Origin of the sequence: Streptomyces sp. CBMA152 (genome assembly GCF_014596475.1) — a bacterium.
Classification (GTDB): domain Bacteria; phylum Actinomycetota; class Actinomycetes; order Streptomycetales; family Streptomycetaceae; genus Streptomyces.
The window spans coordinates 57,174-257,733 of the sequence record NZ_MECJ01000006.1; the positions used below are offsets into that span (position 1 = coordinate 57,174).

Here is a 200,560-nt window from a genome sequence, read left to right on the forward strand (position 1 = left end):
CTCGCGCCCGCCTCCACGATCTGCGGCCAGTTCTCGGCGAGTTGCTGCGCGACCACGGCCTCCTGGTTCTCCGCCAGGGCCGCCGCGCGCGCCTTGATCGCCTCGGCCTCGGCCAGACCCTTGGCCCGTGCCGACTCGGCCTCCGCGAGGCCACGGGCCTGCGTCGCCGCGGCCTCGGCCTCACCGGTGGCCCGGGTCGCCGTCGCCGCGGCAAGTCCCCGCGCCTCGGTCGCCTGGGCCTCGGCGGCCGCGGCCGCCTTGACCCGGGCCGCCTCGGCGGCGGAGGCCAGTTCGGTCTCCTTCGCCTTGGCCTGGGCGGCCGAGATCCGCGCGTCGCGCTCGGCCTCGGCCATCGTCCGCTTCTGGTACGCCTGCGCGTCCGCGGGCTTGCGCACATCCGCCTGGAGCTGCTGCTCACGGCGGTGGGCCTCCAGCTCCGCGACCCGGGTCTCCTGGACCACGACCTCCTGGCGGGCGGCCGCCTCGGCGAGGGGCCCGGCCTGCTGGGACTTGGCGGCCGCCTTGTCCCGCTCGGCCTGATAACCGGCCTGGAGGATCTCGCTGTCCCGGGTCGCCTCCGACATCCGGGCGAACGCCTGCTGCTCGGCCTCGGTGGCCAGCAGATTGGCCTCGGCCTGCGCGATCCGCGCGTCCCGCTGCACCGCTGCGGCGTGCGGCATCGCGAGGTTCTTGATGTAGCCGGTCGGGTCCTCGATCTCGTGGATCTGCAGCGAGTCGACGATCAGCCCCAGCTTCTCCATCTCCGTACCGCAGGCGGCCCGGGTCTGGCCGGTGAGCTTCTCCCGGTCGCGGATCATGTCCTCGACCGTCAACCCGCCCACAATGGACCGCAGATGGCCCGCGAAGACATTGTGGACGCGCTCCGACATCATCTTCTGCTGGTCCAGGAAACGCCGTCCGGCGTTGGCGATCGACACGAAGTCGTCGCCCACCTTGAAGATGACGACGCCCCGCACCCGCAGCGGGATGCCCTGATGCGTCACACAGTCCACCGACAGCTCGGTCTCGTTGAGATCGAGCGACAGCTTCCTGACCGCCTGCACTCCCGGCAGTACGAGCGTTCCGCGCCCGGTGACGATCCGGAATCCCATGCCCTCGCCGAGGCCCTCGGTCTTGTGCTTGGAACCGGAGATGATGAGTGCTTCGTTCGGTTCGGCCACCCGCCACATGAGCTTGAACAGGCCGACCAGAACGATTACAGCGGCGAGAACGAGCCCCGCCACGACGCCGATGACCATCGGCATACGCCCCCTTTTGACGTGGTGCCATTCGGCACCGACGAAGGGAGTTTGCTCCTGGCCGCGTCATGGGAGAAGACGCTGACGGTTCCTTGTCGCAATCTTGATACCAGCAGGTGACAGGGGTGGGATCAGCCCCGAACCGGCCCCGCTCGGCTGATCGCCGCAGGGCTCAACTGTCGTACGCGGGCGTCACATAGACGGTCCTCGGCGGCAGATATTCGACAACCGTGACCACCGTCCCGGTTTCGATCCGGTCCTTCGCCATGGCCGGATACGCGAGGAAGTGCTCGGCGCCGCCCCGGATGCGCACGATGACCTCGCCGACCAGACCGGGCCCGATGGTGCCGGTCACCCGGCCGAGCAGTCCCACCATGGAGTCGTCCCCCGTGTCGTAACCCATGTCCGACCACCTCCCCTTGGGGTGGAGGGTATATCCGGTTGTGGCCGTATCGACTTCGGCCATCCGCCGGACCCGGGCCCCGGTGCTTCTGGAAGGATGCCGAACGCGATGAGTCAAGCAACCGAGCAGCCCGCCGAACGTCCCGTCCCGACCAGCGCCGATGTCGCGCGACTCGCCGGAGTGTCCCGCGCGACGGTCAGCTATGTACTCAACAACACCTCGGCCGTACGGATCAGCGAACCCACCCGGGTACGGGTGCGGGAGGCGGCCGAGGAGCTGGGGTACGTGCCGCACGCAGCCGCCCGAAGTCTGCGCGCCGGGCACACCCGGATCGTGCTGCTGCCCAGCGGGCACACCCCCGTCGGACCGCTCTACAGCAGCTTCCTCGACGAACTCCAGTGCGCGCTGCGGCACCTGGACTACACCGTCGTGCAGTACGCCAGTCTCGGCCTCGGCGCCGACGACGCGGCCCGCGCGTGGGCCGAGCTGCGGCCGGTCGCGGTGATCTCCCCGGGGGAGATCGAACTGACCGCGCAGGGCGTCGAGTTGCTGAAGCGGTCGGGGGCGCGGGCGGTGATAACGCTCGCCCCGCAGCGCGTCGAGGGCACGCACGCGCTGGTGATGGACCAGCGCGAGATCGGCCTGTGCGCGGTCCGCCACCTCCTGGAGCGCGGCCACCGCCGCATCGGCGTGGTCGTCCCCACCGCGCCCGGCCTGGACCTCTTCGCCCGCCCCCGCCTGGCGGGCGCGCGCAAGGCGGTCGCCGGGACGGACGCGGTGGTCGAGCCGCTGGAGATGGCGTACGAGGAGGAGTCCGCGGCGCGGCTCGCCCGGCGGTGGCGGGGGCTCGGGCTGGACGCGGTGTTCGCGTACAACGACGAGTACGCGATGCTTCTGCTGCGCGCGCTCCAGGACGCGGGCGTCTCGGTCCCGGCCGAGGCGGCGGTGATCGGCGCGGACGATCTGTTGCTGGGCCGCCTCCTGCGTCCCCGCCTCACCACGGTCCGCGTCGACATGGTCGCGGGCCGCGACCTGGCTTCGCTGGTGGACGGTGTGGTCCGTGACCCGACGGGGGTGGGCGAGCGTCGAGACCTGCTCACGGCGAGCGTGGTGCGACGGGAGTCGACGTGATCGGTGTTCGGCCGCGGGCCGTGGGTGCCTGCTTGAGGGCTTGGACTTCGGCTGCGGATCGTGCGTGGTTGCTCGCGCAGTTCCCCGCGCCCCTAAAGGCCTGTGGCTGAGGCAAGTTCTGCGGCTGCGGCGGACTACCTAGGGGCGCGGGGAACTGCGCGACCAGCCACGCACGGTCCGCAGCTGAAAGGGCGCCCCACCGGGGGAAATCCGCCCCGCCATGGAGTGGCGCGCCGGGACGCACCCCGCACCCCGCCTAGCGTGAGCAACATGCCCGCACACCCCACCCGCTTCGAGATCCTCCTCGTCCCCGCCCACGTGGAAACCCGTGGAAACGCGAGCGTCGCCGACAGTGCCGTCCGCTCGGCCGTGGTCGAGGCGACCGGTGAGAGGGGGGAGACGGGGTACCCGCGGTACGCCGGCCACGGACTCGTCGCCGACATCGACCCCCGGACCCGTACCGTCGAGGCCCTGCTGGTCGACGGCGTGGAGCTCGACTACGGCCTCACCGCGCTCATCGCCCCCGAGGAGTGACCCAGCGCCGCAAGATCCGCCTCGATCAGCGCGGCCGTCGCCCGCAGCGGCGGCAGCAGCGTGCGCACCATCTGCGACGGCGTGCCGCGCCCCGCGTGCTGCGCCATGTTCACCGCCGCCACGACCCGCCCGTCCGCCCCGCGTACGGGGACGGCCAGCGAGCGCAGCCCCTCCTCCAGCTCCTCGGCCACGAGCGCGTGGCCCTCGGCCGCGACCCGCTCCACGATCCGGGCGAGCCCGGCGGCGGAGGTCACCGTGTTCGGGGTGAGGGCGGGCAGTCCGTCGGGCAGCGCGGGCCGTTCCCCGGGCGCCAGCCCGGCGACCAGTACCCGTCCCATCGAGGTCGCGTACGCGGGAAAGCGCGTCCCCACCGTGATGTCGATGCTCATGATCCGTACGGTCGGGACGCGCGCCACGTACCGGATGTCGGCCCCGTCGAGGACCGCCATCGACGCCGACTCGCCGGTACGGGCGACTAGCCGCGCCAGATGCGGCTGTGCGACCTCGGCGGGCCCGAGGCCCGAGAGGCGGGCGCAGCCCAGCTCCAGGACGCGGGGGAGGAGGCGGAAGTGCCCGCCGTCGGCCTGCGCGTGACCGAGGTGAAGGAGCGTCAGGAGCGAGCGGCGGACGGTGGCGCGTGCCAACCCGGTCGACGCGGCGACCTCCGTCAGCGTCAGGCCCCCGCCCGCGTCCGCGCCCAGCGCGCACAGCACCGCCAGGCCCCGGGCCAGCGACTGGAGGAACTCCGGGCCGAGCTCCCGCTTCAGGTCGAGCGAAGTGTCGTGGACCCGGCCAGCCACAGCATCCCGCGTGCGTCGCGCCGCAAGCGCCGCCTCCAGGTCGCCGCGCGCCGCGAGCAGCCCCGGCAGCACGGCGTCCCGCAGTGACGCGAGGGAATGCCGGCTCGTATGGCTCACCGCGCTCACCGCGCAGGACGTCCGGCCCGCCCCGTCACGCAGCGGCACGGCCACCGCGATCAGGCCCGGCTCGATCAGCTGATCCTCGTCCGCCCACTCCGACGAGTGGTCGGCGAAGAGCGTTCCCGGCGCGCAGCGATCTCCCGGCAGCAGGTCACCGACGCGGAAGGCGAGGGACACCGCGCGGCGGCGGGCCTCGCGGTGGACGACGCGGGCGCCGGTGGCATCGGGGACGGTGACCAGGACCGACTCGTCCAGTGAGTCGGCGAGCCGCCGGGTGAGCGGGCCGAGCGCCGCCGGTATCCCACTGCCCCGCAGATACGCGCCGGACAGCTCCATCAGGCGCGGCGCGAGCGTCACTTCCCGGCCGTCGGCGTGGACCAGGCCGAGCCGGTCGAGGGTGGCCACCACCCGGTCGACCGTCGCGCGGGCCAGACCCGTGGACCGGACGAGTGCGCTCCGGTCCGCGTCGCGCCCGGCCAGCACGCGCAGCACCGCGACACCGCGTACCAGTGGGCCGACCGGCATGGTGTCGGACATGGTCCTCCCAGGGCCGTTGACAGCGCGCGGGGGCGGGCAGAGACTCGGCACTGATTGTGAACCAAAGTTCACCGGGCGAACAGGGCCCTTACGCAGACAAGCCGCGCATCACGCGAACAACGCGAGCGGGCCGACGAGCGGGAGAGATTTCGATGAGCATCCGGGACGTGTACATCGTCGACGCCGTGCGCACCCCGATCGGCAAGTTCAGCGGCGCCCTCGCCGCCGTGCGCCCCGACGACCTCGCCGCGCATGTGGTGAAGGCGCTCGTCGACCGTTCCCCCGAGCTCGACCCGGCCCGCGTCGACGACGTGTACTTCGGCGACGCCAACGGCGCGGGTGAGGACAACCGCGATGTGGCCCGGATGGCCGTCCTGCTCGCCGGGCTGCCGGTCTCGGTCCCCGGTGTCACCGTGAACCGCCTGTGCGGATCGGGCCTGGAGGCCGTCATCCAGGCCGCCCGCGCCATCGCGGTGGGCGACGCGCACATCGCGGTGGCGGGCGGCGTCGAGTCGATGTCCCGCGCCCCCTGGGTGATGCAGAAGCCCGAACGCGCCTTCCCGGCCGGACACCAGCAGCTCTGGTCGACCACGCTCGGCTGGCGGATGACCAACCCGAAGCTGCCCGCCGAGTGGACGGTCGCGCTCGGCGAGGGCGCCGAACTCATCGCCGATCGCCATGCGTTGAGCCGCGAGCAGCAGGACGCGTTCGCCCTCGGCAGCCACCGCAAGGCCGCCGAGGCGTGGGCGAAGGGCCTGTACGACGGCGAGGTCGTCCCGTACGACGGTGTCGATCTCGTACGGGACGAGTGCATCCGCGAGACGTCCTCGATGGAAGCGCTCGCCAAGCTGAAGCCCGCCTTCCGTAAGGACGGTTCGGTGACCGCGGGCAACTCCTCGCCGCTCAACGACGGCGCCGCGGCGCTGCTCCTCGTCGACGAGGAGGGGCTGCGCGCCACCGGGCGTGAGCCGCTGGCCCGGATCCGTACGTCCGCCGTCACCGGGATCGAGCCGCAGCTCTTCGGGCTCGGACCCGTCGAGGCGGTGCGCACCGCGCTGGCCAAGGCGGGGCGGAGCCTCGCGGACCTGAGCGTGTTCGAGCTCAACGAGGCGTTCGCCGCCCAGTCGTTGGGGTGTCTCGCCGAGTGGCCCGAGCTCGACCCGGCCGTCGTCAACCCGCGCGGTGGCGCCATCGCCATCGGCCACCCGCTCGGCGCCTCGGGCGCCCGGCTCGCCGGTGCCGTGGCCCATCAACTCGCCGCCGCAGGCTCGGGCGTGGGCCTCGCGGCGCTCTGCATCGGCGTCGGCCAGGGGCTCGCGCTGGTCCTGGAACGCTGAGCGATCCCGGGCCGGGGCCGGTTCCGTCGACGCGGGCCGGTACCGTCGGCGACGGCCCAACTGCTCGGAGTGGGCGCCGCGTTCTCGTACGGGTACGACGCGTACCCGTACGACACGAGTGAGACTGGAGACTCTTCATGCCCCTGCTCGACCCCAAGACCTGGCAGTCGCGGACGCTGTCAGGGGGTGAGTACGAGGTCACCGAGCCCGCCACCGGGGAGAGCCTGGGCGCCGTCACGCTCGCCACCGCCGACGACGTCGCGGCCGCCGTCGCCGAGGGCCGCGCGGCGCAGCCCGCCTGGGCCCGCTCGCCGCACTTCGCCCGCGCCGCCGTGCTGCGCCGCGCCGGGGACCTGTTCGCCGAGTACGCCGACGAGCTGCGCGACTGGCTCGTACGGGAGTCGGGGTCCATACCCGGCAAGGCCGAGTTCGAGCTGCACGTGGCCGCGCAGGAGTGCTACGAGGCGGCCGCGCTCGCCTCCCGGCCGCTCGGTGAGGTGCTGCCCAGCGAGGAGCCCAGACTCAGCTTCACCCGCAGGGTGCCGGTCGGCGTGGCCGGGGTCATCGCGCCCTTCAACGCCCCGCTGATCCTCTCGATCCGGTCCGTCGCGCCCGCCCTCGCGCTCGGGAACGCCGTGGTGCTCAAGCCCGATCCGCGCACGGCGGTCTGCGGTGGTCTCGCGCTCGCCGCCGTGTTCGCCGAGGCCGGGCTTCCGGAGGGGCTGCTGCACGTCCTGCCGGGCGGCGCCGACGTGGGGCAGGCGCTGGTCGCCGACCCGGGCGTCCCGGTGATCTCCTTCACCGGCTCGACCGCCGCCGGTCGCAAGGTCGGTGAGGCCGCCGGACGTCTGCTCAAGCGGGTCCATCTGGAGCTCGGCGGGAACTCCGCGTTGGTCGTCCTGGAGGACGCCGACATCGAGGCCGCCGTCGCGCAGGCGTCCTGGGGCTCGTTCTTCCACCAGGGCCAGATCTGCATGACGACCGGCCGCCACCTCGTACATGCCTCGCTGTACGAGGAATACGTGGAGCGGCTCGCCGCGCGGGCCGACGCGCTGGGGGTCGGCGACCCCTATCGTGAGCAGGTCCACCTCGGGCCGCTCATCGACCGGGGCCAACTCGCCAAGGTGCATGGGCTGGTGTCGTCGAGTACGGCGCGGGGTGCGCGGCTGGTGGCGGGTGGCACCCATCGCGAACTGTTCTATCGGCCGACCGTGCTCGCCGATGTCGACGACCGCACTCCGGCGTACGCGGAGGAGGTCTTCGGGCCGGTCGCGCCCGTGCGGGCGTTCCGGGCGCTGGATGAGGCGGCGTCTCTGGCCGCGTCCGGCCCGTACGGGCTGTCGCTTGGCATCGTGACCCGGGACGCGACGCTCGGGTTGTCGCTCGCGGACCGGATCCCCACGGGGATTGCGCATATCAATGACCAGACGGTCAATGACGAGGCCGTCGCGCCCTTTGGGGGTGTTGCTGCGTCTGGCACCGGTGCGCGGTTTGGTGGCTCTGCCAACCTGGATGCGTTTACTGAGCTTCGGTGGACCACGGTGCGGCGGGAGGCCGCGGGGCATCCGTTCTAGGGGTCGCCTGGGTGCGGACCGTGCTGGGCTGGTCGCGCAGTTCCCCGCGTCGGGGGATCCGAGCGCGCGGCCCGCCATGGTCCCTCTGGATCAAACGTTCGGTCGGGTCTCTATGCTTGCGCGGTGCACTCGGTTCTCTCCGGATTTCTGCCCATCTGGGCGCTCACCGCCTGCGGCTGGGGCGCCGGGCGCTTCAATGTGCTCGGCGACCAGGCACAGCACGTCCTGGGGCGGTTCGCGTTCACCTTCGCGATGCCCTCGCTGCTGTTCCTCACCATGTCCCGCTCGCACCCCGGCGAGCTCGCCCGGCCGGGCGTGGCCGTGTTCGCGCTCAGCCTCGTCGCGGTCTTCGCGGCCGGACTGCTGGTCAGCCGCTGGATGTTCCGGCGCAAGCGGGGCGAGCAGGCGATAGGCGCGATGGCCGCGTCGTATGTGAACTCGGCGAACCTCGGCATCCCGGTCGCCGTGAACGTGCTGCACGACACCTCGTTCATCGTCGCCGCCGCGCTCTTCCAGATGCTGTTCATCACGCCGCTGATCCTCGTCCTGATCGAGCTGGACGTGCGGCGCGCGGCCCGCGAGCGGTGGACGCGCATCCTCCAACTGCCGCTGCGCAACCCGGTGATCGGGGCGTCGGCCGCCGGGCTCACGATCGCGGGGTTCGGGCTGCGGCTGCCCGCCGAGGTGGTCTCGCCGCTGCAGATCCTCGGCGGCGCCGCCGTGCCCGCCGCGCTGTTCGCGCTCGGCATGTCGCTGAACGCCCGCGCCCGGCCCGACGCCGACGGCCGGACCGAGCGGATGATCCTGGTGGGGCTGAAGGTCGCGGCCCAGCCGCTGCTCGCCTATGGACTGGGACGCTGGCTGTTCGGGCTCGACGGGCACGCCCTGTTCGCGGTGGTGCTGTGCGCGGGGCTGCCGACGGCCCAGAACGCCTTCATCTTCGCGTCCGAGTACTCCCTGGACACCGAGCTGCCCAGGGACACCGTGCTGCTCTCGACGCTGCTGTCGATGGTGTCCCTGTCGCTCATCGCGTGGCAGCTCGGCTGAGGCCGGGGCGTATAAAGCCTGTCCGGGGCCTCAGCCTGCCTTGTTGTTGGCCTCCGCCACCGACTTGCGGACCTCGTCCATGTCGAGGGCCCGCGCCTGGCGGATGACGTCCTCAAGCGCGGCCTCGGGCAGCGCGCCGGGCTGGGAGAAGATCGCCACGTTCTCGCGGACGATCATCAGCGTGGGGATCGAGCGGATCTCGAACGCCGCCGCCAGCTCCTGCTGCGCCTCGGTGTCCACCTTGGCGAAGACCAGGTCCTCGTGGCGCCCGGAGGCCGCCTCGTAGACCGGGCCGAACTGCCGGCACGGGCCGCACCAGGAGGCCCAGAAGTCGATCAGGACGAAGTCGTTGTCCGACACGACCTCGTCGAAGTTCTCCTTGGTCAGCTCCACAGTTGCCATCAGGTACTCCCTCTCTCCGGCCTCACCATGAAGCCGCCTCGCACAACGGCGTCCGCCGCCGTCGTATTCCGTGCGCTTGTCGCTGCCACACGGCTGCCCCTGTGGCTCTCTCGTACACCCGCCACCACAATGTCGGCATGACGGAAGCCTTGGAGTACGACGTAGTGGTGCTGGGTGCCGGACCGGTCGGCGAGGTCCTCGCGGACCGGGTGCGGGCGGCGGGGCTGAGCGCCGCCGTGGTGGAGAGCGAACTGGTCGGCGGCGAGTGCTCGTACTGGGCGTGCATCCCCAGCAAGGCGCTGCTGCGGCCGGTGATCGCCCGCGCGGACGCCCGCAAGGTGCCGGGCCTGCAGCGGTATGTGGGCGGGGACCTCGACACCCGGGCGGTCCTGGCGCATCGCGACGAGTACGTCGGGCACTGGAAGGACGACGGCCAGGTGCGCTGGCTCGACGGGATCGGCGCCGACCTCTTCCGGGGACACGGGCGGCTGTACGGCACCCGGAAAGTCAGCGTCACCAGCCCCGAGGGCGAGCACCACGTCCTCACCGCCCGGCACGCGGTCGCCGTCTGCACCGGCACCCGGGCGGTGATCCCCGATCTGCCGGGAGCGGCCGAGGCCAGGCCCTGGACCAGCCGGGACGCCACCAGCGCCCAGCAGGTGCCGGACCGGCTCGTGGTGGTCGGCGGGGGAGTCGTCGGCGTGGAGATGGCCACGGCCTGGCGGGCGCTCGGGGCCGAGGTCACCGTTCTGGTGCGGGGCGGCGGGCTGCTGCCGAGGATGGAGCCGTTCGCGGGCGAGTTGGTCGCCGAGGCGCTGACGGAGGCGGGTGCGACCGTCCGTACACACGTGTCGGTCGCCGAGGTCGTACGCAACGGAGGCGGCGGCCCGGTCACGGTGGTCCTCGACGACGGCGAGCGGATCGAGGCCGACGAGATCCTCTTCGCCACCGGCCGCGCCCCGCGCACCGACGACATCGGCCTGGACACCATCGGCCTGGAGCACGGCTCCTGGCTGCCCGTCGACGAGTCCTGCCGGGTCGCGGGCAGCGAGTGGCTGTACGCGGTCGGGGACGTCAACCACCGGGCGCTGCTGACCCACCAGGGCAAGTACCAGGCCCGGATCGCGGGCGCCGCGATCGCCGCGCGGGCGGCCCGCGTCCCGCTCCTGGAGACCGACGCCTGGGGCGCCCACTCCGCGACCGCCGACCACGCGGCCGTCCCGCAGGTCGTCTTCAGCGACCCCGAGGCGGCCGCCGTGGGCCTCAGCCTCGCCGAGGCCGAGGCGGCCGGGCACCGCGTGCGGGCCGTCGACTACGACATCAGCGGCGTCGCGGGCGCGGGCCTGTACGCGGACGGCTACCAGGGCCGGGCCCGGATGGTCGTGGACCTGGACCGCGAGGTGCTGCTCGGCGTCACCTTCGTCGGCCCGGGCGTCGGCGAGCTGATCCACTCCGCGACGATCGCGGTGGCCGGAGAGGTCCCGATCAGCCGCCTCTGGCACGCGGTACCGGCGTTCCCCACGATCAGCGAGGTGTGGCTGCGCCTCCTGGAGACCTATCGGGACCAGTGACGCGTCACCGCTCGTCGAAGACCAGGTTCTCCGGCGGCTCCGTCATCCGTACGGTCTGATCGGTGACCTCCACGACCGTGGACAGGGTGGTGAACTGGCCCTTCGACACGATGAGCACGCGGTCCGCGCGCTGGTCCAGGAACGCCCGGAACCCGGCCAGCGACGGGTCTCCGGCGCCGAGCACCAGATAGTCCGCGAGGCGCCGGAACAGTTTCGGCAGCACGACCGCGCTGTCGGTGAGCGATGCCAGGCCGTCGATCTTGGCGCCGGTGGCCGTCAGATCCACCGGCCACAGCCCCTTCGCGGCCGTCCGGGCCTCCTGGACGGCCGTGGTCATGGCCGCGCGGAGCTCGACGTACAGCTTGGTGTAGTACGTCGGGTAGGCGAGGCCGTCCGCCAACTGGGCGAGATTCGCGGTCTGTTGGAGCAGCGCCGCGTCCACGAAGTGCGGCTGCCCGCTCGGGCCGGGAGCCGCGCCCCGGCCCGCGAGGGCCACACAGCGGCCGTGCAGGTCGGCGCCCCGGGTGAGGAAGTAGCCCGGGACTTGGGTGGGCTCGGACGCGGTGACCGTGCCGTGCGCGTCGCGCTCGACGTGGGTGAAACCCAGCCATGTGGTGAGCGCGTCCGCCGCCTGCTTCGGGAACGGCGGCGGCTGGTGCAGCTCGCGGCCGTGCGCCGGGATGTAGTGCGTCTCCAGCGAGTCGATCCCGTCGAGCCGCAGCTGCGCTCCGCCGGTGGCGTTGCGCCGGACGCGGTGGGGGCCGGGCACGAGGTCCCACTGCGTGGGGTCGGCCGGGTAGAAGCGGACGGAGTCGCCGTCCGGGCGGGCACCGGTCACCCGGTACGTACCTTCGATCACGAGCATTCCCACGACGGCCTCCTCGTCCTGCACACCGGGCCCGCCCAGCATCCTGCGCCGGGGCGCGGCGGGCGCTCGCGCGGCACGAGACTCACGGTCGGCCGGGCCCGCGCACGTATCCGGCCGTACGCCGTCGCGCGTACGTCTGGTCCGCTCGCCTGCCCGGGCGCGGATGAGTAATACTCTCCACATGACTTCGCACATTACGAGCAGGGGTGGCGATACGGTGCGCGTGCGGCGCGCGGTCGCGCGGGACGCCAAGCGGCTGACCCGGCTCGTACGGTCGTCGCGCGCCTACGAGGGCCCGTACGCCGACATGGTCGCGGGGTACCGGGTGGGCCCCGACTACATCGAGGCGCACGAGGTGTACGTGGCGGTCGGCGCCGACGACCGGGTGCTCGGCTTCTACGCCCTGCTGCTCGCCCCGCCCGAGCTCGACCTCATGTTCGTCGCCGACGACGCGCAGGGTCTCGGCATCGGGCGCCTGCTCATCGCCCATATGACGGACCGGGCGCGCGCCGCCGGGCTGGACCGGGTCCGGGTCGTCTCGCATCCACCCGCCGAGGGCTTCTACCGCAGCGTCGGTGCGATCCGGGTCGGCACGGCCCGCGCCAATCCGCCCGCCGTCAGGTGGGACCGGCCGGAGCTGGAGTTCCCGATCGCGTGAGGTCGGGTGCGAGAGGGGCCCGCGACCGTACGAAGTACGACGGGCCCCTGCACGTACCGCGAGTGTCGCTACGAGGTGGGCACCCCGACCTGCGACCACGCGCTGAGGACGGCCTTCGTCTCGTTGCCGTCGCCGTAGAGGCTGCGTGCGGTCTTGACCGTCAGACGGGCGAAGCTGGCGAAGTCGGCGTCGGTCGCCAGCTCGCCGCCGGTCAGGGTCGAGTACCAGATCTTCCCGGCCCGCTCCCATGCGTTGCCGCCCAGGGCCGAGGCCACCAGGTAGAAGGCGTGGTTGGGGATGCCGGAGTTGATGTGCACACCGCCGTTGTCCCGGCTGGTGCGCACGAAGTCGGCCATGACGGCGGGCTGCGGGTCCTTGCCGAGCTGCGGGTCGTCGTACGCCGTGCCCGGCGCCTTCATCGAGCGCAGCGCGGTGCCGTGGATGGTGGGGCCGAGCAGCCCGGCGCCGATGAGCCAGTCGGCCTGGTCGGCGGTCTGGCCCAGCGAGTACTGCTTGATGAGGCAGCCGAACACGTCGGAGATCGACTCGTTGAGCGCCCCGGACTGCCCGAAGTACTCCAGGTTCGCCGTGTACTGCGTGACGCCGTGGGTGAGTTCGTGCCCGATGACGTCGACCGAGACGGTGAAGTCGCCGAAGAGGTTGCCGTCCCCGTCGCCGAACACCATCTGCTCGCCGTTCCAGAACGCGTTGTCGTACTTCTCGCCGTAGTGGACGCTGGCGTTCAGCGGCAGGCCCGCGTCGTCGATGGAGTGTCGACCGTAGGCCTTGAGGTATAGCTCGAAAGTGGCACCCAGCGCGTCGTGCGCCTGGTTGACGCTCTTGTCCTTGGACGGCTTGTCGGTCTCGGAGTGCACCTTGTTGCCGGGCAGCGTCTCCTGGTGTCCGGCGTCGTACAGGGTGCGTACGGGCTTGTCGGAGGGGGTACCGGTGGGGGCGGCCACGCCACGCACGGTGGTGATCCTGCGCTGGGTGCGCAGGAACGCGTCGTGCTCCAGGGTGCGGCGGGCCGGTTCGTAGGTGGCGGCGTCCTCGGACTGGGCGAGCTTGTCGAGGACGTGGGGCGGGATGATCGTGCAGAACACGGTGTTGTTCTCCATGCGCAGCAATGTGGCACAGAGTCACCGTGGCGGTGATACGTGTCGTCAGGTTGGCCGGAAATAAGTGGCGGATTCGGAGGGGCCGGTTCTACGGTTCGTCAACGCACTCGCGGGAGCGAGGGATTGCTCCGGCCGTCATCGCCGCTGGCGTGTTCAGAGCCAGCCGTTGCGGCGGAACCCCCGGTAGATGGCGTAGCAGGCCAGCGTCATCACGGCGAGCGAGATCGGGTACCCGTAACGCCAGTGCAGCTCCGGCATGTTGTCGAAGTTCATGCCGTAGATGCCGCACACCATCGTCGGTACGGCGACGATCGCGGCCCACGCCGTGATCTTGCGCATGTCCTCGTTCTGAGCCACCGTCACCTGCGCGAGGTGGGCCTGGAGGATCGAGTCGAGCAGCGCGTCGATGGAGCCGATCTGCTCGGTGACCCGGGTGAGGTGGTCGGCGACGTCGCGGAAGTACGGCTGCATGTCCGCGTCGACGGGCGGCAGGGGCCGGGTGGCGAGATCGTTGAGCGGCCGGTGGAGCGGGGTCACCGCCCGCTTGAACTCCAGGAGTTCCCGCTTGAGCTGGTAGATCCGGCCCGCGTCGCCGCGCCCGGAGGTGTCGCTGAAGACGGCGGTCTCGACGGCGTCGATGTCGTCCTGCATCGCGTCGATGACCACGAGGTAGTCGTCGACGACATGGTCCGCTATCGCGTGCAGTACGGCGGCCGGCCCCTTGGCCAGCTGCTCGGGGGTGTCCTCCAGGGCCTCGCGGAGCGGGCCGAGCGAGCCGTGCTTGCCGTGGCGGACGGTGACCACGAAGTCGGGGCCCGCGAAGACCATGAGCTCACCGGTCTCGACGACCTCGCTGGTGGCGGTCAGCTCCTCGTGCTCGACATAGCCGACGGTCTTGAACACCGCGAAGAGCACGTCGTCGTACGGCTGGACCTGCGGGCGCTGATGGGCGCGGACCGCGTCCTCGACTGCCAGTGGATGCAGCTCGAAGAGCGCGGCGATCCCGGCGAACTCCTCGGCGCTCGGCTCGTGCAGCCCCACCCACACGAACCCCTCCTTGGCCCTGCGCACCCGGCGTACGGCCTCGTCCACCGGACAGTCGCCGGGCTGGCGCACCCCGTCGCGGTAGACCACGCAGTTCACCACCGCGCTGCCGAGCGGCGAGCGGGCGGGGTGGCTGAGGTCCACCGTGCGGCGGTACGCGCGGCGTACGGCCCTGCGGAGGTTGCGGATCATCGGCACGGCTGAGCTCTCCTTCGGCGGATCGGCGGCCAGTGTGCCACGTGTGCCTAAAGGGACGGTCAGGACCCGGGTGCGGACGCCGGACAGGGGCGTCCGGCGCGTGGGAGGCTGCCCTCCGGCGCCCCGGCGGGCATAGGTTGAGCGCCATGAGCAATCTCGATCGTCAAGCCACACTGTCGGTGTGCGGCGGCCGCGGCTTCGTCGTCGCCGAGCCGGTACGCGAGCTGTTGTCGCCGCGTACCGTCAAGCTCGGCGAGTCCACCGAAGTCCGCCGGCTGCTGCCGAACCTCGGCCGCCGCATGGTCGGCGCCTGGGCCTTCGTCGATCACTACGGTCCGGACGACATCGCCGACGAGCCCGGTATGCAGGTGCCGCCGCATCCCCACATGGGGTTGCAGACGGTGAGCTGGCTGCACGAGGGCGAGGTGCTGCACCGCGACAGCCTCGGCAGCCTGCAGACCGTTCGCCCCCGCGAACTGGGCCTGATGACCTCGGGGCGGGCGATCAGCCACTCGGAGGAGAGCCCGAAGCCGCACGCCCGCTTTCTGCACGGCGCCCAGCTCTGGGTCGCCCTGCCCGACGCCCACCGCCACACCGAGCCGCACTTCCAGCACCACGCGGATCTGCCTGTCGTCACCGCGCCCGGCCTCACCGCCACGGTGATCCTCGGCGAACTCGACGGCGCGGCGTCGCCCGGCACCACCTACACCCCGCTGGTCGGCGCCGACCTGACCCTCGCCGCCGGGACCGAGACGAGGCTGCCGCTCGACCCCGACTTCGAGTACGCGGTCCTCGCGATGTCCGGCGAGGCCCATGTGGACGGCGTCCCGGTGCTGCCCGGCTCCATGCTCTACCTCGGCTGCGGCCGCACCGAACTCCCGCTGCGGGCCGCCTCCGACGCGGGCCTGATGCTGCTCGGCGGCGAGCCGTTCGAGGAGGAGATCCTGATGTGGTGGAACTACATCGCGCGTTCGCAGGCGGAAATCGAGGAGGCGCGGACGGCCTGGATGGAGGGGTCGCTCTTCGGTGAGGTGAAGGGCTACGCCGGGGAGCGGCTCTCCGCGCCCGAGCTCCCGCCGGTGCCGTTGAAGCCGCGCGGCCGGGTGCGCTGACCTGGGCTTTTCATAGTCCGGTCGACGTACGGATGGGATGGGTCCCGAGGGTGTCCTCGGGGCCCTTCTTGCTGCCCGCAACCCGGAACGTTCCGGATGCCTCATGCCGGGCACCCCCGGCTACCTTGCGGGTCGCCGACGGCGGACGACGCCGCCGCGCACACGACTCCGTACAGGAAAAGGAAGAGGTGCCGTGCGCAGAACGCGAACCACCCTGCTGGGGGCGCTCGTCGCGCTCACGTCCCCGACCACGGCGCCCAGCGCCTTCGCATGCAACGACACCCCCTTCCAGAGCTGGTCGTGACCATGGAGGACCGAGAGATGACGATCCCGTCGCAGCCCGACCGCGCGCCCAGCAGGCGCACCGCGCTGAAGGCCGGCATGGGCCTCGCGCTGGGCGCGGGAGTGGCCGCGCCCGGCACCGCATCCGCCGCGCCGCGCGGCACTCAAGGCGCCGCCCTGGCGCGGCAGGTCGGCACCCCGCTGTGCGAACAGCCCGGGGACTCGGCGAGCGCGCAGGGGCTGGCCTCGGGTGACCTGGGCATCCCGTACTTCCGGGAGCACGACGGCAGTTGGGGCTACGTCTTCGGGGACAGCTGGACGGGGCCCCGGCAGAGCGGTGACTGGATCGGCTCTCCGGTCATGCTGAACCAGGCGAAGTTCGACAGCTCGGGCGGCACACCGATCTCCTTCACCTGGGCGATGCCCACGGGCGGCGCGGCGGGCCAGCTCTTCGACTACCGGCACAACGCGGACAACGGCTACGGCGACACCGAGGTCTCCCGCATACCCAACGACTGCATCGAGTTCGGCGGCCGCACCTACATCCAGTACACCTCGGTGTTCACCTGGGACCCGCCCGCCGGGTGGGACGGGTCGCTGATGTCCGGCGTGGCCTACTCCGACGACCACGGCGTGACCTGGCACGACTACCCCTACCACTGGCCCGGTGACCGCCTGGGCGCCAACCAGAGCATGTACGGCATGTGGTCGTTCGCGGGCATCGACAACGGCTATCTGTACATCTTCTCCAAGCGCTGGAACGGCGGGCACAAGAACACGGGGGACGGGGGCGCGATCCAGCTGTTCAGGATCTCGCCGGACGAGTTCCGGGCGGGGAACTTCGGGGCGCAGGAGAACTGGGCCTATCTGGACGGCCGTTGGCAGTGGACCAGGGACGTCGGCCCGTCGGTCATCCTCTCCGGCAACAACATCGGCGAGTTCTCCGTGAAGCGCATCGGCGGCACGTACTGCATGAGCTACCTGGACGTGGCGGACTACTCGATCTGCACCCGCACCGCCTCCCGGCCCGACGCGGTCTGGTCGGCCCCCAAGGTACAGATAGTCGGGAACAGTGGCTGGCCGGCCAGCCACTGGGGCAAGCCCCAACTGCCCTTCCTGTACGGCGGATACATCCACCCGGGCAGTGCCGGTGCGACCTCGCTGACCCTGATCGTGTCGCAGTGGTCCTCGGACGCGAACCGGCAGACCACCGCCTACCGGGTCCTCCAGTACGACGGCATCAACCCCTGACCCCCTGAGCGCGAGGCCCGGACATGACACAGGCGCGGCCCCGGACACCGGGGCCGCGCCGTCGCTGTGCCGTGCGTCAGTTGGTGGTGATCCAGGTGCCCCTGGCGGCGGTCCAGTGGATGGTGGCTTTCTGGAAGACCTGCTTCACACCGCCGGGTTCGTCCTGTTCGTCGGTGGTGGGGTAGCCGAGTTTGGCTTCGTGCCCGGCCGTGTGGAACGCGTCGTAGATGGCGTCGTGGACGATGTGGGTGCCGGTCTGGGGGGACCACAGGAAGAGGCCGTGTTCGAAGAACTGGTAACGGCCCCGAGTACCGTCGGGAGCGGCGGAGGCGTCGGCCTCGTCCATGGTGGGAAAGCCCCAGCGGCGTTCGGAGTCCGTCGCCCAGAACCGCTGCAGGATGTCCCCGCGCACGGCGTACGCCGCGTCCGGATGCCAGATGATCATGCCGTTCTGGAACACTTGGAAGCGACCGCCCAGCGCGGAGTCGCGCTCACCTGTGGTCGGCGTGCCCAGGGCGCCGTTCGCGCCGCCCATGCTGTCGTACTTCACCGCGATCGAGCCGTACGGGATCTTGTCGTCGAGCTGGTTGTAGCGGCGCGGCGCGAACCCGCGCAGCCCGTTGCCCCACACGCGCTCCTCGGCCACGTGCCCGAAGTCGTACTCCTCGCGCACCACCGGCTGCGTGTGCGCCGGATCGGCCCACCGTACGAACAGCGCCACGTGGTGCGTGCCGCCGTCGACGTCCATGAGCAGGGCATCGCCGGGCTGGAGGTCGTTCGCGGGGATGTCGGAGGTGACGTTCCACAGGTCCCAGGTGGTCAGCGCCCTGCTGAGGTTCCAGGCCATCGACACGAAGCCGGAGCAGTCGGGGCGGTAGCAGCCGAACTGGTTCGCGTGGCAGCCGTCCCAGCTGTACGGCACCTGCTCGGCCACCCACGACGCCGAGCGGTCCATCACCTCGCCGCGACCGATCGTGCCGTCCGGCACCGAGGCACTCGCGGCGGGGGCCGTGGTCAGCGTCGCCGCGAGCGCCGCCAGCAGCAGAACCAACGCCCCCAGAGCGCGCCGGAGATTCGGTGATCTCATCAGTTTCTCCAGGTCAGTTGGTGGTGATCCAGGCGCCCCTGGCGGCGGTCCAGTGGATGGTGGCCTTCTGGAAGACCTGCTTCACACCGCCGGGTTCGTCCTGTTCGTCGGTGGTGGGGTAGCCGAGTTTGGCTTCGTGTCCCGCTGTGTGGAAGGCGTCGTAGATGGCGTCGTGGACGATGTGGGTGCCGGTCTGTGGGGACCAGAGGAAGAGGCCGTGTTCGAAGTACTGGTAGCGGCCGCGGGTGCCGTCGGGGGCGGCCGCAGCGTCGGCCTCGTCCATGGTCGGGAAGCCCCAGCGGCGTTCCGCGTCGGTCGCCCAGAACCGTTGCAGGATGTCGCCGTACACGGCGTACGCCGCGTCCGGATGCCAGATCACGATGCCGTTCTTGAACAGCTGGAAGCGGCCGCCCAGGGACGCGTCCTCCTCGGCGCGCACCGGAGCGCCGAGCGGACCCCCGCCGCCGCCCAGCGCCGCGTACTTCGCGCCGATCGTGCCGTACGGCTGGAACGCCTCGTCCCGCATGGCCCGGGCCTTGTCCTCGGCGGTGTCGTACTTCCAGCCGTAGGCGGAACGCTGCACGGCCTGGGCCAGTTCGCCGGCGGTGCTGCCCGCCCAGTCGGGCTCCATCTGCTGGGCCACTTCGAAGAACTTGTTCGCCGCGTAGTCGACGTCGAGGCACTGCGCGGGCTGGCACCAGCCCTGCGAGGGCCGCTGCTGGAACACGCCGAGCGAATCCCGGTCCCCGCAGTTCAGGTTGTTCATACGGGACTCGATCCAGCCGGTCTCGAAGCCGGCCAGCATCACCTTGTCGGAGACGCCCCGGCGCTGTCCGACCTCGTACACCTTGCGCGTCACCGCGATGTCCCGGTCCGGCGGGATGTCGCAGAAGTCGGCGGCCGGCGCGGCATGCGCGAGCGGGCCGGGTACGGGGCCCGGGCCCTGGGCCCAGGCCGGGCCGCTCAGCAGCGACACGGCCGCCATGGTCAGCGAAACCGCTGCGCCGCGTCTCGCGCGGCTCGTACGACGTGGGGCTGTGCCAGACACGTTCCTGCTCCTCTGCTCCGGAAGTCGCCCTGCGGCGAAGGGAGTTGAGGTGCCAGGTGGGACACCACGGCACCGGGCAGGCAAGCTAGCCAGCGGTTGGCCGCGCGCGGCACCCGGAACGCTCCGGAGTGACAGCGCCGTCGGGAGGAGGGGAGGGTGGGGAGCATGTGCGGGACCGAAGGGCGGTGCCTACCGGTGGTGAGCGGGAGCGGGGCAGGCGGGGAGCGCGGGGTGGTCCCGGGTGCGGACGGCGGGCAGCCAGGCGACGGGCGCGGTGGCGTCCGCGTCGAGGCGGACGCGGAACCACCTGGTGGAGACGGCGTCGGTCTCGTCGATGATGGGCTTCCCGTCCGCCAACTCGCAGTCGGCGTCGAGGACATCGCCGTGCCACACCCGCTGGGGCACCACGTTGTCGGCGGTGTAGGCCCGCATCGGGTCGATGGCCAGGCCGAGGCTGCACTCGGCGTCCCGGGTGGGCCGCAGCCTGCACGGCAGATCGGCGTTGAACACCCGGACGTGGACGACGGGCTCGCCGCGGTCCGGCAGGGCCGCCGCGCCGTCGCCGGCTGCGGCCGCCCAGAGGACCGCGGTGGCCGCACCCGCCTTGAGGGCGAGGAGCGCGGTCCGGCCCCGCTTGCCGCGCCGGGGCGATCCGGCCGATCCGTCGGCCAGGTGCGCGGTGATCCGGGCGAGCAGCCGCTCCGCCGTGTGCTCGGCGCGCGCGGCATGGTCGGGGGCCAGGCAGTCGGCGGCCAGGGCACGCCAGAACGGCGGGACCGCGTCGTCCATGCGCAGCGGGGCACGCCCGTCCGCGTACTCCTGCGCCGCGGCGCCGCGAGAGACCGGGGTGGCGCCCGGGAACGGGGAGGCACCGCCGGTGAACACCTCGTGGATCATGACGCCGAGGGCCCAGATGTCGGCGGTGGGCCGTATCCGTACGCCGTGCTCGCCGAGCGGGGCCTTCCAGCGTTCCGGCGGGAGGTAGTCCATGGTGCCCATGGGCGGGGCGTAGCCATGGGTGCCGTCGGCGCCGGTCAGCTCCGTGGCGAGCCCGAAGTCGGAGAGTCTGACCGAACGGTCCGACATGAGAAGGACGTTGTCCGGTTTGAGGTCGCCGTGCACCCAGCCGCTGCGGTGCAGATGGGCCAGCCCTTCGCAGATGCCGGCCAACAGGCGGGCGGCCTCGGTCGCGGTCACCCCGGTGCCGAGCGCGTCCCGCAGGCTGCCCCGGGCGCGCTCCATGACCAGGACGATCGCACCGTCCAGGGACGGCCGGTCCGGGTCGCTGAGCACGACGGAGTCGAGGAGGCGGATCAGCCGTGGGTGGGGGGCGCGGCGGGCGAGTTCGACCTCGCGCCGGGCCGCCTCGGCGATCTTCCGCGCCTGGCGCGGCGCGAGCCCGGCCGTCGGCAGGAACTTCAGCGCCACCTCGCGCGGATCCGCCGAACGCTCCCCGTCGTACTCGACATCCAGGCCCGCGTGGACGGTCGCCCAGCCGCCGGCGCCGATCGGCTCCCCGACCTCCCAGCGCCCGACGCGGTGACCGCGCGGGAGCACGTCGGTGCGGTCACCGCTGTCCGGGGCACCGGCCGTGCCCCGCACCGCACCACCACCCCGGTTCATCGCACCGCTGGCCGCTCTGACACCCGGGCCCCGGCGGCGCCCCGGCGCGGGAGGAGCGCGAGGTGCTCCTCACGCACGAGGCCGAACCGCAGCGCGACCGAGACGACCGCCTCGCGCTTGCCGTTGCGGCGGGCGCCCCGGCTCGGCTCGTGCCGCTCGGCCGGGGTGCTGAGCCGCATCTTCTCCTCGGCGAGGTAGTCGATGTGCGAGCTGACCGCCCGTGACGTCAGGCCGACGCAGCCGGGATGGCCCTGGAGGCGTTCGACGATCTGAGGAGTGGTCGGCACCGCGAGCGGCGATTCGTCCCGCAGCCGTGGTTCGCAGAGCGCGACCAGTACGAGGAAGTAGATGGCCGTCTCGTCCATCGAGTACGCCATGAGGGTGTGGCTGCCCCACGGGCCGCCCGCGCGGTCCGGGTCGAGGTAGACGTGGTCGGGTGCGAACACCTGGAAGGCGACCGTGGTGCCGCTGCGCGTGGGCAGCACGACCCGGGCGAACTCGAACGGGATGGGCGCCCCGGCCCGCCGTGGCGGAACCCTCAGATACTCCCCGGCGCCCTCGGGGTTCTCCACCAGATAGCTCTGGGTGGCGCTGTGGTTGCTGAGCTGCCAGTGGTCGTCCGTCACCCGGATCTCCCCGGCGAGGCGGGAGATCGCCGCGTCCACGAGGCGCAGCTCCACCGGGCTCGTCGCGGAGCCCCGTCCGAAGCGGGCCACCTCACCGGGGCCGAGCCGCAGCGTCACGGGGTCCGCGCCCGGCTCCGCCCGCGGGCCGCAACTGCCCGGCGGCAGATGAATGACTATCCCGCTCATGATCCCTACTGCCTCTGCACCCCGTCCACGCCCGGCCCGTCCATCACATAACGGACGAACCTCCCTGGCGGGCGCGGTACATCTGAAGGATGGCGTGACCGGAGCCTGAAGGTCCATCAGGTTTCCCGTCACAAATGCGAGAGGACGGCGCTCGACGGATCCATGGGCTTGAGGAGGCGCTTGAGGGCCGGTGGACCACGGTTTCGCACGGTGGAACGGGTTCCAGTACGGCGCGAGGCGGACTCTGCGAGGAGTTGAACGAGGGTCAACTTTTGGCCAATCGCGGTGCGGCCGCCTTTACGTACGTGGCGCTGGGCGCGGGAATCCCGGCGTCACCCCGCCCCGCCGCCGACGCACGATCGCCCGTCGAGGCATGGCATGTCACCCCGGATCGTTCCGGATGCCCTGCCCGATGCCGTCGCACCTACCTTGTCGACCGTGTCCGACAGACCGACCAGCCCGAAGCCCGGAGAGCAGTGATGCCGACGATCGCGACCATCGGCCCGTTGACGGACACCGTGCTCGAGCGGCGGGAGCGCGAGGTGCTCCACTCGATCGGCTGCGGGCTGCGGGACGACGAGATCGCCGCCGCCCTCGGCATTCCCGAGGACACCGTGGCCGGGCACGTCGCGCGGATCCTCGCGAAACTCGGCCTGCGCGACCGGGCCGCCGCCATCGTCCACGCCTTCGACTGCGGTCTGGTCGTGCCCGGCGACGGCCCCCGCACGGCCGGGCCCCGGACGGGCGTGGGCCGGGCGGCCGGACCGAAGGTGCGGATCTCCGCTCTCGGGCCGTTGCAGGCATCGGCGGACGGCCGACCGCTGAAACTGGGGCATCTGCGGCAGCAGGCCGTACTGGCGGCGCTGGCGTTGTGCGCGGGGCGGGCGGTCAGCCAGCGGGAACTCCTCGACGGGGTATGGGGGATGGAACAACCGGTGACGAACGTGGTGCCGGTGTACGTGTACCGACTGCGCAAGGCCCTGCACACCGGGGACGGTCCCCACTCGCTGATCGAGCACGATCAGTGCGGCTACCGCCTGGTTCCCGGCGCGGCCGAAGTGGACGTGGTGCGCATGGAGGAACTGGTCGTCGAGGCAGGGGCGGCCGTCCGGGCGGGTGAACCGGCCGAGGCGGTCCACCTCTGCTCCCGGGCACTGGACCTGTTTCGAGGGGAGCCGCTGAGCGGCCTGCCCGGGCCGCTCGCCGAGCTGGAGCGGCTGCGGCTCACCGAGCGCAGGATCTCCCTCGTGCGGCGGAAGTCGGAGTTGCAGATACGACTCGGCCGGCTCTCCGAAGCGACCGCCGAGCTGGTCGCCCTGTCCGCGGCGCATCCCCTGCACGAGCCGGTGGCGGCGATGCTGATGCGCGCGCTCTTCCGAGGCGGCCGACAGGCCGACGCACTCACCGTGTTCGACCGCACCCGTCACCGCCTGTCCGACGACCTGGGGATGCCGCCGAGTCGGATGCTGCGCAGGACGTACGAGATGATCCTGCGCGGGGACGAAGCAAGCCTCGGCCTCACCAGCACCACGCGGTGAAGCCGAAGCGCTCTCCGTTATTACCAGCTCGCCGGGGACCAGACGCCGTTGTACCACTGTTCGTTGGCGCTGTCGTTGTGGTGGTCCATGTCGAAGTCGACGTCGTAGTTGTGCATGTGGTTGCCCGGGTAGGTCCAGATGCCTGCGGACTCGTCACAGACGTAGTCCACCGTGCAGATCGTCTTGACGGGAATGTTGCCGAAGAACCTGTCGGCGCCGGCCAGCGGAGCGCCGATGATGCCGCCGAACGGCACGGCTCCACCGTTGGCTCCGGGCGGGCCCTGGCGCTTGGGGTCGGCGATGAGGATCGCGTTGACGTTGCCGAAGGTCTGCCAGTTCTCGGTGACCCAGACGTGCACCACCCCGGCGCCAAGCGAGTACCCGCCGATCTTGACGTGCTGGTCGGGGCAGGCGGCACGCTGGTCGCGGACGAGCCGGTTCAGCTCGTTGACGCCCGCGCGGGTGCTCGCGCCGTTGGGGATCTGGGTGGGATACCCGACGTGCTGCTGGATGTTGCCCCGGAAGCCGTCGTTGTTCCACGAGCTGCCCGTGCCACCGACGACGATCGTGTACGTGCCGTCGCAGGAGGCCGCCGCCCGTGCCGTGGCCGTGGACGCCTGCGTCGCCGAAAGCCCCATGGTCAGCAGCAGACCGGCCACCGCGGATGCGACCCTTTTCGCGCGCATGGTTTTGCTCCTCAATTCGTGTGCGTGGTCGAGGTGTTGATGGTCCGTACGCCCCGGGTCCGTGTGCCCCGGAGGTCTGTACGCCCGGGAGGGGCCGTACGGTCAGGAGGCGACGGTCCGCAGGTTCGCGTCGATGAACGGGATGACCTGCTTGAGGTGGAAGTTCTCCCAGTTCTGGGCACCGATCGCGGTGTGCTGGTTGAGCCAGTTGGCATACCAGCCCCGGGGCCCGCCGTCCGGGATGACGGTGATCATCTGGTTCGACGTGGTCAGTGCCGGATAGTTCTGCTGGACCGGGTCGTCGGGCGAACCGTGCAGGAAGTAGAGCACCGGGTAACGCCGTGCCGGGTCGTCGTAGTATCCGCTCGGCAGAATGATCTTGATGTGGTGCTTGCCCGTGACCTCGGGCGTGGTCACGGTGATGGAGAAGTTGGTCGGACCGCCTTGCGCCGTGTCGACCTGGGTGAGGCCGAAGCCGTCCTGCAGCGGTGGCGGCGCGGTGCCACCGTCGGCGGCCTGCGCCACGCCTGCCGGCGCGGCGAATCCCACGACGGCGACCATCAGCGCGAGTACCACGCGCCACCGACTCGATGTCCTCGTCACAGAGTTCCCCCTCCTGAGTCCTGTTCGTTGCGAGGAACGAAACCTATGAGGCGGCGATGAAATGCCGATGAATCGCCTAGGAAAGGACCTTGGTCTCCAGTACCGGTGAGGCTGTGATCTGGTCCTCCGTGTAGCGCTCGGTCACCCACTGGCCCGCCGAGAACAGCTTGGTCTGGTCGGCGTAGTGCGGTGAGTTCGGGTTGGCCGACTGGGAGTAGGTCAGCACCGAGTACGCCTCGGGCGGCCCTTCGGCGGTGAACCGCACCTGCTGGATGAAACTGGACCCGAAGACGATGTCCACCTTGCCGTCGACCATGGCGGGAGTGGCCACGTCGAGCACGCCCAGTTCGTGGAGCGAGCCGTGGATCGGGATCTTCTCACCGTTGCGGGTGACGTTCTGGATGCTGGAGAGCGGCGCGTCCAGCGCGATGCCCGCCTTGCGCAGCGCGAGGACCGCGCGGGCGAGCGAGTTGCGTACGACGTCGTTCCCGAAGTCCAGCGAATTGGGCGTGTGCACCGGATCCTTGGCGTCGAAGCCGGTCCGCCACGGCAGCTTCTCGATCGCCTGCCCGTTCTGCAGGGAGACCCAGAAGTTCTCGAACAGCCACGAACCCCGGCTGTCCGACGAGTACTTGTGGCTCTTCCAGGCGGCCAGGATCGGGCACGCCTCGCTGATGTTGACCAGGTTGCCGTCCACCACGACGAGTCCGAACGCGGTGTTCCGACACGCCGTCACCGTGGCGTCCAGGGCCAGGTCGGCCGCCCTGCTGTTGTCGGCGAACAGCAACTGCCCCATGTTCTGCGGGGTGAAGCCCCGGCCCGGCAGGCCGTCGGTGCCGTCGATCCGGTTCTGCGCGGTCAGGAGCAGCTCCTGGGTGCGCAGCGACCGGGGAGCCGCCATCCGGTCGCGGTGAGGCACGACGGGGCGTGCTCGTCGGTGATATTCGGGGTGGCTTGGATGTCCGCGTACAGGGCGTTGCCCTTGCGGTCGGAGGCGACGGTGTTGAAGAAGGGCACGCCCTCCGTTGTCTCCCGGGTGTTCACCACGTCGTGGACGTCGGTGGCCTGGTCGAGGTGGAACCAGGTGTTCAACGCCCGCAGGTTGTCCATGTTCACATCGCGCACCGCGTGCGCGCTGACCACCCAGGGCAGCGAGATGCCCTGGACCGACGAGGTGATGGGGCCGTAGCGGGTGGCCCACAGGGTCCTGGTGACCTTGCCGAGGGAGCCGTCCTTGTTCAGCACGTCCACGCTGACCTGCTGCGAGGTCATCTTCTGCCAGGCGCCGTCCACCAGGTAGTCGGTGGGGTTGAGCGGATCCACCTGCACGTCGAACAGCCCGAACGGGGCCACCGTGGCGACCGTGTGGCTCCAGGCGACGTTGTCGTTGTGGCCGATGTTGAGCGCGGGGAACCCGAGCAGACTGCCACCGGTGACGTTGATCTTTCCCGGGATGGTCAGCTGGCTCTGCCACATCCGGTTCTTGCCCTGCCACGGGAAGTGCGGGTTGGCCAGCATCATGCTGGTGCCGCCGGACACGCCCTGCGAACCGACCGCCAGGGCGTTGCTGCCCATGCTCTTCTGTCGGCCGACGGCCATCGCGTCGCGGATCTTCTTCGCGGTCTGCTCGGGTGAGGCCGTCGGCGGTGCGGCGGCGGCCGAGGCTCCCGGTGGCACGGCGGTCACCTCACCGTTGAGGAGCGGGTCGGCGGTGCCCATGATGATCTCGGCGTGCGCGTGCCGGTAGACGTCCAGCTCGGTGATGGGCCGCACCCAGGCCGCACCGCGACAGGCCGGGTCGGTGATGTTGCCGACGCCCGTCTCGGTCAGGTACCTGTTGTACCCCTGAACGTAGCCGCGAATGGCCTCTTTGACCGCCGGCTCCGGGCCGTTGGGGGCGGGCTGGTCGATCAGCCGTTCCACCACGCGGTTGTCGTTGATCCGCTGGAAGTAGATGTCGCTGTTGAGGTTGGTCGTGGTGTTCTGCTGCTCGCCGGGGCTCGCCATGCCGTCGGGCCCCAGATAGCGGGACAGCTGGGCGTCGACCATCGGATACGTCTGGGCCAGGGTGCAGTTGTTGTCCTTGGCCGCCGCGTATCCGTAGCCCGTTCCCAGCCCCTCCCAGTTGGAGGCGATGATGTGCGGGATTCCGTACTCGGTGTAACGGATCGTCGGCTTGTCCGGCCCCTGTACGGCGGCCGGTGCCGCGGTGGCCCCCGGTCCGGCGGCCGTCATCGTACTGATCACCGCCACCGCGGCCATGGCCGCCATCGGCAGCCTCGTTCTGAATCTCCACCGCGCCATCGAATCGTCCTCCCCTGTGGTTCAGCCGTTGTCTGAACTCGGTCACGCTAGGGAGGAGCGATGAAATCCCGATGACGCCGCCGCCGTGCCGTCGAAGCCGCCCGGACGGGTGCGCCGAGAACGGGCGCAGCCCCCGTCGGCGGTGGGCCGACGGGGGCTGCGCGGATGCTCCGGTGGATCAGTGGGCCGGGGCCGGGTAGGTCGGGTACTCCACCCCGGAGACGTGCTGGACGACCCGGATGACCTGGCACGAGTAGCCGAACTCGTTGTCGTACCAGAGGTAGAGGAGCGCGTTGTCGCCGTCCACCTTGGTGGCGCCGGCGTCGACGATCGAGGCGTGGCGCGAGCCGACGAAGTCCATGGAGACGGCGTCGGGGGCGGTCGTGAAGTCGATCTGGCGCTTCAGCGGCGAGTTCAGCGAGACGTCGCGGAGGTACTCCAGGACCTCGTCGCGGGTGGTCTCGCGGCCCAGGCGCAGGCTCAGGATCGCGATCGAGACGTCCGGGACGGGGACGCGGATCGAGCTGCCGGTGATCGGCGCCTTGAGGTCCGGCAGCGCCTTGGCGACGGCGGAGGCGGCACCGGTCTCGGTGATCACCATGTTCAGCGGCGCCGAGCGGCCGCGGCGGTCGGCCGCGTGGTAGTTGTCGAGCAGGTTCTGGTCGTTCGTGAACGAGTGGACGGTCTCCACGTGACCGCGCAGGACGCCGAACTCGTCGTCCATCGCCTTGAGCGGCGGCACGATCGCGTTGGTGGTGCAGGACGCGCAGGACAGGATCTGCTCGTCCGGCTTGATCATGTCGTGGTTGACGCCGTGCACGATGTTCGGGACGTCGCCCTTGCCCGGGGCGGTCAGGACGACCTTGTCGATACCGGGGCGCAGGTGCTTGGAGAGGCCCTCGCGGTCGCGCCACTTGCCGGTGTTGTCGATCAGGATGGCGTCCTTGATGCCGTACGCCGTGTAGTCGACCTCGGAGGGGTCGCCCGCGTAGATCACCTTGATCGCGTTGCCGTTGGCGATGATCGTGCTGTTCGCCTCGTCGACCGTGATCGTGCCGTTGAACTGGCCGTGGATCGAGTCGCGGCGCAGCAGCGAGGCGCGCTTGACGAGGTCGGCGTCGCCGCCGCCGCGCACGACGATGGCGCGCAGCCGCAGACCGTTGCCCGAGCCGGCCTTCTCGATGAGGAGGCGGGCGACGAGGCGGCCGATGCGGCCGAAGCCGTAGAGGACGACGTCGCGGGACTCGCTCCGCTCGATCTTGTTGGCACCCGTGGCGCCGACGACGGCTTCGGCGGTGAACTCCGCCACCGACAGACCGCGGTCGTCGCTCTTGTACTGCGCGGCGAGCATGCCGAGGTCGATCTGGGACGGCCCGAGGTCGAGCTCGGTGAGGGCCTTGAGGAAGGGCAGCGTCTCGGTGACCGAGAGCTCCTCACCGGCGATCTGCCGGGCGAATCGGTGGAGCTTGAGAATGCTGACCACCGACTTGTTCACCAGGGAGCGGCTGTGCAGCAGGACCGTGACGTCCCGCTCCCGGTGCAGCTTCCCGATGATCGGGATCATCGACTCCGCGATCTCCTCGCGGTTCTTCCAGTTAGTGAACGAGTCGTCGTTGACAGTCACAGGCTTATCTCTCGATCGAGCTAGGCGGTGCTCATATGCTAACCCGTCGAGATTTTGATCCTTCAAGCGGTCTCGCCGGGGGACGCCTGGAGCCCCTTCGCCGAGACGACGGCGAAGGGGCTCCAGGCGTAAACGAGCAGTACAGAGGCCTACGGGCGGGTTACCAGCCGGTGCCGATCTGGGTCCGGTCGCCCAGCGCCGTGGCGCCGGTGCCCGGGTAGAAGTAGAGCGCGCCGGTGGCGCCGGACGGGGCCTCGACGGCGTCGAGGTCGCCCTTGCCGTCGCCGTTGAAGTCCGCGCCGACGAGCCCGCGCATCGCGTCCCACCCGCTGCCGATCCTGGTGCGCGAGCCGAGGGTGCTCATCCCGTTCAGCGAGCCGGTGCCCGGGTAGGCCCACAGCGCGCCGGTCCCGTCCATGGCCACCAGGTCGCCCTTGCCGTCACCGTTCAGGTCGCCGGGGGAGGTGAGCTCGGTCATGGTGTCCCAGCCGGAGCCGATCTGCGTACGGTCGCCCAGGGTGTTCGTGCCGTTCAGCGAGCCGGTGCCGGGGTAGGCCCAGAGGTCGCCGCGCACGTCGACGGCCACCAGGTCCGCCCTGCGGTCGCCGTCCACGTCCAGCGCGGTCAGCTCCCGCATCCCGTTCCAGCCCGTGCCGATCTTGACGCGGTCGCCGAGGGTGCCCGTGCCATTGGCGCTGCCGGTGCCCGGGTAGACGTACAGGTTGCCGGTGGCTTTCTCGACGGCCACGAGGTCGGCCTTGCCGTCGCCGGTGTAGTCGGCGGCGGTGAGCTTGTCCATGGCGCCCCAGCCGGTGCCGATCTGGATACGGTCGCCGAAGGTGCCGTTGCCGTTGCCCGGGTAGAGGAACAGCTTCCCGGTGGCCGCCTCGATACCGACCAGGTCCTTCTTGCCGTCACCCGTGAAGTCGGCGGCGGTCAGCTTGGTCATACCCGTCGGCGCGGGGTCCTTCGGCCATGAAGTACGCACGACGATACGGTTGTCGGGGTTCTCGTTGACCATCCACAGCTCGTCGGTGCCGGGCCAGTACGAGAGGTTCTCCAGGTTGATCCCGGTGCGCGTGATGAGGCGCACCGGCTCGTCCGGGTAGGCGTGGTAGAGGCAGCTGGGGATGTTGTAGCCGTGGTGCTCTGCGGGCACGAACTCCGGGCACGGGCCCGAGAGCGCGAACCGGCCCTTGTTCATGGCGACGCCCTGGACGCCGCCCATCGGTGAGGCGAACGCCTCGGCGGCCTGTACGCGGCCGGTGGAGTCGGCCTTCAGCGTGCCGGTGGCGGTGTCGATGGGCCAGCGCACGATCCGGGACGCGACCTTGCCGAAGTCGCCCTCCGTCCCGCCCGGGTCGCCCTCGGCGGTGACCAGCGCGGGCTGGGCGCCGGTGAGGTCGAGCGAGGCCGCGGTGATGCAGGGGCGCTCGGGGACGTCCGCCCCGGGATAAGTGCCGCAGCCGGTGCCCGCGCCGGTGTACTCGTACGTCCCCTGGCGCGGCAGCACATAGTCGTGGCCGCCGCCGTGGGTCCTGCCGTTCGCGTCGACGCCGATCGAGGTGTCGGAGGTGACGTCCATCTGCCAGATGTCGTTGAGGTCGAAGACGTCCAGGGCGCTGCCTATGCTCGCTACATACAGCTTCGAGCCCGACCAGACGATGCCGTTCGCATGCCCCGTGACGATGGGGACGTAGTTGCTGCCGTCGCTGGAGGACGCGACCAACTGGACGTGTTTGTAGGTCACATGGTCCGGATCGGTGACATCGGCGAAGGTGATCCGCTCCATTCCGGCAGGCGAGTTGGTGCCGTACCAGCTGGTGAGGAGGACCTTGCGGCCGTTCACCAGGGTCTGCGACCGGGGCGACTCGCCGGAGCCGGTGAGACCCTGCGGGATCCAGGTTTTGGTCGCGTCGTCCTCGGCCGACCAGCAAAAACCTTGCGCACCTGCCGTGTTGGAGGGGTGGCACAGTGGACGGGCCTGGGTCTGCGAGGAGCTGGCGAGGACGCCGTTGATCGTGGTGCGCTTCAGACCGGGGTGGGATGACTCGAAGCCCGCGGCCCAGCGGGCCTGCGTACCGCTGTCCCGCATTCCCATACCGTCGGTGCCGACATGGGTGATGGTGTTGTACGTGGCGATCGCCCCGTTGGGGACGACGGGGGCGGTGGCCGCGGCGGCCGGGCTCGCGCTCGCGGCCCCCGTGAGCAGTGAGGTCAGGGCCGCGACGGCTGCGGCGGCGCCGTATGCCGAGGTGCGGATTCTACGGACTGGGGTGGTCATGGCGGTGCTGTCCCTTCCTGGATGCGGGGCACGGGGCAGCCGCCGCACCGGTGGGTGCGGCGGCTGCCCGGGGGTGGAGCGGGAGCGGGGGAGCGGGGACTACCAGCCGGTGCCGATCTGGGCGCGGTCGCCCAGGGTGTTCATACCGTTGATGGAGCCGGTGCCCGGGTAGGTGTAGAAGGTGCCGGTGGAGCCGACGGCGGCCTGGACCGCGTCCACGTCGCCGACACCGTCGCCGTTGAAGTCACCGCTGACCAGGTTGGTCATGGCGCCCCAGCCGGAGCCGATCTGCACCCGGTCGCCCAGGGTGTTCATACCGTTGACGGAGCCGGTGCCCGGGTAGGCGTACAGGTTGCCGGTGGACACCTCACGGGCGACGATGTCGTCCTTGCCGTCCTTGTTGAGGTCACCGGGGCTGACGATCTGGTCCATGCCGTTCCAGCCGGCGCCGATCTGGACGCGGTCACCGAAGGTGCCGTTGCCGTTGCCCGGGTAGAGGAACAGCTTGCCGGTGGAGGACTCGACCGCCACCAGGTCGCTCTTGCCGTCCTTGTTGAGGTCGGCGCCCGCCAGGTCGTGCATACCGTCCCAGCCGGTGCCCGCCTTGGTGCGCTCGCCGAAGGTGCCGTCGCCGTTGCCCGGGTAGATCCACAGCACCCCGTCGGCGTCGACGGCGGCCATGTCGAGGCGGCCGGACCCGGTGAAGTGGCCGGAGGTCAGCTCGCTCATGGAGCCCCAGCCGGTGCCGATCTGGACCCGATCGCCGAGCGAGCCGCCACCGATGCCGGGGTAGTAGAACAGCTTGCCGGTGGTCGCCTCGACGCCCACCACGTCGGCCTTGCCGTCGCCGTTGAAGTCGCCGCCCGCGAGGTTGGACATGCCCGCGTCCTTCGGCGGGGTCGGCGTACCCTCGACGATCTTGTTGTAACGGTACGGCTTGAAGCCGTTGTTGTTGATGTAGCTGCGGCTGTACGTGGCCTTGCGGGCGTTGGTGCCCGTGTGGGCCTCTTCCATGATGTTCGCCGTGGTGTGGCCGGAGTCCGCCCAGCTCACGAAGAGCACCACATGGGAGTCGATGTTGTCGAGCATGTCGCCCGGCTGGAGCTGGTCGAGGTTGCCGAGCGGCGCGGCCACGTCCGGCAGCGACCAGGTGGTCAGGCTGGTGGGCAGGTGCCAGGCGAGGGAGACGAAGCCGGAGCAGTCCTGGCGGTAGCTGCGGCCCTGCGGGTCGCCGGTGTAGCTCGACTGGCTGTACGGGACGTCGTGGTCGACCCAGTACTGGGCACGGGACAGTACTTCGGCGGTGGTGATGCTGCCGCCGACCGAAGAGGTCCCGGCGGCACTCGCGGTGGCGGCGCCCGGTCCGGCGACCGACATACCCGTGACGGCGGCGGCCGCGACCAGAGTGGCGACGGTGGTCTTCTTCAGCTTGGCGGTGAACTTCGACATCGTGGGATTCTCCTGTTGATGGGCACGGTGAACCGCGCCCGGAATGAGGGATGTTGGTGATGCGAGGAAGTGCGTGGCGGTACGAGGGCGGGTCGCCGTCGCTACCGGGTGTCGTGAAGTACGTTGCGGTGCGCGGCGCGTCGGGCCGTCGCCACCAGGTGTGGTGAAGTGCGGGCGGTTGGCCCGCTGCTACCAGCCGGTGCCGATCGCGGCGCGGTCGGCGAAGCCGCCGTTGCCGTTGCCGGGGTAGAAGTAGAAGGTGCCGGTCGATCCGGCGGGGGCCTGGACCGCGTCGAGGTCGCCCTTGCCGTCGCCGTTGAAGTCGGCGCCGACGAGCTGGCGCATGGTGTTCCAGCCGGTGCCGATCTGGTTGCGGTCGCCGAGGGTGTTCATGCCCTTGAGTGAGCCGGTGCCGGGGTACTTCCACAGCCCGCCCGCCGTGTCGACGGCCACCAGGTCGGCCTTGCCGTCGCCGTTCAGGTCGCCGGGGCTGGCCAGTTCGGCCATACCGCTCCAGCCCGAGCCGATCTGCACCCGGTCGCCCAGGGTGTTGGTGCCGTCCAGCGAACCGGTGCCGGGGTAGGCCCACAGCGCACCGGCGGAGTCGACGGTGACCAGGTCCGGCTTGCCGTCCTTGTCGACGTCCATCGCGGTGAGGTCCCGCATACCGCGCCAGCCGGTGCCGATCTGCACCCGGTCGCCCAGTGTGCCCATACCGGCGGCGGTGCCGGTGCCCGGGTACACGTACAGGTTCCCGGTGGCGTTGTCGACGGCGAGCAGGTCCGCCTTGCCGTCACCGGTGTAGTCGGCGGCGGCCAGACCGCTCATACCGGCCCAGCCGGAACCGATCAACACCCGCTCGCCCAATGTGCCGTTGCCGTTGCCGGGGTACAGCCAGAGCTTGCCGGTCGCGGCCTCGACACCGACCAGGTCGGCCTTGCCGTCGCCGTTGAAGTCGGCGGCGGTGAGCTGGACGATGCCGACCGGGGCGGGCGGAACGCTCGTCGAGGGGTAGGGGTCGACACCGTCGTCGGTCAGGCCCGCCTCCCGCCCGCAGCTCGCCCAGGCCTCCGCACCCTGTTTTCTGAGGACCTTCTCGGCGATGAGTATCTGCTGTTGCTTGGTGGCCTGGTTGGGATACGTGGCGTACTGGCGGCCGCCGAACGCGTCCCAGGTGGAGAGGAGGAACTGGAGGCCGCCGTAGTACTGGTGGTTGGACGAGACGATGGTCCAGTCGTCCGTCGACTCGCAGTGGGCGACCCGTTCCCAGGTGCTCACCGAGGCGGCCGACGCGGTGCCGGCGGAGGCGGTCGAGAGGGCGATACCGGCGAGGGTGAGCCCGGCCAGGGCGGTGAGCCGCTTACGGGGGGCGGTTTTGGGCATGGCGGATCCTTGGGTCGGCGTATGAGCGCGTGGGTGGTGGGTGCTGCGAGGAATGCGGAGCCCGTACGGGCCCGGCGTCCCGGCCGGCCGCAGCTGCCCTGCAGGAGCAGCTGAAGGTGTGCCGGGTGGGCCGGAGTTGGGGGCGTGGACGTTTATGCGTAAACGTTTGAGACGTCCCGGCGCGGCCGGTGGGCGTGACTACGCCCAGATGATGTCGCCGACGTGCGCCTCGGGCGAGGTCGAGCCGGCCGGTGCGGCCCAGATGATGTCGCGGGCGCTGACGACCGAGGCGGAGTTCGAGGTCGTGGCGCCGGCGGCGCCGAGGAGGGAACCGGCGAAGGCGATGACCGCGGCGGCCTGGGTGAGACGGATGCGAAGCATGGTGTGAGTCCTGTTCTGACGATGTGTCGGGTGGTCCCGAACCGGTGCGCACCCCGCGGTGGTGCTTTCCGGCTCTTGCCTGCCGGGCGGTGTTCCCTGCTGGCAAGTACTACTTTCGTCGCTGGTCAGGCGGGGTGGAAGGGTTTTCGGGTGGACCGAAACGGCCTTGGACGAATCTGTCCACCCACGGCACCTCGGGGACGGATGAGGACAGCAGCGCCTCATAGAAGGGCGCGACCAGCGGAGCCTGGGCGGACAGCAGCGACCAGCCGTCGAACTCGGGGCAGTTGGCCAGCACCCGTCGGCACAGCGCGGTCGCCCGCGACTCGGCGTCGGCCAGGTTCCTGGCTTGTACATAGAGACCGAGTACGGGGTGGGGGAGCGCGTGCGGATGGACACTGACGTGCTCGACCCCGTCCTCCTCGCGGGCGTGGGCGAGAACCAGGGACCGCGTGTCGGCAGGCAGCGCCGCACCGGGGCGGGCCTGCACAAGAGCGTGGACGAGATACATGGAGTCCACTCTTTCAAGTGGCCAGCACACCCACCAACAAACCGAGTTGGACGGATGCGTCCATGGCCGTTTCCGGCCGCCACGATCGGCATGACGCATTCCGTATACACAGGTATAGGCCATTTATGACATGATCCGGATGACCCGGGGGTGTGATGTACCGAGGGGTGAAGGGGATGGGGATGCTGACCGCATTGGGACTCGACGAGGTGGCCGAGTCGGTCTACCGGGCGATGCTGTGCGACCCGAGAGGCGGGGTCGCCGACCTGGTCAAGCGGGTGGGCAAGCCCGAGGAGGAGGTCAGGAACGCGCTCGACGTACTGAGCGAACTGGCCCTCGTACGACCGTCGGCCGAGCGGGAGGGCAGCCTGCGGGCGGTCTCGCCGGACATCGGCATGGAAATCCTGATGGCTCGTCAGCAGGCCGAACTGGCTGCTCAGCAGCAGCGGCTTGAGGCATCGCGGGCCGTCGCGGCCCAGCTGATCGCCGAGTACACCGATCTGCGGCCCGCCGCGGCCAGCCCCGGTGTCGAGCAGCTCATCGGCCTCGACGAGATCCGCGACTGCCTGGCCCGGCTCACCCGCGGTCTGTCGGTGGAGGCCATGACGTTCGCGCCCGGCGGCGCCCAGCCCGCCCAGGCCATGGCGGCGGCCCGGCCCCTCAACAAGGACCTGCTGGAGCGGGGGGTGGCGATGCGCACCGTCTATCTGAGCAGCGTGCGCAACGACCAGCCCACCGTCGAGTACGTCAACTGGCTCGCGGAGCTCGGCGGTCAGGTGCGTACGGTCCCGGAGCTGCCCACCCGGATGATCATCTTCGATCACACCACCGCCGTCATCCCGGTCACCAGCGACGACAGCGCCGCCGGAGCCGTCGTCCTCACCGGGCAGGGCACGCTCACCGCGCTGTGCGCGCTCTTCGAGAGCGTCTGGGCGACCGCCCAGCCGCTCGGCGAGGTGGCGGCCAAGGACACCCACGGGCTCAGACCCCAGGAGGCGACCACCATCGCCCTGCTGGCGCAGGGCCACACCGACGAGGCGATCGCCAAACGGCTCGGGGTCTCGCAGCGCACCGCGCGGCGGATCGCGACCGAGCTGATGGAACGGCTGGGCGCGCGCAGCCGGTTCGAGGCGGGCGTGCGGGCCGTGCAGCACGGCTGGCTGCCGTCCGGACCGGCCTGAACCGGCCACTTTCCGAACCGGCCTGAACCACCCCATGTCGGGGGATGGTTCAGGCCGTGGTGCGGTGCCCCGGAGGTCAGTCTCCGTCGGGCCAGGACATCGCCTGCCCCGACAGCGCATGCGCGGACCCGGCCCTCGCACGGCCCCGCAGTGACGCGCTGACCTTGTACAGGCGCAGCGCCAGCTGGATCTCCAGGGCCGGGCCCGGCTGCTGCCAGTCGGGGCCCAGGAGCTGGGAGATGCGCTCCAGTCGCCGGGCCACCGTGTTGGTGTGCACCCGCAGCGCGGCGGCCGCGTGGGTGGGGCTGGCGCCCGCCGCGAAGTACGCCTCCAGGGTGGCGGCGAGGTTGGTGGAACGCTGCTCGTCGTAGCTGATGATCGGGCCGAGCGTCTGCTCGATGAACGCGCCGATGTCACGGCTGCCGCCCAACAGCATGCCGACGAAGCCGAGTTCGACGGCGGTCGCCGGGGTCCGCGCGTCCTCGTCGCCGAGGATCGTCAGGACCTCCAGACAGGCCACGGCCTCCTCGTGCGCGGCCAGCAGCTCCTCGGGGCCGCCGCGCGCCGAGGCCGCGCCCACCGGGACGGGGCGGCCGAGCGTCTTGCCGAGGCGCTGCATCACCTCGCGCGCGGCCTCCCCGGCGTCGGAGTGCGGCAGCAGGAGCACGAGGCGGCCGTTGTGGATCGTCCTGGCGCCCCCGCGCAGCCATACGAAGGTGGAGGTCCAGGTGGAGACGGACTGCCAGTCGTCGGACGGGATCTCGGCGACGATCACGGCGTGCCGACGGCTCAGGTCGAGGCCGAGATGCTGGAGCCGCATCTGACATCGCCGGCTGAAGGGGCCGCCGTTGAGCAGCCGGTCCAGCGCCTCGTCGCGGAACCTGCGGTCGGTGGAGTCGGCGCCCCGGTCGAGCGTGATCAGGATCGCCGCGGCCTGCACCGCGTACTGCAACAGGCCCGCGTCGGGCGTCCTGTCCCTCGGATGACAGCGCAGTACGAGCGCGCCCAGGTCCTCCTCGGCGACGCGGACGGGGGCGACCGTGACGCCGTCGTCGCACTGCACCACGCGATGCTCGGCGCGGGCCGTGAAGACGGCGGCGGCCAGCTCCTCCTCGTCGTCCCAGAGCCCGCTGGTACGGGCGAGCGTGCCGTCGTCCTCGTCCCGCAGCCAGACCGAGCCGCCCAGCGCGTCGCCCACGGCCGCGGTGAACGCCGTCACATCGACGCCGGCGAGGGCGAGTTCGACGAGGCGATGTCCGTTGCGCGCGCTCTGCTGCCGCGCCCGGTCCCGGATGCGCAGCCGGTCGACCTCCACCGCGAGGTCGACGGCCCGGTCCCGGGTCTGTTCCACCGCGCGGACCCACTTCACGGCGGAGGTCGCGTAGTCGGCGAGCGTCGACATCATGGCGACCTCGTCGGCGGTGTACGAGCGGGCCACCCGGTCGCCGCCGAAGAGCACGCCGACCACCTTGCCCCCGCTGCGCAGCGGCACCGCGAGCAGCGCCGTCAGCCCCTCCTCCAGGACCACCGACTCGATCTCCTCGGACTGCCCGAACGTGTCGTCCCGATGGCAGTCGGAGGTCCAGACCGCCGACCGCCCCACCGCGTCGATCGCGCTGAGGCCGTGCCGGACCGGGGCGCGGGCCACCCCGCCGACCACGGATATCGCGCCGTCGGTGGCCCGTACGCAGGAGTCGTCCTCGCCGTCGAGCAGCACCACCCAGGCCATGTCGACGTGCAGCAGCAGTCGGGAGCGGCGTACGAGCGTCGTCAGCAGCGCTTCAAGGTCCTCTCCCTCGGTCAGCGCGCGGGCCGTGTCCAGGAGCAGGGAGAGCTCGTTCTTGCGGCGGTCCAGGTCGGCCAGCTGCTGCTCGACGCCGAGGGCCAGCTGCTCGGCCCGCTCCAGTTCGTCGACGACATGAGGAGGGGCGCCGCCGCGCCGGGCCTGCAGCGCCGGTTGGCTGAACGCGCCGCGCGACGCGCGCATGGCGAGGAGTTCGAGGTAGGTGAAAGCACCACTCAGCGTGACCGTATCGTGCGACATTTCACTCCGTACTGTGTGCGGGGGGACGCTCCGTCAATGAGGGGTGTCGACGCGACGGAACGACTGGGGAAATGGCTGGTCTGTGCCGGTCCGCTTCCTGCTGGAACGGGCTCCGGAGTCCACCGGCCGGCCGTGCGCAGCACACAGCCGCGCCGCTCGGCCGCGTAACAGCTGACCTGCTCCTGCGCTGTTCCCTTGTTTTTCGACCGCCATCACGGGACCCCACGCGGCAATTAGGGGTTCATCCGGAAGGCACGATCAAGTAATCCCCCCGGTTTTGGCCAGAATCGTTCGCTGCCCGGCCGTCGTCGCGAACGGCCGGGCGGGCTGGAGTCGTACGGAGGTGGGGGCGGCCCCGGGGGCTCAGGCCGGCTCCGTCGCCCCCTCTCCCGGCGCGCCCAGCATGGACACCGCGTGGGCCGCCGACGCGAGGGTCACATGGCGGTGCCAGCCCGCGTAGGAGCGGCCGGTGAAGTCGCGGATGCCGAGGCGGTCGGTGGTCTCGCGGAAGTCGCGGTCGGCGCGCCGGATGAGCCGGCTCAGGCGCACCAGGGTGGGCAGCCGGGCCTGTGTCATATCGGTGAGCCACAGCTCCACGGGCTTCTGCCAACGGGCCTCGGCCACGCCCAGCAGGGCCAGTTCGCCCTGCCCCACCACCTGCCGCACCGCCCGTGAGGGGCGCACCCGGACCTTGGTGGTCAGCTGCAGCGGCCGCCCGGCCCGGGCACCGCCCTCGTCCGGCAGGGGGGCCGGGCGCATCCGGTCGCGGGCGGCGGTCATGATCTGGACCGCCTGCTGGACCTCCGGGGTACGCCCCTGCAGCGCCGGGTCCGTCACGGCGAGCTGGAGCGAGCCGTTGATCCGGGCGAGGAACGGGACGCCGGCCGCGCGGAAGCGGGCGATCGCGGACGCCAGGTCCATGTGCCGGGCGTCAAGGACGACCGGCCGCTGCGGCAGCCCCCATTGGGACGCCGTCTCCAGGGCCGCCTCGACCGCCCCGTCACCCGGCGTCTGCTCCCAGACGTCGTCCGGGATCGACGCCTGCCGGCGGCGGGCCCGGTCGCCCAGCCAGGAGGCCGACAGATGCAGCCGCCAGTTGATGGGGACGCTCATCTGCTCGGTGGCGGACCAGACCCCGGCCGCCTGCTGGGCGTTGACGAGCTGGCCGAGCTCGGAGACGAACTGCCGGTCCACCCCGACGGAGTTCTCGCCCGTCTTCGGGATGACCATGGGCCGCACCACATACGCGAACGGCGGCGCCTGCTCGGCGATGTGCCGGGCGAGCGTACGGCGCACCGGCGCCCAGTCCCAGGTCGAGTCGGACACGAAGTGGTGCAGGCTCTGCTCGGTGGCCGAACCCCCCAGTCGGGACGCCATGTTGCGTATCGAACGGCGGCCCTGCGCCCCGAGCAGGCCGCGCAGGTACTCGGCGCCCCTGAGCCGCTGGTCGCTGCGGCGCAGGGAGGCGAACAGGACCGTGCTCATCTCGTCGAGCACCCGCTCGTCCCAGGCGGGGGGTCCGGCCGCGGGGCCGACGACGTCCGGAGAGTCGTTCTCCAGGAGCTGGGCAACAGCATTCATGAGTCCCCCGTGGACCGTTGGAATGATGTGGGAGGAAGGCTCCGCCGGGACCGGCGGGAGCTCTGGATTCCGGCTCCAACGATGCGGTTCGGCCGATCGCGTGCCAAGGGTGGCCGGACACCCTCTCGCCGCCCGCAGATGAGGCGGGGCCGCCCACGGTCGTCCCCCGACCCGCGTTCGACCGCACCTCGCCCGGCGTTCGAGCGAGGTGTGCTGAGCGGACGTGTGGCGCGGCAACACGGGAATGGAGTGTTCCAATGACAGAACGTCGCCATCGACGCACGGTCGCGCGGGCGATGGACGCCATCGGGCATGTGGTCCGGCCACATGAAGCGAGCCCCGGAAAGGGTCCCGGGCGCATCGCACACCGCCGCTACCGGGGGTATGGAGGGCGAACTGTCCAGAGTACGGCCGGTCGTGCGCGTCCTGCGCAGGGTCGGCGCGCCGGGCGCGTCGGACTCAGGCGATACGGCGGACCCCGACGCCGCGGGTACTGTGGGCTCCACCACTGTTTGACCCGGCGCTGTGTGCTCCGGCACTGTTCGCCCTCGCGCTGTTTGCCCGGGCGGTATGTGCGGCACTGTGCGCCAGCAGATCAAGTGAGAGCAGCGGGGCCGTCTCCGCCGGGGCGTCGATCACCGGGTCGCAGGCGAGCACCGCCTGGTGGAGCCGGTTCATCCGGGGCGAGGGCTCAAGACCGAGCTCGTCGTCCAGCATCCGGCGCAGCCGCTGCACCACCTCAAGGGCCTGGGTGCGCCGCCCCGAGCGGCTGAGCGCCAGCATGAACTGGGCGTGCAGGTTCTCGTGCGTCGGATACAGCGCGCACAGGGCGCTGAGTTCCCCGAGCAGATCGTGGTGCCGACCGAGTCGCAGATCGGCGTCGATGCGCTGTTCCTGGACGCTGATCCGCGTTTCCTCCAGGCCCGCGAGGTGAATTCGCAGCACGGGACCGGCCTGGACATCGGAGAGCGCGGAACCCTGCCACAAATCCAGGGCCTGAGAAAGGAGTTCGGAGGCCACGATGTCGTTCCTGCCGAGCTCGGCCCGGCCCTGTCGTACGAGATCGTGAAAGAGATTGACGTCGAGTTCGTCATGTCGCACGGCGAGCAGATATCCGCCGTCCCGGGTCTGCAGCAATTCCCGGGCCGCCTTGAGGCTGCCGATGCGGGGCACCCGCTTCAGGATCCGGCGCAGCTGGAGCACGTACGACTGGAGGGTGGACAGGCCCGTGTCCGGCGGGTTCTCTCCCCACAGCTCCTCGATACAGGTGCCCACCGAGACGACCTGATTGGCGTTGAAGACGAGCAGCGCGAGGAGTTGACGCTGTTTCGGCGCCGTGGGCGCGTAGTCCAGACCGTTTTCGCGTACGCGCAGCGAACCGAGCACCGAGAATTCCATGACGACCTCTCATACGAATCGGTGGAATGGGCCGCGCCGATACCGGAACTCCGGCGACCGGCGCGGTCGTTACGCATCGAAACTATCCCCGAGTCGTGATCATCGCTCCCATCCGCGTTCAGGATCCGTCAACTCGCCCCATCGCGGGCCCCCATCGGGAGTTCAGCCAGTCTCGCTCGGGATTCCGTAGCGTCGGCCCCCGTCGACACGATCCCGAGGAGGCACACGTGCGACTCGCAGGGAAGGTAGCCATCGTCACCGGTGGCACCAAGGGCCTGGGATACGCGATCGCCCAGGCATACGCCAAGGAAGGGTGCCGCGTGGTCTGCGCCGCCCGAGAGCCCGATGAACGGCACGAACTGCCGCCGGTCGGCGAGGGGGACCTCGCCTACCATCCCGTCGACGTGCGCGACCCGGACTCCGTGGACGCGCTGACTCGGACCACATACGAGACCTATGGACGCCTGGACGTCCTGGTCGCCAGCGCGGGCGTCAGCCGCCCCGGTCCGGCCCAGGGCATGGACGTCGACCACTGGGGGGAGGTGATCTCCACCAACCTCAACGGCACGTTCCTGTGCGTGCGTTCGGCGGTGCCCTATCTGGTGCGCGACGGCGGAGGCCGCGTCATCACGCTGTCGTCGGCCCTGGCGACCAGGGTGGCCCCCGGCTCGTCCGCGTACGCGGCGTCGAAGGCCGGGATCGAGATGCTCACCCGGGTCGTCGCCGTCGAGCTGGCGGGCCACCCCGTCACGGTCAACTGCCTCAGCCCCGGCTTCATCGACGAGGGCATGGGCCGCGAACTGTCCCGTAACGAGGGCCTGTGGGGCTATTACGGTGGCAAGATCGCGGCAGGCCGCGCGGGCCGGGCCGAGGAGGTCGCCGAGGCGGCGCTCTTCCTCGCCGACGACGGCTCCGACTACGTCAACGGCCATGTCCTGGAGGTCAACGGCGGCCTCAGATGGTGACATCCGGCCACCGGTCGGCGCCCCGGACACGACCCGGGCGTTAGGCGCCTCTCGCCGCACACTCGGTGACATCTCAGATCAGAGAAGGAGATCAACAGCCATGCCCCCATTGACCATCGGGCGTTCGCACCCGCCTGTGGAGACCGGGCCGACCCGGGTGGACGCCTCGTGAAGGCGCTCGTGACCGGAGCCTCGGGACTCCGCCTCGACTCGGTCGCCGAACCCGAGCCGCGCCCCGACCAGGCGCTCGTCGAGGTGCGCGCGATCGCCGTCAACCGCGGTGAACTCGCCCTGATGGGGCAGCTGCCCACCGGGTCCCGGCTCGGCTGGGACGTGGCGGGCACCGTACTGCGCGCCGCGGCCGACGGCACCGGCCCCGCGGTCGGCACCCGTGTCACCGCGCTCGCCGAACGGGACGGCTGGGCCGAGCGGATCGCGCTGTCGCCGACGCGGCTCACCCCGATACCCGACGGCATGGAGTACCCGGCCGCCGGCGCCCTGCCGGTGGCCGGACTGACCGCGCTGTACGCGCTGGAGTACGCGGGAACGCTGCTCGGCCGGTCCGTGCTGATCACCGGCGCGGGCGGGGGAGTGGGCCGCATGCTGGTCCAGCTGGCGGCCACCGCGGGCGCCGAGGTGATCGCCCAGGTCGGCTCCCCGGGCCGCGCGGACGGGCTGCGGGCGCTGGGGGCGCACCGGGTGGAGATCCATGACGCATCGGGCGGTGCCACCGGCGAGCCGGTGGACGTGCTCGTCGACAGCGTCGGTGGACAGGTGCTGGCCGACGCGTTCGGGCGGCTGCGGCCCGGTGGCTCAGTCGTCTGTTACGGCAACACCGTGCGCGAGGAGCTGCGGCTGCCCGTCGACTGGGGCCACGCCCGCCCCGGCCTGCATCTGCGCTATCTCCACCTCTTCGACGAGCTGACCCGCCGGAGCGTCGCGCGCGACCTCGCCTCCCTGGTCCGGCTCGTCGCCGAGGGACGGCTCGCCCCGCAGGTCGCGGCCGTCGGCTCCTGGAACGACCCGGAGCCCGCGCTCGACGGCCTGCGCAGTCGGCAGGCGAACGGCAAGGTCGTCCTCGAACTCTGAGACCAACTGACCTATGTGGCCCGGCGGTTGTGCGGCCCGCCGGGCCCTTCCTGCTGCCCTCCGGTGGTCTCCACCCGGCGGTCATCGGCGCACCTGTCGTCCTCCAGGACGCCCGGCCACCGTGGAGCCATGAGCCTGCCTTCCACAACTCCGTTCGACAGTCATCCCACCCGCGTGCCGCCGCCCCGCGTGGAGGAGGTCGCCGACGGGATCTTCGCCTATGTCCAGCCCGACGGCGGCTGGTGCCTCAACAACGCCGGGATCCTCGTCGGCCACCACACGACGGCGCTCGTCGACACGGCGGCCACCGAGGCCAGGGCCCGGGGCCTGCGCGCGGCCGCGCTCGAACGCGGCGGCGTGGAACCGAGGATGGTTCTCAACACCCACCACCACGGCGACCACACCCTCGGCAACGCCGTCGCCGCCCCGTACGCGACCGTCGTCGCCCACGCGCGTATGCGCGACGAGATGGCGACGAAAGGCGAGGGCCTCAAACACATGTGGCCGGACACCCAGTGGGGTCAACTGGGCGACATCCGGCGCTCGTTGCCCATGGTGGCCTTCGAGGACCGGCTGACGGTGTACGTCGACGACCTCGTCGTCGAGCTCATCCATGTGGGCCCGGCACACTCCAACAACGATGTCGTGGTGTGGGTGCCCGAGCACCAGGTGCTCTTCGCGGGGGACGTGCTGATGCCCGGCTGTACGCCGTTCGTCCTGATGGGGTCGATCAAGGGGTCCCTGGAGGCGATCGCGGGGCTGCGGGACCTCGATCCCCGCGTCGTCGTCGGCGGCCACGGGCCGGTCGCGGGGCCCGAGGCGCTGGACGAGACCGAGGCGTATCTGCGCTGGGTGCAGCAGGTCGCCGCCGAGGGGATCGCCGCCGGACTCACCCCGTACGAGGCCGCCCGCGACGCCTCGCTCGGCCCGTACGCGCAATGGCGGGACGCCGAGCGGGTGGTGGCCAACCTGCACCGCGCGTACTCCGAGGCACACGGCCGCCCGCTCGACACCCAGATCCGCTCGGCCCCGGTGATGGCCGAGATGGCCCGACTCAACGGCGGCGAGCCGATGGTGTGTCTGGCCTGAAGTCCGTACGTGGACAAACGACTGCGCCCCGCCGGTTCGTCCAGCGGGGCGCAGTCATCGTGCGCTATCCCCGTCGGGGCGCCGGAATATCGGCCGACGGTGCCACCGTGTGCAGCGCGCCCCGGTGGAAGACGAGCGGTGGGCGCGCCGCGTCCACGCCCAGGCCGACCACCTCGGCGACGGCGAAGAAGTGGTCGCCGAGCCGCTGGACCTGGCGTACCAGGCAGTCCAGCCACGCGGTGGTGCCGGGCAGCACCGGGTTGCCGTGCGGTGACTCCCACCAGCTCAGCCCGGCGAACTTGGCCGCCGGGTCGTTCTCGCCGCCGCTCTTGGCGAAGCGCGCGCACAGTTCCTGCTGGTCATGGGCGAGGATGTTGACGGTGAACGACCCCGCCTCGCTCATCGGCGGCCAGCTCACCGACCGCTCGTCGATGAAGATCCCGACGAGGGGCGGTTCGAGCGACACCGACACGAACGACCCCACCACGAGCCCCGCCGGCCCGGCCGCCGTCGCCGCGGTGACCACGGTGACGGGGCTCGGGACATGGCCGAGTATGTGTCTGAACAGCTGCGGCTCCACGTGCACTCCCACAGGCGGTGCCCAGGACATGTCGACCTCCCCAAGTAGTGTTCGCTGGTCGACAGCGATGCTGGCAGCGGCAGTTGGGGAACCGCTCGGCGCTCGATGCAGAGCCGCCGACGGGCGTACGAAGACGCCGTGACGCCGTCGGCCATCCTCCATCCGTCCCCCATCGGCCCCGCCGACCATGGGGGCACCCCTATACATGGATGGAGGAGCCGGCCATGCCCGTGCCCCAGCAACGTGATCCCGAACTCACCCGAAAACAGCTCACGACCTGGCTCGCCGAGCGGCTGCCGGGCGCGGTGGACCTGCGGACCGAGGTTGAGGTGCCCAAGGGCCTCGGCTTCTCCAACGAGACGCTGCTCGTGGACGCGGTGTGGCGGGAGGCGGGCGCCGAACGCCGCCGCCGTCTCGTCGTCCGGGTCGCCCCCACCGCCTACCAGGTGATGCCGGGCTCCCGCCTCGACGAGGAGTACCGCGTACTGGACGCGCTGCGGGACACCGATGTGCCGGTCCCCGGCGTCCTCGGCTTCGAGCCCGACCCCGCGCTGCTCGGCGCGCCCTTCTACGCCATGGACCGGGTGGACGGCTGGGTCCCGCCGGACCTGCCCTCGTACCACCGCCCGGACGGGCCGGTCTCCACCCTGGACGAGAGCGGCCGCGCCGCGGTGTGGTGGGGCGGCGTCGAGGTGCTGCACCGCATCCACCGCCTCGATGTGACCGCGCTCGGCCTGGACGACCTGCGTACGTCACAGCACGGGCCGTACGGGCTCGCCGCCCAACTCGACTACTACGAAGCCCATATGGACCACTTCGGCGGCGCGGACTCGGTGCCCGTGCGCGAGGCCCTCGCGCTGCTGCGCGGCGCGCTGCCGCCCGAGCCGGAGAAGCCGAGCCTGCTGTGGGGCGACGCGCGACTGGGCAACCTGCTCTACTCGGGCGTGAGGCCCGCCGCCGTACTGGACTGGGAGATGACCTTCCTGGGCCCGGGCGAGGCCGACCTCGGCTGGTACCTCTATCTCGACCGGCACCTCAGCGAAGGCGTCGGCGCACCCCGGCTGCCGGGCCTGCCCGGCCGCGCCGAGACCGTACAGCGGTACGAGGAACTGTCCGGGCGGTCCGTGGCGGCGCACCTGGACTGGTACGAGATCTTCGCGGGCTTCCGCTTCGCCCTGATCGCCTCCCGGGTGGGACGGCTCCTGGTGGAGCACGGCCTGGTCGCCGCCGAGGCCGACGTCCCGCTCGCCCGCAACGCGGCCCGTCTCCTTGAGCGCACGCTCAAGCCGCTGGGCTGAGCCCCATGACTTCCGCGCGATGACCCCACTCACACGGCGCGGAGCCCCCCACACGACCCACACGCACCACCGGATCGACCCTTACGCAATTTCCGAAACGTTCAGAGAGGCCGTCCCATGGAAACCCATCAGCACCGTACCGACGCCCTGGTCGTCGGCAGCGGTTACGCCGGATCGATCGCGGCCCTGCGGCTCGCCGAGGCCGGGATCGCCACGATCGTGCTGGAGCGCGGCCGCCGCTGGCAGGTCCGCGCCGACGGCGACACCTTCGCCACCCAGCACCGGCCGGACGGCCGCGCGTCCTGGCTGAGCCCCAAGTCCCCGCTGACCGACCGGGAGCTGGACATCTACCCGGGTGTCCTGGAATCCCTGGAGGGCGAGGGTCTGACGATGATCGCGGCGGCCGGTGTGGGCGGCGCCTCGCTGCTCAGCAACGGCACCATGGTCGAGCCCTCGCCCGCGCTGGCGAGTCGGGCGTTCGGGGACTTCCTCGACCAGCAGGAGATGCACGACGTCTGGTATCCGCAGGCCCGGGAGCTGATCGGCTGCTCCCCGATACCGAAGGACATCCTCGACTCCGAGTTCTACCGCTCCTCGCGCGACTTCATGAGCCAGCTGGAGCGGGCGGGCATCCCGTACGACCTGGTCGACCTGGCCGTCGACTGGGACACGGTCCGCGAGGAGATGGCGGGCCGCCGGGAGGCCTCGCACATCGCCGGGCTCAACGTCTTCGGCGTCAACAGCGGGGCCCAGCGCAGCATGGACGTCACCGTGCTCGCCCGCGCCGAGGCCACCGGCCGGGTCGAGGTGCGGCCGCTGAGCCTGGTCACCGGGATCCGCCCGGAGGGCGAGGGCCATGTGGTCGCGTACGACGAACTGGACGAGAGCGGCAGGGTGGTGGCCCGGCACGAGGTGCACACCACGCATCTGGTCCTCGCGGCCGGCACGCTCGGCACCACCCGGCTGCTGATGCGCGCGAAGGCCCTGGGGCATCTGCCGGACCTGGACGACTCGATCGGCACCCGGGTCGGCAACAGCGAGGTGATCACCGCGCGGACCGGGATGGCCCCCAACAACCCGGCGCAGGGCGGCCCTTGCTCGATCGTCGTCAAGGACTGGCAGGACAACCCGCACGCCCCGGTCACCCTGCTCAACTTCCCCTGGGTGGACGCCCCGTCCGACGAGGGGTGGATCACCACGATCGGTGCCTCGCCCACCGAACCGCTCGGCTCCTTCCGCTACGACGCGGCCAAGGACGACGTCGTCCTCAACTGGCCCGTGGAGGACCCGCGCGCGGTGCGGGCGACCGACGCGGTCCGGCACACCCTGGACCGGCTGAACGCGGCAACGCCGGGCAGCAAGACCGCCTTCAACCGTATCGGCACCACCGGCGGCAACGTGGTCGGCGGTGTGCCGCTGGGCCTGGCCACCACCGCCGACGGCTCGGTGCGCGGCGCGCGCAACCTGTACGTCGTCGACGGCTCGCTGCTGCACGGCTCGTCCGGCGCCGTGCCGCCGGCGCTCACCATCGCGGCGGTCGCCCTGCGCGTGACCGCCCTCCTGGTGCCCGCCGTCGCGGGCGCCTGGGTCGCCGGCGTCTGAGCACTGTGGCCGCGCACGGAAACGTGCGCGGCCACAGACGTGCGCGGACGGCGGACATACGAGAGGGGCTCCCCCCGAAACCATCGGGGGGAGCCCCTTCCTCGTACCAACTGCTCGGTGTCTAGCGGAAGTTCGGGATGACCTGCTCGGCGAAGAGGCGGGCGGTGCGGGTGGTCTCCTCGAAGCTCGGGTTGCCCGAGATCATCTGGAGGCTGATGGTGACGTCGCCGTACCACTCGCGGATGGTGCGCAGCCGCTCGGTGATCTCCTCCGGGCTGCCGACGAGGGTCTTGTTCTCGGCGAGCGTCTTGTCGAAGTCGGACCGCTTGACCTTGTCGACGATCTCCTCGTACCCCTGGTAGCCCTCGCTGCGGCGGGTGCCCCAGGCGGCCACGGCGTCGATCATCACCGCGTTGGTGCGCTGGTTGTACTCGCGGCCCTTGGCCTTGGCCTCGGCGGCGTCCTCGGCGAGGTAGCAGCCGTAGCTGAGGTGCACCTCGTCGCCGCCCGCCGGGTGACCCGCCTCGGCGTACGCCTTGCGGTAGAGGGTCAGCATCTCCTGGACCTTCTCGCGCTTGGAGATGGACGGCACGAGCAGCAGTCCGTGGCCGTCGCGGCCGGCCTGCTCGCAGGACGACGGCGTGATGGCCGCGGCCACCAGGATGCGCGGGTGCGGGCGCTGGTAGGGGCGGGGCAGCAGGGTGACCGGACCGAACTTGTAGAACTCGCTGTCCCAGACCACGTTCTCCTCGGCCCACAGCTTCTGGCAGGCCTTGAGACCGTCGACGAACCGGGGGCGGCTCTCGTCCATGGCCAGCTCGAACGCGTCGAACTCGTCGGGCAGGAAGGCCCGGCCGAAGCCCACCTGGAGGCGGCCCTTGGAGATGTTGTCCAGCATGGCGAGCTTGCCCGCCAGCTTCAGCGGGTGCGTGAAGGCCGGGATGACGGCGCCGGTGACCAGCTTGATACGGCTGGTACGGGCCGCGGCGGCGGCCAGGAACGTCACCGGGTCGGGGCTGTAGCCGCCGTACTTGAAGAAGTAGTGCTCGACGGTCTTGATGTGGTCGTAGCCGAGCTCCTCGGCCAGTTCCACGAGCCGCAGCGCCTCGTCGAAGTACTGGTCGGCCGGCTTGTCGTCCGGACCGACCGTGGGGAAGAAATTGATACCGAATTCCATCGCTGCTCCATGTGTCTCAGGTTCGGCACTTCAAGGCCGGGTTTGCTCGGAATAGGGCCGGGTCGTGCTCAGAACACGACTCCGGCGCCGCCGTCCACCGGCAGCACGAGGCCGGTGGCGTAGGAGGCTTCGGGGCGGGCGAGGTTCACCAGCCACCAGGCGATCTCCTCGGGCTGCCCCACCCGCCCGAGCGGCACCCGGGCGCGCTGGCGTTCACGCAGCCGGGCGACGCCCTCGGCGTCCAGGCCCGCGTGCTCGCCGATCGGGGTCTCGACCGGGCCGGGCGCGACGCCCGCGACCCGGATGCCGCGCGGTGCGAGCTCCAACGCCCAGGTGCGGGTGAGGAAGTCGAGCGCGGTCTTGGTGGCGCCGTACACCGAATGACCGGGCCAGCCGCGCTGGTTGCCCGCGGTGGTGACGTTGATGACGGTGCCCTTGGCCGCCTCCAGGTGGGGCAGGGCCTCCTGGGTGAGGAAGAGCGGCGCCAGGAGGTTGGTGGCGACCTGGCGGTGTGTGTCGTCCGGCTCGATGCGGCCGAGCGGCGCGGACCGCATGGTCACCGCGTTGTTGATCAGGACGTCGACGCCGCCGAGTTCACGTACGGCCGCCTCGACGATCGCGCGCGGTCCCTCCGGCGCCGAGACGTCGGCGGCGAACGGGTGGATGCCCGGGCGCCCGTCGGCGGTCTCGTGCAGCCGGGCTGCTCCGCGCCCGACGGCCAGGACGCGGGCGCCCTCGTCGGCGAAGGCGTGCGCGACCGCCCGGCCGATGCCGGTCCCGGCACCGGTGACGACGACGGCCCGGCCGGTCAGACCGGTGCCGTCGCCGGCCGGGCCGGTCACAGCTCCGTGCGCTCTCCGTCGGAGCCGACCGGCGACCACCACAGGTTGCCCCGGGTCACCCCGTCGGCGAACAGGGCGCTGCGGCCCTCGACGATCTTGCCGTTCTCCCAGCGGAGCATGTGCACGCCCTCGACCTGGAGACGCTCGTACGGGGAGGTGGTGCCCTCCTCGGCGTGCGCGCGGTAGCCGTCGAGCTGGTAGATGTCGACGGAGATGCCGTCTGCCTCGTTGATGAGGATGTGGTGGGTGTCGGCGGTGATGCGGCCGCCGCAGGCCTCGCCCAGCTTGCCCATCTTCTGGAGGTAGTCGTCCAGGCCGTTGAACCAGCCGGCGAACTGGTGGTTGCCGGGCATCTGGAAGCGCAGGTCCTCGGACCAGTACTCGGTGATCTTGTCCCGGTCGCCGGTCATGAGGGCCGCGTACGCCGCCTCCACGCGCTCACGTGTCAGATCGGCCATGGTGTTCCTCCTGCTCAGGGCCGGTGTGCGAACCGGCCACGCTGTCATGTGAGTTGACTCGGTGACGGACGAGCCAGCCGTCGTCGCGACGGACCAGCTCGTCCCGTCCGGTGGTGCTCAGATGGAGCTCGGCGCGACCGCCTCGCGGGGTCTGCACCAGGAGCGCGTTGTAGCGGGTGCGTACGGCGCCGTCCCCGATGTGCTGGACGGTGAGCATGCCGATCAGATACCGGCGCACCCGGCCGTCCGCCCGCCGCTCGCCGACCGCGCCCCGGGCCGCCGCCGCGATGGCGGCACGTCCTCGGCGTACGGGCGGCGCGTTCCCGGCGAAGACCTTGTCCGCCGGGGCCTCCTGCTCGAAGAGGGCGTCCTCGGTGAAGGTCAGCGCCCAGCGGTCGACGTCGCCCTCGCCGAGCAGCCGCACCTGGGTGGCGTAGAACCGCTGGATCTCGTCGAAGAGAGGGCCGTCGACAGTCTGCGGCGCCATCGGATCAGACCCCGTCGTGGAAGATGTCGCGGTGCTTGATCAGCCACTGACCGTCGCGCCGCACCAGCAGGTCGGCGCCGGTGGTGCTCAGGTACACCGACGCCTTGCCGCCGCGCGGGGTCTCGAAGACGACCGCGTAGTACGTGGTGCGCACGGCCTCCTCGTCGCCCGCGCCGGGCGTCCCGGGGGTCGCGACGACCATCGAGAACCAGTGCCGGCGCTGGACGTCGCGGGCCGCGAGCCGGTCGATGCCGCGCCGCATCGACGTGGCGATGAACGAACGGCCGCTCCACGGCTCGGGCTTGACGTTCTGCGCGAAGACACCGTCCTCGGTGAACCCGTCCGCCCAGCCCTCGGCGTCGCCGCCGTCGAGCAGCTGCATGTGGTGGGCGTAGAACTGCAGGATCTGCGCGTACGACTCGGCCGAGACGGCGGAGAGGTCCGCGGCCGTGGCGGCAGGGGCGGTCATCGGGCCACACCCTCGACGACGACGTCGCTCATGTGCGGCTCGCCCTTGATGACGGTGCCGAGCGCCTTGAGGCGGGCACGGAACTCGGGCTCGGCCAGCGCCTTGTCGAAGGACTCGTTGCTGTCCCACTCGGCCACGTTGAAGTAGGTGCCCGGCTCCTTCTGCGAACGGAGCAGCTGGTAGCGGATCAGACCGGGCTGCTCCTCCATGAACTCCGCGACGTGCGCGTAGATCCGCTCCAGCTCCTCGGGCTTGCCGATGAGCGTCAGCTTGTTGACGAAGACGACCACGAAGACTCCTCGGTAGGACGAACGGTGTCACCCGGGCACCGGCCTGTGCGGCAGACCGTTCCCCCGGCCCGCAGGGGCCGGCGCCCCGGGCACCGTCCACACTTCCGGCCGCCGCTGATGCCTGGTTGGTGACTCGTTGGAGGACGGCGACAGGCGTCACGACCGAGCCCCCAGCCCGTCGGCATCGCCTCCCGATCCGGTCACCGTCCGCGCTGCCGATGCTGAGCGCATCGTCCTTGTCCACCGAATCCGGGAGTGCCCGTGTCCGAGGCATCCGTGCCTGTCCTCATAGCCGGCGGCGGTCTGTCAGGTCTGTCCACCGCACTCTTCCTCGGCCTGCACGGTGTGCAGCCGCTGCTGGTCGAGAAGCACCCCGGCACCTCCGTCGTGATGAAGGCGCGGGGCCAGTACCCGCACACGATGGAGGCGCTGCGCATCGCCGGTGTGGCCGACCGGATCACCGCCGCCTCGCCGGGCGGCACCGGCGACTTCTACATGGCGCTCGCCGAGACCCTCTCCGGCCCCGTACTGCGCGGCATCATGACGCAGGGCGAGATGAGCATGAACCATGTCTCGCCCGAGGAGTGGGCCATGGCCAGCCAGGAGCTCACCGAGGAGATCCTGGCCGACCGCGCCCGCGAGCTGGGCGCCGAACTCGCCTTCGGCACCGAGCTCGTCTCCTTCACCCAGGACGCCGACGGGGTCACCGCGCTGCTGCGCGAGGTGAAGAGCGGCGCCGAACGCACCGTACGCACCCAGCAGTTGGTGGCCTCCGACGGCCGCCACAGCCGGGTGCGCCGCGCCCTCGGTCTCGGCGCGCACGGCCGGGGCCGGCTCGGCGAGGTGTTCCGGGTCTTCTTCGACGCGGACATGAGCGGCCCGCTCAAGGGGCTGGAGGGCGGCGTCACCGAGGCCCGCCGCTTCGCCCTGTTCCATCTGCTGCACCCGGTGCCGGGCGTCTTCTACACGACGGACATCCCGGGCCGCTACGGCTACATCCGCGGGATGACCAAGGAGCAGCCCGACTTCACGAACTACTCCGAGGAGCAGTGCGCCGCTCTCGTACGCACCGGTCTGGGCATGCCCGACCTGGAGCTGACGGTGGCGGGCTCGGGTCTCACCGAGATCGTGAGCGAGGTCGTGGACCGCTTCTCCGTGGGGCGGGTGCACCTCGTGGGCGACGCCGCGAAGGTGGTGCCGGCGCCGGGCGGGCTCGGCGGCAACACGGCCATCATGGACGGCTTCTACCTCGCCTGGAAGCTCGCCATGACCGTGACGGGCCAGGCCGGTCCGGGGCTGCTGACCAGCCATGACGCCGAGCGCAGGCCGGTCTCCGACATGATCGCGGAGCAGCAGTTCGCCAACACGGTGGAACGCCTCGGCCCCGACCTCGACGACGGTACGGCGGCGGCTCCCATCGACCCGGTCGTCCAGGTCTTCGGTTACCGCGTCGCCCAGGGCGCGGTGGTCCTTGAGCCGGGCGACGAGGGGGAGTTGCTGGAGGACCCGACCGCGCCCACCGGACGTCCGGGCTCACGTGCGCCATACGTATCGCTCGACGGCGGCGGCTCCACCACCGCCCTGTTCGGCCGGTCCTTCGTCCTGCTCGTCGGGGCCGACGGCGACGGGTGGGAGGACGCGGCCAAGGAGGCGGCCGACCGGCTCGGCATCACTCTCGCCGTCCACCGTACGAGCGGCTGGGAGAAGACGTACGGCGTCACGTCCACGGGGGCCACGCTGGTGCGCCCCGACCGCTTCATCGCCTGGCGCGCGGCCGACGACTCGGGGACCGGTGGCCTGGAAGCCGCCCTGCGTACGGTCCTCGACCGCCCCGCGCGCCGACCCTAACTGCCGTACCAAACAGCCGAATCGGAGATATCCATGACCATTTTGGTGACCGGGGCCACCGGCAACGTCGGCGGCAAGGTGCTGGCGCGCCTGCTCGCGGCAGGCCACCCCGTACGGGCCCTCACCCGCGACCCGTCCCGCGCCCAACTGCCCGACGGAATAGAGGTCGTGGGCGGCGACATGGGTCGGACCGACACACTCCCGGACGCGCTCGACGGCGTACGCAAGGTCTTCCTGATGTCGCTGGGCCACAACAAGCGCACACACGACGCCCAGTTGATCGAGGTCGCGCGGAAGACGGGCGTGGAGCACATCGTGCAGCTCTCCACGCTCGGCGTGGCGGAGGTCGAGGAGGAGAACGACACGCCGCTGGGTCTGTGGCACCGCCAGGCCGAGCGGGCGGTGACGGAGTCGGGGCTCGCCTGGACGATCCTGCGGCCCAACGGGTTTATGACGCACGCGCTCGGCTGGCGCGACGCCGTGCACGGGGACGGTGTGGTGCGCAGCCCCGTCGCCGATCTGCCGGAGGCGCTGATCGACCCCCGGGACATCGCGGAGGTCGCGGTGCGCGCGCTGACCGAGCCGGGCCACGAGGGCCGTATTTACGCGCTCACCGGCCCCGAGGCGCTGACGGCCCGCGAGCAGGTGGCGGTGGTGGGTTCGGTGCTCGGCAGGCGGCTGCGCTTCGAGCAGATCTCCATCGAGGAGCACCATGCGGTCATGGCGCGGCTCTACGGGCAGGAGACCGCCGACGGTGTGATGGTGGCGCTGCGCAAGGCCCTGGAATCCGGCGACGACTTCCGGGGGCGGCTGTTCCCCGATGTCCGGCAGGTCCTCGGCCGCCCGGGCCACAGCTTCCGCGAGTGGGTGGAGGCGCACACGGCCGCCTTCGCCTGATCGGTCCGGAACGGCACGGTGCCCGGCGTCCGCCTCGCGGACGCCGGGCACCGTGCCGTTCCGGACCGATCAGGCCGCAGCTTGCGAGAAGGCGCGGGTCCGCTTCTCGTAGCGCGGGCGCCACACCGCCTTGTAGATCATCCGCACCGGCGGCGGCAGCGCGCCGAGCGCGGTGCGCTGTGTGTCGCCCGAGGCGCCGTCCAGCACCCACGGGAAGTACAGGGCGCCGCCCTTGAGGCCGAGCATTTTGCGCTGCTCGGTGCCGAAGATGTCGTACTCCTCCTGGCTCAGCACCGCCTGGACCACCGGGAGGGCCGCGCGCTCCTCGTGGTCGAGGTGGTGGACCAGTTTGTCGGCGACGGCGGCGACCAGAGCGGGCAGCCGCTGCTGCTGACCCTGGGTCAGCACGTCCTCGACGGCCTCCAGCGGCGGGTCGAGGACCTCGTGCTCGGCGTCCATCTCGTCGAGCATCCTCAACTGCGCGGGTTCGTCGGCGAGTTTGGCCCGCATCATCGGCCACAGGACCTTGTCCTCGGCGGTGTGATGGATCGTCAGAAAGGTCTGGAAGGTCTCCCAGCCGGTCCGGAAGGCCGAGCCGGGTGCCGTGCCCCGGTCCTCGGCGGCCGCGGCCAGCAGTCCCAGATCGCGCCGGAAGGCGTCGTGGGTCGCGTACATCAGCGTCAGGTCGGGCATGTGGTGGGCGCCGTCCTCGATAGAAAGTTATGGGGCATGCTGTTCCGGATCTATGGAACAGCATGCCCCACGCCGAGATCCGGGGCAAGTTGTTCCACAAACCCGTCCGGGGCAGACTGGTGCACTGGTGACAAGACGACAGGATGGAGCCGGATGTCCGCGCCGACCGGGCCGAGCAGCACCCATGACGCACCGGGCCGGGGGCCCGACCCGCGTGCCGAGCGCAGCCGGGCCGCCGCCCTGGCCGCTGCCCGCGATCTGCTCATCGAGCAGGGCTGGTCGGCGGTGACCCATGTGGCCGTCGCCGCGCGCAGCGGAGTGGGCCGCACGACCCTGTACCGCCACTGGCCCGACGCCTCCGGGCTGGTCCGGGACGTCATCGCCGAGCGCATCTCCACCGCGCACGCGCCGCCCACCGGTGTGCTGCGCGAGGACCTGATCCATGAACTGGACGGGCTGCGGCGACTGCTGCACGACCCGGTGAGCGACCGGGGGCTGCGCGCGGTCATCGAGCGGGCGGGCGTCGACCCGGTCTTCGCCCGGCTCAAGGAAGAGCTGTACCACCAGGGCTCGCGCGTCTTCCGGACCGTGCTCGACCGGGCGAAAGCGGCCGGGGAACTGGCGGCGGACCTCGACGCCGACCTGGCCGTCGACCAGCTGGCGGGACCGCTGATGTACCGACGGCTGCTCGCGGGGCGAACCGTCACCAGGGAGTACGTGGAGCGTGTCGTCGACGACTTCCTCGCGGCACACGCGACGTCGGCCTATTCGGCACCGACCGCCGACTGAACCGCGCACGCCGCCCGATAGCCACCGGGAACCCGGACGTCGGTCAGGGTCCACCGGGGCAGCCGGGCGGGGAACGGGGCGGCGCCCACGTACGTACGGGACGGGTGCTCGGCCAGGCCGGTGCCCATCCCCTTGAGATACGCCTCCTTGCGCGCCCAGCACCGCGCGAAGGCGGCCGGTCGCGCGACGGGCGCCACGGCCCGCAGCTCGGAACGCTCCCGGGGATGCAGGGCCGCCAGTACCGTCTCGGCCGTGTCCGCCGCGGGGATCTCCTCGATGTCCACGCCGACGGGGGAGGAGGCGACCCCCACGAGCATCACGCGCCCGCTGCGCGAGAGCGAGTAGTGCAGCGGCGAACCCGCCACGGCGGGACGGCCGTGACCGTCACCGCAGCCCGGGCACGGTTCCCGGACAAGACGCACCCGCCCCGGGTGCACATCGAGGTACCCGCCGAGCAGCCGCCGCACCACGGCATGGGCGCGGATGTACACGGCGTGGTCCTCGGGCCGTACGAACGCGGCCGCGCGGGCGAGTTCATCCGCGTCGAGCAACGCCCGGTCGGCAGTCGGCGCGGGTCCACCCAGGAAGGGGCCCGCCAGCCACAGGCGTGGCGGCCCCCCGTCCCACGGCCCGGGCAGCCGGTCCGGGGCGTAACGCTCGGGGAGCCGCGGCCCGCTCAGCCGACCTCCCCCGCCTCGACCGGCACGGCCACCGGCTGCTCCAACGCGGACTTGAGGGCCTGGAGGAACAGCACCGCGTCCCGCCCGTTGATGACCCGGTGGTCGAAGGCGAGCCCGATGTGCGCCTGCCGGGTCGCGACCACCTCGCCCTCGTCGGTGAGTTCAAGGACGCTCTGGGTGCCGCCGAGCGAGACCATGCAGGTCTGGCCGGGGAACACGATCGGCTGGGTGAACACCACGTCAGCGTCGTTGTTGAGCGACAGCGTGATGGCGGCGCCGGTGAGCTCGCTGCCCTTGAAGGAGCCGCGCAGCGCGGAGAACCGGATGTCCTCAAGCCGTTCGGCGACATCGGCGACGCTCAGCTCGTCGGCGTCGCGCACGACCGGGATGTACAGGCCCTGGCCCAGGTCCACGGTCACCCCGATGTGCGACCCGTCGGCATGCGAGATCGTGCCGTCGTCGTGGTACGTGGCGAAGAAGGCCGGGAAGTCGCCGCGCAGCCGGGCGAGTTCGGAGATCAGCAGCTCGGGCAGGCTGATGGCGACGTCCGTGTGCCGCGCGAGCTCGCGGGCGCTGTCCTCGGCCGCGTCGACCCGTACGCGGAGCACCGTGAACGAGGTCGGGATGGTGCGCAGCGACTCGGTGACCACCGAGCCGATGGCGCGCTGGAGCTGGCTCAGCGGAACCTGGCCCGTGTCCTCCTCCTGCGCGGGGGCGCGCCGCGCCAGCAGGGCCTCCACGTCGGAACCCTTGATCACGCGCTTGCCCAGCGCGCGCAGCTCGTCCCCGCTGACCTCGGAGGCGGCGGCCAGCGTGCGCGCGGCGTCCGTGAGGACGTACGAGGCATCGTCGCCCGGACCGGACGCGGCGGTTGGGGCAGCGGCCGCCGAGGCCAGGTACGCCGTGCGCTCGGCCTCGTCGGCGAAGAGCCGGCCGACGACGGTGCCGGGCGCGACCTGCTCACCGGCCTGCACGGCCCGGAGCAGTACGCCGTCGTGCTCGCACACCAGGTCCTCGGCGGCCTTCGACGTCTCGACGGTGGCGAGGTCGTCGTCCTTGCCCACCGTGGCGCCGTCCTCGACCAGCCACTCGACAAGGTCGTAGTGCGCGTCGTTGTTGTTCAGCTTCGGTACGGTGATCTCGATCATTGCGCCAGCTCCCGCAGGGCGAGTCCCAGCGAGTCGCTGCTCACCAGGACGTTCTCTTCAAGGTGGAGGGCCGTCGGGATGACGGCGTCGGCGGAGTGGACCAGCTTGACCGGCGCCCGCAGACTGTCCCAGCAGTGGGTGTAGAGCTGCTGGGCGACCTCGCCGCCCCAACTGCCGCCGGGCGGCGCGTCGTCCACCACGCACACCCGCCCGGCCCGCGCCACCGCTCCGGTCAGCACCTGGGCGTCGAACGGGTACAGCCGCGTCGGCACATAGATCTCGCACGCGATCTCATGGCTCAGGAACAGCGCGCGGGCGGCCTCGACCGCGCGGTGGGCGAGCCCGCCGGGCGCGACGAGGACGAGGTCGGGCTCGTCGACGCCCTCGATGGCGAGCCGGGCCACCGGGAACGGCTCCTCGCCGACGAAGTCGAGCGAGAACAGCCCGCCGACCGGTCCCGCCTCGCGCTGGTGCATGCGCTCGGTGTAGAGGACCTTGTCCTCGAAGTAGACGCAGGGGGCGCCCAGTTCGACCATCCCGGCGAGCACCGTGCTGGTGTCGTGGAACGGCGACAGCTCGAACAGATGCAGATCGGGCACGCCCAGGAAGTGCTTCTGCGGGCTCTGGCTGTGGGTGGGGCCGTAGCCGCGCCGGCCGCCGACCGGGCAGCGCACCACCAGGTGCATCGGGTGCCGGGTCCCGTACATGCTCACGGACTTGGCGGAGAAGTTCACGATCTGGTCGAAGGCCAGCGTGATGAAGTCGCCGAACATCATCTCGGCGATCGGCTTGTTACCGGTCAGGGCGAGGCCGTTGGCGACGCCGAGGATGGCGTTCTCGCTGATGGGCGTGGTCAGGACGCGGTCCCCGAACCGGTCCGAGAGGCCCTTGGAGATGTTGAAGGCACCACCGTACGGGTCGAGGACGTCCTCGCCGATCAGGAAGGTGTCCTCGTGGGCCGCCATCACCTCGTGCAGGGCGCGGTTGAGGTTCTCGCCCACGCGTTCGTTGCGCGTCATGCCGTCCCTCCGGCTGCCAGCGGTCGCGCCAGGACGTCGGCGGCGACGCGGTCGATGAGTTCCCGCTGGGTGCGGTCGTGCGCCGCGAAGCGCTCCGGGTCGGCCTCCCGGCAGGCGGTGTACCAGTCGCGGGCCTGCGCCGCGGCGACCGTCTCGGCGGGGCGGGTGTCGTCGCCCTTGCTGTGCGGACCGAGGCGTACGGTGTCGAACTCCACGACGAGCGGCATACGTTGCTCCCGCACCCGCGCGATCCTGGGCTCCAGCTCGGCGCGGATGGTGGGGATGTCGTTGGTCGTCACACGGTGGTGCTCGATGTCGAAGGCACGGGCGCGGTCCGCCACCGTACCGGCCATGTTGACCGCGTTCGGGGTGGTCTGCGAGATGCCGTTGTTCTCCACGACCACGAGCAGCGGCAGCTCCCACAGGCGCGCGATGTTCAGCGCCTCGTAGACCGACCCCTCGCCCCAGGTGCCGTCGCCGATGTACGCGCACGCCAGCAGGGGCAGGCCCTGGCGCTTGAAGTGCAGCGCGGCGCCGGCGGCTACCGGCAGGCTCTCGCCCTGGATGCCGGTCGAGACATAGCTGTCGCGGAAGATGTGCTGGCTGCCGCCGACACCCCCGCACACCGCGCCCTCGCGGCCGGTGATCTCCGCGAGGAGCCCGGCCGGATCGGCGAACCGGGCCAGGTAGTGGCCGTGGCCGCGGTGGTTGCTGAAGAGGAAGTCGCCCTGGCGCAGCAGAGGTTCGAGCGATACGGGCACGTACTCCTGGCCCAGGCACGTGTGCGTGGTGCCGTTCAGCTTCCCGGCGCCGAACAGCTCCAGGAGCTTCTGCTCGAAGTGCCGGATCAGCAGCAGCGAGTCGAGGTCGGCGTCGGTGAGCGCCGACAGGGACGTGAGGGGGGAGGGTTCGGTGATCGTCACGCCGCGAGCCCCTTGCTCAGCAGGACCTCGCGGATCGCGCCGACGGATTTGAGGGCGCGGACCTCCTGACGGCTGAAGGAGGTCGCGTACCGCCCTTCCAGGGCGATGATCAGCTGCATCTGCTTCAGGCTGGTCCAGCGGCTGTCGCGCACCGGCCCCAGGCTGTCGTCGACTTCCCCCCGGGGGATGCCGAGTACGTCCGAGACGACGTCTTCAAGCTTCATGCGTCAAACACTCCGAGCGGTTGCGGTGACAACCAAGAAGTCGGTGGTGGATGCGGCCCAAGTGCCAAGGGCCCCACGGTGCTTGGCACGGGGGAGGGCGCTTGGGCCGGACACGCTGTGGCTGCGTGGGACCTCAGTAAAAGCAAACCTTCATGCCGGTTTCAATTGCGATCAGACATCTCGATGGAAGCGGAGCGCGCATGTAACGGGGGTGTGAACGGAGCTTGACCTGGGTCTGTCGGGGCACCCCGCCAGGTCTTAGGTGCAGGTCACGGGCTATTTTGTGGCATGGGCCACGCTCCCGGCAGGGGAGGCCGGCGCCCTTGCAATAAACATACCGTTAGGTATATTTTCGGCCCCGAGAGCGGAGTACGTGTCTCCGCTCATCGGACGATCCAGGTGTCGTGGGAGGGGAGAACATGGAAATACAGCATCTGCGTGTCTTCCGCGAGGTCGCCCAGGAGCTGAGCTTCACCCAGGCGGCCAGGAACCTGTACTGCGCGCAGTCCACGGTGACCGGCCAGATCAAGAGCCTTGAGCAGGCGCTGGGGGCCGAGCTGTTCCATCGGCGCGGCCGGCTGCCGATCGAACTCACCGAGGCGGGCGCCCGCCTGCAGCCGCGCGCGGAGCAGATCCTGCACGCGGTGGAATCGGCTGTTCGCGAGGTGCGTACGAGTACGGACGGCGGCCGCCGCACCGGCGTGCCCGCCGCCGTTCGTGCGCGCCGTGAGCCCCTGTCCCTGGCGGGGGCGATCCCGTCCCCGTCGCGGGCCCGCGACTAGCGGGCCGAGCTCATCAGCAACTCCCAGATGTCGCCCGCCCGCAGCACCAGACAGTCGCCATCGGCGGCCGCCGTGGTGTCGCGCAGCCCGAAGACGGCAGCGAGCAGCAGCCGGGCGAGCGTGTCGATGTCGCGGCCAGGCTCGATCTCACCGCACTCCCGCGCCTGTCGCGCCAGCCGTTCCACCACCAGCCGCGACTCGCGCACCACCGTGGGCACAGCCTCCCGCGTACGTGCGTCCTCGCAGGTCAGCCGCAGTGCCGCGGCGAACCGTACGTCGTGCTGCATCCGGCCGACGAGGTCCAGGACCAGCGTGCGCAGCGCGGCCAGCGGCCTGCCGTCCGCCGCCCCGGCCTCGGCGCGCCGCAGCAGTGCGCGCCAGTCGTCGTCGAACCGGCGGATCAGCTCGGTCGCGAGCTCCGCCTTGGAGGAGAAGTGCCCGTACAGCGCACCCTTGGTCAGCCCGGTGCGCCGCACCACCGACTGCAGCTGGGTGCCGGCGTATCCCTGGGCGGAGAACTCCTCGGCGGCGGCGTCCAGGATCGAACGGTGCGTGCGCAGCGCTCTGTCCTGCTTGATCACGGTCAGATCCTTTCGTGCCTCGGTCGCACCCGGGAATCCGCACGCGGTGGGGTGGGCCGCGTTCGACGCGGCGGGAGAGGCGCCTCGGCGGCTCATACGGTCCCCCGCGACCGGCGGGGCGGGAACGCTCGCGCACCTCGTCCGGGGGAAACCCAGCGCGAACTATGGCAGACGTCGGACGGTGTGTCCACCGCCTCCTCTCGCCGTCATGACCTGCGGGAACGTGGGGAGTTGGGCTACGGGCGGGGATTCGTTCACTCCTGTCATCGGGGTATCCGATGACATTTGAAATCCGTCGCGCCGGGGTGATTTCGTGAGTGCGGGGCGTCTCCCCCCGGGCCCGCTCTCCGGGCGGTGCGGGATTCGCACGTCACCCCGGCCGCACGTCACCCGGCCGGAGCCCGGCCCGCCGTGCCGCAGTCGGCCGGGAGTCCGGCCGCAGCCGGAGTGGACCCCAGTGCTGCCGCAACCGGCGCCACCCGCAAATCCGTGAGGTCTTTCCTGTGCACACACCGCAGAAGCCGCAGACGTCGGAACATCCTGATGCCTTCCCGCTGACCGAGGCGCAGCTCGGCCTGATGGCCATCCACCGCTCGGTGCCCGCCCGCAACCTCTACAACATCGTCATCGAGTTCACGCTCGACCCCCGGTTCTCGTCGCAGGACATACGCACCGCCCTCGCGGCAGTCACCGAGGTGCAGCCCGCGCTGCGCCTGGGACTCGGCGAAGTACCCACCCCGCACGCGGAGCTGGTCCCGCCGCTCACCCCGGAGAATGTCCCGCTGAGCGCTCACCGGGCCTCGGCCGACTTTGCCGCCACGCGCGAGGCCCTTCTGGACGAGCTCGGCGCGCACGCCTTCACGCTGAATGCGCCGCCGCTGTTCGTCGCCGCCCACCTCGCGCCCGAAGGCGGGCCCGGCGACGCGATCCTGCTGCTCGCCGTCCACCACACCGTCTTCGACGGCTTCTCCGCCGGCCCGTTCGTACGCGATCTGAACGCGGCACTGGAAGGCACCCTCGACAGCCGCGCCCTGGCGCCGGTCCGTGAGGCGGCCCTGCGTGCCGAGGTCGAGGCGCAGCTCGCGGCGGCGGAGGACGAGGACATCGCGCAGGAGGCGCGGGAGCTCGCCGCCCGGCTGCGCGCCGCCCCGGCCACCGAGCTCTACCCCCGCCCCGGCCGTCCCACCCGTACCGACTTCTCCGGCGCGCGGCGTGAACTCCCGCTCTCCGTCGAGGAGTCGGCGGCCGTGGACGATGCCTGCCGCAGGCTGGGCGTCACGCCCTTCACCTTCTTCTCGGCGGTGTACGCGGCCGTACTGGCCCGCCACTGCGGCAACGCGTCCGCGACCTTCGGCGCCACGCTGATGTCCCGGCGCACGCTCGACTCCTTCGACCTGTGCGGCTTCTTCGTCAACACCCTGCCGCTGTCGGTGCCCGTCGACTGGGACGCGCCCTTCGCCGAGTTCGTCGCCAAGGTCGTCGACGAGGAGGTCGAGGACACCAAGTTCCGTACGCAGCTGCCGTTCAGCCGGGTGGTGGAGCAGTACGCGCCGGACCGCACCAGCGACCGCAACCCCGTCTTCTCCGCGCTCCTCGCCGTGCAGGACAGCACGGTCACCGAGCCGGGCGCGCCCGTGCGAGGTGTACGCCAACACGGCAACGGCTCGGCCAAGTTCGACCTCCTCCTCTTCGCCACGCCGACCGCGGACGGCTGGCTCCTGGAGCTGGAGCACGACCGGACCCTGCTGCCCGCCCCCGTCGCCGAGGCGCTGGCCGACTCGCTGCGCCAGGCGCTCACCCATGCCTCGACCGGAAGCGACACCCGTACGGTGGCCGGGCTCTTCGAGGACTCCGTACCGGCGAGCCAGGACGCGCCGCCCGCGCGGTCGCTCCCGTACGACACCGTCTACGAGTGGGTGATGGCCACCGCCGCCCAGCACCCCGAGCGCACCGCCGTGATCGAGGAAGGCGCGCCGATCAGCTACGGCGAGCTGGCCCGGCGCGTCGACGAGGTGGCCGGGGGGCTTGCCCGGCGCGGTGTCGGGCCGGGCGGCGTCGTGGGAGTGGCGACCCGGGGACTGACCGACACGGTCGTCACCGTCCTCGCCGCGCTGGCCCGGCGGGCCGCGTATCTGCCGCTGGATACCCAACTGCCGCCGGAACGCCTGGCCATGATGATTGATCAGGCACGGTGCCGACTGGTGGTCGGCTCTTTCGAAGGTACGGACGTCACCGTCGACCACCCCGCCGACCTGGCCGCCGAAGGCGCGCGGGACGGACGGCCGGACGTGACCGGGCGCGGCCCGGACGACCCCGTGTACACCATGTTCACCTCCGGCTCCACCGGCCGCCCCAAGGGCGTCCTCATGGGCAACGGCGCTCTGGTCAACCTCACCGACTGGCAGCTCGGCGTACTCGGCATGGACGGCACGACACGCTTCCTCCAGTACGCCCCCATCGGCTTCGACGTCTCCTTCCAGGAGATCTTCCCGACCCTGGTGGCGGGCGGCACGCTGGTCTCGCGCGAGCCCGTGGACCGGCGCGACCTGCCCGCGCTCGTACGCAGGGTCGCCGAGACCGGAGTGACGCACCTCTATCTGCCGGTGGCCGCGCTGCGCCCGTTCGCGCTCGCGGCCGAGGATCTGGGGGAGCGGCTGCCCGGGCTGCGCCACATCTGCGTGGCGGGCGAGCAGCTCCAGGCGGACACCAGTGTTCAGGAGTTCTTCGAACTGCGGCCGCACATCCGCCTGTTCAACATGTACGGGCCGACCGAGACTCATGTCGTCACCGCGCAGGAACTGACCCGCGACACCCTGCCCTGGCCGGTCCACGTACCGATCGGCCGCCCGCTTCCCGGGGTCACCGCCCAGATCGTCGACGTCACCGGCCACCTCGCCCCGCTCGGCGTCACCGGCGAACTCCTCCTCGGCGGCCGCTGCCCGGCCCTGGGTTACGTCAACGATCCCGAGCGCACGGCCGAGCGCTTCGTGCCCGACCCTTACGGCGACGGTCCCGACGCCCGCCGCTACCGCACGGGCGACCAGGTCTTCCGGGACGAGCACGGGGTGCTGGTGTACGCCGGACGCGACGACGACCAGGTGAAGATCCGGGGTTACCGGGTCGAGCTGGGGGAGCTGGAGTCGTCGGCCACGGCTCTGCCGGGAGTACGTGCGGCGGTCGCCGCCACCCATAAGGACGGCGTGGAGCGGCAGTTGCTGCTCTTCGTGGTGCTGGACGAGGCGACGCGGGCGAGCACCGGCTCGGTGCGCGACGCGCTCGCCGCCCGCCTCCCCTCGTATATGCACCCCGCCCACGTCCTGGCCGTGGACTCCATCCCCACCAGCCACAACGGCAAGCTCGACCGGGCCGCGCTGCTGCGTCGGCTGCCCGAACTGCTCGTCGAGCGGGCTCAGGACGACCCCGCCGCACCCACCGCCGACGGCGGACCCGCATCCGTATTGGAGACCGAACTGTGCGCACTCTGGTCCGAACTCCTCGGCGCGGACGTGCCGGTGGACGGCTCGCTGGTGGAGCACGGGGCCCACTCGCTCAACGTGCTCACCGCACTCGCACGGATCGAGCAGCGCCACGGCGTGCAGATCACGATCCTCGACTTCTTCCGCACCCCCACCGTGCGGGCGCTGGCCGAGCTCATCACCATGGAAGGCAAGCACGTATGACCACGCCACCGGCCACGTTCGCCTCGCCCCTGCTGGTCCCGCTGGGCCGGGGCACCGGCGACGCGCACACCGTGCTGCTCCCCGCCGCGGGCGGCGGCTTCAGCCCGTACTACTCGCTCGCAGGCGGACTCACCCACCGTGGCCCCGTCCACGCGATCCGCGCCATGGGCCTGATGCCCGGCGAGGAGCCCGACCGCGATGTGCCCACGATGGTCGAGCGCTATCTCGACCTCATCAACTCCCGTCCGGTGAGGCCGAGTTACCTCGTCGGCTGGTCGCTCGGCGGGGTGCTCGCCTGGGAGCTCGCGGCCCGGATCGGCCGCGAGGGCGCCGCCCCGGCGGTGGTGATGGTGGACAGCTACGCCCGCCTCGCCGACCGCGAGGGTGCGACGCGCGACGAGGTCCTGGACCGCATCGGCCGTTCCATGGGCTTCGAGCCGACCTGGGACCAGGCCCCGCGGGTACGCGAGGTCGCCGCCGCGCACCTCGACGCGGCCCACGCCCACCTCGCCTCGGCGGAGTGCGAACCCCCGGCCCTGCTGCTCTCCTGCACGGCCGGGCGCGGCGCCGACCAGCTCGACCAGTGGGCCCTGCGCGCCCCGAACCTGCGGGTGCGGGAGGTGGACTGCGACCACTTCGAGGTCCTGGACGCCGCCCGTACGCCGACGCTGCTGCGCCACATCGACGACTTCCTGACGACCCTGGACCAGGGCTCGTACGGGACCTTCGCGGGCTGACAAGGAATCGCCATGGCCGACACCGCACCGGGCAGCGCCCTGCCCTCCGCCCTGCCCCCCGTCCTGCTGGACGGTTCCCCCTTCGCACTGCTCCACCGCCCGCACGCCACGGGCCAGGACGGACTCGAACTCCTCCTCGGCGACATCACGGCCGCCGACCGCCTCGCCGACCTGCCGCTCGACACCACGACGCCTGCGGCCGAAGGCCCGCGCCATGAACTCCTCGCGATCCTGCCGTACCGGCAGATCACCGAGCGCGGCTACGCCTGCAACGACGACGGTGCCCCGCTGGTGGTGATGAGCGTGCGCGAGCAGCGCGAGCTCTCCGTCGCACGGCTCCTGGCCGAGATCCCCGACGTCCCCCAGACGCTGAGCGACGCGGGGTTCGACATCGAGGACGAGGAGTACGCGCGGATCGTCCGCAAGGTGCTCGCCGAGGAGATCGGCAACGGCGCGGGTGCCAACTTCGTCATCAAGCGCTCCTTCGTCGCCACCGTCGAGGACTGGTCCCCGGCCGCCGCGCTGGCGCTCTTCGGGCGGCTCCTTGCCCGGGAGTCGGGCACGTACTGGACCTTCCTCGTGCACACCGGCGACCGCACCTTCGTGGGCGCCTCGCCCGAGCGGCATGTGAGCCTGGAGGCCGGCACGGTCACCATGAACCCGATCAGCGGCACCTACCGCTATCCGGCCTCGGGCCCGACCGTCGAGGGCGCCCTGGGCCTGCTCGCCGACCGCAAGGAGCGCGAGGAGCTCCATATGGTCGTCGACGAGGAGCTCAAGATGATGACCCGGATCTGTGATCCGGGCGTACGGGTGGAGGGCCCCTACCTCAAGGAGATGAAGCGGCTCGCCCACACCGAGTACTTCATCCGGGGCGAGAGCTCGCTGGACGCCCGCGAGATCCTGCGCGAGACCATGTTCGCGCCGACGATCACCGGCAGCCCGGTGGAGAGCGCCTGCCGGGTGCTGCGGCAGTACGAACCCCGGGGCCGCTCCTATTACAGCGGCGCGCTGGCCCTGATCGGCCGGGACGGCGACGGACGCCGGGCGATGGACTCCGCGATCCTCATCCGTACGGCCGAGGTCGACCGCGCCGGGCGTCTCGAACTCGGCGTCGGCGCCACGCTGGTGCGCCACTCCGACCCGGAGAGCGAGGTGGCGGAGACCCACGCCAAGGCCGCCGGACTGCTCGGCGCGCTCCGGGACGAACAGGCTCCCGACGACCGGCGGGAGGCGGCCGTGTCCACCCTGGCTCTGGACCCCAGGGTGCAGGACGGGCTCACCCGGTACAACCAGGGCCTGGCCCGGTTCTGGCTGGAGCCCCGGCCCTCGGAGCACACGGAACTCGCCGGGCTGCGCGTGCTCGTCGTCGACAACGAGGACACCTTCACCGCGATGCTGGGGCACCAACTCCGTTCGCTGGGACCGCAGGTGACGATCCACACCTGGTACGACCTGCCGGAGTCGGCCCTGGACGACGTCGATCTGGTGGTCGTGGGCCCCGGCCCCGGCGACCCGCGCCAGAGTGCCGACCCCAAGATCGCGGCGGTGCGCAGCCTGGTGGAGCGGCTGCTCGAACACCGGATCCCGTGTGTGGCCGTATGCCTCGGTCACCAGGTGGTCTCGGGTGTCCTCGGCCTTCCTCTCGTACGCAAGGAGGTCCCCAACCAGGGACTCCAGGAGGAGATCGACTTCTTCGGCAGCCAGGTGCGCGTCGGCTTCTACAACGCCTTCGCCGGACGTACGGAGAGCGACCGGATCCACCTGGACGGTTCCGGGACCGTCGAGATCAGCCGGGACACCCGCACCGGTGAGGTGCACGGGCTGCGCGGCCCCGGCTTCGCCACCGCCCAGTTCCACCCCGAGTCCCTGCTCACCGAGCACGGCCCGGCCCTGCTCCACGACCTGGTGACCACGGCCCTCAAGACGCCGTACGAAACCGATATGCCCAACCACGCACGGGGGACCGACCGTTGAGCATCACCACCGAGGCCCGGCGCCCGGACACCACCTTGCTTCCGCTGCCCGCGAGAGAGCGGGACTCGCTGGCCGAACTGCCGGCCGGGCAGCAGCCGTCCTGGGCGGACGCGGAGCTGCTGGCGAAGGTGCGCGGCGAGCTCGCCGACAGCGCGCCGCTCGTCCCCGCGCACGAGACCGTACGCCTGCGGGCCCTGCTCGCCGAGGTCGCACTCGGCCGGGCCCTGGTCGTCCAGGCCGGGGACTGCGCCGAGGACCCCGCCGACCGCACCCAGGAAGCCGTCGACCGCAAGGCCGGGCTGATCGACTGCCTGGCCGGCATCCTCCAGGCCCGCGCCGGACTCCCGGTGCTGCGCGTCGGCCGCATCGCGGGCCAGTACGCCAAGCCCCGCTCGCAACCGGTCGAACAGCGCGACGGCGTCGAACTCCCGGTATTTCGTGGGCCGTTGGTGAACGCGCCCGGCTTCGACCCGTACGAGCGACGCCACGATCCACTGCGGATGCTCGACTGCCACCAGGCGGCCGCGTCCGTCCTCGACCGGCTGCACGACCGGCACGACACCCGGCCCGGCGGCACCCCCGTCTGGACCAGCCATGAAGCGCTCGTCCTCGACTACGAGCTGCCGCAGCTGCGCCGCGACGCCTACAACCGCACCTTCCTCACCTCCACCCACTGGCCGTGGATCGGCGAGCGCACCCGTCAACTCGACGGTGCACACGTGGAGTTGATGTCCAGGATCGCCAACCCGGTGTCCTGCAAGGTCGGCCCGACCATGACGGTGGACGAACTGCTCGCGCTGTGCGCCCGGCTCGACCCCAACCGGCAGCCCGGGCGGCTCACCCTCATCGCCCGGCTCGGCGCGGACGTGGTGAGCGAGCGCCTGCCCGCACTGGTGGCGGCCGTACGCGACGCGGGGCACCCGGTGAGCTGGCTCTGCGACCCGATGCACGCCAACACGTACACCGACCGGGGTGGCCGCAAGACCCGGTCGGTCGCCACCGTCATCGACGAGCTCCAGCGCTTCCACACCGCCGTCACCCAGGAGGGCGGCACGGCGGGCGGGCTCCACCTGGAGGCCACGCCGGAGCCGGTCGCCGAATGTGTCGCCGACTCCGAGCCGCTGGCGTCCGGCGCGTACACCACGCTGTGCGACCCGCGACTCAACCTCCAGCAAGCCATCGCCGTGGCCAACGCCTGGCCGCAGCAAGCCAGTTGAGCTTCCTGGCTCGTCGATCCCCCGAACCGTCGTCTGCCGAAAGATCCGCCCCCATGGCACTTCCCGCGATCCAGTCCTATCCGCCGCCCTCCGGCGCCGAGCTGCCCGAGAACCAGGTCACCTGGCGCATCGACCCCGACCGTGCGGTGCTGCTCGTCCACGACATGCAGCGGTACTTCGTCGACGCCTTCCCCGCAGGCCAGGAGCCCGCGCTCTCGCTGACGGCCAACGTCCGCGCGCTGCGCGACTCCGCGGCCGCCAACGGGATGCCAGTCGCCTACACCGCACAGCCCGGCGGTATGACCGCACCCGAGCGGGGTCTGCTCAACGACTTCTGGGGTCCGGGGATGACCGTGAGCCGCGAACAGCGCGCGGTCGTCGACGGCATCGAACCGCGCCCCGGCGACTGGGTGTTCACCAAGTGGCGCTACAGCGCCTTCCACCGCACCGGGCTGCTCGACCTCCTGCGCGAGCAGGGCCGCGACCAGCTCGTCATCTGCGGTATCTACGCCCACATCGGCTGCCTCGCCACCGCTGTCGAGTCGTACACCAACGACATCGAGACCTTCATGGTGTCCGACGCGGTCGCCGACTTCACCGCCGAGTACCACCACATGGCCCTGCGGTACGCGGCCGAGCGCTGCGCGGTGGTGCTGCCGACGCACACGGCCGTAAGCCAGATCACCACGGCCATGGCCGCGACGACCCCCTCCAGCACAGCGATCTCAGTGGAGACCCGATGACCACCCTGTTCATAGCCAACAACCGCACCGCCCAGATGGTCGGCGACCTCGACGAGCTCACCCCCGAGCACCGCCGCACGGCGGGCGTCACCGCCCAGCGCATGATCTGGTACGCGGCCGAGGGCGACGTCCTGGTGGTGCCGCATGTGCCGAGCGAGGAGTTCCTGGCGTACGTCACCGGGCTCACCGGCCGCAGCCGCGCGGACATCGCGGTGATGGCCCCGCCGCCGGGCCGCCTCGGCACCGATGTGCTGACCCCGGACCGTTGGGAGGACGCTCCCTTCGTCGAGCAGATCCGGCGGTATGTGGAGAAGGGTGAGATCACCAGCGTCTACCCGATCTACTTCGACAGCTCGGTGGTCCGGCTGACCCAGGAGTTCGGCCTCGACGCCACGACGCCCGGATTCCCGTACATCCACCAGGGCGGTGGCCAGCTCCTCAACAGCAAGGCCACCTTCCGCGCGCTGGCGGCGGGCATCGGCAGCCCGGTGCCCGAGGGCACGGTGGCGTTCGACCGGGGCGCGGCCGAGGAGTTCCTGTGGGTGCTGCTCTCGGCGGACCGGCACGCCATCGTGAAGAAGGACTTCCACGTCGCCGGTTACGGCAACGCGATCCTCAGCCGTACCGCCGACATCACCCCGATCGGCGCCCCCGAGGTCACCGTCGTGGAGACCCGTGAGGCGCTCGCCGCGCATCTGGACCGGCAGTGGGGCTGGTACTCCAACGACGACACCCGGCCCGTCGTCGTCGAGGACTACACCCCCGACAGCATCCCGGTCTACGCCGAGTTCCGCATCACCGCCGAGGAGACCAGCCTCTTCGGCCACGGCGAGATGCTGATGGGCCCGATCTTCAACGGCCTGGTGATCCCGGCCAAGTCCGCCGACCACCCCGGGTTCCCGCGCTTCCTGGAGGAGGCGCACCGGCTCTGCGAGACCGTGCGGGCGATGGGCTACCGGGGTCCGATCAGCGTCGACGGCATCGTCACGCCCGACGGCCCGATCCTGCTCAACGAGTTCAACGGCCGCGTCGGCGGCTCGACCCACATCAACTACCTGGCCGAGCAGCTGGTGGGCGACGACTTCCTTCAGGAGCGCGTCCTCATCCAGCGCCACGCCTGGAAGGTCCCCTCCTTCACGGAGGCGGTGCGCGAACTCGCCGAGCGGGGGCTGGCGTTCGACCCGGCGACCCGTACCGGCGTCGTGATCACCTCCGACGACAGCCGGTTCGGCGGCACCGTCGAGTACTGCCTGATCGCCACCGACATGGCCGCCGCCGAGCGGACCGAGGAAGTGCTGTCGGCGCTCTTCGCCTGACGGCCTAGGCCCGGCGGGCACCGCGAGCACCGAGCACCCGGAAGAAGACAGGGAACATGAGTTACCGGAAGATCCTGACCAGAAACGTCCTGCTGTGGATGCTCACGGCCTTCGCGGGCAGACTGCCCATCGCGATCGCCCCGCTGGGGCTCGTGTTCCTCGTCAGGGAGACGTCCGGCGGCTACTCGCTGGGCGCCACCCTGGCCGGTGCGTACGTGCTCGGCGAGGTGCTGGGTTCGGTGGTGCTCGGTGCGTGGATGCACCCCACGCGGCTGCATCTGTCGATCGGCATGGCCGTCGGCGGCGCGGCCTTCGCCGGACTCGCGCTGTTCCCCGACGCCTCGATGGCGCTGACGGTCGCGCTGGCGTTCCTCGGCGGCGCGGCCCCGGCCGCAGGTCCCGGCGGTATGCGCAGCATGCTCATCGCCCTGGTCGACAAGGCGGACGAGCCCAAGGCGCTGAGCGCCGAGACGGTACTGACCCAGGTCACCTGGGGCGGTGCGCCCGCGCTCGTCGTCCTGCTCGCGGTGAACGTCTCGCCCCGCGCCCCGCTCGCGCTCGGCGCCATCGGCTTCGTCGCGGCCGCGCTCGTACTGTTGCTGCTGCCGGAAGCCAGCCCGGCGGCGGCCGAGGACGAGGGCACGGGCCAGGCCAAGGCGGCACGCGGCCGGGTCCTCGCCTCCGCCTGGCCGATCTACCTCACCAGTGCGGCGGCCATGGCGATGCTCGCCACGGCGGAGCTGGCCCTCACGCCGCTCCTGGAGTATCGCGACCTGACCGTCAACTGGTCCGGCGCCCTGCTCGCCCTCTTCTCGCTGACCAGCGCGTTCGGCGCGTTCCTCTACGGCCTGCGCACTTGGCCGGGCACTGTACGCGGCCAGAGCCTGGTGTTCCTGCTGCTGACCGCGGTGTGCGTGTCGATGTCCGCCGTGCTGCCCAACCTGATCGGCATCGCCGTCGCGTTCCTCGCGGCCGGTGTCTTCCAGGCCGGGGTCATGGTCACCCGCAGCCTCAGCCTGCGCGAACGCCTCCCCGAGCACGCGCACACGGCCGGCTACTCGATCCAGTACGCCGTGCAGGGCGTCGGCTACACCCTCACCGCGTCGGTGGCGGCGATCGTCCTCGACGGCTCGACCCCGGTCGTGGCCATCCTGGGCGGCGTGGTCATCACGCTGCTGCTGACGGGGGTGAGCGCGGCCGCCGAACTGCGGTTCCGGCAGACGCGGGCGGAAGAGGCGGTCAGTTGAGCAGCCCGATGACGGCGTCACGCGGGGGAAGCGGGCGGTGGTCGTCGGCCGACGGGTCACGCGGCGGAAGGGAGCGCTGACCATGCCCAAGCTCGTACTGGCCAACGGCGCTCTGCTCTCCAGCAGCGCCACCCCCGACACCCCCGGCTTCGACCACCTGACCCCGGCGGAGCGGTCCGGGCTGCGGCGGTTGGCCCAGCGGGCGGTGTGGTGCGCCGAGGACGGTGATCTGCTGGTCGTGCCGGTGCACCCGGGCGAGGACTTCCTCGCGTACGCGACGCAGATGGCCGGTCTCGACCGGTCCTCGCTGGAGGTCGTCGTCGCGCCGTTCGGTGAGGCGGGCGTGCAGGTGCCACTCGGACACGGGCGGCGTCGCCCGGAGTTCGAGCGGCGCCTGCGCGAAGTGGCCGCACGCAGGGGAGTGGACCGGCTCTGGCCGTACTTCTTCGACACCTCGGTGGCGGCGTTCGCCGCGCGCCTCGGCCTCGCCGAGGGGACGCCCGGCTTCGCCTTCATGGCCCAGGGGGGTGCCGAACTCCTCAACGACAAGGCCACGTTCCGGGCGCTGGCCGCCGGGGTGGGCGCGTCCGTGCCCGAGGGCGTGGTCACTGCCGACCGGGGGAGTGCCGCCGAGTACGCCTGGGATCTGCTGGCAGGTGGCCACAGCGCCATCCTCAAGCGAACTCGTAACGCGGGTGGTCTGGGCAATGTGCTGTTCAGCCCGGAGCCCGGCGTCGAGGTGGTCGGCGCGAACCGGCATGTCGTCGTCGACGACCGGGCCGCGCTGGAAGCCCACTTGGCCGAGCAGTGGCCCGACTACACCGCCTCGGGACGCCACCCCGTGGTCATCGAGCGCTACCACCCCTCCTCTGTCCCGCTGTACACGGGGCTGCACATCACCGACGGTGGCATCACGCCCTACGGCCACGGCGAGATGCGGATGGCCCCGCTCCTCGCGGGCGTCGTCGTGCCCCCGCAGGCGGCGGACCACCCGCGCTTCCCGGACTTCCTGGCGCAGGCCGAACGGATCGGCGCCGTGGTACGCACGATGGGCTACCGGGGGCGGCTGAGCGTGGACGCGATGCTCACCCCGGACGGAAGAATCCTCCTCAACGAGATCAACGCCCGCGCGGGCGGCGCCACCCACACGCACAACCTCGGCGTGCGCGTCGGCGCAGACCGCCACCTGCTGGACGGCCGCCACCGGCCGAGGCTTTCGTTGTCCGACACCTTGCGCGAGCTGGACGTACGGGGACTCGCGTACGACCCGAAGTCCCGCACCGGGGTCGTCGTCACCGTCCACGACGCGGTCTCGGACCCCGGATACGGCGAACTCTGCGCCGTCTCCGACTCGCCACAGGGCACGGCGGAGCTGGAACGAGCGGCCCACGCGGCCCTCGCGGAAGCCGCCCGATCCCCACAACTCCCTTCCCCCACAGCAGAGATGGCGGCACGATGACGACCGAGACCACGTCGGAATACCTGATGGACAGCGCCGACCCGGACGAGCGCGCCCGGCTCCGGGCCATCGAGGACGCGTACGACCCCGGAACGCTGCGGCACCTGGCCGCGCTCGGCGTCCGCGAGGGTTCGCGCGTGCTCGTGGCGGGCGTGGGCGCGGGCAGCTTCCTGCCCTGGCTGTCCGAAGCGGTCGGCGCCACCGGCTCGGTGCTCGCCACCGACATCGACACCCGGCACGCGGCCCCTGTAGCCGACCAGTACGAGAACGTCGAGGTCCGCCACCACGACTTCCTGTCCGAGGACTTCCCCGGGGGCCAATTCGACGTCGTACACGGCCGGTTGATCCTCATCCACTTCCCGCAGCGCGACGAAATCATCGCCCGCCTCGCCGCCGCCCTGAAGCCCGGCGGAACGTTGCTGGTCGAGGACTACGACTGGGGTTCCTGCGGCCCGGCGTTCCCGTCCGCCGACGCGACCGCCGCCGAGGAGCTGAGCGCGAAGCTCGCCCCGTACTACCGTGAACACGGTTTCGACCCGTACGTGGGAAGGAAGTTGCCCGGGCTGTTGCGCCGCGCGGGGCTCGTCGACGTAGACGCCGAGGGGCGGGTGCTCACCCTGCGGGGCGCGAGCTCGACGCTCGCGCCGATCTACACGAAGTCGCATGAGCAGCTGGTCGCCCGTCCCGATGCCCGAGGCCTGATCAGCGAGGAGGAGACCGCGGCGTTCCTGCGGCGCATGGCCGACCTGGAGTTCGACATGACCGGGCAGACCATGATGGCTGCCTGGGGCCGCCGCGCCGGGGCGGAGGCGGGCGCGTGAAGATCGGGGTGACCACGTTCGTCACGGACAACGGCATCGGTCCCGTCCCGCTCGGCCGGGCGCTGGAGGAGCGGGACTTCGAGTCGTTCTTCATGCCGGAGCACACGCACATCCCGGTCAGCCGCGAGTCGCCGTTCATGCCGATGACGGCCAAGGCGCACCTCGTCCTGGCGGGCGAGCGGGTGCCGCCGGAGATGAGCGCGGGCGATCTGCCGGAGAAGTACGCGCGTACGCCGGACCCGCTGGTGGCGCTGAGCGCGATGGCGGCCGTGACCAGCCGACTGCTGGTCGGCACGGGCATCCTGCTGGTCGCCCAGCGCGATCCGATCATCCTCGCCAAGCAGGTCGCCAGCCTCGACCACCTCTCGGGCGGCCGCTTCCTGTTCGGGGTGGCGGCGGGCTGGAACCGTGAGGAGATGCGCAACCACGGCACCGACCCCCGGCACCGTAACGCTGTGCTGCGCGAGCGGATCCTGGCGATGAAGGAGATCTGGACGCGGGAGAAGGCGGAGTTCCACGGCACCCACGTCGACTTCGCCCCGATCCTGTCCTGGCCCAAACCGGTGAGCCACCCGCACCCCCCGATCCTCGTCGGCGGCGAGGGCCACCCGTCGTACCGCCGGGCCCAGGAGTACGGCGACGGCTGGGCCCCGATCTACGGCGGCGACCCCGAGAGCCTGGCCCGCCAGATCACCCGCTTCCGCGCCGAAGCCGAGGTGACGGGCGCTCCGGTCCCGCCGGTCACGGTCTTCTGGGCCCCAGCGGACCCGGCGGTCCTGGAGACCCTGGCGGCGGCGGGGGTGGAGCGGGTCCTGCTGGATCTGCCGTGGGCGACGGAGGAGGACTCGCTGCGGCATCTGGACCGGTTGGTGGGGGCGCGGGAGGAGTTTCTGGGGAGGGGGTGAGGGGGCGGGGCTACCCCCGGTGCGGGTGCCGGCATCATTGCGGTTCCGGGCACCCACAGGGGCGCGGGGAACTGCGCGACCAGCCACGCACGGTCCGCAGCCGAATGACCGCACCTACAACGCGCCGCTCACAGCCCGCGCAGCAACTCGTCGATCCCGACCTTGATCTGCTCGGGCGACAACTTCCGCTCCACGGTGAGGTGTTCAAGAAGACTCGGCACGAACGGCCCGAGCAGCAGATGGGCCGTCACGGCCGGATCCACCCCGGGCCGGGCCTCCCGCAGCAGCATGGCGACATGCGCGTACATCGCCCGGTACACGCCACTGCGATACCGCGCACCCGGCGACGCAGCCTCGGCCATGCTCATGATCGTGATCTGGTCGAGGATCCGGTCGGCGAGCGCGTGCAGGAAGGCACGCAGCCGCTCGGCGGCCGGCGCGCCCGGCCCGAGGGGCGGCGGCCCGGCCATGAACGACTCCTGGAAGCGCTGCTCGGCGTCGTCGAGGAGCGCGAAGAGCAGGGCGCTCACATCGCCGAACCGGCGATACACCGTTCCCACGCCCATACCCGCCGCGTGCGCGACGGCGTTCATGGTGACGGCCTGCGCCCCCTGCTCGGCGACCAGCCGGGCCGCCGCGTCGAGGATCTTCCGGCGGTTACGGGCGGCGTCCGCGCGCTCGGGCGGGGCCTGGCCGGTGACGGAGAGTTCGACGGGGGTCATGCTCCGAGGCTACCGGATACCTATCCGCTTTGTTCGCCTCGCCGGGCGTCGAGGGTGTTGAGGGGCGTTGAGCTGGGGGCTTGCCAAGTGGATTCGTATCCGGTTTACTCATGGACGTCGAAGCGGATAGGTATCCGGATCGACGGCAGAAGCTTACTGATCTCAGCTCGGGAGGGGCCTCGTCATGAGTGCCAAGGTCGCGGTCGTTTACTACTCGTCCACCGGCAACGTCCACCAGCTCGCCAAGGCGGTCGCCGAAGGTGCCGAGAAGGCGGGTGCCGAGGTGCGCCTGCGCCGGGTGCCCGAGCTCGCCCCGGACGCCGCCATCGACGCCAACCCGGCATGGCGTGAGCACGTCGAGGCCACCAAGGACGTCGAGATCGCCACGCTCGACGACCTGGAGTGGGCGAACGCGTACGCCTTCGGTTCGCCGACCCGTTACGGCAACATCGCCGCCCAGCTGAAGCAGTTCATCGACACGACGGGCGGCCTGTGGCACCGTGGCGCCCTCGCCGACAAGCCCGCCACCGGTTTCACCAGCGCCCACAACGCGCACGGCGGCAACGAGGCGACGACGCTCGCGCTGTACAACACGTTCCACCACTGGGGCTCGATCATCGTCGCGCCCGGCTACACCAACCCGGTCGTGTACGGCGCCGGCGGCAACCCCTACGGCACCTCGCACGCCGGCGGCGCGGGCGCCCCGTCCGTGGAGACGCTGGAGGCGGCCCGCTACCAGGGCGAGCGCCTGGCGACGATCGCGGCGCGGCTGCAGGCGGGCACGCGCTAGTCGCACGCCGGTTGAGTTGTTCGCGAGAGCCCTTGCCTCGGAGGCAAGGGCTCTCGCCCACTTGTGGGCCGGAATTCTGTGGGCATGACGGAGTACTTCGCGGGAACTCGTATGCCAGGAGGTGTACATATGGTTCCCCTGCTTCTCGTGCTTCTGCTCGCCCTGCTTCTTTTCGGTGCGGGTTTCGCACTCAAGATTCTGTGGTGGTTCGCCATCATCGTGCTGGTCTTCTGGCTCGTGGGATTCGCAGCCCGTTCGGCGGGTGCCGGTGGCCGACGAGGCCGCTGGTACCGGTGGTGAGGTGACTTCCGGGAGGGCGTGTTAGGGACGGGTGATCGGGGGCACCCGTCCGACGTCACGACGCCGACGTCCAACCGGCAATCCGTACCAGCGAATTCGGAGGTAATACCATGGGTCTGGGCGGATGCATTCTATTGATCGCGGTGGGAGCGATTCTCACCTTCGCGGTCGACTGGCATGTGCAAGGAATGAACATTCACGTGGCCGGGCTCATCATCATGGCGGTCGGAATCATCGGAACGGGCGCCTACGTGAGCATCTTCAAACGCCGTCGGCTACAGGCGCCGCCGCCTGCGGCTCCGATCGTGGAGGAAGACCGCCGCTACTACTGAGCCGAATTCGGCCGTACGAGCGCACGGGGTGTGTGATCGTACGGGTCGAATCGGCTGAGGGAGCCGACAGTGAGCCGAACCCGCGTCCTGGTCGTAGGAGCCGGATTCGCCGGCTACCAGGCGGCCCGCACGGTACAGCGCCGTCTGCGCGGCCGAGCCGAAACGGTGCTGCTCAACCCGACCGACTACTTCCTCTACTTGCCCCTGCTCCCACAGGTGGCTGCCGGAATCCTGGAGCCCCGCCGGGTGACGGTCTCGCTCCCCGGAACCCTGCCGGGCGTACGTCTCGTACTGGGTGAGGCCGGGCGGGTGGACCTGGCGCAGGGCCGAGTTCACTACCGCGACCCGGAGGGACGGCAGGGCGAACTAGCGTACGACCGCCTCGTGTTGGCCGTGGGCAGCGTGAACAAACTGCTGCCGGTGCCGGGGGTCGTCGACTACGCGCACGGATTCCGGGCCCTGCCCGAGGCGTTGTACTTACGGGACCACATCACCCGCCAGATCGAACTGGCGGCGACGTCGGACGATGCCGAGGAGCGTGCCGCTCGGCGTACGTTCGTGGTGGTGGGCGCGGGCTATACGGGCGTGGAAGTGGCAGCACAGGGAGTGCTGTTCACGGACGCGCTGGTACGCCGCCACCGCGATCGTGGCCATTCCGCCCCACCGCGCTGGCTGCTGGTGGACATCGCGCCCAGGGTGCTACCGGAACTCGACCGCAGGTTGTCCCATTCGGCGGACCGGGTGCTGCGCGCCCGTGGCGTCGAGGTACGCCCGGGAACGTCGGTGGCCGAGGCCACGCCGGACGGGGTGTGCCTGACCGACGGCGAGTTCGTACCGACCCGCACGCTGGTCTGGTGTGTAGGTGTACGCCCGGACCCGCTGGTCGGTGAACTCGGTCTACCGGTGCAGGGCGGCCGCTTGACAGTCGACCCCAAGCTCCAAGTTCCCGGCCACGAGGAGGTGTTCGCCTGCGGCGACGCGGCGGCCGTCCCCGACCTGACCCGCCCGGGCGAGCTGACGGCGATGACGGCCCAGCACGCAACCCGCCAGGGCAAAACGGCGGGCAACAATGTCGCGGCCACGCTGGGTGTGGGCGAGCAACGTGACTACGAGCACCACGACTTGGGCTTCGCGGTCGATCTGGGCGGGACCTCGGCGGCGGCGAACCCTGTCGGCATCCCACTGTCGGGCCCACTGGCGGGCGCGGTGACCAGGGGCTACCACTTGGCCGCACTGCCCGGCAACAGGATCCGGGTGGCCGCCGACTGGTTGCTGGATGCGGTGCTGCCGCGCCAGGCGGTACAGCTGGGGCTAGTACGTTCCGGGGCGGTGCCGCTGGACAGCAAGGCACCGTAGCGAGGGGCCCTGCTAACCCAACTGCCCAACTATCCAAATGTTGCATTGCGGAGAAGAGGAAATGGAACCCCTGTCAGAAGAGGTAACGACGGACTCAACGGGCCTGGTGGAAGCGGCGGTTCTGGTCCTGGACTGCGCGGAGCCGGAACCACTGGCCGAGTTCTACGCCCGCCTGCTGGGCGCGGAGATCCCGCTGGAGCGAGAGATCGAACGTATCGAGATCACCGGCCGAGGCGGCACGCGCATGGCCTTCCGCCGCGACCACGGCGCCGCCCCCAACAGCTGGCCCCGCCCCGACGACTCCCAGCAGGCCCACCTACAACTACTGGTATCCCGCGACCGCATGGACGCGGTAGAACGCCAGGTCATCACCCTCGGCGGCCGCCCCCTGGACACGAAGGACAACACCGGCCTGCACGACACCCGCCTGTACTCGGATCCGGCGGGGCATACGTTTTCGCTGCGGAGCGGGTGACGACCGTCAGCCAGTGTCCTGCCCTGCCGGATTATTCCGGCAGGGCACCGACACGGTTTGTGGTCAGGAGTGGGTGTAGAGGTCCTGGATCTGGCCGGCGGTGAGTGCTGCCGGGTAGGTGCGGACGTCGGAGACGGCTCCGGTGACTTGGTTGTAGAGGGTGTTGCTGCCTGTTGTGGTGCAGGCGCCGATGGTCAGGGGTGCGGTGGGGGTGTAGACGGGTGTGGCGTTGGCGACGGCGGTTTGCGTGAGGGTGCCGTTGACGTAGAGCGACATGATGTTGCTGACGGAGTCGTAGACCGCGGTCAGGTGGGTCCAGGTGCCTGCGGTGGCGGTTCCTCCACCGGCTTTCTTATAGGTGGTGGTGACGGCGTCGCTGGTGGTGGTCATGAACGCCCAGGTTTTGAGGTCGGCGTCGTAGCCGAGGTAGAAGGCTTGGTGGTTGACGGTGCCCTGGCTGACAGCCGTCTGTGTGGTGGCGAGCGAGTCGAGTTTCACCCACGCCGAGACGGTGTAGCTCTGAGTGGTGTCGAGGGCCGGTCCGCTCGTGTGTAGGTTGGCGGTGCTGCCGTCGAAGGTGGCCGCGCCCGGGTTGGTGCCGGTGTGGTTGGAGCCCCAGCCGGTGGTGCCGCTGGCGGTGGCGGGGTTGGTGGCGGCCGAGTCGGTGAGGTTGCCGGCCAGGCTCCACTTGTTGGCGGCGATCAGCGTAGTCCCGGCGGTGAGCGGGCGGTTGAACGAGGCGACCGGGGTGCTCGTGGTGCCGTCGCTGGTGCTGCCGGGCCAGGTGTTGAGCTGGCCGGTGCTGGTGACGGCCCACAGGTCGGGGATGCTGTCGCCGGTGAGGTCGCCGTCGGAGCCGATGACGGGGTAATCGGTGGCGGGGAGGTTCCCGATGGTCGTGCCGGTGGAGATGGCGGTGAGGGTGGGCAGGGTCTGGGCGCCGTCGGGGGTGGTGGTGGTTCCGGGGGTGAGGGCGTAGGTGTTGATGTCGCCGCTGGTGCGGTTGCGGGCCCACAGGCCGGGGTGGCCGGTGTGGTTCCAGTCGCCGGGGGAGATCAGGTCCCAGTTTTTCCAGCCGGTGGCGGCCAGGCGTACGGGGCTGCCCAGGCGGGTGTCGGAGATGGCCGGGTAGAACCACAAAGTGGCGTCGCCGGAGGGGTCGGCTTCCTCGGTGAGCAGGCCGGTGCGGTTCTGGAAGGTTCCCGTGGTGAGGGCGGTGGTCGAGGGGTCACCGAGGGCGGCTATCTGTGTGGCGGTCGACCAGTCTGTGGCGTAGCCGGTGCAGTAGCTGCCGGAGCCGTCGTCCGTGCAGGCGGGCTTGGCGAGGAGGATCTTCTTGTCGAATCGGCCGTCCACGGCGGTGTTGCCGGGGTTGTTGTAGTAGAAGAGCAGTGGTGAGCCGTCCTTGTGGGCGAACAGGCCGTCGACGTTGGCGCCGCCGCGCATGCTGCCGCGGTGCGTGGTGCGGTAGTTCTTCCACGTGTCGCCGTCGGGGGTGTTCTTGGTGAGGGCGGCGAGGGAGGTGGCGGGGCTGGTGGCCTGGGTGTTGCCGGGGACGGTGTGGGCGTAGAGGTTGCCGTCGCTGTGGGGGGTGACGATGTCGGGGGAGCCGTCGCCGGTGGTGTCGCCGAAGACGGGGGCGGGGCTGTTGGGGTTCCACGGAATGTAGAAGGCGTACGAGGCGATCTGGGAGTAGTTGCCGGCGTTGTCCTGGGCCTGGATGTACACCAGGTTGGTGCCCCAGTGGCCCGGCGTCACCGGCAAGGTGTTGGTGGGGAGGTTGCTGCCGCACTGCCAGCTGGCGTCCGCCATGGCCGGATCGAAGCCCCAGCGCAGGCAGGCCAGGCCGGAGGCGACGCCTGTGGCGGGGATCGGGTCGGTGGCGGTGAAGGGGACGTTGCCGGTCTGCCCGATGTGCAGGGTGGTGGTCTGTCCGTTGCCGGCCGGGGGGAATGTGGTGGAGGGGTCGGCGACCTGGTCCGATGCGGTCGGCGTGGTCACGGTGGGTGGGGTCAGATCGACGCGGAAGTGGCAGACGCTGCCCGCGCTGGAGGCGAGGATGCCGTCGCTAGTGGAGGCGTCCCAGGCGTAGGCGTGTCCGTCGGTGAGGTCGGATTGGGGGACGGTGAAGGAGACTTGGCTGCCGGAGGAGGCGTAGCCGCCGCCGTTGCTGTAGCCGGTGCCGTGCGCCGTGTTGGGAAGCCCGCTGACCGAGTCGTCCCACAGGGCGAAGTAGCCGCGTACCGGCTGGGCGGGGGCGGTGGGGCTGGAGACGGTCGCCTTCAGCTGCAGCCCTTGCGCGAGTCCGGGGGCGCCGATGAAGGCCCGGTCGGTGGGGCCTGCCTGGGCCTCGCACGGCTGGCTGGTGCCGGCGGAGGTGGAGCCCGGGACGGGGGAACTGGTCAGTCCGGTGGGCACGTTGGGGACCTGGTCGTAGGTGATGGCCAACGTGGCTTTGTTGGACAGGCGCTTGAAGCCGTTCTGGTCGGTCTCGGCGCCACGCAGGCCGAACGTGACCGACGACCAGCCCTGGTTCGCGGCGTTCTGGACCACGTTCTTCACGTTGTAGGAGAAGGGCACGTTGTCCATGCAGCCGGTGGAGCCGGTGCCGCCGACCCGGTCGGTCAGGCCGGTGCCGGTGTCGGAGGGAGGGTTGCTCCAGTTGGTGCCGGGTCCGATGGTGTCCTGCGTGTATGTAAGGCCCACTGCGTAGGTGGAGTTGCAGTCCCAGTCGGCGGAGTAGGTCTGGTTCACCGTGAGGACCGCGCTGCCGAGGATGTCGTGGTGGGTGGCAAGGACGTTGGTGTTGAACTGGTAGTAGGTGCGCTCCCTATCAGCCGCGTCGCAGCCGCCGCCCCCGGGGTAGTAGGTGCCGCACAGGCCGAGGCCGGGCTGGCTGCTGTGGGAGGAGCCGTAGACGCCGAAGTTGCTGGTGCCTGAGTGTGCGGACTGGATCCAGGTCCAGGTCGGATCGTTCTGACTCCAGGGGAGGTAGGAGGGGTCGATGAACACCGGATAGTGGGTGCTGGAGCCGTGCAGGATGTCCGCGACCGGCGTGATGTCCACACTGCCGCTGCCGACCGCGGTGGGCATGGCGGCCGTCTGCGCCCCGGGACCGGGGCCCTCGACCGTACTGGCACCACCGGCCGGGGATGCCTGTGCGGTGGCGGTACGGCGCACCGACGTGCCGGAGCTGCTGGGGGTGACGGCCCGGGGAGTGCTGGAGTCCCACATCTGCGGGGCGGGCGCGGCGAATTGAGGCGTGCCCGTGGCCGTGTCGACGGCCTGCAACGCTCCCGAGCTATCCGTCTTCATGGTCAGCCCTGCCCCGGTGGTGCCAAGGTGCAGTGTGGCCAGGGTCGGGTTCTTGGCGGCATCAGCACTCTTGACGACCAGCACCTCGCGGATCCCGCCGAGTTCGGTCGCGGTCACGTTCAAGTCCACGTCCGGCAGCACGTTCGCGTAGGTGGCAGTGCCCTGGCTGACGGTCGGTTTGGGCAGGGCGAACGGCATGGTGACGACCAGCGACTTGCCCCCCGGACTCGTCAAGGTTGCCAGCGGCCCGCTGCCGCCGCCGGACAGGCTGAGGGTGTTGACCGCGGCCTTGGGGGACAGAGCGCCGTCGCTGCCTGCCTGGAGGGTGGAGTCCACATCCGCCCACGCTCCGTCGACCTTGGCGCGGGTGGGCGCGGGGGTGGTGGTCTGGGTGAGCGTGCCGTCCGGATTGGCCACCGTCTGCGCGTACGGCGTGGTCAGCGCCTCGATCAAGATCGGTTTGCCGGACGCCTTGGCCTGCGCCGTCGCCTGCGTGGCGGCCTGTTCCTCGGGCGGCAGCTGCGCCTGGTGGAGGGCATCACCTTTGGCCAGATCCGGCGCGTCGTCGGCCCACGCCGGCATCGGCAGCCCCACCGCCGCGGCCGCCAGCACGGTGGCGAGCAGTGCGGCTGTCCGGTGGCGATGCGGCCTGTGTCTGTGCCGCGTGCTGATGTTGATGCCCCCCATGCGGGTTCCCCTCCCGGCTGTAGCGCACCTGTGTGCGCCCCTTTGAGAGGGGCACAGTAACGGGGCGCAGGGGACGGGGGTCAAGCACAGTTGCCCGGTGTGCGCTGGTATGCGTAGAGGCGTGAACTGTGGTCTATGCAGCGGTAGTTAATGGATCGGCCAAGTGTGGGTCATGTGATCGGTTTGTGTTCGATCTCCTCGGTACGGTCACCTCTCCGGCGTCACTGTGTCGTGGACACGGCGACTGTTTCGTTTTTTGCGCGAGGGGGCCGTTGTGGGGGCGTGGAGCGGGATGCGGCGTGATGGGAGACGCGGCCGCCGCCGGGGGTGGCTGGGCGCGGTCACCGCGCTGGCGGTTGCAGCCACGCTGACCGGACCGTCTGCCGAGGCGATGGACGCCGCGAAGCCGGCGGATCCGCACAAGAAGTGGTCCCCGCCGCACACGGCGCTGCCGCACACCAAGCCGGTGCACGGCTCCAAGGCCCCGGCACCCTTGAAGCCGAAGCCGCACTACCGGGTGCCTGGTGAGTGGGCCGGTCTGGCCGAGGTGTCCCCAGCGGCCCCTGGTGCGGCGGATGTTGCCCTCAGTGGCAAGCCCGGTGCGGGCTCGGCGAAAGCACTGCAGGCGGGGAACCTTCCGGTATGGGTGACCCCCGCCGCCGGGAAGACGCCCGCTGACCGGAAGGTCCAGGCTGACTCGCTCGCGGCTGACGGAACATCGGTCAAGGTGAGCGTCCTCACCCAGGCCCAGGCCCGCCCCACGGGGATGCGCGGCCCGGTGGTGACCCTGGCCCGCGAGCGTGCCGGTGCGGGCGGCCAAGTCGAAGTCGGCATCGACGCCCGCCAGCTGGACACTTCCTTCGGTGCCGGCGCTGCCTCCCGAGCTCGGCTTGTCGAGCTCCCGGCGTGCGCCCTGACCACCCCCAGGGCGGCGGGCTGCCAGCAGCAGACCCCCCTTGCCTCGCACCTGGACGCGACCACGGGCCGTCTGGTTGCCGACGTCACGCTTCCGGGCGCTGCTGCCGCCGCAGTCCGGGCGGAGAAGTCCGGTGCGGTTGATGTCCAGCCCCTGGTGCTGGCTGCCACAACGACCTCCGGCGGCGGGGGCGGCACCTACACCGCCAGCAGCCTCTCGCCGAGCGCGGCCTGGGCAGCCGGTTCCAGCAGCGGTGGCTTTACGTACAGCTATCCCATCCAGGTGCCGCCGGCGCTTGGCGGAGCAGCGCCTCAGGTCGCCCTGTCGTACGACTCGTCGTCGGTGGACGGGCGCACCTCCTCGACCAACGCGCAGGCGTCGTGGATCGGGGACGGCTGGGACTACACCCCGGGCTTCGTCGAACGAGACTACAAGTCCTGCGACAAGGACGGTCTGAAGTACTCCGGTGACTCCTGCTGGGGCGGTTACAACGCCACTCTGTCGCTGGAGGGCCACACCAGTGAGCTGGTCCGTGACGACGCCACGGGCACATGGCGGTTGAAGAACGACGACGGTTCCAAGGTCGAGTTCCTGACCGGCGCTGCCAACGGCACGTCCACGGGCGAGTACATCAAGGTTTCCACGGTCTCCGGCAGCACCTACTACTTCGGCCTGAACCACCTGCCGGGCGGGGACAAGAGCGATCCTGCGACCAACTCGGCCTGGATCAAGCCGGTGTACTCGCCTAACAGCGGCGACCCCTGCTACGACTCCGGCCAGGGCGCCGCGTCGTGGTGTCAGATGGGCTGGCGGTGGAATCTCGACTACGCCGTCGACGTGCACGGCAACCTGACCACCTACACCTATACGGCTGAGCCCAACTATTACGCGCGCGGTGGTGGCCAGAACCAGGGCAAGGGCACCCAGACCGTCTACACCCGCGGTGGCGCGCTGGCCTCGATCGCCTACGGGCAGCGCCTGGCGGACCAGGTGGTGGCCAAGGGCAAACTGAACGCGGCGGCCAAGGTCACCTTCACCCCGGCCCCCGAGGGCCGCTGCTCGACCGCAGGCGGCTTCACCTGCACCGGTGCCACCCTGACGACATCAAATGCCGCGCACTGGCCCGATGTCCCCTTCGACCAGAACTGCACCAGTAGCGGCACCTGCACGAACTACGGCCCGAGCTTCTGGTCCAACCTGCGCCTGGCGTCGATCACCACGCAGGTGCTGTCCAACGGGGCGTACAGCAACGTCGACGTCTACACCCTGACCCACTCCTACCCGGACCCCCAGGACGGGAACAAGCCCACCCTGTGGCTGGCGGGCATCCAGCGTACCGGCAAGAACACCATCCCCGCGATCACCCTGCCCGCAGTGACGTTCACCCCGGTGGAGCTGGCGAACCGGGTGGACGGCACCGACCTGGTGCCCGCGCCTCTGGCCTTCAACCGTCCCCGCATCCAGACGATCACCACCGAGACCGGTGAGCAGATCCAGGTCGACTACAACCAGGCCGACTGCTCCCGGGTCAACAAGGTCATGCCGACGTCGGCCGACACCGACACCCGGGCCTGCTACAACGACAAGTGGTACCCGCCGGGCAGTGTGTACGGGGCGGATCCGGCCTCGGACTGGTTCAACCGTTACACCGTGGCCGACGTCACCGAGAACGACCCGGTCGCGTACTCCACCTCGAAGGTCACCAAGTACCAGTACGGCCCGGCTGCCTGGCACTACAACACCAGCGAGGTCATCGACCCCAAGACCCGCACCTGGGACCAGTTCCGCGGCTTCGCCACGGTGACCACCACCACCGGCAACGGCCAGGACGGCCCGCTCACCCAGACCGTCACCAAGTACCTGCAGGGCATGGACGGCGACACCCTGCCCGGCAGCGCCACCCGCTCCGTCAAGGCCACCGACACACTCGGCGAGCAGGTCACCGACTCCGACTGGCTGGCCGGCCACACTCTGGAGTCCGACACCTACGACAAGGCCGGCGGCAGCATCACCGCCTACCAGGTCACCAACTCCACCGGCCCGTCGACCACTGCCACCCACTCCCGCGGCAGCGGCCTGCCCGACCTGGTCGCCCGCTACCTCGCCACCACCACCGTCGGCACCTCCAAGGCCCTCAAGGCGGACGGCACATGGCGGACCACTGTCACCACCTCACGCACCGACTCGGCTCACGCCAACCGCACAGTCAGCGTGGACGTCGCCGCTGACGGCCAGCCCGAACAGTGCACCCTCACCTCGTATGCCGAGAGCAGCAGCAACGCCATCACCGGCCCCCCGGACGAGGTCAGGACACTGACCGGCAGCAACGCCTGTGCCGCCACGCCCGGCACGGACAACACCGTTTCCGATACCCGCACCCTGTTCGACGGGCAGCCCTTCGGCAAGGCCGGACTGGGTGATGTGACCAGTACTCAGGTGCTGGACCACTACGACGACTCCGGCAACCCCGTCCTCGCCACCACCCAGAGCAGCACCTACGACGCCTACGGGCGGGTCACCTCGGTGACCGACCCCAACAGCACCGACGCCCAGCACCCCGGCGGCGCCGTCACCAGCACCACCTACGCCCCGGCCAAGTCCGGTGAGCTGCCCGCCACCGTCACCGTCACCAGTCCCGCCCCGAACAGCACCACCGACTGGACATCCACGTCCACCATGGACGTGGGCCGCGACCAGGTGCTCACCGCCACCGACCTGAACGGGCGGATCACCACCAAGCAGTACGACGCACTCGGCCGCCTCAGCGCCGTGTGGTCTCCGGGGCGCACCACCGGGCAGAAGGCGAACACCACCTACACCTATGCCGTCAATGGCAGCACCAGCCCCTCCTCGGTCACGACCGGCTCGCTGCGCGCCGACGGCTACTACTACAACCAGTCCATCGCCGTGATGGACGGCTTCGGCCGCACCCGGCAGACCCAGGCCACCCCGGGTCTGTCGGCCTTCACGGGACGGGTCATTAGCGACACGCTGTACGACTCGCATGGGTGGAAGAGCGAGGCCACCAGCCCGTACTACGACGACACCACCGCGCCCGCCACCACACTGGTCGCCACCAACGACCGTCAGACCCCCGGCCAGACCACCACGGTCTACGACGGCCAGGGACGCGCTACCGCCTCGGTCTTCTCCTCCTATGCGGTCGAGCAGTGGCGCACCACCACCGCTTACCCGGGTGCGGACGAGACGGATGTGAGCCCGCCACAGGGCGGCACACCGACCACGACGATCACCGACGCGCTCGGCCGAACCAGCCAGCTGTGGCAGTACCAGACCCCCACCGCCACCGGGCACGCCAGCGACGCCGACGTCACCGCCTACACGTACACGCCGACCGGCAAGCCGGCCACCCGCACCGATGCCACCGGCAAGAACACCTGGAGCTACCGCTACGACCTGCGCGGCCGCCAGATCTCCGCGACCGATCCGGACACCGGCACCAGCACTCGTACCTACGACGCGGACGGCCGCCTGGCGACGACCACGGACGCCCGCCAGCAAACCCTTAGCTACGACTACGACCTGATCGGCCGCAAGACAGCGTCGTACTCCACCGCACCCCCCGCCACCAGCCGCGTGCCGCTGGCCGCATGGACCTATGACAGCGTCACCGGCGCCAAGGGCCAGCCCGTCAAGTCCAGCCGCTTCCTCAACGGCAAGACCGACGCCGCCTACAGCAGCGAGGTCACCAAGTACGACACTGGTTACCACCCCACCGCCACCACCGTCACCATCCCCGCCAGCGAGGACAAGCTGGCCGGCCAGTACAAGTCGACGGCCAGCTACGACCCGATCAGCGGGGCGCTGAACGAGAGCATCACCTACGCCCGCGCCGATATCCCGACCGAGACCCTCGACTACGCCTACGACGCCAACGGGCCGCTGGACACCTTCGGCTCGGCCGCCACCACGTACGACCTGTCCACTGACTACGACCCGTTCGGCCGGCCGATCCGCACGACGGTCAACCCGTGGGGCACGCAGATCGTCGCCACCGACAACTACGACCAGGCCACCGGCGCCCTGCTGTCCTCCTGGCTCGACAAGCAGACAGCCGCCACCGGCGCGGTCCAGCAGACCGCTTACAGCCGCAACCCGGCCGGCCAGGTCACCGCCATCCAGAACACCCCGGGCCAGAGCGACCTGCAGTGCTTCACCTACGACTACCTCGGCCGCCTCACCCAGGCATGGACCGACACCGGCACCACGACCAGCAAGCCGCAGCCGTCCGTGCCCAACACCGGCAGCTGCACCAACACCACCCCCACCAGCGGTGCCGCAACCGGCAAGACCACCGTCGGCGGCCCCGCCCCGTACTGGACCACCTACAGCTACGACGCCACCGGCAACCGCACCAGCCTCACCCAGCACGACACTTCCGGTGACACCACCAAGGACATCACCACCGCCCAGACCTTCGCCCCCACCGGCCAGACCAACCAGCCCACCACCGCGCAGAACACGGGCGGCGGCACCGGCGGCACCCACGCCCTGCTGACCACCACCAGTACTGGCCCGAACAACCCCGGCGCCAGCTCCTACCAGTACGACGCCACTGGCAACACCACCGCTATTAGCACCACCGCTGGCACCACCAGCGTGACCTGGGACGCGGAGAACAAACTCGCCTCCACCACGGCCACGGGCAGCACCGGGGGCACCAGTTACGTCTACGACACCGGCGGCAACCAGCTCATCCGCCGTGATCCCGGCAAGACCACCCTCAACATTGGCAACGATGAACTCACCCTCGACACCACCACCGGCCAGGTCCACACCACCCGCACCTACACCCTGCCCAACGGCCTGACCGCCGTCCGCACCGCAAGCGGCATCACCTGGCAGGTCGACGACCACCACGGCACCGCAACCCTCGCCCTCGACGCCACCACCCTCACCGAAACCCGCCGCACCAGCGACCCGTTCGGTACCCCCCGCGGCACCCAGCCCACCACCTGGGCAGGCGACCACGGATTCGTCGGCGGCACCCAGGACCCCGCCACCGGCCTGACTAACCTCGGCGCCCGCGAATACCAGCCCGCCACCGGCCGCTTCCTCAACCCCGACCCCATCCTGGACGCAGCCCAACCACAACAGTGGAACGGCTACGCCTACAGCAACAACAGCCCCGTCAACACCAGCGACCCTTCCGGCCTGTGCCCCGTCGACCTCTGCGGCATCGGCAACCTCAAGGGCGGCACCGAAAGCACCTTCGTCACCGACGGCCCCGTCGACCCCGGAGACCCCGGCGCCGGCTCCTGCCACCACGGCAGCTGCGACGTCCCCGATGGCGACAGCGGCGAACTCAAAACCGGTGGCGGACGGCACGAGATCTTCCCCGGCGTCACCGTCCCGGACCACTGGCGGGGCGAAGCCGAGTTCACCAAGCGGTTCTACCGCTACTTCAGCGACTCCCAGGGCGGAAACCCCTACGCGAACAGCTACCTCGTCGAACGGGACAACGACAACGCCCAAGCCCAGCTCCGGCACTGGGTCTGGCTGACCTGCCACTTCATGAAGTGCCCCAAGAACATGACCCTGCAGGCCACCGGGCAGGGAGGCTCCCTCGCCGCCTTGGTCGGCGTCGGTGAACTCGGCATGCGCGGCATGGAGGCGGGCATGGGCCCGCGCAGCGGGGGGACGGTAAAGCCCGGCGGCTGCACTCAGTGCTTCCTCGCCGGCACCAAGGTCCTCATGGGCAACGGCGCCACGAAGAACATCGAGGACATCAAACCAGGTGACCAAGTCCTCGCTACCGACCCCCTCACCGGCAAGACAGGCCCCCACCAAGTCAACAGCCTGGTCATCACCGAGAACGACAAGCACTTCAACGAACTGACCATCACCACCCACAACGGCACCAAAAAACTCACAGCCACCTACGAACACCCCTTCTGGAGCCCGGCAGCCCAACGCTGGATCAAAGCCAGCGAACTCAAACCCGGCACCACCCTCCTCACCAGCGACCACAGCACCGCCAGCATCCAGGCCAACCGCTCCTACAGCCAGCACGCCCGCACCTACAACCTCAACGTCGCCGAACTCCACACGTACTATGTGCTGGCGGGGACGATGGCGGTCCTCGTTCACAATTGCGGTGGCGCTGAGGACGCGACTGAGATCTCTTCAAAGAAAGCGGACGAGTATCACGACAGTCAGGATTCGGCTCGATCAGCCGCACTCCAGGCGCACGGGGTCTCGGATGAGAGCCTTGTCGAGACGCGCACTATCTACGGAAAGAACAATGAGAATCTGCGCGGCCCGAATGGTGAGCCATATGAGCAACTGGACGCCATCAACGATAATGGTGAGATGGTGACCATCGATCACCACGCAAACGGCCACTACTTCGCCGACAACAACACTTTCGCGCGACCTCACTACCATGGTCCAAGCGGAGAGCATTACTTCTATGGCGATCGGGTGTGGTGAACATGTCCCTTGTCGAGGACGTTGGGGGCTTCCACTGGTGGCCTCGTCGATCAATGGTGGATGGCGAGTCCGCTGCAATCTGTGGGCTGTGGCTCCCTACGGAACCTGAGGATAGGCGAAGGCTGCTTCGAGAGGTCGTAGAGGCCCTGCGTGGTCATACATGGCTGCTCATGGGGACCTGGTATCGGAAGCGGGGTGATGCGCTTCCATCGGGATTCGAGTCACGGTATCCCGGGCTGCCTATTGAGATGATTGCTCGGAATGAATCCGATGGTCCACGCGGACTTGTAGCGTTGTCGGAATGGTGTGTTGCCGATCCATCCTCAGAACACCTCTTCGAGTTTCTAGAATCTCTTCGCCGGTCACGGGGGAAGGGAGGGTGTGTAGGGCTGGCTGAGGCAGGCTCTTCCTTGCGCTCTTGGTTCGCTCTCTCGATGGGAAGTCTCTGGCGTGCTTCCGTGGCGATGGAGCTCGAAGATTCTGACGGGCATGAAGGAATCCATGACTCCATCAGCGGGTTGCAGCTGGCTGAGATGTCTCGTTGCGGCTATGTATCCTTGCTACCGCTCGATTTGCATCCGGAAGGTGGATTCGCTCTTCTTGGAAATAGTCAGCAAGTCGCCCCGATATCACAGAGCGTTCGTGAGCGCCTAATGGGATTTCCGCTATTGGGTTCACGGGAGGTGTTCGACCGAGGAGGGGGGCTAGCCCTCTAGCGTTGATCTTTCGTGACGGTCCGTCGGGTTCTCTGGCGGGCCCAACGTTTCGGTTGTCCGGTCGAACCTCTCCCTGGATGGGGTATGTCCGTTAGAGTTTCGAGCGAAGATGCGCGGCGCATCCTCACTTACCTCTCCGGTAGGGGATGGCCCTCCGCTCGGCGCGGGTTGGAGATTCTGAGCGGCCTTGGGGAGTATGCACACAATGCGGCTCCGATGATCACGAAGGACGCTGCAAGTCTGTATGCCTCTAGGGCAGCCAGTTTGCGAGAGGCCGGAGGGGAGGCTGTGGATGGCGACCAGTTTCTTCATGCAATCACGCAAGCAAATTCCCCTGAGGTGGTTGTCTTCTCACTCTCTGACGGAACTTGGTCGTGCGTGTGTATCGCGTCGAAAGATCTGCGTGAGGCTATTGCCTCGATCGCAATGAAACTCAATCGCCCGAAAAGTGCAGAAACTTCTGTGGGATCGGATCGTTGAGTCCAGCCTGAACCCAGCTGTGCTGGGCTTGTTGTGGATGCCCGATCGGTAGAGGCGGCGCTGTCAGATAAGAGGGATCGTCGAGACCAATGCGCTCCTAGGTGGCGCTACATTTGCGGCAGGGCGGCGTGGTCGCTGTGCCCAACTACTGGTTGATCTGGATACCAGCTGATTTCCGTGATGCAATTTGAATCGCTCCGCCAAGATTTGTTGGGGGCACTTAGCGCGTCCGGTTGGAGTGTGCAGAGAAGCGTCGACACCAGCCATTGGGTGAACCCTTTGGAGCGTGAAGGGTATCGAGTCCACTCGTTGGCCGAGGAATTACTTGCCGCAATGGGGGGCCTTTCAATCGAGCCAATCAACCGAGTTGGCCCCAATTTCACCAATGGCGAGCCCTTCAATTTCGATCCCCTTGCAGCCGGAGCGGGGCAGCGCGATATGGCCATCGAGGTGGAGAGCGTCCTGGGTGGGAAATATTTCCCCATCGGTGAATGGCTTAGCTATTCAAGCGTCTTCATTGAGGCTGAAGGGAGAGTGATTGCCACTGGAATGGGCTGGATATGGGAGCTGGGCCCCACTTTCGAAGAAGCGTTGGAGTTGGCAGTTTGCGCAGATCGCCCGTTGGTGTGCTTGCATTCTGACCCAGGACTCGATCCTTGGCCGCAGGCGAATTCTCGCTAGTGAATCGAGGCCCCGCCGAACGCGAGCAGTCCTCGAAGGGTATGCGGAGAGTGGGGCGATGGGCTCAGGGAATTCGTCGAACCCTTGAAGCGGTGAGTCGGCACCGGAGAGCAATCCTGAGAGGCTTTACAAGGTAGCCTTCGACCTCCCTGATGAGACTACCGATTGGGCCCGTGCCTCTGCGGAGCGCCTCTGGACAGGGAAGACCTCCGTGCAGATGGAGGTCCAGGTTCGGAACACTCCCTTCTACGTGAAGGGAATCGCTTTCGGGGACATTGTGAGGGTCAGAGCTGATCACGAGCGCAGAGAGCTTGTGTTCGATGAGTTTGTGTCGGAGTCCGGACATTCGACGGTCCGGGTTATCATCAAGGATTACGACGTAGCGGACGCGGTTGGTATCATGCTCCGCGATTTCGAGTGTTCCTGGGAGATTGATACGACGGGGTACTTGTGGGCAATCGACGTGCCACCGACCGTTGATTATGCATCCGTGAGAGCAGCCCTCCTTCGTGATGCCGATGAAGGGAAAATTGGCATCGAAGAGGGCGCGCTTGCGAGGGCTCATCGTCATGGGCTCGGATCGCCAGAGTCTGATCATTAATCGGGTTCGCGAGAAGCGCCCCGCCGGAATTCATTTCGGTGGGGCTTCTGGGATGTTTGACGGCAACGTCAGACGACGACGGCCGCAGCAGGGGGGTCGTCCTGGCCGATGGCGTCGCCCAGGGTGATGGCTTGGCATGGGAGGCGCAGCCGAAGGTGTGCGTAGACGCTGGCGGTGACGCCGATGCGGGCGTGGCCGAAGAATTCCTTGATCACGACGGTTCAACATCCCAGTTGGCGGTCGGCTTGCATGTTGCCTGTTGTGTCCATTGAGTACGCGCGCACGAAAGGGTGGTTGCGCTCTGATCCGGGGCCGTGTCGCCCTGGTGGTGCGGCAAGTCTTGTTGATGTGTGGATCACCTGAAGAGCCTGGCTGCGGACCAGACCGCTGCGAGCCAAGCAGCGACGACCGATACTGCGGCTGCGATGAGCAGCCGGATCGCCATGCGAGTGATGGGTCTCGCCGACGGCCGAACGCTCATGGTCCCCGCGCAAACCTTTTGCCGAGCTCGCCCGGTCCGTTCCATCCGAGCGCCGCCTCGATGGCATTGATCAACTGATGTTCCATTGCTGCCTCCTCATGTGTTCATCCATGTGGTGCAGATGCGGCAGGGCGGGAACGAAGCACCGCGCTCGCCCTGCCGCCTGGCGCTATGCGACGTCGGTCAGGTTGCCGTCACCACCGGGCCATGGCGCGTCGCCGGATGATCCGGCGTTGTCGGACCGGAGACTGTCGTACCGGTCGTGGACGGCGGTCAGTTCCTCCACCGTCACCAGAAGCCCACTTCGGGCGGGAGGCGGTGTCGCGGTCTGGTCCACCTCGTACTCCTTCCTCATTCGGCACTCCCACCGGGATCCCGGCAGGAAGACAAGAAGCCCCTTCACTGACCGTGCACACGGTCAGCGGACCGGCCCCCTTCGATTGGCCGCATCAGCCGAACCCGGTGACGAGCAGCCACATCAAGGCGAACCACAGCCCCGCGATGGCCCCGAGCACCAGGAATGCCGCAACCATCGCCGGGCCGTTGCGCTCGCCTTCCTGTTCCTTCGCGAGGGCCTTGGCTTTCTCTGCTTCCCGTGCGGCTTGCTGCTCCAGGTAGCAGGGGTGGCAGTGCGCGCCCGGGCCGCCGGGCGGTATGTGGGCCTCCATGTCTCTCCTCGTTGATGGCTCAGGAGCGCGGGATACCGGAGTGCAGCTCGACGGGGCCGGTGTTGTTCCACAGCGTCGTCAGGCAGGCATCCAGGCGCCGGGATAATGGTTCGCGGACCAGGTCCTTGCTGTCGTCGCCGCTGGCCATGCGCCATTCGGTGTGCTGGTGGGGGTTGAGGCGGATGCGGGCGAGGTCGTGTTCGCCGAGCGTGGCGCCGTGGAAGGTGTACGCGACGCGGGACAGCTGGGGTGTGCCGTTGATCCAGTCCACGGCCAGCAGCCGCCCCAGCGGGAGGTCAAGGTTCAGTTGGTCGCGCAGAGTACGGCGGGCGGCTTCCCGCGGGCCTTCCCCCGTATCGCTGTCGATCCCGCCCCCGGGCAGCTGCCAGGTCTGGTCGTGGGGGGAGGCGGGGTGGAGTAACAGTGCCCGTCCGGCCGGGTCGGTGAGCAGGACGCTTGCTTCGGCGAGGACTTTGGGGCGCAGGGCCTGGTGGAGGTCGCTGTCGTGCGGGTGGGCCCGTTCCAGGTGGGTGCGCTGGCCGGGCGGGAATCCGGCGGGGGAGCCCGGCTGTACCCAGCCGTTGGCCAGGTGGGCGATGGAGCTGGTGTGCCAGGCCGCGATAGCGGCCCGTAACCGGCCGACGGCAGGTGTGGGCAGGAGCTGGATCGCCGCCTCGGGCGCAAGCCACCGCACGGTGAGCAAGGGCGGGGTCCTCACCGCGCGAGCCTGGTGTTCGTCGAGCGGGCCGACCAGGTGGAGGTGGCTGACGACGGTCAGGATGGGCGACAGCTGCTCGCAGTCGACGGCCAGCAGCCGCTTCAGATGGTGCGGATGCACCCCGAACCGGCTGAACAGCGTGTCAGCGAGCTCCACCTCGGGGGCGTGAGCGCCGGTGGCCTGCACGCTCGGCAGACACACCACCGCGCTGCCGGTAGGCCGTGGCATGGACAGCACCAGCATCCGGCCCCGGGTATCCACCACCAGGGCGGTGGCGAGCACAGGCGGGGACGACTCCCGCACGGCGGGCTCAGCCTTGCCCGAGGTACCAGGTCGGGCCGGATGGGTCTGGTTCTGGGCGGACACGACGGGGGCTCCTTGGGGCAGGTCAGTCACGGGCGAGCTGGGCGGGGCGGCTGAGCTGGTGGCCGGCGGTGCCGCGGGAGGTGTTGAGGACGCCGTAGCGCCAGCCGAGCGTGATCAGATGCGATTCGTTGGCCGCGTCCCACCGGTTGCGTAGCTCCTGCAGCCTGCGTTGCATGGCGGTCACCGACAGGTGGCAGTGCGCGGCGACTTCAGGGTGGCTGTCGTCCAGTGCGAGGCGCCACAAGATCGCCACCTCGTGCGGCTCCGCGCCTCAGCCGGGGGGCGGTGCGGGGACGGGGCGGGGCAGCAGGTTGAGGACATAGCAGGCGTGGATGAAGGCGTAGCGGTGGCGCACACCGAGCCGGTGGTTGGCGGTCGACTGGTGGGCCGAGACAGTACCGGCGGCCAGGAACAGTTCGGTGGCGGCTTCCGCAGTGTCACGCCCTTGCGCGAGCACGGCGGCAACCCGAAGTTGCGATGGTGTGGGCAGCAGATCGGATCGGTGGGGATTCAGTGTCATCCGGGCAGCGCCTTTCTTCGTTGTTCGGACGGGGGGTGTTCATGCGCGGGTGAACCAGCGGTGCTGTTCGGCGTCGGTGACGGTGTGGCGCTGGTGGTCGATCTCGATCTGGGCCAGCTGCGCGTAGTGCTCCACCACCTCCTCGCCGAACGCCTCCCGCGTGACGGGGGAGTGGCGGAACGCGGAGCGCGCCTGCTCCAACGTGAACGGCACCAGCGGCGCGTCGGAGGCTTCGAAGGCGTTGGAGACACACAGCCGGGGCGGGACGAGATCGTGGCTGATGCCGTGGACCATGCCGGCCACCGCCGCCGCAGCCAGGAGATACGGGTTCGCATCCGCTCCACCCAGACGCACCTCCAGGCGCAGCGAGTTGCCGTGCCCGGTGACGCGGACCGCACACGTGCGGTTGTCGAGGCCCCAGGCCATCCGGGTCGGGGCGAACGCTTCACCCACATACCGCTTGTAGGAGTTGATGTTCGGCGCATACAGCGGGGCAAGCCCTGGCAGCGCCTCCAGCAGGCCCGCCACCGCGCTTTTGCCGATGGTGGAGAGTTCGCCGTTGGGGGTGGGGAGCAGGGGAGTGCCGTTGCGGGTGAGGGAGAGGTGGAGGTGCAGGCCGCTGCCGATGCCGGTCTCGGGTGCGGCCATGAACGTCGCCGTCATCCCCGCCCGCGCCGCCAGCGTGCGCGCCGCGTGCTTGAACACCAGGTGCTGGTCGCAGGCCGTGAGCGTGCCGCTATGGGGGAAGGCGACCTCCACCTGCCCGGGGCCGCCTTCGGTCTTGACCGCCTCCACCGGCATCCCCGCCCCGGCCAAGGCAGCCTGCAGACGACGGAAGTAGCGGTCAAGGTGTGGGGCGTGGTCGAGGGCGTAGTCCAGGTTCACGTCCGCCGCCGGGGCCAGTCCGTTGGGGCCGATGCCGGTGGTGGGGCTGTAGGTGCCGTGGTAGAGCAGGAACTCGGTCTCCAGGCCCACCTGGGCGTGCAGGCCGAGTGCGGCGAGCCGGGTCAGCTGGGTGCGCAGGACCTGCCGGGGCGCCACCTCGACCGGCGCGTCAGCCGTGTCCACCGCATCCCCGAGAGCGAGCACCGTGCGCGGAATCCACGGCACGAGACGCAGGGTGGATAGGTCCGGGACGACGCCGGTGTCCTCGAAGCCGCTGTCCCACGAGGTCAGGTCGAAGCCATGGCGCGGGCTCATCTCGACATCGGTGGCCAGCAGGTACGCGCACATGTCCGCACCGTCGAGTGCCACGCGGTTCAGGAAGTGCCGGGCCCCGTACCGCTTGCCCTTCAACTGCCCTTGCAAATTCGGCAGCGCGAGGACGACCGTGTCGACCACGTCCGTGTCGACCGCATCCCGCAGATCCGACAGGCTCAACTTCCCGGCCGCTGCACGTTTCCCGCGCTCGCGAGGGGGAGCGATGGAGGGGGCACTGAGCCGGGGCACCTGCGAGAACGAGCGCGGAGTCGTAGACATCAGACGATCCCCTCCTGAATTTTGGACAGTTCCCTGTCCGCAGCGACTGCGGGGACGTCGTAGCGGCGCCCGGCGATCCGCCACCAGAGCGCGGCCAGCAGCAGCGCGACGGCGAGGGCGACGGGGGCGTAGTTGAAGGTGTCCACCCTCACCAGCCCACCCGCGGCGGGCTTGGTCTGCGGCAGGCAGAACAGCACGGTGACGAAAGCGACCCACACGACGGCGATGACGCCGATGGGGATGCTCCAGCGGCCCAGACTCCAGGGTCCGGGGGTGAAGCGGTCCCGGTACCGGATGCGCAGAAAGATGGGGATTGCGTACGCGGGCGTGATGCCGGCCACGTTGATCGCGACGACCGCCCCGAATGCGACCGGACTGTAGAGCGACGGGAGCGCCAGCACCGCGGCGACCGTGACCGACAGCCACACCGCCGCCCTCGGGGTCCGGCTGGCATTGTCGGTACGCGTCCACCACCGCTGACCAGGCAGCGCACCATCCCGGGAGAACGCGAACACCATCCGCGAACACGCCGCCGTCTCCGCGTTCCCGCAGAACAACTGCGCCACGATCACCACCAGGAGCAACGCCTTGGCGCCGCTCAGGCCGAGCACGTCGATGAAGATCTGCGCGGGGGGAACCCCCGTGGGGGTGGTCTGGGTGCCGGTGTAGTCCTGGATGGCGAAGGTCAGCCCGACGAGCAGCACGAGCCCGGCGATCCAGGACCAGACGATGGAGCGCACGATGCCGCGCGGCGCCGCCATGGAGGCGTGGGTGGTCTCCTCCGATAGGTGGGCGGAGGCGTCGTAGCCGGAGAACGTGTACTGCGCGACCAGCAGCCCGATCGCCACCACATACAGACTGCTCGACCAGCCAGTGCCGTTGACGAACTTCGTGAACACGAAGTCAGCGGACTGATGACGAGACGGCGCGATCGTCAGGGCACCGACGATGACGGCGACGCCGGCCAGATGCCACCACACACTCACTGTGTTCAACAGCGAAACCAGGCGCACCCCGAACAGGTTCAATACGGCGTGCAAGATGAGGATCCCGAAGAAGATCCACAGGGTCTTGGCGGGGGTGGGTATGAAGCCGTACTGGAGGTCGAGGAAGGCGCCGGTGAACTGGGCGCAGCCGTAGTCGATGCTGGCGATCCCGCCGAGTAAGCCGAGGAGGTTGAGCCAGCCGGTGTACCAGCCCCAGCGTTTCCCGCCGAGCCGGTCCGCCATGAAGAAAAGCGCCCCGCTGGTCGGGTAGGCGCTGGTGACCTCCGCCAGTGCCGCGCCGACGAACACCACCATGCCGCCGACGACGATCCAGCCCCAGATCATCACCGAGGGGCCGCCGGTGGACAGGCCGTAGCCGTACATCGTCATGCAGCCGGTCAGCACGCTGATCACGGAGAACGAGACGGCCGCGTTGCCGAACGCGCCCATCCGCCGGAACAGCTGGGGCTTGTAGCCCAGATCCCGCAGGTGCTCGTCGTCGGCGTGCACACCCGAAGGTGATTGATGTGTATATGACATTCTGGAATTCCTGGTTCCTGTAGAGAGGTGAAGGTCAGATCAGACGGAGCCGGTGCTTCGCGGCGGGGGCCGCGCGGGTGCGGGAGGTGGTCAGACACTGGGCGCGGGCACGGACGAACTCCCGCACCGCTGCCTCCGGACGGCCTGGATCGTCACACACGTACGCCCACGGCAACCGTGTGGCGTGACGGTCCAGCGCCCGGAACACCTTCGCCGCATCCTCGTACTGGTGACCAGCCCACAAGGCGTGCGCCAGATAGTTCAGATCCACCACCGACGTAGAGGCGGCGGGGCGCTCACTCCAGCCCTGGAAGGCGCGCCGCACATAGTGGACCACCGGCTCGCGGGACCACTGCCGGTGCTGCAACGGATCCGCCGTCCCGTCTTGCCGGTGACGCCAGTAACTCTCCATATACGCGTACAGCGGCAGCATCCGCAGCGGCGAACCCACCGGTGCCCAGGACACCGTCCACTGGGCGAAGTTGATCGCATCCGCCACCGACGTATGAGGACAGGCATAGAAGAACTGGAGCACCCGGTGATGCGCCTCCCGGTTACCACCAGGGTCCCGCTCACCCACCCGGGCCAGCAGCCCCCACGGCCCGGCCGGCAGCATGTCCTCCCACGCCACCCGCCAATGCTCCGGACACCGCAGATCCGTGTCCACCTGCGCCAACGCCAGCAGGCCCACCCACGGCACCGGATCCACCGGGATCTGCCGCGCCGCGACCAGACACGCATGCCGCGCCTCCTGCTCCAGCAGGGCCGCCGTCGTGTGCTCACCGCGATGTGCCTGCAAGGCCCGCTCCACCGCGACCCGGGCCCGCATCACCACCGCGTCCGCGCTCTCCGGCTCCTCCACCAGCCACGCCTCCACCGCATCCGTTCGCGCTGCGGCCGCGGCCAAGACCTGTGTCCGCGACGTCCGCAACATCCAGTTACCCCCAGTTCGGGCCAGCAGGTCCCGCACTGCGAGCCACCGGCCCAGCTGGAGATCCGCGAGCACGGCCCGCAGCTCCGGGTCGAATCCTGCGGGGTGGTAGACCGGGGTGAAATCCTGCAGGCCCGTTCTCTCCGTGGAGTCGCGCATCACCTCACCTCGCCAAACCGGAACAGCCGTAATGCGGACCTGGACTGAGCCGTGGTGCAGGCGATCGGCACCTGGACATGCATCGGAAATCCTCGATAAAGAGTCGTGAGATGAAGGAGGCGGCGGGTGGCCGGACGGGCCACCCGGCTTGTCAGAACTTGACGCCGCTGATGAAGCCCGCGAATTTGACCGTGAGCTGGTTGATCGACGGAGCAATCGACGAACTCGCCAGGTAGAAGCCCAACAGGGCGGACACGACGGCGTGACCAACCTTCAGGCCGCCCTTCCTGACCAGCAGCACGACGATGATCGCCAACAGGACGACCGCCGAGACGCTAACGGCCATGGTGGAATTGCCAGTCGAGCAGGCGGGGGACAGTGCTGAAGCCGCTAGCGGGGGCTCTCTCGGTGATCACCTGCGCATCGTTGTAAGCGGTCTCCAGCGAAATCTCGGGCACGAACCAGTGGCGGGGAACATGGCGGAACTCGGCTTCGACCACCGGATTCTTGATCCAATCTTCGTCGACCGGCTGATCGGCCAGGTCATGGCGTAACCGGCTGGCCTGCTCCCTATGCCACCGAAGGTGGTTCGTGGGCACATCCACCGACAGGTACTCCTCTTGTGCTCATTTTGATTGCCCCTGTGGCCTGGCACTCCGTATCCTGTTGGGCAACGCGTTGACGGAGACGAGTAGCCAGGGATCACGCGAGTAGAGAGAGCCGCCGGTAGCTGTGAAGGCGGTCTCGCGCCCCGAGGCGAAGACCCTCCTGAGCGCGGGGAGGAACGACCACCGTTGGTGGCCCGATGCCCCGCCGGTTGGCCCCCGTCACCGGGCCCGAATGAGGCCGCCACCTGGTGGCGGCGAAAGTGCGGTGGTACCGCGAGTTGCCCTTCTCGCCCGCACTCCCAAGGGATCATGACGATGTCCTTCGGAGGACCGAAATGATCCACAGCCGCGTACACGTCTCCGACCTGAGAGAACACGTCGGCCGTACCGCTACCGTCTGCGGGTGGGTGAACACCCTTCGCCTGCAGAGCAAGATGCAGTTCGTCGTTGTGCGGGATGGCACCGGCATGGTGCAGGTGACCCACAGGCGCGACGACGGGCCGCTGGAGACCCAGCTCGAAACCCTCACTCCCGAGTCCGCCGTACGGATCACCGGCCGCGTCGTCGACGCCGCCCAGGTGAAACTCGGCGGCCTGGAGATCGTCCCCGAGCAGGTCGAGGTCCTGAACCTGGCCGCCACGCCGCTGCCGATCGACGAGCACACTGGCCTGGAGCAGCGCCTGGACTGGCGGTTCCTGGACGTGCGCCGACGCCCTGCCGCTCAGTTGCTGTTCGCTGTACAGACCACCCTGGAGCAGGGCATGCGCGAGTATGCCTATGCGCAGGGTGCGACCGAGATGCACACCCCCAAGCTCATGGGCACCGCCTCGGAGTCCGGCGCGGAGGTCTTCAAGCTCGGCTACTTCGACCGCAGCGCCTACCTGGCGCAGTCGCCCCAGTTCTACAAGCAGATGGCGATCTCGGCCGGCATCGACAAGGTCTTCGAGATCGGCCCGGTCTTCCGTGCCGAGCCGTCGTTTACCTCCCGGCACGCCACCGAGTTCACCGGCGTCGACGTGGAGCTGGCCTGGATCGACGGCGTCGAGGACGTGATGGCGTTCGAGGAGCAGATGCTCGCCCACGCCATCGGCAAGGTCGCCGACGCACACGGTGAGGCGATCCGCGAACACTTCGGCGTCGAGATCACCGTGCCCACCACGCCTTTCCCCCGCATCACCATGGCCGAGGCGCACGAGATCCTGCGCAAGGGCGGCTGGGACCCCGAGAGGGTCAAGGAGGACCTGGACCCGGAGGGTGAGCGGAGCATCTCGGCTTACATCAAGCAGGCCACCGGGCATGAGTTCGTGTTCATCACGCACTACCCGATCGGCATCCGGCCCTTCTACCACATGCGGCCGGCCGACGACCCAAGCGTGACCCTGAGCTTCGACCTGCTCTGGAAGGGCCTGGAGGTCACCACCGGCGCCCAGCGCGAGCACCGCTACGACGTGCTTCTGAAGCAGGCCGCAGAGAAGGGCATGAGCACGGAGCCGCTGCAGGACTATCTGAACGCGTTCCGGTTCGGGTGCCCGCCGCACGGTGGGCTCGGCATGGGATTGGGGCGGGTGCTGATGGTGATGCTCGGCCTCGACTCGATCCGCGAGGCCACGTTCCTCTTCCGCGGCCCGAACCGGCTTACGCCGTAGTCGGCAGTGGAGTGCGTCCCACGGCACGGGCGAGTGCCTCGTGTCGTGGGACGCGGTCTCAGTAGCGGACATTGCGCAGGTCATGCGTCCACGCCTCGCCGGGGTTCTTGTCCCAGTGGGCCCGCAGCGCCAACTCCCGCTCGGCGAAGTTGCCCTGGTGGCACAGGCCGCCGTGGGAGAGGGTGACGCTCATGGCGAGCACCGACTCAGTGGTGACCCAGTGGGGCGTCAGCGCATGACTCCAGAGCTGGCCGCCGGGCTGCATGGTGACGGACTGGCGGTCGGCCGGATCGTGGGCGGGCGGATCCTCACCGGTGGTCTCACCGACGACCGCCGCCTCAGCTGGCAGGTGCTGGTCGGGGTCGAGGTAGCTGTGGAAGGTCTTGGTGCCGTGAACCTGCCAGACCAACCCATGTGAGTTGTCGTTGTGGTAGGTCGAGGCGGCTCCCTCGGTGGACAGAAACAGGATCGGTGCCAGCCGCTGCCAGGTGAATCCCCGGTCGGACAGATGGGTGCGCCAGGGGATCATGACCTCCTCCTGGAAACCATCCAGGAGGTCGGTGTAGAAGCGGCTGAGACTGAAGTGCACCAGCCGGAACGGCCAGGCGACAATCTCCTCGATCGGCGCAGTACGGAAGGCGGCGGTGCGGTCCATACGCACCTGCCAGTCGTCGTCCCCGAGGATCGTGAACCGGACCTCTTCGTCCCTGCGGAGGTGATCGAGGACGTCGACAGCCGACTGAAACACGTAGTCGAAGGGGACCTCCAGGGGGAAGTTCGGCGGCTTCCTCCACCGGAGGGCGAAGTCGTCGGGCGTCGTGATCGTCATAGAGTGGTCCATGGAGTCGGGATGCATCGAGGCGGCCTCACACCGCCGCGCACGACGCACTGTCGTCGTCACACGTGCTGGCGGAACGGCAGATGGCGGCGCAGTCCGGGGTCACCCGGTCCTGCGCCGGAGCAGTCAGGAACTGTCTGATCGCGGCCCGGGGAGCGTGGGCACTGACCGATGTCTGCCCGTAGGGGCAGCGCCGGACGTCGCCATCTGCGGAGACGTACGCCGTCGCCGAGCGGCACAACCACCGCCCGCCCCCGGCGGCGGGGAATTGCAGATCCCCCAGCTCGTCGAGGTAAGCCCGGTACCGGGTGGACAGATTGAAGTAGCGGCCCAGTACGTCCGCGTCGAGCCGCTGCTGCACCAGGTAGTCCTGGACCGACTTGCCATCGCGGCGCAGGGCGCGCTCGTCGAGGACGACGGGACTGAACTGAATCTCCACCCCGGCTTCGGACACAAGGCCGGCCAGATCCTGGCACTCCTCGTCGCGCAGGCCCCAGCAGGTGACGTGAAGGATCTTCGTCTCGGTGCCGACAGCGCGCAGTGTGTCGAGGCCGGAGACCGCGGTGCGGACGGTGCGGCCCAGCAGCATCGCGCCCTGCGAGTCGGCAGAGACGGTCACGTTGGCCAGCAGGTGCGCCACCTGCGCGAGGGCGATGACCTCGGCCACGGTGCGGGCCGAGGTCACCATCGACACCGCCATGCCGAACTGGCGTGCAAGCCGCACGAGCTGTCGGAGCTGCGGGTGGTGGGTCGGTTCGCCCCCGCTCAGGCACACCCCTTCCACGCCCGCTTCCTTCAGCCGCGACAATGTGCGGGTGTACGTAGCGGTGTCTAGGAAGCCGTGGGCGCGATCAGCCCGGAAGCAAAACCCGCAGGCCACCGTGCAGTGCCCGGCCGTGGAGATCAACGCGGCACGGACGCGGGTGCTCATTGCACCCCCGTGTTGTCCCACACCGCGATCTCCACGGTGTTCGTGTAGAACGCGCACATCTCGGGATCCGGCGTGCCACCGCCTATGAGGGCCTGCTCGTTACGGGACGGGCCGCCGCAGATGGCAAGCGCCGGGCAGTCCCCGCACTCGGGGATCGGCGCGACCTTCTTCGCCACGCCGGCCAAGAGGCTGGGATCGGCCCGGAGCTCGTCGAGGGTGTGCAGGAACGACGGCTCGGTGAAGTTGATGTCGCACAGGCTGACCCGGTTGCCGGGCAGCAGGGCCGCGTTCAGGCTGCGGTCGCCCTGCATGTGGTCAAACAGCATCGGTCGCCGGGTATCGAGCGCCTGGAAGGCGCGGTCCAAGACCGAGAACAGCATCCCGCCCCGCCCCAGGGCGGCCACACGAGCCTCGTACAGCTCGCGCGCCAAGTCGGCGCCGTTGACCTCCCAGTGGCCCTCGGTGGGGATGGGCGTGTTGACGTAGATGAACCTCAGTCCGAGATCGTCGATGATCCACCGGACGGTCTCGGCGAGACGCCCGATGTTCGCGGCCGTCGGGGTGAGGTTGCAACCCACATGCAGCCCCTCGGCCTCGACGAACCGGGCGACGTTGCGACGGATCCGGTCGTCGGCGGGCTGACCGCCGAGCAGGAGGCGATTCGCCGAGTTGATGCCTGGAGGGCCGTCGATGGAGATGCCGACCCCGTACTCGTACGCGACGAAGTGATCAAGGGCCTCATCCGTCAGCCGGGCACCGTTGGTGACGACCGTACGCCGCACGCTGCGCACGTCGTAACGGTCGGCAAGAGTGTCGGCGAGCTGGTCGCCGTACCGCATGAGGTCAAAGCGAATGGTCGGCTCGCCACCGAACCACTGGATGGAGACCTCGCCCTGCCCGGCATTCTGCTCGAACAGGAACTCCAACCCCTCCGTCAGCTCCTCCTTCGTCATATCCGGCTTACCGGTGTTCGTGTCGACGAAGCAGTACGTGCAGGCCATGTTGCAGCGATCGGTGAGGACCACGCGCAAGCCACTGACGCGGCGAGGGGCGGCGTCTAGGCCAAGGAATCGAAGGCGATGGTGGAGTGCTTCGCGCCGGTCGGCCGCCGGGCCATCGGGCGTGAAGCCGAGCCCAGCGAGGGCTTCGTGAGTCGCGGTCGGGGGGACTCCGGCGAGGTCGTGGACCTCGCCGGAGTCGATGAACACACTGTCCAGGCCGACCGGGTCGAGGAGAACCGCTTCCCCGTCCCGCTCGTACTGGAAGTATTTCCCCCACAACGTCCGGGGGGCGGCCACGGTGGTCAGGCCGCCGCTTCCTCTTCGACGATCCCGAGCTCGCCCATGACCGCGCGAACCTTCTCCACAGCAGCGGTCTGAAGCTTCGCGGAGGTGGCCGGGGAGCCGCCGTCGGCGAGGACGATCACGCCGGGCAGCGTCGGGTTCGGCGCGATGACCGTGATGCCGGCCGGGTCGGTGCCGATGACCATGATTGCGTCCTTCAGCTCGACCCAGTCGGTCTGCTCCTTGAGCGCCTCGATGATGCGGCCCTGCTTCTCCTGGAAGGAGGCACGCTCACCCATCCACACGCCCGCCTTGGACTTGGAGTCCACGACGTCCGCGTAGATCAAATGGTCCTTCTTCTCTCGCCTGGCTTGCGGCATGACGGATCCCTCTCTCTGAGCTGGATGTGCCGGAACAACCCCTTGCATCCACCGGAGTCCGGCGGGCATCGCTCCACGGGGAGTCAGAGTGGGGCGATGTTGAACAGCCCTGCGAAGAACAGGTTCGTCGAGTCGGTCGGGCAGTCGATCGCGCCGCTCGGCGCTATGCATCGCAACGCGATGCGACGTGGTCGTTTCGACGTGGTGACATCATGCTGAGCCCAATAGGTCCCATTCGAGGACTCTGATGGGTCATCAAAAGGACTTCTAGAGGGCTTACTTGATGATTGATGGGTGGTTTCCCGCCGTAGTGAGGACATTGCATGTCACCCTGAGGGAGAGAGCTCGCCCCGGAGGAGATCGATGTCCCGTCCCGCAGGCAACACCCGACTCAAGGCGGCACGCCTGGCTGCCGGTTACAACTCTCAACAGGCCCTGGCAGATGCCATCACCAAGGGGGCGTTGACGCTCGGCATCAGAGGTCTTGCTGTCGGAGTTCGGCAAGTGCGGCGCTGGGAGTCCACAACTCCCCCTTGGCCGCAGCCTGATGTGCACCGGGTCCTGACGCACCTGCTGGGGCAGAGCATGGAGGACCTCGGCTTCATCCCTCCCTGGGGCAGCACTCGGCCCCAGGGAGGCACGGCGACCGACGCCGCCCTGCGCACCTCCCCGCCCGCGGGACGGCTGGCGGCCGTTCCCGCTCAGCGCGGATCTGCGACACAACCGGCAACTATTGGACGGGACTTCGGGGCTGTCACACGCTCACACCGGCACTTGTACTGGTCCGTCGCCCCCGCCGTGCTGCACCCGGCGGTCCTGGAACACGCCCGCCTCGGCTGCGCCCTCCTCCCGGAGACGGCGAACCCGGCCCGCCAAACCCTCGCGACCGCACTTGCCGAGTCCTACCTGCTGGCCGGCCGAATCGAGTTCTTCGATCTGCGGCAGCCGGAGCGGGCCTCCGAGACTCTCCTACGGGCCCTGCAAGCAGCAGGCGAAGCAGACGATCCGCTGCTCGGCGCGGCCATCCTCGCGCACATGGCCTTCGTCCCCGGCTGGGCGGAAGAGCGCGACGGGGCAATTGAGCGCATGACCGCTGCCCGTACGTACGCCCGCCGCGGAGAGGCGTCAGCGGAGTTCTGGGCATGGCTGGATGCCGTCGAAGCGGAGTGCGAGACCCTCTGCGGAGATCCCCACGCGGCGCTGCGATTGATCCACCGCGCCGAGGACACCCTCTCCACGGGCGCCGAACACGCCGCCCCCGAGTGGCTGGACTGGTTCAGCCCCGTCCGCCTGTCCGCGTTCAAAGGAAACACGCAGCTGAAGGCTGGACATATCCCGCAAGCACGCCAGACGCTCCACGACGTGCTCGACGCCCTGCCGCCCGAGTCGGCCAAGCAGAGCACCGTTGTTCTCGGCGACCTCGCCGCGGTCGAAGCCGCCGACGGAAGGCCAGAGGAAGCATGCCGATACGCCATCCAGGCCCTCGACCAGTTGGCGATCACCTGGTACGCCACCGGCATGGACCGCGTGCGCGAGGTCCGACGCACGCTCGCACCGTGGCAGAACGAGCAGTGCGTACGGGACCTCGACGACCGCCTCTACGACTGGGGCACGACGGTCAACGCTCTTCAGTATTGAACTTGGCGATCTTCTCCGGCAGTTCCGCGAGCGCGTCGATGCGCATCGCCGTAATCGCGTCCGCGTCCGGGTCACGCTGCTGGATCGTGCCCCACGGGCCACGTCGGATCAGGGCGGTGAGAAGCCCCGCCTGCACGGCCGGGCGGATGTCGTTGTCGAGCCGGTCCCCGACGTAGAGAATTTCGCCCGGCTCGGCCGGCGCCGCCGCGATGACGTGCTCGAAGAAGGCCACGTCAGGCTTCGACGCGCCCCAGTCGTCACTGGTCGCGATCATGTCCGTGGGGAGGTCCAAGCCGCGCAACAGGCCGCCGGCCCGCACAGTCTGGTTCCCGGCTATCCCCACCCACAGCCCCGCCTCGCGCAGCGCGGCCAGCGTCGGCCGCACATCCGGGTACAGGTCATCCTCGCCGAACCACTCTGGCTGCCCGGCAGCCGCGCGCTTCTCCCGCTCCTCGGTGAGGTCGAACCCGGGCCGGAACTCCTGGAACGTCTCGCGGTAGTCGCGCCCCTGCGCGATGACCGCCCCGAACATCGCCGCGAAAGTGTGCCGGGGCACCCCCAGCCAGTCCGCCCAGGTCCCGTACTCCCGGGTTTCGTCAATAAGGCACTCACCGACATCGAACACCACAGCACGAATCATGACCGCAGGTTAGACGGTCCTGCACGGCGGTGGAGCAACCGTTTCGGACTCACCAACGCGGAGCAGTGCCGTTGAACGTGCTCCCGACCAGTTTGCTCAGGGGGTTAACACACCGCAGATACCACCCGGTGGAGGGGCTTGATAGGGCAAGCATGTTCACTTCCGCCTCAGCCCGAAGGGTCTAGCCATCTGGGCGAAGAATCCGCGTGGGTTGGTAAGGGGGATGTGACCAAACCGCCGCCACAAGTGGGCGAATTCGATGGGTTTGCCGGTACTGCACCTCAGTGTTGCTGAGGGTCGAAAGAGTCCATCACACGGTGCGACAGCCGAAGCAGTCGACCAGGTAGCGGGTGGGAGCTGGTCGGGTGCAGAGATCCGTCTGTGGCATTCTGCATCTCGAATTCCTGCCCAGCACCTGGGGCAAGTCCGGAGTCTCGATGACCGTTCTCTTCCCACGGCGAAGAGATGGATCAGCCAGCCGTGATCGTGGTGGCGCGCGAGGCGTGTGTCAATGCCGCGACAGTGGCGTACCGCTGGCCGGGGTCGTGCGCGGTGGCGCGGGCGGTGACGGCGAGCTGACCGGCTGTGCCGCGCCATTGCTGCTCCTGGTCCCCGGCGTCCAGGAGCAGGCGCAGGGCGCGCCCGAGCACGTAGACGGTGGTCCGGATCTCGATGGTGGCGCCTTGGCGGAACTCCTCGGGGGCCATGTAGCGCCGCGATCCGGGCAGCCGGTCGGTCGTCAGGGTGAACGGGCCAGGTCGGTACTCGTCCACGTCGCACAGGGCGAGGCGGCCGGTGGTGAAGTCGTACAGCATGCACCCGTCGTAGAAGTCCACGGCGACGAACCCGGCCTGCTCCACGGCCAGATGAGCGTCCAGGATCTGGTTCACCGCTGCTAGGACCTGCGGGAGGGGGAGCCGGTGGAACCGGGCCATCGGGCTGTCCCACGCCGTTCTGCCTCCATGGGCCGAGACGGTCGGGTGGTACAGCACGGTCCCGTCGACCCACAGGTAGACCAGCGCCAGACCGCCCCTGATGCGGAAGGAGTGGCGAAGGGGCACGATCGCCGGATGCCGCACCGCACGGTGCACGGCGAGCGCGCGGCGCAGCGAGGCCACCCCAGCGGGTGTCGTCGCGCTCTTCACGAACCACCGCTCGCCGTCGACGGCCACGCCGTACGACACACACCCGGAATCCTGCTCCCGGAAAGCCTGGAAGACGTTCCCCACACCGTCCAGGAACGGCTCCAGCAGGTCGACCGACTCAACATCCAGCAGCGGATGCGCTGACGGGTCACATGTCCCACCGTCGTGTCCGTTCACGATTCACGAAGCTACCCCTCACTACCGAGAGCAGGGCCGGTAGGCCGCATTGCTGCCAAAAGAGGCGTGCACACGCCCAGCCTCGCTGGAAGCATGTGGAGATGACCCAATCGGCCTCCACTGGCGCCCGCTCGCCTCGTTCAACCCCCAAGAAGATCGCTGTGATTGGCGGCATCGGCTCGGGCAAGAGCAGGTATGCCCAGAAACTAGGGGCTGCCTCCGGGCTGCCCGTGCTGGCGCTGGACGCCTACCGATACCGCCCGGACGGCCAGCGCCGCGACCGCGCGGACCTCGAGCGCATCGCTGCCGAGCTCGCCAGCGGCCCGGCGTGGATTAGCGAAGGTATCTTCCTCACCTGGACCAGTCCGCTGCTGGAAGCCGCCGATGTGATCGTCTGGCTCGACACCCCGAAGTACCTTGCCGCATACCGGACGATCGGCCGGTGGCTGGCCGACCGGCGCGCCGACCGCACACTCACCTACGGCCTGGCCAAGTGCGTACGCCTGGCCTGGAGCGCCCTACGGCCGCACGATCTCGCCGCTGTACAGGCGTCCAGCAAGAACCTGAATCCGTCACCTGCCGCTATCCGGGAAGCCACGGCGGCTTGGAGCGAGAAGGTCATCCGACTGCGCTGGCGCGCCGATGCCGCATCCTTCTTCGGGGCGATCTGATACCCAACGCCTGGAGTTGCTACCGCTCACCCACCCGTACTTTCAGTAGCCACGCGGAGGTAGGGGGATGTGTCCACTGTGTGCTGTCGGCATCCGATTCCCACCCGAGCACAGGCTGACGCCGCCCGCAGAAACCCGCGCGAGCCCATGCCGAGGCCGCCGTGCGGCGGGCAGTCGTACCAGAAGCAGTTCAGATGGTCCATTGAGTACGACCGTTCCACGATGTGTTGACGGGCGTCGGTGGGGAGGACGACGTCGACGTTGGCAACCCCTACGCCGTCGTCAGAGCACCCTCCCGGGGGGGGGAGGACGTGAACTGGTTGAGCTGGGCTCGGGTGTGGGTCGGAACATCCCCACGTGCGTGGGGAGCAGCGGGCGCCGAAGGACCAGCTTCCGGCCCTTGCGGGACCATCCCCATGTGCGTGGGGAGCAGCACGCCCTTCGTGTCCAGCTGCCATAGCCCGACGGGACCATCCCCACGTGCGTGGGGAGCAGCTTCTGCTCCTCGGCCACGCCAAGGTGTTCGCGGGACCATCCCCACGTGCGTGGGGAGCAGTATGACGAGACCCACGCTCGCGAAGTCGCCCTGGGACCATCCCTACGTGCGTGGGGAGCAGGGCGGTCACCGGCCAGCGGGCAGAGGAACCGCGGGACCATCCCCACATGCGTGGGGAGCAGGTCATCAAGCACGTGCTGGACCGCCGCGACCAGGGACCATCCCCACGTGCGTGGGGAGCAGCCGGTCATCCCGGACGATGCGACCCGCATCGAGGGACCATCCCCACGTGCGTGGGGAGCAGACAGAACAGAACATCACGATGAGTACCGGGCAAGGACCATCCCCACGTGCGTGGGGAGCAGGCCGGTACTGCGGTGGTGGATCACGCTGTGGAGGGACCATCCCCACGTGTGTGGGGAGCAGGATACGTCTGTGGAGTCGGGTCCGCTGCGGTCGGGACCATCCCCACGTGCGTGGGAAGCAGCCTGCGTTGTACGCGGCCAGCATGTTGTCGGTGGGACCAGCCCCACGTGCGTGGGGAGCAGAGCACGGGGGCAGGTCCAGAGCATCACCGGCCGGGACCATCCCCACGTGCGTGGGGAGCAGTGGTCCCCAGGCCCCGGTCCGAGCGGATTGCGGGGACCATCCCCACGTGCGTGGGGAGCAGACCTGCGCGCCGGGCCGTCCGTAGCGGCGGCCGGGACCATCCCCACGTGCGTGGGGAGCAGGAACTGCTCTCCCTGCACGCCGAGCAGTGCCAGGGACCATCCCCACGTGCGTGGGGAGCAGAGTACGGGGGCGTCTGCGGAAGCCAAGCACGGGGGACCATCCCCACGTGCGTGGGGAGCAGGGAGGCGGGCAAGAGGAGGCGCTGCTTGCGGTGGGACCATCCCCACGTGCGTGGGGAGCAGTGGAGCTGCACACGGCGCTTGGTCACCAGTTCGGGACCATCCCCACGTGCGTGGGGAGCAGAGGGCGTAGCCGGTGGCCGGGGCTGGGGGTTCGGGACCATCCCCACGTGCGTGGGGAGCAGGGGTGCCGGAACTCCACGACCAGACCCGCCTCGGGACCATCCCCACGTGCGTGGGGAGCAGGACGCGCCGGGCGCGCTGTGGCGGGTGGACAACGGACCATCCCCACGTGCGTGGGGAGCAGGGCAGGTCTTCCGGACCGCGACCCTGTGGCAAGGGACCATCCCCACGTGCGTGGGGAGCAGGCACGCACGGCCACAGGGCTCCTGCCACGGCTCGGACCATCCCCACGTGCGTGGGGAGCAGTTTCTCCCGACGCCCATCCCCGATTTCGACGGGGGACCATCCCCACGTGCGTGGGGAGCAGTCGGTGCCCCGGAACTCCCCGCGCACGGTGAGGGGACCATCCCCACGTGCGTGGGGAGCAGATCAACTGTCAGCTGTGCACAGGGAGCCTGTAGGGACCATCCCCACGTGCGTGGGGAGCAGGACTACGCCAGCGTGCAGCGCAAACTCCGCGCGGGACCATCCCCACGTGCGTGGGGAGCAGGAACCCGCAGGTCAGGGCGTTGTGGGGTGCGAGGGACCATCCCCACGTGCGTGGGGAGCAGACACCGCGACCAGCGGTTTTACGGAGCGATAACCCGGAAGTGAACTACTTCTTCCCAAGTCGACATATGGGGCCAATCGCTCAAATCAAACAAATTGGGTGATCTGCTCATGTTGAGACGCGACCTTCATAGATGTACTGGCAAGCGTGGTTGTCTGTCGCAGGCAGGGTCTTGCTGTTGTGGTGGCTGTAGCTGCTGGCCCTGTCGTGGTGGTGTAAAACGGGGAATCTCGGCATGGGCGCACGCGAGTGTACTTGGATGCTGGCATGAGTGGTGTGCGGGAAAGATCGCCGGGTGTTGTGGGTGCTGGGCTTTCCGGGGCGGCTCGTGCCGTCTGGGCCAAGCATGATGCCGGTACAGACGGGTGGCTGCCGTTGTGGCGGCATATGGCGGACAGCGCCGCGGTGGCAGGGCTGTTGTGGGACCGGTGGATACCCGCAAGCGTGCGGAAGCTGGTTGCCGAGGTCCTGCCCGATGGCGAGGGGGACGCGCGTCGGCTGGTGATGTGGCTGGCGGGCGTCCATGACATCGGGAAGGCGACGCCGGCCTTCGCCTGCCAGGTGGACTCTCTGGCGGACCGGATGCGCGGGGCAGGGCTGGCCATGCCGTACCGGCGGGAGATGGGGATGGACCGGCGACTGGCCCCGCATGGCCTCGCTGGGCAACTCCTGTTGCAAGACTGGCTGGAGGGCGAGCACGGGTGGCCGGGACGGGGTACCGCCCAGTTCGCGGTCGTGGTGGGCGGGCATCATGGGGCGCCCCCAGAGCATCCGCAGATCTACGACCTCGAATGCCACCCGGAGCTGTTGCGCACTCCAGGAGTGAGCGAGGACCTGTGGCGGCAGACGCAGGCTGGACTGCTGGACTTCTGCGCCCTGGAGTTCGGTGTGGCGGACCGTCTGGCCGACTGGGGGAAAGTGAAGCTGCCGCAGCCCGTTCAGGTGCTGCTGTCCGCGCTGGTCATCGTCGCGGACTGGATCGCCAGCAACAGCGATCTGTTCCCGTACTTCCCGGACGCGGCGTCAAGGGCGGATGACGAGCGGATCGCTGCTGCCTGGCGCGGGCTGGACCTGCCTGAGCCGTGGCATCCCGAAGTGCCACGAGAGTCGGCCGCCGAACTGTTCCCCGTCCGCTTCGACTTGCCGGTCGGAGCCTCGCTTAGGCCCGTGCAGGAGGCGGCCGTGCGGATCGCGCGGGAGATGCCGACGCCGGGCCTGATGGTCATCGAGGCGCCGATGGGGGAGGGGAAGACGGAGGCGGCCCTGGCTGTCGCGGAGGTATTCGCGGCCCGCGCCGGTGCGGGGGGCGTCTTCTTCGCGCTGCCGACCATGGCCACCGGGAACGCCATGTTTCCGCGCCTCTTAGGGTGGCTGGATCGGCTCCCGGCCGAGGAAGGGCAGCGCCTGTCGGTGCAGCTGGTGCACTCCAAGGCGGCGCTGAACAAGGACTTCGAGGGACTGATGCGGGCCTCGCGCCAGACGATCGCCGCCATCGACATGGAGGGCGGAGGGGAGCTGCTCGGGCCCGGGGACGCGAGTCGGGCCGCGCCTGCGGAGTTGGTCGCCCACCAGTGGCTGCGGGGGCCGAAGAAGGCGATGCTCGCGTCGTTCACGGTCGGGACGATCGACCAGTTGCTGTTCGCCGGGCTGAAGAGCCGTCACCTGGCACTGCGCCATCTGGCGCTCGCGGGGAAGGTCGTCGTCATCGACGAGGCCCACGCGTATGACGCGTACATGAACTCCTATCTCGACCGCGTTGTGTCGTGGCTGGGTGCCTACCGGGTACCGGTGGTGGTGCTGTCGGCGACGCTGCCGGCCGCACGGCGCCGGGCCCTGGCGGAGGCATATGCGGGGGCTGAGGCCGGGACATACGGTGCGGTGGAGGAAGCCGATGGCTATCCATTGCTGACCGCGGTGGCCGCCGGTCACCTGCCGCTGGTGGAGTCTCCCGGGGCATCCGGGCGTGAACATGCGGTCCAAGTTGAGGCGTTGGACGACGATCTGCAGGTGCTGGCGGAGCGGCTGGACACTGAGCTGGCGGACGGCGGGTGTGTCCTGGTCGTGCGGAACACGGTGAACCGTGTCCTGGAGACGGCGAAGGTACTGCGCACACGCTTCGGCATCGATGCAGTGACGGTGGCGCACGCCCGGTTCATCGACCTGGACAGGGCCGCGAAGGACGCCGATTTGCTGGACCGCTTCGGCCCATCGTCCACGCAGCGGCCGCAGCGGCACATCGTGGTCGCCAGCCAAGTTGCCGAGCAGTCCCTGGATGTCGACTTCGACCTGCTGGTCACTGATCTTGCCCCAGTGGACCTGGTGTTGCAGCGGATAGGGCGCCTGCACCGGCACGGGCGCGACATGCGGCCTGCCCGGCTGCGCGAGCCGCGCTGCCTGGTGACAGGAGTCGACTGGGCGGCTTCTGTCACCAAACCGGTGCGCGGCTCCGAACTGGTCTACGGCCGGCATGCGCTGCTGCGGTCTCTGGCCGTCCTGAAACCGCACCTCGACCATGGGGCCGCACCCATACGACTGCCGCAGGACATCAGCCCGCTGGTGCAGACGGCATACGGCGAGCATCCGGTGGGACCGCCGCAGTGGGCCGGAGCGTTGGACGAGGCCCGCCAAGGCCATGACCGCCAGCAGATGGACAAGGAGCGGCGGGCGGAGACGTTCCGGCTCGGTGCATGGAACAAAGCGGGTCGGCCGCTGACCGGGTGGGTGGCGGGTGGCGCCGGGGACGCGGATGACACTCGGGCTGGGCGGGCGCAGGTCCGTGACAGCCGGGAGAGCTTGGAGGTCATCGTCGTCCAACGCCATGCGGACGGCTCGCTGACAACCGTGGACTGGGTCGCAGACGGACGCGGCGGGCTACCGCTGCCCCAGGACGCGGTGCCTTCACCAAGGGCAGGAAAGGCGGCGGCTGCCTGCGGGCTGCGGCTGCCGCTCCAGCTCACGCAACCGAAGGTCATCGGCCAAGTAATCGCCGAATTGGAGGAGTTCTGCGTCCGCGCCTGGCAGACGAAGCAGAGCCCGTGGCTGGCAGGAGAGCTCATTCTTCCTGTTCAGGCCGATTGTCAGACCCACCTGGCAGGCTTCGTCCTCAGCTACAGCCCCATCGACGGACTTGAGGTGCGACGTGACGGATGAGCAGGCGGCGAGGCGAACCGGCGACACACCGTCGTTCGACCTGACCAGCCGGCCGTGGCTGCCGGTGCAGTTATTGAACGGCCGCGAGTTAGAACTGTCCCTGCGGGAGATCTTCGACCGCGCAGAAGAGATCCGGCGGCTCGCCGGGGACATGGCAACACAGGATTTCGCCCTTATGCGGCTCCTGCTCGCGATCCTTCACGACGCGCTTAACGGCCCGCAGGACGTGGACGAGTGGGAGCAACTGTGGGAAGAGGACGCCCCGTTCGCGGTGGTGCCGGACTACCTGGACGCGCACCGGGAACGGTTCGACCTCCTGGACGAGGCGGCACCGTTCTTCCAGACTGCCGGATTGCGCACACCGAAGGACGAGATCTCTTCCCTGAACCGGATCGTCGCCGATGTGCCCAACGGGGAGCCATTCTTCACCATGCGCGCCCGAGGAGCCGAGCGGATCTCGTTCGCGGAGGCGGCCCGCTGGGTGGTGCACACGCAGACGTATGACACCTCAGGCATCAAGACTGGGGTGGTCGGTGATAGCCAGGCCAAGGCAGGGAAAGCCTATCCGCAGGGAGTCGCCTGGGCGGGTAGCGTCGGTGGAGTTCTCGCCGAGGGTATGACGCTGCGCGAGACGCTGCTGTTGAACCTCATCGCCACCAGCAGCGGCCTGGCCGCAGCAAGCAGCGAAGACCGGCCCGCCTGGCGGCGAAAACCTGCTGCTCCGGGGGCCGCGCCCGACGTGGCTCAGCGCCCCCATGGGCTGCGTGATCTGTATACATGGCAGTCTCGCCGACTGCTGCTGCACGCGGACGCGGACGGTGTGCACGGCGTCGTGCTCACCTACGGCGACCCGCTCGCCCCGCACAACATGCACACCCATGAGCCCATGTCCGCCTGGCGGCGCAGCGAAGCCCAGGAAAAGAAGCTCGCAAGGCCACTGGTCTACATGCCGCAAGAGCACGACCCTTCCCGTGCCGCCTGGCGGGGCCTGGAAGCACTGATCACCCCGCAATCTCACGGCGCCGTCAGTCGCGGTGATCCATCGCCCAAACTACGGCCGGGGATCGTTGCCTGGCTGGCCCAGCTGGTCAACGAACGCGTCCTGCCCAAGGGAATGATGGTCCGCGTCCGTACGTACGGAGCGGTGTATGGCACTCAGCAGTCCGTGATCGACGAGATCATCGAGGACGGCCTTGCCATGGCCGTCGTCGTGCTCAGTGAGAGCGACCGGCGTCTGGGGCAGGTCGCTGTTGACGCCGCTGCGGACGCGGAAGAGGCCGTCACCGTCCTTGGTCACCTCGCTGCCGACCTGGCCCAGGCACGCGGCAGCACACCCGATGCAGCCAAGGCAACGGTCCGCGACCGCGGGTTCGGCGTACTCGACGGCCCGTACCGATCATGGCTGGCCGCCATCCGGGAAGGCGACACCCCCCACGAACTCCGCACCACCTGGCAGCACACGGTCCGCCGTGAGATCACCGTGATCGCCACGGAGCTCATCTCGACAGCCGGTGAAGCAGCGTGGCACGGGCGCGTCATCGACCACGCCAAAGGCCAGCTCTGGCTGAACGCCGCCTCAGCCGACTTGCGCTTCCGGGTCCGGCTTAATGAACGGCTTCCCCTGGCAGCCGGGCCTGCAAGCGACCCCGAAACCGATGCCAGCGCGGATGCGACCCAGGACGCGTCCGGCCCCAACGCGCCGAAGGTGCCCGCATGACCCTCTCTCCTTCACCCCGCTTCCTCCGAGGCACTGTCGGAACCGTCGCGGACGAGCAGATCCAGCGCCTGCAACACGGCTACCTACGTGACCGCCCCGATGCCGTCGCCTCTCTCGCCCAGCTGCGCGGCGGCGCTGGCAAAGACCCGCTGACTACGCCTCACTTGTGGGGGCTGATCGATCTGCGGACGCTGTACGACGACGGTGGGCTGCGTCGTGAGGACAACCAGGTCCGGGCCGAGAACGCAGTCTTCACCGCCATGACCCTTTGGGCGCTGCACCAGCAGTCCCGCACGACACCCATGCACGTCAGCGGCGGACTCGAACTCGGCGGGGCAGTCCGCAGGTTGATGCCAGGCGGCGAAGTCGATGAGCCGGTACGCCGCCGGTTCGTACGCGTCGGCTCCGCTCCAGCCCTGACCGTCCTCGCCATCCGGATGCGCGAGCTGGTGACGCTGCTGCGCCGCGAGGACATCAGCCTCGACTACGCCTTGCTTGCCGATCAAATTCACCAGTGGCAGCGCAGAGAAACCCGCGACGCAGTACGCCGCTCCTGGGGCCGCTCCTTTCACGCCCACCCGCCGAAGCCCACCACGCCCTCCCCCGCCCCCCGCATCGCCACAGACGAAACCGAGCCGAAGGACCCCCAGTGAGCAGCCGCATCATTCTCGACATCCACGCCCTGCAGAATGTCCCGCCGAGCAACCTTAACCGGGACGACACCGGCGCCCCCAAGACCGCGACGTACGGGGGAGTCACCCGGGCACGGGTGTCCAGCCAGGCGTGGAAGCGTGCCACGCGACGCTACTTCACCCAGCTCCTCGATCCCGCTGAACTGGGAGTGCGCACCAAACGCGTTGCTGAACAGCTCGCCGCGCGCATCACAGCCCTCGCCCCGTCCATCGCAGGCACAGACGCACTGGGGCTCGCCGCGCAGGTACTCCAGGCCGCTACCGGCTCCAAGATCGAGCCGCCGAAGCGGAAGGTAGAAGCCTCCAAGAAGAACGGTACGCCCGAGCCCGCCCCCGAGTCCTCGTACCTGATGTACCTCAGCGCCCGCCAACTCGACGGGCTCGCCGAACTGGCCGTTCAGGGCTCAGCAGACATCACGGCATTCCTGAAAGACAAGGAGAACAAGGCTCGGGCCAAGCGGATTGCCGATACACGACACTCCGTGGACATCGCGCTGTTCGGCCGCATGGTTGCCGACTCCGCCGACATCAACGTCGACGCCGCCGCCCAGGTCGCCCACGCACTGAGCGTGCATCAGGTAGAAATCGAGTCGGACTACTTCACCGCTGTCGACGACCACAACACCGACGCCGAGCCAGGCGCCGGAATGATCGGCACCGTCGACTTCAACTCCTCCACGCTCTACCGCTACGCGGCACTCGACGTCGACCTGCTGGAACGCAACCTCGGCAAGGGCCTGGACGACGATGAACCACCCGCCACTCCCGTCCGCCGGGCCGTGGAGGCGTTCGTAGACGGCTTCGTCGCCTCACTGCCCACCGGGAAGATCAATACATTCGGTAACCACACCCTGCCCGACGCCGTGATCGTCAAGCTGCGCTCCGCCCGGCCCATCAGCTTCGTCTCCGCGTTCGAGAAACCGGTTAACACGGATGAGTTCGGCGGACACATGGAGGGCGCCTGTGCCCGCCTGGCCGACTACATCCCCCGGATCGAGCGCGCGTATGGGGACGAGAGCACCGAGTCCTGGCTCCTGCGGATCGGCCCGGCCACGGACAAGCTCTCTGGTATCGGCACCGAAGTGCCCAGCCTGAAGCAGCTGGTGGAAACCATCGGCACGACCGTGGCCGACCTTCTGGAAGAGCGCCGATGAGCGTGCTCGCGCTGCAGCTGGCCGGGCCTCTGCAAGCCTGGGGATCTACCGCTCGCTTCGCCCGCCGCACCACCGAGAGCGCCCCCACCAAGAGCGGCGTGATCGGCCTGCTCGCCGCCGCGCAGGGCCTGGAACGCGACGCCGACCTGTCGGCGCTCGCCGCCCTGCGCTTCGGCGTGCGCATCGATCAGCAAGGCACCCGCATCCGGGACTTCCAAACCGCCCACCACGCCGACACCGGGGCCGCCATGCCCGTCTCGGACCGCTATTACCTGGCGGACTCAGTATTCGTCGCCGCACTAGAAGGCGCTGACGCGCTCATCGAAAAGCTGCACCAGGCACTGCGGGTACCTCAGTATCTGCCGTACCTCGGGCGCCGCTCCTGTCCGCCTTCACGCCCCCTCGACCTCGGCGTCCACCGCGATACCGACCTGGAAGGCGTCCTGACGCAAGAGCCATGGCGGGCATCCGAGTGGTACCAGAAACGGCGATGGCGCGAACTCACGGTCGAGTTGCCCGTACTCATGGACGCCATCAGCGACACGAGCGGTGCCCTCGTGGGCGACACGATGCGCGACCAGCCGGTCAGCTTCGACCCCCGTCACCGGCGCTACGCGCTGCGCACCGTGCACACCACGACGGTCACTGTGGCCAATCTCCACGCCCGGCGATCACCCGGCGAGCGTGGTATCCCCGCGCACGACCCGACGAGCCTTCTGGAAGACGCCTGATGTTCCTGACCCGCTTCCGCATCAACACCGCGCGCCCCGCCGCGCGGCAGGTCCTCTCCTCGCCGCAAGCCATGCACGCCGCAGTCATGTCCTCCTTCCCCGAGATCCTCCCCAGCACCCCCGACGCCCCACGAGTCTTGTGGCGCCTTGACCGCAACGCGGCCGCCGAGGTTCTGCTCTACGTGGCAAGCCCCCACCGACCCGACCTCACCCACCTTGTGGAACAGGCAGGCTGGCCCGCCGCAGCCGCCTCCGGAACGCCCGGCTGGCGCACCTACGACTACGCGCGATTCCTCAACCGTCTCGACAAGGGCAGCGTCTGGAACTTCCGCCTCACCGCCAACCCCGTACACAGCGTCCGCAACCGGGATGGTGTCCCCACCAAACGCACAGCCCACCTCGTCCCCAAGCACCAACTGGGCTGGTTACTTGAGCGCCAGAAAACCTCCGGCTTCCGCCTGGCGGAGAAACCCGCCGAGCGCCAGCACACCCAGCACGGAGACGAGTACCAGGTCATCATCCGCGACCAACGCAACCTCGACTTCGGTAAACGCGGCTCGGGCACCGGCCGCCCGGACCGGGTGACACTCAAGGCCGTCACGTATGACGGTCGCCTTGAAGTGACCGACCCCCCAGCCCTGTACCGCGTTCTCACCCGGGGCATCGGCAAAGCCAAGGCGTACGGCTGTGGCCTGATGACCCTCGCACCCGCGGACTGACCCCGGTGGCCACACCAAGCCAGCGGCCTGCCAGCAGCCCGCGAGACCTCACCCGCGCCGCCGACCGCCTGTCGTTCGTCTACCTGGAACGCTGCACAATCCACCGCGACGCCAACGCGATCACTGCCGAAGACGCAGAGGGCATCACCCACATTCCCTCGGCGACCATCGGCACCCTCCTCCTGGGCCCCGGCACCCGCATCACCCACCAGGCGATGAGCATGCTCGGGGAGACCGGTGCCGGCGTGGTCTGGGTCGGCGAGCACGGCGTGCGCTACTACGCTGGAGGACGCGCGCTCACCCGCTCGTCCGCCCTTGCCGAAGCCCAGGCCTTGCGATGGGCCAACCCTCGCAGCCGCCTGGATGTCGCCCGCGCGATGTACCGGCTACGGTTCCCTGACGAAGACCCCGCCGGCCTCACCCGCCGCGAACTCCTCGGCCGCGAAGGCCAACGCGTCAAAGACTGCTACCGGACACAAGCCGACCGCACCGGTATTCCCTGGAAGGGGCGCAGATACACCCCCGGTGACTTCACATCAGGCGACGCGGTCAATCAGGCAATCACCGCAGCAGCACAAGCCATGTACGGAGTCGCGCACGCCGTCACTGCCGCGCTCGGGGCTTCCCCCGCCCTCGGCTTCGTCCACTCCGGCCACGAGCTGTCATTCGTTCTGGACGTGGCCGACCTCTACAAGACGGAAGTCGGCATCCCCGTCGCTTTCGACTCCGCCGCAGAATCACCAGAAGACGTGGGGGCTCGGACCCGCCGTGCGTTGCGCGACCGCATCCACGAACTGGCTTTGCTGGACCGGGTCGTCGATGACATCAAAGGGCTACTCCTCACGGACACAGGCAGGGCGACCGACGGCATGACCAGCGACATGGACAACGTCACCCTTCAGAGCGATCGTGACGAACAGGTCGCCGCCGGTGTCAACTACGCCTCCCTCGCAGAGGAGTCCTGGTGACCGTCATCGTCCTCACCAACTGCCCAACAGGCCTCAGGGGGCTGCTCACTCGCTGGCTCCTGGAGATCTCAGCCGGCGTCTTCATCGGTAGCCCATCAGCCCGGATCCGCGACGCTCTGTGGGAGGAAGTCCGCACGTATGCCGACCAGGGCAGGGCACTTCTCGCTTACACCACCAACACCGAGCAAGGATTCACCTTCCGCACCCACGACCACAACTGGAACCCCATCGACCACGAAGGCCTCACTCTGATCCAACGCCCCAAAGCCCCTGCCCTGACCTCCTCGACCATCCCGACGAACGGCTGGAGCAACGCATCAAAGCGCCGCCGGTTCGGGAGACGCTAGAAGAATCCAGCTATGTTCTATATATCGCTTTCTATGAAAGTGCTGCATTCTTGGGCTTCGCTGTCACAACGTCGCAGGTCGCGGAGTCTGCTCCCCGCGCACGCGGGGATGGTCCCGCGCGAGAGCGGAGACCTGGGCGGCGGTGTAGCTGCTCCCCGCGCACGCGGGGATGGTCCTCCGGGTCGAATGCGGGCATGTTCCTCACCCCCCTGCTCCCCGCGCACGCGGGGATGGTCCCCCTCGCCTCGCTCCGCAGCAGCCGTTGCCCACCTGCTCCCCGCGCACGCGGGGATGGTCCCGACGCCAGCACCTCCGCCTTGTCGCCCCACACCTGCTCCCCGCGCACGCGGGGATGGTCCCACCAAGGCCGTCACGCGCAAGGACATCCTGGTCTGCTCCCCGCGCACGCGGGGATGGTCCCTTCCGACAGCAGATGGAAGACGCCGAACTGACCTGCTCCCCGCGCACGCGGGGATGGTCCCGCGAACACACCCAGGCCAGCAACGGCACGTCCCTGCTCCCCGCGCACGCGGGGATGGTCCCCGGCTGCAGTGGGCCGACCCCGCCCTGCACGGCTGCTCCCCGCGCACGCGGGGTTGGTCCCGCGGGAGCCGTTAGCGGCGGCCGAAAAAACAACTGCTCCCCGCGCACGCGGGGATGGTCCCACCGATCCCGGGCCCCGGGCCAGAACCCCAACCTGCTCCCCGCGCACGCGGGGATGGTCCCTCCAGCGCCCGCACATGCAAGTCCTCGGCCAACTGCTCCCCGCGCACGCGGGGTTGGTCCCGTACACCGGAACACCGAGAATCTGGCCGATGTCTGCTCCCCGCGCACGCGGGGTTGGTCCCACGATGACGATGGGCAACTCCACCTTCCGCTTCTGCTCCCCGCACACGCGGGGATGGTCCCTCGACGATGGCCAAGGCTGCGGGCAAGGGCGTCTGCTCCCCGCGCACGCGGGGATGGTCCCCTCCGATTCCGACCTTCTACCGACCCAGGTCACTGCTCCCCGCGCACGCGGGGATGGTCCGCTTCGTCTCCCCGGTTGAGACCAAGGAAGAGCCTGCTCCCCGCGCACGCGGGGATGGTCCCGAGGTCATGCGGGACAAGGTCTTGGACTTGAACTGCTCCCCGCGCACGCGGGGATGGTCCGACCTGCGGAAGCAGCGAGTTGAGGCAGCGCCCTGCTCCCCGCGCACGCGGGGATGGTCCCGCTCGTGCGGATCACGAATTCGAAGCCCTTGCCTGCTCCCCGCGCACGCGGGGATGGTCCCGGCGACGTCCTCATCTCCAAGGCCACACGAAACTGCTCCCCGCGCACGCGGGGTTGGTCCCGCGACCCAGCACCGGATCATCCGGCTGCGACTCTGCTCCCCGCGCACGCGGGGATGGTCCCCGGACACCCGCGGATGCGGGGGCCGCGTCCCCCTGCTCCCGCGCACGCGGGGTTGGTCCCGCGGGAGCCGTTAGCGGCGGCCGAAAAAACAACTGCTCCCCGCGCACGCGGGGATGGCCCTGACCCGAACTCCTGAACGGGGTTCTCCACGAACTGCTCCTCGCGCACGCGGGGATAGCCCCCCGCCTCCACCAGCTCCTCAACAGCCTCCCGCTCCCCGCGCCAGCAGCCCAACGAAGGGGCACCGATGGGACTCGCCCGGTTGCTGACGGAACTCTGGAGTCTTGGTGCGCGGCCGCGAGGCCCGCGAGACTATGTTCGAGGATGGGTTTCGATAGATCTGGGGGCGGGATGGCCAGGAAGTGGATCCGTTTCACGGATCGCATCTACTACGAAACTCTCATTGGTGAGGGCGATTGGGAGATGAGGCACGTCGCCTGCCCTGCGTGCACCATGGACCTGGGCCTCACCCTTGAAGGGGAGCCGGGCGAGAACCCCGATGTGGTCTGTCCCTGCGGAGCCAGGTTCGTCTATCCAAACCGTTGGTTGACCTGGTGGGAGGAGAACCTTGCCCGCCCTACGTTCGAACCGCAGCACGAGGTGCGGCGGGACGAACCATGAGCTGACTCACGCAACGGCAGCGCCACATATGGTGCGCCTCAATCGGCACCAACGCGGGAAACGATCGTCGACGAGGACACGTCGCCTCTGGTCGCAGAGTTTCGTCGGTGCGCCGGGGATGGCTCGTTCGGCCACGCCGGGCGGCGTCCAGCAGCTGCTCCCCGCGCACGCGGGGTTGGTCCCATGTCCCCCCGCACCATGGCCAAGACCACCGACTGCTCCCCGCGAACGCGGGGCTGGTTCGCACTATGCGCAATCTTGTGGACGTTGTCGCTGTCAGCGCCGGTCCCGGGCTCGCAGAGGTACGGCGGTGAGGAGACCGTCGTCTACGGTTGAAGTCTCGTCCGGCGTGGGTTCGTCAGCAAGCCGGGCGGCGCGGCGTTCGAGGGCGGTGACGTTGGCGGAGTTGTCGATGGTCGCAACTCCGTTGATGGTTACTTTCAGCGGCTCGGCTACGAGTGCGGCGATGCGCTCGTGCAGGACTTCGACAGCCACGGCGCGGGCGGAGTAAAGCCGTTCGTACCGGGCTGCGAGGTCGGCCACGTCAATGTCCGGGCCGAGCTGGGCTTGAAGCCAGTGCAGTACATCGTTATTCACGAGGGTTCCTGTGCGAAGCAGTAGAGGGGGCGGCGGGGAGCCGCAACGACGCCGTCGCTGCTCCCCGCCGCTCAGGTCGGCCCTAGGCGGGCTTCGCCTTCCGGGCGGACGCTGTGGCTCCCGTCTCGGCGGGATTTGGCGGATCGCCTTCCCAACAGCGGGGGTTGGTGATCTGTTCGATAAGGGCCGGGTCCATCACGGTGGTGCCAGCCAGCAGCACCACCGGGACGCGTTCGGCCGGGTCCAGGACGTGCACGGCAGTGGAGAGGACGCCGGGGGAGTGGACGGGGGTGCTCACAGGACGGTCGCGGTGATGTGGCAGTCCGGGGAGTACAGGACGGGCATGGCGGCTGCGGCGCCCTTGGTCCAGATCTGCACCGGATCATCCTGGACGTCGCGGGTGATGACGATGCCCGGCGCGTCCTCCCGCTCGATCTGGGGGTTGCTGCCCCGGGAGAGGGCCAGGGACTCGGTGGTGGTGCCGTACTGGGTCTGGCCCCACCGCGCCCGGTCCGGGGGAAGCATGATCCACCGGTCCTCGGGCAGCACCCGCTTGGACACGTCGTCCTGCCACACCTGCGCCTTGTAGAACTGCACCGGCGGCAGGCCGTACGTGCCCCGGACACTGTTGACCTGCTCCGGGTTCAGCGTCGCGGTCGGCGTCTGGCCACCGGCCGGAGTGCCGTAGTAGGCGGCCCGGTAGGCGCCGTTGGACGCCAGATGCGACCAGGCCTTGCGAGAGGTGAGCACCATCTCGGGGGCCGGGGCACCGATGGAGTCGAGATAGTCGATCCACCGCAGCTCGTCCGCGATCGGGTCTGCGGCCGGATCGGACCAGGGCTTGGGCGCCGTCGGCATGTTCGCGGCCGGCACCCCGTAGTCGACCTCGACCGTCAGCCCGTTCTCCCCGGCAAGTGTGAAACGGCCATCGAGAAGGACGTCACCGGCGGCCAGTTCCAGGCGGGAGCGGATCGCTTCCACGTGCCGCTCGACATCGTCGTAGAGCAGTTCTACAAGCCGGTCGTCATCGGCTCCGCGGGAAGCGTCCAGCAGTAGCTGCTCCATCTCGCCGACCAGGAGCTTCTGGCCGAGCGCGGGCAGGGTGCCCTCGGTCTGGATGGTTTCGGCCTGGCGCTTGGCGAACGGGACGCTCGTGTCGTAGGCCCGGTAGGACGCGGTGTTCACGCGCCGCTTGGACTGCCGTACCCGCCACTTGACGTCATTGACCTCGGCCGCGGCGAACACGCTCTGGGTCAGGAGGAAGTCGTCAGGGGTCGGGATGGCGCGGGCGTATGCCGTCAGGTCCGCGACGCTGACGTTCTTCAGGAGGTCGGCGACGCTCACGCGCTCACCGCCCCGACGAACCGGATCTGCGCACCGGTCGGGTTCGGCACGATCTTCGCCGGGTCGATGCCGCCGGGGATCTTCGCGGTGCTGACGGTGCCGTGCCAGAACAGGGCGGCCGCGACCTTGGTGGTGCCGGGTGTGAACGGTGCCTCGGCGTAGACGAGGCCGGCGAGGATGGCCCGGCCGTCTGTTGCCGCCGGATCGTACGGGCCGTACAGGCTGGAGGCAGTGATGCGGCCGACCGGAACGCCGGAGCGCACGTACCCGTGGATCTGGCCGGGGGCGGCCTCGACGTAGTGGGTGTTCTTGCTGAACTTGGTGAGGTCGAGGGTGATGGTTTCGGTGGAGTCGGTGCCGTGCCGGGAGGCGAGCCAGTCCCGGTCAGCGGTCACCGTCACCGAGGTCGTGTACGGCTGGATCAACGCCGCGTCTCCTGGTGGTGCTGGTGCGGTCGCACACTCACCGGAGCTGGTGGCGCGGTCCACGAAGCACGAAGGGGCGTGGTCCCCATCACGGCGGCGTTGTCAGAGCCGCTTGCAAACGATCAGGCGGGCGGGAGAAGGCCGCGCTTGCGAGCCATCTCCAGACCGGCAGCGCCGGGCGAACGGTTAATCGGGACTGGGCGGTAGGGAGGCACAGAAGCCGGGGAGCCAGCAGGGGCAGCCGGGGAAGCCTCGTCGGCCAGACGCGGGGTGAACAGTTCAGGGCGCCGTGCCTTCAGCTGCTCCGCGGCTTCGGTGGCCTCCGCGTCGTCGGCGTTCTCCGCGACACCCAGCAGCGCCGCCGCATCCTCCAGATCCTGCCCGCTCGCACCAAGCCCGGACAGCACCGCCCGCCGGGCCGCAGCCCGCTCGCGTGCCAGGGCCTGTGCCTCACGCTGCACTGCCGTCTTCTCCCGCTGGGCTAGCTCCTGCTCGCGGCGCTGCAGGTCGCTCAGCTGTTCCTGTTCGGCCTGGCGCTGGGCGGTGAGGTAGCCGGTCAAGTCGGCGGTACTGGAGAAGCCGAGCTTGTCGACGAGCTGGCGAACGGCTGCTCGTCCGCCCTGGTCCTTCTCCCGGGCCAGAAGCGTGTTGAGCTGCCTCTGACTGATCGTGACCTGGACCTCGTCGTTGGAGGAGTCCTCTGCGGACGCACCGAGCACGGGGTGGATCGGGCGGCCGTCACGGCGGTAGCCCAGCACCAGTTCCGGCGCGGGCAGAGAGCGGGTCATCAAGACGTACGACTCCTCGATGGCCCCGCGCCGTGATCGAGTCTACGGAACCCAACGACACGGCTCCCGTCTCATCGTCAAAGGAGCGTGAGCTCCCCTCCCTCAGACAACAGACGTGCTCAGTGTCAGCCGCCTTTGAGACAAGGCCGAGACTCCCTGCCGGATCTGCGGGCATGACGACGGCGAGCCGGTGTTGAACGAGTACGGCGTCCCGCAGTGCATCATCTGCCCGTGCTGCTCCAACGAGTCCGGTATCGGGGATGACAACGTGTCCCAGGTCCGAGAACTGCGCGGCTATTGGGTTGTCACCGGAGCCCCATGGGATGAGTCGAAGCTGCGGCCAGCCAACTGGAATCTGCTGGAACAGCTGTCGAACATCCCGCCGCAGTGGCGCTGATCCAGACGTCCGGTCATCGCCTCACGTCGTGAGTCGCCGGTAAAGCGGAGCCCCGCCCGATCCGCGTTGGAGGAGGCTCTGAGCAACGGAGCGAAGCTGGCCCGGCACGAGTTTGGCGGGATCGACAAGCTCCTGCGCGGCAAGTAGAGGCGCTTCCGGCCAGTCAGCCCTCGACCGGCGCGGCCGGTCGAGGGCACACCGAGGGCCGCCTTCGCGAATGTGCCGGAACGTTCACTGGGATCTGGCCGATGCCCCCGGTCGCGGCTCCGGACGCATCTGCGGCATCGGGGCCAGGGGGCCACCTCCCTCTGACGACTGTGCGTGCAGGCCAGGGCAGCGCGAAGCGAGCACTGCAGTTGGCGAGCCCCGCCACGTACGGCGCTCAGTCACACCTGGGTGGATGGTTACTTCGTCATGGTCGAGGAGGACCTCCTGCATCGGCCAGCCGATCAGCAGTGCGAGGCGCTGAAACGGACGAAGTAACCTGATGCTCTGACACCGGGGCGGACTGCCGGTCGGCGATGCGGGCAGCCTCCTGGCGCGCGTCCTCGATGGGATATCCCGCGTCCTGAAGCATCCGGATGCCAGTCTCCAGCGAGAACACCCCGGCCCCTACGCCCTTGACCACTTCGTCGAGAATCGCCTGCCGGTCAGTGGGCATGTGCGGGCCGAACACCAGCTGGGCCGCCAGCGTCGGACCCACAGGCCAGTTTGGCGCGCGACCGGCCTGGTGAAGGCGCTGCACCATCTTCAACAAGAGCACGTACTTGTGGGCGCGGGCCAGGCGCATCGAGTCAACCAGGGAGTCCAGCGGACCGAGGCTGATCTGGAAGGCGTAGCCGCTGGGCACATCGGACGGATCGACCGTGCCCAGGCTGACGGCCGGCAGCCTGGCGTTGACCGCGGCCCGCTCCCGGATCTCCTCTACCCGGGCCCGCAGCTCCGCCAACTGGCCCGAGGTGTCAAGGACGTCCATCCGCCCGCCGTCAGCGAGTTGGAAGAGCGTGCCTGGCTGTACCGCCAGCGGCTTCGGCCGACCCGTTGCCCGGTCCACTTCCGCCCGGGCACCGGCGAGAGCGATGATCGGAGCCCCGGCGGTGGCCGAAGCGCGCGCTGAGTCGGTGTCCGTCTCCGCGAGCTCGTCGAGAGCCTGCATCACCTTCGCCAGGAACGACTGCCCGAAGTGCTCCCCGTCGGCCACGGTGTTGCTGACATGCACCACCGGGATGAAGTCGATCGCCAGGTCCAGCCGGTTCAGGGCCTGCCCGTCCGCCCGGGTCCGAAAGGTGGCCTTGTCAGAGGGAAGCTCGTCGAGTGTCTGACCGTGACGGAGATCATCGAGCGACCACTCGGCGTCGGAGAGGTAGCAGGTGACGGCCGAGGGCTGTTCGGGCGCCCACGGATAGCGGCGCATCGCCGCAGGATGGTCGGGGCCTTCCTGGATCGGCCCGAGCTCGAACGTGATCCGCCGTACCCGGGCCTTGATGCCGCGCCGGGAATCTTCAGGGATCTCCCACGCCAGATGGACACGGGTCGGAAAGTCGCCGGGGTCAGCGTCGTCGTCCAACACGGGGAAGTAGAAGCCGGGGTCGTACGTCCGCAGCCTCACCCGGCCCTTGGACGGATCCCACGCCAGCAGATACACCGCATCACCCAGCAGAACAGCCTTACGTTCCGCAGCCTGCATCCGCAGCGGCAGCAACTCCGCCTGCGCCCAGTCCCGCAGCCGCTCTTGCGCCTGGGCTGCTGCCCTGGCGACTGGCGAGGCGTTCTCGTTGCCCGCATGTTCGGCGCCGGGCACGGTGATCTGCTGGGTCTTGCCGAGGAGATGCGCCAGCGCGGTATCCACGAGCATGGCCGGATCGCCGAACTCTCGCCGCTCGGCAGCGGCTTCGTTCCCGGTGAGCGCGGCGAGCTCCCCGGCTTGGTTGGAGTCGTACGCGGCCAGCAGCTTGTACGCGGCCAAGCGACGGATCGCATCATCGGGTAGCCAACTGGCCTGTACTTCGGGGGCCAGGGCCCGGTGCGGGCGGCCATCGAGTGTGGAGGCCATGGCGGGCTTGTAGTTCAGCCACGACCAGGCATCGGTGAGGAAATGGCGCAGGCCCACGGGGAGCAGTTCCCATCGTCAGCCCCGCGCCCCGTACATCAGCGTAGTGCTGCGGCCCTCTGGCTCAGTCTGCGCCTTAGCGCCTTCCGGAAACGGCAGTTAGGGAAATCTTGCGAATGGGATACGCGGCGATTGTCAGGCACATAAAATCGATCCGCATACCTCGCACCCTTCCCTAGTGCTGTCCGGAATGCTGAATTCCGGACAGTGCTAGGGAGGAGGTGAGAAGAATGTCCGGAAGGCATGCGTATGCATCAGAAAGGGGAGCGCGAGGAGCCAGCCGCTTAGGGCAGTTGATCCCTCTATTGGGAGGGGTCGCCAGTCTGCTTCGACTAGTACTCGAAGTACTGACTGACCTGCGCAAGTAGCAGCTGGCGCCTCACAAGGGCGGTGGGTCAGGTCGAGACTGAAGCATCTTTTTCCTGGCCTGCCGCCTCCAACTGACATTCACTAATGTACCCGGGGGTGGAGCACAGTGCATACCGTTTCCCGAATAAGCAACAAACGGGGGCCCTTGCTGCAGGTCGGGGGCATCCGCTTTTCCAGGCTAGTTCAGTAGCCACCGCATCACGTGATGCGGTGGTTCGGAGGTCCGCACGGGCCCCAGCACACCTCAACGTTGAGGTGTGAACCCCTCGTTGCGGATGCCTCCGAACCCACGCGTAACTGCTCCGGAGGGGGAGTACCGGTTCAGCGCCGCCCTGTCAGGCGGGCGTCGTTGTACGCGCTGGCTCCTGCGGATGCCTGCTGCGGGTCGGCAAGCTGCGTCAGTGCGTGCACGGCCGCATCCATCCGGTCTGGGCTGTCCATGCCGGCGACCCATGTCACCATCTGCTGTTCCAGGGCAGGCCATTCCCCGACATGGTGCACGCGGCCCTGGTCGTAGAGCTGGGCGATGGGTTCCGCCCGCAGTCTCTTGCCGTGCTTCGCGGTGACAGAGAGGACCGCGGGCATCAGCATTCCGTCGGTATGGTCCTCGTCCTGGAGCTGGGTCCATGCCTGGTGGAGGATCTGGCGGGACATGTCGCCGCCGTAGTTCGACTCAACGACGATCGCGTCAGCACGCAGCTCGATGGCCAGGAGGCAGGTCTCTCGACCCCAGGATTCGGCGCCGCGGTTGCCAGAGCGGTCGTCGAGAACGTAGAGGTGCCCGTCACGGTCGCGGGCGGCAGCGACGATCCCGGTCTCGTCGCCCACCGTGGACTCTCCGCCCGCCGGGTCGACGGCAACCACGATGCGGGCCAGGTCCACTCCGCGGAAGCGGGCTGCGCTGATGCGGTTGTTGGCGATCCACGACCATTGCCAGACGCCGCCTTCTTGGGGGCGGGGCTGCTGCTGGTAGAGGCTCCACCAGACGCGCTCGCCCACCGAGCGGCGGATCTCGGCCAGGGCGTTGGTGTCGTACCGGTGAGGCCACAGCGGCGTGCCGACTTCGCGGCCCAAGGCGTCGTCGTCGGCAAGGGCGAGCGCGGGGAGGTCGATGACGGTCCAGCGGTCACGCTCGTCGGCGAGGATCCGACCGGCGAGGTCGTCCTCGTCCCAGCGGGTCTGGATGAGGATGACCGAACCGCCCGGCTCGATGCGCGTGAGGAGGACGGCCTGCCACCATTCCCACAGGCGCTTGCGCATGGTCGGCGAGGACGCTTCCTGAGCGTCCTTGATCGGGTCGTCGACCACGGCCAGGTGGGCGCCTTTGCCGGTGAGGCCGCCGCCGACACCGGCCATCACCGCGCCGCCCTCGGTGCCGGCCAGGTCGAAGCGGTTCGCCGCGCTGGAGCCCGCGCGGAGGCTCATGCCGAGCTGCGGGCCGTAGGCCTGGATGGCGTCCCTGATCCACCGGCCGTGGTCGTCGGCCAGGTCGGAGGAGTAGGACGCGATCATCACCCGGTGTTCTGGGCGGCGCCGCAGGTACCAGAGCGGCCCCCACCGTGCGGCGCGGCGGCTCTTGCCGTGCCGGGGCGGCATCGTCAGCAAGAGCCGTGTCGGCTGCCCGGAGGCGACCCGCTCGAAGGCCGCGTCGATCTTCGCGAGATGCGCGGCCTGCATCTCCCGGCCGTCAGTGAGGACGGCGGCCATGGCGCCGGGGGAGCGGTCCAACGCCATCTCCCGCTCGATGGCGTGGAGCTGAGCACGCAGGCCCGGGCTGGATGCTGCGGCTATCTCCCGGCGCCGGGAAGCGGGAAGCTCCCGGTACAGCTGAAGGACCGCAGCCTCGTCAGCCCTCCTCATCCCTGCCGACCGGGCTGCCCGCCAGAGCGATCAGCCGCTCCAGCTCCTCCAGTCCGGCTGTCTCGACCTGCACTGCCGCGCCGTTGGGCCCAGACAGTTCGGTCCGTACCGGTCGGTCGAGCCCGAGGAGGCGGCTACTGCGCTCAATGATGCGGACCGCACGGTCAACGGCCTGGTAGTCACCGGAGCGGATGGCCGCGCGGTAGACCGTGAAGAACAGTCGCTCCAGTCGCTCGACCATGAGCTGGCGCAGTTCGTCCGCGCTGGTGTCGAGAGTGGTGGTGCGTTCGTTGAGGGCCTTGGAGACGTCCTTGCAGGCGAGCTCGATCAGCCGCTTGTCCGTGGGGGGTTCCAGGCCCCGCCGGTACAGGTCGATGCCGTAGCCCTGCGGGTAGGCGACGCCGTCCGAGTTGATCGCGGGATCGGCGGCCAGCTTGCGGCCGATGGTCAGCCAGTCAACTCCCGCCAGCTTCAGATCGATCGCGTCGGCCCGGCGTTGGGTGATGGCGGCCCGCGCGGCCCGGTCGGGGCGGCCCATGAACGACTCCCTGGGCCCCGCGCCCTTCTCTTCATGATCCTGTAGCGGAAGTAGCGTGGGCTTCTAGCGTCGTGGAGTGCGGTGTCCGCGGACGCTCGCGCAGTTGGTCCCGTACGTGGGCGATTACGAGACGACGTGTGCAATTTGTGGCCGTAGGCAATCGGACAGATCTGGGCCCCAGGGAACCTCGGACTCCCTGCATCAGCTTCACAGGAAAGTCACAGGTCTCCTATGAGGGTGGGGGAGCTGCGCTCTGTGGTGCGGTCGAGAGACGTGTGGTGGTTTCGGACAGACAGCCCGAACCAAGTAATCAAACACCTGTGTCATTCCGTTGGGGTGTGCATACGGTTGGCGGCATGCACGGAGGGTCCTGACCCGTCCCGCCGTGCGAGTACATGCACCAGCGACCGGGGGAACAGCTGTCGCCCATGGGGGGTGAGGTGTGCCCTGGGTCGCTTCGACCTCGGGATGAAAGGCATGTCTCTTGCGTTCCAGATCTCCAAATCCTTTCTTACCAAGGCCGGGACAGTCGGGGTTGGCTGCCCGGATCATTCTTCTGCTGACGGCCGTCGCCATGGTGGTCGGCCTCGCTGTTCGGCCTGACCTTGCGGGGTCTTCGGGCCGGGGCGGTATGAGCCTGGTCGGGGATTCCTACGACGGCTACGACACCAAGGCCTCTGAACAGCTGCGTGGGGATCAGTGTGTGGCTGCTGATGCCCTGCGCAGGGGCGGGGCCAGCCTGTTCGCCCTGGCGCAGGATGCCATCGGGCTGCCGCCCGATCAGCTTCACCAGAAGGTCTATCGGGACCTTCTCAACGACAAGACCCCTCTGCATCAGGCTCGCAATGCGGACAGCGACAGCACCGACCAGTGGCTGAAGAAGGTCAGCGACCAGGAGCAGGTGTGGTCCGGCGCCACCAGCGGTCTGGATTTCCCTCACCCGCCGCGAGGGGACGGCAAGGTCTTCGATCAGGTCGGGCTGCTTCCGTGGCTGTATCAGTCGTACGGGGCCGGGGACGACGTGGTCAATCCGTTCTACGATCCGTCACCCACCGCCGACGACAAGACGAAGGCAGCCGCGCTCGCGATCGGCGACGCGCTGTACACCACGGCAGGCACGCCCCAGGAGCAGCAGGCGTGGGCGCTGTGGAAGAAGAACTCGGGGAAGGTCGAAGAGAACCAGTGGTTCGTTCCCCGGGTGTTCACCGATGACGCCCGGATCTTCCTGTCCTCGGGCGGCTTCCCCACTACAGCCCCGGCTCCGGACAGTCCCGAGTTCCGTATCGCGGTCGAGGACTTGAAGGCCCGCTTCGCCACGTGTGCCTGGCACGACCCGATCGACCCGAACCGAGCTCTCGGTAAGGAGGTGGCGCAGGCATCCGCTGAGTGGCAGCAGGAGATCGCCTCGCAGGCCGCGCAGCGTCAGCAGATCCTCGGTGCGAGCTCCACCGCGGCGAAGGCGTTGCAGGATGGCACGTTCGCCCTGGGCAAGCTGGTGGGCCAGTCGTGGGTCGCGGACTACTCCACTCGCTGGCTGGACTACTCCACCGAGGGCGGCGTCGGCTGGATCGGCGACGCCCCCAATGTGATCAAGGTGGTGACTGCTGCCGGCAAGTGCCTGGACGTCGAGGGGGGAAGCAAGGACAACGGCGCCTCCGTACAGATCTGGAACTGCAACAACGGCGCAGCGCAAGACTGGCGACTGGAGCCGGACGGCAGCGGCCTGCATCTGCGGAACCCCAGCTCGGGCAAGTGCCTGGACGTCGACCACGCCAACAGCGCCGACGGCACGAAGATCCAGATCTGGAACTGCAACCAGGCTCCGGCCCAGACGTGGGAAGCCGACGTCCGTGCCACCACGAGTCTGAGGAACACGGGAACGGGCAAGTGCCTGGACCTGCGCACGTTCACCAACGGCCAGGACGCGTTCCTCTACCCGTGCAACGGCACGGACGGGCAGAAGTTCAAGGTCTCCCCCAAGGGCCACACCGGCCCGGCCCCGACCAAGGCCAACGTCGACAAGGCCAAGGCGAACATCACGGGTGCGCAGGTGGAGGCGAAGAAGCAACTCGACGTCCTCCGTGCTCAGTTGGAGACAGCGAAGAAGGCCGCTGCCACCTCCACCACGGCGCAGCAGGCCGCCTACACCATCGCGGACCAGAACGGGGCCCCTCGGGGACGCGGTCTGATCGTCGGGCAGCAGAAGGACCAGGTCACCCAGGGCGCTGTTGCCGCGTTGGAGGCGATGGTCAAGGCCGGGGAAACTGCCGAGGCCGCCACCCGTGCCTCGGCGGCCGACAGCGACACCATCACCCAGCGGGCCCTCGCGCAGGCAGCGCAAGTGCGGGCCGAGTTCCGTAAGAAGGCTGCTGAGACAGCGGAGTTGCAGGCCCAGGCCGCCCGTGATGCGGCCAAGATGCATCGCGACAACGCCAAGACGGACGCGGAGAGTGCGAAGGCGAAGCTGGCCGACGCGGTCAAGGCCGAGGGCGAGGCGAAGGCCGCCGCAGCGCAGGCACACGCCAAGCGGCTCGCGGCGGAGGCGCAGGAGCAGACGGCCAAGGCGGAGAAGGAAACGGCCGCAGCGAAGCAGGCCGAAGCCAACCAGCACAAGCAGAACGCCCAGGCAGAAGCCGGGAAGGCGAAGGACGCCAAGGACAAGGCCGAAGCCGCCGAGCAGACCGCCAAGAGCAACCGTGACGACGCGGTCAAGGCCCGCGACAAGGCCCAAGCACTGCGGGACGACGTCTACAACGCCGAGCAGAAAGCGGACGCCGCCCGCGCCAAGGCCGACTCCAAGGAAGCGTACGCGCAGTCGTTGGACGCCGGGGATGCTGCGGACGCCGCCCGTAAGGCAGCCAATGAGGCCGCTGCCGCTGCGGACGATGCCAAAGCGGCAGCCAAACGGGCCCGTACCGAGGCCGACGCCGCCACCCAGGCAGCGGCGGATGCAGATGCTGCGGCCACGAGGGCGGAGGCTGCGGCCAAGCGGGCCCGTTCCGACGCGGATGCCGCGCAGGCCGCGAAGCTGAAGGCCGACGCCGCGGTCAGGACGGCCACCAGTGCCGCCGCGGACGCCATTCAGGCATCCAAGGACGCGGCAGCCGAAGCCACCGCCGCGGTCAAGCAGGCCGACCTGGCGACCGCGCAGGCGAAGACCGCCAAGTCCAACGCCGACGCCGCCGGCAAGGAGGCTCTCACCGCTCTCGCCGCCGCGGCGAAGGCCGCCGGCTACGCCCATGTCACCGCGCAGGCCGCCGCTGATGCCACGGCCGCCGCACGACAGGTCGCCAAGCCGGCCAACGACGCCGTCCAACTCGGCAGCCCCTACGCGGACACCGACAGCACAGCCTCTCTGGTGGTGCTGACGGGGCAGGCGTCGAAGACGGTCGCCGAGCAGCAGCAGGCCGTCGCCCAGGCCCACGCCGACAACGCCAAAACGGAAGCCGAAGCGGCCAAGGACATCGCCAACCAGGCCCAGGGCGATACGAAGGAGGCGTACCTCCACGCCGCCAACGCGGCCGGCTACGCGGCAGAAGCCCGGGGCTACGCGAAGGAAGCCCTCGGCTATTCGACACAAGCCGCCGGATACGCAGCTGAGGCTGCCAAGTCCCTGGCCCGCACGGTCGAATACGACCGGCAGGCCACCGAGGACGCGGCAGCCGCCGACAAGGCAGCCGGCCGGGCCGAAGGTTATGCGAAGGAAGCCCGCGAGTCCGCCGACCAGGCCGCCCTCGACGCGGCAGCGGCACGTGACGCTGCAGACCAGGCCGCGCAGGCGGCCAAGGACGCACAGGCCGCAGCCGACCGCGCCAACACCGCTGCCACAGAGGCGGAACAGGCGGCCAAGGACGCCGCCAAGGCAGCCAAGGACGCCCAGGACGCGGCCCAACGGGCGGAGACGAAGGAGAAGAACACCCAGATCTCGACCGGGGCCGGCAGCATCGGCGGCGTCTTTTTCAAGACCAAGCTCGAGCCCGTCGGCGAACCGGAAAACGTCAAGAAGGACAACTGCAACGTCATCATCCACACCGGTGACTGCATCATCACCGCGACGATCACCTCCAAGGTGTTCGTCGACCTCTTCCTGTGCACCAACCCCGACATCCCCGACGCACAGTCCGGATGCCTGGCCTCCGACACCCTGTTCCTCGCCAGCCAGGAGCTGAAGCCGCAGACCCAAGAGGTCACCTACACGATCACGCAGCAGGAGTTCAACCACGCCATCGGCAAGGGGCTGATCAAGGCCCTCACCGAGGACTTCACCGGGTGCTGGGACAAAATCACCGGTGGCGGCGGAAGCTTGGGCAACTGCGGCTGGGCCGCCTTCGACATCACGTCCCTCGTCTTCGGCAACGTCGCCATCAAGGCCATCGCGGATGGCGTCAAAGCCGTCGACGCTGCAGCGAGAACGGGCATCGGCTTCATCGACGCCTGGAGGGGCCTACGTACCGTCGGGCTCACTGAGGAGGCTATCGCCGGAATCGGAGCCAAGCTGCTCCGCACGCTCGGCGACACATGCGGCAGGCCGGTGGCCCGGACGGCTTTGACCACCGTGCACGCCGCCGCGGCGGCAAAGGGCTGCTGGGTCGTGAAGGGAGGGCCCGGCGTATGGGCCATCACCACGGAGGGGGGAAAGAGCGCGAGGGCCGTTGCCTACGAATTCCAGATAACAGGGGTTCCTGAAGGGTTCGGCTACAAGATACTGAATACGTCGAACCGTGCAGGGGAGCTGAAGTTTGACGGATTCAACGGCGTCGAACTGCTGGAGGCGAAGGGCCCCGGCTATTCGCAGATCATGAAGTTCAGGCCGGATATCGTGAAGACGGATTTCGTGGCGCAAGCGGAAAAGCAGGTTGCGGCGGCTCCCAATACATCGATTACATGGCACATCGCCGAGTCCGATGTGTTCGACGAAGCCGAGAAGGTTTTTGCGGCGAACGAAAAGCTCGCAAGAATTAAGGTCGTGTACACGCCGCCCGCTCCCTAGGCCATGGGGCCACACGGACACAGTTCTCTAGGACTGCCGCCCAGTGCAAGCCTAGGTGGCAGGAGAAGGGCAGGATGCAGACTGTCCGTACGGACGTCTGCCTTTGCCAGCCACAGCTGAGATAGCGTCAAGGGGGCGGCGCGAGCCGGAGAGGTGAGCCCTTCCCTCATCGCGCCGCCCCTGACGCTCAGCATGCCGGCGACGAGTGTCTGCCCATCAGCGGCGATTCCCGCAGCGCCACAGATGGGCACTGCGAGCGAGAGAGCTTGCAACTCCTGGCCTCCGCAAGGCGGCATACCTCCAGACCACGTGGAACGCGCCGATAGGGGTTCATCACTCCTCGGGGCGCGTATAGGATCACCCCGACTCGTCACCTACCGCGGAGATTCAAGTGAGTTACGACATCTTTGTGTTTCGGTTTGTTAATTCCGAGCAGGTTCACCTGGAAAGAGACGTTATTCATGAAATTCTCGATGCGCACGTGACAGAACGTGACCCCGAGCGTCACTTTCTCCAGTTGAAGACGGGAGAGGGCGGGGGGGTGGCGGATATCTACCTCAGCTCCGAAAGTAGCATCATGATCAGCAATTTTGGGGGGGATGGGATTATGGATATCATTTCTGAGATAATGCAGCGCCTAGAGGCCGTTCTGGTTCTCCCAGGAGGAACGGTGGTCCTGAGCCGTGAAGCGGACCGTCAGCATCTGCCGGAGGATTTCAAGGATTGGTCCGTCGTTGTGGCATCCACCGGCCAGGAAATCACGCAGGCGATCCGGGCATCATAGATGTATCCGGTTGGCGAAATGCGCGTCGGCTCTTCGGGCAGCTGATACCGGGAGGGAGAAAATCCGTAACCCATATTCTGATAGGCGGTGAAGTGAGTCGCGCTGTGGGAATCCACAAGTTCGTCAACGGCGAACCGGTCCCGCCGGACCTGAACATGGTCTTCGAGGTCCTGGCACCCTACGATGCTGCTCCAGAACGGGCGACTGGCAACCCCAGGAACTTCTGGATCCGGGCCGCCGATGGCAGCGAGGCCGAAGTGTTCGTTGACGATGCCGTCATCACCGTCGAGCGCCCACAGGGTGGCGACGTCTTCCGCATTGTCGCCGAGCTTGCGGACCGGCTCGGTGCAGCGGCACGTGTTGGTGATGATGTTGAACCAACTGTCGCAGCTCGTGCACCAGATGGAGCCGGGGGTGGGGGGCGTGGACTGTCGCGTGCGGGGCATGGGGTCTTCCTGTCAGAGGCGGTCGGCGAGCTGGGCGCGCGGCCGGCTTGGGGCGAGCGTGGCGACGATCAGGTGAAGGTCTCCAGCTCGTAGTGGCGGGCATACACGTCCTGGAGCGCAGGTCTGGCGAGCTCAGCACGTTCCTCCGACGCGAGGCCGACGGAACGGCTCGCCAGCGATATCGCGTCCCGGGCCAGCGTCGCCGCCTCCAGATAGCGCGCGTACGCCGTACGTAACTCACCCCGCTCCTGCTCGCCTAAGTTCCGTCTCCACCGAGTCCGCTCGGCCAGCAGCGTGCTGCCCATGCCGATCAGCGCGCCCATGGCCGTCGCCACCACCGTCGCCCACTCCATGGCCGGAGGATAGGCAATGCCTCCCCGCGAAGACAGTCGTCGTGACGACGACCGTCCTCACCGTTTTCCAGGCGCGCCGCCACCCCCACCCCATCGGCCCATCCCCCCGCGCCCCCACCCCACCCCGCACGTTCCAATGAACAAGTGACCGCCGGACAGCTCACCGCGCCGCTGCCACCCCACCACGCCGCGGCGCCCCACGACTGCCTCGCGCGCAACGACTGGATCTGCGGGGAGTACCTCTCCTCCCGCAGCCAGATCCTTTGGGACGCCGTCGTCCAGCACCTCCAGATCACCGTCGTATCCGTCGTGATCGGGCTCGCCGTGGCCCTCCCGCTCGCCATCGTCGCGCGGCGATGGCGGTGGGCTGCCGGGCCCGTGCTCGGGGTTACCACCGTCCTCTACACCATTCCCTCCCTCGCGATGTTCTCGCTGCTCCTTCCGGTGTACGGGCTGTCGGCGACCCTCGTCGTGGCCGGGCTCGTTCTGTACTCGCTGACCCTCCTCGTACGGAACATCCTCGCGGGGCTGCGGGCCGTGCCCGAGGACACGCGGCAGGCCGCGCGGGGCATGGGGTACGGGCCCGTACGGCTGCTCCTCGCCGTGGAGCTGCCGCTCGCGCTGCCCGCCGCCATGGCGGGGCTGCGGATCGCGACCGTTTCCGCCGTCTCACTCGTCACCGTCGGCGCCATCGTCGGATACGGCGGACTCGGCAACCTCATCTACTCCGGTATGAACACGTACTTCAAGGCGCAGGTCCTTACCGCCTCCGTCCTCTGCGTGGTCATCGCCATCGCCGCCGACCTCGTACTCCTCCTCGCCCAGCGGCTGCTCACGCCATGGACCCGGGCGGTACGGGCATGACCCCGCGCCCCAGGCATGAATCCGCGCTCCGAAACACCGGTGCTGCGGGCATCACCCCGCGCCCCGACACCCCGCCGGTGCAGCCATGACCACGCTCTCCGACGCCTGGTCCTGGCTCACCGGATCCGCCCACTGGCACGGCGAGAACGGCATCTGGCACCGGCTCGGCGAGCACCTCTGGCTCACCGCCCTCTGCCTCGTCCTCAGCTGTCTCATCGCGCTGCCGGTCGCGCTCGTCCTCGGACACCTCGGCAAAGGTGGCGCCCTCGCCGTCAACCTCTCCAACATCGGCCGGGCCGTGCCCACCTTCGCCGTACTCGTCCTGTTGCTCCTCACCCCGCTCGGGCGACACGGCGAGGCGCCGACGATCGTCGCCCTGATCCTCTTCGCCGTACCGCCGCTGCTGACCAACGCGTACGTCGGCATGCGCGAAGTCGACCGTGACGTGGTCCGGGCCGCGAAAGGCATGGGGATGACCGGTAGTCAGCTGCTGTGGCGAGTTGAACTGCCGCTCGCGCTGCCCCTCGTCCTCACCGGTGTACGGATCGCCGCCGTCCAGCTCGTCGCCACCGCCACCCTCGCCGCGCTCGCCGGGGGCGGTGGACTCGGCCGGATCATCACCGCCGGGTTCAACCTCGCCTCCACCCCGCAGGTCGTCGCGGGCGCGATCCTGGTCGCCGTGTTCGCCCTCGTCGTGGAGGCCATCTTCGAGGTCGTCCAGCGCCTCGGGCCCCGCTGGGCGAGGGCCGGCGGTGCCGGATGAGGCTCCACCGCGCACTCCTCGCCCGGCCACGGCGAGCCCCTCGCCCCTACCACGTACTCCTCGCCGCCACCCTCCTCACGGGAAGCGCCTGCACCACCGGCCCCACCCTCGAAAACCAGGGCGCCGTCACCGCCCCACCCGGCGACAGCAAGCACCTCACCATCGGCACCGCCGGGTTCACGGAAAGCGATCTGCTGGCCCAGATGTACGCCCTGCTCCTCGGCCGGGCCGGTTACAGCACCAAGATCCTCTCCGTCACCAACCGTGAGCTGTACGAACCCGCCCTCGAATCCGGGCAGATCGACGTCGTACCCGAATACGCCGCCACCCTCGCCGACTGGCTCAACGCCAAGGCGCACGGCCCCGACGCACCACCCGTCGGCTCGCCCGACCTCGCGAAGACGATGACCGCGCTGCGCCGACTCGCCACCCCGCGCGGCCTCACCGTCCTCGACCCGGGCAAAGCCGTCGACCAGAATGCCTTCGCCGTCACCGCCGACTACGCCCGGCAGCACAAGCTCAAGACGCTCAGCGATCTGGGCGCGGCGAAACTCCCCGTACGACTCGCGGCAGGCGACGAATGCGTTCAACGGCCTTACTGCGAACCAGGGTTGAAGAAGACGTACGGCATCGACATCACCGCCGTCGACCCCAAAGGCGTCGGCACCACCCAGTCCAAGCAAGCCGTCCAGAACGGGCAGGACCAGATGGTCCTCACCACGACCACCGACGCCACCCTCGACAACTTCGGACTCGTCCTCCTCGCGGACGACAAACATCTCCAGAACGCCGACTACATCGTCCCCGTCGTCAACCGCTCCCGAGCGGGCAGCAAGGGCGTGACCAACGCACTCGGTGCCCTCAACACCGTATTGACCACCGCCGACTTGGCCAGCCTCAACCAGCAGGTCGACAGCTGGCGGCGGCTGCCGCAGGACGTGGCCAAGACCTACTTGGAGTCGAAAGGCCTGCTGCGGCCACGGCCCTGAATCCGGTCCCGCAGGCGATCCCGATGGCGGCGGTGAAGACGGTGTTGCACCTGGCCCAGGGCGCGGTCGGGCGGGGGCTCGTCCGGCAGGTCGTCCAGGCCCTGCTGTACGCGCGCGTGGACGTGCATGTCATGCCAGCCGTCCGCGTGCAGCTGGGCGCTGCGCCGAGTGCTCTCGGTGGGGAAACCGGACTTCATGGCGACCCGGCAGGCGGCCTCGTTCGCCATCGGGTGCGCGATCTCGATCCGGTGCAGCCCGACCGTATCCAGCGCCCAGTAGGCCAGCGCGGACACGCCCGCCGGAGCCACGCCCTGGCCGCGCGCCGAGGGCAGGACCCAGTACCGGCACTCGGCGCGGCCCACCGCCAGCTCCAGATGGCACAGCGCCACCCACCCGATCACCGCACCATCGGACGCCCGGGCCATCGCCCAGTGCGCGTCCGTCTCCGCCCGCCAGCCCTGGCGCCAGCGCGCGATCCACTCCCTCGTCTCGATCTCGCAGTCCGCCCGCCGACGCGTCCAGTGCTGGATCGACGGATCCTGGTACGCCTCGTAAACGAACGGCGCGTCGTCGAGTTCCCAAGGGCGCAGGAACAGACCGGCGGAGACCGGGAGCGAGGGCTGCTCGGACCGGCCGAGGCGGCCCGCCGGAACAACGGCAGGGACCAGCTGGGGCATACGCACATCATGTCAGCCGAGCGCCCTCGGAGGGGCGCGCTCCGGTCGGTCCGCACGCAATCCGGCAGGAATCCTCGCCTTCCCCCGGCACGTACCCCCGCCCCGTCATTCACCACCGTACAAGCCCAGTTGACCCGACAATGGGGCAGTCGAAGATCGCGAGAGGGGTAAGTGGACATGGATCACAAGGAGCTACGGGACCGGTTCGCCGCGCTGACCAGCGCGCACGTCGCGGACGCCTGCCTGCGCGCCGGCGTCCCCGTGCGGTGCGCGCCGTCCGAAGTCCAGGCCGTGGTGGACGGCGGACGCGTGGCCGGACGCGTCGCACCCGCCCGGCACGTCGGCAGTGTCGACATCTTCCTGGAGGCGTACGAGGAGGCCGCGCCCGGCGACGTACTGATCGTCGACAACGGCGGCCGCCGCGACGAGGCGTGCGTCGGCGACCTCGCCGTACTGGAGGCCAAGGGCGCGGGGCTCATGGGCGTGGTCATCTGGGGACTGCACCGCGACACCGCCGACATCCGGGCCATCGGCCTGCCCGTCTTCAGCATGGGCTCCACACCGACCGGCCCGCAGCGCCTGGACGGCCGCCCCGAGGACGCGGTGGAATCCGCCGTGGTGGGGCAGTGGACCGTGAGCCGCGCGGACGTGGTCCTCGGCGACGACGACGGCGTCCTGTTCGTCCCCGCCGACCGCGTCGACGAACTCCTCCCCCTCGCCGAGACCATCCGCGACACCGAACACCGCCAGGCCGAACGCATCCGCGCGGGCAACTCCCTGCGCGGCCAGGTCCAGTTCGAACGCTACCTCGCCGAACGCCGCCGGAACCCGTCCTTCACCTTCCGCGAGCACCTGCGGGCCGTGGGCGGCGCGATCGAGGAATAGCCCCGGCCGCCTCGTTTTAAGTCGTACGTGCCGTACGTTTCCGGCGACGGCGATCGTGATACGACCATGGTCATACGTACGACGGTCTACGTACCCGGGAACGAAAGGGTGTCCACGATGCTGATCGGTGCGCACGAGCCGCTGGCCGTCGAGGTGGCGACCGTGATCCGAGCCGGGGACGTCCCGCGGCTCAAGGCGCTGCTCGCCGCGCACCCCGGTCTCGCCGGGGCACGCCTTGGCGACGAGCTGAAGAACCGCACCCTGCTGCACGTGGCCACGGACTGGCCGGGCCACTTCCCCAACGGCCCGGCGGTCGTGACCGCGCTCGTCGAGGCGGGCGCGGACGTGGGCGCGCGGTTCACCGGGCCGCACTCCGAGACCCCGCTGCACTGGGCGGCCAGCTGCGACGACGTCGCCGTTCTGGACACGCTGCTCGACCTGGGCGCGGACATCGAGGTCGACGGGTCGGTCATCGCGGGCGGCACGGCGATCGCGGACGCGGTCGCGTTCGGCCAGTGGCACGCCGCCCGCCGCCTGCTCGAACGCGGTGCCCGCACCACGTTGTGGCAGGCAGCCGGGCTCGGCGAACTCGACCGTGTGATCGCCTACTTCACCCCGCCCGCCACTCCACCGCCCGCGATCGAGGTCACCGAGGCGCTGTGGTGCGCCTGCCACGGCGGCGACCGGCCGACGGCCGCGTACCTCCTGGAGCGGGGCGGCGACATCAACTGGGTCGGCTACGACGAACTCACCCCGCTCGACACCGCCGCCCGCGCCGGGCATGTCGAGTTGGTGGCGTGGCTGCGGGGGAGAGGCGCGAAGTCGGCGCAGGACCGGGCGTGAGGCGCCCCAACCTCCGTATGAACCCGTGCCATTGAGGACATAGCCGTACGCATCGGGACGGGCCGACGGCGCGGATCACGTGGGGTCACGCATCGGTAACTAGGTATTCACCGCAAGGGTCTACCCGCATAGATGGCTGAGATGTTGTCATGCCTCTATCACTCCGTTGGGCCTACCCAGTCCTGCGGAGACCGCCTCGATCAACGGGAGCCCCCACATGCCTCGTCTGCGTAAACTTGCCGTCGCCGCATCCTCTTTGATGCTCGCTACCGGCGGCCTGATCGTCTCCACCGGCAGCGCCCACGCCGCCGTCACCTGCTCGCAGAGCTTCCTGCCGCTGCCCGACGCCTCCTGTCAGCCCGGCGCCCTCAACCCGGACGTCACACAGGACACGATCCAGGACACGATCTGCGTCGGCGGCTACAGCACCTCCATCCGTCCGCCCACGAGCTACACCAACGCGCTCAAGGTGCAGCAGATCGCCCAGTACGGGTACAGCGACACCAGCACCGCCGACTATGAGGAGGACCACCTCATACCGCTCTCGCTCGGCGGCAACCCGCGCAGCCCGCAGAACCTGTGGCCGGAGCCGCGCTACCAGGCGGGCGGCAGCACCTCGACCGACAAGGACACCGTCGAGTACAAGCTGTACCGCGCGGTCTGTGCCGGAACGATTCAGCTCGCCCCGGCGCAGCAGGCCATCGCCAGCGACTGGACCACCGCGCTGGCCAAGGTTGGCCTGTAGTCGACACCTCGTACCCAACGCTCCCGCCGTGCGCAGGCTTCGGCGTCCACGGCGGGAGCGCCGCGCAACTCGCCTTCACCCACTCCGAATTGCGGACACCCGCTCCGGAACGGCAAATTCCCCACCATGTTTCCGTCAGGCCCTGTCCGGGGTGTCGCGAGCACGCCAAGATCTCCCTCGCGTCGGGCCACCCCTGTGCCCGGCGCGGGGAGGAGAGCGCATGATGCCCGCACGGCGTCGACGACGGCTCATGACCTGCACCGTCGTGGCCGCCGCGTTCGGACTGGTCAGCAGCCAGTCGTTCGCGGCGTCCGGTGACACCAGACCCAGGCCCTGGAACGCACGTCACCAGGCCGACATCGGCCGCAAACACGCCAAGGCAGTACTCGCCGGACACGGCAAGTCCGCTCTCGCCGCCCAGGGCGGGGACGGCGGCTCCGACGAGGCCGAGAACTCCGCCGAAGGCACCGCCCAGTACACCGAGGCCCGCACCGCCCCCGGCGTGGTGGCGCCCGGCGCGTACGGCGCCGCCTGGGCACAGCTCCAGTCCATGCCGCACACACGCGGCGACTGGGACCATGTGACCAAGAAGGCATACAACTCGGACGACCCCCGCTACCGCGACATCAACTCCAACTCCAGCGGCGGCTCCGGCGACGTGACCGGCCGCATCACCGGCATCGCCGCCGACGACCAGGGGTATGTGTACGCGGGCGGCGCCAACGGCGGGGTGTTCCGCTCGAAGACCGGCGGCGGGCACTGGCAGCCCATCGCCGACAAACTGCCCTCCCTGTCGACCGGAACCCTGGCCCTCGACAGCTCCAAGCGGCTCTGGTACGCCACCGGCGAGTCCAACACCGGGGCGACGTCGTTCGTGGGCACGGGAGTCTACGTACTCGCCGACCCGCAGCACGGGCAGTTCCAGCCCGGCGGCCGCGTCGGCGGGGCCGAGCTGGAGAGCACCGTCATCCACGCGCTGCGCTTCGCCGGGACCACGGTGTGGGCGGCGACCAGCCGAGGCGTGTGGTCGCACTCGACAACCACCCTCTCGGGACCGTGGAAGCTGGAGTTCGCACCCAACCCCGACTATCTGCCCGGCGGTTCCAAGGCCGCCGACCCGTCCGCCCCGTACAAGAACATCGCCAATGACATCGCGGTCGACCCGAAGGACCCGAACAAGGTCCTGCTCGCCGTCGGCTGGCGCGGTGGCGACACGTACAACGGGCTCTACGGCAAGCAGAGCGACGGCAGTTGGAAACCGGTCAGCGGGCTCGGCGACCTGCCGACCAGCAGCGCCGACGTCGGCAACATGACGTTCGGTGCGGCGGCCGACGGCTCGCGCCTTTACGCCATCGACGAGTCCCCGGCCCAGATGGCGTCCAACCCGGACAGCGGTCTCAAGGGCGTGTACGTCTCCAAGAACGGCTCGCCGTTCGGGCCGTGGACGCAGATCGCCGACTACAACAAGCTCAAGAACTCCGGCTCCGCGCTCCAGGGCGCGGGATACATGCCCGGCATCCAGTCCTGGTACAACCAGTTCCTCCAGGTCGATCCGACCAATGCCGACCATGTTTACCTCGGTCTTGAGGAAGTCTTCGAGACGAAGAACGGCGGGACGAGCTGGATCACCCCCGGCCCGTACTGGAACTTCGCGTTCCCCTGCTGGAGCATCGACCCCACCAAGCAGACTGGCGACTGCTCCCCGACCACCCACTCCGACCAGCACGCCGTCGCGATCGGCTCGTACCAGGGCAAGAGCTGGGCGTACGTCGGCAACGACGGCGGCATCTACCGGCGTCCGCTCAACGGAGCGGTCGACTCCGGCGGTCACGCCAAGGACTGGCAGTCGCTCAACGACGGCACCATCGACACCCTTCAGTACTACTCGGTCGGGATCGGCAAGGACCTCGACCACGGTGGTGTCTCGATCACCGGCGGGCTCCAGGACAACGGCCAGTCGATCCTGCGCGCCCACGACAAGGTGATGGGCTCCAACTTCGGTGGCGACGGCGGCGACACCATCGCCGACCCCGCCAACGGCTGCGACATCGCCGAGGAGTACGTCTACCTCGACATGTGGGTCACCCAGGACTGCGGCGCCAACAACGGTGCCTGGGCCACCGACCCGACCAAGGCCACCGAGTACGAAGTCGCCCCGCCCGACAAGGACCTGGGCGGCGCGGGTGCCCGCTTCATCGCGCCGATCGCCGCGGACGCCAAGGACGGCAACACCTGGGTGGCGGGCGGCCGTCACGTCTGGGTGCAGTCCAAGGGCTACGCGATCCGCTCCGGCGCGGAGTGGAAGAACGCCTTCGACCTCGGTGAAGGCCATGTGGCCACCGCCGTCGCCTCCTCGGGCGGCACGGTGTACGCGGGCTGGTGCGGCCCCTGCAACAACCAGGGCTTCAGCCGGGGCATCGCCGTCGGCAAAGCGGACGGCACCGGCTGGCACCAGCTGAACCTGCCGGTCGACGCCACGATCCCGAACCGCTACATCTCCGGCTTCGAGGTCGACCCGGCCAACGCCCAGCACGTGTACGTCGCGGTCAACGGCTTCTCGCGCAAGTGGACCGAGGGCCCCGGCGCGGGCTACGGCCACATCTTCGAGTCCCGTGACGGCGGCGCCAGTTGGACGGACATCTCGGCCAACCTGCCCGATGTCCCCGCCAACACGGTCAAGCTCCTGCCGAACGGCGGCCTCGCCCTCGGCACCGACCTCGCCGTCTTCTACCGGCCCGCCGGCGCCAGCCAGTGGCAGGTCCTGGGCTCGACCCTGCCCACCACCGCCGTCCTCCAGCTGAAACTCGGCCCGGACGGCGACCTGTACGCGGCCACCCATGGACGCGGCATGTGGTCCTTCGACCCGCGACGGCTGAAGCACTGACGGACTGAAGCACTGACTGACTGGAGGGACGTACGACCTGGCCCTCTCAGTACTCCGGCCCCCGTACGGCGTATGTCGTACGGGGGCCGGTGTGTTGTGGCCGGTGCGGTTCTCCGTGTCCTCGTGCGGGCCCGTTGTCAGTGGCGCGTGCGAAGGTGATGAGCATGAGGACGACACCTGACGGACGCCGGATTCCGCCTGCGCACGCCGACGAACGGGCCATGCTGGAGAGCTGGCTGGACTTCCAACGGGCCACGCTCGCGCTGAAGTGCGCGGGGCTCGACGACCGCGAGATACGGCTGCCCGCTGTCGAGCCCTCCCGGATGACGCTGCTCGGCCTGATCCGACACATGGCGGAGGTCGAACGGAACTGGTTCCAGAAGGTGTTCGCCGGCACGGACATACCGTGGCTGTACGGGGACGACAGCGACTCCGGATTCGCCCTCGACCCGGGCCGGGGCATCGACACGGCGCTGGCGGAGTGGCGGGCCGAGGTCGCACGGGGCCGTGAGCTGACGGCGGACGCGTCGCTGGAGGACTCCGGCACCCTGCCGGACCGCGACGCCGCCGTGCTCGGGGACAAGAGTGTCTCGCTGCGCTGGATCCTGATCCATCTCATCGAGGAGTACGCGCGCCACAACGGCCACGCGGATCTGCTCAGGGAGCGCATCGACGGCACGACGGGGGTCTGACGCCGGTCAGGGGCGCGCCCGTGCGGCGCTGTCGGCCGCGAGCGGCAGCCTGGCCTCGAACGCGGCGCCGCCTGCGGGTGCGTCGACGACGGTCAACGTACCGCCGTGCCGCTCGATGACGTCCCGGGCGATGGCCAGGCCGAGCCCGGCACCGCCGTCGTCACGGCTGCGGGCGTCGTCGAGCCGGACGAACCGCTCGAAGACACGCTCGCGGTCGGCGCGGGGCACACCGGCGCCGTCGTCGGAGACCGTCAACACGGCCTGCGCGCCCTCGGTACGCAGGCTCAGCGTGACGGTCCCGGCGGCGTGGCGCTGGGCGTTGTCCAGCAAGTTGCCCAGGACACGGCCGAGTTGACCCCTGTTGCCGTCGACGTCTATCGCGTCGTCGGTGAGGTCGACGGTGGGGGTGATCCGCTCGGAGGGAGCACGTTTGGCGAGTTCTTCACGGACGAGGGAGGTGAGGGAGACACGGGCGGTCGGGGGATGGTCACCCGCGTCCAGGCGGGCGAGCAGAAGCAGATCGGAGGCCAGATCCTGAAGTCGTACGGTGTCCTCCAGGGCGCCGCTGACCAGTTCGCCCCACAACTCGGGGTCGGGGTGGGCCTGGGCGACCTCCAGCTGGGTGCGGAGCACGGTGATCGGGCTGCGCAGCTCGTGCGAGGCGTCGGCGATGAACTGGCGCTGGCGGATCCCGGACGCCTCCAGGCGGTCCAGGGTGGCGTTCATCGTGACGGCGAGCCGGGCGATCTCGTCCTGGCTGCGCGGAACCGGTACGCGTCGGTGCAGCTCGCGGTCGCCGATCGCGGCCACTTCGGCACGGATCGCCTCCACGGGCCGCAGCGCCCAGCCGGTCACCCGCCAGGTGACCAGGGCGACGGTCAGGACGAGCAGTGGTACGACGACGACCAGCGCGACCCCGATGGTCTCGTCCGCCGCGTCGGCCTGCCGCAGCGAGGTGCCCGCGTACACCGTGACCAGCCCGTTCGCGGTGGCGGTGGTGACCTGGACGACGCGCTGGCGGTGCTCTTCGCGCATCCGCCCGCCGTTCCAGGTGCCACGGACGGTGCCGGGCGAGCGGGGCTGGTCGGTGGTCAGGGCGGGGCGCCCCGCGAGGTTGGGACTCGACGCGAGGACCCGCCCCCGGGCGTCGACGACCTGGAGGAAGTCAGCGCCGCGCTCCGGCGCCAGTACGGGGTCGAGTCGGCCTGCGGCGGCCAGCTCGGCGGTGTGCAGGGCCTGGCGTTCGGCACCGGTCTGGGCGTTGCGGATGAGGTTGCGGTCGAGGAGCCCGAGCAGCCCGAAGGAGGCGACCCCGAGCGCCAGCGCCACCACCAGGGACGCGCCCAGAGTGGCCCGGGCGCGGACGGAACGAGGGCGCAGGCGACGGGCGAGCTCGCGCAGCGCCGCGCCCCGGCGCCTGCCGCCTCGCTGCTCAGCCACCGTCGGCCGTCAGTCGGTAGCCCGCGCCACGGACGGTCTCCACCGAGGCCCGGCCGAACGGTGCGTCTATCTTGCGCCGGAGCGCACTGACATGGACCTCGACGACGTTCAGATCACCCTCGTACGCCGTGTCCCAGACCTGGTGCAGGATCTCCCGCTTGGGCACCACCTCACCGGCATGCCGGGCCAGATACACCAGGACGGCGAACTCGCGCGAGGTCAGCCGGGCCTCGGTCCCGCCCCGGGTGCACCGCTGCGCCGCCGGGTCGATCACGAGATCGCCGAACTCCATGATCTGCGGACTGCGCCGCCCGGTGCGCCGCACGAGCGCGCGCAGCCGGGCGACCAGGACGACGTACGAGAACGGCTTGGAGAGGAAGTCGTCCGCGCCCGTGTCGAGCGCCTCCGCCTCGTCGTACTCGCCGTCCTTCGCGGTGAGCATCAAGATCCCCGACTCGCACCCGGCCGCCCGCAGCCGGGCGCAGATCCGGTAGCCGTTGAGGCCCGGCAGCATGATGTCGAGCACGATGGCGTCGTAGTCGTGCTCGCCGGCAAGCCACAGTCCGTGCAGACCGTCGTGGGCGACGTCCACCGAGAACCCCTCGGCGCGCAGCCCACGCTGCAATGCCGCGGCCAGTCGCCGCTCGTCCTCGACCACCAGTACGCGCATGGGTCAAGGTTCTCAGGTCACGGGGCCGCCGACCTGAAGAGTTCCTGAAGATATCTTCAGGTTGCTTCAGCGAAGCTTCAGCATTCGCCTCGCAGCATCTGACGCAGCCGGGCGCAGCGCCCGGCTGCCAGATCGCGAGGAGCAGTCCGATGACTCAGTCCAATCCCCAGCCCTCCGAGGGCCCGGCGGGCCCCGGCGAGGCGGCGGCCGACACGACCGGCAAGGCGGCCCCCCGCCGCGGCCGACTCGTCCGGCTGACCCGGCAGGGGCGCACGCGATGGGTGGTGCTCGGCGTGGTCGTCCTGCTCGCCGCGGGAGGTGCGGCCGCGGTGGCGGAGCACCACCACCATGAGGGTGACCGGGGCGGGTACGCCGCCGAGGGCCGGGGCCACCACGGCGAGCGGGGTGCGGACGGCCGCGCCGGGCAGAAGATGCGCGGTGACGAGCGGCCCGGCGGCGCAGGCGGACAGGGCTGGGGCCGCATGGGCCACGGCCCGGCCGGCGGCGGATTCGGCCAGGCCCCCGCGCCGCTGCCCGCCCTCCCGGCCGCGCAGGCCGTGGACAAGGCGGCGGCCGCTGTCTCCGGCGGCAAGGTCGAGGCGCTGCGGGTCGTGGCCCAGCAGGGCGGCGGCAGCGCCTGGCAGGCGGTGGTCCTCGGCCCCGACGGCGTGCGCCACGCGGTGACCCTTTCGGGCGCCGACGGCACGGTCACCAGCAACACCGTCGTCGGGGGAGCCCCGGCAGCCAAGGGCTGATCAAGGGGCGGGGAGGGGCGTCGGGCGCAAGGCGGCCCGGCGCCCCTCCTCACTATCCCTCCCCGCGATCCGCGCTGTCCGCCGTGAGCCCGGAGACGAACCACTCGGGGTGGTTCTTCCGGAGCTTCGACAGCGCGGGCAGGGTGTCGGTCAGCGTGTTCTGGAGCGGATGCTGATTGCACTCCTCGATCTTCACTTCACGGCCGCCGAAGCGAACGGTCATCGTGATCACCTGATTCGCTCCCACCGCGTCCCCCGCGCCCCAACTTTCCCAGGTGGAGTCGGTGGTGCGGTGTACCTGCTCCACACGGGAGTAAGGGATGCTGAGGGGGATGAAGTGGGTGCGAATGGTGATGCGTGTGTCGGTGAACGCGATCACGCCCGACGTTCGGCCGTACCAGCCCACATTGACGAAGCCGATGAGCTGTTCGTCCCCGTAGATCGCGCACTTGCTCTTGACCTTGTCGATCTGTTTGGCGACCTTGCGTGTTTGGGCTCCGCCCTCCGGCACCAAGGGGATGCCGGAGTCGGCCAGCAGCATGCGCAGGGCGTCGACGAAGGAAGCCGGCTCACAGCGGTGCTGCTCGATATGGGCGTCCACCTGGGCTTTGTCGAAGCCATAACGGTTCTTGCCGGACACCTGGCTGAAGTAGGGCGCCCTCGCTCTCCTCCGGCGACGGGGGTCGGCGACGAGGGCGATCACGTCGAGCCGGTACGCGTCGACCTGTTCGATGTCGTATCCGGCGCCCTTGACCGGGTCGAAGTGGGGACGTCCGGACGGCGTCGTCGGTGACGCCGTGGCCGACGGTTCAGCCGACGTGTTCGCGGACCGCCGTGCCGCGCCGGTCCGGTCGGTGTTGCGTACGAAAGGGAAGTAGGACGCGCTGTCGGTGATCAACCGGTTGGGCGCGGGCAGGCCCGCGTGCCGCAGCCTGGCCGCGAGGTGCGGGTAGATCGTGTCGAGCGTGAGCCAGGGCGACTCGCCGGGCAGTCCGGTCCGTACGAGTTCGAGAAGCTGACCGGTGAACGAGGTCGGCACCGCGCTCTGCTCCGCCAGCGGCGGCACATGGGCCACTTCCAGGTCGGCGGCGGTGAGGGTGTACACACCTCTGGCCGTCACGGCGTTGCCCACCGTGCCCGAGCCGAGGGCTTCGATCGCGCGTCCGGAATAACAGCAGTCCAGGATCACAATCTTGATGCTGGCGGGACTGCTGAGGATCGCGCTCTTCACTCTGCTGTATTCGATGCCGGTCAGATCGGCGTCTTGGGGATCGGTGTCGTGGACGGTGAGGATCAGTTCGCCGGACGAGCTGATGTGGCCGTGGCCGACGTAGTACAGCAGCAGTGTTCCGGTCGTCTGCTGGGCGAGGCGGCGGATCCGGCGGACCGCGTCGACCGCGTTGGGTGGCTGGTCGGACGTGACCTGCGCGGACGGCCACCCGCCGAGGGCGGGGTCGGTGAGCATGGCCTCCATGGCACGCAGGCTGTTCGCGGCGGCGGGAACCGGGAGGATGTCGGGATGCTTGAAGGCGGAGGCCCCGAGCAGCAGGGCGTGGGACCCGTCGAGGCCCGTACGGTGTTCACTCACCAGCACCGCCACCGCCGCGGCCGATGCTGGTCTGGCGTAGCAGCTCCGCGATGATGGGTGCGGCCTGCGCCGCCGCCTCGTCCGTCAAGCCCAGCCGGTACGTGGACCCGTCCGGCAAGGTAATGGTGAACTCCACCGCCGGACGACGGCTCTTCAGCCATGCCGTGAGCGACTGCGCCAGGGCGACGGCGACGCCGCCCGATCCGACGGCGATGCTCACCACGTCCAGTACGCCCGTGGAAAGGTCCTCCGGCCCGGCGGGCTTGTATTCCGGCCGCACCTGGCCCGCCAACTGGCGTTCGGACCGCAGCCACTGGAACAGCGCCACGAGCTCCAGTACGCCCTTGTCGCCGACGGCACTGATCTTGACTTCCATGGAACCCCCCCCACTACCGCATGCCCCTCCGCCGTTCGCCTTCGGCGGGATGCACGACAGTGTCCCAACGGGCGACTCGCCTGTCCCGAATTCGCGGAAGCCGACATGACGTTTGTCATGCGGGGCTGGTGTCCGGAGACACTGATGGGGCGTCAGGGCGAGCCCGTACTGTCAAGGGCATGGAGATCAACAAGAACACCGAGTCCGCACCGTCCACCTCGTCCACCGCTCGCCGTACCGAGTGGAGCCTGTCCCTGCTGGGCGGGATCAAGCGCCGTGGCGCGTTCGAGGCGCGGGAGCGCACGGTGCATGTGGCCGCGGTGGGTGGGGCCAAGCTCGACCACACCGACGCCCAGCTGCCCGCCGGGCCGACCCATCTGGTGAAGGCGGCCGTGGTCGGCGGTGCCGAACTGGCCTACCCCGAGGGCGCGTCCGCCGAGGTCGACGCGTTCTCGGCCTTCGGCGGCGTCGACCTGACGGTGCCCGCCGGGACGACGGTCGAGGTCAGCGGGTTCTCCCTGCTGGGCGCGCGCAGCAGCGGTGTGACGGGGGAGCCGGGCGGTCCGGTGGTGAAGGTGCGTTCGTACTCGCTGGTGGGTGGTGTGAAGGTCCGTCAGGGCGAGTAGGTGTGGCCTGACCGACAACGGGCCCCCGGAAGCAGATTCCGAAGGCCCGCCACTGAATGTAAGAGGGTCTACGGCAGAGTCCACCGCTGGTTGGCACCGCCGTTGCAGTCCCAGATCTCCAACTGCGTTCCGTTGGTCGTGTTGGCGCCCGGGACATCGAGGCAGCGTCCCGACTGCACGCTCACCAGCGAGCCGTTGGACTGCGGAACCCACTGCTGGTTCTGCCCGCCGTTGCAGTCCCACAGCTCGACGAGTGTGCCGTTGAGCGGGCCCTGACCCGTCACGTCGAGGCACTTGCCGTTCGGGCCGCCGAGCCGCAGCATGCCGTTGCCCCACGACCACACCTGCGCGCCGGTGCCGTTGCAGTCCCACAGTTGCACGCGGGTGCCGTTGGCGGTGGAGCCGGTGTTGTCGTCGACGCACTTGCCGGTGAGGCCGGACGCGATCGGGCCGAGGTGCGGCGGCGACGGTGTGCCCGGCGTGAGCGCGAAGTTGTCGAACTGGTCGGTCTGGTAGCCCGTCACACCGAGCCCTGCCTGGCCGCTGGTGAACGAGTAGTCCTTCACACTGCCGAGCGGCGATCCGTCGACGTATGCCGTCAGCGTCGCGTCCTGCATCGTGAACGCCAGCTTGTGCCACGTACGCAGGTTGAGCGCGCTCGCCGTTCCGCTCGCCAGTGTGGTGAAGTGCCACGACGTATCGCTCTTGACGATCGACCAGGCGCCGGTGTCGCTGATGCGGAAGTGATACGCGTTGAGGCCGTTGTTGTTGCGCCCCTGCTGGCCGACCCGGCCGAGCAGTTCCACACTGCCGGACTGCTCCAGCATCGCGTCGGCGGAGACGGTGTAGTTGCCCCACGAGCTGTCGCCCATAAACGTATAAGGCGCGTTGTACGGCTCGTCGGTCCAGCGGATCGGGACGGTCGGGGCCATCTGTCGCAGACAGGTGCCGGCGCGGCCGCCGCAGGCCACGGTCTGGAAGGCGCCGTTCATGTCGGTGAAGTACTTCGGGCTGGTGGTGGCCGCCGGCGTCTCGAAGGAGTCGGAGTAGGGCAGTTTCATCGCTGCGGCGGCCGGGGGAGTGGCCGTGCCCTTGCCCTGACCGGTGGTCGTGGTGAGGGTGTACACGTGCCCCGGTTGAAGGGTGACGGTGTACGTGCCGGACGCCGACGGAGTGACGTCCTGACCACGGACGAAGTAGTCGGCGTTGTTGGCCGAGCTGAGGTCGCTGGACCAGACGTGGACGGTGCCGCCCGACAGCCCACCGGCGACGGTGAACGTCGCGGTCTGGGCGGCGGTGGCGTCCATCGTCTCGATGACGGTGGAGTAGTCGGAGTTGTTCGTCGACTTCAGCGATACGTAACTACCATTGGCGCGGTTGCCGCCGAGGAAGCCGCTGGCCGAGTCGATGTAATGCCAGCCGGGCTGGGCGAACTGGGTGGTGTGCGCGGTGACCCAAGTGGTCTTGCCGATGCTGTAGTTGCCGGACCAGGGTTGCGCGGCGATCGACATACCGTCGGTCGAGAAGTAGAGGTTCGGGTAGAGCGCGGCGATGACCGGCCAGTTGATGTACGAGGTCATCTTGCCGTCGATGTAGTCGCGGTTGATCGCGCGGGCGACGGCCTGGGCGCCACCGTCGGCATCCTCGGAGCCGTTCTCGCTGGCCCAGAGCGGTTTGCCGAGCCCCTGTGCGGTGGGTGTGCTCGGGCAGGACTTGAAGTCACCGAGGTAGCCGCAGGGGTAGTGGACGCCGACGATGTCGACGGCGTTCTTGAACGCGCTGTCGGTCGCCATGGCGTCGGCGACGTCCCAGCCACTGTCGGCAGCAACGACTTTGGTGCCGTAACCCTTGGAGACAAGCGCGGACTTGAGGTTCTTGTACCACCCGGCGTTCCAGTTGCGCTCGTTCCAACCGCCGAGGTAGTCGATGGTGAGATTGTGCTGCTTGGCGCACCCGAACCAGGACATCAGATAGTTGACCATGTCCTGGGACCAGAAGTTCCCACCCCCGATCCACCCCGGCGCGCCCCAGGCCAACCCGTACAGCTTGATGTTGGGGTTACGAGCCTTGGCCTGTTCGGCGAGCCACCACTCGTAACCCTGGTTGCAGTCAACGGAGTTGGCCGTGTGCATATGGCTGGCCTCGGCGCCGTCGGTGGAGTTGGTGTCACCGCCGATCTCGATCTTCAGCACTTGCAGCGAGGCGCCGTATCCGGGTTTGAAGAGGTAGTCGAGCAACTGGCTGCGCTGGGGCTCGGGATAGTCGACGAGGAGTCGGGTGTTGCCTCCGCCACCGCTGATGGCCCCGACACCGTCGAAGGCGAGGCCGGGTTTTGTGCCGTCGATGGTGATGGCGGTGGTGGTCGCGGCGGTCGCGTTCGTCGTGCCTGTCGTGGCGCGGGCGACGGGCGGGCCCCAGCCCATGAGGGCGCCGATCAGAAGCGCGAGGAGGGCGAGGAGGGTTGGTCGCCGCCGTCTGGCTATGGGGGGTGTGGAGATCATGTCGACTCCAAGGAGGGTTGGGTTGACCGTGATCGAGCTGCACTCCTGGGTGGTTGGTTCTCATGGATGCCCATGATCGAGCAACTTTCAACACAGGCAAACAGATTCACTCATGCGTGGGAGATGGTGGGGGAATCTGGGAGCGGTGTCAACGGGTGGGGGCGAATGAGGGGTTCCGGGCGCTGGGGCGGACGCGTGCACGAGCGCGGGGCGGCGGGCCGCCGACGGAGTGGGCGGCCAGTAGCCGGTCCCGAACGCTCCCTCGAAACTCGCGTGCCCACCCGTCGACGGGGCGACGGGTGGGCACGCGGGAAAACCCCTTGGCTCAGGCGGTCTTGACGTTGATCGCGCCGCTGCTCGTGGTCACGTCGAGGTGGTGCGGGCCCGTCGGGTCGTCGTCGATGGCAACCTCCTGGCCGCCGCTGTGGCTCTTCGTGGTCACCCGGTACTTGCCGTCGGGGACGGTCACCGTGACGGCGCCGCTGCTCGCGTGGGCCTGGACGTCCTCGGGCGAGGTCGCGTGGAGGTCGATGGCGCCGCTGGACGACTTGGCCTTGATGGGGCCGCCGTTGAGTCGCTTTCCGGTGATCGCGCCGCTGGACGCGCGTACGTCGACCGCGCCCTTGACGTCGTCCAGGTCGATGGCCCCGGAGGACGTCGACACGGATACCGCGCTCGTGCGGGAGAGTTGGACCGCTCCGCTCGACGTCTCGCCGGTCACCGGGATACCCGCCGGCAGGTCGACCGTGTACGCGACCGAGCAGTCCCCGCCACAGCCGCTCAGCACCAGGACGCCGTTCTCGACGTGGTGCGTCGGCCCGGGGCGGTCACCGTCGTACTCGACGTAACGGTGCAGGTCGACCTTGGTGGCGCCCTCCTTGCCACGCAGGGTGATCGCACCGGATCCGCTGTCCAGGCGCACCGAGGTGATCTTCTCGGACACCGTGGTGTCGTCGTCGAAGTGGTCACGCAGCATGCCGCACGCGCTGAGCCCACCGAGGGCGATTCCGGTCGTCGCGACGGCAGTGAGCAGTCGGAGGCGCGCACGCATGAAGTATTCACCGTTCCTGAGAGTGTGTTGGCGTCCCCTCCTGGGGACGCCCCAACGCTATGCGCGTAGTCGGCCGCCGACCATGGGGTAAACCCCCGGATTCGAGGTGGCATTAGCTACACCTTGAGCCCGGGGGCGGGAAGTTCGATCAATCCTGACGTGGGGTCAGATTCGTGGGCGACCCGTGCACGGTGCTCGGCGCTTGACCTCAAGTTTGGTTCAGCTTCTACCTTCGTGGTCATCGGCAGCAGCCAACCAAGGAGGCATTCCTATGACCACGTCCACGTCCAGCTCCACCTCCGCCGTTCCCGCGCATTACCGCAACGCCGTGATCGCTCACATCATGCTCGACGGTGCCGGCGACGCGATCGACTTCTACGTTGCCGCGTTCGGCGCCGAGGAGTTGTTCCGTCTCGACGGTCCGGATGGGCGGATCCTGCATGCCGAGGTGGGTATTCAGGGGTCCACCATCATGCTCGGTGACGCCGAGGGGCCCGTTTTCAGCGCGCCTACCGCCGTCGGGAGCACCACCGTGGGGTTGCACGTATTCGTCGATGACGTGGATGCGCTCGTGGAGCGGGCCGTCGCGGCCGGAGCCGAGTTGCTGCAACCGCCCACCGACCAGTTCCACGGCGACCGTACGGCCATACTGCGGGACCCGTACGGTCACGTATGGGTCTTCCTCACGCACGTGGAGGACCTGACCCCGGACGAGATCGCGCGTCGGGCGGCGCGGATGCTTTGAGGAGCGTTTCGGCCGCGGTGGTGCGGGCGTAGAGGACGGAGCGGCCGGCTCGGTGGGCGGTGACCAGGCCCGCGTTGCGCAGCGCGGTCAGGTATTGGGACACCCCCGCCGGGGACAGGCCGGTGCGGTGGGCCAGTTGGGTGGTGGAGGCGGGGGTGCCGAGTTCGGCCAGCAGACGGGTTCGTGAGCGGCCGAGTACGGCGGCGAGCGCGTCGGTGTCGGGGGCGGGACTTGAGGTCCACAGCGAGCCGATACCCCGTGCTGGGTAGGCGAGTTGGGGCGGCTCTGGTGGCGCGACCCTGGTGATCAGGCGCGGCCCCGTGAACGCCGAGGGGACCAGCAGCAACCCCGGGCCCGATGTGGTGCGGGACAGGGGTTTGCTCCGGCGGTTCAGATGCAGCGCGCTGCCGTCCCACCGCACCGCGCTGTGCAGGTCGTTGAGTACGTGGCCCGCGCCGTGCTCGGCGACCTGACGGGCCCGGTGGAAGATGTCGGTGTCCAGCACCGCGCGGATACGTGCCCAGTACGGCGCCAGTGCCAACTCCCAGTATTTCTCGATCTCTTGGGTGAGTCTGGCCAGGTGGGTGTGCGGGTCCTGGTGCAGCGACCGCAGTCGGGGGCCGAGGCGTACCTGGTGGTATTCCAGGTGGTCGAGATCCTTGCGGACGCGGTCGACCGGGGCCTCCTGGACAGCCGCCAGCTCCGCGGCCAGTGTCGGTGTCGGGCCTGCGGAGGCCGGGTTGAGGAAGTAAGGGAAGAAACCCGTCGGCGGGATCAACTCCGCCAGCCAGCCCCGGTCAAGACCGGCCGCCGCCACCCGTGGCCGGATCTGCTGGATCCAGGGGCCATGGACCGGGGAGGCGGACGCGTGCGGGGACAGTAGCCGGAAGCTGGTCACCACCTGCCACATCGGCGAGACGGCGAACCGTACTTGCGCCAGATCGTTCGCCGAGAACTCCAGCTCCGCCAGGATGACCACCCTCAACAGGATTCACGTATGTCTGAATCAGTGGCGGCCACTGTAGCCCGTACAGATCATTCCGGCATGACCTCAAGCACCACAAGCGCCTCAAGCCCCGCGATCACCGCCGCCGCATCCGGCACCTGGACCCTCGGCGACCGCGTCGTCCACCGCATCGGCCTCGGCGCGATGCGGCTGCCCCAGCACGGCGAGGCACTGGTGCCCGGAGCCGTCCCGCGCGACCGCGACCAGGCGATCCGGGTGCTGCGCCGCGCGGTCGAGCTCGGGGTGAACCACATCGACACCGCCGCGTTCTACTTCTCCCCGCTGCGGTCCGCCAACGAGCTGATCAACCGGGCGCTCTCCCCGTACCCGGATGACCTCGTCATCGTCACCAAGGTCGGTCCGGGTCGGGACCCCTCGGGCGACTGGCTGCCCCACGCCGACCCTCGTCAACTGCGCGGCCAGGTCGAGGAGAACCTGCGTCAGCTCGGCCGCGACCACCTGGACGTGGTGAACCTGCGCATCGTGGGCACCGATTCGATCGCCGAGCGGTTCGGCGCGCTGGCCGAACTGCGCGATGCCGGGCTCATCCGCCATCTGGGCCTGTCCAACATCCGCCCCCACCACCTCGCCGAGGCCCAGGCCATCGCGCCGGTGGTCTGCGTCCAGAACATGCACGGCATCGGCGCGTCACCCGAGCAGGAAGAGCTCCTGCGGACGTGCGGTGAACAGCGCATCGCGTTCGTACCGTTCTACTCGATCGCCGGTACCGGACGCCAAGCCGGTGCGACCGCCGACGACAGCGACACGGTGCACACCATCGCCCGCGCCCACGGAGTGAGCGCGGCGCAGATCCGGCTGGCCTGGACCCTGCACCGAGGCCCCCACGTCCTGGCCATCCCCGGCACCGGCGACCCCGACCACCTCACCCAGAACGTGGCCGCCGGCACCCTGCGGCTCTCCGGGAGCGAACTCACCGCCCTGGATGGCGTCCCTGTTCCCGCGTAGGCCAGGTGCGGGCACCCCACGCAACCGCCCGGACTCACGCATCCGCCACCGAATCGAACTCCACCTCCTCCCGCCCCACCCCCTGCGCATCCGCGTCCACCGACCTGCGCAGCGCCTCGTGGAGCTTGGCGGGGGTGAGGACGCCCACGAAGTGGGAGCCGTCCAGGACCGCCACCCAGCCCGCGTCGTACTGGAGCATCTCGCTGAACGCCTGCTTGAGAGGGGCGCCGACCGGGACCCAGGCCTCCATGCGGCGGGCCAGGTCGGCGACCGTGCCCGGGGTGCCGGCCAGGGACAGCTCGTCCGTGGAGACCCAGCCGTGGAGTTCGCCGGACGCGTTGAGCACGACCGCCCAGCGTGCCTCGGTCTCGCGCAGGCGCGCGGCCGCGGCCCCGGCGGGCTCGTCCAGGCGGGCGACCGGCGGCTGTTCCAGGTCGGCCTCTTCCACCGTGGTCACGGAGAGCCGCTTCAGGCCCCGGTCGGCGCCCACGAACTGGGCCACGTACGGGGTCGCCGGGGCGCCCAGGACCGCCGCCGGGGTGTCGAACTGTTCGATGCGGCCCTGTCCGTACACCGCCATCCGGTCACCCATCCGTACCGCCTCCTCGATGTCATGGGTGACCAGGAGGACCGTCTTGCGGACCGTCGCCTGAAGGCTCAGGAACTCGTTCTGCAGCCGCTCCCGAACCACCGGGTCCACCGCGCCGAACGGTTCGTCCATCAGGAGGACCGGCGGGTCGGCGGCCAGGGCGCGCGCCACTCCGACCCGCTGGCGCTGACCGCCCGACAGCTGGGCCGGATAGCGGGCGCCGAACGTCTTCGGGTCCAGGCCCACCAGGTCAAGGAGCTCCGCCGCCCGCGCCCGCGCCTTCGCCCGCTTCCAGCCGACGAGAGCGGGGACGGTGGCGGTGTTGTCCAGGACCGTACGGTGCGGGAACAGCCCGACCTGCTGGATGACGTAGCCGATCCGGCGGCGCAGTTTCACCGGGTCGAGCGACGCGATGTCCTCGCCGTCCACCAGGATGCGGCCGGACGTGGGCTCGATCAGACGGTTCACCATCATCATGGTGGTCGTCTTGCCGCAGCCCGAGGGGCCGACGAGGGTGACCAGTTCCCCCTCGCCCACCTCGAAGGACAGGCCGTCGACGGCGCTCGTACCGTCCGGGTACACCTTGCTGACCTGCTCGAACCGGATCATGGACCCACGCTAGGAGGCACGGGGGCCGTACGCACACCGGCCACGGCCGGGTGAGTGCGACCGTGTCGAGGCCCGCCGGGGTCTTTCGGGCTCCGGCGAAGATCGTCCCGCCTCGTAAGCTGCCCTCATGACAGACCAGTTGGAGCAGTTGGAAGAGATGCCCGACGACTGGCAGCGCGCGCTGGCGGTCGTCGCCCACCCGGACGACCTGGAGTACGGCTGCGCCGCGGCGATCGCCGGATGGACCGACGGCGGCCGCGAGGTCACCTATCTGCTCGCCACTCGTGGCGAGGCGGGCATCGACGGCGTCGGGCCCGCCGAGTGCGGGCCGCTGCGCGAGCGGGAGCAGCGGGCGAGCGCGGCCGTGGTCGGTGTCTCGGCGGTCGAGTTCCTGGACCACCAGGACGGCGTGATCGAGTACGGCATCGGGCTGCGCCGGGACATCGCCGCCGCCATCCGCAGGCATCGGCCCGAGCTGGTCATCACCCTCAACCACCGGGACACCTGGGGCGGCGTCACCTGGAACTCGCCCGACCACCGCGCCGTCGGCCGGGCCACGCTCGACGCCGCCGGGGACGCCGGGAACCGCTGGATCTTCCCCGAGCTCGCCGATCAGGGGCTCGATCCGTGGAACGGTGTGCGGTGGGTGGCGGTGGCCGGTTCCGTCTCGCCCACCCACGCCGTCGACGCCACCCCCGGTCTCGAACGCTCGGTGGACTCCCTCATGGAGCACCGCAGCTACATCGAGGGCCTGACGAGCGAGGACCCCGAGACGTACTGCCGCACCTTCCTGACCGGTAACGCCGAGCGTGGGTCGGTCCGGTTCGGCGGCCGCCCGGCGGTCACCTTCGAGCTCTTCCCGCGCTGAGCGGAGGGGCGGGTCCGGGGGTTCCTGCGCGCGACCGTGGGCCGATATTCTGACGGACCGTCAGCACATCGGCCCACGACCATATGCCCCCGTATACGAGACGAGGCGACCGGGAGATGATCGACACCCTGGACCGGGAGATCCGCGACGGCGAGGAGCGGATACGTCTCGACGTCACCGAGCACGGAGTCGGCGTCCTCACCCTCTGCCGCCCCGCCACGCTCAATGGCTGGAGCTGGGAGTCGAGCCGTCAACTCGGCCTGCTGGTCGACCGGATCCGCTTCGACGACACGATCCGGGCCGTACTGCTCCGCGCCGAGGGCCGGGCCTTCTGCGCCGGGATCGACGTCACCGCCCCCGGCGGCGCGATCACCGGCCGCTCCCCGGCCGAACGCACCCACCGCTACTACGAGGGCATCCGCTGGGTGCACGAGCGGTTCGCCGTGTTCGCCCGGCTGCCGCAGCCCGTGATCGCGGCGGTGCAGGGGTACTGCCTCGGCTTCGGCTTCGAGCTGGCGCTGATGGCCGACATCAGGATCGCCGCCGAGGGCGCCGTCTTCGCGCTGCCGGAGGCGCGGCTCGGCGTCGCCGTCGACGCGGGCGGCGATCTGCGTATCGCCCGGGACGCGGGCGCGGGCTGGGCGAAGTTCCTCGCCCTCACCGGCCGCCGCATCGACGCGGCCACCGCCGAGCGACTCAACATCGTCCAACTGGTCGTGCCACATAGCGAGTTGGAGCAGCGGGCGCGCGAGATCGCCGAGCAGATCGCCGACAACGCCCCGCTCGCGGTACGCGCGATCAAACGGAACATCGACGCCTTCGCGGACGCCGGGATGGCCGAGGCCCTGGACCGTACGGCCATGTCCGCCGCACTCACCCTCACCTCCGAGGACGCCCGCGAGGGCTACACCGCCAAGGCGGCCCATCGTCCGCCCACCTTTGACGGCGTATGACATCTCAAGCCTCGAATGGACCTCTGTCCAACTGCTCCCGTACGGTCCGCATCGGCGCCGCCACCACTGTCCGCCGCTGCCAGTTCGCGCCGTCCACCACCAAGGTGTGACTGCTGATGAAACGTGCGTACGGGGAGGCGAGGAAGGTCGCCGCCCAGCCGAGCTCATGGGGCTGGCCGACCCGTAACGCGGGCTGGCGGGCGGCGAGTTCTCCGGATGCCTCGGCCGTGTCGAGTCCGGCGCGGATCGCGTCCGGGAGGTCCGGGTGTGGGAAGAGACCCGGGATGAGACCGTTGACCTGGATGCCATACGGTCCCCACTCCACCGCCAACGTCTCCACCAGATTGCGCACCCCGGCCTTCGCTGCCGCCGAGTGGGCGTGCCCCGGACCGCCGGTCCAGGCGTAGGACGCCCCCACGTTGATCACCGAACCGGGCGTCCCCGCCGCGAGATGGCGGCGGCCGAACTCCCGGGTCATGAACCAGGTCCCGGTCAGCGTGATGTCGACGACCACACGCCAGGCATTGGGGGACAGGTCTTCAGCGGGGGAAGGGAAGTTGGCGGCGGCGTTGTTGACGAGGACGGTCGGCAGGCCGACCGTCCGCTCGGCCTCGTCGAAGGCCTCGCCGATCTGCTCCGGCTGTCGGATGTCGCACACCGCCGTCACCACTTGGCCACCGAGAGCCGCCAGTTCCTCTCGTGCCGCCTTCAGCCGCTCCTGGGTACGCCCCACGATCACCAACTCCGCGCCGAGCCGGGCGAATTCGGCCGAGATCGCCTTGCCGAGGCCGGAGCCGCCGCCGGTGACCAGGACCACGGTCCCGTCGTACGTGCCCGGCGGCAGTGCGCGGGTGCCCGGCGGGGGAGGGGAGGGGAGGCCGGGCAGTGCGGAGTGCGTACTCTCGTCCGTCATGGCGGCATGCCTATCGGGCGAGGGTCGAAAACGCCATGGCCGTGCCGCGCGCGAAGGCCGATGCAGATTCGATGACATGCCGGGTTGACAACCGGGCTTGCCGATTCTGCAATGGAACGTATGGATGAGGAGCGGGAACTCGACGACGTACTGAACGAGGTGGGGCCCCGGCTGCGGCGGATCCGTAAAGACCGTGGGGCCACGCTCGGGGATCTGTCGGCGGCCACCGGGATCTCCGTGTCCACGCTGTCCCGGCTGGAGTCGGGACACCGGCGGCCCAGTCTGGAGCTGCTGCTGCCGATCGCCCGGGCCCATCAGGTGCCGCTCGACGATCTGGTGGGCGCGCCGCCGGTGGGGGATCCCCGGGTGCGGGCCAAGCCGATCGTGCGGGGGAGCAAGAGCATGGTGCCGCTCACCCGCCAGCCGGGCGGGCTCCAGGCGTACAAGGTGGTCGATCGAGGCTTTGGCGGGCAGCCCGAGCCGAGGATCCATGAGGGGTACGAGTGGCTGTATGTGCTGGCGGGACGGCTGCGGCTGGTGCTCGCCGAGCATGATGTGGTGCTGGCGGCGGGCGAGGCGGCGGAGTTCGACACGCGGCTGCCGCACTGGTTCGGGCCCGCCGGGGACGCGCCGGTGGAGTATCTGAGCCTGTTCGGTCCGCAGGGCGAGCGGATGCACGTACGGGCGCGACCGAAACAGCCGTGACCGCGCGGTCCCAGCGCTCTCCCGGCCACCCGCGTGGCTGATCCTCGCCCCGATCGCCGTCACCTGTTCCCTCAGTGGCAAGCGACCGCTTAGTATGCCGCTGAGCAAGGGTACGCAGCGGTACCGCCTACAGCGCGTGGAGGCTCCGAATGCAGGCATGGCGAGTGCACGAGAACGGCGAGCCGGGCGAGGTGATGCGCCTCGAAGACGTCGAGCCGCCCACGCCGGGACCGGGGCAGGTCCTGCTCAAGGTGCGTGCCGCGAACATCAACTTCCCGGACGCGCTGCTCTGCCGGGGGCAGTACCAGATCAAGCCCCCGCTGCCCTTCACGCCGGGCGTGGAGATCTGCGGCGAGACCGAGGACGGGCGGCGGGTCATCGCCAACCCCGTGCTGCCGTTCGGCGGGCTCGCCGAGTACGTGGTCGCCGACGCGGCGGCGCTGCTGCCCGCGCCCGACGCGCTGGACGACACCGAGGCCGCCGCCCTGCACATCGGCTACCAGACCGGCATGTTCGGGCTGCACCGCCGGGCGAACCTCCAGGCGGGCGAGACGCTGCTCGTGCACGCCGCCGCCGGGGGCGTCGGCAGCGCGGCCGTCCAGCTCGGCAAGGCTGCCGGGGCCAAGGTCATCGGTGTGGTCGGCGGGGCCGAAAAGGCCGCGATCGCACGGGAGTTGGGGTGTGACCTGGTCATCGACCGGCGAACCGACGACATCGTGGCCGCCGTGAAGGAGGCCACCGGCGGACGCGGCGCCGATGTCATCTACGACCCCGTCGGCGGCGACGCGTACGCCAAGTCCGCCAAGTGCGTGGCCTTCGAGGGCCGGATCCTGGTCGTCGGCTTCGCCAGCGGCACCATCCCGGCGCCCGCCCTCAACCACGCGCTGGTGAAGAACTACTCGATCGTCGGTCTGCACTGGGGCCTGTACGCGCAGAAGGACCCGGCGTCGATCCTGCGCTGCCACGAGCAGCTGACCGAGCTCGCCACCAAGGGCGCCGTCAAGCCGCTGATCAGCGAGCGTGTGCCGATGGCGGACGCTGCCGCCGCCGTGCAGCGGGTCGCCGACGGCACCACCACCGGCCGGGTGGTCGTGGTCCCGGACGGAGCCGGCCGATGAGCGAGCAGTACGACGCCGACGAACTGCGCTCGCGTACACGGGAGTTGCTGGCAGCGCACCCGCCCGCCACCACCGAGACCATCGACTTCCTCAAGGCCCGTTTCGACGCCGGGCTCGCCTGGGTGCACTACCCGGTCGGCCTCGGCGGGCTCGGGGCGCCGCGCTCGCTGCAGAGCGTCGTCGACGCCGAGCTGGCGGCGGCGGGCGCGCCCGACAACGACCCGCGCCGCATCGGGATCGGCCTCGGCATGGCCGCGCCCACGATCCTCAAGTACGGGACGGACGAGCAGAGGCAGCGGTTCCTGCGGCCGCTGTGGGTCGGCGAGGAGGTGTGGTGCCAGCTCTTCAGCGAGCCCGGCGCCGGATCCGACCTGGCCGCGCTGGGCACCCGGGCCGTACGTGAAGGCGACGACTGGATCGTCAACGGGCAGAAGGTGTGGACCTCCAGTGCCCATCTCGCCCGGTGGGCCATCCTGATCGCCCGCACCGACCCCGAGCTGCCCAAGCACCAGGGCATCAGCTACTTCGTCTGCGACATGACCGACCCCGGTGTCGAGGTGCGCCCGCTGCGCCAGATCACCGGCGAGGCCGAGTTCAACGAGGTCTTCCTCACCGATGTCCGCATCCCCGACGCCCATCGTCTCGGCGGGATCGGGGAGGGCTGGAAGGTCGCCCAGACCACGCTGATGAACGAGCGGGTCTCCATCGGCGGCATGCGTCTCCCGCGCGAGGGCGGGATGATCGGGCCGGTCGCGAAGACCTGGCGCGAGCGCCCTGAGCTGCGCACCCACGATCTCCACCAGCGCCTCCTCACCCTCTGGGTCGAGGCCGAGGTCGCCCGGCTCACCGGTGAGCGGCTGCGCCAGCAGTTGGTGGCGGGCCAGCCCGGTCCCGAGGGCTCCGGCATGAAGCTCGCCTTCGCCCGGCTCAACCAGGAGATCAGCGGCCTTGAGGTCGAACTCCTCGGCGGCGAGGGCCTGTTGTACTCGGACTGGACCATGCGCCGCCCCGAGCTCGTCGACTTCACCGGCCGCGACGCCGGATACCGCTATCTGCGCTCGAAGGGCAACTCCATCGAGGGCGGCACCAGCGAGGTACTGCTGAACATCGTCGCCGAGCGCGTCCTGGGGCTGCCCGCCGAGCCGCGCAACGACAAGGACATCGCCTGGAAGGATCTGGCCCGATGAGCGAGAGCGCCCCCGACCTGCTGTACTCCGAGGCCGAGGAAGACCTCCGGGCCGCCGTCCGCTCGCTGCTCGCCGACCGCATGGACACGCCGTCAGCGCTCGCCCGCGCCGAGTCCGACACCCCGTACGACCAGGGGCTGTGGCAGTCACTCGGCGCCGACATGGGGCTCGCCGGGCTTCTGGTGCCGGAGAAGCTGGGCGGCCAGGGCGCCGGACACCGCGAGGCGGCCGTGGTCCTGGAGGAGATCGGCCGGACCGTCGCCCCGGTCCCGTATCTCACCAGCGCGGTCATCGCGACTGAGACGCTGCTCGCCCTGGACACGTCGAGTGGTGAAGTCGCCGGGCTGGTAAAGGAGTTGGCGTCCGGGCGCCGGACCGCCGCGCTCGCCGTGCCGTTCGCGTACGGGCCCGACTCGCTGAGGTTGAGCGGTGGGCTCGACGGAATGGTGTCGGGGGTCGCCGACGCGGCCACCGCCGATGTGCTGCTCGTGCCGACCGGCCAGGGGCTGTACGCCGTCGAGGCACACGATGCGGTCATCGCGCCGCTCGTTCCGCTCGACCTCACCCGGCCGCTGGCCACGGTGACGTTCGACGGTGCGCGCGGCACGCTGCTCGCCGACGCGGAGACGGGACGGGCTGCCGTGCGGCGCGGGCTGCTCGCGGGGGCCGGGCTGCTCGCCTCCGAGCAGTTGGGGGTCGCGGAGTGGTGCCTGACGGAGTCCGTCGCGTACACCCGGGACCGTAAGCAGTTCAACCGGCCCGTCGGCTCCTTCCAGGCGCTGAAGCACCGGATGGCGCAGCTGTGGCTGGAGGTCGTCTCCGCGCGGGCCGCCGCCCGCAACGCCGCCGACGCGCTGGCGACCGGCAGCCCGGACGCGCCGCTCGCCGTGGCGGTGGCGCAGGCGTACTGCTCGGGCGTCGCGGTGCGGGCTGCCGAGGAGTGTGTGCAGCTGCACGGCGGGATCGGGATGACGTGGGAGCACCCCGCGCATCTGTATCTCAAGCGCGCCAAGTCGGCCCAGCTCGCGCTGGGTTCGGCCGGTGAGCACCGGGCGGCCGTCGCCGGGATCGTGGGGCTGCCCGGACCTGCATAACCTGCGACGAGTGTCCCGTTTTTGACCGCCCCTTTGCGGACTGTTTAAAGTGCGAGCTGTTGCGAGCAGTTCGCAATAACAGTTGATCTTCAACAAGGGGTGTGGGGAATGGTCGCCCGTTCGATCCGTGGAGCGAGGCGAGGGGCGGGTGCCGCGGCGCTGGCCACCGTGCTGGCCGTCGCCGTGGCCGCCTGCTCGAATCCCGGTGGCGGCCGGGGGAGCGGCGCCAAGGACTCGGCGGTCGTGGGCATCGCGTACGAGCCCGAGACCCTGAGCCCGCTCCTCGGCTACGGCAAGGACGGCAACTCCAAGATCTTCGACGGGCTGCTCACGCAGGACGCGGAGATGCGGCTGAAGCCCGCGCTCGCCGTCGCGCTGCCCGAGGTGAGCGCCGACCGGCTGACCTACACGTACAAGCTCCGCAAGGGCGTGAAGTTCAGCGACGGGCAGCCGTTCACCGCCAAGGACGTCGTCTACACCTACACGACCCTCCTCGACGCGAAGACCAACAACCCCTCCAAGGGCGAGCTCGACGCCGTCAAGGAGGTCCGTGCCGGCGGCGACGACACGGTGGTCTTCACGCTCAAGTACCCGTACGCGCCGTTCGCGCAGCGCACCGTGCTGCCGATCGTGCCCGAGCATGTCGCGAGCAGGCAGGACGTCAACAGCGGCGCCTTCTCCTCGGCGCCGGTCGGCACCGGCCCGTACACGCTGGTCAAGTGGTCCCGGAACGAGAAGATCACGTTCCAGGCCAACCCCTCGTACTGGGGCGGCGCGCCCAAGGTGAAGAAGTTCACCATGGCGATCGTCAAGGACGACGACGTACGCGCGACCCGGCTGCGCTCCGGCGACCTCGACGGGGCGATCCTGCCGCCCAACCTCGCCGAGGGCTTCGCGAAGGACAAGCACAAGAAGACCCACACCGCGAAGACCTACGACTACCGCAACGTGACCCTGCCGAGCGGCAACAAGGTCACCGGCGACACCGCCGTGCGCCGCGCGCTCGACCTCGCCGTCGACCGCAAGGCCATGGTCGACAAGATCCTGGACGGCGCCGGCAAGCCCGCCTACGGGCCGGTGCCGACCGGCAGCCCCTGGTTCGCCGAGGGCACCGAGCGGCCGTACGACCTGGCGAAGGCGAAGAAGATCCTCGACGACGCGGGCTGGAAGCCCGGCGCCGACGGCATCCGCGAGAAGGACGGCACGCGCGCCGCGTTCCCGCTCTGGTACCTCTCCGGCGACAAGCTCCGTCAGGACCACGCCCTCGCCTACGCCTCGGACGCCAAGAAGGCGGGCATCGCCATCACCACCCAGGCCGGCACCTGGGAGGTCATCGAGCCCAGGATGAAGCAGGACGCGGTCCTCGCGGGCGGCGGCTCGCCCGGCGACCCCGACTTCGACCAGTACGCGCTGCTCAACTCCGCGCTCGCGGGCGACGGCTTCAACAACATGGCGTCCTACGCCAACCCGGCCGTCGACAAGGCGCTCGACGACGGCCGCAAGAGCGGGGACACCGCCGCGCGCAAGCGTGCGTACGACAGCATCCAGCGCGAGCTCGTGAAGAACCCCGGCTACACCTTCCTCACCCACATCGACCACCTCTACGTCGTGAACGACCGCTGGGACGGGCTCTCCACCCAGACCGAGCCGCACGACCACGGCCTCGCCTCCGGCCCGTGGTGGAACGTCGAGACCTGGGCGCCGAAGAAGTGAGCCGCCGCCTCCCCTGGGGGCCGATGGCACGGATGGCGGGGCGGCGGACCCTGTTCGCCGCCCCCGTCCTGCTCGTGGTGACCTTCGGTGTCTTCGCCGTCGCCGCGGCCTCGCCCTTCGACCCGGTCAAGGCCTACGCGGGCACAGCCGGGCTCACCGCCTCGCAGCAGAACCTCGACCAGCTGCGCGCCAACCTCGGCGTCGACCAGCCGCTGGTCACCCGCTGGTGGGACTGGCTGACCGCCGCCCTCACGGGCGACCTCGGCGACTCCAGCGTGCTGCGTCAGCCCGTCGCCGACGTCATCGGCGAACGCCTCGGCTGGTCCGTGCTGCTCGCCGCCACCGCCTTCCTCGTCGCGATCGTCCTCGGCACCGGCCTCGGCGTGCTCGCCGCCCGCCGCTCGGGCGGCTGGCTCGACCGCTGCGTCAGCTCCCTCGCGTACACCCTGGAAGCCGCGCCCGCCTTCTGGCTCGGGCTGCTCGCGATCTGGTTCTTCGCGCTCAAGCTGGACGTGCTGCCCGCCGGAGGGCTGACCGATACGGCGAGCGACACGATCACTTTCGATCAGGTGGCGAGCCACCTCGTCCTGCCCGCCGCCGTCCTCGGCGTCTCCCAACTGCCCTGGTTCTACTTGTACGTACGTCAGGGCGTCGCCGACGCGCTCGAAGAGGACCCCGTGCGCGGGGCACGCGCGCGTGGGCTGAGCGAGCGGACCGTCCTGCTCGGCCACGCCCTGCGCTCCGGGATGCTGCCGATGCTCACCCTCGTCGGTTCGCGGGTGCCCGAACTCATCACCGGCGCGCTGCTGGTCGAGACGGTCTTCAGCTGGCCGGGCATCGCCGCAGCCACCGTTCAGGCCGCGACCTCCGTGGACTTTCCGCTGCTCGCCGCGCTGACCGTGCTCGCCACGGCGGCCGTGCTGATCGGCAACCTGCTCTCCGATCTCCTGTACGGGCTCGCCGATCCGAGGGTGGGATTCGATGGCTGACGTCGCTCACCCCACGGAACCCGTCTGGCGTTCACGCGGACGCACGCGCCGCTCCACCCGGACCCTGCGGATGTGTTCCTCGGCCGTGATCGCCCTTGCGGCGGTGCTCGCCGTGCTGGTGGTGCCGCCGTTGGTGCACCTCGACCAGCAGGCCGTCGACCTCTCGCAGAAACTGCTTCCGCCGTCCTGGGAGCACCCGTTCGGCACCGACGACGTGGGCCGTGACCTGCTGCTTCGCTGTGTGTACGGGCTGCGGATCTCGCTGCTCGTCGGGGTGGTGGCCGCGCTGGTCGCCACCGTCGTCGGCACGGTCGTGGGCGCGGTCGCCGCGGCGCTGGGCGGCTGGACCGACCGGCTGGTGATGCGGCTCGTCGACGTCTTCTCGTCGGTGCCGCATCTGCTCCTCGGCATCTTCGTGGTGGCGATGTTCCGGCCCGGCGTATGGCCGGTGATCGCGTCGGTCGCGGTGACGCACTGGCTCTCCACCGCCCGTATCGTCCGCGCCGAGATCCTCTCGCTGCGCTCGCGCCCCTACATCGACGCGGCGATCTCCGGCGGCGCCTCCCGGCTGCGGGTGACGGTCCGCCATCTGCTCCCGGGCGTGCTGCCGCAGGCCGGGCTGGCGGCGGTGCTGATGGTGCCGCACGCGATGTGGCACGAGTCGGCGCTCTCCTTCCTCGGCCTCGGCCTGCCCAGCCACCAGGCCAGCCTCGGCAACCTCGTCCAGTCGGCGCGCGGCTCGCTGCTCGCGGGCGACTGGTGGCCGACGCTCTTCCCCGGCCTGCTGCTGATCGTGCCCACGCTCGCCGTCGCGGGCTTGGCCGGCGCCTGGCGGGAAAGACTCAACCCGCGCCGCCGATCGGAGCTGACGCTGTGAATGCCGTTCTTTCCGTACGTGGTTTGTACGTGCGCTTCCGGATGCGTGGCGGCCGCCATGTCGCCGCCGTCACCGACGCGTCGTTCGATCTCGCGGCGGGGGAGTGTCTGGCCCTGGTCGGCGAGAGCGGCTGCGGCAAGTCCGTCCTCGCCTCGGCCCTGCTCGGACTGCTCCCGGGCAACGCCGAGACGGCGGGCAGCGCGGTCCTGCACGGCGGCGGCGACCCCATCGACCTGCTCACCGCCGACGAGCGCACGCTCGCGCGTACGGTACGCGGGCGCCGCGTCGCCCTCGTACCCCAGAGCCCGGCCGCCCACCTCACCCCCGTACGGACGGTTCGAGCCCAACTGGCCGAAACCCTGCGGGAGTTGCAGGGCACACCGAGACGTGAGCTGCGCGCCGCCACCGAGGCGGCCGCCGAGCGGGCCGCGTTCCCGCTCGGGCACCTCGACCGCCATCCGCACGAGCTCTCCGGCGGGCTCGCCCAGCGCGCCGCGACCGCCATGGCGCTGATCGGGGACGCGCCGCTGCTGCTCGCCGACGAGCCGACGACCGGGCTCGACCGTGACCTGGTGGAGCGCACGGCCGACGAGCTGCGCCGCTGCGCCGACGACGGCCGGGCGCTGCTGATGATCACCCATGATCTGGCGGCGGCCGAGCGGATCGCCGACCGGGTCGCTGTGATGTACGCCGGGCGCGTCGTCGAACTCGCCGACGCGGCCTCGTATTTCGGTGGGACCGGACCCCGCCACCCGTATGCTCGAAGTCTGCTCGACGCGCTGCCGGAACGGGCGTTCACGCCCATCGCGGGCATGCCGCCCGAGCTGGGCGACCTGCCGGCGGGCTGTGCGTTCGCGCCCCGCTGCGAACGGGCCACCGGTCGGTGCGGCACCCCGCCGCCGTTCGACGGCCGGGTCGCCTGTCACCACCTGGAGGAGCCCGGCCGTGCTTGACCTGAAGAACATCACCGCCGGGTACGAGCGCGGCGAGCCGGTCGTACGGTCGGTCAGCCTCGGCATCGCCCCGGGCGAGGCGGTCGGACTGCTCGGCCCCAGCGGCTGCGGAAAGTCCACGCTGGCCCGGGTCGCGGCGCTGCTGCACCGCCCCGACGGGGGCACGGTGACACTCGACGGCGTGCTCGTCACCGGCTGGCGCCATCGCGCGCCGCGCGAGCTGCGCACGGCCGTGGGGGTCGTCTTCCAGTCGCCCCGCCTCGCCGCCGACCCTCGGCTTCGGCTGCGCGAGATCGTCGCCGAGCCGCTGCGGGCGACCGGCCGCCAGATCGAGGTCCGCGAACGGGTGGACGAGCTGGCGGAGATGGTCGGCCTCGGCGGCGACCTGCTCAACCGCCGCCCCCACGAGGTCAGCGACGGCCAGCTCCAGCGCGCGTGCCTGGCCCGCGCCCTGGTCCTGCGGCCCCGGCTGCTGGTCTGCGACGAGATGACGGCGATGCTGGACGCGTCGACGACGGCGGCGCTGGTGGCGGTGGTCGAGCGCTACCGGACGGTGTCGGGCGCGTCGTTGCTGGCGGTCGGGCATGACCGGGCACTGCTGGACCGGTGGTGCGACCGTACGGCCGGATGGGCTGAGCTGTAACGTCACTTCAGTCACACGAGTGCGCTGCTGTGGTGTGGTGTTTCGGCTGCGGATCGTGCTGGGTTGCTCGCGCAGTTCCCCGCGCCCCTAAAGGGGCGCGGAACAACCGGCCAACTCTGCGAACGGCCCTGCCGATCCGCCCCACCCCGCCCCCATACTCGGTCGAGTCCCGCCGTCCCTCGTCCCATCACCCCCGGGAGAGACCTCATGGCTCGACTGACCCGCCGCAGTGCCGTCGCCGCCCTGGCCGCGGCCGCCGCCGGAGCCGCCATCGCGCCCGCCGCGTCGGCGGCCGAGCGGACCGGCCGCCCCACCGGGCCCAGACCGCTGCGCAGGACCCACGCACACAACGACTACGAGCACCCGCACCCCCTCTTCGACGCCCTCGCGCACGGGTTCACCAGCGTCGAGGCCGACATCTTCCTGGTCGACGGACAGTTGCTGGTGGCCCACGACCCGACCCAGCTCGACCCCACCCGTACGCTCGAAAAGCTCTACCTCGACCCGATGCTCGCCCGCGTCCGGGCCAACCACGGCTCGGTGTATCGCGGTTACCACCACTCCGTACAACTGCTCGTCGACATCAAGGCCGACGGCGCGGCCTGCTACGAGGAGCTGGACCGGCGCCTGCGGCCGTACCGCCGGATGCTCAGCAGCTACGCGCACGGCCGCACCCGCCTCGGGGCCGTCACGCCGGTCATCTCCGGCGACCGGGCCGCCCGCGTGCCCATGGAGGCGCAGAAGTCGCGCCTCGCCTTCTACGACGGACGGCTCGACGACCTCGGCACGGCCGCGACCGCCGACTTCATCCCGCTCATCAGCAGCAACTGGACGGAGAGCTTCAGCTGGGTCGGCGCGGGCCCGTTCCCGCCTGCCGAGCGGCAGAAGCTGCACGCGATCGTGGCGCAGGCCCATGCGCACCGCCAGCGCGTACGGTTCTGGGCGACCCCCGACCTCGCCGGGCCCGAGCGGGACGCCCTGTGGAGCGAACTGCTCGCGGCCGACGTCGACTACATCAACACCGACGACCTCGCGGGCCTGGAAACGTTCCTGCGCGCCCACGGCGAGTAGCCGGTCCGCAGCCGCCTCCCGCGCCTCACGTCACCCGCAGTCAACACCCGTACGGCGGACACGCCATACGCCCGGCCCGTCCACCTCCTCCGCCACACTGGCCGCCGAATGCCGCAATTCCGGCGCGGTGGAGGAGGTTGGCCATGGCCATTTCGATCTCGGTGGTGCTGTTGCTCGTGGTGCTGGCGGTGATCTTTCTGCGCAGCGGCGGCCTCAAGGCGTCGCACGCCATGGTCTGTGTGCTGCTCGGCTTCTTCCTCGCCGGTACGAGCATGGCGCCGACCATCCAGGAGGGCCTGAACGCCACCGCGAGCGTGGTCGGTAGCCTCAGACCGTGACAGCTGCCCGACAGAAGATCACCGCCGAGGCGCGCCGCGCCCGCCTCGGTCCCCGCCATCTGCTCACCCCCGGGACCCGGGCGGACACCCCGGAGGCGGTCGCGGACGCGCTGGTGGCGCTGCACGCCACCGACCCCGCCACGGTCTATCTGTCCGTGGCCGCCCGTATGAGGACCGCGTCCGTCGCGGAGCTGGAGCGCGCTCTGTACGAGGACCACTCGCTGGTACGGATGCTGTGCATGCGCCGCACGATGTTCGTGCTGCCGACGGCGTTCGCCCCGGTGGCGGACGCGGCGGCCGCCCGGTCCGTCGCCGTCCGGGAGCGCAAGAACCTGGCGAAGGTGATCGAGGAGCAACTGGGCCTCGACGGCAAGTGGTTCGCCGCCACCCAGGAGGCCGTGCTGGCGGCGCTTACGGCCCGGGGCGAGGCGACGGCGTCCCAAGTGGCCCACGACGTCCCCGACTTGCAGCGTCAGATCGTCATGGCCGAGGGCAAGCCGTACGAGGCGAGGCCGCGCATCACGAGCCGCTTCCTCGGTGTGCTGGCCGCCGAGGGCCTTATCCGGCGCGGCCGCCCGCTCGGCAGTTGGGCCTCCAGCCAGTTCCGCTGGACGGTCGCCGAGCCGCACCCCGACCTCCCCGTCGACGAGGCCAGGACCGAGCTGGTCGCCCGCTACCTCGACGCGTTCGGACCGGCCACCACCGAGGACGTGAAGTGGTGGACGGGCTGGACGCTGACCGAGACCCGCAAGGCCCTGGCCGGCACCGACGCGGTGGCCGTCGACCTGGACGAGGGCCCCGGCCATGTCCTGCCCCACCAGCTGGACGCGCCGCCCGCGCCCGAGCCCTGGGCCGCGCTGCTCCCCGCCCTCGACCCGACCCCGATGGGCTGGCGCCACCGCGACTGGTACCTCGACACCGACCACAAGGCCGAACTCTTCGACAAGACCGGCAACATCGGCCCCTCGGTGTGGTGGAACGGCCGTATCGTCGGCGGCTGGGCGCAGCGCCCGGACGGTGAGATCGTCACGGAGGTGTTCACGGATGTGGGCGCCGCAGCACGCCGGGCCGTCGACGCCGAGGCCGCCCGGATGGCGGAGTTCTTCGGGGACGTACGCATCCGCCCGAGCTTCCGCACCCCACTGGAGCGGCGGCTCTCGGCGTAGGGCCGATCGGAGGCGTCAGATCAGCCGGGACCGGATCAGGAACCGCACCCCTTCCGGCGCTTCGAGCGAGAACCCGCTGCCGCGTCCCTCCACCACGTCGACGATCAGCCGGGTGTGCTGCCACACCTCCTGCTGGCTCGCCGAGATCCAGAAGGAGACGGGCTCCTCGACCCCGTCGACGTGCAGCGATTCGAGGAGTACATCCGAGCCGCCCGTACGGAACTCGCCGTCCGGGTAGCACATGGGCGCGCTGCCGTCGCAGCAGCCGCCCGACTGATGGAACATCAGCGGACCGTGGACCGCCCGCAGCCGCCGCACCAGCTCGGCGGCCGCGGGCGTCAACTCCACCCGCGCGTGAGTCTCGGACATGGGCACCACGCCCTTCGGTAGGCGAGTACGGGGGGCACGTGACCGCCCAAGTCAGGTAAGCAGGTGGGGGGTTGCGGGGACGTTGCAGTGATGCCCGGGCTCAGGCCGTCGCCGCGCGGCGGGCCAGGATGCCCACCGCCGCGCGGTTGAGGGTGCGGCCGCGTACGTCGAGGGTGACGTCCGCGAAGCCCGCCTCGACGAGTTCGTCGTGGAGTTGTTCGGGGCTGGTGTTCATGGTGTGGCGGTGGTGGACGATCACCAGGACACCGCCGGGGCGCAGCACGCGCTGGAGTTCCTTGTAGGCGGCCTGGCGGTCCCAGAGGGTCACGTTGTTGACGGAGATCGCCGAGTCCACCGACGCGTCGGGCAGGCCGGTGCTGTCCGCGGTTCCCTCGCGCAGGGTGGCATGGCCGGTGGCCAGGTGCAGGGCGCAGCGTTCACGGGCCAGGGCGCGCATGGTGTCGGACGGGTCGACGCCGATCGCCCGGCCGCCGGGGGCGACCGCCTCGGCGGCGAGCGCGAGCCCGACCCCGGGGCCGGGGCCGATCTCCAGGACCTGCTTCCCGGGGGCGAGCTCGGCGTGCTCGACCGCCCACGCCTCCTGTTCCGCGTTGCCGCGCGACATGATGGCGCCTCCGATCAGACCGGGTATGCCCCGCGGCCGGCCGAAGATCGGGTCGAGGATCTGCAGGAGCAGAGAGTTCATCTGGTCGGCGTCCAATCCATGGAGAGCAGACGGGGGAAGAGCTGCGTCGGATGGTCTTTTCCGGACCTAGAGGATCGCTGGAGAGCGGCGCCGTCGCGGTCGAGGAGCCCGCCGACCACCTCTCGCGGCGCACCCCGCGCCTCAGCCGTACGTCCAGCAGAGCTCGACCGGTGGTCGAGGCCGCGCGCTGACGGTGACGGGCACATCGGACGGGCCCATCGACAGAAGGTGCGTTATGAGCGGGTTCACTCTCACCGAATTCCGGAAGATCGTGGAGCTCTGCTTCGACGGGGCGGACGCCGCCGCGCTGGACGAGTCGGTCCTGGAGACGGAGTTCGGCGACCTCGGCTACGACTCCCTCGTCGTGTACGAGATCGCCATGCGGGTGCAGGACGACTACCACGTCACCATCCCGGACGAGGCGCTCGACGAACTGCGGACCCCGGGTTCCCTCATCGCCTACGTAGCCACCCGGATCCCGGCGGACCGGTGATCCCCACGCCTTGCGAGGAGTTGCTCCAGTGAGCCGAAGTGTCGCCATCACCGGCATCGGGGTCGTGGCCCCCGGAGGTATCGGGCGGAAGGCGTTCTGGGATCTGCTGATCTCCGGGCGGTCGGCCAGCCGCACCATCTCGTTCTTCGATCCGACCCGCTTCCGCTCCCAGATGGCGGCAGAAGTGGACTTCGTCCCCGAGCGGTACGGGCTTTCGCCGCGTGAGATCCGGCGGCTGGACCGCGCCGCCCAGTTCGCCGTGGTGAGCGCGCGTGAGTGCCTCGCCGACAGCGGTCTGGAGTTCGCCGCGCTCGACCCCGAGCGCGTCGGTGTCAGCGTGGGCAGCGCCGTCGGGGGCACCACCAGTCTGGAGCGCGAGTATCTGGTGCTCAGCGACAGCGGGCGGCAGTGGGAGGTGGACGGCTCGTATCTCTCGCCGCATCTCTTCGACGCCTTCGTGCCCAGTTCGCTGGCGGCCGAGGTCGCGGCGCTGGTGGGCGCCGAGGGCCCGGCCGCCGTGGTCTCCACCGGCTGCACCTCGGGGCTCGACTCCGTGGGGTACGCGCGCGACCTCATCGCGGAGGGCCGCGCCGATGTGATGCTCGCGGGCGGTACGGACACACCGATCTCGCCCATCGCAGCCGCCTGCTTCGACGCCATCAAGGCGACCTCGCCGCGCAATTCGGACCCGGAGCACGCCTCCCGGCCCTTCGACCGCACCCGGGACGGCTTCGTCCTGGCCGAGGGCGCCGCCATGCTCGTACTGGAGGAGCTGGAACACGCCCGGGCCCGGGGCGCGCACATATACGGCCTGGTCTCCGGCTACGCCTCGCGCTGCAACGCGTACCACATGACCGGGCTCAAGCCGGACGGGCGCGAGATGAGCGAGGCGATCACGGCGGCGCTCACCGAGGCGCGGCTGCCGGGCGACGCGGTGGACTACATCAACGCCCATGGTTCGGGCACCAAGCAGAACGACCGCCATGAGACGGCCGCGTTCAAACGGGCCCTGGGCGAGCACGCCTATCGGACGCCGGTCAGCTCCATCAAGTCGATGGTCGGGCACTCGCTCGGTGCGATCGGCTCGATCGAGATCGCCGCCTGCGCGCTCGCGATGGAGTTCTCGGTGGTGCCGCCGACCGCGAACCTGCACGAGGCGGACCCGGAGTGCGACCTCGACTACGTACCGAACGAGGCGCGCGAGCGGGCGCTCGACACCGTACTGAGTGTCGGCAGCGGGTTCGGCGGATTCCAGAGCGCGATGATCCTCTCGCGGAGCGCGGCATGACGGCGTTGTCCGCGCAGGAGGCGCCTGCGAAGCTCGCCGAGGCCGTCGTCACCGGTATCGGCATCGTCGCCCCCAACGGCCTGGGCACCGAGGCGTGGTGGAGCGCGACGCTGCGCGGCGAGAGCGGCATTCAGGCGGTCCGCGACTACGACGCCTCCCGCTATCCCTCGCCGCTGGCCGGACTCATCACCGGCTTCGACGCGGCCGAGTATCTGCCGGGGCGGCTGCTGCCCCAGACGGACCGCGTCACCCGGCTCGCTCTCGCGGCCGCCGACTGGGCTCTGGAGGACTCGGGCGCGGACCCGTCGGCACTGCCCGAGTACGCCACGGGTGTGGTGACGTCCAACGCCACGGGCGGATTCGCCTTCACCCACCGCGAGATCCGCAAACTGTGGACCCGGGGCCCGCAACACGTCAGCGTCTACGAGTCGTTCGCATGGTTCTACGCCGCCAACACCGGCCAGATCTCGATACGTCACGGGCTGCGCGGCCCCAGCAGCGTCCTCGTCGCCGAACAGGCCGGCGGGCTCGACGCCCTCGGCCACGCCCGCCGCACCCTGCGCAAGGGCTCGGCCCTCGTGGTCTCCGGAGGCGTCGAGTCCGCGCTCGACCCCTGGGGGTTCGTGGCGCACCATTCCAGCGGACGCCTGACGCGCTCCCGCGATCCGCGCCGCGCCTATCTGCCTTTCGACGCGGCCGCCACCGGACACGTGCCCGGCGAGGGCGGCGCGATCCTCGTCGTCGAGGACGCCGCACAGGCCCGCGCCAGAGGCGCCCACCAGGTGTACGGGCGCCTCGCGGGCCACGCTTCCACCTTCGACCCGCGCCCCGGCTCGGGCCGCCCGCCGGGGCTGGCCAGGGCGGCCCGCCTCGCGCTCGACGACGCCGGGCTCGGTCCTGGCGACATCGACGTGGTGTTCGCCGACGCGGCAGGCGTGCCCGCGCTCGACGACGCGGAGGCGGCCGCCATCGAGTCCGTCTTCGGCCCGTACGGCGTTCCCGTCACCGCGCCCAAGACCCTCACCGGGCGGCTCGCGGGCGGCGGCCCGCCGCTGGACGTGGCGGCGGCGCTGCTCGCCGTACGCGACGGGGTGATCCCGCCGACCGCCCACGTCGAGCGGCCCGTCCCCGGCCACCGCCTCGACCTGGTACGGGGCGGACCCCGGGACGCCCGCGTGCGCGCGGCGCTCGTCCTGGCCCGGGGACACGGCGGATTCAACGCGGCCCTGGTGGTCACCGCACCCCAGGACCGGCCCGAGCACCCGGACAACGACCGGCGATCACGAGAGGCGGCCCCCGCATGAGCGACCTGCACCAGCTGACATTCACCGAACTCAAGCGCATCCTCGTCGAATGCGCAGGTGAGGAGGAGCAGTCCGACCTCACCGAGGAAGCCCTCGACGCCCTGTTCACCGACCTCGGATACGACTCGCTCGCCGTCCTGGAGACCGCGGCGGAGGTCGGCCGCCGCTATGGGGCCGACCTGAGCGACGAGGACGTGGCCGGCGCGGACACCCCGCGTGCCTTCCTCCGGCTGGTCAACCAGACCCTGTCCGCCGCGGCCTGAGAGGACGACGACGATGACCACCGTAACTCCCTTGTACGGACCGGCACTTGTCACCGGAGCGACGCGCGGGATCGGCCGCTCCGTGACCCGTACCCTCGCGGAACGCGGCCACCCCGTCTTCCTCTGCGCCCGCGACGAGGCGGCCGTCGCCGCCGAGGTCGACCACCTCACCGAGCGCGGATTCACGGCGGCGGGCGCGGCCTGCGACGTGACCTCGCCCGAGCAGGTACGGGCCTGGGTGAAGCGGGCCGTCGAACGGTTCGGCCCCGTCCAGGTGCTCGTGAACAACGCGGGCCGCAGCGGCGGGGGCACCACCGCCGAGCTCTCCGACGAACTGTGGCACGACGTGATCAACACCAACCTGAACAGCGTCTTCCTGGTGACCCGCGAGGTCCTGACGACCGGAGGACTGAGCGGCCGAGCGGGCGGGCGGGTCATCAACATCGCCTCCACCGGCGGCAAACAGGGCGTCGTGCTCGGCGCCCCCTACTCCGCCTCGAAGCACGGCGTCGTCGGATTCACCAAGGCACTCGGCCTCGAACTCGCCAGGACCGGCGTCACCGTCAACGCGGTGTGCCCCGGATACGTGGAGACCGAGATGGCGGGCGATGTGCGCCGCCACTACGCCGACCTGTGGAACGTCACCGAGGACGACGTACTCGCGCGCTTCGAGGCCAAGATCCCGCTCGGCCGCTACACCGAGCCCGACGAGGTGGCCGCCTTCGTCGGATTCCTGGTCAGCGAACAGGCGGCCGCGATCACCGCACAGGCCCTCAACGTCTGTGGCGGCCTTGGCAACTACTGAGGCTCAGGAGGAGTCGAGCATGTCGATCGAGTCAGCCGTCGAGCCCGCCGGGCTGCGCCGCACGGCCAAACCCCTGCGCAGTGCCGAGCACCGCGCGGAGCTCGCCGCACCCGCGCGCCGCGCTTTCCAACTGGTCGCCGACGTCACCCGCTGGCCGGTGCTGTTCCCGCCCTGCCTCGCGGCCCGCGTCCTGGAATGCGACCGGGACTCCGAACGCATCCGGCTGTGGGCCATCGTCGGTACGGACGTGCGCAGTTGGACGTCACTGCGCCTCCTCGACGAGGAGCGGCTGCGCGTCGACTTCCGCCAGGAGACGCCGAGCCCGCCCGTCGACTGGATGAGCGGCCACTGGCACTTCGAGGAGACGGCCGCGTACCGGTCACGCCTGGTGCTGGGCCACGAGTGGTCGGTGTCGGGGGACCCGGGGGAGGAACGGCGTATCGCCGAGGCCCTGGACCGCAACAGTCGGTCGGAGATCGCGGCCGTTGCCCAATGGGCCGAACTCCCTTACAGCACGGATGAGTTGGTGTTCTCCGTCAGCGACGAGACAGTGATCAACAGCTCGCCGCACGAGGTGTACGACTTCCTGTACCGGGCCGACCTGTGGCCCGAGCGGGTGGCGCATGTCGCGGGGCTCGATCTGGAGGAGACCGCAGACGCGGATGCCGACGGGGCGCTTGTGCAGACCCTCGACATGAAGACCAGGACCGACGACGGTTCGGTGCACGCCACCCAGTCGGTTCGGCTCTGCTTCCCCGACGAGCGCATCGCGTACAAGCAGACGACCGTGCCGCGCGGACTGCGCGGGCACAGTGGGGAGTGGGTGATCACCCCGGTGGCGGACGGCACCCGGGTCACCGCCCGCCACCAGGTGGCGCTCGACCCGGCGGCGGTGGAGGAGGCGTTCGGGCCCGGCACCTCGTTGGCCGAGGCACGGCGGCGGGCCGGGGCGCTCCTGAGCGGCAACAGTATGCGTACGCTCGAAAGCTGCCGCCGTCATACCGAGAGCGGGTCGGCCGTGGCGGGAGGCGGGGCGCGATGACGCAGGCCGTGCTGCCGCAGAGCACGCTGCCGGGGCCCGCCCGGATGCTGGAGGTCGCGGACGGTGTCCACGCGTATATCCAGGAGCCGGGCGGCTGGTGCCTGAACAACGCGGGGGTGCTGCTCGACGGGAACCGAGGACCGGTGGTCGTCGACACGGCGGCGACCGAGGCCCGCGCGCTCGCCCTGCGTGCGGAGATCGGGAAACTCACCGCACGGCCGCCCCGGCTGCTGGTCAACACCCACTTCCACGGTGACCACTGCTTCGGCAACGCGCTGGTCGCCGGCCCGGAGACGACGATCCTCGCGCACGAACTGGCCCGCGTCGAAATGGCCGGTGCCGGGCTCGGGCTCATGGGGCTGTGGCCGGACGTCGAGTGGGGCGGTATCGAACTGCGGCTGCCGGACCAGACGTACGACGGTGGCCGGATGGTCCTCCACCTCGGGACCCGCACGGTCGAGCTGCTGTATGTGGGGCCCGCGCACACCACCAACGACACCGTGGTGTGGCTGCCCGAGGAACGGGTGCTGTTCGCGGGCGATGTGCTGATGCCGGGCTGCACACCGTTCCTGCTCATGGGATCGCTGCACGGGTATTTACGGACCATCGAGCGGCTGCGCGCCCTCGGGCCCCGGGTCATCGTCGGTGGCCATGGGCCGGTCTGTGGTCCGGAGATCCTCGACGAGACGGCCGGGTATCTGCGCTGGCTGCGCCGGACCGCCGAGGAAACCCTCGCCGCCGGACTCGACCCGATCGAAGCGGCACTCGGACTCGGATCCCATCCGTACGTGGAGTGGCAGGACCCCGAGCGCCTGGTGGGGAATCTGCACCGGGCGTATGTGGAGCTGCGCGGCGGGGCCGAGGGTGAAACCCTCGACGCGGTCGGGATCTTCGGCGAAATGGTGGAGTTCAACGGCGGTCGGCTGCCCGCCTGTTACGCGTGATCGAGGAGCTGGTGCCCGGGTGGGCGCGGGCGGCCGAGGTGTTCTCGGACCCGCCCGGCACCGCGCCCCACCCGGCCGAGCTGCGGTTTCTGCCGCCCGGCGCGGTGGAGCGGCGACGCCGGGAGTTCGCCACCGGGCGCGCCTGCGCCCGCCGCGCCCTGGCCGCACTCGGCGCCCCCGCACACGGCCCGCTGCCCCGCGACGCGCGGGGCGCACCCGTGTGGCCGGACGGCACACTCGGCAGCATCACGCACTGCACCGGGTACCGCGCGGCCGTGGCGGCGCGCGCGGGGGAGGCGTTGGCACTCGGCATCGACGCGGAACGGCGGGCCTGGCCGCTCTCGAAACGGGCGACCAACGCCATCACAACGGAGTGGGAAGCCCATCAACTACTCGCGCTGCAAGGGGAGTTGGGGCCTCCCTGGTCGACGCTGTTGTTCAGCGCCAAGGAGGCCGTCTACAAGGCCTGGCACCCCCACGCCCGGCGCCCCTTGTCCTTCCGGGACGCCGAGGTGCGGATCCAGCCCGTCGACGAGGGAGGCGGTGTGCTCGCCGTCCGCCCGACCCGCCTCGCACTTCCGGAGCTGAGTGGTGGCTATCGCTTCGACGACGGGCTGTTGGTGACGGTCGTACACCGGGGGCTCACCCGTCCAGTACGGTCAGCGCCTCCTCGAATGCCGTCAGATCCGCAGGCCCACCGGTCTCCCGTACCGGAGCGAGCAGCGGCACGATGAGGCTCGCGCCTTTGCGTACGGCGGGGTGGTGGCGTGCGGGGGCGCTCAGGCTGCGGTCGGTGCCGGCATCCAGGAGCAGCAGCCCGGGCTCGGTTCCCTCGGTGTCCAGGATCGCCTTGAGAGCGGGCCAGTACCGTACAGGCAGAGCCAGTTGGTCGGCCCAGAAGAACGCGTCGCGGGCCTGCGACGGAGTGACGGGCGTCGCCGTACGGGACGAGATCACCGTGGTGTGCGGTACGCCCGGGCGCAGCCGGGCGAGCTCCCGGCCGAACCGCGCGGCCGCCTCCGCCATCGACGGGCTGTGGAACGCGTGCCCGGAGCGCAGCGCCCGTACCGTACGGCCCATCGCGTGCAGCCGTTTGTGCGCCGCTTCCAGCGGTTCGAGCGGACCGGAGAGGACCGTCTGGCGCGGGCCGTTGAGGGCGGCGACGCTCACGGGCCCCAGGTCGTGGGGGAGTTCGTGCGGCGCTGCGGCGACCGCCAGCATCCCGCCGCGGCAGCTGCCGTGAAGCGCCCGGGAGCGTGCCGCGGTCAACGCACCCAGATCCGCGGCCCGGTAGACCCCGGCGAGGCACGCCGCCGCGAGCTCCCCGACGCTGTGGCCGAGGAGGATATGCGGGGGCCGCACCGCCGCGCCCACCGCACGGCCGAGCGCGTGCCCCACGGCGAGCAGCAGCGGCTGGGCGACCTCGGCCGTGTCCATGTCCGGGTTGGGCGCAGGGCGCAGCCACTGCTCGGCGAGGCGGGTCCCGGCACTCCCCGACGCGGCGAAGAACTCGTCCATGCGCGCGGTGAATTCGGGCTGAGCCCCGTACAACCCAGCAGCCATACGCTCCCGCTGGGCCCCTTGGCCCGGCAACAGCAGCACGATCCTTCGGCTCTCCACAGCGCCTCCTCCCGGCCGGGCCGCAAACGCCCCGCCCGCTGGTCTCGTGGCGCAGACGGTGTCGGCGCGGCCTCGATACGAGGTGGACCGATGCTCAAGCGGAACTCGTTGCCCCCGCCCGACGGTCGGCGCACCCATGAGCACCCACGACGATTCAGGAGGACCGGATGGCGCGTGACAGGACTCTCTTCGAGGACGACTTCCGGCAGGGGTTCGACACGGCAGCCCGCTGGCAGGTGCCACCGCTGGAGAAGGCGGCGGTGACCTGCTCGCACGACGGCCTGACCGTGACGCCCGCGGGTGTCGATCACGTCACCGGCCGACCGGTGTTCACGCACTCCGCCGACCAGGACGGAGTCGCGTCCGGGATCGGCGACCACATCAAGTGGGTTGCCCTCGTGGGTGGTTCGGGGTCGGAGCGCAAGGCGTTCGAGGTGCCCGCCACCGGTCGGCTCGACTGCTCGATGAGCATGTCGGCGGTCAGTCTGGGAGGCGAACGGCATCCCTTCGGGGACGCCGTTCCAGACCCCGACAGCGATGTGCGGCTCGCCACCGCCGTCATGATCACCATGGACCCGGTGAGCCACATCGTCTGCGACTTCGTGCTCACCAACACCCGTATCTACGCGCTGTACGAGCGGGTCCCGTCGCCGGGTTCGTCATACGCGGCGTTCTCGTACGCCGTACCGGTCGCCGCCCGTACCCCCGAGCAGTGGCACGGCCTGACCATCAGGGTCGAGGACGGCGGGAGGCGGGTGGTGTGGCGGGTGGACGGTGGCGAGGTGCTGCGGGTCGGGCGGCTCGGGCACCGGCTGCCCGACCGGCGGCACATGCTGCTCGACCACGGCGGCGAGGAGGGCGAGCCGGTGCGTCTGGGCCGGCTCGTCTGCGGGATCGCGATGCTCACGATGCTGGATGGCGCGGGCCCGGACGGCCGGGGTCTGGTGCGATTGAACCCGGCGCCCGACCACTACTTCTCGCCGCGTCAAGGCGCCCCGCACGCCCAGGAGTTCGTGGACGGCCAGAGCCTGCCGCAGAGCAGGTCGTGGGGTGCGGGCGCGGTGCTCAAGGTGCGTGAGGTGGCGGTCCGGACGGCGGTTGACAGCGCGGTCGGGGCTGCATAGATTTAAGTGACTTTGCTTTCAAAGCAAATAGACTGGTGGCGGAGGCCCCCCATGAGTGAACAGCAAGCGGACAGCGGCCTGAGCTGGAACGAGCGGGTCATCAAGGAATTCCGGGCGAACAACGGCCGGGTGGGCGGCATGTTCGAGGGCGCGCCGATGGTGCTGCTGACGACCATGGGCAGGAAGACCGGCAAACCCCACACCAATCCGGCCATCTACTACAAGGACGGCGACCGCTACCTGGTCTTCGCCTCCAACGCGGGCCGGGACAAGAATCCGGACTGGTATCACAACCTCCTGGAAAGCCCTCAGGTCACACTGGAGATCGGCACCGAGGAGGGCGCCGCCAAGCCCTTCGCCACCCGCGCCGAGGAGCTCAAGGGTGAGGAGCGCGACCGGTACTGGGAGCTCCAGTGCACCCTCGACCCGGGCTTTCGCGACTACGAGTCGAAGACCGACCGGAAGATCCCCGTGGTGGCCCTCCAGCCGCTGGATCTCGGCGGGGACAACGAGCGCAGCCGCATGATCGGCCAGCAGCTCATCAAGCACCACAGCGATCTGCGCGGCGAACTGGCGCGTCTGCGCACCGCGATAGAGCAGGCGCTCGGAGGTGACAACACGGACGCCCGTCCTGCCGTCGAGCTCACCGAGCAACTGCGCGCCCGCTGCCTGACGTACTGCTACGGCTTGCAGATGCACCACATCCGCGAGGACGGCTCGTTCTCCGCCTTCGAGGTCAGGTACCCCCATCTCGTCCCCGCCATCACCAAACTCCGCGAGCAGCACCACGTGGTCGAGACGGCGCTGGCCGAGTTCGAGGAGGTGCTGGACGAGGGTCTGTCCGGCGACGGCGGCGATTTGGAGCGGCTGCGCGGCGAACTCGACCGTGTGGTGGCGGGTCTGGAGGCCCACTTCGCGTACGAGGAAGAGACCCTGCTGCCCGCCCTGGAGGGCTGACCCGTGCCGGACATGCGCTACAGAGTCCTTGGCAAGACGGGCGTCCGCGTGTCGGAACTCGCCCTGGGCACAATGACGTTCGGCGACGACTGGGACTTACCGAAGGAGCTGCCCGGCAGACTCCTGGAGCAGTTCGCCGAAGCGGGTGGCAATGTCATCGACACGTCCAACGAGTACGGGCACGGCTCGGCGGAGTCCGTACTCGGCGAGCTGCTGCGCGGGCGCCGGGACTCCTTCCTGCTCACCACGAAGTACACGCTCCAGATCCGCCCCGGCGATGTGAACGCGGCCGGCAACCACCGCAAGAACCTGGTCGTCTCCCTTGAGGACAGCCTGCGCCGCCTCGGCACCGACCACCTCGACATCCTGTGGGTACACGCCCGCGACACCCTCACCCCGGTGCCGGAGGTGATGCGGGCCCTGGACGACCAGGTGCGCGCCGGGAAGGTCCTCTACGTAGGGGTGTCCAACTGGCCCGCGTGGGAGATCGCCCAGGCCAACACCCTGGCGGAACTGCGGGGTTGGACCCCGTTCGCCGCGATGCAGGTCCACTACAACCTCCTGGACCGCACCGTCGAGCGGGAGTTCCTGCCAATGGCGCACGCCTTCGACCTGCCCGCCCTCGCCTGGGGTCCCCTCGCGGACGGGCGGCTCACCGGGAAATACCTCAAGGGCGAGGGCGGTCGCCTCGACAAGGTGCCGTGGGGCAAGCCGCGCGGTGAGGGCGACGACGTGGTGCGCGAGGTCGTCAGGATCGCCGAGGAGGCCGGGCGCACCCCCGCCCAGATCGCCCTCGCCTGGCTCCGCTCGCGCCCCGGCACGGTGATTCCCGTGGTCGGCGCCACCTCCGAGCACCAGATGCGCCAGAACCTCGAAAGCGTCGAAGTCACCCTGGATCAGGCGCAGTTGGCCGCGCTGGACAAGGTGAGCGCGGTGCCGGCCGGGTATCCGACGACCATGCTCCAGTTCCCGGCCATGACGCGGATGGTCTACGGCGAGCACTGGCAGCGCGTCGACGACCGGCGCACCACCACCGGCCGCGCGGTCGCGGACGACCTGTTCTCCGTACGCCGCTGAGATCGACCCGTAGGAGAACGACAGCGCGGGCCCCGTCCTTCTCGGACGGGGCCCGCACGGTTCGACCGGGGGATCGGCTCAGTCGGTGGTGCTGATCTTGAAGTCGCGCACCTTCAGAGTGACGCCCTGACCCCAGAGGCGGTTGGACTCCAGGCTCTTGTCGTCGTGGAACTTCTGCGGGGACGGCGCCCCCTTGGCCGGGTCGTAGTAGAAGCCCGGGGTGTCCTCCAGACGCACCAGACCGGCCTTGTCGCGGTCGTTCGCGCCGCCACCGCCGTCGAGGAGGTTGCCGGTGCCCAGGGCGCACTGCACCGACGACATCGTGACCTGCTCCTGCTTGCCGCCGTGGTCGATCCGCAGGTACTTGCGGTCGAACGCCAGCGTGCCGATGCGGTCGGTGGACAGCACCTTCTTCCCGTTGACCAGCCAGGTCACCCGCTTGCCGCCCTCGTCGTAGCGGACCTGGAGGCGCACCGGCTGACCGGGGACGCGCTTGGCGACCGGCACCGAGTAGTGGAAGGAGGCGTAGGTGCTGTTCTCCACGGGCAGCCGCTCGTAGATCGCGTGGACCTCGGTGTTGGTGACCGAGAAGTTGGCCACGGTGTGCGAGGCGTGGTCCACGGTGATCACGGTGGCGCTGGCGAGGCGGGGGTCGGACTGCGGGTCGGTGACCGCCTTGCCGAAGGGGTGGTTCTCGGTGCCGTCCGTCTTCACGGAGAGATCGGTGGTGCAGCTCCAGGACCCGGTCGCGGGGATCGCGAAGCCGTTCTTCGCGGACTCGCGCGGCTGCGCCACCCACTTGAGGTGGTCGCCGGTGCCGCCGCCGAAGCCGGTGGCGTCCTGACCGGTCGTCGCGGCGAACGCGGGACGGCCCGTCTTGGCGTTGCGACCCGTCGGCACGACGGTGATCCCGTTCGCGTTGGACGTCACGATGCCGTCGCCCTGGGCGAGTTCACCGGCCGGGGTGTGGGCCTTGCCGAGCAGCCACGTCTGCTGGGCGTCGAAACCGCTCGCGAAGGTGTCCTGGAACAGCACCTTCTCGGACCGGGGGGTGGCGGCCTGAGCGCCACCGGTCAGCGTGAGGGCCGTGCACGCGGTGGCGGCCGCCACCACGGCGACCGCGATCCGCCGCGACCGCGCAAAGGGCCGTCGGCCCGCTCCAGCCTCTACGGGCATGAGATCTCCTCCATACATCGAGTCCATACGTCGAGTGCGTACGTGTCGGTGCGTACGCCCGAGTCCGTACGTCGGTCCCTGTCGAGTGCGGCGCAGGCCGGATCGCTGCGCGCCGGGTCACCGTCGCGGCGGGACCTCGATTACTGCTCGAACCGATGAGGGTGCGCGTCGACAGGGGATCCAGCGCTCTTCGAGGTGTGCTGCGAAGCATCCCGCGAGTACGGATCAGTTCTCCCGGACGTCCAAGGAAAGGGCGGGACACGCATGGACGGCATGGATCCATACCTTGAGATCTCCGACGAGGTGGCCACGGCGCTTCAGGAGAAGCGGCCCGTGGTCGCCCTGGAGTCCTCCCTGATCACCGCGAGCCCCACGCTCGAACTTGCCCTGGACATCGAGAAGTCGGTGCGCGACGCGGGTGCCGTACCGGCGACGATCGGCATCGCCGACGGCCGCGTCCTGGTGGGCATGGACGCGGCGCGGATCGAGCAGGTCAGGAGCGCGGAGCGGGTGCAGAAGGTGAGCGCCCGCGACCTCGGACTCGCCCTCGCCGGCGGCGGCCTCGGCGCCACCACGGTCGCGGGCACCATCGTGATCGCCGAGCGGGTGGGCATCGAGGTGTTCGCGACCGCGGGCATCGGCGGTGTCCACCGCCGGGCGCAGCAGACCTTCGACATCTCGCCCGACCTGCTCCAGTTCACCCGTACCCGGATGACCGTCGTCTCGGCGGGCGCCAAGAGCATCCTGGACGCGCGGTTGACCGCCGAGTACCTGGAGACTGCGGGCGTGCCGGTGTTCGGCTACGGCACGGACCGGCTGCCGCTCTTCTATGTGCGCGGCGGCGACATCGCGGTCCAGCGCGTCGACGATCTGCGCCTGGCCGCGCGCGCCGTGCGCACTCACTGGGCGGTCAACGGCGGCGGCACGGCGCTGCTGACCGTTCCGGTCGACGAGGCCGACGCGGTCGACGGGGCACTCGTGGAGGAAGCGATCGCGCAGGCGCTGGAGGAGGCGGACCGCACCGGGGTCACCGGCAACAGGGTCAGTCCCTTCCTGATGCGCGCGGTCTCCAAGGCGACCCGGGGCCGCACAGCGGCGGCGGGCCGTTCGGTGCTGCTGGGGACCGCCAGGGTGGCGGGCGAGTTCGCGGTCGGGCTGAGCGCCGAGCACGCGGCAGCGAAGGCGGGCCGGTGACGAGCGCGCCGATGCCGGGTGTACGGGGCCTCGTCCTCGACCTCGACGGCACCCTGGCCGACACTCCGCAGGCGATCGCGACGATCACCCTGAAGGTGCTGGCCGCCCTGGGCGTCGACGCGGACGAGAGCGTCGTGCGCCCGCTGATCGGCAAACCACTGGACCAGAACTTCGCGACGCTGCTCGGTTGCGAGCCCGAGGACGCGGAGGTGGCGGCGGCCGTCGCCGAGTACCAGAGCCAGTTCCGCGCGCATCTCCAGGGGATCGCCCCCGAGGAACTGGCCTATCCCGATGTGCCGGACGCCCTCCAACACCTGCGCACCCGAGGCGTGTTGCTCGGCCTCGCCACCTCCAAGCCGCGCGGCGCGGCCGAGCGGATGCTGCGCCTGATGGGCGTGTACGAGCTGTTCCACGTCGTGGCCGGGCACGACTCCGTACAGCGCGGCAAGCCCGACCCCGAGATGGCTTTGCTCGTCGCCGACGGCCTCGGTCTCACCCCGGCTCAGTGTGTCGTCGTGGGCGACGGCGTCGCCGACGCCGGCATGGGCCGCGCCGCCGGGATGCGGGTGGTGGGTGTGTCGTACGGGGTGGCCGACGCGGCCGAGCTGATCGCGGCGGGCGCGGAGCGCGTCGTGGACTCCTTCGGTGAACTCACCGCGCTCGTCACCGACCTGGCCTGAACCCAACCATCATATATTTACGAGGAGTTGAGATGACCCAACCCACCACGGCGGACTCCACCGTCCTGTGGCGCGACGACTTCGCGGACGGCCTGCGGGCGTCCGGCCCGGCCGCCCCCTGGCGGTTCGTGCAGGCCAGCGCCGAGCATGTCGCCGACGACGCGGTGATCACCACGGACAGCGACGGCCTGCACCTGGTGGCCCCTGGGCGCAACGCCCGTACCGGCGAACCCGCCTTCACCCGGACCGTCCCGCGCGAGAACGGCCAGCCCGGCTCGATCCCCGGCTTCGCCGACCACGCCAAGTGGATCGCCTACGTCAACCGCCAGTCCTCCGCGGGCTTCCAGGGCTTCGACGCCGAGCCCGGCCGCGTCCTCTCCGTCGAGGCCACGGTGTCGGGACGTACGTATGGCACCTCGAGCCACCCGTTCGGGGATGCCGTCAGCGACCCGGACGACGATCTGCGGCTCGCCGGCGCGATGCTCAACACCATCGACCCGGAGACCTCGGTCGCCTTCGACTTCATTCTGACCAACAAGGGGGTGCACGCCTTCTACGGGCGCACCAACTTCGCCCGCCGCCACCTCGGCGGCTATGGCTCGTTCGCCAACACGGTTCCCCTGGCCCGGCGTTCACCCGGCGACCGGCACCGGGTCAAGATCTCCTACGACCGCGCCGCCGGAACCGTGCGCTGGTTCCTGGAGGGCGAGGTGGTCCTGACCGTCGACCGGATCGGACACCCTCTCGGCCGGGACACGCTCACCCTCGACGAGGGCGGTACGCCGACCCTGGTCGAGCCCCGCCAGCTCAGCTTCGGCATGGGGATGCTGAGCCTGCTCGACGGTTCCTGGCCCACCGGCAAGGGCCTGGTCCGGCTGTCCCGCGCGACCACGTACTACCGGCCCGAGCGGGGTGCGCCCGTCGAGCAGTCCTTCGTCGACGAGGACAGCCGGGACGCCACCAGGCTCTTCGGCCAGGGCGCCGAGCTCGCCATCAGCGGCTTCACGGTGAGCAGCGCTCCGACGTCGTAGCGGTTTCCTTGGGCGTACGGTCTCCTCGTGCGTACGAGAGCGGGGCCGCCGGTTTCGCACCGGCGGCCCCGCTCACGTGTGCGCCCTCACGAATCCACGGCGGCCGTCCGCGCGAGCCCGGCGGCGCCGAACCGGCGTGCGGCGGGCTCCCATTGGAGGACCGCGTGCCCGGCACCGGCGTTGGCGTCGCGCCAGAACCGCTGGAGTTCCCCGTGCACGGACTGTGCCCCGGTGCCGCCGGTGCGCTGCAACTGGTTCACGGCGTCGAGCAGCAGGTCCACCGCGGCGACGTGGTCGCGCTGGGCGCGTGCGCCCGCCCATTCGTCGGCGAGCAAACCCCGGTCGGCGTCCGCCGCCGCACGGGCGAGCAGCAGCTCGGCCGCGTCGGTGAGGGCCGCGCTGCGGGCGAGGTCGAGCTCGACCGTGCTGCCCTGGTGCGGCCCGGGGCGCGCGGCTCGCTTGCGGACGACCGCCTGCGACCACGCCTCGGCCGCACCCCGCACCGCGCCCAGAATGGGTGCCGCGAAGGTGAGACCGCTGACGTTCTGGAGCGGGACGCACAGGCTGTCCGGTGCGGTGCCCGGGGTGCGCCCCGACGCCAGTTCGCCGCGCAGGAACGAGTGGGCCCGGGGGACGAACACCTCGTCGAGGACGACGGTGTCACTGCCGGTACCGCGCATCCCGACCGTGTCCCAGGTCCGCTCGATCTCGTACGCGGACCGGGGCACCAGCAGGAACCGCACCTCCGGATCGCCACCCGGCACCGGTACCTGGACGGCGAGCAGGGCGAAGTCGGAGGCGTGCACCCCGCTGACATAGGGCCAGCGGCCGCTCAGAACCCAACCGCCGTCTGTTGCCTGGGCGTTGCCGCCGGGGACGAGGGCTCCCACGACCATGGCATCGGGCCCGTCCGCCCAGACGGTCCGCTGCCCCTCCTCGGGCAGGAAGCCCGCCATCCGCGAGAGCGTCGCGGTGACGGCCGCGCACCAGCCCGCCGAGGGATCCTCCTGGGCGACCCGTGCGACGGCTTCGAAGCAGGGCAGGAAGCCGCCCTCGTCGCCGCCCCAGCGGGCGGGCACGAAGTGGCGGGCGAACCCCGCGCCGCGCAGCGCCTCGTACACCTTGGGGTGCAGACGCCGGTCCCGCTCGCCCTCGCGGGCGTGTTCGGCGGCCAGCGGCGCCACCTCGTGCGGCCGGAGTGAACTGGGCTGTGTTGCGATGGGGTTGGACAGCGTTTCGGACAACGGGGCTCCCCTCGGGGGTGTCGCGGCACGGCCTGCGACGGATGAGGGCCCGAGCGTCGGCCGGGTGGGTCGAAAGTGCCTTGACGGGCGCTCGACAGGCGGCGTATTCAACCCGCGTACGAAAAAGGTCTCCCCGGTCGACGGAGGCGACCGGGGAGACCGGACGGACCGCGTCGGGGGATGCCGCGGGCCGTGTCTGGGGGTGTGCGTCAGTCCGACGCGGGGCGCGAGGAGGTCACGGGCTCGGACTCAGCGGGCGCCGACTCTTCCTGCTGCGGGGGCTTGGGGGCGGACGCAGGCCCGAACACCAGGCGTCCGGGCGGCAGGATGAACGCGGCGGGCGCGGCGAGGACCCACAGGATCACCACGGTCACCAGCCCGGCCACCGCCGCGTCCACGGGGTTGCCCTTGTCGTCGAGGTGCCCGAAGAACACCGTGCCGACGATGGCGATACCGGTCGCGACGCCGATCTGGATCGCGGTGTTCACGAGAGCGGCGGCGGCTCCCGCGTGCCGGCCCGGCGTCTTGGCCAGGACCGTGGTGATGAGCACGCCCGAGGTCATCGACACCCCGAGGCCCGCGATCAGCAGCCCGGGCACGATCTGCCAGGAGTGCAGCCCCATCTCGTACCGTTTGAACGCCGCGAGGACCAGGCCCATGCCGCCCGCCGCGATCAGCGAGCCGACGACGGCGACCGGCCTGCCGAACTGGCGGATCTTCGGTGCGAAGGGCGTGAACAGCCCCACACCGACCGCGAACGGCACCATGCTCAGGGCGGTGTGCAGCGGCGAGAAGCCGAGGCCGGTCTGCAGATGCACCGTGATCACCAGGGTGTAGCCGGTACCGGCGAAGAACAGCACGGCCACCAGCAGTCCGCCCAACGGGGCGCGTTCACGCAGGAGTTGGGGATCGATCAGCGGCGCTTGACCGCGCCGGGTGACACCGCGCTCGTACCACGCGAACACCCACAGCAGCGCCGGGCACGCCGCCATCAGGGCGAAGCTCCACCAGGGCCAGCCCAGGGTGCGCCCCTCGACCAGCGGATAGAGCAGCGCGACCACGGCGGCGGTGGCGATGGCCAGGCCGGGGATGTCCACGGTGGCGGCGTGCTCGGCCCGCGAGTCGCGGCACAGGTAGTGCGTGGCGATCAACGCGGCGATGCCGATGGGGATGTTGACGAAGAAGATCGGACGCCAGCCGAGGTCGAAGAGGTTGGCGTTGAGCAGCAGACCGCCGATCAGCGGGCCGCCGACGCCGCCGATGGAGAAGTTGAGGCCGAAGATCGCCGCCGCCTTGGACTGCTCGGCGGCCGGGAACTCGACGCGCAGCATGGCGAGCACCTGCGGCACCATCAGGGCGGCGGAGGCGCCCTGGGCGATCCGGGCGGCCACCAGCATCTCGGGGTTGACCGCGAGTCCGGTGAGCGCGGAGGTGACGGTGAAGGCGGCCAGGCCGAGTTGGAAGATCCGCAGTCGGCCGAACCGGTCGCCGAGACGGGCCGCGGTGATCATTCCGGAGGCGAAGGCGAGCACGTATCCGGCGATGGACCATTCGAGCTGGGTGCTCGACGCGTGCAGTTCCCGCCTCAACGAGGGCAGCGCGACATTGATCACGGTGGTGTCCACCAGATCCATGAAGACCGCCGACAGCGTGACGACGAACGCCGCCCACCGCCGGGGGTTGAACTCGGCTGTGGCGGTGGTAGGTGATGAGGCTAAGGACATGGGCCATCCCTTTCCTGAGCAGGCCCGGAGCGCACGTGTCCGGTAGGGTGGACGAGCAAAGAGAGAGTTTGCTTTGAAAGCAAAGCTATAAGGGGGTCGGCAGGATGTCAACGGAGCGCGAGGCGGAGCGGAAGCGGCAGGCCGCGCGGGAGTCCGGGATGAGCAGGGACGACGCGATCCGGGCCATGCTCGTGCTGATGCCGCGTGTCGCGCAGCGGCTGAAGCGCACCACCGTGCCCGAGCAGCTCCGCTCGATGAACCTCGCCCCGCGCCATCTCTCCCTGCTGTCCCACCTCGTCTTCGACGGCCCGGCCCTCGTCAACGAACTCGCGGCCCGCCTTGAAGTCGCCCCCACCACGGTGAGCCTGATGGTCGCCGACCTCAGCCGTCAGGGCGTCGTCGAGCGCAAGGCCGACCCGTCCGACCGGCGGCGCACGATCGTCTCCCTCACCGAGGACCCGGAGACCCGCGAGGCCATCAACAGCTGGCTGGCGCGCGGCGCCGACGCCTGGGAAAAGGCCCTCGACCCGCTCACCCCGCAGGAGCGGGCCATATTCGTCCGCACCATGGAGGCGTACGAGAGCGGGGCGTCCGGAGCCACCGACTGAGCCACCCTCCGGCGCGCCCGGGGCGATGAACGAGCCGTGCTGGATCGGGATTCGAGCCCCGGCCCCTGAGCTGTGCGCGGGAACGGGCACCCCGCCCGCTCCCCGGACCGCCGGGAGGGCGTATGGGGCACGGAGTAATGGTCACCGGGGCCACCGGGACGGTCGGCCGGCATCTCGTCGGACGGCTGCTCGCGCGCGGCAGCAGAGTCCGCGCCCTGTGCCGCAGCCCCGAACACGCGGCGGCGCTGCTGCCCCGGGGTGTGGAGATCGCACGCGGTGACCTCACCGACAGCGCCTCGCTGGAGTCCGCGCTGCACGGAGTGGACGCGGCTTTCGTCCTGCTCGCCGAGGACGGGGGCGAGGCGTTCGCGCACGCCGCGTACCACTCGACAGGGCTGCGGCAGCTGGTGGTTGTCTCCGCCGACGCCCCGCGGGGCCCGGGCTTCGACAACCCCCTCTTCGTCAAACACGTACAAGGAGAGGCGCGGCTGCGGGCCGCCGGCCTGCCGCTCACCGTGCTGCGACCCGGGCCCTTCGCCTCGCTGGCCCTCCAGTGGGCTCCCGCCCTCGCGGCCGGAGACTTGGTGGGCGTCGTCCACCCCGACCTCGCCGTGCCGGTGATCGACCCGCGTGACATCGCCGAGGTCGCGACCGCCGTGCTCCTCGGCCCCGAACCGGCCGGCGTACGCATCCTGCCGCTGTCCGGACCGCAGGCGCTCGACGTCCACGCGCGCGTGCGCGTCCTCGGCGAGGTACTGGGCCGTGAACTGAAGGTGGCGCGGATCGCGCCGGAGCAGTGGGTGCGCCTGGTCGCCGGACGGCTGCCCGAGGCATACGCCCGTCAACTCATCGAAGTGGAACGCTACTTGATCGAGCGCCGACTGCCCGTCGTGGCGAGCGTGCGGGAGATCACCGGATCGGCGCCCCGGTCCTTCCGCACCTGGGCCCAGGACCACGCCGCAGCATTCAGCGCCCCCGACCGGGCGCAGTCATTCGAGGAGGCATCGTGAACACCGCAGTACGCACCACCGACACGGCGGCACCGGCCGCCGACCCGGCCCGCTCCGGGCTCTACGCCGAGGTCCAGCTGTTCTACGCCCGCCAGGCGCACCTCCTCGACGCCGTCCGGGCGGAGCAGTTCGCCCAGACCTTCACCCAGGACGGTGTGTTCGCGCACTCCCCGGGTATCCCTCCGGCGCGCGGGCACGCGGGCATCGCGCAGGAGGTGCGCGAGTACAACGAGCGGCGCTTCAAGACGGACCCGGTCCAGCGCCGCCACTGGTTCAACATGCTCGACGTACGCGAGCAGCCGGACGGCACCGTGCACACCGAGTTCTACGCCCTCGTCGCGACCACCCGCCCGGGTCAGCCCCAGCCGGTCATCTCACCCAGCTGCGTGGTACGGGACGTACTGGTTCGAAGCGACGACGGTGAACTCCGTACGCGCAGTCGCAAGGTGACGCAGGATCAGGAACTCTTCGACTAGATCGACCGACATACGTATGGGGGTGGCCGGGGGCTTCTCGCCCCCGGCCACCCCCGAGTCGTCCACGTCAGCCTTTCTGCGGCGGACCGGCCGCCTCGACCGCCGCGATCACCGCGTTCTGCGCCCGGTCCCGCCAGGCGGCCAGCGGCTCGTACGCATACGAGCCGAACGCCTCGTCCGCCTGGGTCAGCATTGTCTCCACGGTGTACTCGTCCACCGGCGGATTGCCGAGACCGGCCCAACTGCGCTCCAGGCCCGTACCCAGATGCTCCATCAGATGACGCAGTCCGCCGGAGCCGCCGCCGAGGTGGAAGGCGCGGAACGGGCCCACGACCGCCCAGCGGGAGCCGATTGACGCGGTGACGATCTCGTCCAACTCGCCCACCGTGACCACACCTTCGCGCACCAGGTGGATGCTCTCGCGCAGCAGCGCCGACTGCAGCCGGTTGGCGACGAACCCGGGAACTGCGCGGCGCAGCACCACCGGTGTCTTGCCCAGGAACTGGTAGAAGTCCACGGCCGCCTCGATGTCCGCCGGTTTGGCGTCCTCGGCGGCGACGACCTCCACCAGCGGCACGATGTGCGGAGGGTTGAACGGATGTCCCACGATCACCCGCCCCGGCTGGTCGAGCGCGGCGCCGAGATCGGCGGGCAGCAGGGTCGAAGTGGAGGAGAGCAGCAGTGCGTCGGGGGCCGCCTCGGCCGCTCGCCGGAAGATGTCCTGCTTGAGCGCCAGATCCTCCAGTACGTTCTCCTGCACGACCTGAGCGCCTGCCGCCGCCTCCGCCACATCCGCGTGGAACGTAAGCCTGGCCGCCAGGAGTTCCGGGTCCGTCGCGCCGTCGGGCAGGGAGCGCGCGTACAGGTCGAGCGCGGCCGTCACATGCTCGCGCGCGTCGGGTCTGGTGCTGCTGATACGTACGTTGAGTCCTTTGGCGGCGAACAGGGCGATCCACCCGAGGGCTATGGTGCCGGTGCCGAGGACCGCGACCGTACGCGGCGTGGGCGCGCTCATCACGCGGCCTGCCGTCGCGGCGTCGGGCCCGAGCCGAGTACTTGCTGGTGGAGCCGCTGCACCCGCGGTGACGGCTCCACGCCCAACTCGCTGACCAGCGTGGTGCGCAGCCGCTGGAACGCCTCCAGGGCCCGCCACGTGTGGCCCGACCGGTGCAGCGCGGTGATCAGATGGCCGCAGATGATCTCGTTGAGGGGATACTGGGCGGTCAACATCAGGAGTTCGCCGAGGAGTTCGCCGTGTCGGCCGAGCCGCAGATCGGCTTCGATACGCAGTTCATGCGCGCGAGTCCGGGCCTCGTTCATCCCGATGATCTCGGTCTCCAGGATGCTGCCCGCGGGGACGTCGGCGAGCGCCGGACCCTGCCACAGGTCGAGCGCTTCGGCCAGGAGCGCGGACGCCTTCGCGTCCTCCCCGGCCGCGAGTGCTCTGTTTCCGGCCGCCGACCGTTCCTGGAACGTGCCGAAGTCGAAGTCCCCGACCGGCCCGTTGAGCTGATAGCTGCCGAAACGGGTGGCGAGCACGTCCTTCGCGGACAGTTCCGTCCGGTGGGAAATAGCTTTGGTGACCAGCCGGCGCAGCTGGAGCACGTAAGTCTGCAAGGTGGTCTGGGCGCTGCGCGGAATATGCTCGCCCCATATCTCTTCCATCAAGGTGGGTACCGGGACGATCCGCCCGGTGCGCAGCGCGAGAAGCGCGAGCAACTGCCGGGGTTTGCCCGCGCTCGGCACGATCGAAACACCGTCGATTTGGACCTTCAGCGGACCCAGTACTTCGATTTCCACGCGAGGACCTCCATATGGGAATTGCTGACGCCCTCAAGTGTGGCACGAGGGTTCATGGAGATCCCAGTGAGATGTTCATGGACTCACAGGAGTTATTCATGGTTTGAACGCTCAACCAATGGTCGACCAGGCGAATGGCCTGGGGAATCGGGAGAGTCAAGGCCATTCACAGGAGCCCGAACTCCTGGGCCGTCCTGATGGCGTCGATGCGATTGCGCGCGTTGAGCTTGCTCACGATCGTGGTGAGGTAATTGCGCACGGTCCCCACCGACAGATGCAACTGCCGGGCGATGTGCCCCGCGTCGTGCCCGTCGGCGGTCAGCCGCAGCACCTCGGTCTCGCGCGGGGTGAGAAGTCGCGCCCCCGAGTCCAGGGCGCTCAGCGCCAGCCCGGAGTCGAACACACGCTGACCTGCCACGATTTTACGTACGGCGTCGGCCAGTTCGGCCGGGGGAGAGTCCTTGAGGAGCAGCCCGTCCACCCGTCCGTCCAGGGCCCGGCGCAGCATCGCGGGTCTGCCGATCCCGGTGAGGACGAGAATCCGGCATTCTGGAAGAGTCCTGCGCAATTGCTCGGCGGCGGTCAGACCGTCGGTGCCTGGCAGATCGACATCGAGAATGGCCACGGTCGGACGGCTGCGCAGCGCGGCGGGCACGATCTCATCGCCTCTGCCCACCTCGGCGACCACCGTGAAGTCCGCTTCCAGCTCCAGCAGAGCGACCAGCGCTCCCCGGACCATGTGTACGTCTTCGGCCACGAGCAGGCGTATCACGAGTGCCATCCCCCCAGTGTCGTTGTCCGCGCCCGCCCCCCGTACCGCCAGCCCACACTACTCCGAGCGAGTGGATCACCACGGTCGACTATCGGCCAAAACAATGCAGTGAAGTAGGAGTCCGGCCGGTGCCGTCGCCGAGTACGGCTCAAGGGCTGCTCGACCGGGCGCTCCGACGCTGAGGCCGCTTCCCATTCCCACGGATACCGAACGCTGAAGTGGAGAGGGTTTGATGCGAACCGTCAGGACTGCCCGTCATGCGGATACCGGCGGCGCCGGGGGGCACAGCAGAATTCTCGGAATCGGCGGATATCGCCCCTGGCGGGTGGTCGCCAACACCGAGCTGTGCGCGGCGATCGACTCCACGGACGAGTGGATCGAGACCCGCTCCGGTATCCGCGAACGCCGCTTCGCGGCGCCGGACGAGACGCTGCACTCGATGGCCCTGGCGGCCGCCGGGAAAGCCCTCGCGGCGGCCGGTGTCGACCCGAGGGAAATCGACCTCGTCGTGCTCGCCAGTATGTCCCAACTCGACCAGACGCCACCGCTGTCGGTACGGGTCGCCCAGGCGCTCGGCGCCCGAGCGGCCGCGGCGATCGACCTGTCGGCCGCGTGCGCCGGCTTCTGCCACGCCATCGCCATCGCCTCCGACGCGGTACGCGCGGGCAGCGCCCGCAACGTTCTCGTCATCGGCGCCGAACGGATGACCGACATCGTGGAGCGGACCGATCGGGGCAGCGCCTTCCTCTTCGCCGACGGCGCCGGAGCCATGGTCGTCGGAAGCGCGGCCGCACCCGGCATCGGCCCGGTCGTCCGGCGCGCGGACGGTGCCTACAGCGAGGCCCTGCGGATGACCGCCCCCTGGGGCGACAGCGCAGGCGCACGGCCGTGGATGAGGATGGACGGCCGCAGGATCTTCCGCTGGGCCATGGATGAAGTGGCGCCGGCGGCGGCCGAGGCGTTACGGGCGGCGGATGTGTCACCCGCCGATCTCGGCGCCTTCGTTCCGCACCAGGCGAACCTGCGGATCATCGACCTCATGGCGGAACGCCTGGGCCTGGGCCCCCGTACGGCGGTAGCCCAAGACGTCGTCCGCATGGGCAACACCTCCGCCGCCTCCATCCCCCTCGCCCTGGAGACCCTGCTCGCCGAAGGACAGGCGGGCAGCGGCGACACCGCGCTCCTCGTCGGCTTCGGCGCCGGGCTCAACTACGCGGCCCAGGTGGTGGTTCTGCCGTGACCGAGCGGAACGCGACCGTACGTCCGACGGCCTCCGACAGCTTCCGCTCCGCCATGGCGCGCTGCGCCGCCGGTGTGGTGGTGGCGACCACCCGGGACGCGGCCGGCAGACCCTGGGGCTTCACCGCCACCTCGTTCTGCTCCGTCTCCCTCGAACCACCGCTGATCCTGGTGTGCGTGGCGCACAGCGCCAGCGGTTACGGGGCGTTCACGGAGTGCGGCGAGTTCGCGGTAAGCGTCCTGAACGAGGACCAGCAGGACATCGCCACCCGCTTCGCCCGCAGCGGCGCCGACAAGTTCCTGCCCGAGGAGACGACGACAACTCGGGCCCTGCTACCGGCAGTTGCCGACGCGCTGATCGCCCTGGACTGCCGGGTCCACGCCCGGTACGAAGCGGGCGACCACCTGATCCTGGTGGGCCGGGTCACGGACGTACGCGTACGGAACGGCGCACCCCTGGTCCACCACGACCGCGCGTTCCGTACGCTGCGCCCCTAGGGCCGGTGGAGCGCCCGAGTGTGCCACTCCTGGAGGGCACGCACGGGCGCTCCGTCCAGCGACCACCGGAGTGCGTCGATGCCTTGGACGGCTGCTGCGAGTGCCTGGACGGTGGTGAGGCAGGGGACGCTGCGGGCGACGGCTGCGGTGCGGATTTCGTAGCCGTCGAGGCGGCCGCCGGTGCCGTAGGGGGTGTTGACGATGAGGTCGACCTGGCCGTCGTGGATGAGCTGGACGATGGTCT

General features: G+C 69.9%; 183 protein-coding genes, 2 pseudogenes and 2 CRISPR repeat arrays (1 of these 187 running past the window's edge). Of the genes and pseudogenes, 99 read left to right on the plus strand and 86 right to left on the minus strand.

The annotated features are described in order from the left end of the window. On the minus strand, positions 1-1,265 hold the 5' portion of the coding sequence (locus tag BG418_RS05945) for a flotillin family protein (protein WP_188272644.1). It extends 229 nt beyond the left edge of the window; 1,265 of the gene's 1,494 nt are visible here — the first part of the coding sequence; it begins with the start codon at positions 1,263-1,265; its stop codon lies beyond the left edge, outside the window. A gap of 166 nt (positions 1,266-1,431) precedes the next feature. Then, positions 1,432-1,635 (minus strand): hypothetical protein, encoded by a 204-nt coding sequence (locus BG418_RS05950; protein ID WP_188272798.1) that lies wholly within the window; start codon positions 1,633-1,635, stop codon positions 1,432-1,434. A gap of 135 nt (positions 1,636-1,770) precedes the next feature. On the opposite strand from BG418_RS05950, the gene BG418_RS05955 reads away from it, so the two are divergent. Together BG418_RS05955 and BG418_RS05960 are read left to right on the plus strand one after the other, a co-directional pair. After that, positions 1,771-2,793, plus strand: coding sequence for a LacI family DNA-binding transcriptional regulator (locus tag BG418_RS05955; RefSeq protein ID WP_188272645.1), 1,023 nt, complete (start codon positions 1,771-1,773; stop codon positions 2,791-2,793). Between the two features lie 270 nt (positions 2,794-3,063). Further along, complete coding sequence (locus tag BG418_RS05960) at positions 3,064-3,327, plus strand: hypothetical protein (RefSeq protein WP_188272646.1); 264 nt, start codon at positions 3,064-3,066, stop codon at positions 3,325-3,327. Here the strand turns inward: BG418_RS05960 and BG418_RS05965 are convergent. Continuing rightward, a complete protein-coding gene (locus BG418_RS05965) occupies positions 3,291-4,784 on the minus strand; it encodes an IclR family transcriptional regulator C-terminal domain-containing protein (RefSeq protein WP_223184431.1) in 1,494 nt (497 codons plus the stop codon). The two genes, BG418_RS05960 and BG418_RS05965, sit on opposite strands and share 37 nt — an antisense overlap. A gap of 152 nt (positions 4,785-4,936) precedes the next feature. On the opposite strand from BG418_RS05965, the gene BG418_RS05970 reads away from it, so the two are divergent. From BG418_RS05970 to BG418_RS05980, 3 genes are all read left to right on the plus strand, one after another. Further along, positions 4,937-6,121 carry a thiolase family protein gene (locus tag BG418_RS05970; RefSeq protein ID WP_188272647.1) on the plus strand — a complete coding sequence of 395 codons (1,185 nt, stop codon included), beginning with the start codon at positions 4,937-4,939 and terminating at the stop codon, positions 6,119-6,121. Positions 6,122-6,258: 137 nt separating this feature from the next. Next, positions 6,259-7,695: a benzaldehyde dehydrogenase gene (locus BG418_RS05975; RefSeq protein ID WP_188272648.1), complete on the plus strand. Its 1,437-nt coding sequence runs from the start codon at positions 6,259-6,261 to the stop codon at positions 7,693-7,695. A 123-nt stretch (positions 7,696-7,818) separates the two neighbouring features. Then, on the plus strand, positions 7,819-8,742 hold the full coding sequence (locus BG418_RS05980) for an AEC family transporter (RefSeq protein ID WP_188272649.1): 924 nt from the start codon (positions 7,819-7,821) through the stop codon (positions 8,740-8,742). A 30-nt stretch (positions 8,743-8,772) separates the two neighbouring features. On the opposite strand, the gene trxA is transcribed toward BG418_RS05980, so the two are convergent. Beyond that, entirely contained in the window at positions 8,773-9,144 is a 372-nt protein-coding gene (gene trxA / locus BG418_RS05985; protein ID WP_188272650.1) for a thioredoxin, read from the minus strand. 137 nt (positions 9,145-9,281) lie between these two features. Between trxA and BG418_RS05990 the strand changes: the two genes are divergently transcribed. Continuing rightward, on the plus strand, positions 9,282-10,715 hold the full coding sequence (locus BG418_RS05990; RefSeq protein WP_188272651.1) for an NAD(P)/FAD-dependent oxidoreductase: 1,434 nt from the start codon (positions 9,282-9,284) through the stop codon (positions 10,713-10,715). A gap of 4 nt (positions 10,716-10,719) precedes the next feature. Here BG418_RS05990 and BG418_RS05995 read toward each other — a convergent pair whose 3' ends face one another. Beyond that, the gene (locus tag BG418_RS05995; RefSeq protein WP_317453524.1) at positions 10,720-11,766 is read right to left on the minus strand and encodes a nuclease; all 1,047 of its coding nucleotides are present in this window, start codon (positions 11,764-11,766) and stop codon (positions 10,720-10,722) included. Here BG418_RS05995 and BG418_RS06000 point away from each other — a divergent pair. Further along, the gene (locus BG418_RS06000) at positions 11,765-12,241 is read left to right on the plus strand and encodes a GNAT family N-acetyltransferase (protein ID WP_223184432.1); all 477 of its coding nucleotides are present in this window, start codon (positions 11,765-11,767) and stop codon (positions 12,239-12,241) included. The genes BG418_RS05995 and BG418_RS06000 overlap by 2 nt on opposite strands. Before the next feature lie 68 nt (positions 12,242-12,309). Here BG418_RS06000 and BG418_RS06005 read toward each other — a convergent pair whose 3' ends face one another. Further along, positions 12,310-13,359 (minus strand): M4 family metallopeptidase, encoded by a 1,050-nt coding sequence (locus tag BG418_RS06005; protein WP_188272653.1) that lies wholly within the window; start codon positions 13,357-13,359, stop codon positions 12,310-12,312. Positions 13,360-13,512: 153 nt separating this feature from the next. Beyond that, positions 13,513-14,595, minus strand: a complete 1,083-nt coding sequence (locus BG418_RS06010) for a magnesium and cobalt transport protein CorA (RefSeq protein WP_188272801.1) — start codon at positions 14,593-14,595, stop codon at positions 13,513-13,515. 152 nt (positions 14,596-14,747) lie between these two features. Between BG418_RS06010 and BG418_RS06015 the strand changes: the two genes are divergently transcribed. Both BG418_RS06015 and BG418_RS06020 read left to right on the plus strand, forming a co-directional pair. Beyond that, entirely contained in the window at positions 14,748-15,713 is a 966-nt protein-coding gene (locus BG418_RS06015) for a pirin family protein (protein WP_188272654.1), read from the plus strand. A 321-nt stretch (positions 15,714-16,034) separates the two neighbouring features. Continuing rightward, entirely contained in the window at positions 16,035-17,246 is a 1,212-nt protein-coding gene (locus BG418_RS06020; RefSeq protein ID WP_188272655.1) for a DUF4185 domain-containing protein, read from the plus strand. 76 nt (positions 17,247-17,322) lie between these two features. Here the strand turns inward: BG418_RS06020 and BG418_RS06025 are convergent, their stop codons facing one another. The 4 genes from BG418_RS06025 to BG418_RS06040 form a co-directional block, all read right to left on the minus strand. Beyond that, positions 17,323-18,333, minus strand: coding sequence for an NlpC/P60 family protein (locus BG418_RS06025; RefSeq protein ID WP_188272656.1), 1,011 nt, complete (start codon positions 18,331-18,333; stop codon positions 17,323-17,325). Between the two features lie 13 nt (positions 18,334-18,346). Next, positions 18,347-19,318, minus strand: coding sequence for an LGFP repeat-containing protein (locus tag BG418_RS06030; protein WP_188272802.1), 972 nt, complete (start codon positions 19,316-19,318; stop codon positions 18,347-18,349). A gap of 252 nt (positions 19,319-19,570) precedes the next feature. Further along, positions 19,571-21,004, minus strand: a complete 1,434-nt coding sequence (locus BG418_RS06035; protein ID WP_188272657.1) for a serine/threonine-protein kinase — start codon at positions 21,002-21,004, stop codon at positions 19,571-19,573. Then, positions 21,001-21,816 (minus strand): serine/threonine protein kinase, encoded by an 816-nt coding sequence (locus BG418_RS06040; protein WP_188272658.1) that lies wholly within the window; start codon positions 21,814-21,816, stop codon positions 21,001-21,003. Before BG418_RS06040 ends, BG418_RS06035 begins: the two co-directional genes overlap by 4 nt. 479 nt (positions 21,817-22,295) lie before the next feature. Between BG418_RS06040 and BG418_RS06045 the strand changes: the two genes are divergently transcribed. Next, positions 22,296-23,354: a BTAD domain-containing putative transcriptional regulator gene (locus BG418_RS06045; RefSeq protein WP_188272659.1), complete on the plus strand. Its 1,059-nt coding sequence runs from the start codon at positions 22,296-22,298 to the stop codon at positions 23,352-23,354. Positions 23,355-23,374: 20 nt separating this feature from the next. On the opposite strand, the gene BG418_RS06050 is transcribed toward BG418_RS06045, so the two are convergent. The 10 genes and pseudogenes from BG418_RS06050 to BG418_RS06090 form a co-directional block, all read right to left on the minus strand. Next, positions 23,375-24,040, minus strand: a complete 666-nt coding sequence (locus BG418_RS06050) for a cutinase family protein (protein WP_188272660.1) — start codon at positions 24,038-24,040, stop codon at positions 23,375-23,377. A gap of 111 nt (positions 24,041-24,151) precedes the next feature. Then, positions 24,152-24,643: pseudogene (locus tag BG418_RS06055) on the minus strand (alpha/beta hydrolase-fold protein); the annotation flags it as partial. A gap of 76 nt (positions 24,644-24,719) precedes the next feature. After that, positions 24,720-25,544, minus strand: coding sequence for a penicillin acylase family protein (locus tag BG418_RS40765; RefSeq protein WP_317453525.1), 825 nt, complete (start codon positions 25,542-25,544; stop codon positions 24,720-24,722). Then, on the minus strand, positions 25,502-26,914 hold the full coding sequence (locus tag BG418_RS40770) for a penicillin acylase family protein (RefSeq protein ID WP_317453526.1): 1,413 nt from the start codon (positions 26,912-26,914) through the stop codon (positions 25,502-25,504). Before BG418_RS40770 ends, BG418_RS40765 begins: the two co-directional genes overlap by 43 nt. A 211-nt stretch (positions 26,915-27,125) precedes the next feature. Further along, on the minus strand, positions 27,126-28,571 hold the full coding sequence (locus BG418_RS06065) for a glyceraldehyde-3-phosphate dehydrogenase (protein ID WP_188272661.1): 1,446 nt from the start codon (positions 28,569-28,571) through the stop codon (positions 27,126-27,128). 160 nt (positions 28,572-28,731) lie between these two features. Beyond that, positions 28,732-30,855: a VCBS repeat-containing protein gene (locus BG418_RS06070; protein ID WP_188272662.1), complete on the minus strand. Its 2,124-nt coding sequence runs from the start codon at positions 30,853-30,855 to the stop codon at positions 28,732-28,734. A 99-nt stretch (positions 30,856-30,954) separates the two neighbouring features. Next, on the minus strand, positions 30,955-32,304 hold the full coding sequence (locus tag BG418_RS06075; RefSeq protein WP_188272663.1) for a VCBS repeat-containing protein: 1,350 nt from the start codon (positions 32,302-32,304) through the stop codon (positions 30,955-30,957). 189 nt (positions 32,305-32,493) lie between these two features. Continuing rightward, positions 32,494-33,687: an FG-GAP-like repeat-containing protein gene (locus BG418_RS06080; protein ID WP_188272664.1), complete on the minus strand. Its 1,194-nt coding sequence runs from the start codon at positions 33,685-33,687 to the stop codon at positions 32,494-32,496. Positions 33,688-33,885: 198 nt separating this feature from the next. After that, on the minus strand, positions 33,886-34,068 hold the full coding sequence (locus tag BG418_RS06085; RefSeq protein WP_188272665.1) for a hypothetical protein: 183 nt from the start codon (positions 34,066-34,068) through the stop codon (positions 33,886-33,888). Between the two features lie 109 nt (positions 34,069-34,177). After that, positions 34,178-34,579: a hypothetical protein gene (locus BG418_RS06090; RefSeq protein ID WP_223184433.1), complete on the minus strand. Its 402-nt coding sequence runs from the start codon at positions 34,577-34,579 to the stop codon at positions 34,178-34,180. A 182-nt stretch (positions 34,580-34,761) separates the two neighbouring features. Between BG418_RS06090 and BG418_RS06095 the strand changes: the two genes are divergently transcribed. After that, positions 34,762-35,760, plus strand: a complete 999-nt coding sequence (locus BG418_RS06095) for a helix-turn-helix transcriptional regulator (protein WP_188272667.1) — start codon at positions 34,762-34,764, stop codon at positions 35,758-35,760. 76 nt (positions 35,761-35,836) lie between these two features. Here BG418_RS06095 and BG418_RS06100 read toward each other — a convergent pair whose 3' ends face one another. The 3 genes from BG418_RS06100 to BG418_RS06110 all read right to left on the minus strand — a co-directional run bounded on the left by BG418_RS06100 (position 35,837) and on the right by BG418_RS06110 (position 40,783). Continuing rightward, positions 35,837-37,804: a helix-turn-helix domain-containing protein gene (locus tag BG418_RS06100; RefSeq protein ID WP_188272668.1), complete on the minus strand. Its 1,968-nt coding sequence runs from the start codon at positions 37,802-37,804 to the stop codon at positions 35,837-35,839. A gap of 363 nt (positions 37,805-38,167) precedes the next feature. Next, positions 38,168-39,385: a transposase gene (locus BG418_RS06105; RefSeq protein WP_223184434.1), complete on the minus strand. Its 1,218-nt coding sequence runs from the start codon at positions 39,383-39,385 to the stop codon at positions 38,168-38,170. A gap of 459 nt (positions 39,386-39,844) precedes the next feature. Continuing rightward, positions 39,845-40,783 carry an AfsR/SARP family transcriptional regulator gene (locus BG418_RS06110; RefSeq protein WP_188272669.1) on the minus strand — a complete coding sequence of 313 codons (939 nt, stop codon included), beginning with the start codon at positions 40,781-40,783 and terminating at the stop codon, positions 39,845-39,847. Positions 40,784-41,010: 227 nt separating this feature from the next. On the opposite strand from BG418_RS06110, the gene BG418_RS06115 reads away from it, so the two are divergent. The 3 genes from BG418_RS06115 to BG418_RS06125 all read left to right on the plus strand — a co-directional run bounded on the left by BG418_RS06115 (position 41,011) and on the right by BG418_RS06125 (position 43,926). Next, positions 41,011-41,748: an SDR family NAD(P)-dependent oxidoreductase gene (locus tag BG418_RS06115; RefSeq protein ID WP_188272670.1), complete on the plus strand. Its 738-nt coding sequence runs from the start codon at positions 41,011-41,013 to the stop codon at positions 41,746-41,748. A gap of 180 nt (positions 41,749-41,928) precedes the next feature. Then, positions 41,929-42,837: a zinc-binding dehydrogenase gene (locus BG418_RS40775; protein ID WP_317453527.1), complete on the plus strand. Its 909-nt coding sequence runs from the start codon at positions 41,929-41,931 to the stop codon at positions 42,835-42,837. Between the two features lie 129 nt (positions 42,838-42,966). Beyond that, positions 42,967-43,926: an MBL fold metallo-hydrolase gene (locus BG418_RS06125; protein WP_188272672.1), complete on the plus strand. Its 960-nt coding sequence runs from the start codon at positions 42,967-42,969 to the stop codon at positions 43,924-43,926. 64 nt (positions 43,927-43,990) lie between these two features. On the opposite strand, the gene BG418_RS06130 is transcribed toward BG418_RS06125, so the two are convergent. Further along, positions 43,991-44,536, minus strand: coding sequence for a flavin reductase family protein (locus tag BG418_RS06130; RefSeq protein WP_188272673.1), 546 nt, complete (start codon positions 44,534-44,536; stop codon positions 43,991-43,993). Positions 44,537-44,730: 194 nt separating this feature from the next. On the opposite strand from BG418_RS06130, the gene BG418_RS06135 reads away from it, so the two are divergent. Then, positions 44,731-45,804 carry a phosphotransferase family protein gene (locus BG418_RS06135; protein WP_188272674.1) on the plus strand — a complete coding sequence of 358 codons (1,074 nt, stop codon included), beginning with the start codon at positions 44,731-44,733 and terminating at the stop codon, positions 45,802-45,804. Between the two features lie 117 nt (positions 45,805-45,921). Then, positions 45,922-47,406, plus strand: a complete 1,485-nt coding sequence (locus tag BG418_RS06140) for an FAD-binding protein (RefSeq protein ID WP_188272675.1) — start codon at positions 45,922-45,924, stop codon at positions 47,404-47,406. Between the two features lie 121 nt (positions 47,407-47,527). Here the strand turns inward: BG418_RS06140 and BG418_RS06145 are convergent, their stop codons facing one another. The 6 genes from BG418_RS06145 to BG418_RS06170 all read right to left on the minus strand — a co-directional run bounded on the left by BG418_RS06145 (position 47,528) and on the right by BG418_RS06170 (position 51,129). Then, the gene (locus BG418_RS06145; RefSeq protein WP_188272676.1) at positions 47,528-48,583 is read right to left on the minus strand and encodes an LLM class flavin-dependent oxidoreductase; all 1,056 of its coding nucleotides are present in this window, start codon (positions 48,581-48,583) and stop codon (positions 47,528-47,530) included. Between the two features lie 68 nt (positions 48,584-48,651). Beyond that, the gene (locus tag BG418_RS06150) at positions 48,652-49,425 is read right to left on the minus strand and encodes an SDR family oxidoreductase (protein WP_317453528.1); all 774 of its coding nucleotides are present in this window, start codon (positions 49,423-49,425) and stop codon (positions 48,652-48,654) included. Next, complete coding sequence (locus tag BG418_RS06155; protein WP_188272677.1) at positions 49,422-49,883, minus strand: nuclear transport factor 2 family protein; 462 nt, start codon at positions 49,881-49,883, stop codon at positions 49,422-49,424. The genes BG418_RS06150 and BG418_RS06155 overlap by 4 nt, the downstream gene beginning before the upstream one ends. Beyond that, entirely contained in the window at positions 49,864-50,370 is a 507-nt protein-coding gene (locus BG418_RS06160) for a nuclear transport factor 2 family protein (RefSeq protein WP_188272678.1), read from the minus strand. Before BG418_RS06160 ends, BG418_RS06155 begins: the two co-directional genes overlap by 20 nt. 4 nt (positions 50,371-50,374) lie before the next feature. After that, positions 50,375-50,839: a nuclear transport factor 2 family protein gene (locus BG418_RS06165; RefSeq protein ID WP_188272679.1), complete on the minus strand. Its 465-nt coding sequence runs from the start codon at positions 50,837-50,839 to the stop codon at positions 50,375-50,377. Next, a complete protein-coding gene (locus BG418_RS06170; RefSeq protein ID WP_188272680.1) occupies positions 50,836-51,129 on the minus strand; it encodes an antibiotic biosynthesis monooxygenase family protein in 294 nt (97 codons plus the stop codon). The genes BG418_RS06165 and BG418_RS06170 overlap by 4 nt, the downstream gene beginning before the upstream one ends. A gap of 261 nt (positions 51,130-51,390) precedes the next feature. Here BG418_RS06170 and BG418_RS06175 point away from each other — a divergent pair, with 261 nt between their 5' ends. Both BG418_RS06175 and BG418_RS06180 read left to right on the plus strand, forming a co-directional pair. Beyond that, a complete protein-coding gene (locus tag BG418_RS06175; protein WP_188272681.1) occupies positions 51,391-52,977 on the plus strand; it encodes an FAD-dependent monooxygenase in 1,587 nt (528 codons plus the stop codon). A gap of 33 nt (positions 52,978-53,010) precedes the next feature. Next, positions 53,011-53,874 carry an SDR family oxidoreductase gene (locus tag BG418_RS06180; RefSeq protein WP_188272682.1) on the plus strand — a complete coding sequence of 288 codons (864 nt, stop codon included), beginning with the start codon at positions 53,011-53,013 and terminating at the stop codon, positions 53,872-53,874. Between the two features lie 69 nt (positions 53,875-53,943). Here BG418_RS06180 and BG418_RS06185 read toward each other — a convergent pair whose 3' ends face one another. Then, positions 53,944-54,567, minus strand: coding sequence for a hemerythrin domain-containing protein (locus tag BG418_RS06185; RefSeq protein ID WP_188272683.1), 624 nt, complete (start codon positions 54,565-54,567; stop codon positions 53,944-53,946). A gap of 153 nt (positions 54,568-54,720) precedes the next feature. Here BG418_RS06185 and BG418_RS06190 point away from each other — a divergent pair, with 153 nt between their 5' ends. Continuing rightward, the gene (locus tag BG418_RS06190) at positions 54,721-55,356 is read left to right on the plus strand and encodes a TetR/AcrR family transcriptional regulator (RefSeq protein ID WP_188272684.1); all 636 of its coding nucleotides are present in this window, start codon (positions 54,721-54,723) and stop codon (positions 55,354-55,356) included. Here the strand turns inward: BG418_RS06190 and BG418_RS06195 are convergent. The 5 genes from BG418_RS06195 to BG418_RS06215 form a co-directional block, all read right to left on the minus strand. Further along, complete coding sequence (locus tag BG418_RS06195) at positions 55,332-55,907, minus strand: 4'-phosphopantetheinyl transferase superfamily protein (RefSeq protein WP_223184435.1); 576 nt, start codon at positions 55,905-55,907, stop codon at positions 55,332-55,334. The genes BG418_RS06190 and BG418_RS06195 overlap by 25 nt on opposite strands. Before the next feature lie 125 nt (positions 55,908-56,032). After that, positions 56,033-57,184: a 2-oxo acid dehydrogenase subunit E2 gene (locus BG418_RS06200; RefSeq protein ID WP_188272685.1), complete on the minus strand. Its 1,152-nt coding sequence runs from the start codon at positions 57,182-57,184 to the stop codon at positions 56,033-56,035. Then, positions 57,181-58,203: an alpha-ketoacid dehydrogenase subunit beta gene (locus BG418_RS06205; RefSeq protein ID WP_188272686.1), complete on the minus strand. Its 1,023-nt coding sequence runs from the start codon at positions 58,201-58,203 to the stop codon at positions 57,181-57,183. Before BG418_RS06205 ends, BG418_RS06200 begins: the two co-directional genes overlap by 4 nt. Further along, complete coding sequence (locus BG418_RS06210; RefSeq protein WP_317453529.1) at positions 58,200-59,126, minus strand: thiamine pyrophosphate-dependent dehydrogenase E1 component subunit alpha; 927 nt, start codon at positions 59,124-59,126, stop codon at positions 58,200-58,202. The genes BG418_RS06205 and BG418_RS06210 overlap by 4 nt, the downstream gene beginning before the upstream one ends. Next, positions 59,123-59,350, minus strand: a complete 228-nt coding sequence (locus BG418_RS06215) for an acyl carrier protein (protein ID WP_188272687.1) — start codon at positions 59,348-59,350, stop codon at positions 59,123-59,125. The genes BG418_RS06210 and BG418_RS06215 overlap by 4 nt, the downstream gene beginning before the upstream one ends. Positions 59,351-59,769: 419 nt before the next feature. Between BG418_RS06215 and BG418_RS06220 the strand changes: the two genes are divergently transcribed. Beyond that, a complete protein-coding gene (locus BG418_RS06220; RefSeq protein ID WP_188272688.1) occupies positions 59,770-60,132 on the plus strand; it encodes a LysR family transcriptional regulator in 363 nt (120 codons plus the stop codon). Here the strand turns inward: BG418_RS06220 and BG418_RS06225 are convergent. Beyond that, positions 60,129-60,713, minus strand: coding sequence for a TetR family transcriptional regulator (locus tag BG418_RS06225; protein WP_188272689.1), 585 nt, complete (start codon positions 60,711-60,713; stop codon positions 60,129-60,131). The genes BG418_RS06220 and BG418_RS06225 overlap by 4 nt on opposite strands. A gap of 503 nt (positions 60,714-61,216) precedes the next feature. On the opposite strand from BG418_RS06225, the gene BG418_RS06230 reads away from it, so the two are divergent. The 10 genes from BG418_RS06230 (at position 61,217) to BG418_RS06275 (ending at position 74,815) form a co-directional block, all read left to right on the plus strand. After that, positions 61,217-64,393 carry an amino acid adenylation domain-containing protein gene (locus tag BG418_RS06230; protein ID WP_188272690.1) on the plus strand — a complete coding sequence of 1,059 codons (3,177 nt, stop codon included), beginning with the start codon at positions 61,217-61,219 and terminating at the stop codon, positions 64,391-64,393. Beyond that, positions 64,390-65,130 carry an alpha/beta fold hydrolase gene (locus BG418_RS06235; RefSeq protein ID WP_188272691.1) on the plus strand — a complete coding sequence of 247 codons (741 nt, stop codon included), beginning with the start codon at positions 64,390-64,392 and terminating at the stop codon, positions 65,128-65,130. Before BG418_RS06230 ends, BG418_RS06235 begins: the two co-directional genes overlap by 4 nt. A gap of 12 nt (positions 65,131-65,142) precedes the next feature. Then, positions 65,143-67,107 (plus strand): chorismate-binding protein, encoded by a 1,965-nt coding sequence (locus BG418_RS06240; RefSeq protein WP_188272692.1) that lies wholly within the window; start codon positions 65,143-65,145, stop codon positions 67,105-67,107. Continuing rightward, positions 67,104-68,324: a 3-deoxy-7-phosphoheptulonate synthase gene (locus BG418_RS06245; RefSeq protein ID WP_317453530.1), complete on the plus strand. Its 1,221-nt coding sequence runs from the start codon at positions 67,104-67,106 to the stop codon at positions 68,322-68,324. Before BG418_RS06240 ends, BG418_RS06245 begins: the two co-directional genes overlap by 4 nt. Before the next feature lie 53 nt (positions 68,325-68,377). After that, complete coding sequence (locus BG418_RS06250) at positions 68,378-69,067, plus strand: isochorismatase family protein (RefSeq protein ID WP_188272693.1); 690 nt, start codon at positions 68,378-68,380, stop codon at positions 69,065-69,067. Continuing rightward, positions 69,064-70,383 carry a peptide ligase PGM1-related protein gene (locus tag BG418_RS06255; RefSeq protein WP_188272694.1) on the plus strand — a complete coding sequence of 440 codons (1,320 nt, stop codon included), beginning with the start codon at positions 69,064-69,066 and terminating at the stop codon, positions 70,381-70,383. The genes BG418_RS06250 and BG418_RS06255 overlap by 4 nt, the downstream gene beginning before the upstream one ends. Positions 70,384-70,439: 56 nt before the next feature. After that, positions 70,440-71,630 carry an MFS transporter gene (locus BG418_RS06260; protein ID WP_188272695.1) on the plus strand — a complete coding sequence of 397 codons (1,191 nt, stop codon included), beginning with the start codon at positions 70,440-70,442 and terminating at the stop codon, positions 71,628-71,630. Between the two features lie 82 nt (positions 71,631-71,712). After that, positions 71,713-73,089: a peptide ligase PGM1-related protein gene (locus BG418_RS06265; RefSeq protein ID WP_188272696.1), complete on the plus strand. Its 1,377-nt coding sequence runs from the start codon at positions 71,713-71,715 to the stop codon at positions 73,087-73,089. Then, the gene (locus BG418_RS06270; RefSeq protein WP_188272697.1) at positions 73,086-73,910 is read left to right on the plus strand and encodes a methyltransferase domain-containing protein; all 825 of its coding nucleotides are present in this window, start codon (positions 73,086-73,088) and stop codon (positions 73,908-73,910) included. Before BG418_RS06265 ends, BG418_RS06270 begins: the two co-directional genes overlap by 4 nt. Continuing rightward, entirely contained in the window at positions 73,907-74,815 is a 909-nt protein-coding gene (locus tag BG418_RS06275) for an LLM class F420-dependent oxidoreductase (protein ID WP_188272698.1), read from the plus strand. Before BG418_RS06270 ends, BG418_RS06275 begins: the two co-directional genes overlap by 4 nt. A gap of 128 nt (positions 74,816-74,943) precedes the next feature. Here the strand turns inward: BG418_RS06275 and BG418_RS06280 are convergent, their stop codons facing one another. Further along, positions 74,944-75,537: a TetR/AcrR family transcriptional regulator gene (locus tag BG418_RS06280; protein WP_188272699.1), complete on the minus strand. Its 594-nt coding sequence runs from the start codon at positions 75,535-75,537 to the stop codon at positions 74,944-74,946. A gap of 184 nt (positions 75,538-75,721) precedes the next feature. Between BG418_RS06280 and wrbA the strand changes: the two genes are divergently transcribed. From wrbA to BG418_RS06305, 5 genes are all read left to right on the plus strand, one after another. Then, positions 75,722-76,327, plus strand: coding sequence for an NAD(P)H:quinone oxidoreductase (wrbA, locus tag BG418_RS06285; protein WP_188272700.1), 606 nt, complete (start codon positions 75,722-75,724; stop codon positions 76,325-76,327). Between the two features lie 129 nt (positions 76,328-76,456). Then, entirely contained in the window at positions 76,457-76,627 is a 171-nt protein-coding gene (locus BG418_RS06290) for a hydrophobic protein (protein WP_188272701.1), read from the plus strand. Positions 76,628-76,737: 110 nt separating this feature from the next. Continuing rightward, the gene (locus tag BG418_RS06295) at positions 76,738-76,959 is read left to right on the plus strand and encodes a hypothetical protein (protein WP_188272702.1); all 222 of its coding nucleotides are present in this window, start codon (positions 76,738-76,740) and stop codon (positions 76,957-76,959) included. A gap of 69 nt (positions 76,960-77,028) precedes the next feature. After that, positions 77,029-78,315 (plus strand): NAD(P)/FAD-dependent oxidoreductase, encoded by a 1,287-nt coding sequence (locus tag BG418_RS06300; RefSeq protein WP_317453531.1) that lies wholly within the window; start codon positions 77,029-77,031, stop codon positions 78,313-78,315. 61 nt (positions 78,316-78,376) lie between these two features. After that, entirely contained in the window at positions 78,377-78,790 is a 414-nt protein-coding gene (locus BG418_RS06305) for a VOC family protein (RefSeq protein WP_188272703.1), read from the plus strand. Between the two features lie 63 nt (positions 78,791-78,853). Here BG418_RS06305 and BG418_RS06310 read toward each other — a convergent pair whose 3' ends face one another. Beyond that, complete coding sequence (locus BG418_RS06310; protein WP_188272704.1) at positions 78,854-82,792, minus strand: LamG domain-containing protein; 3,939 nt, start codon at positions 82,790-82,792, stop codon at positions 78,854-78,856. A 292-nt stretch (positions 82,793-83,084) separates the two neighbouring features. Here BG418_RS06310 and BG418_RS06315 point away from each other — a divergent pair, with 292 nt between their 5' ends. From BG418_RS06315 to BG418_RS06325, 3 genes and pseudogenes are all read left to right on the plus strand, one after another. Further along, positions 83,085-90,161 carry a polymorphic toxin-type HINT domain-containing protein gene (locus BG418_RS06315; RefSeq protein WP_188272705.1) on the plus strand — a complete coding sequence of 2,359 codons (7,077 nt, stop codon included), beginning with the start codon at positions 83,085-83,087 and terminating at the stop codon, positions 90,159-90,161. A 1,376-nt stretch (positions 90,162-91,537) separates the two neighbouring features. Next, a complete protein-coding gene (locus BG418_RS06320; RefSeq protein WP_223184463.1) occupies positions 91,538-92,038 on the plus strand; it encodes an SUKH-3 domain-containing protein in 501 nt (166 codons plus the stop codon). A gap of 196 nt (positions 92,039-92,234) precedes the next feature. Then, positions 92,235-92,639, plus strand: a pseudogene (locus BG418_RS06325) (DUF4265 domain-containing protein); the annotation flags it as partial. A 68-nt stretch (positions 92,640-92,707) separates the two neighbouring features. On the opposite strand, the gene BG418_RS06330 reads toward BG418_RS06325, so the two are convergent. From BG418_RS06330 to BG418_RS06380, 11 genes are all read right to left on the minus strand, one after another. Further along, positions 92,708-92,854 carry an integrase gene (locus tag BG418_RS06330; protein ID WP_188272708.1) on the minus strand — a complete coding sequence of 49 codons (147 nt, stop codon included), beginning with the start codon at positions 92,852-92,854 and terminating at the stop codon, positions 92,708-92,710. Between the two features lie 435 nt (positions 92,855-93,289). Next, positions 93,290-93,475 carry a hypothetical protein gene (locus BG418_RS06335; protein WP_188272825.1) on the minus strand — a complete coding sequence of 62 codons (186 nt, stop codon included), beginning with the start codon at positions 93,473-93,475 and terminating at the stop codon, positions 93,290-93,292. A gap of 94 nt (positions 93,476-93,569) precedes the next feature. After that, positions 93,570-93,788 (minus strand): hypothetical protein, encoded by a 219-nt coding sequence (locus BG418_RS06340; RefSeq protein ID WP_188272709.1) that lies wholly within the window; start codon positions 93,786-93,788, stop codon positions 93,570-93,572. 19 nt (positions 93,789-93,807) lie between these two features. Further along, positions 93,808-94,872, minus strand: coding sequence for an NUDIX domain-containing protein (locus tag BG418_RS06345; protein WP_188272710.1), 1,065 nt, complete (start codon positions 94,870-94,872; stop codon positions 93,808-93,810). A gap of 22 nt (positions 94,873-94,894) precedes the next feature. Beyond that, on the minus strand, positions 94,895-95,116 hold the full coding sequence (locus BG418_RS06350; RefSeq protein ID WP_188272711.1) for a hypothetical protein: 222 nt from the start codon (positions 95,114-95,116) through the stop codon (positions 94,895-94,897). Positions 95,117-95,143: 27 nt separating this feature from the next. After that, entirely contained in the window at positions 95,144-95,392 is a 249-nt protein-coding gene (locus tag BG418_RS06355; RefSeq protein WP_223184437.1) for a LuxR C-terminal-related transcriptional regulator, read from the minus strand. Between the two features lie 39 nt (positions 95,393-95,431). Continuing rightward, a complete protein-coding gene (locus BG418_RS06360) occupies positions 95,432-96,871 on the minus strand; it encodes a glutamine synthetase family protein (RefSeq protein WP_188272713.1) in 1,440 nt (479 codons plus the stop codon). Further along, positions 96,871-98,397: an amino acid permease gene (locus BG418_RS06365; RefSeq protein WP_188272714.1), complete on the minus strand. Its 1,527-nt coding sequence runs from the start codon at positions 98,395-98,397 to the stop codon at positions 96,871-96,873. Before BG418_RS06365 ends, BG418_RS06360 begins: the two co-directional genes overlap by 1 nt. 34 nt (positions 98,398-98,431) lie before the next feature. Next, positions 98,432-99,487 (minus strand): hypothetical protein, encoded by a 1,056-nt coding sequence (locus BG418_RS06370; RefSeq protein WP_188272715.1) that lies wholly within the window; start codon positions 99,485-99,487, stop codon positions 98,432-98,434. A gap of 151 nt (positions 99,488-99,638) precedes the next feature. Next, entirely contained in the window at positions 99,639-99,833 is a 195-nt protein-coding gene (locus tag BG418_RS06375; RefSeq protein ID WP_188272716.1) for a hypothetical protein, read from the minus strand. After that, on the minus strand, positions 99,823-100,092 hold the full coding sequence (locus tag BG418_RS06380; RefSeq protein WP_188272717.1) for a hypothetical protein: 270 nt from the start codon (positions 100,090-100,092) through the stop codon (positions 99,823-99,825). The genes BG418_RS06375 and BG418_RS06380 overlap by 11 nt, the downstream gene beginning before the upstream one ends. A gap of 338 nt (positions 100,093-100,430) precedes the next feature. Between BG418_RS06380 and aspS the strand changes: the two genes are divergently transcribed. Continuing rightward, positions 100,431-101,741, plus strand: coding sequence for an aspartate--tRNA(Asn) ligase (gene aspS, locus BG418_RS06385; protein ID WP_188272718.1), 1,311 nt, complete (start codon positions 100,431-100,433; stop codon positions 101,739-101,741). Positions 101,742-101,799: 58 nt separating this feature from the next. On the opposite strand, the gene BG418_RS06390 is transcribed toward aspS, so the two are convergent. Genes BG418_RS06390 through BG418_RS06405 form a run of 4 tightly spaced genes read right to left on the minus strand, consistent with a single transcriptional unit; the run spans position 101,800 to position 105,173 of the window. Continuing rightward, on the minus strand, positions 101,800-102,570 hold the full coding sequence (locus BG418_RS06390; protein ID WP_188272826.1) for a hypothetical protein: 771 nt from the start codon (positions 102,568-102,570) through the stop codon (positions 101,800-101,802). A gap of 37 nt (positions 102,571-102,607) precedes the next feature. Next, positions 102,608-103,486 (minus strand): radical SAM protein, encoded by an 879-nt coding sequence (locus tag BG418_RS06395; protein ID WP_223184438.1) that lies wholly within the window; start codon positions 103,484-103,486, stop codon positions 102,608-102,610. Between the two features lie 20 nt (positions 103,487-103,506). After that, a complete protein-coding gene (locus BG418_RS06400) occupies positions 103,507-104,808 on the minus strand; it encodes a radical SAM protein (protein ID WP_188272720.1) in 1,302 nt (433 codons plus the stop codon). Positions 104,809-104,813: 5 nt separating this feature from the next. Further along, on the minus strand, positions 104,814-105,173 hold the full coding sequence (locus BG418_RS06405) for a hypothetical protein (RefSeq protein ID WP_188272721.1): 360 nt from the start codon (positions 105,171-105,173) through the stop codon (positions 104,814-104,816). A gap of 363 nt (positions 105,174-105,536) precedes the next feature. Here BG418_RS06405 and BG418_RS06410 point away from each other — a divergent pair, with 363 nt between their 5' ends. Further along, positions 105,537-106,811, plus strand: a complete 1,275-nt coding sequence (locus BG418_RS06410) for a transcriptional regulator (RefSeq protein ID WP_188272722.1) — start codon at positions 105,537-105,539, stop codon at positions 106,809-106,811. On the opposite strand, the gene BG418_RS06415 is transcribed toward BG418_RS06410, so the two are convergent. Together BG418_RS06415 and BG418_RS06420 are read right to left on the minus strand one after the other, a co-directional pair. After that, a complete protein-coding gene (locus BG418_RS06415) occupies positions 106,792-107,451 on the minus strand; it encodes an HAD family hydrolase (protein WP_188272723.1) in 660 nt (219 codons plus the stop codon). The two genes, BG418_RS06410 and BG418_RS06415, sit on opposite strands and share 20 nt — an antisense overlap. A 470-nt stretch (positions 107,452-107,921) precedes the next feature. Further along, positions 107,922-108,773: a serine/threonine-protein kinase gene (locus tag BG418_RS06420; RefSeq protein ID WP_317453532.1), complete on the minus strand. Its 852-nt coding sequence runs from the start codon at positions 108,771-108,773 to the stop codon at positions 107,922-107,924. A gap of 101 nt (positions 108,774-108,874) precedes the next feature. On the opposite strand from BG418_RS06420, the gene BG418_RS06425 reads away from it, so the two are divergent. From BG418_RS06425 to cas2e, 9 genes are all read left to right on the plus strand, one after another. After that, positions 108,875-109,444, plus strand: a complete 570-nt coding sequence (locus BG418_RS06425; protein WP_188272724.1) for a hypothetical protein — start codon at positions 108,875-108,877, stop codon at positions 109,442-109,444. Between the two features lie 343 nt (positions 109,445-109,787). Then, a CRISPR array of direct repeats spans positions 109,788-111,525; the repeat unit is 29 nt; unit sequence GGGACCATCCCCACGTGCGTGGGGAGCAG. Positions 111,526-111,911: 386 nt separating this feature from the next. Continuing rightward, positions 111,912-114,674, plus strand: coding sequence for a CRISPR-associated helicase Cas3' (cas3, locus tag BG418_RS06430; RefSeq protein ID WP_262928552.1), 2,763 nt, complete (start codon positions 111,912-111,914; stop codon positions 114,672-114,674). Beyond that, positions 114,664-116,391 carry a type I-E CRISPR-associated protein Cse1/CasA gene (gene casA, locus BG418_RS06435; RefSeq protein ID WP_188272726.1) on the plus strand — a complete coding sequence of 576 codons (1,728 nt, stop codon included), beginning with the start codon at positions 114,664-114,666 and terminating at the stop codon, positions 116,389-116,391. Before cas3 ends, casA begins: the two co-directional genes overlap by 11 nt. Next, a complete protein-coding gene (gene casB, locus BG418_RS06440) occupies positions 116,388-117,044 on the plus strand; it encodes a type I-E CRISPR-associated protein Cse2/CasB (RefSeq protein WP_188272727.1) in 657 nt (218 codons plus the stop codon). The genes casA and casB overlap by 4 nt, the downstream gene beginning before the upstream one ends. Beyond that, complete coding sequence (cas7e, locus tag BG418_RS06445) at positions 117,041-118,237, plus strand: type I-E CRISPR-associated protein Cas7/Cse4/CasC (RefSeq protein ID WP_188272728.1); 1,197 nt, start codon at positions 117,041-117,043, stop codon at positions 118,235-118,237. Before casB ends, cas7e begins: the two co-directional genes overlap by 4 nt. Next, on the plus strand, positions 118,234-118,968 hold the full coding sequence (cas5e, locus tag BG418_RS06450) for a type I-E CRISPR-associated protein Cas5/CasD (RefSeq protein ID WP_188272729.1): 735 nt from the start codon (positions 118,234-118,236) through the stop codon (positions 118,966-118,968). Before cas7e ends, cas5e begins: the two co-directional genes overlap by 4 nt. Continuing rightward, entirely contained in the window at positions 118,968-119,687 is a 720-nt protein-coding gene (gene cas6e, locus BG418_RS06455; protein WP_188272730.1) for a type I-E CRISPR-associated protein Cas6/Cse3/CasE, read from the plus strand. Before cas5e ends, cas6e begins: the two co-directional genes overlap by 1 nt. Before the next feature lie 5 nt (positions 119,688-119,692). After that, positions 119,693-120,655: a type I-E CRISPR-associated endonuclease Cas1e gene (gene cas1e / locus BG418_RS06460; protein ID WP_188272731.1), complete on the plus strand. Its 963-nt coding sequence runs from the start codon at positions 119,693-119,695 to the stop codon at positions 120,653-120,655. After that, positions 120,652-121,002, plus strand: coding sequence for a type I-E CRISPR-associated endoribonuclease Cas2e (gene cas2e / locus BG418_RS06465; RefSeq protein ID WP_188272732.1), 351 nt, complete (start codon positions 120,652-120,654; stop codon positions 121,000-121,002). The genes cas1e and cas2e overlap by 4 nt, the downstream gene beginning before the upstream one ends. A gap of 87 nt (positions 121,003-121,089) precedes the next feature. Continuing rightward, a CRISPR array of direct repeats spans positions 121,090-122,580; the repeat unit is 29 nt; unit sequence CTGCTCCCCGCGCACGCGGGGATGGTCCC. Between the two features lie 715 nt (positions 122,581-123,295). Here the strand turns inward: cas2e and BG418_RS06470 are convergent. The 5 genes from BG418_RS06470 to BG418_RS06490 all read right to left on the minus strand — a co-directional run bounded on the left by BG418_RS06470 (position 123,296) and on the right by BG418_RS06490 (position 126,173). Next, the gene (locus tag BG418_RS06470) at positions 123,296-123,616 is read right to left on the minus strand and encodes a hypothetical protein (protein WP_188272733.1); all 321 of its coding nucleotides are present in this window, start codon (positions 123,614-123,616) and stop codon (positions 123,296-123,298) included. 82 nt (positions 123,617-123,698) lie between these two features. Next, positions 123,699-123,914 carry a hypothetical protein gene (locus tag BG418_RS06475; RefSeq protein WP_188272734.1) on the minus strand — a complete coding sequence of 72 codons (216 nt, stop codon included), beginning with the start codon at positions 123,912-123,914 and terminating at the stop codon, positions 123,699-123,701. After that, entirely contained in the window at positions 123,911-124,960 is a 1,050-nt protein-coding gene (locus BG418_RS06480) for a major capsid protein (RefSeq protein WP_188272735.1), read from the minus strand. The genes BG418_RS06475 and BG418_RS06480 overlap by 4 nt, the downstream gene beginning before the upstream one ends. Continuing rightward, a complete protein-coding gene (locus BG418_RS06485) occupies positions 124,957-125,385 on the minus strand; it encodes a head decoration protein (RefSeq protein WP_223184439.1) in 429 nt (142 codons plus the stop codon). The genes BG418_RS06480 and BG418_RS06485 overlap by 4 nt, the downstream gene beginning before the upstream one ends. A gap of 122 nt (positions 125,386-125,507) precedes the next feature. Further along, positions 125,508-126,173 carry a hypothetical protein gene (locus BG418_RS06490; RefSeq protein ID WP_188272736.1) on the minus strand — a complete coding sequence of 222 codons (666 nt, stop codon included), beginning with the start codon at positions 126,171-126,173 and terminating at the stop codon, positions 125,508-125,510. 268 nt (positions 126,174-126,441) lie between these two features. Between BG418_RS06490 and BG418_RS40780 the strand changes: the two genes are divergently transcribed. After that, positions 126,442-126,570, plus strand: a complete 129-nt coding sequence (locus BG418_RS40780; protein ID WP_317453533.1) for a hypothetical protein — start codon at positions 126,442-126,444, stop codon at positions 126,568-126,570. A 412-nt stretch (positions 126,571-126,982) separates the two neighbouring features. Here BG418_RS40780 and BG418_RS06500 read toward each other — a convergent pair whose 3' ends face one another. The 3 genes from BG418_RS06500 to BG418_RS06510 form a co-directional block, all read right to left on the minus strand. Then, the gene (locus BG418_RS06500; protein WP_188272737.1) at positions 126,983-128,680 is read right to left on the minus strand and encodes a hypothetical protein; all 1,698 of its coding nucleotides are present in this window, start codon (positions 128,678-128,680) and stop codon (positions 126,983-126,985) included. Between the two features lie 690 nt (positions 128,681-129,370). Continuing rightward, on the minus strand, positions 129,371-130,909 hold the full coding sequence (locus BG418_RS06505; RefSeq protein ID WP_188272738.1) for a terminase large subunit domain-containing protein: 1,539 nt from the start codon (positions 130,907-130,909) through the stop codon (positions 129,371-129,373). Continuing rightward, positions 130,896-131,447, minus strand: coding sequence for a hypothetical protein (locus BG418_RS06510; protein WP_188272739.1), 552 nt, complete (start codon positions 131,445-131,447; stop codon positions 130,896-130,898). Before BG418_RS06510 ends, BG418_RS06505 begins: the two co-directional genes overlap by 14 nt. A gap of 535 nt (positions 131,448-131,982) precedes the next feature. Here BG418_RS06510 and BG418_RS06515 point away from each other — a divergent pair. The 3 genes from BG418_RS06515 (at position 131,983) to BG418_RS06525 (ending at position 137,760) form a co-directional block, all read left to right on the plus strand. Beyond that, positions 131,983-136,437, plus strand: coding sequence for an RICIN domain-containing protein (locus BG418_RS06515; RefSeq protein WP_188272740.1), 4,455 nt, complete (start codon positions 131,983-131,985; stop codon positions 136,435-136,437). Positions 136,438-136,828: 391 nt separating this feature from the next. Continuing rightward, positions 136,829-137,221, plus strand: a complete 393-nt coding sequence (locus tag BG418_RS06520) for a hypothetical protein (protein ID WP_188272741.1) — start codon at positions 136,829-136,831, stop codon at positions 137,219-137,221. Positions 137,222-137,325: 104 nt separating this feature from the next. Continuing rightward, positions 137,326-137,760, plus strand: coding sequence for a hypothetical protein (locus BG418_RS06525; RefSeq protein WP_188272742.1), 435 nt, complete (start codon positions 137,326-137,328; stop codon positions 137,758-137,760). On the opposite strand, the gene BG418_RS06530 is transcribed toward BG418_RS06525, so the two are convergent. Next, on the minus strand, positions 137,736-138,020 hold the full coding sequence (locus tag BG418_RS06530; protein WP_188272743.1) for a hypothetical protein: 285 nt from the start codon (positions 138,018-138,020) through the stop codon (positions 137,736-137,738). The two genes, BG418_RS06525 and BG418_RS06530, sit on opposite strands and share 25 nt — an antisense overlap. Positions 138,021-138,164: 144 nt before the next feature. Here BG418_RS06530 and BG418_RS06535 point away from each other — a divergent pair, with 144 nt between their 5' ends. The 3 genes from BG418_RS06535 (at position 138,165) to BG418_RS06545 (ending at position 140,636) form a co-directional block, all read left to right on the plus strand. After that, positions 138,165-138,884, plus strand: a complete 720-nt coding sequence (locus tag BG418_RS06535; RefSeq protein WP_317453534.1) for an ABC transporter permease — start codon at positions 138,165-138,167, stop codon at positions 138,882-138,884. 85 nt (positions 138,885-138,969) lie between these two features. Then, a complete protein-coding gene (locus BG418_RS06540) occupies positions 138,970-139,647 on the plus strand; it encodes an ABC transporter permease (protein ID WP_188272744.1) in 678 nt (225 codons plus the stop codon). Next, positions 139,644-140,636 (plus strand): ABC transporter substrate-binding protein, encoded by a 993-nt coding sequence (locus BG418_RS06545; RefSeq protein ID WP_188272745.1) that lies wholly within the window; start codon positions 139,644-139,646, stop codon positions 140,634-140,636. Before BG418_RS06540 ends, BG418_RS06545 begins: the two co-directional genes overlap by 4 nt. Here the strand turns inward: BG418_RS06545 and BG418_RS06550 are convergent. Further along, positions 140,597-141,313: a GNAT family N-acetyltransferase gene (locus BG418_RS06550; RefSeq protein ID WP_188272746.1), complete on the minus strand. Its 717-nt coding sequence runs from the start codon at positions 141,311-141,313 to the stop codon at positions 140,597-140,599. The genes BG418_RS06545 and BG418_RS06550 overlap by 40 nt on opposite strands. Positions 141,314-141,490: 177 nt before the next feature. On the opposite strand from BG418_RS06550, the gene BG418_RS06555 reads away from it, so the two are divergent. The 5 genes from BG418_RS06555 to BG418_RS06575 all read left to right on the plus strand — a co-directional run bounded on the left by BG418_RS06555 (position 141,491) and on the right by BG418_RS06575 (position 147,362). Next, on the plus strand, positions 141,491-142,198 hold the full coding sequence (locus BG418_RS06555) for an RraA family protein (RefSeq protein WP_188272747.1): 708 nt from the start codon (positions 141,491-141,493) through the stop codon (positions 142,196-142,198). Positions 142,199-142,315: 117 nt separating this feature from the next. Further along, positions 142,316-143,041 (plus strand): ankyrin repeat domain-containing protein, encoded by a 726-nt coding sequence (locus BG418_RS06560; protein ID WP_188272813.1) that lies wholly within the window; start codon positions 142,316-142,318, stop codon positions 143,039-143,041. Between the two features lie 217 nt (positions 143,042-143,258). Beyond that, positions 143,259-143,786, plus strand: a complete 528-nt coding sequence (locus tag BG418_RS06565; protein ID WP_188272748.1) for a hypothetical protein — start codon at positions 143,259-143,261, stop codon at positions 143,784-143,786. A 220-nt stretch (positions 143,787-144,006) separates the two neighbouring features. After that, entirely contained in the window at positions 144,007-146,670 is a 2,664-nt protein-coding gene (locus BG418_RS06570; RefSeq protein ID WP_188272749.1) for a glycosyl hydrolase, read from the plus strand. Positions 146,671-146,834: 164 nt separating this feature from the next. Next, the gene (locus BG418_RS06575; protein WP_188272750.1) at positions 146,835-147,362 is read left to right on the plus strand and encodes a DinB family protein; all 528 of its coding nucleotides are present in this window, start codon (positions 146,835-146,837) and stop codon (positions 147,360-147,362) included. Between the two features lie 6 nt (positions 147,363-147,368). Here BG418_RS06575 and BG418_RS06580 read toward each other — a convergent pair whose 3' ends face one another. Continuing rightward, complete coding sequence (locus tag BG418_RS06580) at positions 147,369-148,742, minus strand: sensor histidine kinase (RefSeq protein WP_398997819.1); 1,374 nt, start codon at positions 148,740-148,742, stop codon at positions 147,369-147,371. A gap of 52 nt (positions 148,743-148,794) precedes the next feature. Continuing rightward, on the minus strand, positions 148,795-149,472 hold the full coding sequence (locus BG418_RS06585) for a response regulator transcription factor (RefSeq protein ID WP_188272751.1): 678 nt from the start codon (positions 149,470-149,472) through the stop codon (positions 148,795-148,797). 149 nt (positions 149,473-149,621) lie between these two features. Here BG418_RS06585 and BG418_RS06590 point away from each other — a divergent pair, with 149 nt between their 5' ends. Continuing rightward, on the plus strand, positions 149,622-150,227 hold the full coding sequence (locus BG418_RS06590; RefSeq protein WP_188272752.1) for a hypothetical protein: 606 nt from the start codon (positions 149,622-149,624) through the stop codon (positions 150,225-150,227). 52 nt (positions 150,228-150,279) lie between these two features. Here the strand turns inward: BG418_RS06590 and BG418_RS06595 are convergent, their stop codons facing one another. Next, positions 150,280-151,815 carry a caspase domain-containing protein gene (locus tag BG418_RS06595; RefSeq protein ID WP_188272753.1) on the minus strand — a complete coding sequence of 512 codons (1,536 nt, stop codon included), beginning with the start codon at positions 151,813-151,815 and terminating at the stop codon, positions 150,280-150,282. Beyond that, complete coding sequence (locus tag BG418_RS06600; RefSeq protein WP_188272754.1) at positions 151,808-152,191, minus strand: effector-associated constant component EACC1; 384 nt, start codon at positions 152,189-152,191, stop codon at positions 151,808-151,810. The genes BG418_RS06595 and BG418_RS06600 overlap by 8 nt, the downstream gene beginning before the upstream one ends. Before the next feature lie 179 nt (positions 152,192-152,370). On the opposite strand from BG418_RS06600, the gene BG418_RS06605 reads away from it, so the two are divergent. After that, positions 152,371-152,817: a hypothetical protein gene (locus BG418_RS06605; protein WP_188272755.1), complete on the plus strand. Its 447-nt coding sequence runs from the start codon at positions 152,371-152,373 to the stop codon at positions 152,815-152,817. A gap of 68 nt (positions 152,818-152,885) precedes the next feature. Here BG418_RS06605 and BG418_RS06610 read toward each other — a convergent pair whose 3' ends face one another. After that, entirely contained in the window at positions 152,886-155,318 is a 2,433-nt protein-coding gene (locus tag BG418_RS06610; protein WP_223184440.1) for a ricin-type beta-trefoil lectin domain protein, read from the minus strand. Between the two features lie 325 nt (positions 155,319-155,643). Next, positions 155,644-156,369 (minus strand): DUF4097 family beta strand repeat-containing protein, encoded by a 726-nt coding sequence (locus BG418_RS06615; RefSeq protein ID WP_188272756.1) that lies wholly within the window; start codon positions 156,367-156,369, stop codon positions 155,644-155,646. Positions 156,370-156,640: 271 nt separating this feature from the next. On the opposite strand from BG418_RS06615, the gene BG418_RS06620 reads away from it, so the two are divergent. Further along, on the plus strand, positions 156,641-157,114 hold the full coding sequence (locus tag BG418_RS06620) for a VOC family protein (protein ID WP_188272757.1): 474 nt from the start codon (positions 156,641-156,643) through the stop codon (positions 157,112-157,114). Here BG418_RS06620 and BG418_RS06625 read toward each other — a convergent pair. Further along, positions 157,053-158,087, minus strand: coding sequence for a DUF5937 family protein (locus tag BG418_RS06625; RefSeq protein WP_317453539.1), 1,035 nt, complete (start codon positions 158,085-158,087; stop codon positions 157,053-157,055). The two genes, BG418_RS06620 and BG418_RS06625, sit on opposite strands and share 62 nt — an antisense overlap. 72 nt (positions 158,088-158,159) lie before the next feature. Between BG418_RS06625 and BG418_RS06630 the strand changes: the two genes are divergently transcribed. Next, entirely contained in the window at positions 158,160-159,086 is a 927-nt protein-coding gene (locus BG418_RS06630; protein WP_188272758.1) for an aldo/keto reductase, read from the plus strand. Positions 159,087-159,120: 34 nt separating this feature from the next. Here the strand turns inward: BG418_RS06630 and BG418_RS06635 are convergent, their stop codons facing one another. Then, entirely contained in the window at positions 159,121-160,284 is a 1,164-nt protein-coding gene (locus BG418_RS06635; protein WP_188272759.1) for an ABC transporter ATP-binding protein, read from the minus strand. A gap of 127 nt (positions 160,285-160,411) precedes the next feature. Here BG418_RS06635 and BG418_RS06640 point away from each other — a divergent pair, with 127 nt between their 5' ends. Together BG418_RS06640 and BG418_RS06645 are read left to right on the plus strand one after the other, a co-directional pair. Next, on the plus strand, positions 160,412-161,152 hold the full coding sequence (locus BG418_RS06640; RefSeq protein ID WP_188272760.1) for a PIG-L deacetylase family protein: 741 nt from the start codon (positions 160,412-160,414) through the stop codon (positions 161,150-161,152). A gap of 116 nt (positions 161,153-161,268) precedes the next feature. Further along, a complete protein-coding gene (locus tag BG418_RS06645) occupies positions 161,269-162,105 on the plus strand; it encodes an enoyl-CoA hydratase/isomerase family protein (RefSeq protein WP_188272761.1) in 837 nt (278 codons plus the stop codon). 4 nt (positions 162,106-162,109) lie between these two features. On the opposite strand, the gene BG418_RS06650 is transcribed toward BG418_RS06645, so the two are convergent. Then, positions 162,110-163,018 (minus strand): SDR family oxidoreductase, encoded by a 909-nt coding sequence (locus tag BG418_RS06650; RefSeq protein WP_188272762.1) that lies wholly within the window; start codon positions 163,016-163,018, stop codon positions 162,110-162,112. 111 nt (positions 163,019-163,129) lie between these two features. Here BG418_RS06650 and BG418_RS06655 point away from each other — a divergent pair, with 111 nt between their 5' ends. The 12 genes from BG418_RS06655 to BG418_RS06710 all read left to right on the plus strand — a co-directional run bounded on the left by BG418_RS06655 (position 163,130) and on the right by BG418_RS06710 (position 174,872). After that, complete coding sequence (locus BG418_RS06655) at positions 163,130-163,723, plus strand: helix-turn-helix domain-containing protein (RefSeq protein WP_188272763.1); 594 nt, start codon at positions 163,130-163,132, stop codon at positions 163,721-163,723. Positions 163,724-163,872: 149 nt separating this feature from the next. Then, complete coding sequence (locus tag BG418_RS06660) at positions 163,873-164,841, plus strand: NADPH:quinone oxidoreductase family protein (protein WP_188272764.1); 969 nt, start codon at positions 163,873-163,875, stop codon at positions 164,839-164,841. After that, positions 164,838-166,028, plus strand: a complete 1,191-nt coding sequence (locus tag BG418_RS06665; RefSeq protein WP_188272765.1) for an acyl-CoA dehydrogenase family protein — start codon at positions 164,838-164,840, stop codon at positions 166,026-166,028. The genes BG418_RS06660 and BG418_RS06665 overlap by 4 nt, the downstream gene beginning before the upstream one ends. Then, complete coding sequence (locus BG418_RS06670) at positions 166,025-167,122, plus strand: acyl-CoA dehydrogenase family protein (RefSeq protein WP_188272766.1); 1,098 nt, start codon at positions 166,025-166,027, stop codon at positions 167,120-167,122. Before BG418_RS06665 ends, BG418_RS06670 begins: the two co-directional genes overlap by 4 nt. A gap of 108 nt (positions 167,123-167,230) precedes the next feature. Continuing rightward, complete coding sequence (locus tag BG418_RS06675; RefSeq protein WP_188272767.1) at positions 167,231-168,835, plus strand: ABC transporter substrate-binding protein; 1,605 nt, start codon at positions 167,231-167,233, stop codon at positions 168,833-168,835. 23 nt (positions 168,836-168,858) lie between these two features. Next, entirely contained in the window at positions 168,859-169,824 is a 966-nt protein-coding gene (locus BG418_RS06680) for an ABC transporter permease (protein WP_188272818.1), read from the plus strand. Continuing rightward, positions 169,817-170,701 (plus strand): ABC transporter permease, encoded by an 885-nt coding sequence (locus BG418_RS06685; protein ID WP_188272768.1) that lies wholly within the window; start codon positions 169,817-169,819, stop codon positions 170,699-170,701. The genes BG418_RS06680 and BG418_RS06685 overlap by 8 nt, the downstream gene beginning before the upstream one ends. A 41-nt stretch (positions 170,702-170,742) precedes the next feature. Continuing rightward, complete coding sequence (locus BG418_RS06690) at positions 170,743-171,654, plus strand: ABC transporter ATP-binding protein (RefSeq protein ID WP_188272817.1); 912 nt, start codon at positions 170,743-170,745, stop codon at positions 171,652-171,654. After that, complete coding sequence (locus BG418_RS06695; protein ID WP_188272769.1) at positions 171,647-172,297, plus strand: ATP-binding cassette domain-containing protein; 651 nt, start codon at positions 171,647-171,649, stop codon at positions 172,295-172,297. The genes BG418_RS06690 and BG418_RS06695 overlap by 8 nt, the downstream gene beginning before the upstream one ends. A gap of 207 nt (positions 172,298-172,504) precedes the next feature. Further along, on the plus strand, positions 172,505-173,368 hold the full coding sequence (locus tag BG418_RS06700; protein ID WP_188272770.1) for a phosphatidylinositol-specific phospholipase C/glycerophosphodiester phosphodiesterase family protein: 864 nt from the start codon (positions 172,505-172,507) through the stop codon (positions 173,366-173,368). A gap of 143 nt (positions 173,369-173,511) precedes the next feature. Next, entirely contained in the window at positions 173,512-173,706 is a 195-nt protein-coding gene (locus BG418_RS06705; protein ID WP_188272771.1) for a hypothetical protein, read from the plus strand. Then, a complete protein-coding gene (locus tag BG418_RS06710; RefSeq protein ID WP_188272772.1) occupies positions 173,703-174,872 on the plus strand; it encodes a winged helix DNA-binding domain-containing protein in 1,170 nt (389 codons plus the stop codon). Before BG418_RS06705 ends, BG418_RS06710 begins: the two co-directional genes overlap by 4 nt. A gap of 15 nt (positions 174,873-174,887) precedes the next feature. Here BG418_RS06710 and BG418_RS06715 read toward each other — a convergent pair whose 3' ends face one another. Together BG418_RS06715 and BG418_RS06720 are read right to left on the minus strand one after the other, a co-directional pair. After that, positions 174,888-175,241 carry a DUF779 domain-containing protein gene (locus BG418_RS06715; protein ID WP_188272773.1) on the minus strand — a complete coding sequence of 118 codons (354 nt, stop codon included), beginning with the start codon at positions 175,239-175,241 and terminating at the stop codon, positions 174,888-174,890. Between the two features lie 100 nt (positions 175,242-175,341). Further along, positions 175,342-175,947 (minus strand): class I SAM-dependent methyltransferase, encoded by a 606-nt coding sequence (locus BG418_RS06720; RefSeq protein ID WP_188272774.1) that lies wholly within the window; start codon positions 175,945-175,947, stop codon positions 175,342-175,344. A 50-nt stretch (positions 175,948-175,997) separates the two neighbouring features. On the opposite strand from BG418_RS06720, the gene BG418_RS06725 reads away from it, so the two are divergent. The 9 genes from BG418_RS06725 to BG418_RS06765 are packed head-to-tail and all read left to right on the plus strand — an operon-like array spanning position 175,998 to position 182,820. Continuing rightward, positions 175,998-176,138, plus strand: coding sequence for a hypothetical protein (locus BG418_RS06725; RefSeq protein WP_188272775.1), 141 nt, complete (start codon positions 175,998-176,000; stop codon positions 176,136-176,138). A 44-nt stretch (positions 176,139-176,182) separates the two neighbouring features. Further along, a complete protein-coding gene (locus BG418_RS06730) occupies positions 176,183-176,440 on the plus strand; it encodes an acyl carrier protein (RefSeq protein ID WP_188272776.1) in 258 nt (85 codons plus the stop codon). 28 nt (positions 176,441-176,468) lie between these two features. Next, complete coding sequence (locus BG418_RS06735; protein ID WP_188272777.1) at positions 176,469-177,728, plus strand: beta-ketoacyl-[acyl-carrier-protein] synthase family protein; 1,260 nt, start codon at positions 176,469-176,471, stop codon at positions 177,726-177,728. Beyond that, complete coding sequence (locus BG418_RS06740) at positions 177,725-179,032, plus strand: ketosynthase chain-length factor (RefSeq protein ID WP_188272778.1); 1,308 nt, start codon at positions 177,725-177,727, stop codon at positions 179,030-179,032. The genes BG418_RS06735 and BG418_RS06740 overlap by 4 nt, the downstream gene beginning before the upstream one ends. After that, complete coding sequence (locus BG418_RS06745) at positions 179,029-179,295, plus strand: acyl carrier protein (protein ID WP_188272779.1); 267 nt, start codon at positions 179,029-179,031, stop codon at positions 179,293-179,295. The genes BG418_RS06740 and BG418_RS06745 overlap by 4 nt, the downstream gene beginning before the upstream one ends. 13 nt (positions 179,296-179,308) lie before the next feature. Further along, complete coding sequence (locus BG418_RS06750; protein WP_188272780.1) at positions 179,309-180,100, plus strand: SDR family NAD(P)-dependent oxidoreductase; 792 nt, start codon at positions 179,309-179,311, stop codon at positions 180,098-180,100. A gap of 19 nt (positions 180,101-180,119) precedes the next feature. Continuing rightward, positions 180,120-181,142 carry an aromatase/cyclase gene (locus tag BG418_RS06755; RefSeq protein ID WP_188272781.1) on the plus strand — a complete coding sequence of 341 codons (1,023 nt, stop codon included), beginning with the start codon at positions 180,120-180,122 and terminating at the stop codon, positions 181,140-181,142. Beyond that, the gene (locus BG418_RS06760) at positions 181,139-182,086 is read left to right on the plus strand and encodes an MBL fold metallo-hydrolase (protein WP_223184441.1); all 948 of its coding nucleotides are present in this window, start codon (positions 181,139-181,141) and stop codon (positions 182,084-182,086) included. Before BG418_RS06755 ends, BG418_RS06760 begins: the two co-directional genes overlap by 4 nt. Next, the gene (locus tag BG418_RS06765; RefSeq protein ID WP_188272782.1) at positions 182,083-182,820 is read left to right on the plus strand and encodes a 4'-phosphopantetheinyl transferase superfamily protein; all 738 of its coding nucleotides are present in this window, start codon (positions 182,083-182,085) and stop codon (positions 182,818-182,820) included. The genes BG418_RS06760 and BG418_RS06765 overlap by 4 nt, the downstream gene beginning before the upstream one ends. On the opposite strand, the gene BG418_RS06770 is transcribed toward BG418_RS06765, so the two are convergent. Further along, on the minus strand, positions 182,729-183,706 hold the full coding sequence (locus tag BG418_RS06770) for an acyltransferase domain-containing protein (RefSeq protein ID WP_317453536.1): 978 nt from the start codon (positions 183,704-183,706) through the stop codon (positions 182,729-182,731). The genes BG418_RS06765 and BG418_RS06770 overlap by 92 nt on opposite strands. Before the next feature lie 167 nt (positions 183,707-183,873). On the opposite strand from BG418_RS06770, the gene BG418_RS06775 reads away from it, so the two are divergent. Genes BG418_RS06775 through BG418_RS06785 form a run of 3 tightly spaced genes read left to right on the plus strand, consistent with a single transcriptional unit; the run spans position 183,874 to position 186,864 of the window. Continuing rightward, positions 183,874-184,830 carry a DUF6081 family protein gene (locus BG418_RS06775; RefSeq protein WP_188272784.1) on the plus strand — a complete coding sequence of 319 codons (957 nt, stop codon included), beginning with the start codon at positions 183,874-183,876 and terminating at the stop codon, positions 184,828-184,830. A gap of 51 nt (positions 184,831-184,881) precedes the next feature. Then, positions 184,882-185,787 carry a nitroreductase/quinone reductase family protein gene (locus BG418_RS06780; RefSeq protein ID WP_223184442.1) on the plus strand — a complete coding sequence of 302 codons (906 nt, stop codon included), beginning with the start codon at positions 184,882-184,884 and terminating at the stop codon, positions 185,785-185,787. A gap of 12 nt (positions 185,788-185,799) precedes the next feature. Continuing rightward, positions 185,800-186,864, plus strand: coding sequence for an aldo/keto reductase (locus tag BG418_RS06785; RefSeq protein ID WP_188272785.1), 1,065 nt, complete (start codon positions 185,800-185,802; stop codon positions 186,862-186,864). A gap of 78 nt (positions 186,865-186,942) precedes the next feature. On the opposite strand, the gene BG418_RS06790 is transcribed toward BG418_RS06785, so the two are convergent. Continuing rightward, entirely contained in the window at positions 186,943-188,040 is a 1,098-nt protein-coding gene (locus BG418_RS06790; protein WP_188272786.1) for a DUF6081 family protein, read from the minus strand. 273 nt (positions 188,041-188,313) lie between these two features. On the opposite strand from BG418_RS06790, the gene BG418_RS06795 reads away from it, so the two are divergent. The 3 genes from BG418_RS06795 to BG418_RS06805 are packed head-to-tail and all read left to right on the plus strand — an operon-like array spanning position 188,314 to position 190,945. After that, positions 188,314-189,234: a pseudouridine-5'-phosphate glycosidase gene (locus BG418_RS06795; protein WP_188272787.1), complete on the plus strand. Its 921-nt coding sequence runs from the start codon at positions 188,314-188,316 to the stop codon at positions 189,232-189,234. Then, the gene (locus BG418_RS06800; RefSeq protein WP_188272788.1) at positions 189,231-189,914 is read left to right on the plus strand and encodes an HAD family hydrolase; all 684 of its coding nucleotides are present in this window, start codon (positions 189,231-189,233) and stop codon (positions 189,912-189,914) included. Before BG418_RS06795 ends, BG418_RS06800 begins: the two co-directional genes overlap by 4 nt. 32 nt (positions 189,915-189,946) lie before the next feature. Continuing rightward, a complete protein-coding gene (locus BG418_RS06805) occupies positions 189,947-190,945 on the plus strand; it encodes a DUF6081 family protein (protein WP_188272789.1) in 999 nt (332 codons plus the stop codon). Between the two features lie 86 nt (positions 190,946-191,031). Here BG418_RS06805 and BG418_RS06810 read toward each other — a convergent pair whose 3' ends face one another. Both BG418_RS06810 and BG418_RS06815 read right to left on the minus strand, forming a co-directional pair. Beyond that, positions 191,032-192,189 carry a hydrolase gene (locus BG418_RS06810; RefSeq protein ID WP_223184443.1) on the minus strand — a complete coding sequence of 386 codons (1,158 nt, stop codon included), beginning with the start codon at positions 192,187-192,189 and terminating at the stop codon, positions 191,032-191,034. A gap of 209 nt (positions 192,190-192,398) precedes the next feature. Next, positions 192,399-193,913, minus strand: a complete 1,515-nt coding sequence (locus tag BG418_RS06815; RefSeq protein WP_188272790.1) for an MFS transporter — start codon at positions 193,911-193,913, stop codon at positions 192,399-192,401. 104 nt (positions 193,914-194,017) lie between these two features. On the opposite strand from BG418_RS06815, the gene BG418_RS06820 reads away from it, so the two are divergent. The 3 genes from BG418_RS06820 (at position 194,018) to BG418_RS06830 (ending at position 196,007) form a co-directional block, all read left to right on the plus strand. After that, positions 194,018-194,521 (plus strand): MarR family winged helix-turn-helix transcriptional regulator, encoded by a 504-nt coding sequence (locus BG418_RS06820; protein WP_223184444.1) that lies wholly within the window; start codon positions 194,018-194,020, stop codon positions 194,519-194,521. Positions 194,522-194,643: 122 nt separating this feature from the next. After that, positions 194,644-195,531 (plus strand): SDR family oxidoreductase, encoded by an 888-nt coding sequence (locus tag BG418_RS06825; RefSeq protein ID WP_223184445.1) that lies wholly within the window; start codon positions 194,644-194,646, stop codon positions 195,529-195,531. Then, positions 195,528-196,007, plus strand: a complete 480-nt coding sequence (locus tag BG418_RS06830) for a nuclear transport factor 2 family protein (RefSeq protein WP_188272823.1) — start codon at positions 195,528-195,530, stop codon at positions 196,005-196,007. The genes BG418_RS06825 and BG418_RS06830 overlap by 4 nt, the downstream gene beginning before the upstream one ends. 67 nt (positions 196,008-196,074) lie before the next feature. On the opposite strand, the gene BG418_RS06835 is transcribed toward BG418_RS06830, so the two are convergent. From BG418_RS06835 to BG418_RS06845, 3 genes are all read right to left on the minus strand, one after another. Continuing rightward, positions 196,075-197,022 (minus strand): 3-hydroxyacyl-CoA dehydrogenase NAD-binding domain-containing protein, encoded by a 948-nt coding sequence (locus BG418_RS06835; protein ID WP_188272791.1) that lies wholly within the window; start codon positions 197,020-197,022, stop codon positions 196,075-196,077. Beyond that, entirely contained in the window at positions 197,022-197,807 is a 786-nt protein-coding gene (locus BG418_RS06840; protein WP_188272792.1) for a BTAD domain-containing putative transcriptional regulator, read from the minus strand. The genes BG418_RS06835 and BG418_RS06840 overlap by 1 nt, the downstream gene beginning before the upstream one ends. A gap of 166 nt (positions 197,808-197,973) precedes the next feature. Continuing rightward, positions 197,974-198,588, minus strand: coding sequence for a response regulator (locus BG418_RS06845; RefSeq protein ID WP_188272793.1), 615 nt, complete (start codon positions 198,586-198,588; stop codon positions 197,974-197,976). 223 nt (positions 198,589-198,811) lie between these two features. On the opposite strand from BG418_RS06845, the gene BG418_RS06850 reads away from it, so the two are divergent. Both BG418_RS06850 and BG418_RS06855 read left to right on the plus strand, forming a co-directional pair. Next, complete coding sequence (locus tag BG418_RS06850; RefSeq protein WP_188272794.1) at positions 198,812-199,819, plus strand: beta-ketoacyl-ACP synthase 3; 1,008 nt, start codon at positions 198,812-198,814, stop codon at positions 199,817-199,819. Further along, positions 199,816-200,316 carry a flavin reductase family protein gene (locus tag BG418_RS06855; RefSeq protein WP_317453537.1) on the plus strand — a complete coding sequence of 167 codons (501 nt, stop codon included), beginning with the start codon at positions 199,816-199,818 and terminating at the stop codon, positions 200,314-200,316. The genes BG418_RS06850 and BG418_RS06855 overlap by 4 nt, the downstream gene beginning before the upstream one ends. Here the strand turns inward: BG418_RS06855 and BG418_RS06860 are convergent. Beyond that, positions 200,313-200,560, minus strand: a 248-nt coding sequence (locus BG418_RS06860; RefSeq protein ID WP_188272795.1) for a hypothetical protein, incomplete at its 5' end; no start/stop codon positions are given. The two genes, BG418_RS06855 and BG418_RS06860, sit on opposite strands and share 4 nt — an antisense overlap.

Excerpts from the sequence above, each read along its gene's own strand:
- BG418_RS40765 (WP_317453525.1), bottom strand. The coding sequence starts at position 25,544 with ATGGCGGCTCCCCGGTCGCTGCGCACCCAGGAGCTGCTCCTGACCGCG.
- BG418_RS06835 (WP_188272791.1), bottom strand. The coding sequence starts at position 197,022 with ATGAGCGCGCCCACGCCGCGTACGGTCGCGGTCCTCGGCACCGGCACC.
- BG418_RS06375 (WP_188272716.1), bottom strand. The coding sequence starts at position 99,833 with ATGGCCGTTAGCGTCTCGGCGGTCGTCCTGTTGGCGATCATCGTCGTG.
- cas3 (WP_262928552.1), top strand. The coding sequence starts at position 111,912 with ATGGCGGACAGCGCCGCGGTGGCAGGGCTGTTGTGGGACCGGTGGATA.
- BG418_RS06660 (WP_188272764.1), top strand. The coding sequence starts at position 163,873 with ATGCAGGCATGGCGAGTGCACGAGAACGGCGAGCCGGGCGAGGTGATG.
- BG418_RS06780 (WP_223184442.1), top strand. The coding sequence starts at position 184,882 with ATGAGTGAACAGCAAGCGGACAGCGGCCTGAGCTGGAACGAGCGGGTC.
- BG418_RS06680 (WP_188272818.1), top strand. The coding sequence starts at position 168,859 with ATGGCACGGATGGCGGGGCGGCGGACCCTGTTCGCCGCCCCCGTCCTG.
- BG418_RS06100 (WP_188272668.1), bottom strand. The coding sequence starts at position 37,804 with ATGTCGCACGATACGGTCACGCTGAGTGGTGCTTTCACCTACCTCGAA.
- BG418_RS06290 (WP_188272701.1), top strand. The coding sequence starts at position 76,457 with ATGGTTCCCCTGCTTCTCGTGCTTCTGCTCGCCCTGCTTCTTTTCGGT.
- BG418_RS40770 (WP_317453526.1), bottom strand. The coding sequence starts at position 26,914 with ATGGCGGCCATGGCCGCGGTGGCGGTGATCAGTACGATGACGGCCGCC.
- BG418_RS06560 (WP_188272813.1), top strand. The coding sequence starts at position 142,316 with ATGCTGATCGGTGCGCACGAGCCGCTGGCCGTCGAGGTGGCGACCGTG.
- BG418_RS06565 (WP_188272748.1), top strand. The coding sequence starts at position 143,259 with ATGCCTCGTCTGCGTAAACTTGCCGTCGCCGCATCCTCTTTGATGCTC.
- BG418_RS06040 (WP_188272658.1), bottom strand. The coding sequence starts at position 21,816 with ATGAGCGGGATAGTCATTCATCTGCCGCCGGGCAGTTGCGGCCCGCGG.
- BG418_RS06790 (WP_188272786.1), bottom strand. The coding sequence starts at position 188,040 with ATGCCCGTAGAGGCTGGAGCGGGCCGACGGCCCTTTGCGCGGTCGCGG.
- BG418_RS06255 (WP_188272694.1), top strand. The coding sequence starts at position 69,064 with ATGACCACCCTGTTCATAGCCAACAACCGCACCGCCCAGATGGTCGGC.
- BG418_RS06135 (WP_188272674.1), top strand. The coding sequence starts at position 44,731 with ATGCCCGTGCCCCAGCAACGTGATCCCGAACTCACCCGAAAACAGCTC.
- BG418_RS06070 (WP_188272662.1), bottom strand. The coding sequence starts at position 30,855 with ATGACCACCCCAGTCCGTAGAATCCGCACCTCGGCATACGGCGCCGCC.
- BG418_RS06270 (WP_188272697.1), top strand. The coding sequence starts at position 73,086 with ATGACGACCGAGACCACGTCGGAATACCTGATGGACAGCGCCGACCCG.
- BG418_RS06315 (WP_188272705.1), top strand. The coding sequence starts at position 83,085 with ATGCGGCGTGATGGGAGACGCGGCCGCCGCCGGGGGTGGCTGGGCGCG.
- BG418_RS06630 (WP_188272758.1), top strand. The coding sequence starts at position 158,160 with ATGACCTCAAGCACCACAAGCGCCTCAAGCCCCGCGATCACCGCCGCC.
- BG418_RS05965 (WP_223184431.1), bottom strand. The coding sequence starts at position 4,784 with ATGTCCGACACCATGCCGGTCGGCCCACTGGTACGCGGTGTCGCGGTG.
- BG418_RS06265 (WP_188272696.1), top strand. The coding sequence starts at position 71,713 with ATGCCCAAGCTCGTACTGGCCAACGGCGCTCTGCTCTCCAGCAGCGCC.
- casB (WP_188272727.1), top strand. The coding sequence starts at position 116,388 with ATGACCCTCTCTCCTTCACCCCGCTTCCTCCGAGGCACTGTCGGAACC.
- BG418_RS06370 (WP_188272715.1), bottom strand. The coding sequence starts at position 99,487 with ATGCGCGACTCCACGGAGAGAACGGGCCTGCAGGATTTCACCCCGGTC.
- BG418_RS06250 (WP_188272693.1), top strand. The coding sequence starts at position 68,378 with ATGGCACTTCCCGCGATCCAGTCCTATCCGCCGCCCTCCGGCGCCGAG.
- BG418_RS06405 (WP_188272721.1), bottom strand. The coding sequence starts at position 105,173 with ATGCCGCAAGCCAGGCGAGAGAAGAAGGACCATTTGATCTACGCGGAC.
- BG418_RS06740 (WP_188272778.1), top strand. The coding sequence starts at position 177,725 with ATGACGGCGTTGTCCGCGCAGGAGGCGCCTGCGAAGCTCGCCGAGGCC.
- cas6e (WP_188272730.1), top strand. The coding sequence starts at position 118,968 with ATGTTCCTGACCCGCTTCCGCATCAACACCGCGCGCCCCGCCGCGCGG.
- BG418_RS06620 (WP_188272757.1), top strand. The coding sequence starts at position 156,641 with ATGACCACGTCCACGTCCAGCTCCACCTCCGCCGTTCCCGCGCATTAC.
- BG418_RS06410 (WP_188272722.1), top strand. The coding sequence starts at position 105,537 with ATGTCCCGTCCCGCAGGCAACACCCGACTCAAGGCGGCACGCCTGGCT.
- BG418_RS06200 (WP_188272685.1), bottom strand. The coding sequence starts at position 57,184 with ATGATCGAGATCACCGTACCGAAGCTGAACAACAACGACGCGCACTAC.
- BG418_RS06600 (WP_188272754.1), bottom strand. The coding sequence starts at position 152,191 with ATGGAAGTCAAGATCAGTGCCGTCGGCGACAAGGGCGTACTGGAGCTC.
- aspS (WP_188272718.1), top strand. The coding sequence starts at position 100,431 with ATGATCCACAGCCGCGTACACGTCTCCGACCTGAGAGAACACGTCGGC.
- BG418_RS06095 (WP_188272667.1), top strand. The coding sequence starts at position 34,762 with ATGCTGACCGCATTGGGACTCGACGAGGTGGCCGAGTCGGTCTACCGG.
- BG418_RS06685 (WP_188272768.1), top strand. The coding sequence starts at position 169,817 with ATGGCTGACGTCGCTCACCCCACGGAACCCGTCTGGCGTTCACGCGGA.
- BG418_RS06585 (WP_188272751.1), bottom strand. The coding sequence starts at position 149,472 with ATGCGCGTACTGGTGGTCGAGGACGAGCGGCGACTGGCCGCGGCATTG.
- BG418_RS06645 (WP_188272761.1), top strand. The coding sequence starts at position 161,269 with ATGATCGACACCCTGGACCGGGAGATCCGCGACGGCGAGGAGCGGATA.
- BG418_RS06105 (WP_223184434.1), bottom strand. The coding sequence starts at position 39,385 with ATGAATGCTGTTGCCCAGCTCCTGGAGAACGACTCTCCGGACGTCGTC.
- BG418_RS06610 (WP_223184440.1), bottom strand. The coding sequence starts at position 155,318 with ATGATCTCCACACCCCCCATAGCCAGACGGCGGCGACCAACCCTCCTC.
- BG418_RS06850 (WP_188272794.1), top strand. The coding sequence starts at position 198,812 with ATGCGAACCGTCAGGACTGCCCGTCATGCGGATACCGGCGGCGCCGGG.
- BG418_RS06155 (WP_188272677.1), bottom strand. The coding sequence starts at position 49,883 with ATGGCCGATCTGACACGTGAGCGCGTGGAGGCGGCGTACGCGGCCCTC.
- cas5e (WP_188272729.1), top strand. The coding sequence starts at position 118,234 with ATGAGCGTGCTCGCGCTGCAGCTGGCCGGGCCTCTGCAAGCCTGGGGA.
- BG418_RS06260 (WP_188272695.1), top strand. The coding sequence starts at position 70,440 with ATGAGTTACCGGAAGATCCTGACCAGAAACGTCCTGCTGTGGATGCTC.
- BG418_RS06240 (WP_188272692.1), top strand. The coding sequence starts at position 65,143 with ATGGCCGACACCGCACCGGGCAGCGCCCTGCCCTCCGCCCTGCCCCCC.
- BG418_RS05975 (WP_188272648.1), top strand. The coding sequence starts at position 6,259 with ATGCCCCTGCTCGACCCCAAGACCTGGCAGTCGCGGACGCTGTCAGGG.
- BG418_RS06425 (WP_188272724.1), top strand. The coding sequence starts at position 108,875 with ATGACCCAATCGGCCTCCACTGGCGCCCGCTCGCCTCGTTCAACCCCC.
- BG418_RS06045 (WP_188272659.1), top strand. The coding sequence starts at position 22,296 with ATGCCGACGATCGCGACCATCGGCCCGTTGACGGACACCGTGCTCGAG.
- BG418_RS06675 (WP_188272767.1), top strand. The coding sequence starts at position 167,231 with ATGGTCGCCCGTTCGATCCGTGGAGCGAGGCGAGGGGCGGGTGCCGCG.
- BG418_RS06090 (WP_223184433.1), bottom strand. The coding sequence starts at position 34,579 with ATGTATCTCGTCCACGCTCTTGTGCAGGCCCGCCCCGGTGCGGCGCTG.
- BG418_RS06720 (WP_188272774.1), bottom strand. The coding sequence starts at position 175,947 with ATGAACTCTCTGCTCCTGCAGATCCTCGACCCGATCTTCGGCCGGCCG.
- BG418_RS06010 (WP_188272801.1), bottom strand. The coding sequence starts at position 14,595 with ATGATCCGCAACCTCCGCAGGGCCGTACGCCGCGCGTACCGCCGCACG.
- BG418_RS06825 (WP_223184445.1), top strand. The coding sequence starts at position 194,644 with ATGGGGCACGGAGTAATGGTCACCGGGGCCACCGGGACGGTCGGCCGG.
- BG418_RS06185 (WP_188272683.1), bottom strand. The coding sequence starts at position 54,567 with ATGCCCGACCTGACGCTGATGTACGCGACCCACGACGCCTTCCGGCGC.
- BG418_RS06670 (WP_188272766.1), top strand. The coding sequence starts at position 166,025 with ATGAGCGAGAGCGCCCCCGACCTGCTGTACTCCGAGGCCGAGGAAGAC.
- BG418_RS06145 (WP_188272676.1), bottom strand. The coding sequence starts at position 48,583 with ATGGAATTCGGTATCAATTTCTTCCCCACGGTCGGTCCGGACGACAAG.
- BG418_RS06640 (WP_188272760.1), top strand. The coding sequence starts at position 160,412 with ATGACAGACCAGTTGGAGCAGTTGGAAGAGATGCCCGACGACTGGCAG.
- BG418_RS06160 (WP_188272678.1), bottom strand. The coding sequence starts at position 50,370 with ATGGCGCCGCAGACTGTCGACGGCCCTCTCTTCGACGAGATCCAGCGG.
- BG418_RS05960 (WP_188272646.1), top strand. The coding sequence starts at position 3,064 with ATGCCCGCACACCCCACCCGCTTCGAGATCCTCCTCGTCCCCGCCCAC.
- BG418_RS06305 (WP_188272703.1), top strand. The coding sequence starts at position 78,377 with ATGGAACCCCTGTCAGAAGAGGTAACGACGGACTCAACGGGCCTGGTG.
- BG418_RS06510 (WP_188272739.1), bottom strand. The coding sequence starts at position 131,447 with ATGGGCCGCCCCGACCGGGCCGCGCGGGCCGCCATCACCCAACGCCGG.
- BG418_RS06130 (WP_188272673.1), bottom strand. The coding sequence starts at position 44,536 with ATGTCCTGGGCACCGCCTGTGGGAGTGCACGTGGAGCCGCAGCTGTTC.
- BG418_RS06705 (WP_188272771.1), top strand. The coding sequence starts at position 173,512 with ATGGCCATTTCGATCTCGGTGGTGCTGTTGCTCGTGGTGCTGGCGGTG.
- BG418_RS06745 (WP_188272779.1), top strand. The coding sequence starts at position 179,029 with ATGAGCGACCTGCACCAGCTGACATTCACCGAACTCAAGCGCATCCTC.
- BG418_RS06320 (WP_223184463.1), top strand. The coding sequence starts at position 91,538 with ATGCAATTTGAATCGCTCCGCCAAGATTTGTTGGGGGCACTTAGCGCG.
- BG418_RS06490 (WP_188272736.1), bottom strand. The coding sequence starts at position 126,173 with ATGACCCGCTCTCTGCCCGCGCCGGAACTGGTGCTGGGCTACCGCCGT.
- BG418_RS06220 (WP_188272688.1), top strand. The coding sequence starts at position 59,770 with ATGGAAATACAGCATCTGCGTGTCTTCCGCGAGGTCGCCCAGGAGCTG.
- BG418_RS06815 (WP_188272790.1), bottom strand. The coding sequence starts at position 193,913 with ATGTCCTTAGCCTCATCACCTACCACCGCCACAGCCGAGTTCAACCCC.
- BG418_RS06555 (WP_188272747.1), top strand. The coding sequence starts at position 141,491 with ATGGATCACAAGGAGCTACGGGACCGGTTCGCCGCGCTGACCAGCGCG.
- BG418_RS06805 (WP_188272789.1), top strand. The coding sequence starts at position 189,947 with ATGACCCAACCCACCACGGCGGACTCCACCGTCCTGTGGCGCGACGAC.
- BG418_RS06355 (WP_223184437.1), bottom strand. The coding sequence starts at position 95,392 with ATGACACTGAATCCCCACCGATCCGATCTGCTGCCCACACCATCGCAA.
- BG418_RS06750 (WP_188272780.1), top strand. The coding sequence starts at position 179,309 with ATGACCACCGTAACTCCCTTGTACGGACCGGCACTTGTCACCGGAGCG.
- BG418_RS06590 (WP_188272752.1), top strand. The coding sequence starts at position 149,622 with ATGACTCAGTCCAATCCCCAGCCCTCCGAGGGCCCGGCGGGCCCCGGC.
- BG418_RS06205 (WP_188272686.1), bottom strand. The coding sequence starts at position 58,203 with ATGACGCGCAACGAACGCGTGGGCGAGAACCTCAACCGCGCCCTGCAC.
- BG418_RS06795 (WP_188272787.1), top strand. The coding sequence starts at position 188,314 with ATGGATCCATACCTTGAGATCTCCGACGAGGTGGCCACGGCGCTTCAG.
- BG418_RS06505 (WP_188272738.1), bottom strand. The coding sequence starts at position 130,909 with ATGAGGAGGGCTGACGAGGCTGCGGTCCTTCAGCTGTACCGGGAGCTT.
- BG418_RS06190 (WP_188272684.1), top strand. The coding sequence starts at position 54,721 with ATGTCCGCGCCGACCGGGCCGAGCAGCACCCATGACGCACCGGGCCGG.
- BG418_RS06215 (WP_188272687.1), bottom strand. The coding sequence starts at position 59,350 with ATGAAGCTTGAAGACGTCGTCTCGGACGTACTCGGCATCCCCCGGGGG.
- BG418_RS06575 (WP_188272750.1), top strand. The coding sequence starts at position 146,835 with ATGAGGACGACACCTGACGGACGCCGGATTCCGCCTGCGCACGCCGAC.
- BG418_RS06760 (WP_223184441.1), top strand. The coding sequence starts at position 181,139 with ATGACGCAGGCCGTGCTGCCGCAGAGCACGCTGCCGGGGCCCGCCCGG.
- BG418_RS06845 (WP_188272793.1), bottom strand. The coding sequence starts at position 198,588 with ATGGCACTCGTGATACGCCTGCTCGTGGCCGAAGACGTACACATGGTC.
- BG418_RS06570 (WP_188272749.1), top strand. The coding sequence starts at position 144,007 with ATGATGCCCGCACGGCGTCGACGACGGCTCATGACCTGCACCGTCGTG.
- BG418_RS06775 (WP_188272784.1), top strand. The coding sequence starts at position 183,874 with ATGGCGCGTGACAGGACTCTCTTCGAGGACGACTTCCGGCAGGGGTTC.
- BG418_RS06415 (WP_188272723.1), bottom strand. The coding sequence starts at position 107,451 with ATGATTCGTGCTGTGGTGTTCGATGTCGGTGAGTGCCTTATTGACGAA.
- BG418_RS05970 (WP_188272647.1), top strand. The coding sequence starts at position 4,937 with ATGAGCATCCGGGACGTGTACATCGTCGACGCCGTGCGCACCCCGATC.
- BG418_RS06725 (WP_188272775.1), top strand. The coding sequence starts at position 175,998 with ATGGTCTTTTCCGGACCTAGAGGATCGCTGGAGAGCGGCGCCGTCGCG.
- BG418_RS06715 (WP_188272773.1), bottom strand. The coding sequence starts at position 175,241 with ATGTCCGAGACTCACGCGCGGGTGGAGTTGACGCCCGCGGCCGCCGAG.
- BG418_RS05990 (WP_188272651.1), top strand. The coding sequence starts at position 9,282 with ATGACGGAAGCCTTGGAGTACGACGTAGTGGTGCTGGGTGCCGGACCG.
- BG418_RS06755 (WP_188272781.1), top strand. The coding sequence starts at position 180,120 with ATGTCGATCGAGTCAGCCGTCGAGCCCGCCGGGCTGCGCCGCACGGCC.
- wrbA (WP_188272700.1), top strand. The coding sequence starts at position 75,722 with ATGAGTGCCAAGGTCGCGGTCGTTTACTACTCGTCCACCGGCAACGTC.
- BG418_RS06340 (WP_188272709.1), bottom strand. The coding sequence starts at position 93,788 with ATGGAGGCCCACATACCGCCCGGCGGCCCGGGCGCGCACTGCCACCCC.
- BG418_RS06365 (WP_188272714.1), bottom strand. The coding sequence starts at position 98,397 with ATGTCATATACACATCAATCACCTTCGGGTGTGCACGCCGACGACGAG.
- BG418_RS05950 (WP_188272798.1), bottom strand. The coding sequence starts at position 1,635 with ATGGTGGGACTGCTCGGCCGGGTGACCGGCACCATCGGGCCCGGTCTG.
- BG418_RS06050 (WP_188272660.1), bottom strand. The coding sequence starts at position 24,040 with ATGCGCGCGAAAAGGGTCGCATCCGCGGTGGCCGGTCTGCTGCTGACC.
- BG418_RS06280 (WP_188272699.1), bottom strand. The coding sequence starts at position 75,537 with ATGACCCCCGTCGAACTCTCCGTCACCGGCCAGGCCCCGCCCGAGCGC.
- BG418_RS06605 (WP_188272755.1), top strand. The coding sequence starts at position 152,371 with ATGGAGATCAACAAGAACACCGAGTCCGCACCGTCCACCTCGTCCACC.
- BG418_RS06015 (WP_188272654.1), top strand. The coding sequence starts at position 14,748 with ATGAGCAATCTCGATCGTCAAGCCACACTGTCGGTGTGCGGCGGCCGC.
- BG418_RS06020 (WP_188272655.1), top strand. The coding sequence starts at position 16,035 with ATGACGATCCCGTCGCAGCCCGACCGCGCGCCCAGCAGGCGCACCGCG.
- BG418_RS06730 (WP_188272776.1), top strand. The coding sequence starts at position 176,183 with ATGAGCGGGTTCACTCTCACCGAATTCCGGAAGATCGTGGAGCTCTGC.
- BG418_RS06545 (WP_188272745.1), top strand. The coding sequence starts at position 139,644 with ATGAGGCTCCACCGCGCACTCCTCGCCCGGCCACGGCGAGCCCCTCGC.
- BG418_RS06085 (WP_188272665.1), bottom strand. The coding sequence starts at position 34,068 with ATGCTTCGCATCCGTCTCACCCAGGCCGCCGCGGTCATCGCCTTCGCC.
- BG418_RS06655 (WP_188272763.1), top strand. The coding sequence starts at position 163,130 with ATGGAACGTATGGATGAGGAGCGGGAACTCGACGACGTACTGAACGAG.
- BG418_RS06295 (WP_188272702.1), top strand. The coding sequence starts at position 76,738 with ATGGGTCTGGGCGGATGCATTCTATTGATCGCGGTGGGAGCGATTCTC.
- BG418_RS06665 (WP_188272765.1), top strand. The coding sequence starts at position 164,838 with ATGAGCGAGCAGTACGACGCCGACGAACTGCGCTCGCGTACACGGGAG.
- BG418_RS06140 (WP_188272675.1), top strand. The coding sequence starts at position 45,922 with ATGGAAACCCATCAGCACCGTACCGACGCCCTGGTCGTCGGCAGCGGT.
- BG418_RS06690 (WP_188272817.1), top strand. The coding sequence starts at position 170,743 with ATGCGTGGCGGCCGCCATGTCGCCGCCGTCACCGACGCGTCGTTCGAT.
- BG418_RS06030 (WP_188272802.1), bottom strand. The coding sequence starts at position 19,318 with ATGGCGGCCGTGTCGCTGCTGAGCGGCCCGGCCTGGGCCCAGGGCCCG.
- BG418_RS06080 (WP_188272664.1), bottom strand. The coding sequence starts at position 33,687 with ATGCCCAAAACCGCCCCCCGTAAGCGGCTCACCGCCCTGGCCGGGCTC.
- trxA (WP_188272650.1), bottom strand. The coding sequence starts at position 9,144 with ATGGCAACTGTGGAGCTGACCAAGGAGAACTTCGACGAGGTCGTGTCG.
- BG418_RS06390 (WP_188272826.1), bottom strand. The coding sequence starts at position 102,570 with ATGACGATCACGACGCCCGACGACTTCGCCCTCCGGTGGAGGAAGCCG.
- BG418_RS06025 (WP_188272656.1), bottom strand. The coding sequence starts at position 18,333 with ATGAGATCACCGAATCTCCGGCGCGCTCTGGGGGCGTTGGTTCTGCTG.
- BG418_RS06035 (WP_188272657.1), bottom strand. The coding sequence starts at position 21,004 with ATGAACCGGGGTGGTGGTGCGGTGCGGGGCACGGCCGGTGCCCCGGAC.
- BG418_RS05995 (WP_317453524.1), bottom strand. The coding sequence starts at position 11,766 with ATGTGGAGAGTATTACTCATCCGCGCCCGGGCAGGCGAGCGGACCAGA.
- BG418_RS06125 (WP_188272672.1), top strand. The coding sequence starts at position 42,967 with ATGAGCCTGCCTTCCACAACTCCGTTCGACAGTCATCCCACCCGCGTG.
- BG418_RS06650 (WP_188272762.1), bottom strand. The coding sequence starts at position 163,018 with ATGACGGACGAGAGTACGCACTCCGCACTGCCCGGCCTCCCCTCCCCT.
- BG418_RS06615 (WP_188272756.1), bottom strand. The coding sequence starts at position 156,369 with ATGCGTGCGCGCCTCCGACTGCTCACTGCCGTCGCGACGACCGGAATC.
- BG418_RS06635 (WP_188272759.1), bottom strand. The coding sequence starts at position 160,284 with ATGATCCGGTTCGAGCAGGTCAGCAAGGTGTACCCGGACGGTACGAGC.
- BG418_RS05955 (WP_188272645.1), top strand. The coding sequence starts at position 1,771 with ATGAGTCAAGCAACCGAGCAGCCCGCCGAACGTCCCGTCCCGACCAGC.
- BG418_RS06700 (WP_188272770.1), top strand. The coding sequence starts at position 172,505 with ATGGCTCGACTGACCCGCCGCAGTGCCGTCGCCGCCCTGGCCGCGGCC.
- BG418_RS06820 (WP_223184444.1), top strand. The coding sequence starts at position 194,018 with ATGTCAACGGAGCGCGAGGCGGAGCGGAAGCGGCAGGCCGCGCGGGAG.
- BG418_RS06550 (WP_188272746.1), bottom strand. The coding sequence starts at position 141,313 with ATGCCCCAGCTGGTCCCTGCCGTTGTTCCGGCGGGCCGCCTCGGCCGG.
- BG418_RS06335 (WP_188272825.1), bottom strand. The coding sequence starts at position 93,475 with ATGAGGAAGGAGTACGAGGTGGACCAGACCGCGACACCGCCTCCCGCC.
- BG418_RS06530 (WP_188272743.1), bottom strand. The coding sequence starts at position 138,020 with ATGGAGTGGGCGACGGTGGTGGCGACGGCCATGGGCGCGCTGATCGGC.
- BG418_RS06000 (WP_223184432.1), top strand. The coding sequence starts at position 11,765 with ATGACTTCGCACATTACGAGCAGGGGTGGCGATACGGTGCGCGTGCGG.
- BG418_RS06360 (WP_188272713.1), bottom strand. The coding sequence starts at position 96,871 with ATGTCTACGACTCCGCGCTCGTTCTCGCAGGTGCCCCGGCTCAGTGCC.
- BG418_RS06005 (WP_188272653.1), bottom strand. The coding sequence starts at position 13,359 with ATGGAGAACAACACCGTGTTCTGCACGATCATCCCGCCCCACGTCCTC.
- BG418_RS06165 (WP_188272679.1), bottom strand. The coding sequence starts at position 50,839 with ATGACCGCCCCTGCCGCCACGGCCGCGGACCTCTCCGCCGTCTCGGCC.
- BG418_RS06075 (WP_188272663.1), bottom strand. The coding sequence starts at position 32,304 with ATGTCGAAGTTCACCGCCAAGCTGAAGAAGACCACCGTCGCCACTCTG.
- BG418_RS06235 (WP_188272691.1), top strand. The coding sequence starts at position 64,390 with ATGACCACGCCACCGGCCACGTTCGCCTCGCCCCTGCTGGTCCCGCTG.
- BG418_RS06180 (WP_188272682.1), top strand. The coding sequence starts at position 53,011 with ATGACCATTTTGGTGACCGGGGCCACCGGCAACGTCGGCGGCAAGGTG.
- BG418_RS06785 (WP_188272785.1), top strand. The coding sequence starts at position 185,800 with ATGCGCTACAGAGTCCTTGGCAAGACGGGCGTCCGCGTGTCGGAACTC.
- BG418_RS06310 (WP_188272704.1), bottom strand. The coding sequence starts at position 82,792 with ATGGGGGGCATCAACATCAGCACGCGGCACAGACACAGGCCGCATCGC.
- BG418_RS06540 (WP_188272744.1), top strand. The coding sequence starts at position 138,970 with ATGACCACGCTCTCCGACGCCTGGTCCTGGCTCACCGGATCCGCCCAC.
- BG418_RS06110 (WP_188272669.1), bottom strand. The coding sequence starts at position 40,783 with ATGGAATTCTCGGTGCTCGGTTCGCTGCGCGTACGCGAAAACGGTCTG.